The 230,686-nt window shown below is 70.7% G+C and carries 186 protein-coding genes, 1 tRNA gene, 3 rRNA genes, 1 other RNA gene, 3 pseudogenes and 1 riboswitch (2 of these 195 cut by a window edge); of the genes and pseudogenes, 122 read left to right on the top strand and 72 right to left on the bottom strand.

Annotated features, from left to right (window positions below; all coding sequences use genetic code 11):
* From OG251_RS15140 to OG251_RS15090, 11 genes are all read right to left on the bottom strand, one after another.
* Positions 1-1,384: the 5' portion of a hypothetical protein gene (locus OG251_RS15140; protein ID WP_326677665.1), read on the bottom strand. The gene continues 8 nt to the left of window position 1, outside the view; the window shows 1,384 of its 1,392 coding nt (coding positions 1-1,384); it begins with the start codon at positions 1,382-1,384; its stop codon lies off the left edge, out of view.
* Between the two features lie 243 nt (positions 1,385-1,627).
* A complete protein-coding gene (locus tag OG251_RS15135) occupies positions 1,628-2,353 on the bottom strand; it encodes a hypothetical protein (protein ID WP_326677664.1) in 726 nt (241 codons plus the stop codon).
* Positions 2,346-2,774, bottom strand: coding sequence for a hypothetical protein (locus tag OG251_RS15130; protein WP_326677663.1), 429 nt, complete (start codon positions 2,772-2,774; stop codon positions 2,346-2,348). The genes OG251_RS15135 and OG251_RS15130 overlap by 8 nt, the downstream gene beginning before the upstream one ends.
* Positions 2,771-2,992 carry a hypothetical protein gene (locus OG251_RS15125; protein WP_326677662.1) on the bottom strand — a complete coding sequence of 74 codons (222 nt, stop codon included), beginning with the start codon at positions 2,990-2,992 and terminating at the stop codon, positions 2,771-2,773. Before OG251_RS15125 ends, OG251_RS15130 begins: the two co-directional genes overlap by 4 nt.
* On the bottom strand, positions 2,989-3,201 hold the full coding sequence (locus OG251_RS15120; protein WP_326677661.1) for a hypothetical protein: 213 nt from the start codon (positions 3,199-3,201) through the stop codon (positions 2,989-2,991). The genes OG251_RS15125 and OG251_RS15120 overlap by 4 nt, the downstream gene beginning before the upstream one ends.
* The gene (locus tag OG251_RS15115) at positions 3,194-3,535 is read right to left on the bottom strand and encodes a hypothetical protein (protein ID WP_326677660.1); all 342 of its coding nucleotides are present in this window, start codon (positions 3,533-3,535) and stop codon (positions 3,194-3,196) included. Before OG251_RS15115 ends, OG251_RS15120 begins: the two co-directional genes overlap by 8 nt.
* Positions 3,535-4,224: a hypothetical protein gene (locus tag OG251_RS15110; protein ID WP_326677659.1), complete on the bottom strand. Its 690-nt coding sequence runs from the start codon at positions 4,222-4,224 to the stop codon at positions 3,535-3,537. Before OG251_RS15110 ends, OG251_RS15115 begins: the two co-directional genes overlap by 1 nt.
* Entirely contained in the window at positions 4,221-4,538 is a 318-nt protein-coding gene (locus tag OG251_RS15105) for a phiSA1p31-related protein (RefSeq protein WP_326677658.1), read from the bottom strand. The genes OG251_RS15110 and OG251_RS15105 overlap by 4 nt, the downstream gene beginning before the upstream one ends.
* Positions 4,535-4,900, bottom strand: a complete 366-nt coding sequence (locus tag OG251_RS15100; RefSeq protein WP_326677657.1) for a hypothetical protein — start codon at positions 4,898-4,900, stop codon at positions 4,535-4,537. The genes OG251_RS15105 and OG251_RS15100 overlap by 4 nt, the downstream gene beginning before the upstream one ends.
* 92 nt (positions 4,901-4,992) lie before the next feature.
* Positions 4,993-5,247, bottom strand: a complete 255-nt coding sequence (locus OG251_RS15095) for a helix-turn-helix domain-containing protein (RefSeq protein ID WP_326677656.1) — start codon at positions 5,245-5,247, stop codon at positions 4,993-4,995.
* A complete protein-coding gene (locus OG251_RS15090; RefSeq protein ID WP_266806126.1) occupies positions 5,244-5,477 on the bottom strand; it encodes a helix-turn-helix domain-containing protein in 234 nt (77 codons plus the stop codon). The genes OG251_RS15095 and OG251_RS15090 overlap by 4 nt, the downstream gene beginning before the upstream one ends.
* A 175-nt stretch (positions 5,478-5,652) precedes the next feature.
* Here OG251_RS15090 and OG251_RS15085 point away from each other — a divergent pair, with 175 nt between their 5' ends.
* From OG251_RS15085 to OG251_RS15075, 3 genes are all read left to right on the top strand, one after another.
* Positions 5,653-6,039: a helix-turn-helix domain-containing protein gene (locus tag OG251_RS15085; RefSeq protein WP_326677655.1), complete on the top strand. Its 387-nt coding sequence runs from the start codon at positions 5,653-5,655 to the stop codon at positions 6,037-6,039.
* Positions 6,040-6,362: 323 nt separating this feature from the next.
* The gene (locus OG251_RS15080; RefSeq protein WP_073726353.1) at positions 6,363-7,250 is read left to right on the top strand and encodes a Bax inhibitor-1/YccA family protein; all 888 of its coding nucleotides are present in this window, start codon (positions 6,363-6,365) and stop codon (positions 7,248-7,250) included.
* A 272-nt stretch (positions 7,251-7,522) separates the two neighbouring features.
* Positions 7,523-7,840 carry a hypothetical protein gene (locus tag OG251_RS15075; protein WP_326677654.1) on the top strand — a complete coding sequence of 106 codons (318 nt, stop codon included), beginning with the start codon at positions 7,523-7,525 and terminating at the stop codon, positions 7,838-7,840.
* Positions 7,841-7,879: 39 nt separating this feature from the next.
* Here the strand turns inward: OG251_RS15075 and OG251_RS15070 are convergent, their stop codons facing one another.
* From OG251_RS15070 to OG251_RS15060, 3 genes are all read right to left on the bottom strand, one after another.
* Entirely contained in the window at positions 7,880-8,767 is an 888-nt protein-coding gene (locus OG251_RS15070; RefSeq protein WP_326681273.1) for a hypothetical protein, read from the bottom strand.
* Between the two features lie 353 nt (positions 8,768-9,120).
* On the bottom strand, positions 9,121-10,341 hold the full coding sequence (locus OG251_RS15065; protein ID WP_326677653.1) for an acetyl-CoA C-acetyltransferase: 1,221 nt from the start codon (positions 10,339-10,341) through the stop codon (positions 9,121-9,123).
* A gap of 209 nt (positions 10,342-10,550) precedes the next feature.
* The gene (locus tag OG251_RS15060; protein ID WP_326681272.1) at positions 10,551-11,546 is read right to left on the bottom strand and encodes an SGNH/GDSL hydrolase family protein; all 996 of its coding nucleotides are present in this window, start codon (positions 11,544-11,546) and stop codon (positions 10,551-10,553) included.
* Positions 11,547-11,702: 156 nt separating this feature from the next.
* On the opposite strand from OG251_RS15060, the gene OG251_RS15055 reads away from it, so the two are divergent.
* On the top strand, positions 11,703-13,106 hold the full coding sequence (locus OG251_RS15055) for a cystathionine beta-synthase (protein WP_326677652.1): 1,404 nt from the start codon (positions 11,703-11,705) through the stop codon (positions 13,104-13,106).
* A 461-nt stretch (positions 13,107-13,567) separates the two neighbouring features.
* Here the strand turns inward: OG251_RS15055 and OG251_RS15050 are convergent, their stop codons facing one another.
* Positions 13,568-13,987, bottom strand: coding sequence for a hypothetical protein (locus OG251_RS15050; protein ID WP_326677651.1), 420 nt, complete (start codon positions 13,985-13,987; stop codon positions 13,568-13,570).
* A 263-nt stretch (positions 13,988-14,250) separates the two neighbouring features.
* Here OG251_RS15050 and OG251_RS15045 point away from each other — a divergent pair, with 263 nt between their 5' ends.
* Positions 14,251-15,096, top strand: a complete 846-nt coding sequence (locus OG251_RS15045; RefSeq protein ID WP_326677650.1) for a MurR/RpiR family transcriptional regulator — start codon at positions 14,251-14,253, stop codon at positions 15,094-15,096.
* A 158-nt stretch (positions 15,097-15,254) separates the two neighbouring features.
* Positions 15,255-15,821 (top strand): hypothetical protein, encoded by a 567-nt coding sequence (locus tag OG251_RS15040; RefSeq protein ID WP_326677649.1) that lies wholly within the window; start codon positions 15,255-15,257, stop codon positions 15,819-15,821.
* 25 nt (positions 15,822-15,846) lie between these two features.
* On the opposite strand, the gene OG251_RS15035 is transcribed toward OG251_RS15040, so the two are convergent.
* The 4 genes from OG251_RS15035 to OG251_RS15020 all read right to left on the bottom strand — a co-directional run bounded on the left by OG251_RS15035 (position 15,847) and on the right by OG251_RS15020 (position 18,139).
* Positions 15,847-16,221, bottom strand: a complete 375-nt coding sequence (locus tag OG251_RS15035) for a hypothetical protein (RefSeq protein ID WP_326677648.1) — start codon at positions 16,219-16,221, stop codon at positions 15,847-15,849.
* Between the two features lie 171 nt (positions 16,222-16,392).
* On the bottom strand, positions 16,393-16,863 hold the full coding sequence (locus tag OG251_RS15030) for a roadblock/LC7 domain-containing protein (protein ID WP_326677647.1): 471 nt from the start codon (positions 16,861-16,863) through the stop codon (positions 16,393-16,395).
* A 38-nt stretch (positions 16,864-16,901) separates the two neighbouring features.
* Positions 16,902-17,645, bottom strand: coding sequence for a transcriptional regulator (locus tag OG251_RS15025; protein ID WP_326681271.1), 744 nt, complete (start codon positions 17,643-17,645; stop codon positions 16,902-16,904).
* An 80-nt stretch (positions 17,646-17,725) separates the two neighbouring features.
* A complete protein-coding gene (locus OG251_RS15020) occupies positions 17,726-18,139 on the bottom strand; it encodes a hypothetical protein (RefSeq protein WP_326677646.1) in 414 nt (137 codons plus the stop codon).
* Between the two features lie 400 nt (positions 18,140-18,539).
* Between OG251_RS15020 and hutU the strand changes: the two genes are divergently transcribed.
* From hutU to hutI, 4 genes are all read left to right on the top strand, one after another.
* A complete protein-coding gene (gene hutU / locus OG251_RS15015; RefSeq protein ID WP_326677645.1) occupies positions 18,540-20,210 on the top strand; it encodes a urocanate hydratase in 1,671 nt (556 codons plus the stop codon).
* A 191-nt stretch (positions 20,211-20,401) separates the two neighbouring features.
* On the top strand, positions 20,402-21,631 hold the full coding sequence (locus tag OG251_RS15010) for an allantoate amidohydrolase (RefSeq protein WP_326677644.1): 1,230 nt from the start codon (positions 20,402-20,404) through the stop codon (positions 21,629-21,631).
* Positions 21,622-22,989 carry a formimidoylglutamate deiminase gene (locus OG251_RS15005; protein ID WP_326677643.1) on the top strand — a complete coding sequence of 456 codons (1,368 nt, stop codon included), beginning with the start codon at positions 21,622-21,624 and terminating at the stop codon, positions 22,987-22,989. Before OG251_RS15010 ends, OG251_RS15005 begins: the two co-directional genes overlap by 10 nt.
* A gap of 95 nt (positions 22,990-23,084) precedes the next feature.
* Positions 23,085-24,257, top strand: a complete 1,173-nt coding sequence (hutI, locus tag OG251_RS15000; protein ID WP_326677642.1) for an imidazolonepropionase — start codon at positions 23,085-23,087, stop codon at positions 24,255-24,257.
* A 215-nt stretch (positions 24,258-24,472) separates the two neighbouring features.
* On the opposite strand, the gene OG251_RS14995 is transcribed toward hutI, so the two are convergent.
* Positions 24,473-25,471 carry an RNA polymerase sigma factor SigF gene (locus tag OG251_RS14995; protein ID WP_326677641.1) on the bottom strand — a complete coding sequence of 333 codons (999 nt, stop codon included), beginning with the start codon at positions 25,469-25,471 and terminating at the stop codon, positions 24,473-24,475.
* Between the two features lie 285 nt (positions 25,472-25,756).
* On the opposite strand from OG251_RS14995, the gene OG251_RS14990 reads away from it, so the two are divergent.
* From OG251_RS14990 to OG251_RS14965, 6 genes are all read left to right on the top strand, one after another.
* Positions 25,757-26,125, top strand: a complete 369-nt coding sequence (locus OG251_RS14990) for an STAS domain-containing protein (protein ID WP_326677640.1) — start codon at positions 25,757-25,759, stop codon at positions 26,123-26,125.
* Positions 26,126-26,315: 190 nt separating this feature from the next.
* On the top strand, positions 26,316-26,807 hold the full coding sequence (locus tag OG251_RS14985) for an ATP-binding protein (protein WP_326677639.1): 492 nt from the start codon (positions 26,316-26,318) through the stop codon (positions 26,805-26,807).
* A gap of 204 nt (positions 26,808-27,011) precedes the next feature.
* On the top strand, positions 27,012-27,701 hold the full coding sequence (locus OG251_RS14980; RefSeq protein WP_326677638.1) for a peptidase: 690 nt from the start codon (positions 27,012-27,014) through the stop codon (positions 27,699-27,701).
* A 7-nt stretch (positions 27,702-27,708) separates the two neighbouring features.
* On the top strand, positions 27,709-28,677 hold the full coding sequence (locus OG251_RS14975; protein WP_326677637.1) for a COG1470 family protein: 969 nt from the start codon (positions 27,709-27,711) through the stop codon (positions 28,675-28,677).
* Positions 28,678-28,682: 5 nt separating this feature from the next.
* Positions 28,683-29,843: a hypothetical protein gene (locus OG251_RS14970; protein ID WP_442818421.1), complete on the top strand. Its 1,161-nt coding sequence runs from the start codon at positions 28,683-28,685 to the stop codon at positions 29,841-29,843.
* A gap of 14 nt (positions 29,844-29,857) precedes the next feature.
* The gene (locus tag OG251_RS14965) at positions 29,858-31,210 is read left to right on the top strand and encodes a hypothetical protein (protein WP_326681269.1); all 1,353 of its coding nucleotides are present in this window, start codon (positions 29,858-29,860) and stop codon (positions 31,208-31,210) included.
* Between the two features lie 175 nt (positions 31,211-31,385).
* On the opposite strand, the gene OG251_RS14960 is transcribed toward OG251_RS14965, so the two are convergent.
* On the bottom strand, positions 31,386-32,873 hold the full coding sequence (locus tag OG251_RS14960; protein ID WP_326677636.1) for an oligopeptide:H+ symporter: 1,488 nt from the start codon (positions 32,871-32,873) through the stop codon (positions 31,386-31,388).
* A gap of 496 nt (positions 32,874-33,369) precedes the next feature.
* On the opposite strand from OG251_RS14960, the gene OG251_RS14955 reads away from it, so the two are divergent.
* Both OG251_RS14955 and OG251_RS14950 read left to right on the top strand, forming a co-directional pair.
* A complete protein-coding gene (locus tag OG251_RS14955) occupies positions 33,370-34,047 on the top strand; it encodes a response regulator transcription factor (RefSeq protein WP_073726400.1) in 678 nt (225 codons plus the stop codon).
* Between the two features lie 35 nt (positions 34,048-34,082).
* A complete protein-coding gene (locus OG251_RS14950) occupies positions 34,083-35,348 on the top strand; it encodes an ATP-binding protein (protein WP_326677635.1) in 1,266 nt (421 codons plus the stop codon).
* A 195-nt stretch (positions 35,349-35,543) separates the two neighbouring features.
* Here the strand turns inward: OG251_RS14950 and OG251_RS14945 are convergent.
* Positions 35,544-36,053, bottom strand: a pseudogene (locus tag OG251_RS14945) (GtrA family protein); the annotation flags it as partial.
* 134 nt (positions 36,054-36,187) lie between these two features.
* Here OG251_RS14945 and OG251_RS14940 point away from each other — a divergent pair.
* From OG251_RS14940 to OG251_RS14930, 3 genes are read left to right on the top strand one after another with little or no spacing between them, the layout of a single operon-like run.
* Positions 36,188-37,339, top strand: a complete 1,152-nt coding sequence (locus tag OG251_RS14940) for a 5-(carboxyamino)imidazole ribonucleotide synthase (protein WP_442818335.1) — start codon at positions 36,188-36,190, stop codon at positions 37,337-37,339.
* A complete protein-coding gene (gene purE / locus OG251_RS14935) occupies positions 37,336-37,890 on the top strand; it encodes a 5-(carboxyamino)imidazole ribonucleotide mutase (protein WP_326677633.1) in 555 nt (184 codons plus the stop codon). The genes OG251_RS14940 and purE overlap by 4 nt, the downstream gene beginning before the upstream one ends.
* Before the next feature lie 7 nt (positions 37,891-37,897).
* Positions 37,898-39,091: a dipeptidase gene (locus OG251_RS14930; protein WP_326677632.1), complete on the top strand. Its 1,194-nt coding sequence runs from the start codon at positions 37,898-37,900 to the stop codon at positions 39,089-39,091.
* Between the two features lie 56 nt (positions 39,092-39,147).
* Here the strand turns inward: OG251_RS14930 and OG251_RS14925 are convergent, their stop codons facing one another.
* Positions 39,148-39,519, bottom strand: a complete 372-nt coding sequence (locus OG251_RS14925; protein ID WP_326677631.1) for a VOC family protein — start codon at positions 39,517-39,519, stop codon at positions 39,148-39,150.
* 96 nt (positions 39,520-39,615) lie between these two features.
* Here OG251_RS14925 and OG251_RS14920 point away from each other — a divergent pair, with 96 nt between their 5' ends.
* Positions 39,616-40,149 (top strand): CGNR zinc finger domain-containing protein, encoded by a 534-nt coding sequence (locus OG251_RS14920; RefSeq protein WP_326677630.1) that lies wholly within the window; start codon positions 39,616-39,618, stop codon positions 40,147-40,149.
* Positions 40,150-40,201: 52 nt separating this feature from the next.
* On the opposite strand, the gene OG251_RS14915 is transcribed toward OG251_RS14920, so the two are convergent.
* Complete coding sequence (locus OG251_RS14915; RefSeq protein WP_326677629.1) at positions 40,202-41,545, bottom strand: UDP-glucose dehydrogenase family protein; 1,344 nt, start codon at positions 41,543-41,545, stop codon at positions 40,202-40,204.
* A 209-nt stretch (positions 41,546-41,754) separates the two neighbouring features.
* Here OG251_RS14915 and OG251_RS14910 point away from each other — a divergent pair, with 209 nt between their 5' ends.
* Positions 41,755-42,912 carry an acyl-CoA dehydrogenase family protein gene (locus OG251_RS14910; protein ID WP_326677628.1) on the top strand — a complete coding sequence of 386 codons (1,158 nt, stop codon included), beginning with the start codon at positions 41,755-41,757 and terminating at the stop codon, positions 42,910-42,912.
* A 141-nt stretch (positions 42,913-43,053) separates the two neighbouring features.
* Here OG251_RS14910 and OG251_RS14905 read toward each other — a convergent pair whose 3' ends face one another.
* Positions 43,054-44,340, bottom strand: coding sequence for an LCP family protein (locus OG251_RS14905; RefSeq protein WP_326677627.1), 1,287 nt, complete (start codon positions 44,338-44,340; stop codon positions 43,054-43,056).
* Between the two features lie 118 nt (positions 44,341-44,458).
* On the opposite strand from OG251_RS14905, the gene OG251_RS14900 reads away from it, so the two are divergent.
* Positions 44,459-45,007 carry an acyl-CoA thioesterase gene (locus tag OG251_RS14900; RefSeq protein ID WP_073726601.1) on the top strand — a complete coding sequence of 183 codons (549 nt, stop codon included), beginning with the start codon at positions 44,459-44,461 and terminating at the stop codon, positions 45,005-45,007.
* Between the two features lie 267 nt (positions 45,008-45,274).
* Here OG251_RS14900 and OG251_RS14895 read toward each other — a convergent pair whose 3' ends face one another.
* The gene (locus OG251_RS14895) at positions 45,275-46,762 is read right to left on the bottom strand and encodes an LCP family protein (protein WP_442818334.1); all 1,488 of its coding nucleotides are present in this window, start codon (positions 46,760-46,762) and stop codon (positions 45,275-45,277) included.
* 181 nt (positions 46,763-46,943) lie between these two features.
* Between OG251_RS14895 and OG251_RS14890 the strand changes: the two genes are divergently transcribed.
* Entirely contained in the window at positions 46,944-47,966 is a 1,023-nt protein-coding gene (locus OG251_RS14890; RefSeq protein ID WP_326677626.1) for a glycosyltransferase family 2 protein, read from the top strand.
* A gap of 181 nt (positions 47,967-48,147) precedes the next feature.
* Here OG251_RS14890 and OG251_RS14885 read toward each other — a convergent pair whose 3' ends face one another.
* From OG251_RS14885 to OG251_RS14870, 4 genes are all read right to left on the bottom strand, one after another.
* Positions 48,148-49,890: an LCP family protein gene (locus OG251_RS14885; protein ID WP_442818333.1), complete on the bottom strand. Its 1,743-nt coding sequence runs from the start codon at positions 49,888-49,890 to the stop codon at positions 48,148-48,150.
* Between the two features lie 48 nt (positions 49,891-49,938).
* A complete protein-coding gene (locus OG251_RS14880) occupies positions 49,939-51,726 on the bottom strand; it encodes an LCP family glycopolymer transferase (protein WP_326677625.1) in 1,788 nt (595 codons plus the stop codon).
* 223 nt (positions 51,727-51,949) lie between these two features.
* Positions 51,950-53,404 carry an LCP family protein gene (locus OG251_RS14875; protein ID WP_326677624.1) on the bottom strand — a complete coding sequence of 485 codons (1,455 nt, stop codon included), beginning with the start codon at positions 53,402-53,404 and terminating at the stop codon, positions 51,950-51,952.
* A gap of 175 nt (positions 53,405-53,579) precedes the next feature.
* A complete protein-coding gene (locus OG251_RS14870; protein ID WP_326677623.1) occupies positions 53,580-54,332 on the bottom strand; it encodes a TIGR03089 family protein in 753 nt (250 codons plus the stop codon).
* A 138-nt stretch (positions 54,333-54,470) separates the two neighbouring features.
* Here OG251_RS14870 and OG251_RS14865 point away from each other — a divergent pair, with 138 nt between their 5' ends.
* The 3 genes and pseudogenes from OG251_RS14865 to OG251_RS14855 all read left to right on the top strand — a co-directional run bounded on the left by OG251_RS14865 (position 54,471) and on the right by OG251_RS14855 (position 58,027).
* A complete protein-coding gene (locus tag OG251_RS14865) occupies positions 54,471-55,778 on the top strand; it encodes a peptidoglycan recognition protein family protein (protein ID WP_326677622.1) in 1,308 nt (435 codons plus the stop codon).
* Positions 55,779-55,859: 81 nt separating this feature from the next.
* A pseudogene (locus OG251_RS14860) lies at positions 55,860-56,952 on the top strand (NDP-sugar synthase).
* Positions 56,953-57,013: 61 nt separating this feature from the next.
* Positions 57,014-58,027 carry a DNA-3-methyladenine glycosylase family protein gene (locus OG251_RS14855; protein ID WP_326677621.1) on the top strand — a complete coding sequence of 338 codons (1,014 nt, stop codon included), beginning with the start codon at positions 57,014-57,016 and terminating at the stop codon, positions 58,025-58,027.
* A gap of 541 nt (positions 58,028-58,568) precedes the next feature.
* Here OG251_RS14855 and OG251_RS14850 read toward each other — a convergent pair.
* The 3 genes from OG251_RS14850 to OG251_RS14840 are packed head-to-tail and all read right to left on the bottom strand — an operon-like array spanning position 58,569 to position 61,358.
* Positions 58,569-59,891, bottom strand: coding sequence for a coenzyme F420-0:L-glutamate ligase (locus OG251_RS14850; protein WP_326677620.1), 1,323 nt, complete (start codon positions 59,889-59,891; stop codon positions 58,569-58,571).
* Positions 59,888-60,844, bottom strand: a complete 957-nt coding sequence (cofD, locus tag OG251_RS14845) for a 2-phospho-L-lactate transferase (RefSeq protein WP_326677619.1) — start codon at positions 60,842-60,844, stop codon at positions 59,888-59,890. Before cofD ends, OG251_RS14850 begins: the two co-directional genes overlap by 4 nt.
* Positions 60,845-60,857: 13 nt before the next feature.
* The gene (locus tag OG251_RS14840) at positions 60,858-61,358 is read right to left on the bottom strand and encodes a cysteine dioxygenase (protein ID WP_326677618.1); all 501 of its coding nucleotides are present in this window, start codon (positions 61,356-61,358) and stop codon (positions 60,858-60,860) included.
* A gap of 681 nt (positions 61,359-62,039) precedes the next feature.
* Here OG251_RS14840 and OG251_RS14835 point away from each other — a divergent pair.
* From OG251_RS14835 to OG251_RS14825, 3 genes are all read left to right on the top strand, one after another.
* A complete protein-coding gene (locus OG251_RS14835) occupies positions 62,040-62,303 on the top strand; it encodes a WhiB family transcriptional regulator (protein ID WP_014046372.1) in 264 nt (87 codons plus the stop codon).
* A gap of 392 nt (positions 62,304-62,695) precedes the next feature.
* Positions 62,696-66,625, top strand: a complete 3,930-nt coding sequence (locus OG251_RS14830) for a glycosyltransferase (protein WP_326677617.1) — start codon at positions 62,696-62,698, stop codon at positions 66,623-66,625.
* Complete coding sequence (locus OG251_RS14825) at positions 66,622-68,181, top strand: DUF5719 family protein (protein ID WP_326677616.1); 1,560 nt, start codon at positions 66,622-66,624, stop codon at positions 68,179-68,181. Before OG251_RS14830 ends, OG251_RS14825 begins: the two co-directional genes overlap by 4 nt.
* A 107-nt stretch (positions 68,182-68,288) precedes the next feature.
* Here the strand turns inward: OG251_RS14825 and OG251_RS14820 are convergent, their stop codons facing one another.
* Complete coding sequence (locus OG251_RS14820; RefSeq protein WP_073726446.1) at positions 68,289-68,717, bottom strand: metallopeptidase family protein; 429 nt, start codon at positions 68,715-68,717, stop codon at positions 68,289-68,291.
* Positions 68,718-68,987: 270 nt separating this feature from the next.
* On the opposite strand from OG251_RS14820, the gene OG251_RS14815 reads away from it, so the two are divergent.
* The 8 genes from OG251_RS14815 (at position 68,988) to OG251_RS14780 (ending at position 77,505) form a co-directional block, all read left to right on the top strand.
* Positions 68,988-69,416: a DUF3499 domain-containing protein gene (locus OG251_RS14815; RefSeq protein ID WP_326681266.1), complete on the top strand. Its 429-nt coding sequence runs from the start codon at positions 68,988-68,990 to the stop codon at positions 69,414-69,416.
* Between the two features lie 57 nt (positions 69,417-69,473).
* Positions 69,474-70,844 (top strand): phosphomannomutase/phosphoglucomutase, encoded by a 1,371-nt coding sequence (locus OG251_RS14810; protein WP_326677615.1) that lies wholly within the window; start codon positions 69,474-69,476, stop codon positions 70,842-70,844.
* A 357-nt stretch (positions 70,845-71,201) separates the two neighbouring features.
* Positions 71,202-71,384, top strand: a complete 183-nt coding sequence (locus OG251_RS14805) for a Trm112 family protein (RefSeq protein ID WP_030927015.1) — start codon at positions 71,202-71,204, stop codon at positions 71,382-71,384.
* A gap of 110 nt (positions 71,385-71,494) precedes the next feature.
* Positions 71,495-72,631: an SIS domain-containing protein gene (locus OG251_RS14800; RefSeq protein WP_326677614.1), complete on the top strand. Its 1,137-nt coding sequence runs from the start codon at positions 71,495-71,497 to the stop codon at positions 72,629-72,631.
* Between the two features lie 128 nt (positions 72,632-72,759).
* The gene (manA, locus tag OG251_RS14795; protein WP_326677613.1) at positions 72,760-73,938 is read left to right on the top strand and encodes a mannose-6-phosphate isomerase, class I; all 1,179 of its coding nucleotides are present in this window, start codon (positions 72,760-72,762) and stop codon (positions 73,936-73,938) included.
* Positions 73,939-74,025: 87 nt separating this feature from the next.
* On the top strand, positions 74,026-75,012 hold the full coding sequence (locus OG251_RS14790) for a cation diffusion facilitator family transporter (RefSeq protein ID WP_326677612.1): 987 nt from the start codon (positions 74,026-74,028) through the stop codon (positions 75,010-75,012).
* A gap of 262 nt (positions 75,013-75,274) precedes the next feature.
* Complete coding sequence (ahcY, locus tag OG251_RS14785) at positions 75,275-76,732, top strand: adenosylhomocysteinase (RefSeq protein ID WP_326677611.1); 1,458 nt, start codon at positions 75,275-75,277, stop codon at positions 76,730-76,732.
* A 155-nt stretch (positions 76,733-76,887) separates the two neighbouring features.
* On the top strand, positions 76,888-77,505 hold the full coding sequence (locus OG251_RS14780; protein ID WP_073726458.1) for a hypothetical protein: 618 nt from the start codon (positions 76,888-76,890) through the stop codon (positions 77,503-77,505).
* A 23-nt stretch (positions 77,506-77,528) separates the two neighbouring features.
* Here OG251_RS14780 and OG251_RS14775 read toward each other — a convergent pair whose 3' ends face one another.
* Positions 77,529-78,464 (bottom strand): RDD family protein, encoded by a 936-nt coding sequence (locus tag OG251_RS14775; RefSeq protein ID WP_326677610.1) that lies wholly within the window; start codon positions 78,462-78,464, stop codon positions 77,529-77,531.
* Between the two features lie 117 nt (positions 78,465-78,581).
* On the opposite strand from OG251_RS14775, the gene OG251_RS14770 reads away from it, so the two are divergent.
* From OG251_RS14770 to rrf, 4 genes are all read left to right on the top strand, one after another.
* Complete coding sequence (locus tag OG251_RS14770; protein ID WP_326677609.1) at positions 78,582-79,589, top strand: stage II sporulation protein M; 1,008 nt, start codon at positions 78,582-78,584, stop codon at positions 79,587-79,589.
* 706 nt (positions 79,590-80,295) lie between these two features.
* A 16S ribosomal RNA gene (locus OG251_RS14765) occupies positions 80,296-81,821 on the top strand.
* A gap of 307 nt (positions 81,822-82,128) precedes the next feature.
* Positions 82,129-85,256, top strand: a 23S ribosomal RNA gene (locus tag OG251_RS14760).
* Between the two features lie 79 nt (positions 85,257-85,335).
* Positions 85,336-85,452, top strand: a 5S ribosomal RNA gene (gene rrf, locus OG251_RS14755).
* The 16S, 23S and 5S rRNA genes sit together here, the layout of an rRNA operon.
* A 106-nt stretch (positions 85,453-85,558) precedes the next feature.
* On the opposite strand, the gene OG251_RS14750 is transcribed toward rrf, so the two are convergent.
* The 5 genes from OG251_RS14750 to OG251_RS14730 are packed head-to-tail and all read right to left on the bottom strand — an operon-like array spanning position 85,559 to position 91,048.
* Positions 85,559-86,872 carry a DUF58 domain-containing protein gene (locus tag OG251_RS14750; protein ID WP_326681265.1) on the bottom strand — a complete coding sequence of 438 codons (1,314 nt, stop codon included), beginning with the start codon at positions 86,870-86,872 and terminating at the stop codon, positions 85,559-85,561.
* A 10-nt stretch (positions 86,873-86,882) separates the two neighbouring features.
* A complete protein-coding gene (locus OG251_RS14745) occupies positions 86,883-87,902 on the bottom strand; it encodes an AAA family ATPase (protein ID WP_326677608.1) in 1,020 nt (339 codons plus the stop codon).
* Positions 87,899-89,146, bottom strand: a complete 1,248-nt coding sequence (locus tag OG251_RS14740; protein WP_326677607.1) for a DUF4350 domain-containing protein — start codon at positions 89,144-89,146, stop codon at positions 87,899-87,901. Before OG251_RS14740 ends, OG251_RS14745 begins: the two co-directional genes overlap by 4 nt.
* Entirely contained in the window at positions 89,143-89,832 is a 690-nt protein-coding gene (locus OG251_RS14735) for a DUF4129 domain-containing protein (protein ID WP_326677606.1), read from the bottom strand. Before OG251_RS14735 ends, OG251_RS14740 begins: the two co-directional genes overlap by 4 nt.
* 4 nt (positions 89,833-89,836) lie before the next feature.
* Positions 89,837-91,048, bottom strand: a complete 1,212-nt coding sequence (locus tag OG251_RS14730) for a glycerophosphoryl diester phosphodiesterase membrane domain-containing protein (protein ID WP_326677605.1) — start codon at positions 91,046-91,048, stop codon at positions 89,837-89,839.
* 140 nt (positions 91,049-91,188) lie between these two features.
* Between OG251_RS14730 and mtnA the strand changes: the two genes are divergently transcribed.
* The 7 genes from mtnA (at position 91,189) to OG251_RS14695 (ending at position 99,712) form a co-directional block, all read left to right on the top strand.
* Positions 91,189-92,334, top strand: coding sequence for an S-methyl-5-thioribose-1-phosphate isomerase (mtnA, locus tag OG251_RS14725; RefSeq protein ID WP_326677604.1), 1,146 nt, complete (start codon positions 91,189-91,191; stop codon positions 92,332-92,334).
* Between the two features lie 4 nt (positions 92,335-92,338).
* Positions 92,339-93,028 carry a two-component system response regulator MtrA gene (gene mtrA, locus OG251_RS14720; RefSeq protein WP_007448372.1) on the top strand — a complete coding sequence of 230 codons (690 nt, stop codon included), beginning with the start codon at positions 92,339-92,341 and terminating at the stop codon, positions 93,026-93,028.
* Between the two features lies 1 nt (position 93,029).
* A complete protein-coding gene (mtrB, locus tag OG251_RS14715; protein WP_326677603.1) occupies positions 93,030-95,069 on the top strand; it encodes an MtrAB system histidine kinase MtrB in 2,040 nt (679 codons plus the stop codon).
* Positions 95,070-95,103: 34 nt separating this feature from the next.
* Positions 95,104-96,924 (top strand): LpqB family beta-propeller domain-containing protein, encoded by a 1,821-nt coding sequence (locus OG251_RS14710; protein ID WP_326681264.1) that lies wholly within the window; start codon positions 95,104-95,106, stop codon positions 96,922-96,924.
* Between the two features lie 79 nt (positions 96,925-97,003).
* Positions 97,004-97,756, top strand: coding sequence for a ComF family protein (locus OG251_RS14705; protein WP_326677602.1), 753 nt, complete (start codon positions 97,004-97,006; stop codon positions 97,754-97,756).
* Positions 97,757-98,085: 329 nt separating this feature from the next.
* On the top strand, positions 98,086-98,775 hold the full coding sequence (gene hpf / locus OG251_RS14700; RefSeq protein ID WP_073723875.1) for a ribosome hibernation-promoting factor, HPF/YfiA family: 690 nt from the start codon (positions 98,086-98,088) through the stop codon (positions 98,773-98,775).
* A gap of 184 nt (positions 98,776-98,959) precedes the next feature.
* Positions 98,960-99,712 (top strand): response regulator transcription factor, encoded by a 753-nt coding sequence (locus tag OG251_RS14695; RefSeq protein ID WP_326677601.1) that lies wholly within the window; start codon positions 98,960-98,962, stop codon positions 99,710-99,712.
* Between the two features lie 30 nt (positions 99,713-99,742).
* Here OG251_RS14695 and OG251_RS14690 read toward each other — a convergent pair whose 3' ends face one another.
* The gene (locus OG251_RS14690; RefSeq protein WP_326677600.1) at positions 99,743-100,933 is read right to left on the bottom strand and encodes a winged helix-turn-helix domain-containing protein; all 1,191 of its coding nucleotides are present in this window, start codon (positions 100,931-100,933) and stop codon (positions 99,743-99,745) included.
* Between the two features lie 213 nt (positions 100,934-101,146).
* The gene (locus OG251_RS14685; RefSeq protein ID WP_326677599.1) at positions 101,147-101,722 is read right to left on the bottom strand and encodes a GNAT family N-acetyltransferase; all 576 of its coding nucleotides are present in this window, start codon (positions 101,720-101,722) and stop codon (positions 101,147-101,149) included.
* Positions 101,723-101,962: 240 nt separating this feature from the next.
* Here OG251_RS14685 and secA point away from each other — a divergent pair, with 240 nt between their 5' ends.
* Positions 101,963-104,794 carry a preprotein translocase subunit SecA gene (gene secA, locus OG251_RS14680; RefSeq protein ID WP_326677598.1) on the top strand — a complete coding sequence of 944 codons (2,832 nt, stop codon included), beginning with the start codon at positions 101,963-101,965 and terminating at the stop codon, positions 104,792-104,794.
* 119 nt (positions 104,795-104,913) lie between these two features.
* Here secA and OG251_RS14675 read toward each other — a convergent pair whose 3' ends face one another.
* Positions 104,914-105,342: an Rv3235 family protein gene (locus tag OG251_RS14675; RefSeq protein WP_326681263.1), complete on the bottom strand. Its 429-nt coding sequence runs from the start codon at positions 105,340-105,342 to the stop codon at positions 104,914-104,916.
* A gap of 275 nt (positions 105,343-105,617) precedes the next feature.
* Here OG251_RS14675 and OG251_RS14670 point away from each other — a divergent pair, with 275 nt between their 5' ends.
* Both OG251_RS14670 and OG251_RS14665 read left to right on the top strand, forming a co-directional pair.
* Positions 105,618-106,124, top strand: a complete 507-nt coding sequence (locus OG251_RS14670; protein WP_326677597.1) for a DUF6912 family protein — start codon at positions 105,618-105,620, stop codon at positions 106,122-106,124.
* A gap of 29 nt (positions 106,125-106,153) precedes the next feature.
* On the top strand, positions 106,154-106,825 hold the full coding sequence (locus OG251_RS14665) for an HAD family hydrolase (RefSeq protein ID WP_326677596.1): 672 nt from the start codon (positions 106,154-106,156) through the stop codon (positions 106,823-106,825).
* Between the two features lie 124 nt (positions 106,826-106,949).
* Here the strand turns inward: OG251_RS14665 and OG251_RS14660 are convergent, their stop codons facing one another.
* Positions 106,950-107,525, bottom strand: coding sequence for a DJ-1/PfpI family protein (locus OG251_RS14660; protein WP_326677595.1), 576 nt, complete (start codon positions 107,523-107,525; stop codon positions 106,950-106,952).
* Positions 107,526-108,011: 486 nt separating this feature from the next.
* On the opposite strand from OG251_RS14660, the gene OG251_RS14655 reads away from it, so the two are divergent.
* Positions 108,012-113,033 carry an NAD-glutamate dehydrogenase gene (locus tag OG251_RS14655; protein ID WP_326677594.1) on the top strand — a complete coding sequence of 1,674 codons (5,022 nt, stop codon included), beginning with the start codon at positions 108,012-108,014 and terminating at the stop codon, positions 113,031-113,033.
* A gap of 92 nt (positions 113,034-113,125) precedes the next feature.
* On the opposite strand, the gene OG251_RS14650 is transcribed toward OG251_RS14655, so the two are convergent.
* The gene (locus OG251_RS14650) at positions 113,126-113,851 is read right to left on the bottom strand and encodes an ABC transporter ATP-binding protein (RefSeq protein WP_326681262.1); all 726 of its coding nucleotides are present in this window, start codon (positions 113,849-113,851) and stop codon (positions 113,126-113,128) included.
* 109 nt (positions 113,852-113,960) lie between these two features.
* A complete protein-coding gene (locus tag OG251_RS14645) occupies positions 113,961-114,938 on the bottom strand; it encodes an ABC transporter permease (protein ID WP_326677593.1) in 978 nt (325 codons plus the stop codon).
* Positions 114,939-115,202: 264 nt separating this feature from the next.
* Here OG251_RS14645 and OG251_RS14640 point away from each other — a divergent pair, with 264 nt between their 5' ends.
* Entirely contained in the window at positions 115,203-115,811 is a 609-nt protein-coding gene (locus OG251_RS14640) for a TetR/AcrR family transcriptional regulator (RefSeq protein WP_326677592.1), read from the top strand.
* A gap of 138 nt (positions 115,812-115,949) precedes the next feature.
* On the opposite strand, the gene OG251_RS14635 is transcribed toward OG251_RS14640, so the two are convergent.
* Complete coding sequence (locus OG251_RS14635) at positions 115,950-119,546, bottom strand: bifunctional glycosyltransferase/CDP-glycerol:glycerophosphate glycerophosphotransferase (RefSeq protein WP_326677591.1); 3,597 nt, start codon at positions 119,544-119,546, stop codon at positions 115,950-115,952.
* Positions 119,547-119,648: 102 nt separating this feature from the next.
* Here OG251_RS14635 and OG251_RS14630 point away from each other — a divergent pair, with 102 nt between their 5' ends.
* The 6 genes from OG251_RS14630 (at position 119,649) to OG251_RS14605 (ending at position 131,491) form a co-directional block, all read left to right on the top strand.
* Positions 119,649-121,808: a CDP-glycerol:glycerophosphate glycerophosphotransferase gene (locus OG251_RS14630; RefSeq protein ID WP_326677590.1), complete on the top strand. Its 2,160-nt coding sequence runs from the start codon at positions 119,649-119,651 to the stop codon at positions 121,806-121,808.
* A 190-nt stretch (positions 121,809-121,998) separates the two neighbouring features.
* Positions 121,999-122,805: a methyltransferase domain-containing protein gene (locus OG251_RS14625; protein WP_326677589.1), complete on the top strand. Its 807-nt coding sequence runs from the start codon at positions 121,999-122,001 to the stop codon at positions 122,803-122,805.
* A 19-nt stretch (positions 122,806-122,824) separates the two neighbouring features.
* Complete coding sequence (locus OG251_RS14620; protein WP_326677588.1) at positions 122,825-123,715, top strand: TylF/MycF/NovP-related O-methyltransferase; 891 nt, start codon at positions 122,825-122,827, stop codon at positions 123,713-123,715.
* 305 nt (positions 123,716-124,020) lie between these two features.
* On the top strand, positions 124,021-127,491 hold the full coding sequence (locus OG251_RS14615; RefSeq protein WP_326677587.1) for a bifunctional glycosyltransferase/CDP-glycerol:glycerophosphate glycerophosphotransferase: 3,471 nt from the start codon (positions 124,021-124,023) through the stop codon (positions 127,489-127,491).
* The gene (locus OG251_RS14610; protein WP_326677586.1) at positions 127,488-130,352 is read left to right on the top strand and encodes a CDP-glycerol glycerophosphotransferase family protein; all 2,865 of its coding nucleotides are present in this window, start codon (positions 127,488-127,490) and stop codon (positions 130,350-130,352) included. Before OG251_RS14615 ends, OG251_RS14610 begins: the two co-directional genes overlap by 4 nt.
* Positions 130,349-131,491 (top strand): glycosyltransferase, encoded by a 1,143-nt coding sequence (locus OG251_RS14605; RefSeq protein ID WP_326677585.1) that lies wholly within the window; start codon positions 130,349-130,351, stop codon positions 131,489-131,491. Before OG251_RS14610 ends, OG251_RS14605 begins: the two co-directional genes overlap by 4 nt.
* A 51-nt stretch (positions 131,492-131,542) precedes the next feature.
* Here the strand turns inward: OG251_RS14605 and OG251_RS14600 are convergent, their stop codons facing one another.
* The 5 genes from OG251_RS14600 to OG251_RS14580 all read right to left on the bottom strand — a co-directional run bounded on the left by OG251_RS14600 (position 131,543) and on the right by OG251_RS14580 (position 141,527).
* Entirely contained in the window at positions 131,543-133,780 is a 2,238-nt protein-coding gene (locus OG251_RS14600; RefSeq protein WP_326677584.1) for a bifunctional glycosyltransferase/CDP-glycerol:glycerophosphate glycerophosphotransferase, read from the bottom strand.
* A gap of 162 nt (positions 133,781-133,942) precedes the next feature.
* Positions 133,943-134,824 (bottom strand): carbohydrate ABC transporter permease, encoded by an 882-nt coding sequence (locus OG251_RS14595; RefSeq protein WP_326677583.1) that lies wholly within the window; start codon positions 134,822-134,824, stop codon positions 133,943-133,945.
* A 100-nt stretch (positions 134,825-134,924) separates the two neighbouring features.
* Complete coding sequence (locus OG251_RS14590) at positions 134,925-136,298, bottom strand: carbohydrate ABC transporter permease (protein WP_326677582.1); 1,374 nt, start codon at positions 136,296-136,298, stop codon at positions 134,925-134,927.
* Between the two features lie 4 nt (positions 136,299-136,302).
* The gene (locus OG251_RS14585) at positions 136,303-137,667 is read right to left on the bottom strand and encodes an ABC transporter substrate-binding protein (protein ID WP_326677581.1); all 1,365 of its coding nucleotides are present in this window, start codon (positions 137,665-137,667) and stop codon (positions 136,303-136,305) included.
* A gap of 182 nt (positions 137,668-137,849) precedes the next feature.
* Positions 137,850-141,527, bottom strand: a complete 3,678-nt coding sequence (locus tag OG251_RS14580; protein WP_326677580.1) for an FHA domain-containing protein — start codon at positions 141,525-141,527, stop codon at positions 137,850-137,852.
* Positions 141,528-142,017: 490 nt separating this feature from the next.
* Here OG251_RS14580 and OG251_RS14575 point away from each other — a divergent pair, with 490 nt between their 5' ends.
* From OG251_RS14575 to OG251_RS14560, 4 genes are all read left to right on the top strand, one after another.
* The gene (locus OG251_RS14575; protein ID WP_326677579.1) at positions 142,018-143,694 is read left to right on the top strand and encodes a serine/threonine-protein kinase; all 1,677 of its coding nucleotides are present in this window, start codon (positions 142,018-142,020) and stop codon (positions 143,692-143,694) included.
* A 146-nt stretch (positions 143,695-143,840) separates the two neighbouring features.
* The gene (locus tag OG251_RS14570; protein WP_326677578.1) at positions 143,841-145,085 is read left to right on the top strand and encodes a serine/threonine-protein kinase; all 1,245 of its coding nucleotides are present in this window, start codon (positions 143,841-143,843) and stop codon (positions 145,083-145,085) included.
* Positions 145,086-145,303: 218 nt separating this feature from the next.
* Positions 145,304-146,410: a peptide chain release factor 2 gene (gene prfB / locus OG251_RS14565; protein WP_073723831.1), complete on the top strand. Its 1,107-nt coding sequence runs from the start codon at positions 145,304-145,306 to the stop codon at positions 146,408-146,410.
* Positions 146,411-146,763: 353 nt separating this feature from the next.
* A complete protein-coding gene (locus tag OG251_RS14560; protein ID WP_326677577.1) occupies positions 146,764-147,672 on the top strand; it encodes a hypothetical protein in 909 nt (302 codons plus the stop codon).
* 154 nt (positions 147,673-147,826) lie between these two features.
* Here the strand turns inward: OG251_RS14560 and OG251_RS14555 are convergent, their stop codons facing one another.
* Positions 147,827-148,027: a hypothetical protein gene (locus tag OG251_RS14555; protein WP_073723827.1), complete on the bottom strand. Its 201-nt coding sequence runs from the start codon at positions 148,025-148,027 to the stop codon at positions 147,827-147,829.
* A 259-nt stretch (positions 148,028-148,286) separates the two neighbouring features.
* On the opposite strand from OG251_RS14555, the gene ftsE reads away from it, so the two are divergent.
* The 5 genes from ftsE (at position 148,287) to ssrA (ending at position 152,171) form a co-directional block, all read left to right on the top strand.
* Complete coding sequence (ftsE, locus tag OG251_RS14550) at positions 148,287-148,976, top strand: cell division ATP-binding protein FtsE (protein ID WP_073723825.1); 690 nt, start codon at positions 148,287-148,289, stop codon at positions 148,974-148,976.
* 41 nt (positions 148,977-149,017) lie between these two features.
* Positions 149,018-149,935 carry a permease-like cell division protein FtsX gene (gene ftsX, locus OG251_RS14545; RefSeq protein WP_266806275.1) on the top strand — a complete coding sequence of 306 codons (918 nt, stop codon included), beginning with the start codon at positions 149,018-149,020 and terminating at the stop codon, positions 149,933-149,935.
* Positions 149,936-150,003: 68 nt separating this feature from the next.
* Entirely contained in the window at positions 150,004-151,191 is a 1,188-nt protein-coding gene (locus OG251_RS14540) for a S41 family peptidase (RefSeq protein WP_326677576.1), read from the top strand.
* A gap of 18 nt (positions 151,192-151,209) precedes the next feature.
* Complete coding sequence (smpB, locus tag OG251_RS14535; RefSeq protein WP_326677575.1) at positions 151,210-151,698, top strand: SsrA-binding protein SmpB; 489 nt, start codon at positions 151,210-151,212, stop codon at positions 151,696-151,698.
* Between the two features lie 86 nt (positions 151,699-151,784).
* Positions 151,785-152,171, top strand: a transfer-messenger RNA (tmRNA) gene (gene ssrA / locus OG251_RS14530).
* Between the two features lie 105 nt (positions 152,172-152,276).
* On the opposite strand, the gene OG251_RS14525 is transcribed toward ssrA, so the two are convergent.
* On the bottom strand, positions 152,277-153,698 hold the full coding sequence (locus OG251_RS14525) for an MFS transporter (RefSeq protein WP_326677574.1): 1,422 nt from the start codon (positions 153,696-153,698) through the stop codon (positions 152,277-152,279).
* An 84-nt stretch (positions 153,699-153,782) separates the two neighbouring features.
* On the opposite strand from OG251_RS14525, the gene OG251_RS14520 reads away from it, so the two are divergent.
* From OG251_RS14520 to OG251_RS14480, 9 genes are all read left to right on the top strand, one after another.
* Entirely contained in the window at positions 153,783-154,769 is a 987-nt protein-coding gene (locus tag OG251_RS14520; protein WP_326677573.1) for a LysR family transcriptional regulator, read from the top strand.
* A 218-nt stretch (positions 154,770-154,987) separates the two neighbouring features.
* Positions 154,988-156,130, top strand: a complete 1,143-nt coding sequence (locus OG251_RS14515; protein ID WP_326677572.1) for a uroporphyrinogen-III synthase — start codon at positions 154,988-154,990, stop codon at positions 156,128-156,130.
* A 57-nt stretch (positions 156,131-156,187) separates the two neighbouring features.
* Complete coding sequence (locus OG251_RS14510; protein ID WP_326677571.1) at positions 156,188-156,751, top strand: GNAT family N-acetyltransferase; 564 nt, start codon at positions 156,188-156,190, stop codon at positions 156,749-156,751.
* Positions 156,752-156,859: 108 nt separating this feature from the next.
* A complete protein-coding gene (locus tag OG251_RS14505) occupies positions 156,860-157,459 on the top strand; it encodes a CGNR zinc finger domain-containing protein (RefSeq protein WP_326677570.1) in 600 nt (199 codons plus the stop codon).
* Positions 157,460-157,580: 121 nt separating this feature from the next.
* Positions 157,581-158,207 (top strand): sigma-70 family RNA polymerase sigma factor, encoded by a 627-nt coding sequence (locus tag OG251_RS14500; protein ID WP_326681261.1) that lies wholly within the window; start codon positions 157,581-157,583, stop codon positions 158,205-158,207.
* Entirely contained in the window at positions 158,204-159,124 is a 921-nt protein-coding gene (locus OG251_RS14495) for a zf-HC2 domain-containing protein (RefSeq protein WP_326677569.1), read from the top strand. The genes OG251_RS14500 and OG251_RS14495 overlap by 4 nt, the downstream gene beginning before the upstream one ends.
* Before the next feature lie 156 nt (positions 159,125-159,280).
* On the top strand, positions 159,281-161,590 hold the full coding sequence (locus OG251_RS14490) for a HelD family protein (RefSeq protein ID WP_326681260.1): 2,310 nt from the start codon (positions 159,281-159,283) through the stop codon (positions 161,588-161,590).
* Positions 161,591-162,026: 436 nt separating this feature from the next.
* Positions 162,027-163,463, top strand: a complete 1,437-nt coding sequence (locus OG251_RS14485) for an NAD-dependent malic enzyme (protein WP_326677568.1) — start codon at positions 162,027-162,029, stop codon at positions 163,461-163,463.
* A 376-nt stretch (positions 163,464-163,839) separates the two neighbouring features.
* Positions 163,840-164,121: an HU family DNA-binding protein gene (locus OG251_RS14480; RefSeq protein ID WP_003968811.1), complete on the top strand. Its 282-nt coding sequence runs from the start codon at positions 163,840-163,842 to the stop codon at positions 164,119-164,121.
* Between the two features lie 433 nt (positions 164,122-164,554).
* Here OG251_RS14480 and murA read toward each other — a convergent pair whose 3' ends face one another.
* Complete coding sequence (gene murA / locus OG251_RS14475) at positions 164,555-165,895, bottom strand: UDP-N-acetylglucosamine 1-carboxyvinyltransferase (RefSeq protein ID WP_015608864.1); 1,341 nt, start codon at positions 165,893-165,895, stop codon at positions 164,555-164,557.
* A 276-nt stretch (positions 165,896-166,171) separates the two neighbouring features.
* On the opposite strand from murA, the gene OG251_RS14470 reads away from it, so the two are divergent.
* The 16 genes from OG251_RS14470 to OG251_RS14395 all read left to right on the top strand — a co-directional run bounded on the left by OG251_RS14470 (position 166,172) and on the right by OG251_RS14395 (position 186,243).
* Positions 166,172-166,732, top strand: a complete 561-nt coding sequence (locus OG251_RS14470; RefSeq protein WP_073723801.1) for a YqgE/AlgH family protein — start codon at positions 166,172-166,174, stop codon at positions 166,730-166,732.
* A gap of 30 nt (positions 166,733-166,762) precedes the next feature.
* Positions 166,763-167,056, top strand: a complete 294-nt coding sequence (locus OG251_RS14465) for a DUF3039 domain-containing protein (RefSeq protein ID WP_073723799.1) — start codon at positions 166,763-166,765, stop codon at positions 167,054-167,056.
* A 256-nt stretch (positions 167,057-167,312) separates the two neighbouring features.
* Positions 167,313-168,617, top strand: a complete 1,305-nt coding sequence (locus OG251_RS14460) for an extracellular solute-binding protein (protein ID WP_326677567.1) — start codon at positions 167,313-167,315, stop codon at positions 168,615-168,617.
* 2 nt (positions 168,618-168,619) lie between these two features.
* Positions 168,620-169,597, top strand: coding sequence for a carbohydrate ABC transporter permease (locus tag OG251_RS14455; RefSeq protein ID WP_326677566.1), 978 nt, complete (start codon positions 168,620-168,622; stop codon positions 169,595-169,597).
* Positions 169,594-170,481 carry a carbohydrate ABC transporter permease gene (locus OG251_RS14450; protein ID WP_326677565.1) on the top strand — a complete coding sequence of 296 codons (888 nt, stop codon included), beginning with the start codon at positions 169,594-169,596 and terminating at the stop codon, positions 170,479-170,481. Before OG251_RS14455 ends, OG251_RS14450 begins: the two co-directional genes overlap by 4 nt.
* Positions 170,482-170,485: 4 nt before the next feature.
* Positions 170,486-172,201, top strand: a complete 1,716-nt coding sequence (locus OG251_RS14445) for a beta-N-acetylhexosaminidase (protein WP_326677564.1) — start codon at positions 170,486-170,488, stop codon at positions 172,199-172,201.
* A gap of 449 nt (positions 172,202-172,650) precedes the next feature.
* Positions 172,651-173,547, top strand: a complete 897-nt coding sequence (locus tag OG251_RS14440) for an FAD binding domain-containing protein (RefSeq protein WP_326677563.1) — start codon at positions 172,651-172,653, stop codon at positions 173,545-173,547.
* Positions 173,544-175,355: a (2Fe-2S)-binding protein gene (locus OG251_RS14435; RefSeq protein ID WP_326677562.1), complete on the top strand. Its 1,812-nt coding sequence runs from the start codon at positions 173,544-173,546 to the stop codon at positions 175,353-175,355. Before OG251_RS14440 ends, OG251_RS14435 begins: the two co-directional genes overlap by 4 nt.
* Before the next feature lie 94 nt (positions 175,356-175,449).
* Entirely contained in the window at positions 175,450-177,798 is a 2,349-nt protein-coding gene (locus OG251_RS14430; RefSeq protein ID WP_326677561.1) for a xanthine dehydrogenase family protein molybdopterin-binding subunit, read from the top strand.
* A gap of 116 nt (positions 177,799-177,914) precedes the next feature.
* Entirely contained in the window at positions 177,915-178,415 is a 501-nt protein-coding gene (locus OG251_RS14425) for a hypothetical protein (protein ID WP_326677560.1), read from the top strand.
* A gap of 47 nt (positions 178,416-178,462) precedes the next feature.
* Positions 178,463-179,923: a WXG100 family type VII secretion target gene (locus tag OG251_RS14420; protein ID WP_326677559.1), complete on the top strand. Its 1,461-nt coding sequence runs from the start codon at positions 178,463-178,465 to the stop codon at positions 179,921-179,923.
* Between the two features lie 21 nt (positions 179,924-179,944).
* Positions 179,945-181,300: a type VII secretion-associated serine protease mycosin gene (gene mycP / locus OG251_RS14415; protein WP_326677558.1), complete on the top strand. Its 1,356-nt coding sequence runs from the start codon at positions 179,945-179,947 to the stop codon at positions 181,298-181,300.
* 353 nt (positions 181,301-181,653) lie between these two features.
* Entirely contained in the window at positions 181,654-182,178 is a 525-nt protein-coding gene (locus tag OG251_RS14410) for a hypothetical protein (RefSeq protein WP_326677557.1), read from the top strand.
* Between the two features lie 525 nt (positions 182,179-182,703).
* Positions 182,704-183,138: a hypothetical protein gene (locus OG251_RS14405; RefSeq protein WP_326677556.1), complete on the top strand. Its 435-nt coding sequence runs from the start codon at positions 182,704-182,706 to the stop codon at positions 183,136-183,138.
* Positions 183,139-183,155: 17 nt separating this feature from the next.
* Entirely contained in the window at positions 183,156-185,498 is a 2,343-nt protein-coding gene (locus tag OG251_RS14400; protein WP_326677555.1) for a hypothetical protein, read from the top strand.
* A gap of 91 nt (positions 185,499-185,589) precedes the next feature.
* Positions 185,590-186,243, top strand: coding sequence for a hypothetical protein (locus tag OG251_RS14395; RefSeq protein WP_326677554.1), 654 nt, complete (start codon positions 185,590-185,592; stop codon positions 186,241-186,243).
* A gap of 155 nt (positions 186,244-186,398) precedes the next feature.
* Here OG251_RS14395 and OG251_RS14390 read toward each other — a convergent pair.
* Positions 186,399-186,473: transfer RNA gene (locus OG251_RS14390), tRNA-Cys, on the bottom strand.
* A 211-nt stretch (positions 186,474-186,684) separates the two neighbouring features.
* Between OG251_RS14390 and OG251_RS14385 the strand changes: the two genes are divergently transcribed.
* The 4 genes from OG251_RS14385 (at position 186,685) to OG251_RS14370 (ending at position 190,736) form a co-directional block, all read left to right on the top strand.
* Complete coding sequence (locus OG251_RS14385; RefSeq protein WP_326677553.1) at positions 186,685-188,190, top strand: MFS transporter; 1,506 nt, start codon at positions 186,685-186,687, stop codon at positions 188,188-188,190.
* 35 nt (positions 188,191-188,225) lie between these two features.
* On the top strand, positions 188,226-188,423 hold the full coding sequence (locus OG251_RS14380) for an Arc family DNA-binding protein (RefSeq protein ID WP_326677552.1): 198 nt from the start codon (positions 188,226-188,228) through the stop codon (positions 188,421-188,423).
* A complete protein-coding gene (locus OG251_RS14375) occupies positions 188,423-188,791 on the top strand; it encodes a type II toxin-antitoxin system death-on-curing family toxin (RefSeq protein ID WP_326677551.1) in 369 nt (122 codons plus the stop codon). The genes OG251_RS14380 and OG251_RS14375 overlap by 1 nt, the downstream gene beginning before the upstream one ends.
* Positions 188,792-188,954: 163 nt before the next feature.
* Complete coding sequence (locus OG251_RS14370; protein ID WP_326677550.1) at positions 188,955-190,736, top strand: DEAD/DEAH box helicase; 1,782 nt, start codon at positions 188,955-188,957, stop codon at positions 190,734-190,736.
* Positions 190,737-191,082: 346 nt separating this feature from the next.
* Here the strand turns inward: OG251_RS14370 and OG251_RS14365 are convergent, their stop codons facing one another.
* Positions 191,083-191,649, bottom strand: a complete 567-nt coding sequence (locus OG251_RS14365; protein ID WP_326677549.1) for a hypothetical protein — start codon at positions 191,647-191,649, stop codon at positions 191,083-191,085.
* A gap of 268 nt (positions 191,650-191,917) precedes the next feature.
* Between OG251_RS14365 and OG251_RS14360 the strand changes: the two genes are divergently transcribed.
* From OG251_RS14360 to OG251_RS14345, 4 genes are all read left to right on the top strand, one after another.
* Complete coding sequence (locus OG251_RS14360; protein ID WP_326677548.1) at positions 191,918-193,621, top strand: hypothetical protein; 1,704 nt, start codon at positions 191,918-191,920, stop codon at positions 193,619-193,621.
* A gap of 206 nt (positions 193,622-193,827) precedes the next feature.
* The gene (locus OG251_RS14355; RefSeq protein WP_326677547.1) at positions 193,828-195,843 is read left to right on the top strand and encodes a hypothetical protein; all 2,016 of its coding nucleotides are present in this window, start codon (positions 193,828-193,830) and stop codon (positions 195,841-195,843) included.
* A gap of 335 nt (positions 195,844-196,178) precedes the next feature.
* Positions 196,179-196,823 carry an IclR family transcriptional regulator gene (locus OG251_RS14350; RefSeq protein WP_073723754.1) on the top strand — a complete coding sequence of 215 codons (645 nt, stop codon included), beginning with the start codon at positions 196,179-196,181 and terminating at the stop codon, positions 196,821-196,823.
* Positions 196,824-196,915: 92 nt separating this feature from the next.
* Complete coding sequence (locus OG251_RS14345) at positions 196,916-197,704, top strand: S16 family serine protease (protein WP_326677546.1); 789 nt, start codon at positions 196,916-196,918, stop codon at positions 197,702-197,704.
* Here OG251_RS14345 and OG251_RS14340 read toward each other — a convergent pair.
* The 8 genes and pseudogenes from OG251_RS14340 to OG251_RS14305 all read right to left on the bottom strand — a co-directional run bounded on the left by OG251_RS14340 (position 197,643) and on the right by OG251_RS14305 (position 204,431).
* Positions 197,643-199,092: pseudogene (locus OG251_RS14340) on the bottom strand (MFS transporter). The gene OG251_RS14345 and the pseudogene OG251_RS14340 sit on opposite strands and share 62 nt — an antisense overlap.
* 20 nt (positions 199,093-199,112) lie before the next feature.
* Positions 199,113-199,304, bottom strand: coding sequence for a hypothetical protein (locus OG251_RS14335; protein WP_326677545.1), 192 nt, complete (start codon positions 199,302-199,304; stop codon positions 199,113-199,115).
* Positions 199,305-199,421: 117 nt separating this feature from the next.
* The gene (locus OG251_RS14330) at positions 199,422-200,036 is read right to left on the bottom strand and encodes a winged helix-turn-helix domain-containing protein (RefSeq protein ID WP_326677544.1); all 615 of its coding nucleotides are present in this window, start codon (positions 200,034-200,036) and stop codon (positions 199,422-199,424) included.
* An 82-nt stretch (positions 200,037-200,118) separates the two neighbouring features.
* A complete protein-coding gene (locus tag OG251_RS14325; protein ID WP_326681259.1) occupies positions 200,119-201,093 on the bottom strand; it encodes a glycine betaine ABC transporter substrate-binding protein in 975 nt (324 codons plus the stop codon).
* Complete coding sequence (locus tag OG251_RS14320) at positions 201,093-201,959, bottom strand: ABC transporter permease (protein WP_326677543.1); 867 nt, start codon at positions 201,957-201,959, stop codon at positions 201,093-201,095. Before OG251_RS14320 ends, OG251_RS14325 begins: the two co-directional genes overlap by 1 nt.
* Positions 201,956-203,158, bottom strand: a complete 1,203-nt coding sequence (locus OG251_RS14315; protein ID WP_326681258.1) for an ABC transporter ATP-binding protein — start codon at positions 203,156-203,158, stop codon at positions 201,956-201,958. The genes OG251_RS14320 and OG251_RS14315 overlap by 4 nt, the downstream gene beginning before the upstream one ends.
* 136 nt (positions 203,159-203,294) lie before the next feature.
* Entirely contained in the window at positions 203,295-203,942 is a 648-nt protein-coding gene (locus OG251_RS14310; RefSeq protein ID WP_073723740.1) for an ABC transporter permease, read from the bottom strand.
* Between the two features lie 3 nt (positions 203,943-203,945).
* Positions 203,946-204,431 carry an Lrp/AsnC family transcriptional regulator gene (locus tag OG251_RS14305; protein ID WP_326677542.1) on the bottom strand — a complete coding sequence of 162 codons (486 nt, stop codon included), beginning with the start codon at positions 204,429-204,431 and terminating at the stop codon, positions 203,946-203,948.
* A gap of 122 nt (positions 204,432-204,553) precedes the next feature.
* Between OG251_RS14305 and hppD the strand changes: the two genes are divergently transcribed.
* The gene (gene hppD / locus OG251_RS14300) at positions 204,554-205,699 is read left to right on the top strand and encodes a 4-hydroxyphenylpyruvate dioxygenase (protein ID WP_326677541.1); all 1,146 of its coding nucleotides are present in this window, start codon (positions 204,554-204,556) and stop codon (positions 205,697-205,699) included.
* 151 nt (positions 205,700-205,850) lie between these two features.
* Positions 205,851-207,224 (top strand): Nramp family divalent metal transporter, encoded by a 1,374-nt coding sequence (locus OG251_RS14295; protein ID WP_326677540.1) that lies wholly within the window; start codon positions 205,851-205,853, stop codon positions 207,222-207,224.
* Positions 207,225-207,261: 37 nt separating this feature from the next.
* Here OG251_RS14295 and OG251_RS14290 read toward each other — a convergent pair whose 3' ends face one another.
* Positions 207,262-208,983: a tetratricopeptide repeat protein gene (locus OG251_RS14290; protein ID WP_326677539.1), complete on the bottom strand. Its 1,722-nt coding sequence runs from the start codon at positions 208,981-208,983 to the stop codon at positions 207,262-207,264.
* 97 nt (positions 208,984-209,080) lie between these two features.
* Here OG251_RS14290 and OG251_RS14285 point away from each other — a divergent pair, with 97 nt between their 5' ends.
* Complete coding sequence (locus OG251_RS14285; protein ID WP_326677538.1) at positions 209,081-210,448, top strand: FAD-binding oxidoreductase; 1,368 nt, start codon at positions 209,081-209,083, stop codon at positions 210,446-210,448.
* Between the two features lie 26 nt (positions 210,449-210,474).
* On the opposite strand, the gene OG251_RS14280 is transcribed toward OG251_RS14285, so the two are convergent.
* A complete protein-coding gene (locus tag OG251_RS14280; RefSeq protein ID WP_326677537.1) occupies positions 210,475-210,957 on the bottom strand; it encodes an SsgA family sporulation/cell division regulator in 483 nt (160 codons plus the stop codon).
* 248 nt (positions 210,958-211,205) lie between these two features.
* Between OG251_RS14280 and OG251_RS14275 the strand changes: the two genes are divergently transcribed.
* Both OG251_RS14275 and OG251_RS14270 read left to right on the top strand, forming a co-directional pair.
* Positions 211,206-212,876, top strand: a complete 1,671-nt coding sequence (locus OG251_RS14275; protein ID WP_326677536.1) for an RDD family protein — start codon at positions 211,206-211,208, stop codon at positions 212,874-212,876.
* A gap of 249 nt (positions 212,877-213,125) precedes the next feature.
* Positions 213,126-213,782, top strand: coding sequence for an RDD family protein (locus OG251_RS14270; protein ID WP_326677535.1), 657 nt, complete (start codon positions 213,126-213,128; stop codon positions 213,780-213,782).
* A 55-nt stretch (positions 213,783-213,837) separates the two neighbouring features.
* On the opposite strand, the gene OG251_RS14265 is transcribed toward OG251_RS14270, so the two are convergent.
* A complete protein-coding gene (locus tag OG251_RS14265; RefSeq protein WP_326677534.1) occupies positions 213,838-214,149 on the bottom strand; it encodes a hypothetical protein in 312 nt (103 codons plus the stop codon).
* A gap of 394 nt (positions 214,150-214,543) precedes the next feature.
* On the opposite strand from OG251_RS14265, the gene OG251_RS14260 reads away from it, so the two are divergent.
* Positions 214,544-216,943 (top strand): immune inhibitor A domain-containing protein, encoded by a 2,400-nt coding sequence (locus OG251_RS14260; RefSeq protein ID WP_326677533.1) that lies wholly within the window; start codon positions 214,544-214,546, stop codon positions 216,941-216,943.
* A 124-nt stretch (positions 216,944-217,067) separates the two neighbouring features.
* On the top strand, positions 217,068-217,412 hold the full coding sequence (locus OG251_RS14255) for a hypothetical protein (RefSeq protein WP_073723722.1): 345 nt from the start codon (positions 217,068-217,070) through the stop codon (positions 217,410-217,412).
* Between the two features lie 77 nt (positions 217,413-217,489).
* Here the strand turns inward: OG251_RS14255 and OG251_RS14250 are convergent, their stop codons facing one another.
* On the bottom strand, positions 217,490-218,086 hold the full coding sequence (locus OG251_RS14250; RefSeq protein WP_326677532.1) for an isochorismatase family protein: 597 nt from the start codon (positions 218,084-218,086) through the stop codon (positions 217,490-217,492).
* Positions 218,087-218,280: 194 nt separating this feature from the next.
* Positions 218,281-219,609, bottom strand: coding sequence for a nicotinate phosphoribosyltransferase (locus tag OG251_RS14245; RefSeq protein WP_326677531.1), 1,329 nt, complete (start codon positions 219,607-219,609; stop codon positions 218,281-218,283).
* 89 nt (positions 219,610-219,698) lie between these two features.
* Between OG251_RS14245 and clpS the strand changes: the two genes are divergently transcribed.
* The 10 genes from clpS to OG251_RS14195 all read left to right on the top strand — a co-directional run bounded on the left by clpS (position 219,699) and on the right by OG251_RS14195 (position 227,633).
* On the top strand, positions 219,699-220,007 hold the full coding sequence (gene clpS / locus OG251_RS14240; protein ID WP_073723716.1) for an ATP-dependent Clp protease adapter ClpS: 309 nt from the start codon (positions 219,699-219,701) through the stop codon (positions 220,005-220,007).
* 68 nt (positions 220,008-220,075) lie between these two features.
* Positions 220,076-220,660 carry a DUF2017 domain-containing protein gene (locus OG251_RS14235; protein ID WP_326677530.1) on the top strand — a complete coding sequence of 195 codons (585 nt, stop codon included), beginning with the start codon at positions 220,076-220,078 and terminating at the stop codon, positions 220,658-220,660.
* Between the two features lie 339 nt (positions 220,661-220,999).
* Positions 221,000-222,430 carry an amino acid permease gene (locus tag OG251_RS14230; RefSeq protein WP_326677529.1) on the top strand — a complete coding sequence of 477 codons (1,431 nt, stop codon included), beginning with the start codon at positions 221,000-221,002 and terminating at the stop codon, positions 222,428-222,430.
* An 81-nt stretch (positions 222,431-222,511) separates the two neighbouring features.
* Complete coding sequence (locus OG251_RS14225) at positions 222,512-222,934, top strand: M67 family metallopeptidase (RefSeq protein WP_326677528.1); 423 nt, start codon at positions 222,512-222,514, stop codon at positions 222,932-222,934.
* 155 nt (positions 222,935-223,089) lie between these two features.
* Positions 223,090-223,218: riboswitch (cobalamin riboswitch) on the top strand.
* 38 nt (positions 223,219-223,256) lie between these two features.
* The gene (locus OG251_RS14220) at positions 223,257-224,285 is read left to right on the top strand and encodes an ABC transporter substrate-binding protein (RefSeq protein WP_326677527.1); all 1,029 of its coding nucleotides are present in this window, start codon (positions 223,257-223,259) and stop codon (positions 224,283-224,285) included.
* Positions 224,282-225,325 carry a FecCD family ABC transporter permease gene (locus OG251_RS14215; RefSeq protein WP_326677526.1) on the top strand — a complete coding sequence of 348 codons (1,044 nt, stop codon included), beginning with the start codon at positions 224,282-224,284 and terminating at the stop codon, positions 225,323-225,325. The genes OG251_RS14220 and OG251_RS14215 overlap by 4 nt, the downstream gene beginning before the upstream one ends.
* Positions 225,322-226,134, top strand: a complete 813-nt coding sequence (locus tag OG251_RS14210; RefSeq protein WP_326677525.1) for an ABC transporter ATP-binding protein — start codon at positions 225,322-225,324, stop codon at positions 226,132-226,134. Before OG251_RS14215 ends, OG251_RS14210 begins: the two co-directional genes overlap by 4 nt.
* A gap of 44 nt (positions 226,135-226,178) precedes the next feature.
* Complete coding sequence (locus OG251_RS14205) at positions 226,179-226,280, top strand: putative leader peptide (RefSeq protein WP_326677524.1); 102 nt, start codon at positions 226,179-226,181, stop codon at positions 226,278-226,280.
* A gap of 124 nt (positions 226,281-226,404) precedes the next feature.
* Entirely contained in the window at positions 226,405-226,683 is a 279-nt protein-coding gene (locus OG251_RS14200) for a MoaD/ThiS family protein (protein WP_326677523.1), read from the top strand.
* Entirely contained in the window at positions 226,683-227,633 is a 951-nt protein-coding gene (locus tag OG251_RS14195; protein ID WP_326677522.1) for a PLP-dependent cysteine synthase family protein, read from the top strand. The genes OG251_RS14200 and OG251_RS14195 overlap by 1 nt, the downstream gene beginning before the upstream one ends.
* A gap of 169 nt (positions 227,634-227,802) precedes the next feature.
* On the opposite strand, the gene OG251_RS14190 is transcribed toward OG251_RS14195, so the two are convergent.
* Complete coding sequence (locus OG251_RS14190) at positions 227,803-228,327, bottom strand: type II toxin-antitoxin system PemK/MazF family toxin (protein ID WP_326677521.1); 525 nt, start codon at positions 228,325-228,327, stop codon at positions 227,803-227,805.
* A 200-nt stretch (positions 228,328-228,527) separates the two neighbouring features.
* Here OG251_RS14190 and OG251_RS14185 point away from each other — a divergent pair, with 200 nt between their 5' ends.
* A complete protein-coding gene (locus tag OG251_RS14185; RefSeq protein ID WP_326677520.1) occupies positions 228,528-229,280 on the top strand; it encodes an MBL fold metallo-hydrolase in 753 nt (250 codons plus the stop codon).
* Between the two features lie 43 nt (positions 229,281-229,323).
* Positions 229,324-229,806, top strand: a complete 483-nt coding sequence (locus tag OG251_RS14180) for a GNAT family N-acetyltransferase (RefSeq protein WP_326677519.1) — start codon at positions 229,324-229,326, stop codon at positions 229,804-229,806.
* Between the two features lie 132 nt (positions 229,807-229,938).
* On the opposite strand, the gene OG251_RS14175 is transcribed toward OG251_RS14180, so the two are convergent.
* Positions 229,939-230,686: the 3' portion of a PTS transporter subunit EIIC gene (locus tag OG251_RS14175; RefSeq protein ID WP_326677518.1), read on the bottom strand. 518 nt of this gene lie beyond the right edge of the window; the window shows 748 of its 1,266 coding nt (coding positions 519-1,266); its start codon lies beyond the right edge, outside the window; the stop codon is at positions 229,939-229,941.

Genomic DNA, 230,686 nt, shown 5'->3' with positions numbered 1-230,686 from the left:
GGGTTCCTCCGTCGTGCTCGGGGTCAGTGAGGTGGGGCAGGACCAGGGCCCTGCCGTAGAGCCGGATCGCGGCCGGTGCGCCGAGCTCGGCGAGCGCCTGGCGGACGGCGGCCGGGGTGGCGGCCGCGCGCAGCTGCTCCCGCTCGGTGCCGGTCGGCTCCGGCCCGGGATCGGGTGGCGGGGGTGGCCACGGAAGCCATGTCGTCGGCGGTCGCGTCGGGGCCGGCGGTTCGGGCGGGGCCTCGGCCGCGACGGGCTGCTGCGCCCGGGTCTCCTCGGCGGCCAGGCGCTCGGCCTCGGCGGCGATGTCGGCGCACAGGTGGCAGCGGTCGCCGGTGGACCAGGTGGTGCCGGACTCGCAGGACGGCAGGCGGCATCCGTGGCGGGGCAGGCCCGCGCCGAGGACCCACCGGCCGACGTCGCCGCCGCGCGGGGCCTCGGTGGACGCCCACCGGGCGGTCAGCCGGGCGGTCAGCCGCTCGGAGCCGACCCCGGCGGACAGCTGGCGGCCGATCTCCCGGCCGATCCGGCGCAGCACGTACGTGTTGATTGCGGGGAGCTCGGTTCGTACGGGCTCGAGGACCTGCCACACCCGGGGCGACAGCTGCAGTCCCGGCCCGCGGTACGGTCCGGCCGCGCTGGTGTTGCTGCGCTTTTCGTCTGAAGGCGCACCCCGGAACGTGCCCCCAGCCGAGTTATCCACAGGGGTGGGTCCGTAACTACCGGTGTTTCGCCTCCGGCGGATCCCCCCACCCACCTTGTCTTTTCGTCCGGGTCGGTCAGTCCTGTGGTCTTCCCTAGACGGGGAACCGTCAGCTGTGCGGGGAGCCGATCCGTCATGTATGTCAGGGGTCGCCGGAGCGGGCGCAGCCGCGGCCGGGGGCGCGGTCGGCTCGTCGGTGGCGTCGTCCAGGACGGGGTGCAGGGGACGCTGGTGGGCCTCGTAGGCGTGGCGGCCGCGCGGCCCCTGGCGGCGGTGAATGGTGATCCAGCCGGTGTCCTCCAGGCCGTCGAGGAGCCGCATCACCTGCCGCTCGCCGAGCGGTTCACCGGCGCTGTCGCCGTACTGGTGGCGTACGACGGCGCGGAGCTCGGCGAGGGACAGCGGCATGCGGCGGATCTGGGCGTAGCTGATGACCGCGTACAGGCGGAGCTGGCGGGGCGGGAGCGACGTCGCGGCGCGGGCGGGCAGCCACACGAACAGCTCTTCGTCCGTGTCCACCGGCCGCACGCTGCGCAGCGCGGACTCTCCCTCCCCATCCCGCGACGTCTTCCGCTCCGTGACGACCTCGGCGATGCCGTCGGTGCCGGTAGCGGTCAGCTGCGTGAGTGCGCGCTCCACCTGGGTCTTGGACAGGGACAGGTACTCGGCGAGCGTCTTCACGCGGGCGCGGCATCCTTCAGGGCGCATGCCCAGAGCTGCGATCTTGATGTAGACGCTCAGGGCGGCATCGCCGTACTGACCGCCTACAACCAGGCGCAGGGGGACGCAGACACGAAAACCGCCGCCGGTGCGCGGCCGTGCACCGGTCGACGCGCGGGGCGTCTCCGGGCATGGCACAGCAGCAGCGGGTGCTGCTGCGTACGCGACGGCGGCGGTCAACGGGTCTCCTGGATACGGGGTTGGTCAGTTGCTGAGCTGGGCGGATTGCGCGGCGGCCCGGGCGGCGGCGAGCTCGCTCTGCCGGGCGCGGCGCGGCTCCAGGAGCACGAAGGAGACGGCGCGCTGAGCAAGGAGGCCGTAAGCGAACGCGCTGTCAGCCAGGCCCAGGGCGGAGCCGATGGCGTCGTGCATCTGTCCGGCCTCGTGGTCGCTGACGTAGTCCCGGCCCGCCAGGTCCTCGGCGTACTCCGCCGCACACATGTGCGCGTACCACTGGTCGTACGCGGCCGTGAGCTCCCCGGCCCCGGCATAGCGGCCCAGGCCGGTGATGCTCAGCTGATGGCGCGTCGGGGCGCTGGCCTCATCGGTGTTGAACTCGACCACGTCCGGGGTCTCGCCGCCCTGGACCGCCCCGACCGCCCAGGCCGCGCCCGACGCGAAGAGGTGGGCCGCCTCGTCGTACCGATGACGCAGCTCCGATTCCGACCGGCTGTAGAGGCCGTAGAGGCCGAACACGGCCTTCTCGTGGGGGGACGTGCGCCGCGTCCGGTAGTAGTCGGCATCGGCACGGCCACGCAGCCCTCGCAGGGCGACGCGCCCCTCGTGGAGCTTGCGGCGGTCGACATCCACCGTCTGCACGGCCACTTGGGCAGCACGATGGGCGGTCTGGTACTCGCGGGCCGTCTCGTACAGCGCGTACACGGAGTCGAACAGCGACTCGGTCCAGTGCTGGATCTTCTTCTCAGGCATCGGCGGAGCTCCTGGCCGTGGCGGTCTGGGCGCGGCGGGCGCGGGCGGCCGCGCCCCGCGGCATGGTGAGGATCAGGTCGGCGGTGTCATAGCGGCCGTCGGGCGGAGACAGGCGGAGGAATCCGCGGTCGCGCAGGGCGGCGAGGGCGACGGCGACCTGCCGGGCGTTGATCCCGGTGTTGTGGACAAGCCCGATGACGCGGGGCTGCTGGGCGATGTGGCCCGTACCGTCGGCGTGAGTCGACAAAGCAACGGCCACGAAGCGGAAGTTCGCCGGGAGGGAACTGGCGAGGATCGCCTGCTGCCACGGCTCCCGGCGAGCCGAGGGCCTCGGGGGTGCCCCCACAGTCGGGGTGTCGGGGCGGGCGGCCGGGCGCCGGGACGGCATCAGGGCCGGGGTGGGGCGGGCGGCGGTCGTCATGACGGCGGCTCCTCTACGGGCAGGTTCGTGTTCGGGTTGCGGTCGGGGTGGTTGAGGTAGGCCCCGGCGGGCCAGCCGGGTCCCGGCGGGGGCTCGGGCCGGCCGCGCCAGGCGCTGGGGGTGTGCCGGTCGCATTTCCAGCCGGTGAGGTACCGGCGGGTGTAGACCAGGCCGTGGCCGGAGTCGAGGTCCTCGCACGGCCGGGTCGACCCGCTCATGACGCAGGGGCGTTGAGCTTGCGGCAGTGGGTACAGACCAGGCCCTCGCCGGTGACGTCGTGCGGCCACTCCAGGTGGCCGCACGACGGCCGGTGACAGGCCACGTACAGGCGGGTCTCCGTGTCACGTCCGGGCGCGGGCGGCGTGGCTCGTCGGGCGGGGCCGAGCGCGGCGGACAGCCACCGCGGGACGGGCAGCCAGTCAGGCATCGGCCTGCCCCCGCTCCCGCACGGCGGCCGCCGTGCGGCGGGCCTTCGCCGTCAGGCGCAGCTCGGCGAGGGCGATCCCGTACGTGGCGCACAGGCCGCTGCACCACACCCGGTCCGGCTCACGCGACCCGTACACACCGGCCCGGGTCCACCCGGCCAGGCCCGCGTCGTCCTCGTCCAGGCTGTCGGCCTTCGCACCGCACCGGGGCGTCGTGCATGCCCCGGGGACCTCGACCGACCGGCCGGGCGCCGGCATGCCGCGCATCCCGGCGTTCCACGCCTGCTGCTCCTTGGTCGCCCGCTTCTTCGGCGCGGCGGCTCCGGCGGCCGCCATCAGTAGGCCTCGCCATCGGCGTGGGCAGCAGGGTCGAAACGGGCGGCCACCGGGACCGGGACGACGATGTACCCCGTGTACTGCTCGTCGCCGCCGTCGACCTGAGCGACGAGCTCCCGCGGCGCCTCGGCGTCGTCCTCGTCGCCGATCCAGTCGTACATCACCGTGCGATCCGGTCCGTACTCCGAGGACAGCACGGACTCGGCATGCGCACGGGCGGCACCCTCGGCGGCGTACGTGCCGAGCCGGATCGTCTCGTGCTCGGCCCGGTACACCACCAGCGGCTGCGCGGCCGCGGAGCCGAGGGCGTCATCGATGTGCGCCAGGCTGGCGAGTGCGTCCGTCCACGCCGCGATCTCGCCGAGGTCCGCGCTGACGACGGCCTCGCCGAGCTCCTCCAGCCCTCCGAGGACCCGGGCTCCGGTGGGCTGCTCGCGCAGGGCCCGGGACAGGGCGACAAGAACAGTCGTACGGACGTCGCGGACCGACACCGTCGGGGTGGACTCGCCCGGCCGGGTGTCCTTCCCCTCCTCGATGGCGTCGGCGATCCGGTCGGCGAAGGCAGCGGCCATGCCGGTCCAGGTGCCGCGGCCGCCCTGCTGCGGCTGCTCCACGGTGATGCGGGCGTCCGGACGGGCGCCGGGCAGCACGCCCAGGATCGCGTCGAGGATCTTCGTGCGGGTCGTCATGCCGTCCTCCTGGACAGACCGCCTAGGAGAGCGGCGAACGACGGCTGCGTCCTCTTCTCCTTGGCGGTGGTCTCGGCCGGGCACGCGGCATACGCGGCGTAGCGGTCGGCGTGGGTGATCGGGGCGGGGGCGGGGATGAGCGGGCCGTACGTCGCGTACACCTCGGACAGCGGCAGGGGGGCGTCGTCGCCGCACCACATCAGCGGCTCACCGGTCTCGGTGCTGGTGCCGGTCCAGTCCCAGCGGCCGCCGTCCACGTCAATCTGTGTGCGGGTCAGATCGATCTCGACGCCGTCGAGCAGCCAGACCGTCACTCGGACACCGCCGGGGCCGGGGCGGGGGCGTCGGCCGGGTTGGTGGTCCAGATGGTGACGGTGACGCCGTCGACCGGGGCGACCACCTTGTAGGTGGTGCCGCCGCCGGCGGCCGGGGTCTCGGCGACCGGGACGTCGTACGCGGCGGCGATCTCCAGGAGCGGAGCGAGCAGCAGGTAGTGGACCTCGCCGACGTAGTCGCCGGTGCGGCCCCAGCTCGTCTGGCCAGCGTGGAACGGCCCGGCGGCTGCCGACGGGACGCCGATGGCCTTCCAGGTGGCGTTCATCGCCAGCCGCAGGCCGGACTGCCACGCGGGCACCGGTGCGGGCTGGGGAGTGGCGCCGATAGTCTCGGTGGACACGGTTACCTCGATTCGTTGGGTTGAGGTGTGCCGGTTGAGGGGTCGCCCATGGACCAGGCCCGGTCCGGGCGGCCCCGACGTATGTGCGGCGGTCAGCCGGTCCTCTGGGTCTGCTTGGAGGGCCGGATGCTCGCGAGCGTGAGCGAGGCCGGGGCCGTGGTGGCGGAGGTCTGCGCGCGCTTGGGCCGGACACGGAACATGTCCTTGATCGCCTCAAGTTCCGACTCGTCGAAGCTGATCGCCCGCCCCATCCGCTGGTGCGGCAGCTTCTTGAGGTTCTCCTCAAGGAAGTGCGGCCTGCAGCGCAGATATTCGGCCGCCTCGGCCACGGTGTAGTTCTGGCTCATGACCCCGCCCCGCTCTCTTGCGCGTCGAACCCCAAGGCGTCCAGGCCCAGGACTCGGGCCAGACCGGCTCGCAGACGCGGGCGAGGCTGTGCCTTGCCGCGCTCGATGCGGCTGAGCTGTGAGTTGTGAACCTTGACGCCTTCCTCGGCGCACTTGGCCACAACGTCTTCCAGCGTCATCCCCAGTCGTAGGCGCTGCTGCCGCAATGCCCCTGCGTTCGTTTGTGCCATGCTGCGCAGATTAGGGCAGACAGAACACAGAAAGCAACAGAGCTGTGTTGGTCTGCATGTCTGGAACGTCGCTCTTGACGGTCAGGCCGCCCTAACCAACTGGCTTGATCTGCGCTAATCTGCGTTCGGTCGCCCGGACGGAGGCGTGCCGCCGTCGTCACGAAAGGCGTTGTCCATGCCAGAGCAGCTATCGCCGCTCGATGGTGAGATGAACGCCCGGCGCCTGCAGCTGGGAATGGCGTGGAAGGAAGTTGCCACCACTGCCGGCATCTCCTACGAGACGCTGCGCGCTGTGCGGAAGGGCGAGACGTCCGGCGCCCCCCTGACTCTCCGCAAGCTGGAGCAGGCGTTGCGATGGGCGCAGGGCAGCATCAATCGGGTAGAGCAGGGCGGTAAGCCGACCCCGGACCCGGCTGCCGAAGCCGCCGGCGGCCGGGCACCGGACCTGTCGGACCCGCGGGCCGCAGCCGTGATGACGATCCTGGAAAGCCTGCCACCGCGGGTTCAGAAGCAGGTCCTGGCGCGGCTCAACGAGATGGCCGAAGACGCCCACGGCGAGTGAGCCCGCCGTGTTCCCGCGGGAACACGGCACCTCCTCGAACCGGCTCGGAGCCCCCTCGAACCGGTTCGAAATCGGGATTGCATCCCAGGTCGGGGGCGAACGCCCAGGTCAGGAGTCCCGGTGGGTCCGGTTCGAGTCCGGCTCCGGGCACCATCACCGCTGTCGGTGGGCGCGTCGGTCGACCCGGGGGAACGCGTCGGTCGACCCGGAGAATACTTCAGCGATCAACTTTCATAAAGATCCTCCTTTGGCACTAGGGTGATTCCTTTGCCCACCCATTACTCTTGTCGCGAGGCCATGCAGTGTGGCCATGGAGGAGAGCAATGAGGAGCAGCAACCCGGTCTTCTCGCGACGGGGGTTCAGCCGCGACAACGGTTCCGCAGGCTTCAACGCGGCGCCGCAGGCCGGGGCCCCCGCGACGGGAACCAGTCCGTACGCACAGGGCACCGCCGCCAACCCGTACGCGACGAACCCCTACGCGCAGCAGGACGTCCAGTACGGCGCCCCGCAGGCGCCCGCGCGCTCCGGCGCGATGACGATCGATGACGTCGTCACCCGTACGGCGATGACGCTGGGCACCGTCGTGCTCACCGCCGCGCTCTCCTGGGCGCTGCTGCCGGTCGACGAGGCGAACCTCGGCAAGTCCTACGGCATCGCGATCGGCGCCGCCCTGGTGGCGTTCGTCCTGTCGCTCGTCCAGTCCTTCAAGCGCAAGCCGGTCCCGGCGCTGATCCTCGCGTACGCCGCGTTCGAGGGTGTCTTCCTCGGTGTGATCTCCAGCGCCGTGAGCACCTACATCGGCCCCGGCACGGTGATGCAGGCGGTGATGGGCACCATGTGTGTCTTCGCCGGTGTGCTCATCGCGTACAAGATGCGCTGGATCCGTGTCACCCGCCGGTTCTACGGCTTCGTGATGGCCGCAGCCATGGGCTTCGTGCTCCTGATGATGGTCAACCTGCTGTTCTCCGTGTTCGGCGGCGGCGAGGGCCTCGGCTTCCGCAGCGGCGGCCTCGGCATCCTCTTCGGTGTCATCGGCATCATCCTCGGCGCGTGCTTCCTGGCCCTGGACTTCAAGCAGGTCGAGGACGGCGTCGCGTTCGGCGCACCGCGCGAGGAGTCCTGGCTGGCGGCCTTCGGCCTCACCATGACCCTGGTGTGGATCTACCTGGAGATGCTGCGTCTGCTCTCCATCCTCAACGGGGACGACTGACCGCAGGGGACGCGGAGGGCCGGTACGACGGCCCGCACCACGACCCGCGCAACGGAACGGCCCGCAGGCTCATCGCCTGCGGGCCGTTCCGTTTTCCCTCTCCGGTCGGGTTCTGCCGGGCCTCCGAGACGCCGTACGCCCGCAGGAGCGTGCGGGCGGCCCGTCCCTGGCCGTACCCGTGGGCGCGGTGCGCGGTGCCGGTCCTTCCCGGCACCGCGCCCGAGCGTCCGCCCGTTGGCAACCGTCCTGCGCGGGCGCGTAGGGTCGGGCGGGTGCTCGATACGACGCCTCTGATCACCGCCGTGGACCGATTCGCCGACCGTCTGCGGGCCGCCCCGCAGAGCCGGCTCCAGCGCGGCGCGGCCGCCGAGGCGCTGGCCGCGGCCAGGGAACTGGCTGTACGGGCCCAGCGCATCGAGCACCCCGACCGGGAGCCGCACCTCGTGCCGGACGCCGGGATGTTCGTCGTCGGCGACCAACTCACCGTCGCGGGACGCGATCTGGCCGTGGCACTGGTAACGGCCCCGTCCGTGGAGCTGGACGAGGCCGTGCAATTCGTGGAACGGGCGGCGGCGCGGGCTTTCGCGTAGAGGGAGACCCGCGCCCGTGGGGGGCGTACCGCGGAGCGGCTAGAACGAGGCGATGACGCGGTCGGCGAGGATGTAGACGTTGTCCTCACCGCAGGAGAACGTCAGCGCGTAGGCGCCGGAGACACCGGAGCCGCCCAGCAGCACCGGCCGCCGGCCCGCCCGCAGTGCGTCGGCGAGACGTTCCGCCGTCTCGCGGTGGCCCGGGGTCATACAGAGCGTGGTGCCGTCGGCGAAGACGTACACATCGAGCGTGCCGAGCGGGCCGGGGCGTACGTCGGTGAGCTCCGTGGCCGTGTCGGCCAGCTCCTCAAGACGGCTCACGGTCCGCTCGTGGTCGGTGACCACGGGTGTCTGTACGGGGACGAAGTCGGGGTGCGAGGGGTGGCGGCGGCGTGCGGCGGCCAGCTCGGGGGAGTCCTCGGCGAACTCCGCGTACTCGGCGATCTCGGGCAGATCGATGAGTTCGGCGGGCTCGTGCTCGTACTCGTGCTCGGCCGAGGTCCGCTCGCTCAGCGACGCCAGCTCCTCCAGCGCCTCGGTGGCCTCCAGGTCCATCGCGTCGAGGCCGGCGAAGTCCGTCTGGCGGGGGAAGAAGAACGGGGAATCGTCACCGAGCGCGTTCAGACCGCCCAGCAGGGACGGGGCGTCGGCGGCGTCACGGGCTTCCTGCGCGGCCCAGAAGGCCCGCGCCTCGGCCAGCTCCCGCTCCCGCTCCTCGGCGAGCGCTTCGGTGACGGCCGCGCGTATCTCCTCGGCCGGAGTGAGGGTGCTGCGGCTCTGCGGTGGCACGGACGCGTTCTGTATCCGGCCCTCGGCCAGCTCCGTACGCAGGGCCGCGACCTGCTTGCGCAGCCCGTGAGCGGCGTGCAGGGCAGCGGCGCCGACGGCCGTGGCAGCGGCGGTGGTCAGCAACAGGGCAAATGACATGGCGCTCACTGACTACTCCCGGTTTCAATCGATCCCCCGACTTCCTACATCAGCTTGGCCCGTACCCGCGCGTGCTGTCAGTGCATTACGTCACGAAATGGACAGGTCTTTGGGCCTGGGGTTTAACCCCATAACGGCTGTGACCTGCGTAAATGACTCTCCCCCGGGACGCAGATCACATCCTGGGGGAGATTCGGTCACGGTCGGGGCTCGGCCCGGTTCAACGGCCCGCTTCCGAGGGAGAGAGAAGGGCTCGGCTCAGCCGCTCGCTGTTGTGGGTCGCGTTCGCTTCGCCTGCGCTGCGGGCAGGTGCCGCCCTCGTACCTCGGGCGACCCCTACCCTCCGCTGCGGCTCAGCTCAGCCGCTCGATGACCATGGCCATTCCCTGGCCGCCGCCCACGCACATGGTCTCCAGGCCGAACTGCTTGTCGTGGAACTGGAGGCTGTTGATCAGCGTGCCGGTGATCCGGGCGCCGGTCATGCCGAACGGGTGGCCGACCGCGATGGCCCCGCCGTTGACGTTGACCTTGTCCAGCGGCAGGCCGAGGTCCCGGTAGGACGGGATGACCTGGGCGGCGAAGGCCTCGTTGATCTCGGCCAGGTCGATGTCGTCGATGGTCAGTCCGGCACGCTTCAGCGCCTGCTTGCTGGCCTCGACCGGGCCGTAGCCCATGATCTCGGGGGACAGGCCGGAGACGCCGGTCGACACGATCCGGGCCAGCGGGGTCAGGCCCAGCTCGCGCGCCTTGGTGTCGGACATGATCACGAGGGCGGCGGCGCCGTCGTTGAGCGGGCAGCAGTTGGCCGCGGTGACCAGGCCGTCGGGGCGGAAGACCGGCTTCAGGCCCTGCACGCCCTCCAGGGTGACGCCCGCACGCGGCCCGTCGTCCCGGGAGACGACCGTGCCGTCCGGGGTGGTGACCGGGGTGATCTCGCGCTGCCAGAAGCCGTTCTTGATGGCCTCCTCGGCGAGGTTCTGCGACCGCACGCCGAACTCGTCCATGTCCTGGCGCGTGACGCCCTTGATCCGGGCCAGGTTCTCCGCGGTCTGCCCCATCGCGATGTACGCGTCCGGGACGAGGCCCTCCTCGCGCGGGTCCTGCCAGCTCGCACCGGACTCCTCGGCGCGGGCGGCCGTGCGGGCCTCGGCGTCGGCGAAGAACGGGTTGTGCGTGTCCGGCAGGCTGTCGGAGTTGCCCTTCACGAAGCGGGACACCATCTCGACACCCGCCGAGATGAAGACGTCGCCCTCGCCCGCCTTGATGGCGTGCAGCGCCATGCGGCTGGTCTGGAGCGAGGACGAGCAGTAGCGGGTGACCGTACAGCCGGGAAGGTGGTCCATCCCCATCTGTACGGCGATGATGCGGCCCAGGTTGTTGCCCTGCTCGCCGCCGGGGAGACCGCAGCCGAGCATCAGGTCGTCGATGTCCCTCGGGTCCAGCTCGGGAACCTTGGCCAGCGCGGTCCGGATGATGGTCGCGGTCAGGTCGTCCGCGCGCAGGTCCTTCAGGGACCCCTTGAAGGCCCGGCCGATCGGCGAACGGGCGGCAGAGACGATCACGGCTTGGGGCATCACGCGGCTCCATGAGGGCTGGAAGGCTGGCTGACTGTGCGGACTGGCGGAACTGTCTTGGAAGTTACCCGGACGTATCGCCGAGGTCACCCGGCAGGCCATGTGATGCGGGACTCTTTTCTAAGCGCTCGCTCAGGCCCCTCGGTGGCGGCGCTCCGCCGGCCCGTCGGGGACGGCGCTCCGCGTGCGGCCGCCCCCGTCCCGCGCGGCTACGCGTGCCGGTGCGCGGTGTCCGGGTGCGGGTGCGGTTCCGTGGCCGCGGGCAGACGCCGCCGCCTGCGGTGCTTGAGGAGGGCCCAGGGAGCCCGCGCCCCCGTGACCTCCGTACCGGCCTCCATGGCCGCCTGGGAGGCCGCCTTGGCCACCGGCAGCATGTCCTCGCGCCGCGACCCGTCGAGGTGATCGGTCTCCGGCCACAGCCCCAGCACCGCGCACAGGGTGGGCAGGACCGCCATGGCCGCGGTCGCGTACCCCTCAGCCGAGGGGTGGTAGTTGTCCGGGCCGAACAGCTCCCGCGGGTTCGCCTCGAACTCCGGGCCCAGCAGGTCGCCCAGCGACACCGTGCGCCCGCCCTGTTCCACCGAGCCGATGGTCTGCGCGGCGGCCAGCTGCCGGCTCACCCGCCGGGCCAGCCAGCGCAGCGGCTGGTAGACCGGCTCGATCGTGCCCAGGTCCGGACAGGTCCCGACCACCACCTCCGCGCCCGCCGTCCGCAGCCTGCGCACGGCGGTGGTCAGACACCGCACCGACTGGGTGGCGGGCATCCGGTGGGTGACGTCGTTCGCCCCGATCATGATCACGCAGACGTCCGGCGTACGGGCCGGGTCGGCCAGCAGCAGCGAGACCTGCCGCTCCAGATCGTCGGACCTCGCCCCCGGCAGTGCCACGTTCCGCAGATCCACCGGACGCTCGGCCACCGCGGCCAGCCCCGAGGCGAGCAGCGCCCCCGGGGTCTGCCCGGCCCGGCGCACCCCCTGCCCGGCCGCCGTCGAATCACCGAGCAGCCCGAACCGCAACGGGTCCGAAGGCCCGGCGAACGCCACCCCGTACCGCCCGTCCGCGCTCGGCGGAACCGGTGCCGTACCGCCGCCGACCTGCCGTTTGGCGAGCTGCACCTCGGCCAGCATCACGCCCACGGCCGCGGCGCCGATCAGCCCGATGCCGCCGCCGCCGTAGGCCGCACCCGCCGCGATGCGCCGTGCCACTCTTGCTCTCGACACAGTCCGGTCCACCTCCTCCTCGCCGTACAGCCGTCCACGTACCTACCTGCCCCGTGGAGGGCGGCGTCCAATCGCTTCACCCAATCTCGCCCCCGTACGCATACTCTGGGCCGCACCATCTCGGAGATCCCGGAGTACACGGTGCAATTCCACGATTCGATGATCAGTCTTGTCGGCAACACCCCGCTGGTGAGGCTGCGCAACGTCACGGCAGGTATCCAGGCGACGGTCCTGGCGAAGGTCGAGTACTTCAATCCCGGCGGGTCCGTGAAGGACCGCATCGCGCTGCGCATGATCGAGGCGGCCGAGGCGAGCGGGGAGCTGCGGCCCGGCGGCACGATCGTCGAGCCGACCAGTGGCAACACCGGCGTCGGCCTCGCCATCGTCGCGCAGCAGAAGGGGTACAAGTGCATCTTCGTCTGCCCGGACAAGGTGTCCACGGACAAGATCAACGTGCTGCGGGCGTACGGCGCGGAGGTCGTCGTCTGCCCCACGGCCGTTGACCCCGAGCACCCGGACTCGTACTACAACGTCTCCGACCGTCTGGTCCGCGAGACGCCGGGAGCCTGGAAGCCCGACCAGTACTCCAACCCCAACAACCCGCGCTCGCACTACGAGACCACCGGTCCCGAGCTGTGGACGCAGACGGAGGGGAAGATCACCCACTTCGTCACGGGCGTCGGCACCGGCGGCACGATCACCGGCACCGGCCGCTATCTCAAGGAGATCAGCGACGGCGCCGTGAAGGTCATCGGCGCGGACCCGGAGGGCTCGGTCTACTCCGGCGGTTCCGGACGCCCGTACCTGGTCGAGGGCGTCGGCGAGGACTTCTGGCCGACGGCGTACGACCGCACCGTCACCGACGAGATCGTCGCGGTGTCCGACAAGGACTCCTTCCAGATGACCCGTCGCCTCGCCAAGGAGGAGGGCCTGCTGGTCGGCGGCTCCTGCGGCATGGCGGTCGTGGCGGCGCTGGAGGTCGCGCGGAGGCTGGGCCCGGACGACGTCGTCGTGGTCCTGCTGCCCGACAGCGGCCGCGGTTACCTGAGCAAGATCTTCAACGACGAGTGGATGGCCGACTACGGCTTCCTCGACGACACGGGCCCCTCCGCCCGCGTCGGCGCGGTCCTGGACCACAAGGACGGCCCGCTGCCGACCCTCGTCCACATGCACCCGGAGGAGACGGTCGGCGAGGCCATCGACGTGCTGCGCGAGTACGGCGTCTCCCAGATGCCGATCGTGAAGCCGGGCGCCGGACACCCGGACGTGATGGCCGCCGAGGTCATCGGCTCCGTCGTGGAACGGCAGCTGCTGGACGCGCTGTTCACCCAGCGTGCCTCGCTCACCGACCCGCTGGAGAAGCACATGTCGGCCCCGCTGCCGCAGGTCGGCTCCGGTGAACCGGTCGAGGACCTGATGGCCGCCCTCAGCGGCGCCGACGGGGCGGACGCGGCGATCGTGCTGGTCGAGGGCAAGCCGAAGGGTGTCGTCAGCCGGCAGGACCTGCTGGCGTTCCTGGCGAAGGACGCGGGCGCCAAGCCGTGACGGGCTGAACCGGAGCCGTGAGGGGACAGGCGGAGCCGGGACGCGGGTGCACGGAGTCGCGAAGCCGTGCCGAGGTGGGCCGGGCCTTCGCGAAAACGGTACGAGCGCGTCACGTCCGCGCAGCACCGGCTTAACACGACTCCGGCAGATTGGTGGGTGTCGGCAGGGAAACCCGCCGGCACCACATACGGCGACATTGGATTACGGAGCGGCTCCCGGACCTCCACCGTCGCCAGGACGCGGGCACCCGGCCCTGACCCGGACCGCGTCCCTCGCGGGGACCGCCGTCGTCCCGCCCCCCGGGCAACCGGGGGTGCGGCGGTCCCCGCGACATATGCGTGTCCGGGGCGGGCACATATGCGTGTCCGGGGCCGGACAGCCGCCACAGCCCCCTGCGTGTCGTGCGGAATGTCCTGCGGACCGGACAGCCGTCCACCTGAGGTGCGGGCCGGGCAGCCGCCTCAGTCGTCCCAGTCGGACTTCGGCCGCCGGTCGGCCTGCCGGAACAGCCCGCCGTCCCGCGCCGCGTGGACCGCGTTCACGCCGACGATCCCGAGCCAGGCCACGACGAGCCCCTTGATGCCCGCGTTGGCGACGCCGATCGCGGAGAGCGGGATGGCCAGGATCAGCGAGATCACCCCGAAACCGAAGCGCTCGCCGAAGTTCTCGGCGGCCCGGGGCGAGCGGGCACCCCGGGCCGTGGACATCTGCCGCTCGGCCAGCTGGCGCCGCACCTGACGGTCGAGCGTGGTGTCGAGGCGCTGCTCGACCTTCTCCAGGAACGAGTCGATGAGCGCGGACTCGTACTCCGGCCCCAGTTCGCCGCGGGCCTGGAGGGTGGCGTCGAGCTCCTTCTTGAGCTCGTGGTCACGGGCTTCCATGCTCCTCACGGTACGAAGCCGGAGGGGGCCTGCGCAGTAGGGCTAGCCCCCCTGTTGGGCCCGGATGCCGGGCACCGCGCCGCGTTCCGTCCGCGGCCCGGAGCCCCTCGGCCCGGTGATCCGGCGGCCTGTACGGTTCCTCGGCCCGTGATCCGGCGGCCTGTACGGTCTCTCGGCCCGGTGATCCGGCGGCCTGTATATGGACATGCAGCCCGCCGACTGGCTGAATGGATGCGTCGGTGACGGACTCCGGAGGGGACACCATGAGCGGGAGCAGCCCCGCTGCACGGTTGCAGCGGCTCTTCGAGGGGCACCGGCTCACGCCCACCCAACGGCGTATCGCGCACTGCATGGTGCGCCGGGCCGCCGACGCGCCCTTCCTCTCCAGCGTCGAACTGGCCGAACTGGCCGGAGTGAGCCAGCCGTCCGTCACCCGGTTCGCGGTCGCGCTCGGGTTCGACGGGTATCCGGCGCTGCGCAGACACCTGCGCGAGGTCGCGCCCGCCGACGGGCAGCGGGCCGACGCCGAGGACACGTACAACGAGTACCAGCAGGCCGTCCGGGCCGAGATCGAGAACCTGCGCCAGCTGTCCGAACTGCTCGCCGACCCCGGGCCCGTGGAGCGGGCGGGACAGCTGCTGGCCGGGTCGTGCCCCCTGCCCGTGCTCGGGCTGCGGGCCGCGTCCTCGCAGGCGCGCGGCTTCGGGTACTTCGCCGCCAAGGTGCACCCCGACGTCCGGGTGCTCGACGAGGGCGGCAGCACGCTGTACGACCGGATCGACTCCGCCCGCCGGGCGGGGGCCTCCGCACTGATGTGCTTCGCGCTGCCGCGCCACCCGAAGGAGGTCGTGGACGCGCTCGCGTACGCCCAGGGGCGCGGGCTGACCGTGGTGACCGTCGCGGACTCGGCGTTCGCCCCGGTGGCCGGGTACAGCGATCTGCTGATTCCGGCGGCGGTCGGCTCCGGGCTCGCCTTCGACACCGTGTGCGCGCCGATGCTGCTGGGGCGCGTGCTGCTGGAGGCGATGTGCGACGGGCTGCCGGAGGCGCAGGCGCGCCTGGAGGAGTTCGACGCGCGTGCCGTGGCGCGCGGGCTGTTCGTGGAGTAGCGCCGGGGAGCGGCCCGCCATGGAGCGGCTCGCGGCCGGCCGCGTGCCCATGACCTGCTCGCGCCCGTGGCCCGCCCCGGTTCTCAGACGTCACTCATCTACAGCCATTAATCTCCGCGCCCAGAAGCACACGGTCAGGCGCGGAGAGGGGTACGGACATGGGGCGCGGAGCGCAGTCACTGGCACGGGTGGCCGTGATCGTACGGGCCGGAGCCGCACCGCTGTGGTGGCCCGGACTGCTGGCCGCCGCGGTCGGGGCACTCCTGCCGGGGCTCACCGGGCGCCGCATCGGTCTCCTGGCCGGGGCCGCGTTGTTCCTCGTCACCGCGGCCGTCGTCGCCCTGGTGCGCGGCGGGCGGTACGCGGAACTGGCCCGGGGCGCCACCCGCGCCGGGCGCACCGACTTCCTCCAGGACCGGGCCGTGACCGTACGCGACTGGCGGCGCGGGCACCGGTGGTGGCTGGTCGGGGCGTTCGTGGCGGCACTCGCCGCCGGGCTGGTGCTGCCCGGGGCCGGGGGTCTCCTGCTCGCCGGGGCGGGCGCCGGTCTCTGGATCAAGGCCGTACGGATCGGTCGGCGCGAGCAGCGGGACGACGTCCTGTACTGGGTGCGCACCGACTGGGTGGAGCGCGGACGGCCCGCGGGCAGGCGGGTGAAGGGGTACCGGACGACGGGGCCGGTGGCGGGGGACGCCGCGCCGGGCGGGGCGCGGCGCCGCCGCTGAGCTCTCCGGTGCCGGGCGGCCGGGGTCAGACCTCCAGGTCCGCCTCGATGCGCCTCAGCTGGTGGCGGGCCATCGCCAGGTTGGCGCGGCCGGAGTCCAGCACCAGGTAGAGGAACAGGCCGTTGCCGCCGCCTGCCTTGAGCAGCCGGATCAGGTGGTACTGCCCGCCCAGGGTGATCAGTATGTCCTCGATCTCGTCCTTGATGCCCAGGTGCTCCATGGTGCGGAGCTTGGCGCGCACGACATCGGTGTTGCCCGCGGCCGCGACCTCCAGATTGAAGTCCTTGCTGCCGCCGAGGGTGCCCAGGGCCATGCCGCTGGTGTAGTCGACGAGTGCGACACCGAGGGCCCCCTCGATGGACGTCATCGCTTGCTGGAGTGACGTTTGGGTGTTGGCCATGAGTGCTCGTTCCCTTTCCCTGGCCGGTCGGGGCGACCGGTTCCGGTTTCTCTGACGGGCTGTGCGACGGGGTGTGTGACGGGTCGTGGGACGGGGGCGCGCGACGGGTCGTGCGACGGGTTTCGTGAGGTCTGGTGAGGGGCCGTCCCGGTGGATTCGGCGGGGGCGTCGCTACGTGGGGCGCTGCGGCAGCGTGCCGCTCCGGTCGGTACCCGCGCTCGGGGCGCGGGTCGTCGGGGGTGCGGGGCGGGCGGAGTGCGCGAGGGCGGCGTCGACGAGTTCGCCGATACGGACGCCCGCCCGGCGGCCCTCCAGATGGAGCCGGCCGACGTTGATGCGGTCCTCGGCCAGCAGCGTGAGCACGGCGGCGGAGCCGGCCGCGTACGTGGCGATGTAGCCGTTCTCGCCGCGGACCAGGAGTTCACGGAAGCCGCCCCGGCCGGTGGCGTCGGTCATCCGGATCGCGACGCCGAGGGCGGCGGCCGTCAGCGCGGCGACGCCTTCGGCCTCCACCCCGGGGGTGTCATGGGCCAGGACCAGGCCGTCGGTGCTGGCCGCAAGCGCACCGGCGAGGAGGGGCACCCGGGCCCGTAATCGCTGAAGTTCGGCGAGGACATCGCGCACGTCGACCTCGGGCACCATCAGCTGTCTCCTCCCGGCACGCTGTCTGAGCGCGCGTATCACAGGGCCTCCAATGCGTCTCTGAGCTGGCGCAGCAGGGCGACATCGGGGTCTGCCGTGACCTCGGGCAGCGTGACCCGGTCCGGCGTGCGGCCGGCCGTCGCCGCGGCCGGACCGACCGCCTCGACCAGCCCGGCCGCCGTGAGCCGTCGCAGGCCGACCAGGATGTGGAACGCCGAACGGCCCAGCTCCCGCGCGATGTCCGAGGCCGTACGCACGCCGTCGACCAGGTCCAGGACCCGGCGCTGACGGGGCGGTACCGGGGTGTCCACGGGGTGCGCCGTCCGGGCCAGCGGGGCGCTGTCGGTCACCGCGTCGGGCCAGATCCGGTCCAGCAGCTCCCGGCGCCGCAGCGTCTCGCGCAGCACCGCCGCCACCGGTACGGGGCGGACGGGGCCGATCCAGTGGGAGACCCCGTAGCGGAACCTGGCCGGGGTCCCGGTCGGGGAGAGCGCGAAGAACGCGGCGTCGTACAACGCCCCCAGATGACACAACTCCAGTGCACCGCCCGGCACATGGCCGCTGTCCACGAGGTAGCGGCCCACCCGCCGCCCGGCCCCCGCCTGGGCGATCGCGTCCCACCAGCCCTCGTGCCGCAGGGTTCCGCCCGTGGTGAGCAGGACGTCGATACCGGGGGTGGCCGGGCTCTCGGCGTGCACCACCTGGCCGTCGGCGAGGTAGAGCGTGCCGCGATCGCGCAGCAGGGCGCCGGTGGCCCGTTCGGCGGCGAGGCGCTGGAGCATCGGGGAGAGCACGGTGCCCGGTCCGGTGTCCTCCCCGGAGCCGGCGGGGGCTGTGGCACCGGAGGCGGTCGCCCCGGGACTCATGCCAGGACCATCCGCTCGGCCATCTCGCCGAGCCGGATCCGGGCGAGGGCGAGGTTGCCCTGCGTACGGTCCAGCCAGAGATGGAGGAAGACGCTGCTGTCGAACGCCGTCTCGACGAACCGGAGGATGTGGTACCCGGCGCGGGTGGTGATGATGACGTCCTCGACCGGGGTGCCCGGCGATCCCGACGGCTGCTCGGGGCCGTCCTGCGACGGGAGGAGGGCGAAGGCGGGCTGCTCGGCCGCCATCCTCGCCACCTCGGCCGTCTCGGCGGCGGTGGCCTCGTGATCGCCGTTGGGCGAGTCGCCGATGGTGCCGAGGGCGAGACCGCTCGTCCAGTCGACCACCGCGGCGCCGCGGGCGCCGGGCAGCCTCATGACTTCGAGCAGGCACTCGTCGATTCCGGGCACACGCACTCCCCTCCCGGCATGGCGTTCGGCTGTGACCCCGAGGCTACGCAACGTATTTACGGCGGGCGGAGGTTCCGGCATTTTCGCTTGGTACATGCGCCGGTGCGTATATAGGGGCGTACGACCAGCGCGTGGGAGCGTGCGCATGGGCGTGCGAGGGGAGCGTACGAGCAGGTGTGCGAAGGGAGCGCGTGAGCGGGCGCGCGGAGGAGACCGCGGCGGGGGCGGCCGTGGCCGGAGCCGCGCACGGGACGGCCCTCAGGGGGTCTGCTCGCGGGCCCCCGGGTATGTGTGACGGGGAAGGTCCGCCCGGCGGCGGCGTGGCGCGCGCCTGTTGACTATAAGTATTCAGACCTCCAGGATGTGAATACAGAGATCACAGTCGCGAGGAGGCATCCCCATGTCAGGACCCCGCCCCGTACGGGCACCGCGCGGTACCGAACTGAGCGCCCTGGGATGGCAGCAGGAAGCCGCCCTGCGCATGTTGCAGAACAACCTCGACCCCGAGGTCGCCGAGCACCCCGACAAGCTCGTCGTCTACGGCGGTACCGGGAAGGCGGCCCGCGACTGGCGCTCGTTCGACGCCATGGTCCGTACGCTGCGCACGCTCAAGCAGGACGAGACGATGCTCGTCCAGTCCGGGCGGCCGGTCGGCGTCATGCAGACCCACGAGTGGGCGCCGCGCGTCCTGATCGCCAACTCCAATCTGGTGGGGGACTGGGCGAACTGGGAGGAGTTCCGCCGCCTGGAGGCCCTCGGGCTCACCATGTACGGCCAGATGACCGCCGGGTCGTGGATCTACATCGGCACGCAGGGCATCCTCCAGGGCACGTACGAGACGTTCGCCGCCGTCGCCGCGAAGAAGTTCGGCGGGACGCTCGCCGGGACGATCACCCTGACCGCCGGGCTCGGCGGCATGGGCGGCGCCCAGCCGCTCGCCGTCACCATGAACGACGGCGTCGCGATCTGTATCGACTGCGACCCGCGCGCCATCGAGCGCCGGATCGAGCACCGCTTCCTGGATGTGAGGGCCGACAGCCTGGAGCACGCCCTCCAGCTGGCCGTCGAGGCCCGCGACGCCCGGCGCCCGCTCTCCATCGGGCTGCTCGGCAACGCGGCGGAGCTGCTGCCCCGCATGCTCGCCGAGGGCGCCCCGGTCGACATCGTCACCGACCAGACGAGCGCGCACGACCCGCTGGCCTATCTGCCGCGCGGCATCGACTTCGACGACATGGCCTCGTACGCCGCCGAGAAGCCCGCCGACTTCACCCTGCGGGCGCGGGAGTCGATGGCCGCGCACGTCGAGGCGATGGTCGGCTTCATGGACGCCGGGGCGGAGGTCTTCGACTACGGCAACTCCATCCGGGGCGAGGCCCAACTCGCCGGATACGAGCGTGCCTTCGACTTCCCGGGCTTCGTGCCCGCGTACATCCGGCCGCTCTTCTGCGAGGGCAGGGGGCCGTTCCGCTGGGCGGCGCTGTCCGGCGAGGCGTCCGACATCCACAAGACGGACAAGGCGATCCTGGAGCTCTTCCCGGAGAACGAGTCCCTGCACCGCTGGATCAAGATGGCCGGTGAGCGGGTCCAGTTCCAGGGGCTCCCCGCGCGCATCTGCTGGCTCGGCCAGGGCGAGCGCGACAAGGCGGGCGACATGTTCAACGACATGGTCGGCAACGGCACCCTCGCCGCGCCGCTCGCGATCGGCCGCGACCACCTCGACTGCGGCTCGGTCGCCTCCCCGTACCGCGAGACGGAGGCCATGCTCGACGGCTCCGACGCGATCGCCGACTGGCCGCTGCTGAACGCCATGGTGAACGTCGCGTCCGGCGCCTCCTGGGTCTCCATCCACCACGGCGGCGGCGTCGGCATGGGCCGCTCCCTCCACGCGGGCCAGGTCTCCGTCGCGGACGGCACGAAGCTCGCGGGCGAGAAGATCCGCCGCGTGCTCACCAATGACCCCGGCATGGGCGTCATCCGGCACGTCGACGCGGGCTACGACATCGCGGAGCGCGTGGCCGACGAGAAGGGCGTCCGCATCCCGATGCGCGAGGGCGGGGGCGAGGACGCGTGAGCGACCTCCGGGGCGACGATTCCCCCTCACCCGTCCCGCCCCACCCACGGACATCACCCGCCTCACCGACCTCAGGGGCTTCACTCACCCCATCAGCTTCACCGGCCTCACTGGCTTCGTCCGACTCACTGGCCTCACCGACCTCACCGACCTCACCGGCCTCACCGACCTCACCAGCCTCGTTCACCGAGATGTGGGCCGAGCTCGCGCCCCTCGGGCGGGACTCCGGCAGTGGTGGATACCGGCGGTACGCCTGGTCCGGGGCGGACGCCGACTGCCGGGCCTGGTTCCGGCAGCAGGCCGAGGCCCGCGGGCTCACCCATGAGGTCGACCGCAACGGCAACCAGTGGGCCTGGCTCGGCGACCCCCTGGCCGGTGACGCCGTCGTCACCGGCTCGCACCTCGACTCCGTACCGGACGGGGGCGCCTTCGACGGCCCCCTCGGCGTCGTCTCCTCCTTCGCCGCGCTCGATGAGCTCCGCCGCAGGGGAGCCCGGCTCGTCCGGCCGCTGGCCATCACCAACTTCGGTGACGAGGAAGGTGCCCGCTTCGGCCTCGCCTGCGTCGGCTCCCGGCTCACCGCCGGACGGCTGACCGCGCAGGACGCCCACCGGCTCCGCGACGCGGACGGCATCACCCTCCCGCGGGCCATGGAGGCCGCCGGATACGACCCCGAGGCCATCGGTCCCGATCCGGAACGCCTCGCCCGTATCGGAGCGTTCGTCGAACTCCACGTCGAACAGGGACGTGCCCTCGACCTCAGCGGTGACCGGGTCGGGATCGCCTCCGCCATCTGGCCGCACGGGCGCTGGCGGTTCGACTTCCGGGGCGAGGCCAACCACGCGGGCACCACCCGCCTCGTCGACCGGCGCGACCCCATGCTCACGTACGCCGAGACCGTGCTGGCCGCCCGCCGTGAGGCGGAACTGACCGGCGCCCTCGCCACCTTCGGCAAGATCGCGGTCGAGCCGAACGGGGTCAACGCCATCCCCTCCCTCGTACGCGGCTGGCTCGACTCGCGCGCCGCCGACCAGGCCACCCTCGACGCAGTCGTCACCGGCATCGAACGCGCGGCCCGGGAGTACGCCGAACGGGCCGGGATCGATCTCGATGTCGTACGGGAGTCCTTCACACCCGTGGTGGAGTTCGAGCACGCCCTGCGCGACGAGCTCTCCAAGATTCTCGAAGGCGGTCGCGGAGCGCGGGGCGGCGCCGGTGACACGGGGCGCGCCGTACCCGTCCTCGGCACCGGCGCGGGACACGACGCGGGTATTTTGTCCGCTTCGGTACCTACCGCCATGCTGTTCGTACGGAACCCCACCGGAATCTCGCACTCGCCGGCCGAGCACGCCGCCGAGGACGACTGCGTGGCCGGGGTGATCGCACTCGCCGACGTACTGGAAGGTCTCGCGTGCAGCTGACAACGGAGCCCACCGGCAAGCCCGTCACCGCGACGTACTGGATGTCCCACGCCTGGCTCGGCACCCATGTCGAGCCGGGCGTCACCCTGGACGTCGCCGGGGACCGCATCGCCGGGGTCCGCACCGGCGTCGACACACCGCCGCCCGGCGCCACGGTGCTGCGCGGCCTGACGCTCCCCGGCCTCGCCAACACCCACTCGCACGCCTTCCACCGGGCCCTGCGCTCCACCGTCCAGGTGGGCTCCGGCACCTTCTGGACCTGGCGCGAGCTGATGTACCAGGCCGCCGCCCGGCTCACCCCCGACACCTACTTCGACCTCGCCCGTGCCACGTACGCCGAAATGGCCCTGGCCGGCATCACCTCCGTCGGCGAATTCCACTATCTGCACCACGCGCCCGGCGGCACGCCCTACGACAACCCGAACGCGATGGGCGAGGCGCTCATCGCCGCCGCGGCCGAAGCGGGCATTCGCATCACCCTGCTGGACACCGCCTACCTCGCCGCCGGATTCGGCGAGAAGCCCAACCGGCACCAGCTGCGCTTCTCCGACACCACCGCCGATGCCTGGGCCGAACGCGCCTCCCTCCTCAAGGGCGACGACCACACGCTGATCGGCGCCGCCATCCACTCCGTACGGGCCGTCCCGGCGCCGCAGCTGGCCACCGTCGCGGCCTGGGCCGAGGAACGGCAGGCCCCGCTCCACGTCCACCTCTCCGAGCAGACCGCGGAGAACGACGCCTGCCGTGCCGCCCACGGCCGCACCCCCACCCGGCTCCTCGCCGACCACGGGGTCCTCGGCCCGCGCACCACCGGGGTCCACAACACGCATCTCACCGAGGAGGACATCGGGCTGATCGGCTCCTCCGCCACCGGCACCTGCATGTGTCCCACCACCGAACGCGACCTCGCCGACGGCATCGGTCCCGCCGCCGCCCTCCAGCGGGCGGGCTCGCCGCTCTCCCTGGGCAGCGACAGCCACGCCGTCATCGACCTCTTCGAAGAGGCCCGCGCGATGGAGCTCAACGAGCGCCTGCGCACCCATCGGCGCGGCCACTGGACGGCGGCGGCCCTGCTCCGCGCCGCCTCCGCGGGCGGGCACACCGCACTCGGCCGGCCGGACGCGGGCACCCTCGAACCCGGTGCGCCCGCCGACCTCACGACCATCGCCCTGGACTCCGTCAGAACAGCGGGGCCGGTGCCCCGGATGGCAGCCGAAGCAGCCGTATTCGCCGCCTCCGCCGCTGATGTACGCCATACGGTCGTGGGCGGACGGCACATCGTCCGGGACGGTCTGCACACACGGATCGAGGACGTCCCCGGAGCACTCGCCTCAGCCATCGCCGCCCTGCACGGCTGAGCCCCGAACCGCCGGAGCCACGGGAAACCCCCGAACCGCCGGAGCCACCCGAACCGGCCCGACCCGAGCCGGAACCCAAGGAGAACGGTCTCCAGATGACGACGACCGCCATCACCAACATCGCCAGCCTGGTCACCAATGACCCCTCCCTCGGAAACGGGACCCCCCTGGGCCTGATCCGGGACGCGGCCGTCGTCATCGAGGGCGACCGCGTCGTCTGGACCGGTGAATCAAGCAAAGCACCCGCCACTGACAACGCCCTCGACGCGGCCGGCCGAGCGGTGATCCCCGGCTTCGTCGACTCCCACTCCCACCTCCTCTTCGCGGGCGACCGCACCCAGGAGTTCAACGCCCGGATGTCGGGCCGCCCCTACACCGCGGGTGGCATCCGGACCACGGTCGCGGCCACCCGCGCGGCCTCCGACGACGAACTCTCCGCCAACGTCGCCCACTACCTCGCCGAGGCCCTGCGCCAGGGCACCACCACGTTCGAGACGAAGTCCGGCTACGGGCTCACCGTCGAGGACGAGGCCCGCGCCCTGCGCATCGCCTCCCGCCACACCGACGAGGTCACCTATCTCGGCGCCCACGTCGTGCCCGCCGAATACGCCGACGACCCGGCCGGCTACGTCGACCTCGTCACCGGTCCCATGCTGGACGCCTGCGCCCCGCACGCGCGGTGGATCGACGTCTTCTGCGAGAAGGGCGCCTTCGACGGCGACCAGGCCCGCGCCGTCCTCACCGCGGGCCGCGCCAGGGGCCTGCACCCCCGCATCCACGCCAATCAGCTGACGTACGGCCCCGGCGTCCAGCTCGCCGTCGAACTCGACGCCGCCTCCGCCGACCACTGCACCCACCTCACCGACGCCGACGTCGACGCCCTGGGACAGGGCGCCACGGTCGCCACCCTGCTCCCGGGCGCCGAGTTCTCCACCCGCGCGAGCTGGCCCGACGCCCGCCGACTCCTCGACGCGGGCGCGACCGTCGCGCTCTCCACGGACTGCAACCCGGGCTCGTCGTTCACCTCGTCCATGCCGTTCTGCGTCGCGCTCGCCGTACGCGACATGGGCATGACCCCCGACGAAGCCCTCTGGTCCGCCACCGCGGGCGGCGCCGCCGCACTGCGCCGTACGGACATCGGCCGCATCACGCCCGGTGCCCGCGCCGACCTCGTACTCCTGGACGCTCCCAGCCATGTCCACCTCGCCTACCGGCCGGGAGTCCCGCTGGTCGGCGCGGTGTGGCAGCGCGGCGAACGCACGGTCTGACCGCGCGACGGGGGCCGTTTGACGGGGGCCGCGGTGCCAAGGCATGTGACCGCTCAGCGGGGCCGCCTGACGAAGGCCACCTGACCGGGGCCGCGGTGCACGGCACGTGACCGCTCTGCGGGGCCGCGTGACGGGGCCGTACATGCGGAAGGACCCGCGCCCATGGCTGGGGCAGGTCCTTCCGCAAGTGATCTCCGGCGCCGGGGGCGGACCGGTCATTCGTCCAGGGTCAGGCCCTTCCGGAGCTTGACCAGCGTCCGCGAGAGCAGCCTGGACACATGCATCTGTGAGATGCCGAGCTCGTCACCGATCTCCGACTGGGTCAGATTGGAGACGAAGCGGAGCGAGAGGATCATGCGGTCCCGCGAAGGCAGCGCGGCGATGAGCGGCTTGAGGGACTCGACGTACTCGATGCCTTCGAGTCCGTGGTCCTCGTAACCGATGCGGTCCGCGAGCGCGCCTTCGTGCTCGTCCTCCTCGGGCTTGGCGTCCAGCGAACTCGCGGTGTACGCGTTGCTCGCGGCCATGCCCTCGACGACCTCGTCGGCGGTGATGCCCAGGCGCTCGGCCAGCTCGCTCACGGTGGGCGAGCGGTCCAGCTTCTGGGCGAGCTCGTCGCCCGCCTTGGCCAGGTCGAGCCGCAGCTCCTGCAGGCGGCGCGGCACGCGCACGGACCAGCTGGTGTCGCGGAAGAAACGCTTGATCTCGCCGACGATGGTCGGCATCGCGAACGTCGGGAACTCGACTCCGCGGCTCAGCTCGAACCGGTCGATCGCCTTGATCAGGCCGATGGTGCCGACCTGGACGATGTCCTCCATCGGTTCGCTGCGGGAGCGGAACCGGGAGGCGGCGAACTTGACGAGGGCCAGGTTGAGTTCGACCAGGGTGTTACGGACGTAGGCGTACTCGTGGGTGCCCTCTTCGAGGGATTCGAGCCGCTCGAAGAGCGTCTTCGACAGCGCCCTGGCGTCCAGTGCCCCTACTTCGGCGTAGGGCGGGATCTCGGGAAGTCCTTCGAGCCCCGTGTCGCCGGTGTCCGCGGTGGTGCTGTCTGCGGCGGTGCCGGTGTTGCCGGCGGTACTGAGGGTGGTGCTGGTGGTGCTGGTGCGCGGGCCGGGTACGGCGCTCGCGGCAGGGGAGTCGGAATCGGTCGGTCCCTGAGGACATATCGACGCCGCGTTGTGGGTACGCGCTTCGTCGAGCCGGGGTGACATGCTTCTCCTCCATCGTTCTCGGCATATGGCTGCCGATGCCCATACGTGTTCCTGCGGTGAAGCGGCGCCTCCAAAGCCGGCCGTGTTTCTGGTGTGCCTCTACCCTTACCCGGTTCGTATGGGGACTTACAAGCGCCAAATACCGCTATATGTCCGCTTTGTTGAGTTCTTCGACTACCGCGTGGCGTACGGAACGCGTACTGTTTGACGAACGTCGGCGGCAGCTGTACAAGCAGCCGCACAGGCAGTGACGCGCACAGTGACGAGCGGCGAAGAGGGACGGGCATGGACCGCGGGACGGTCGGCAGTGCGAACCGGGGTCGACTTCACGTCGAGGCCCGGACCGAGGGACGCAGCGAGATCGTGACGCCGGTGGGTGAGCTCGATCACCACACCGCCGATCTGCTGCGGGAACCTTTGGAGAGCGCGGTCGAGCAGGGGCGTGCGCGCCTGGTGGTCGACTGCTCGCGCCTCGAATTCTGTGATTCCACCGGGCTGAATGTGCTGCTCGGTGCCCGCCTCAAGGCTGAGGCGGCCGGGGGAGGGGTCCATTTGGCCGGCATGCTGCCCGTAGTGGCGAGAGTTTTCGAGATCACCGGGGCCGAGGCGGTTTTCACCGTCCACGCCACTCTCGCGGAGGCGCTGGACACCTGACCGTGCCGGGTTTCGTGGCTCCGGGCGCCTTGAGTGTCGCCTGTGTCACGCGATCGCGTGGATGAAGTGGGTGTTGTCACGAATCGGCCGGGCAGGAGACACCCCGGCGGCGTCGTGGCGGCCCGCACACTCTGTATCTGACCAGTATCTGTTCGATGGCGACACGGTGAATCGGTGAGGTGAAGCGCTGATGAGCACCACCCGGCAGCATCCGCCGGGCGACCTCGGCCGCGAGCCGGACGGCGCGGGCGCACCCTCGCCCGTTCCGGCGGAGCGGCAGTGGCGCACGCTCTCACTGGGGCAGGCCAGCGGCATCGTGCCGATGGCCCGCGACTTCGCCCGGCAGGCGCTCCACGACTGGGGCTGGCTCCCGGCGTCCACCGCCGACCGCCGCGCCGCCGCCGAGGACGTCCTGCTGGTCGTCTCCGAGCTGGTCACCAACGCCTGCCTGCACGCGGAGGGCCCCGAGGAACTCCGGATCGGCTGCATGGCGAAGGTGCTGCGGGTGGAGGTCGTCGACCGCGGTGCCGGGCAGCCCGCACCGCGTACCCCGCACCGGGCCGGACGGCCCGGTGGTCACGGCATGTTCATCGTGCAGCGGCTCTGCCTGGACTGGGGCGTGCAACGTACGCCGGAGGAGCCGGGCAAGACCGTCTGGGCGGAACTCGCCGCTCCCGCGTAACACGCGGCGCGTCACCGCGTCCGTCCCTCCCCGCACACCACCCACACCCATGAACACCCAGGAGCGCGCCGGATCGGCGCGCTCTTTGTCTTCCCTCCACAAGGCGCCGGGCGTACCTTGAGCGCCCAATCTGATGTGTCGTCAGCAAATCGCGCCGGTACGGAACATGGCGCGCGGCGACTTCCGGCGTGAGGGGAACACGAGGTGTCGAACCAGAAGCGGACAGCGCTGGCGCTGGCGTCTGCGCTGGCGGGCTCGGTGGTGCTGATGGCCGCACCCGCCGCGCATGCCGAGGTCGTGGACGTCAACTACCAGTGTCAGACGCCCATCGGGCCCAAGGGTGCGGTGTCGCCCATCGATATCAAGGGCGTCAAGAGCGGCAGCGGCTACCAGCTCACCATGTCCTTCCAGAAGGGCGTCTCCTCCAGTCCGGTCGAACTGGGCAAGGGGGCCATGAAGCCGAGCGCGGTGATCAAGATGGGCGGCGCCGAGCAGGGGCAGATCCAGGTGACCGGACCCGCCAACTCGGAGGCGATCCCGCCCAACACTCCCATCAAGATCAGTGACTTGACGGGCACGTACACCCCGAAGAAGAGCGGCAAGGTCACCTTCACCGCCGGGGTGCTCACCATCAAGGCGGTCGGTACGACCACCACCTGCACACCCAAGAACAGCCCCGGTCCTTCGCTCGAACTCGATGTCCAGGGCTCGGGCGGCTCCTCGGGCGGCTCGGGCGGCACCCCCGCGACCACTCCGGCGGGCGGCGGCGAACTGCCGAAGACCGGCCCGCTCGACTCGGCGGCGGCGCTCGGCACGCTCGGCGGCACCGTGCTGCTGACCGGGGCGGCCGGGGTGCTGTGGCTGACCCGGCGCGGGCAGCGGAACCCGGGCTGAGCCGTCCATGTCGCCGTTGACCGCGTACGCCGCCCGAGCGGCGCTCACCGTACTGCTGTGCGCCTGCTCCATCAGCCCGGTGGCGGCGGCGGACGGCTCCTCGGACACCGCGACCTCCACCGGCTGGGTGGCGCGGCCGGCGGCCGGGGGCGGCCGTACCGGCGACAGCGGGCGGCCGTACTTCTACCTGGAGGGCGTACCCGGAGCGGTCCTCCAGGACCGGCTCTCGGTGACCAACCCCGGCCGGACCCCGCTGACCGTACGGCTGCGGGGCGCCGACACCAACCGGCGGGAGGGCGCCGACCCTGTCGTACCGGAGGCGAAGGGCTCCACCGGGGCCGGGGCATGGCTGCGGCTCGCCTCGGGGAAGGTGACCGTGCCCGCCCGCACCCGTGCCGAGGTGCCGTTCGCCGTCACCGTGCCCCCGGACACGGCGCCCGGCGACCATCCCGGGGCGATCGTGGCGGAGAGCGGCGGCCGTACGGTGGGTGTCCCGATCCGGCTGAGGGTCGGCGGGCCGACGCTGGCCGCGCTCACCGTGGAGGACGTCGCGGTGTCCGGGCGCACCATCCACTACACGCTGGTCAACCGCGGCAACGCGACCCTGGCGCCGCGGCTGACCGTGAGCGCGGACGGGGTCTTCGGCGCGCTGCTGCGCCGCGAGGCCCGCGCCCTGCCGCTGGAACTGCGCCCCGGACAGCGGGTGGAGCTCACCGAACCCTGGCGGGACGCCCCCGCCCTCGACTCCGCGACGGTCCGGCTGCGGGTCACGGCCGCGGGCGGTGCGCACGACGAGGCGTCGGCCTCGGCGACGTACGTCCCCGGAGCCCCGTTGGCGGGCGGTGCGCTGCTGGTCCTGGGCGCCCTCGCCGCAGGCGCGTACCGGCTCCGGCTCGGGCACCGGCTTCGGCCGCGTTACGGACATCGACAGGACTCCGACGAAAGGCACGTGGTGAAGGCGGGAGCGGACACGTGAGGGAACTGACCGGACCGGCGACCCCAGGACGCGGCAACCACCGCCGACCCCCCGTACCGCTCCGCGCGCCGCTGACCGTACCGCTCCGCGCGCCGCTGCCGAAGCTGCTCGTCGTGCTGCTGCTCTGCCTGCTGCCCGCGCTGCTGCTCCTGGGCTCCACCGGTGCCCGTGCGGACGGCCGACCCGCCGTCACCCTGTCCAAGCAGGAGGCGGGCAAGGGCGGCGAGATCACCGTCAAGGGCAGTGGCTGGCGGGCCGACGCCCTGCTGATGCTGCTGATCTGCGGGCAGTCCACACCGGACAAGGGCGTGATCGGCGGCACCAACTCGTGCGCCAACGCCGAGGGCAGGGCCGTCACCACCGACAGGTCCGGCGCCTTCAGCAAGAAGATGCCGGTGGCCGAGCCGCCCAAACCCTGCCCGTGTGTGGTGCATGTCGTCACGGTGACCGGGGAACAGGCCGTCTCCGACGCGGTGTTCACGGTCGCCGGGCACCCGACGGCACCGCTGCCGCGGCCGACCGGCGGGAAGCTCGCGGTACTGGCCACCACCCGGCTGGAGGGCGACAGTTCACTGCTCACCTGGTTCGGCGCCCCGGCTTCGCGGCGGCTGGTCGTCACCGTCGGCAATCTCGGCTCGGCCCCGGTCACGGACCCCGTCTTCGAGGTGGGCACCGCGCACGGCGTGTACGCCCCGCAGTGGGAGGAACACCAGTGGCGCGGCACCGTCGCGCCCGGCCGCAAGGCACAGATCAAGCTCCCGGTCGAACTGACGGCGGGTGCCCACGGCGACTACCAGGTCTCCCTGCGGTACGGCACGAAAGTGCTGGCCGAGCAGCCCTGGGGAGTGGGCCGCCCCTGGGGCGTGACGCTCTTCTGGATCCTGCTGTGCGTCGTCGTCCCGGCCGCCGTCTTCCGTATCGGCATGGCGATCGTCGACAAGGTACGGCCCCGCCCGGACCGGGCGGGCGCCCGGTCAGGCCGCCACCGCCCCCCGCGGCCGCCGGAGGCGACCGCGAAACCGCCCCGCCCGCGCCGCAGGGGCGGCACGGCACCGCAGGCGCCCCCGGCCGAAGGCCCGGCGACCACGACCACGGCCGCGCTGCCGTGGTTCACCCCGGATTCCGCACCGTCAGAGAACCGACCCACGACGAAGGGACATTCGTGAGCACGCAACGGAGGATGAGCGCGGCCGGAGTCGCGCTGATGCTCGGCGGCGCGGGCATGGTGCTGGCCGCGAGCCCGGCCCAGGCCGCCGACGTCTCGTACAGCACGGAGTGCATACCGCCGCCCATTTCGGGGCTGCCCGCCGTACAGGGCACCACCAAGGTGCAGCTGACCGCGCCCGCAGAGGCGAAGGTCGGTGACGAGATCGAGGTCGTCTGGAAGACGGTGGCCGCCGCTTCCAAGAATCCCGACATCCTCGACCTGGACAAGGACACGGTGAAGCCGACCGGCACCATCAAGGTGGGCGGTGCGGCGAGCGGTGAGCTGAAGCTGGAAGGGCCGCGGCAGAACCCGCCGATTCCCAAGAACAGCCCCATGGTGCTGCCCGACATGAAGGGCACACTGAAGCTGGACAAGGCCGGGGAGATCACGCTGACCCCGGACGCGTACAGCATCAACGTGTCCAAGCCGATCTCCACGGACACCAAGTGCGCCCCGAAGGAGGCCGTCCAGCCCGGCGCCACCATCAAGGTGACGGAGGGCGGCGGCACCACGACCGGAGGCACGACCGCCGGTGGCACGACGGCGGGCGGTACGACCGCCGGTGGCACTACGGCAGGGGGTACGACCGCCGGTGGTACTACGTCGGGCGGTACGTCGGCCGGGGGCACGGACTCCGGGGGCACGGACTCCGGTGGCTCCAGCGGCGGCGGCGAGGGGCAGACCGACTTCCCCGGCAAGGAAGTGTCCGTTTCATACGCCTGCAAGACGCCCATCGGGGACAAGAACGCCACGTCCCCCGTGAAGATCAGCGCCAAGAAGAGCGGCGGCGGCTACGCCCTCACCGTGAAGTTCAGCAAGTCGGTGATGGACAGCCCGATCGACATCCCGGCGAACCAGGTGAAGCCCTCCATGGAGGTCAAGCTCGGCGGGGCGGACAAGGGCACCGTCCATGTCGTGGGCCCCCTGAACAAGGAGGTCATCAAGACCGGCGCACCGATCGAGATCCCCGATCTCACCGGTACGTACAAGCCGGGCGCGAGCGGGAAGTCCACGCTGAGCCCCGGCGTGCTGACCGTGCTGGCCGCCGGTACGACGACGACCTGCACCCCGCCCGCGGGGGTCGCGGCCTCGCTGGAACTGGACACCTCCGCCCAGCCGGGCGGGGCGTCGGGCGGTGACACGGCGGGCTCCGGCGGCGCCGCGGCATCGGGCGGCGGTACGGACTCCGGCGGTGGCCTGGCCGCCACCGGCGCCGAGGACGACGGCGCCCTGCGCGCACTCGGCCTGGTCGCCGGTACGGCGATCCTGCTGGGCGGCGCGGTGTTCACGTTCACCCCGTGGCGCAGGCTGCGCGGTACTCGCTGACGCGTCACGCGACGAGACACACCGCGTGACGCGCTGTAGGGCGCGACGAGCCGTAGCCGTACGGCAGGCACGACGAGAAGCACCACACGACGAAGGGCCGCACGACGAAGGGCCGCCGCACCGTTCTGCCGGTGCGGCGGCCCTTCCGTTCACGGACGGCGCGCGTCAGTACCCGTCAGCGCACATCACCCATGAGGGTGGCGACCTTCTTGCGGTACATCCAGATCGAGAACCCGGCCACGATCGCGAGCGCCGCTTCCAGCCCCACCATCCCGGTTCTGTTCAGATCCACCCCGGCCAGCGACAGCAGGCTGGTGGTGCAGTCGCCCGCGGTGACGGCCAGGAACCAGACACCCATCATCTGGCTGCCGTACTTCGCCGGAGCCATCTTCGTGGTGACCGAGAGGCCGACCGGCGAGAGGCACAGCTCACCGACGGTCTGCAGGAAGTAGATCGACACCAGCCACATCGGGCTGACCTTGTCGCCGTCCGAGGCCAGCGTCAGCGGCATCATGAAGACGAGGAACGACACACCGACCAGGAACAGACCCGAGCCGAACTTGACGACCGTGCTCGGCTCCTTGCCGCGCCGGTTGAGCGCCAGCCAGATCCAGGCCACCACCGGCGCGAGCGCCATGATGAAGACCGGGTTCACGGACTGGTACCAGGAGGTCGGGAAGTCCACACCGAACAGGGTGTTCGAGGTCGAGGACTCGCCGAAGAGCGACATCGTCGAGCCGCCCTGGTCGTAGATCATCCAGAAGACGGCCGCCGCCACGAAGAACCAGATGTAGCCGGACATCTTCGACTGCTCGGTGGCGGAGAGGTCCTTGTCCCGCTTTATGCGCGCCAGCACGGCGACCGGAATGATCAGACCGGCGACGGTGATCGGGACGAGCGCCCAGTTCAGCGTGTAGACGTCCGTGGCCACCAGCACGCCGTAGAAGACGACGGCGACGATCAGCCACAGCAGACCCTTGCGCAGGGTGGAGCGGCGCTCCTGGGCCGAAAGCGGCTTCGGGACGATGCTGGAGCGGGCGTCCAGGTGGCGCGTACCGATGAGGAACTGGGCCAGACCCAGCGCCATGCCGAGCGCGGCGATGGCGAAACCGAGGTGCCAGTTCACCTTCTCGCCGATCGTGCCGATGATCAGCGGGGCGGCGAAGGCACCGAGGTTGATGCCCATGTAGAAGACGGTGAAGCCGCCGTCGCGTCGCGGGTCGTCCGGGCCGGAGTAGAGGTGGCCGACCATCGTGGAGATGTTGGCCTTCAGCAGACCGGAACCGAGTGCGACCAGCGCCAGACCGGCGAAGAAGGTGCCGGTGCCGGGCAGGGCCAGCGTCAGGTGGCCGAGCATGATGACCCCGGCCGAGATGGTGACCGTCTTCCGCGGCCCCCAGACGCGGTCTCCGAACCAGCCGCCGGGCATGGCGAGCAGGTAGACCATCGCCATGTAGATGGAGTAGATCGCGGTGGCGGTCGCCGCGTTCATGTCCAGGCCGGAGCTGGAGACGAGGTAGAGCGGAAGCAGGGCCCGCATGCCGTAGAAGCTGAAGCGCTCCCACATCTCGGTCATGAAGAGAGTGGCCAGGCCGCGGGGGTGGCCGAAGAAGGTCTTTCCGCCGGTCGTACTGGCCGAATCCTTCGTCAGGCTGGACGCCATGGTCGATCCTTGCTGGTCGGGACGCGTCGCCTGGTGAGCGTTACGCGCCCGGTGGGGGGTAGCCGGCACCGATACGGACAGCCCCACCCCCGACGCCTGGAGGGGGATTCGCCCCGTACGCCGGGCTCCGTAGGGGAGAGCTCGGCGCCGCGGGCTGGGGAAGAACCGCATCGGGATCCACGCCCGACGCGCGTCCTCGCGCTCCGGGCCCGGCCCACAGGTCATTCACTCATGTCACGGCCGGCGGGTAACCGGCCCGCACACAAAAGAGACCCTTGGCGCTTAAAGCTGCCCAAAGGTCCTTGAGTAGTGCAACAGGCGTCGGGACACCATACGACACGCCACGGCCGGATATGAAAGGACATGAGACCTGGATCACAGGTGAGGAAGGAATCAGGCTCACATATTCAAAGGTTCCGGTCCGTTTTGTGGCCCAGACCCGCAGGCGTTGATGAGTGCCTCACCCTGGGCGCCCTGTGCGGTCTACCATCACCACATGACCCGTGTACTGCTCGCCGAGGACGACGCATCCATCTCGGAGCCACTGGCCCGCGCACTGCGTCGGGAGGGTTACGAGGTCGAGGTCCGTCAGGACGGTCCGACCGCGCTCGACGCCGGACTCCAGGGGGGCGTCGACCTGGTCGTCCTCGACCTGGGCCTGCCCGGGATGGACGGCCTCGAAGTCGCCCGCCGGCTCCGCGCCGACGGGCACACCGTGCCGATCCTGGTGCTGACGGCCCGCGCCGACGAGGTCGACACGGTGGTCGGCCTCGACGCGGGGGCCGACGACTACGTCACCAAGCCGTTCCGCCTCGCCGAACTCCTCGCCCGGGTCCGCGCCCTGCTGCGCCGCGGTGCCACCGAGCCCGCCCCGCAGCCCGCCACCCACGGCGTCCGGATCGACGTCGAGTCGCACCGGGCCTGGATGGGCGAGGAGGAACTCCAGCTCACCGCGAAGGAGTTCGACCTGCTGCGGGTCCTGGTCCGGGACGCCGGGCGGGTCGTCACCCGCGACCAGCTGATGCGGGAGGTCTGGGACACCACCTGGTGGTCCTCCACCAAGACGCTCGACATGCACATCTCCTGGCTGCGCAAGAAGCTCGGCGACGACGCGGCCAACCCCCGCTACATCGCGACGGTCCGGGGCGTCGGCTTCCGGTTCGAGAAGAGCTGAAGCGGAACCGGAAGAGCTGACGAAACGAAGCAGCCATGCGCCGTCGACTGATCAACTCCACGCTCGCCGTGGTGCTCGTGGTGATCGCCGTCTTCGGTGTCTCCCTGGTCATCGTGGAGACCCGCACCATCAGCGCCAGCGCCCAGGAGAGCGTCGACACCGAGGCGCTGCGGCTGATCAGCGTCGTGGAGAGCCGGCTGCTGGGCGAGGAGCGGATCACCTCGCCGGTACTGGCCGAACAGGTCGACTCCAGCCGCTACGCCCTGGTCGAGATCCGCGGCCGGGCCCCCATCGAGGTCGGCGAGCGCCCCACCGGCAACGTCATCCGCAGCACGGCCGAGGGGGAGCAGGGCGAGAAGGTCACCGTCGAGGAGTCCCGCTCGGCCGTCACCCGTGAGGTCGGCCGGACCCTGCTGATCATCGGCGCGGTGGCGCTGCTCGCGATCGTCTCCGCGGTACTCCTCGCCGTACGTCAGGCCAACAAGCTGGCCTCGCCCCTCACCGACCTCGCCGAGACCGCCGAACGCCTCGGCTCCGGCGACCCGCGCCCCCGCCACAAGCGCTACGGGGTGCCGGAGCTGGACCGCGTCGCCGACGTCCTGGACTCCTCGGCCGAACGCATCGCCCGGATGCTGACCGCCGAGCGACGGCTGGCGGCCGATGCCTCGCACCAGCTGCGCACCCCGCTGACCGCGCTCTCCATGCGGATCGAGGAGATCTCCGTCACCGACGACCCGGACACGGTGAAGGAGGAGGCGAACATCGCGCTCACCCAGGTCGAGCGGCTCACCGACGTGGTGGAGCGGCTGCTGACCAACTCCCGCGACCCGCGTACCGGCTCCGCCGTCGCCTTCGACCTGGACGAGGTCGTCAAACAGCAGATCGAGGAGTGGCGCCCGGCCTACCGCAGCGCGGGCCGCGCCATCGTCTGCTCGGGCAAGCACGGGATGCGGGCCGTCGGCACCCCCGGCGCGGTCGCCCAGGTCCTGGCCGCGCTGATCGAGAACTCCCTGATGCACGGCGGCGGCACCGTCGCCCTGCGGACCAGGGTCACCGGCAACCAGGCGGTCATCGAGGTGACGGACGAGGGCCCCGGGGTCCCCGCCGACCTCGGGGCGCGGATCTTCGAGCGGACGATCAGCGGCCGCAACTCCACCGGGATCGGCCTGGCCGTCGCCCGGGACCTCGCGGAGGCGGACGGCGGGCGGCTCGAACTGCTCCAGCAGCAGCCCGCCGTGTTCGCGCTCTTCCTCAGCAGGGTGGCGCTCAGCCGCAAGGATCCGGAGCGCCCGGTCCGCTGAGCGCGCCGCGCGGCCTCGGCGGCGTACGGGTTCCGGAGCGGTCGGCCGGACGCCGGAGGGGCGGCGTCAGCGAGGCAGCGTCACCGAACCGGGTGCCACCGGGCCGGACGGCGTCACCGGGGCGGCGGATGTCACCGGGCCGGACGCCTGGACCGGGGCGGCCGGTGCGACCGGGGCGGCCGGTGTCACCGGTGTCACTGGGGTCGGCGTCATCGGGTCGGACGGTCCCCGCTGCTCCAGAAACTTCTCCGGGCTGAGCACGGCCTCCTCGGCGGGAAGCGCCTTGAAGACCCAGGTGCGGTAGGACCAGAAGCGGAACAGGGTGGCGATCCCGATGCCGAGGATCTTGAAGACATTGCTCTGGACCGGGCTGTTCCAGCCGAAGCCGTACGTCGCCAGGTACAGCACACCGGTCTCGATGACCGCGCCCACCGCGCTGAACAGCAGGAACAGCATCAGCTCGCGGGTCCGGCCGCTCTTGTCGCGGTCCCGGTAGGTCCAGTAGCGGAACCCCACGTAGTTGAAGAGGATGGCGACGCAGGTCCCCATCAGCCCGGCCCGCACCACCGGGATGTCCGTGGTGCGCCAGATCAGGTTGGAGACCGCGATATTGACCAGCAGGCCGAACGCGCCGACCGCGCCGAACTTGGCGACCTCCCGGGCCAGCAGATCAAGCCGGGTCCGCAGTGCGCCCCGTTCGCTCATGGTGATCGCTCAGCCCCGTCCGTAGGTTTCGTCAACCCCGTCATGCTATCCAGCCCTCCCGTGTGATGCCCATGAGGAGGAGAGGGAGCCGGACGGCGTCGGGGGAGCACCTGGACGGCGGATACCCTGGAGGCGTGACGTTCCCGGTAGTCGGCATGGTCGGCGGCGGTCAGCTCGCCCGTATGACCCACGAGGCGGGTATCCCCCTCGGCCTGAAATTCAAGCTCCTCAGTGACACTCCTCAGGACTCGGCCGCCCAGGTGGTCGGCGAAGTCGTCATCGGCGACTATCGCGACCTGGATACGCTGCGTGCCTTCGCGCAGGGCTGCGATGTGATCACCTTCGATCACGAGCACGTCCCGACCGAGCACCTGCGGGCCCTGGAGGCGGACGGCATCCCCGTGCGCCCCGGCCCCGATGCCCTGGTCCACGCGCAGGACAAGGGGGTGATGCGCGCCAAGCTCATGGAGATCGGCGTGCCCTGCCCCCGCCACCGCATCGTGAGCGACCCGGCCGACGCCGCGGCCTTCGCCGAGGAGGCCGGGGGCTTCCCCGTCGTCCTGAAGACCGTGCGCGGCGGTTACGACGGCAAGGGCGTGTGGGTGGTCCGCTCCGAGGCGGACGCCGCCGAACCGTTCCGCGCCGGGGTCCCGGTCCTGGCGGAGGAGAAGGTCGACTTCGTACGGGAGCTGGCGGCCAACATCGTCCGCTCGCCGCACGGCCAGGCCGTCGCCTACCCGGTCGTGGAGTCGATACAGACCGACGGCGTCTGCGACACGGTCATCGCGCCCGCCCCCGGTCTCGACGAGAAGCTGGCGGGCGAGGCCCAGCAGCTCGCCCTGCGGATCGCGGCCGAGCTCGGCGTCGTCGGCCACCTCGCGGTCGAGCTGTTCGAGACCCGGGGACCGGACGGGAAGCCCGCCATCCTCGTCAACGAACTGGCGATGCGCCCCCACAACTCAGGGCACTGGACCCAGGACGGCGCGATCACCTCGCAGTTCGCCAACCATGTGCGGGCCGTCCTCGACCTGCCGCTCGGCGACCCGCGCCCGCGCGCCCCCTGGACGGTCATGTGCAACGTCCTGGGCGGCGACTACCCGGACATGTACCAGGCGTATCTGCACTGCATGGCCCGCGATCCGCAGCTCAAGATCCACATGTACGGCAAGGACGTGAAGCCCGGCCGCAAGGTCGGACACGTCAACACCTACGGCGACGATCTGGCGGACGTGCGGGAGCGCGCCCGGCACGCGGCCGACTACCTGCGAGGAACGATCACCGAATGACTTCCCCCCGCACCGGAACCTCCTCGGGTACCTCACCCGTCATCGGCATCGTCATGGGCTCCGACTCCGACTGGCCCGTGATGGAAGCGGCCGCGAAGGCGCTCGACGAGTTCGGGATCCCGTACGAGGTCGACGTCGTCTCCGCCCACCGCATGCCGCGCGAGATGATCGCGTACGGCGAGCAGGCGGACGGCCGCGGGCTGAAGGCGATCATCGCGGGTGCGGGCGGCGCGGCCCACCTGCCCGGCATGCTGGCCTCCGTCACCCCGCTGCCCGTCATCGGCGTGCCGGTTCCGCTGAAGTACCTGGACGGCATGGACAGCCTGCTCTCCATCGTGCAGATGCCCGCCGGGGTCCCCGTCGCCACGGTCTCGGTCGCCGGCGCACGCAACGCGGGCCTGCTCGCCGCCCGGATCCTCGCCGCCCACGACAGCGAGCTGCGGGCCCGGATGCGGGAGTTCCAGCAGGAACTCAACGAACAGGCCACCGAGAAGGGCAAGCGGCTGCGGTCCAAGGTCGAGGGCTCCGACTCCTTCGGCTTCGGAAAGTAGGCGCCCGATGGACTACCTGGACCGGGCCCGGGAGCTCCTCGCCGCCCACCCCGTCGTCGACGGTCACAACGATCTGCCGTGGGCCCTGCGCGAACAGGTCGGCTACGACCTGGACGCACGGGACATCGCCACCAGCCAGACCGGTCTCCTGCACACCGACATCCCCCGGTTGCGCGCCGGTGGCGTCGGCGCGCAGTTCTGGTCGGTCTACGTCCGTACGGACATGCGCGGCGACGAGGCGGTCAGCGCCACCCTCGAACAGATCGACGTGGTCGCCGAGCTGATCGCCCGCTACCCCACGCACCTGCGGCGCGCGCTGAGCGCCGACGACATGGAGCGCGCCCGCGCCGAGCGCCGGATCGCCTCCCTGATGGGCGCCGAGGGCGGCCACTCCATCAACAACTCGCTGGGCACCCTGCGGGCCCTGCACACCCTCGGCGTCCGCTACATGACGCTGACCCACAACGACAACATCGACTGGGCGGACTCGGCGACCGACACCCCGCGCATCGGCGGCCTCTCGGAATTCGGCCACGAGGTCGTACGGGAGATGAACCGCATCGGCATGCTGGTCGACCTCTCCCATGTCGCGGCCACCACGATGCGGGACGCGCTCGCCACCAGCACCGCGCCGGTGATCTTCTCGCACTCCTCCGCCCGGACGGTCTGCGACCACCCGCGCAACATCCCCGACGACGTGCTGGCCGCGCTCCCGCGCAACGGCGGCATCGCCATGGCGACGTTCGTCCCGAAGTTCGTGCTGCCCGAAGCCGGCGACTGGACCCTGGCCGCCGACCGGAACATGCGCGAGCACGGGATGCACCACCTCGACACCACCCCGCAGGCAATGCGCGTCCACGAGGACTTCGAGGCGGCCTACCCCCGCCCGGTGGCCACCGTGGCGACGATCGCCGACCACCTCGACCACATGCGGACGGTCGCGGGCATCGACCACATCGGCATCGGCGGCGACTACGACGGCACGGCGTTCCTCCCGCGTGGCCTGGAGGATGTCTCCGGCTACCCGAACCTGATCGCCGAGCTCCTCGCCCGCGGCTGGTCCGACACCGACCTGGCCAAGCTGACCTGGCGGAACGCGGTGCGGGTGCTGCGCGACGCGGAAGCCGTCGCGCGGGACCTCCAGACCCGGCGCGGCCCGTCCCATGCCACGATCGACGAGCTGGACGGCCCGGCCGTCTGACCCGTTCGCGGGGTACGGGCCCGGCCCGTACCCCGCGACGTACGACGTTCGGGCCGTCAGCCCGCGCAGAGACAGAACGGGTGACCGGCGGGATCCGCGTACACCCGGAACGACCGCTTCCGGTCATCCGCGTCGAGGACCCGCGCCCCCAGGGCGAGCACCTCACCCTCCGCCGCGTCCAGATCGGGCACGGTCAGGTCCAGATGGAACTGCTGGGATCCGTCAGGACTCGGCCACCGCGGCGGTACGAAGCCGGGTGCGGCCTGGAAGGCGAGCGGGGTGCCCGCACCTCCGGTGAGCTCCACCCACCTGTCCCCGCCGTCCTCGAACCGCTCGACGGTGCCGCCCAGCACGGCGGCGTAGAAACCGGCGAGCGCGACAGGATCGGGGCAGTCCAGGACGACGGTGCCCAATGTGGCGATGGCCATGATGCTTCTCCTCCAGGCGTCGAGGCGGTTACCGGTAGGCAGGTTTGGGCGGCAACCGTTACTCCATGCTGCCCCAGTGGGGGTAACGTCGCAACCATGAATGAGCGGGCAGCGGCACCCGGAGCACTCGTCCTGATCGAGGACCTGGTCAACACGCTGAACATCGAGACCGGCGTCGACACCCTCGGCACGGCGGACGGCCGCGCCCCGTTCGGCCTCACCGAGGCCGAGGCGCCCGGCGCCCGGGACCTGCGCGAGGCGCTGCGCCGCGCCTGTCTGGCCCACGCGGGCCACCGGCTGCCCGAAGGCGCCCCGGAGCCGCCCCCGCTCGACGAACTGCTGGCCGCCGCGCCCCTGCGGGTGACGGTCGACGCCGAGGGTGCGGCGGCGCTCCGGCCCGCCGTCGGGCCCCCGGACCCCACGGCCCTCGCCGCCCTCACCGCCGGTGTCGCACAGGCCGTCGCCGCCGCCGCGGCCGACGGGACCTGGATGCGGCTCAAGGCGTGCGAGGCGGAGGACTGCCACTGGGTCTACTACGACCGCAGCCCGGCGGGGCGGCGGCGCTGGTGCTCCATGTCGGTGTGCGGGGCCCGCGCCAAGATGCGTACCTACCGCGCCAGGCGCGCCTGAGGGCCGTCCCGCCAGGGATCACGGGGCAGCCCTCAGGACCGTGCCGCCGGGCTCAGGCCCTCGGGCGGCCCATCGCCCGGTACGTCCAGCCCGCCCCGCGCCACACCTCGCTGTCCAGCGCGTTGCGGCCGTCCAGGATGATCCGGTGGGTCACCGCCTCGCCCAGCGCCGCCGGGTCCAGCTCGCGGAACTCGCGCCACTCCGTGAGGTGCAGCACCACATCCGCGCCGCGCACCGCCTCCAGCGCCGAGTCCGCGTAGCCCAGCGTCGGGAACAGCCGCCGGGCGTTGTCCATGCCCTTGGGGTCGAAGACCGTGACCTGGCCGCCCTGGAGGTGGATCTGTCCGGCCACGTTCAGCGCGGGGGAGTCCCGTACGTCGTCGGAGTCCGGCTTGAACGTCGCGCCGAGCACCGCCACCCGCTTGCCCAGGAACGAATCGCCGCCCACCGCCTCCCGGGCGAGCTCCACCATGTGGCCGCGGCGCCGCATGTTGATGGAGTCGACCTCGCGGAGGAAGGTGAGCGCCTGGTCCGCGCCCAGCTCACCGGCGCGCGCCATGAACGCCCGGATGTCCTTGGGCAGACAGCCGCCGCCGAACCCGATCCCGGCCCGCAGGAACTTCTTCCCGATCCGCTCGTCGTGCCCGATGGCCTCGGCCAGCTTCACCACATCGCCGTCGGCGGCCTCGCAGACCTCGGCCATGGCGTTGATGAACGAGATCTTGGTCGCCAGGAACGAGTTGGCGGAGGTCTTCACCAGCTCGGCGGTGGGGAAGTCGGTCACCACGAACGGCGATCCCTCGGCGACCGGTACCGCGTACACCTCGCGCAGCAGCTTCTCGGCGCCCTCGCTCTCCACCCCGACCACGATCCGGTCGGGGTGCAGGGTGTCCTTCACCGCGAAGCCCTCGCGCAGGAACTCCGGATTCCAGGCCAGCTCCGCGGCCGCGCCCACCGGTGCCAGCTCCGCGAGCCGGGCCGCGAGCCGGGCGGCGGAACCCACCGGCACGGTCGACTTGCCGACGACCAGGGCGGGCCGGGTGAGCTGGGGCGCGAGCGACTCGAAGGCGCTGTCCACATAGCTCATGTCACAGGCGTACTCGCCGTGCTTCTGCGGGGTGTTCACACAGACGAAGTGCACATCACCGAAGGCACCGACCTCCTCCCAGGAGGTGGTGAACCGCAGCCGTCCGGTGGAGCCCTCGATGCCCTCGACGTGCTTCTGGAGGATCTCTTCGAGCCCGGGTTCGTACATCGGTACCCGGCCGGCCGAGAGCAGCTCGATCTTCTCCGGTACGACATCGAGGCCGAGCACCTCGAAGCCCAGCTCCGCCATGGCCGCAGCATGGGTGGCACCGAGGTAGCCGGTGCCGATCACAGTGATCCTGAGGGCCATGAAGTGCTCCTGGAAGATACGGACGGGCGTGCGGAGCCGAGCATAGTCGGGCCCTCCGGTCGCGGAATTCCCGTCTCCCTTTGCCGGGAATGCCCCGTGTGCCCCACCCCTGTCGTGAAGCTCACGTGTCATGCGCGTAGGCCATCGAGCGGGCTGACCACTAAAATTGGGTTACTTAACGGTAGTTAGCACCTTGGGGAGTGAGCGTCTTGGCGGGTTCGACCGATTTCGACCTGTACCGTCCGGCCGAGGAGCACGACATGCTCCGCGAAACGATCCGTTCGCTCGCCGAGGCGAAGATCGCCCCGTTCGCCGCAGCCGTGGACGAGGAGGGCCGCTTCCCCCAGGAGGCGCTGGACGCTCTGGTCGCCTCGGACCTGCACGCCGTCCACGTCCCGGAGGAGTACGGCGGCGCCGGCGCGGACGCGCTGGCGACGGTCATCGTGATCGAGGAGGTGGCCCGCGCCTGCGCGTCCTCCTCCCTCATCCCGGCCGTGAACAAGCTGGGCTCGCTCCCGGTGATCCTCTCGGGCTCCGAGGCGCTGAAGAAGAAGTACCTGGGCCCGCTCGCCAAGGGCGACGCGATGTTCTCGTACGCCCTCTCCGAGCCGGACGCGGGATCGGACGCGGCGGGCATGAAGACCAAGGCCGTCCGCGACGGTGACTTCTGGGTCCTCAACGGGGTGAAGCGCTGGATCACCAACGCGGGCGTCTCCGAGTACTACACGGTCATGGCCGTCACCGACCCGACCAAGCGCTCCAAGGGCATCTCGGCGTTCGTCGTCGAGAAGTCGGACGAGGGCGTCTCCTTCGGCGCCCCGGAGCGGAAGCTCGGCATCAAGGGCTCCCCGACCCGTGAGGTCTACCTCGACAACGTCCGCATCCCCGCCGACCGCATGATCGGCGAGGAGGGCACCGGCTTCGCCACCGCGATGAAGACCCTGGACCACACCCGCATCACGATCGCGGCCCAGGCACTCGGCATCGCCCAGGGCGCCCTCGACTACGCCAAGGGCTACGTCAAGGAGCGCAAGCAGTTCGGCAAGCCGATCGCCGACTTCCAGGGCGTCCAGTTCATGCTCGCCGACATGGCGATGAAGCTGGAGGCGGCCCGGCAGCTCACCTACGCGGCGGCCGCGAAGTCCGAGCGCCTCGACGGCGACCTCACCTTCTTCGGCGCCGCGGCCAAGTGCTTCGCCTCCGACGTGGCGATGGAGGTCACCACGGACGCTGTCCAGCTGCTCGGCGGCTACGGCTACACGCGGGACTACCCGGTGGAGCGGATGATGCGCGACGCGAAGATCACGCAGATCTACGAAGGCACGAATCAGGTCCAGCGGATCGTCATGGCCCGCAACCTGCCGTAGCACTCCGGCCGCAGCGCCCGAGTGCCGCGCCACTCGGGCGGTCGCTGGGCAGCACGGCGAGAGGGGCGTCCCCACGGGGCGCCCCTCTCCTGTCGGCGGCGTCCGGCAGGACGGCCTGCCGCCCCACCGCGCCGTCGGCCGTCAGTTACCGGTGACGGTGACCTTCTCGTCGTTCTTCAGCTGCTGGACGAGCTGCTTGACCTTCTCCTTGTCCCAGACGAGGTTCCCGCCGATGCTGCCCGAGATTGGCATGTTCATCGACGTACCGTCGCCGCCCGTGACGCCCTTCATCGCGAAGAACATCTGGCTCAGGGACCAGAGCGACATGTCCTTGTCGACGATCAGGGTGTCCAGGCCCGCGCCCATCGTCGGGTACAGCTTGAACGGGTTGATGATCGTGGACGGGGTCGCCGTCTGGCTCGCCAGCGCCGCGAGGAACTTCTGCTGGTTCTTCGTACGGTCGAGGTCGCTGCCCGCGAACGCGTACCGGGTGCGGACGAAGGCGAGGGACTGCTCGCCGTTCAGCGTCTGCTTGCCCGCCTGGAAGTCGGCGCCGGACTTCTTGTCCTTGAACGCCTTGGGGATGTCCAGCTCCACCCCGCCGATCGCGTCCACGATCTTGGCGAAGCCGCCGAAGCCGATCTCGACGTAGTGGTCGATGCGCAGCCCGGTGTTGAACTCGACGGTCCGGACCAGCAGTTCGGGGCCGTCCTCGGCGTACGCCGCGTTCAGCTTCACGGTCCGGCCCCTGCCCGGGTACTTCTTGCCCGACTCCGAGCCCACGAACGAGGGGATCTCGACGTTCGAGTCACGCGGCAGGGAGACCAGCGTCGGCCCGTCGGACCCGTCGTGCAGGATCATCATCGAGTCGGTCCGCTTGCCCTCGGCGGAACCGGTGTGGAGCTTCTTCTTGTCCTCCGCGGTCATCCCCGCGCGGCTGTCGGAGCCGACGATCAGGTAGTTCGTGCCCTCGCCGCCCTCGGGCCGCTCGATGACCTTGGAGAGGTCGACCTCGCGCTTCAGCTTGGAGTCGGCCCAGAAGTACGTGGAGATGGAGACGGCGAGCACGACGACCACCAGGGTCAGCGCGCCGATCTTGATCCGCCGGCGCCAGTCGGGAGCGGGGCGGCCCTGGACGTAACCGCCGTCGCCCCCGCCGCCGCGCCGTCCGCCGCCGTGGCCGGAGCCGTTGCCGCTGCCGTAGACCTGGCCCGTGTTGTAACCGTTGTCGTAGGCGGAATCACCTTCGCGGCCGCCGTAGCGGTCGTCGTACCCCTGGCCCTGCGGCGGTACCTGCGGTGCCCGCGGCGGGGCCGGTCGACGCTGGATGTGCGGCATCGCACGGGCGCTCTCGGGCTGGGGGCTTGAGCTGCCCTGCCCGTAGCGGTCGCTGCGGTCGCCGGTCCGTCGATCGGGCCAATCGTTCATGCCGACCAGTGTGCCGCCCCGGCCCATCGGTATTACAGGGTGCAGGGGAAATCGGTCCAGGGCTGTTGCGAAGCTGATGCATTCCGCGCTGCCCAAGCCCGCGCATAAGGTGGAGGGCATGACAGATCAGGCCCCACGCCCGGAGGGCGAGATTCCGGGCAAGTCGACCGCGGCTTCCCGGACCACCCTCAGCCACATCATGACCGGAAACGACACCAACCTGCTGGGTACGGTGCACGGTGGCGTGATCATGAAACTGGTCGACGACGCGGCGGGCGCCGTGGCCGGCCGGCACTCCGGCGGACCGGCCGTGACGGCGTCGATGGACGAGATGGTCTTCCTGGAGCCGGTCCGCGTCGGTGACCTCGTTCACGTACGCGCCCAGGTGAACTGGACCGGCCGCTCCTCGATGGAGGTCGGGGTCCGGGTGATGGCCGAGCGCTGGAACGAGTCGACCCCCGCCCAGCAGGTCGGCAGCGCCTATCTGGTGTTCGCGGCGGTCGACGGGGACGGCAAGCCGCGCGCCGTACCGCATGTGATCCCCGAGACGGAGCGTGACAAGCGGCGCTACCAGGAGGCCCAGATCCGGCGTACGCACCGGCTGGCCCGGCGCCGCGCGATCAAGGAACTGCGCGAGAGGCGCGTGGCCGACGGCATCGACGACTGAGCGCGTGGCCGACGGGCTTGATCGTTCAAGCCCGTCCGGCGACCGAGGACGCGGCGTCGCCGCGGGCCGCTTCACCCGGTGTACGGACAAGGCCCGCTCGACCCGGTGTACGGACAAGGCCCGCTCGACCCGGTGTACGGACAAGGCCCGCTCGACCCGGTGTACGGACAAGGCCCGCTCGACCCGGTGTACGGACAAGGCCCGCAGGACCCGGTGTACGGACGCGGCCCACGCGACCCGGTGTACGGACGCGGCCCGCCGTCACCGTCACGGGCAGACGACCTCGTCCCCCGTCACCGCGCCGAACTTGCCCTGCTGCGGGCTCTCCGCCCGCACCCGCTGCACCGTGCCGAAGTCCGAGCCCGCCGTCACCTTCATCGTGCCGCCCTGCCCCTGCACCGCCCTCAGCTCGCTCCCCGGCAACGCGGCGGCCAGGGACCTCGCCGACCGGTCCCACCGGGGGTCGAACGTCACCAGCGTCCGCCGCAGGTCGCGCAGCTCCCCGTTGAGCGGGGCGCGGGTGGTGTCGAAGCCGGTGGCGCGCAGCGCGTCGTCCATCTCCTTGCCGAGGCCGTCCTTCGGGGTCCCGTTGTAGACCTGCACCCGGATCTGCTGCGGTGCCACATCGACGAGTGCCCCCTTCGGCTTCTGCGGCCCGCCCACCTTCCGCGAGGCGAGCGGCCTGTCCTCGCGCAGCGCCCGGAACAGCTTCTTCGACTTCTTCGCGTCCCACTGCACGGTGGAGCCGATGCCCTTGACCGGGAAGCTGACGTTCCCGACCGGTACGGAGGTGAACTCCGACGACGCCGGGCTGAAGCCGCGCATCGCCTTGCCGAGCGTCAGCATCTGTTCCGTACCGAACCCCTTGTCGGCCCGGACCGAGCCGAGCATCGAGGAGGAGACCCGCTGGAACTTCACCGGGTTCAACAGCACTCCGCTGCTGGTCGCCTGCTTGATCAGCGCCGCGATGAACTTCTGCTGGCGCTGCATCCGGCCCAGGTCGGAGGCCCCGTCGATGTGCCGGGAGCGTACGTACTGAAGGGCCTGACCGCCGTCCAGCTCATGGGTGCCCGCGGCCAGGTCGAGACCGGTGTACGAGTCCTTCATCGGCCCGGCCGTGCAGATCTTCACCCCGCCCACGGCGTCGACCGTCCTCATGAAGCTGGTGAAGTCGACCTCCAGATAGTGATCGACCTTGACACCGGTCATGTGCTCGACGGTCCGTACGGTCAGGGTCGGTCCGCCCTCCGCGTAGGCGGCGTTCAGTTTCACCGGGTGGGTGGCGTGGTGCTTGCCCGTGTTCCGGTCGGTGTGCGCGGGGATCTCGGCGTAACTGTCGCGCGGGAGGCTGACGACGCTCGCCCGCTCCTTGTCGGCCGACAGATGGACCAGCATGATCGTGTCGGTGCAGTGGCAGGGGGCGCCGCCCAGCCGGTACTTCGTTCTCTCGGCCTCGGTGATCCTGTCCCGGCCGTCGGTCCCGACGAGGAGCAGATTCATGCCGTGCCCCGCCGCGGGCCGGTTCTTCATGTCCTTGAAGGGGTCGACGCGGTCGATTCCGGTTTCCAGCCCGCTCACCACCGCATGGCCGATCCCGCCCGCGCCCAGCACGAGCACGGACAGACCCGTGGCCACCCGCATGCCCCAGCGGGGCCGCTCGTCCTGCTTCCGGGTCCGGGGCCGCCGCGCCGGTCTGGCCTGCGGGGGAGTGGTGCGGGGGTGCGGCGATCGGGACGATCGGTGAGGCGTGGGCACGGGGGGACACCTCCGCGGTGCAAGGGGGACCGTTCGCACCATAGGCCCATACGATCTGCGGAACGGGCCGCAACCCGTGGGGGCACGCCGCTATCCCCCATTCGCGGTAACGTGGCGGCCGAATAACGACGCCTCCCGGGGTGCGGAACCCCTGGCGCCCCCAGGACCACCCGAGGACCACATGCCTGCCGCGCAGCACCCCGCCGTCTCCGTGATCATGCCGGTACTCAACGAGGAACGCCATCTCAGGAACGCGATCCGGCACATCCTGGAGCAGGAGTACGCCGGTGAGATGGAGGTCGTGATCGCACTCGGCCCCTCCACGGACCGCACCGACGAGATCGCCGCGGAACTCGTCGCGGAGGACCCCCGGGTCCACACCGTCCCCAACCCCACCGGCCGCACCCCCGCCGCCCTCAACGCCGCGATCAAGGCCTCCAGCCACCCCGTCGTGGTGCGGGTCGACGGGCACGGGATGCTCTCGCCGAACTACATCGCGACCGCGGTCCGGCTGCTGGAGGAGACCGGGGCGCAGAACGTCGGCGGCATCATGCACGCCGAGGGCGAGAACGCCTGGGAGGACGCCGTCGCCGCCGCGATGACCTCGAAGATCGGCGTCGGCAACGCGGCCTTCCACACGGGCGGCCAGGCGGGTCCGGCCGAGACGGTGTACCTGGGCGTCTTCCGCCGCGAGGCCCTGGAGCGGGCGGACGGCTACAACGTGGAGTTCATCCGCGCCCAGGACTGGGAGCTGAACTTCCGTATCCGCGAGGCGGGCGGCCTGATCTGGTTCTCGCCCGAGCTGAAGGTCCAGTACCGCCCGCGCCCCTCCATCAAGGCGCTCGCCAAGCAGTACAAGGACTACGGCCGTTGGCGCCACGTCGTCGCCCGCTACCACGCGGGCTCGATCAACCTGCGCTACCTGGCCCCGCCGACGGCCGTCTGCGCCATCGCGGCGGGCATCGTGGTGGGCGCCGCCGTCACCCCGTGGGCCTTCGTCGTCCCGGCCGGCTATGTGGCGGCCATCGTCGCCGGGTCGCTGCCCGCCGGGAAGGGGCTGTCGCTGAAGGGCCGCGCGCAGATCCCGCTCGCGCTGGCCACCATGCACATGTCCTGGGGCTACGGCTTCCTCACCAGCCCGCGCTCCCTGGCGAGGAAGGTCATCGCCAGCCGCCGCCCGGCGGCACCCCGGCAGACGGTCTGATCCGGCGCGCGCACGGCCGGCCCGCGGCGCGCCCCGGGCAGGTCCGGCGGACGTCGTCACCGTCGACGAGATCCGCCGGACCTCTTCACGCTGACGAGGTCCGCCGGACCTCTTCACGCTGACGACGGGAGGGGCCCCACCGTGATCGGTGGGGCCCCTCCCGTCGTTCCGTTCCGGCCGGTCAGGACCAGGTGTAGTTCGGGTTGACCTTCATGCACGCCTCTTCCTCGCCGTTGAGCGCCTCGGCCGAGTCCGGGGTCTTCTCCTGACCCTTGGGCGCGGGGTAGGCCCCGCCCTCCCGCCAGTCGGCTCCCACCGCCAGTGAGATGCCCGAGACATCGGTCGACTTCTTCACCAGCGAGACCGGGATGCCGAGCGCCTTGGCGACCGCCTGCGCGTCACCCTCCATATCGGCGCTCGGGTACAGGATTCCGGTCCGCGCGGCGCCGGTCACGTTCTGCGTGTCGACCGTGGTCTTCGCGAAGCCCGCGTCCTTGAGCTGCTTCTGCACCGCACCGGCGCGCCCCCCGGCCGGGCCGAGGGTGTCGGTGCGGGTCGCGTTGCGCACGCTCACCGCGATCTCGCCGACCGGTGCGGACGGGTCCTTGGTGACGGTCGCCTTGCGCTTGGACGCCTTGCCGTCGAGCGGGATGTCCTCGCGCACCATCCGGAACAGCTGCTCGGCGTCGCCCGCCTTGGGGAACACCCGGCCCTTGAGCGTGCCCGTGCCGTACACGTTCGGCATGGTCGACATGGTGATGCGCTTGGTCGGGACCTTCTTGAGCTCCTCGGCCAGGTCGTAGAGCTTCTTGACCGTGTCGAGGCCCTTGTCGACCGTCAGCGCGTCCGTGGCGGCCTCGGCGAGGTTCATCAGCTTCGCGGGGTCGGTCAGCTTGGTGCCCTTGCGCAGCTGGCGGACCATCGAATTCATGTACTGGTGCTGGGCCTTGGCGCGGCCGAGGTCGGTGTTGTCCTCGAAGCCGTACCGGGTGCGCAGCCACTGGAGCGCCTGCTCGCCCTTGATGGGCGTGGTGCCCTTCTCCAGCTTCAGCCCGGAGCCCTTGCCGTCCCTGGAGCGCGATTCGATGTTGGCGTCGACACAGACCGGGACGCCGCCGATCGCGTCGGCCATCGAGACCACACCCGCGAAGTCGATCATCATGAAGTGGTCGATCGTGATGCCGGTGAGCTCGTACCAGGTGGCCACCGTGCAGCCGGGGCCGCCGCGGCCCAGACTCTCGTTGGTCTGTACGTTCCCGGTGCTGGCCGGATACACCTTGTCCGTCTTGGGATCGGTGCACTTGGGCATCTTCAGCATCGTGTCGCGCGGCATGCTGACGACCGAGAGGTTGCTGCGGTCCGCCGAGAGATGGAGCAGCATCTGCACATCCGCGAGCGGGCGACCGCCGAAGGTCTCCTTCGCGCCGCCCAGCTTCTGGTTCTCCTTGGAGTCCCGCGCGTCGGAACCGATGAGCAGGACGTTCAGCGGGGTCTGACCGGCGGCGTTGGCCTTGTGATCGGCCATCTTCTTGTCGCCGAGCGTCAGGTCCTCTTTCTTGATGTTGCTGTTGAGGTGCTCGTAGTAGAGGTAACCGGCGCCACCGGTACCGAGTATCAGCAGCGCGAGCACGGACGCGACCCAGCGCATTATGCGCCGTTTGCCGCCTTTGGCCGCGCGTCGGCTACGGCGGTTGGGGCCTCCGTGGCGGTGCCCGCTCTCGGGCGTGCCGGAATCCCCGCCCCCGCCGGAATCCCCGCTCCCGCCGGGCCGCTCGCCTCCGCCGGTGCCCCGGCTCCTGCCGCCGCTCCTGTTCCCCCTACCGTTCTCGCCGTCCTCCTCGTAGAGACTCTCGTCCCAGCCGAGTTGATCGGCGTGCCGGACGCGTGGTCGCGTCCCCTCCCCGGGTGTGCTGCTGCGTCCCACCGGACCCCCCTGCTGCTCAGACTCCTGCTGTAGCGCGGTGACCCGGTGTCACTTGGCGCATTCCGCCTTGTCGGCGCTTGCTCTCTGGATATCGGCCGGCGCCTTCGCCGGCCCGGTGATGGGCTTGCCCGCACCCTCGAAGTCCGCCCCCAGGGTCAGCACCATCGCCTGCAGTCCTTCGGCGTCGGTGGTGCCCTTCTTGAGGGCCGAGGCGGGCAGCCCCATCATCTCGGCGAGCGCTCGCGCCTGGTCGGCCTGGTTGGGCGCGTACGCGAGCGTCGTCTTGTCGATCTTGGCCGGGGCGTTGGCCTTGTTGGTGGACTTCAGTACGCCCTTGTCGTTCTGGAGCCAGGTCACCGTGGAGCCCGCGGCCCCGGGGATGTTGCCGCCGTTGAGGACATCCACGCGTACGTCGGCCGCGTCGGCCTTCGGGCCCTTGAGGAGCTTCGCCTGCTTGCTCTTGGCCGCCTTCTTCTGCTTGTTGACCTCGGTGAGCGAGGTGTCCGAGCGCATCATCGCGAACAGCGCCTCGGCCTTCTCGGGCGCCGGTACGACGGTGATCGGGGTCGGCTCGGCCGGGTTGTCGATCACCGGCATGGTCACGAAGGTGATGTTCTTGGTGTCGACCTTGCCGATCTCCTGGGCGAGGCTCGTCAGCTTCTTCACGCTGCCGATACCGGAGTCGACCGTGAGCGCCTTGGTGGCCGCGTCCGCCAGCTTGTACAGCTTCGGGGCACTGGTCAGGGTGTCGTCCGACTTCATCTGCCGGATCATCGAGCCGAGGAACTGCTGCTGCACCTTGATCCGGTCGAGGTCGCTCTCGTTGCCGAAGCTGTGCCGGGTGCGCAGCAGGGCGAGTGCCTTCTCGCCCTGGACGGTCGACTCGCCCTTGGGAAGTTTGAGGTGCGACTTCGGGTCGTCGATCGGCTTGGCCATGCAGACCTTGACGCCGCCGACCGCGGTGGACAGCTCCTTGACGGCGTTGAAGTCGACCATCATGAAGTGGTCGACCTGTATGCCGGTGATCTGCTTGACCGTCCGCATGGTGCAGCCGGGGTCGCGCCCCGCCTGGCCCAGGCTGGTGTTGAAACGGTCGTTCGCGGTGCCCGGGATGACCTTGGTCGAGCCGTCCTTCTGCTTCGTCTCGCAGTCGGGGATCTCGATCATCAGGTCGCGCGGGATGCTCATCGCCGTCGCGTTGGTGCGGTCCTCGGAGACGTGGAAGAGGATGTTGGTGTCGGCGTGGCCGGTGCTGCCCTTGTCGCCGTACCCCTCGTTGCCCTTGCCGGTGCGCTTGTCGGTGCCGATGATCAGGATGTTCATCGGCCCTTCGGCGATGACGTTCTTGCTGCCCGCGTCACCCACGTCGACCGTGTTGAGGTTGCCGTTGAAGTGCTGGTAGAGGGCGTACGCACCGGCCGAGCCAGCGACGACGACGAACGCCATCACCCCGCCCGTCCACAGCAGCGCCTTCTTCCTGCGGGCCTTGGGGGGCTTGCGCTTGCGGCGGCCGGCGCCCGCCGCGGCGGTCTCCTGGCCGCGGCCGCCCTGCGACGAACGGCGGCTGCGCTGTCCCGGCACCTCGCGGCGCGGAGCGTCCGCCGGTTCGGTGCCGTCGCCCGTGCGCTGCCCCTGACGCCCGGACCCGTCGCGCGAGGCGCTCCGGGCGGGCCCGTCCTTGCGGCCCGGTCCGCGGGGTCCCGCCACTCGCGGCGCACCGGACGACTCCCCTGCGGATTGATCCAGTCGCAGTTCGTAGTTGCCGGTGTGCGGGTTCAGTACCCACTGGTCTGCGGGGTCGATATCGTCCGCCCGCCCACGGCTTTGCGCATCCACGGTTGCTTGGGTCCTCCGTCGGTGCCACGCGAGGCGCCTCCCCCGACAAGGCGCTCGTTCTTTCGCTCCAGCAGTGCACGACCTGATGGCCGGTAGCACCGGATCGCGTCACACTATCCGCCCGGTTCGGAGTCGAGCGACGTGCGTGACACATTCCACGCTGCTTACAACTGGGCATTCTTCCCATTATGCGTCGATTGCCCTGTATGACTTGGGAATTGCTTTACTGCTTACACAGGTCGTCGGCCGCGCTCGAACCCGAATACGTGGGCTCGGGGGTCGGAGTTCCGGAGCCGGGATCGTCCGGTTTCCCGTCGGAAGTGCCCCCGTCGGTGCCCTTGTCGGCGTCCTTGTCCTTGAGTTCGCCGGCCGGGACCACGGTGACCGGCTGGTCCTCCCGGAGTTGCTTGAACAGCCTGCTCGCGTCCGGTTCGACGAGTTCGTCCCGGTTGATGTTCTGGCTGTACGGCTGCCGGGGCACCGTCAGGAACTGCACCTTGTCGGTCGGTACGTTGCGCATCCCACGGACCAGGTCGTACAGGTCCCGCAGTGAGTCCAGCCCCGGGTCCGTCGTCAGCGACTTGGTCGCCGCGTCCAGCACCGGGTACAGCCGGGTCGGGTTGAGCAGGACGCCGTTGCTCTGCATCTTGTTGACCAGGGCACCCAGGAATCTCTGCTGGCGGTCCATCCGCTCGGTGTCGCTGCCGTTGCCGATGGACTTGCGGGCGCGTACGTATCCGAGCGCCTCCTCGCCGTCGAGCTTCTGCCGGCCCGCGGGGAGCTTGAGATGCGCGTCGGCATCGTCGATCGGCTCCTTGAGGCAGATCTCGACGCCGTTCACCGCGTCGACCATGTCCTTGAAACCGTTGAAGTCGACGACCATGTGATGGTCGACGCGAATGCCGGTCATCCGCTCGATGGTGCGGATCGTGCACGCCGTCCCGCCGAGCTCGAAGGCCGAGTTGAACTGGGCGAACTGTTCCCTGGTGTGCTGCTTGTCCGCGGTGCGGCAGCTCGGGATGTCCGCCATCAGGTCGCGTGGGACGGACATGGCGGTGGCGCTCTTCCGGTCCGCCGCGAGGTGCAGCAGGATCGTGGTGTCGGAGCGCTGGCTGCCGCCGTCGTCTCGGCCGTACTCGCGGTTGTCGCCGGACCTGCTGTCGGAGCCGATGAGCAGGATGTTGAGGGCGTCCTGCGCGACCGGGGTGGGCCGTTCCTTCTCGTACGCCTTGAGCTCGGCGGCGACGCTCGTATCGGTTCTGATGTTGCCGTCGAGCTTCTTGTACAGCCACCAGCCGACGCCCGCGGCGATCAGGACGAGGAACGAGGCGGCGAGGGCGGTCCAACGGAGCCAGTGGCTCCTGTGCTGGGCGGCGATGCCGTCCTTGGGCCGGTCGGCCCAGGTCTGCACCCCGTCGGCGGCGCCGGCGCCGGGGCTGGGGCTGGGGTCCGCGTCGGGACCGGTGTCCCCCGCGCCCTCGGCCGCCCCGCCCGCCTCGTCCGTCCCGTCGGCCCCGCCCGCCTTGTCCGTCCCGCCCGCCTTGTCCGTCCCGTTCTGTGCGGCGGCGTCCCGGGAGTCTTCCTGCGACCCGCCCCGCGACCCGTCCTGCGGCTTGTTCTCTGCCGGGGGCTCCGGGTCGGCCGGCGTGCCAGCGCTGTCGGTCACGTCTGCGTCCATCCTTCACGTTCGGCGGCGCGATAGGCCGCCGGTCGCAGGAGTAGACGGCTGAACCTCACGCTTGGTTGTGCATCCGGGGAGAGTGGTCTGCACCGCCGATCATGTACCTGAGTGGATGCCCAATCCGGGGGACTCGGCCCGCTGTGGGCCGGACGAGTGACACTCAGGGTGCTTGTCATACTGCGGTGTTGGTCACCCGCTCGCTCTCCACACGCTTGGCCAGACCGTCCTCGCCGAGCTGTCCGAGGTGTCGGCACAGGACCACGGAGCCTCCGGCGGCCAGCGGCGCGAAGAGCCCGGCACTTAGCCCCTCCCAGCTGTCGTAGGTACGCCCCGTGAGCAGCCGCGATCCGGGTACGAGCCCCAGAGCGGCGGCGTCCTCGCGCGCCTTGGCGACGAGTTGCGCCCCCGTCAGCTCGACCCCGCCCACGGCGAGCGCGGGCGCGTCCGGGTCCACCGGCGCGAACGGAGCGAAGCGGTCGCCCTGGGCGGGTACGTCCACCGCGTAGTCCATGAAGCCCTCGGGCGGCTGCGGGAACCGCCCGCCGAGCGGGCGCAGCGCCAGCGCGACCCGTTCGCCGCGGCAGGCGCGGGCGCGCTCCAGCGTGTCCGGGCCGCTGACGACGAGGTCGGCCGAGGCCGGGTCGCCCTGCACATCGGCGACCACCCCGACCGAGGAGCAGGCGAGCAGCCAGACCGCGGACTGCCAGTGCGCGGGAAGCAGCAGGGCGAGCCGGTCACCGGGTTCCGCGGCCAGGTCGCCCTGCAGCAGATTGGCGGTCTTGGCCACCCAATTGGCGAAGGTGGCCACCGACAGTTCGACGCGTTCTCCGGTGGCGTCGTCGTAGAAAGTGACCAGTGGGCGGGCCGGGTCCGAGGCGAGTGCGGATCGCAGCAGGTCGGCGGGGGTACGGTCGCTGGCGTTCATCCGCGCAAGGTTACGCGGCGGCGGTGGGCGGGAGCGGTGCGACGAGCGTTCGCGTACACCGGTTCGGCAGACGGGTCATCACATCAGGGGGTATGTCCCGGTAGCCATAGTTGTACGTATATGGCCAGGATCATCCGTATGCGCACTCTTCTCGCCACCTCGATCGGCGTCACCTGTGCGGCGGCGCTCACCCTGCCGCTCGCCGTACCCGCGTCCTCCACGTCCACTTCCGCCACTTTCTCCTCGGCCCGTGCACCCGCCTCCGTCGAGCCCGCCGCCGAACTGCCGGGTTCGACGCAGTCGCTGCCCCTGTCCCCGCTCGCCCCCGCGAGCACCCGGGCCACCGGAGCACCCACGACCGGCGCCGCGCAGGGGCTGCCCCGACGCGACGCACGGCCCTTCTCCCTGGTCGGAGTGGTCTGGGACGACGCCGACGCCGAACTGCACGGCACGGTCCAGATCCGCACCCGTGCCACCGGCACCACGACCTGGTCCGGCTGGCAGGACATCGAGACGCACAACACCGAGCACGCCGCCGACGAGGGCAGCGCCGAGCGCGAAGCGGGCAAGGTCCGTGGCTCGACCGCCCCGCTCTGGGTCGGCGACTCGGACGGCGTCGAGGTGCGGGTGAACCAGGAGCCCGCCGACCCGCGGAACCGGGCGGCCACCTCCGTGGCACTCCCCGGGGGCCTGCGCCTCGAACTCGTCGACCCCGGCGCGGACCCGCGGCAGCCCGTCGCGGGACGCGCCCGCTCGGCCGCCCGGACGGCGTCGGTGATCCCCGCCCTGACCCAGGAGGACTCGGCGCGGGAAGCGGTCGTCGCGGCAGGCGCGAAGCCGTACATCGGCCCGCGGCCGCGCATCATCACGCGCAAGGGCTGGGGCGCGAACGAGAAGCTCCGCGAGCGCCGGTTCGTGTACACCAAGAAGGTCAAGGCCGCCTTCGTGCACCACAGCGCCACCGGCAACAACTACCGCTGCTCCCAGGCGCCCGCCGTCCTGCGCAGCATCTACCGCTACCACGTCAAGAGCAGCGGCTGGCGCGACTTCGGCTACAACTTCGCCGTCGACAAGTGCGGAAACATCTACGAGGGGCGCGCCGGGGGCGTGACCAAGGCCGTCCTCGGGGCGCACACGCTCGGGTTCAACACCAACAGCATGGGGGTCGTGGTCCTCGGCACCTTCACCTCCAAGAACCCGCCCGCCGCCGCGGTGAACTCCATCGCCAAACTCACCGCCTGGAAGCTCGGACTGTTCGGAGCGAACCCCAAGGGCAAGACCACGCTGGTCTCCGGAGGCAGCAATAAGTACAAGAAGGGCAAGAAGGTCAAACTCAACGTCATCTCCGGCCATCGGGACGGATTCGCAACCGAATGCCCTGGAAAGCGTCTCTACAAGAAGCTCGGCACGGCACGGACCACCTCCGCACGTCTGCAGGGCCGCTGACCGGGGGGTGATCCGACCCGGTCTGCATACACTGGCCAGCCGAAACCGGGCCAGGCCCCAGCAGGAAGCAGAGACGGTGCTGTGACAGAGGCAAAAGAAGCGATTCTTCTGGTCGGTGGCAAGGGCACCAGGCTGCGGCCGCTCACGGTGCACACCCCGAAGCCGATGGTTCCGGCGGCGGGCGTCCCGTTCCTCACGCACCAACTGGCACGGGCCCGAGCGGCCGGAGTCGAGCACATCGTGCTCGCGACGTCCTACTTGGCGGAGGTCTTCGAACCGTACTTCGGCGACGGTTCCGCGCTCGGCCTCCACATCGAGTACGTCACCGAGCGCGAACCGCTGGGGACCGGCGGCGCCATCCGCAATGTGGCGTCCCGGCTCACCTCGGGCCCCGACGACCCGGTCCTCATCTTCAACGGCGACATCCTGACGGGGCTCGACATCCGGGCCCTGGTCACCGCGCACGCGACCTCCGGGGCGGATGTCTCCCTCCACCTCACCCGGGTCGAGGACCCGCGCGCCTTCGGCCTCGTACCGACCGACGCTACCGGCAGGGTGACGGCCTTCCTGGAGAAGCCGCAGACCCCCGAAGAGATCGTCACCGACCAGGTCAACGCGGGCGCGTACATCTTCCGCAGGTCGGTCATCGACACCATCCCGGCCGGCCGCCCGGTCTCCGTGGAGCGCGAGACCTTCCCCCGGACTGCTCGCCTCCGGCGCGCACCTCCAGGGCATGGTCGACTCCACGTACTGGCTGGATCTCGGCACCCCGCAGGCGTTCGTACGCGGCTCCGCCGACCTGGTGCTCGGCCGCGCCCCGTCCCCGGCCGTCCCCGGCCGTTGCGGCGACCGCCTCGTCCTGCCCACCGCCTCCGTGGCCCCCGACGCCAAACTCACCGGCGGTACGGTCATCGGCGACGGCGCCCTGATCGGAGGGGGCGCCCGCATCGACGGCTCCACGATCCTGTCCGGAGCGGTCGTGGAAGCCGGCGCGGTCATCACCGACTCCCTGGTCGGCGCCGGTGCCCGGATCGGCAGCCGTACGGTGCTGGCGGGCGCGGTGATCGGCGACGGAGCCCAGGTGGGTGCCGACAACGAGCTGCGCGACGGGGTGCGGATCTGGTGCGGGGCGGTCCTCCCGGACGCGTCGGTGCGCTTCTCGTCGGACCAGTGACCCGGTCCCGGCCGTACCCTCGATAAGCACCCCCACCCACCCAGCACCGAGGGCCTCACCCGTGGCAGGACGTTTCGCCCCCCGCACCGCGCGACCGGCTGTGCGGCATCAGGCTGCCCCGGCGGCGACCGCGGCTCCGTCCGCCCCGGCCGGGCGGACGGAACAGGCGCTGACCAGGGAGTGGACCCCGCCGGGCCCCCTGGACCTGCGGCTGGTCCTGGGCCCCCTGCGCCGGGGCCCCGCCGACCCCACGTTCCGTATGGTCGCGGACGGTACGTTCTGGCGGGCCACCCGCACACCCGCGGGCCCCGGCACGCTCCGTGTCGCGGCGCGCGACGGCCGGATCGAGGCGGCCGCCTGGGGTGCGGGCGCGGACTGGCTCCTGGACCAGCTCCCCGTCCTCCTCGGCGCGACGGACGACCCGGACGCCTTCGTCCCGCGCCACCGGCTGCTCGCCGTGACCCGGCACCGCCGCCCCGGCCTGCGGCTGCTGCGGACGGGCCTGGTCCTGGAATCCCTGATCCCGTCGATCCTGGAGCAGAAGGTCACCACGGACGAGGCGTACCGCGCCTGGCGCCTCCTGGTCCGCCGGCACGGGACCCCGGCGCCCGGCCCCGCCACGGACCTGGACCTCCATGTGATGCCGGACCCGCGCACCTGGTCGCTGATCCCGTCCTGGGAATGGCACCGGGCGGGCGTCGACAACAAGCGCTCGGCGACGATCCTGCGCGCGGTCCGGGTGGCCCGCCGCTTGGAGGAGGCGGCGGGAATGGAACTGCCCGAGGCGAAGACCCGCCTGGAACTGATCCCCGGCATCGGCCCCTGGACCTCCGCCGAAACCCTTCAGCGCTCGAACGGTTCCCCCGACGCGGTCACCGTGGGCGACCTCCACCTCCCGGGCATCGTCGGCCACGCCCTGGCGGACAACAGAGACGCCGACGACGACGCCATGCTGACCCTGCTCACCCCCTACGAGGGCCAACGCCACCGAGCGACCCGCCTGATCCTGCTCTCGGGCCACACCCCGAAACGACGCGCCCCCCGCATGACCCCACGCAACATCGCCCACCTGTAGCCGCCCCCCTGAGCCGCAACGGACGGGCTTCTTCAACCCGCTGTCAGCACCCTGCTCAGCCGCAACGGACCCACTTTTCCCCAGCCCGTTGCCAGCAACCTCTGAGCCGCAACGGACGGGCTTCTTCAGCCCGCTGTCAGCACCCTGCTCAGCCGTAACGGACCGACTTTTCCCCAGCCCGTTGCCAGCAACCTCTGAGCCGCAACGGACGGGCTTCTTCAGCCCGTCCGCCCCACTGCTCAACCGCCCGCCGACGCGCTCTTCTCAGCCCGCCCGGCGCTTGAGGGCATCTTTTTCAGCCCCTCCGGCGATTGAGGAGCGGGGCCGGGGGCGGAGCCCCGATTCCAGCCCGCCCGGCGCTTGAGGCAGAGCGTGACCCGGCCGGGGGCGGAGACCTGATTCCAGCCCGCCCGGCGCTTGAGGGCACAGCATCACCGGGGCCCGGGGCAGCGCCCCGGTTTCGGGAAGGGGCGGGTAGGGGACCAGCCCGCGCAGCGGCACCCCCGGCACCCCCCCGGCACCCCCACCGCCCCCGCCAGACTCACCGCACGGCAACAAACCCCTCCACGTCCCGAACCCCCCGCTCCCGCGCCGCCCCCGCCGGACGCCCCACCGCCACCGCTCCCAACGGATCCCAGGACTCCGGCAGCTCCAGCACCTCCCGCACCACATCCCGGCAGAACATCGTCGAGGACACCCACGCCGAGCCGAGCCGCTCACCCGCCAGCGCCACCAGGAAGTTCTGTACGCCCGCTCCCGCGGCGACCACGAACATCTCGCGCTCCGCCGTGTCCCGGCGCTCGTCCCCGTACGTGTGGGAGCCGTCCATCACCAGGCACGGCACCGCCAGATACGGCGCGTTGCGCAGGACGTCGCCCCGCCGCACCCGCTTCGCGATCGACTCCTCGCTCCTGCCGTCGCGCCGCAGATCCGCGATCCACGCGTCCCGCATCGCGTCGAGCAGCCGGGTCCGCGACTCGGGCGACTCCAGCAGGACGAAACGCCACGGCGTCGTATGGTGCGGCGCCGGAGCCGTCACCGCCGCGGCCACGGCACGCCGTACCGCCCCCGGATCCACCGGATCGTCCGTGAACTCGCGCACCGTACGCCGCAGGCCCACCGCCTCGCGCACCGCCTCCGACGTCCCGAGCCGGAACATGTCGTCGGCCGCGCCCCGCACCATGGCGCGGGCCCCCGGATCCGCGTCACCGGACCCGCCCACCACGTGCGGCAGCCCCCGCACCACCGCGACGGGCAGCCCCGCCGCCTTGCCCTTGACCAGGTCACCGGCCGCGGCCAGCTCGTCCGCGGTCGCGACGACCGTGGCGCTGAGGGGATTGCCGTACGCGTCCGTCCCGCCCCGCAGATCGTCCAGCACCCGTACCCCGGCCGCCCCGATCGCGACATCGGTCAGTCCGGTGCGCCAGGGCCGTCCGAAGGTGTCCGTGACGACGACCCCGATCTCCACCCCGAGCGTGTCCCGCAGCCCGTCCCGGATCGCCCGCGCCGAGGCGTCGGGGTCCTCGGGCAGCAGCAGGACGGTTCCGGCGGGCGTGTTCGAGGCATCGACCCCGGCGGCGGCCATGACCAGCCCCTGCCGGTTCTCCACGATCCGCAGCGTGCCGCGCCGCGCCACCACCCGTACCGTCTCGGCGTCGATCGCCGCTTCCCGGTCCGCGGCCTCGACGATGCGGCCCTCCGCCTTGGAGACGATCTTCGAGGTGACGAGCAGGACATCGCCGTCCACCAGCCCCGGTTCCACGGCGGCGATCAGCTTCGCGAGGTCGTCCCCCGCCCGCACCTCGGGCATTCCGGGCAGCGCCCACACCCGGAAGGAGGGCGCGCCGGCGCCGGTCCCGCTCATGCCCGTACCTCCTCGGCCAGCGCCAGCGCCTGGCGGGCCATCTCGGCCGTCGCGTCCACGTCCGTCATCATCAGCGGCACCGCACGGCAGCGGATCCCCGCCGCCTCGACCTCGTCGACCGCCCCGGCGTCCACCGTGTCGACCAGCCAGCCGTCCAGCAGCCCCGAACCGTAGTGCCGGGCCACCGCCGCGGCCGTCGACTCGACGCCCACCGCGGCCAGCACCTTGTCCGCCATTCCCCGCACGGGAGCGTCCCCGACGATGGGGGAGAGGCCGACGACCGGCACTCCGGCCTCGGCGATCGCTTCCCGGATCCCGGGCACCGCCAGGATCGTCCCCACCGACACCACCGGGTTGGACGGCGGGAAGACGATGACATCGGCGGAAGCGATGGCCTCCAGCACGCCGGGCGCCGGCTTGGCCTGGTCCGCGCCGACCGGCACGATCGCCTGCGCCTCCACCGAGGCGCGCAGCTTGACCCAGTACTCCTGGAAGTGGATCGCCTTGGTCTCGCCGTCCACGTCGACCGCCACATGTGTCTCGACCCGGTCGTCGGACATCGGCAGCAGCCGGACCCCCGGCTGCCAGCGGGCGCAGAGCGCCTCGGTGACCGCGCTCAGCGGATAACCCGCGCCCAGCATCTGCGTACGGACGATATGGGTCGCGAAGTCACGGTCGCCGAGCCCGAACCATTCGGGTCCCACGCCGTACGCCGCGAGCTCCTCCTTGACGTGGAAGCTCTCGTCGGTACGCCCCCAGCCCTGCTCCTCGTTGATGCCACCGCCGAGGGTGTACATGACGGTGTCGAGGTCGGGACATACCTTCAGCCCGAACAGATGGATGTCATCACCCGTGTTGCCGATCACCGTGATGTCCGCGTCGGGCGCGGCCTGCTTGAGGCCACGCAGAAAACGAGCACCACCGATACCACCGGCCAGAACCACAATGCGCATGTAGGGCAGTTTGTCAGGCGGGTACGACATTCACGGCCGCCGGGGCGCATTGGGCGGCGTGCATCGGCATCTCGGTCAGACCCGGGTAGTAGATGTGCAGACTTACGGCCGGTTCGAGCGAGTCGTTGACCGCTTCGTGGACGTAGCCGGAGGCGAAGACCCGCTGCGCGCCGGCGCCCAGGGCCCGGGTTCCCCGGTCGGTGTGCTCGGTCAACTCGCCTTCCAGGACGGTCAGTACACCGGAGGACGGGCCGTGGTCGTGGCGCCCGCTGCCCTGGCCGGGAACCCAGCTGAGCAACCACACCTCGTAGCCGGGACCCGTGCGCAGCCGGTGGTACCAGCGGGTGGACGTGTCGAAGCGGACGAGCGGCGCCCACTGCGCGCGGTCGGCGGCGATCGAACGGGCGAGTCCGGCGAACTCGGCCACGGTGGAGGGGTGTTCGCGGGCCGGCTGAAGAAGGTGCTGGACCTCAAGGATGTCGCCGGCGATCTGAAGGTCGCTGTCGCTGTTCATGGCTGCGGTGGTTCCTCGGCATGGGGGGTCACGTGGCGGGGAGTCGCGATGTGCGGGGGACGGCTCCGGAGAGCCGTCGGGAAGAACGGAAGAGGGGAGAGAAGGGCTGGATCAGAGCTGGAGCGCTACGGCATCAACAGCTGTGACAGCTGGAACAGCAACAGCGGGCCTGGACAGCGGTGCGGAACCCACGGACGTGGGTGGCGTACATCGCTGCGGTCGCTGGCATGGAGTCAAGGAGACCGGCTCGATCGTCCTCTGTCAACCCATTGACCGGTTTGGGGGACAATGTTTCACCTCTTCCGGTTACTAGGGGTGGAGAAAGGTTTGTGCACCTGTCGTGGCGGAGATGTGGCGCATCAACCGCACTCCCAAACGCCGTTGAGATCTCGTGACCTGACTGTGATCTTGGTCGCTTCAGTGATCGAATCGCAACATCAAGGACGTCCTGTTCGTCTCACCTGATGAGGAGGTGCGCGACAGGGCCTGTGGCACATGTCAGGTTTTTGGTGATTTCAACACTTTCTGCATAGGCTTGGTTCCGCAGAGTGAATACCTGGGCCAATAGCAGATCCTCGCTTGACTGGCCCGGAGCTACACACTTGTAATTTCACTCGTGTCGTTCGGCCGCAATCAGTAACGGCCGCATCACGGGACGCAAGAGACAGACGAGGGGCGCACATGACCGAGCTGTTCCAGCAACTGCTGGTCGAGGACGCGGACGAGGAACTCGGCTGGCAGGAGCGCGCACTGTGCGCCCAGACCGATCCCGAGTCCTTCTTTCCCGAGAAGGGCGGATCCACCCGCGAGGCCAAGAAGGTCTGTCTCGCCTGTGAAGTCCGTTCGGAATGCCTTGAGTACGCCCTCGCCAACGACGAACGTTTCGGTATCTGGGGCGGACTCTCCGAGCGGGAGCGAAGGCGCCTCAAGAAGGCCGCCATCTGAGGCCGCGACCGATCCGGGAGTTGACCGCTCACCGGACGCACTTACCGGACGCACCGACCGGACGCGCCCACCCCGGCGGACCGTTCGGGCGGGCCGGCGGCGCGAGCGTTCGGGACGGCCGGGCTCCGGACCACCGCCCGACCCGCCGCAGCATCACCGCTCGACCCCGGCCGTGCCGATGGCCCGTCCTCCGAACCCTCCCGCAGGGTCCGGGCGGCGGGCCATCGGCATGTCCGCCCCCGTTCCACCGCTCGGCGCCGCCCCCACCCACCCGTACCGTTAGTGTGGGGCCCCGTCCGAGACGCGCCAACGCCCCGCCGGGGCGCGCGTGTACACCGATGCAGCCCCCGGGGGGACGCCCCCCGGCACCCGGCCGGAGGGCCCGTACCTCGATGTCCGTGCACAGCCACTCGGCGGCGCCGAACGCGGCCGCCGCCGCCCCAGAGTTCCCCCGGCATGTCGTCACCGCCGTGCTCGTCTCCCACGACGGCGCACGCTGGCTGCCCGACGCGCTCGCCGGGCTGCTCGGGCAGGAACGCCCCGTACAGAACGTCGTCGCCGCCGACACCGGCAGCGCCGACGAATCCGCCCGGCTGGTCACCGAGGCGCTCGGCGACGAACGCGTCCTGCACCTCGCGCGCCGTACGAGCTTCGGCACCGCCGTCGACGAGGCGGCCCGCACGGCCGGCGTCCTCACCCCCGACGACCTGCCCTACCTCAAGCGCCCCAGCGGCTGGGACCCGGTCACCCGGACCTGGCGGGACGACGCCTACGACCTGCCGGAACTGCCGCACGGCGAACCGGTCCAGTGGCTCTGGCTGCTGCACGACGACTGCGCACCCGAGCCCGACGCGCTCGCCGCGATGCTGCGCGTCGTCGACACCGACCGGCACGCCGCGATCGTCGGACCCAAACTGCGTGGCTGGTACGACCGCAAGCAGCTCCTCGAAGTCGGCGTCTCCATCGCCAACAGCGGGCGCCGCTGGACCGGCCTGGACCGCCGCGAGCAGGACCAGGGCCAGCACGACCAGGTCCGCACCGTGCTCTCCGTCTCCTCCGCGGGCATGCTGATCCGCCGCGACGTGTGGGAGGAGCTCGGCGGCTTCGACCGCAGGCTCCCGCTGATGCGCGACGACGTGGACCTCTGCTGGCGCGCCCACATGGCGGGACACCGGGTGCTCGTCGCACCGGACGCCGTCCTGCGGCATGCCGAGGCATCCGCCAGGGAACGCCGCCCCATCGACTGCGCGGGCCGCTCCGTCTCCAGCCCGCACCGCGTCGACAAGGCGGGCGCGGTCTACACGATGCTCGTCAACGCCGCTGGCAAGGCGCTGCCCTGGGTCCTGCTCAGGCTCGTCGTCGGCACCCTGCTGCGTACCCTCGCCTACCTGGTCGGCAAGGTGCCCGGCCAGGCGCTCGACGAGGTCGCCGGACTCTTCGGCACCCTGCTGCGCCCCGGCCGGATCATCGCCGCCCGCCGAAGCCGCGGCAAGGGCGGGACGGCCCCCGCCGAACTGCGCGCGCTCTTCCCGCCGCCCGGCGCCACCGTCCGCGCCACCGTCGAACAGGTCGCGGGCAACTTCGGCGGCGGCTCCGACGCCGACTCCGGCGGTTCACGGCACGGCGCCGTCGAATCCGGACCGGGCGGGGACGACGCCGACTTCATGGAGGTCGACCAGTTCGCCCGGCTCAAGCGGGTCGGCCGCAAACCGGGCCCCGTGCTCTTCGCGCTGCTCCTCCTCGTCTCGCTCATCGCCTGCCGAAGCCTGCTGAGCGGTGGGGCACTGGCCGGCGGCGCACTGCTGCCCGCACCCGGTGACGTCTCCGAACTCTGGGGACGGTACGCGGACGGCTGGCACCCGATCGGTACCGGCGGGACCCAGGGCGCACCGCCGTACCTGGCCCTGATCTCCGCCCTGTCCGCGCTGTTCCTCGGATCCACCGGCTTCGCGCTCACCCTGCTGCTGGTCTGCTCGGTGCCGCTCGCCGGCCTCACCGCGTACTTCGCCTCCCGGCCGCTGCTCGAATCACGGCTCCTGAGGGCCTGGGCGAGCATCGCGTACGCCTTCCTGCCCGCCGCGACCGGAGCGCTGGCGACCGGCCGCCTCGGCACCGCCGTACTGGCCGTCCTGCTCCCGCTGATCGCCCGTGCGGCCGTCGCCGCACACGGACTGCGCGCGGCCCCCGGCACGGGAACCGGGAACGGCACACCGCGCGGCAGCTGGCGGGCCACCTGGGCCTACGCCCTGCTGCTCACCTTCACGATGGCGTTCACGCCCGTCGTCTGGCCGCTCGCCGCGGTCCTCGGCCTCGGAGTGCTGGCCCTGCGCCGGAACGACATCACGGCGTACGGGCTCCGCTTCCTCGCCGCGATCGGTACCCCGCTGCTGATCCTCGCCCCCTGGTCCCTGTCCCTGCTGACCAGCCCCTCCGGCTTCCTGAAGGAGGCGGGGCTGGAACTCGGCTCGGGCACGGCCTCCGCGCTCGACCTGCTCGGGATCAGCCCCGGCGGCCCCAAGGCCGCGGGCGGCGTCCTGCTCCTGGGCATCGTGCTGGCGGCGCTGGCCGCGCTGCTGCGCGGGGAGCGGCAGTTCGCGATCCGTACCGCCTGGGCCGTGGCGCTCGTCGCCCTGCTCTTCGCGGGGATCACCAACGGTTCCAGCTGGGCCGGACCGGCCACCCTCGTCTACGGCGTCGCGCTGATCGCCGCCGCCCTCCTCGGCGCCGACGGCGCCCGGGTGCGGGTAGCCGCGCTCAGCTTCGGCTGGCGCCAGCCCGTCGCCGCCCTGATCGCGCTGGCCGCCGCCGCGGCCCCCGTACTGGCCGCCTTCGGCTGGATGATCGGCGGCGCCGACGGACCCCTGGAGCGGCGCGACCCGGTCCAGGTGCCCGCGTTCGTCGCCGAGGAGAGCACCACCCGCGACCAGCCGCGCACCCTGGTGCTCGGCGGTACGTCGCCGGAATCCGTCGACTACACCCTGGCCCGCGGCTCGGGTGCCCGGCTCGGCGACGCCGAGCTGACGGAGTCGGGCGACGGCAACAGCCACCTCGACAAGGTCGTCGCCAATCTGGTCGCGGGCTCCGGCGCCGACCAGGGCGGCCAGCTGAGCGGCTTCGCGATCCGCTACGTCCTCGTCCGGGACGGGGCACCGCGGCAGATGAGCCGGGTGCTCGACTCGACCCCGGGCCTGAGCCGGCTCAGCCAGCTGGACGGCAGCGCCCTGTGGCGCGTGGACCGTCAGGTCGCCCGGGTCATGATCGTCCCGTCCGGCGAGGGCGAGCGGCTGCCCGTCGGCTCGCTGGCAGTGGAGGCGCACTCCGAGATCCCCTCGGGCGGCGCGGGACGTGTGCTGAGGATCGCCGACGCGGCCGACCCCGGCTGGCAGGCCACGCTCGACGGGAAGCCGCTGACCCGCAGGACCGTCGACGGCTGGGCCCAGGGCTTCGAGCTCCCCGCCGACGGCGGCCGGCTGGACCTCACGTACGACACCCCGATCACGCACACCGCGTGGATCTGGGCACAGGCGGCGCTCGCCGTCGTCCTGGTGGTCCTCGCCCTGCCGGGCCGCCGCCGGGAGATCGACGACGACCTGCCCGAGGAAGCCGTCGCCGTCGCGGCGGAGCCGATCGAGGGCGAGGGACGCCGCGCCCGCAGGCTGCGCGCGGCCGCGGAGGCCGAGGCGGAGACGGCGGAGACCGGTCAGGACGGCGGGACGGGCCCGGTCGGCCCGGACGGCCGGGCTGTGCCGGTGGAACCGGAGGCGCCGGGTCCGCCCGCGACGCCGGTCGCACCCGAGCCGCCGGGGATGCCGGGGGAGTACATCCCCGCGCAGCAGACCGCCGACCCGTACGCCGCCGACCCGTACGCCGCGTCCCCGGACGGGCAGGCCGCCTACGCCCAGCAGGCGGACACCGGGAGCTACGCGCCCGTGCCGCCGCAGCAGCAGTACGGGGAGTGGGACGGGCAGCAACAGCAGCAGTACCAGGGCGCCGACTACCCGCGGTACCCGTACCAGGCGGACCCGTACCAGCAACAGCAGAACGCCGCGTACGACCCGTACCAGCAGCAGAACACGGCCTACCCGCAGTACGAGGGTCAGGGGCAGGTCCCGTACGCGGAGCAGCCGCAGGCGTACCAGGAGCCGGGCGACCCCAACGGGCACACCGGCCACCCCCAGTACCCCGACAGCACGGGCCACAACCAGTACGGCGACCCCGGCCAGTACCCCGATCCCGGCCAGTACAACGAGCACGTCGACAACCCGGCCCCGGGCGAGACCCCGTGGCAGACCGGTAACGCATCGCGAGGCGAGTCCGAGTGAAGTCCACCCATCTGTCCCTCATCGCGGGCACCGTCGCCCTCGCCGCCGTCACCGGGTTCGCCGCGCTCACCGCGCCCGGCGAGGGGGACGCGGCGGAGGCGAAGCCCGCGTCCCGGCTGCCCGTCGAACGCTCCAGCCTGCTCTGCCCGGCGCCCAGCGGCTCCGATCTCGCGGACACGCTGTACACGTCCTTCACCCCGGCGGGGAAGGGAGCCGCCGGGGCGGGAACCGCCGAACTGAAGCCGTCCGTGCCGCTCGTGGACGACGAGGCGGACGGGGACGACGCGGCGGCCGAGAAGGACCCGAAGAAGATCAAGAAGGCCGAAGAGGCCGCGAAGAAGGCGAAGGAGAAGGCCGAGAAGCCGGTCGTCACCGTCAAGGAGCCCGGCAAACCGGTCACCGCCGAGGCATCGGGCTCCGACGCCCCCGCCCTGGTCGGTACCGCCCACGGCCGGACGGCCCCCGGCTGGACCGCCCAGCAGACCACCACGGTCGCCGCCGGGGACGCCCGGGGCCTGCTCGGGGTCAGCTGCACCGCCCCGGACACGGACTTCTGGTTCCCCGCGGTGAGCACCGCGAAGTCCCGGCAGGACTACATCCACCTCACCAACCCGGACGACAGCGCCGCCGTCGCCGACATCGAGCTGTACGGCCCCGAGGGCGCGCTCAAGTCCGATGTCGGCGAGGGCATCACGGTCCCGCCGCGGTCGACCGTGGCGATGCTGGTCACCACCCTGACCAGCGAGGCCGCAGACAGTGTGACCGCCCATGTCACCACCCGCACCGGACGGGTCGGAGCCGTCGTCGGCGTCGCGGACGACAAGGCGGGCAGCGACTGGCTGCCGGCCGCCGCCGACCCCAAGGGCACCCTCGTCATGCCCGGCATCCCGGCCGACGCCACCTCCGTACAGCTGGTCGCCTTCGCCCCCGGCGAGGACGACGCGGACGTGAAGGTGCAGCTGCTGGGCAAGACCGCGGCGTTCGCCCCGGCCGGGAACGACACCCTGCACATCAAGTCGGGGATGACCGCGAGTGTCGACCTGAAGGACGTGACCCGGGGCGAGCCGGGGTCCCTTCGGCTGACGCCCGTCCAGAGCAGCCGGGCCACTCCGATCGTGGCCGCGTTGCGCGTGGTGCGCGGCACCGGCGCCAAGCAGGAGATCGCCTTCATCCCGGCGACCGGCCCGGTGGGCGAGCGGGCGAGCGTCGCCGACAACCGGGCGAAGGGCTCGACGCTCTCCCTGTCGGCACCGGGTGCGACGGCGAAGGTCAAGGTCACCGCCTCGGCGGGCAGCGAGGGCGGTGAACAGGTCGTCAAGACGTACACGGTCAAGGGCGGTACGACCCTCGCCGTCGACCCGCCGGTGCCGTCCGGGCTCAAGGGCGGCTACGCGCTGACGGTCGAGACGGAATCGGGCGGCCCGGTGCACGCCGCCCGCACGCTCGCCCTCCCTGAGGGCGGGGTGGCGATGTTCACGGTGCAGACGCTGCCGGACGACAGGGGAACGGTGGTCGTTCCGTCGGCGAAGCAGGACCTGTCGGTCCTGTCCGACTGAGGCACGCGGACGTTCACACGCTCCGGGGCGCGGGGACGTTCACACCTTCACGGGCGGGGCACCGGGCTCCGCCCGTGAAGGCTTTCCCTGCCCCCGGTACGGGCGGCTCACTCCTGCCCGTACCGGGGGTCGACCGACTCGGGAGCCAGCCCCAGCAGTTCCGCGACCTGCTCCACGACGACCTCGTGCACCAGCAGGGCACGTTCGTCGCGGCTCTTGGTACGGATCTCGACGGGGCGCCGGTAGACCACGATCTGCGCGGGCTGCCCCTTGGAGGCGGACAGCGCACTGCCCAGCGGCACGGTCTCCTCCGGCGTCCCGGGCACGTCGAGGACCACGAAGTCCACCTCGGCCAGCTGCGGCCATCGGCGCTCCAGCCGCTCCACGGAGTCCTGGACGAGATCGCGGAACGTCTCGCCCCGGCTGGCGGACAGGGGGACCTGGGGCGGGGCGACGGGCCCGCGCATGCCGCGGCCATGACGGTCACGACGGCGGGGCCGCGGTTCGGACGCGTGGGGAGGTACGGGACTGTCCATCACCGACGCAGCGTAGCCCTCACCGGGGTGCGCCGCCGGTGATCGTGTCGCGGCCCGGCCACCTGTCCGCGGTTGAGTATTCCGGCCAAGGTTGAGCCCGTTTCAGGCCCCGAACCCTCCCTGCGGCCCCGCGCCCGACGCCGGCTCCCGCTCCCCGGGACGAACCGGGGCTTCCGGTCATAGCACGCGCTTTCCCGCCCCTGCCCAGGTCAGGGCGGTCACCCGGAAGTACGCCGTGCCCGAGGTCATGGCGCGACACGGTGGGGTGACCTGAAGGGGAGTCGTCGCAGCCCGCTCAAGAGTGCGGTACCGTCCAACATCGTGAGCCCTGTACGTCGCTGTTCGCGCACCGCGTGCGGCCGCCCTGCCGTCGCGACACTGACGTACGTCTATGCCGACTCGACTGCGGTCCTCGGCCCGCTCGCCACCTACGCCGAGCCCCACTGTTACGACCTCTGCGCCGAACACAGTGAGCGGCTCACCGCGCCACGCGGCTGGGAGGTGGTGCGGCTCTCCGACGGCTCCGCCCCCTCGCAACCCAGCGGCGACGATCTCGAAGCGCTCGCCAACGCCGTACGCGAAGCGGCCCGGCCGACCGACCGCGGACCCGGCGGCGGGGGCCGGGGCCCGCGCTCCGCCGATCCGGTCGAGGTCGCACGCCGCGGCCACCTGCGCGTGCTGCGTTCCCCGGACTCCTGACGCATCGGCCCGCCGGGTAGTTTGGGCGTTCCGCCCAAACCCCCAGGAGGACCGGCCGTGGTTGCTGATCTGTCGCAGCTCGTGAAGGCGTACGACGTGCGCGGAGTGGTGCCCGATCAGTGGGACGAGCCGTTGGCCGAGCTGTTCGGTGCGGCGTTCGTCCAGGTCACGTCGGCGGACGCGATCGTGATCGGCCATGACATGCGGCCGTCGTCGCCGGGCCTTGCCGGGGCTTTCGCCCGTGGCGCGACGGCCCGTGGCGCCGACGTCACGCTGATCGGCCTCTGCTCGACGGACCAGCTGTACTACGCCTCGGGGGCGCTGGACCTGCCGGGGGCGATGTTCACGGCTTCGCACAACCCGGCGCGGTACAACGGCATCAAGATGTGCCGGGCCGGAGCCGCACCCGTCGGCCAGGACACCGGGCTGACCGAGATCCGCACCCTGGTCGAACAGTGGTCGGAACACGGGGCCCCGCAGACCCCCGCGACCACGACCCCCGGAACGGTCACCGAACGCGACACCCTGACCGATTACGCCGCACACCTGCTGGGCCTGGTCGAACTCGACCGGATCAGGCCCCTGAAGGTCGTCGTGGACGCGGGCAACGGCATGGGCGGCCACACGGTCCCGACGGTCTTCGCGGGTCTGCCGCTCGACCTCGTACCCATGTACTTCGAGCTGGACGGCACCTTCCCGAACCACGAGGCCAATCCCCTCGACCCGAAGAACATCGTCGACCTCCAGGCACGCGTCCTGGCCGAGGGCGCCGACCTCGGCCTCGCCTTCGACGGGGACGCGGACCGCTGCTTCGTGGTCGACGAGCGCGGCGCAGGTGTCTCACCGTCCGCGATCACGGCCCTGGTGGCAGCCCGCGAACTGGCCCGCAACGGAGGCCGGGGCACCGTGATCCACAACCTGATCACCTCCTGGTCGGTCCCGGAAGTGATCCGCGAGAACGGCGGAACCCCCGTCCGTACCCGAGTGGGCCACTCCTTCATCAAGGCGGAGATGGCCCGGCACGGCGCGATCTTCGGCGGCGAGCACTCCGCGCACTACTACTTCCGGGACTTCTGGAACGCCGATACGGGCATGCTCGCCGCCCTCCACGTCCTGGCCGCCCTGGGCGGCCAGCCGGGCCCGCTCTCCGAACTGGTCGCCCAGTACGACCGGTACGCGGGCTCCGGCGAGATCAACTCCACGGTCGACGACCAGCAGGGCCGCCTCGCCGCGATCAAGGCGGCCTACGGCAACCGCGACGACGTCACATTCGACGAACTCGACGGCCTCACGGCAACGTCCACCGACTGGTGGTTCAACCTCCGCGCGTCCAACACGGAACCGCTCCTGCGCCTGAACGTCGAGGCAAGGGACGAAGAGACGATGACGGCGGTACGGGACGAGGTCCTGTCGGTGGTCCGCGGCTAGCCCCACCCCAACCCGGGCTCGCCACCCAACCCCAGCCCGCGCTCGCCCCGGCCCCCGGCCATCCCCAACCCGTCCGGCGTTTGAGGACACCGAGCCCCGGGGGCCGGCGCCCCCACTCCCAGCCCCTCCGGCGTTTGAGGAGCGGGGTCCGGGGCGGCGCCCCGGTTTCGGGAAGGGGCGGGTAGGGGACAAGCCCGCCGCAGGCGCCCCACCCGCACCCCACCCACCCCCCGGCCACACCGCCCCCGCACTCCGCCCCCGCCCCGGCCGCGCCCCCGCCACCCCAGCGGTAGGCTGACGACGCCTGATCCACGCGAACCCGAACCGCTCGTTCGAACGCTCGAAGGGACCCACCCCATGCCGCTCGAAGCCGGCCTTCTGGAGATCCTCGCCTGCCCGGCCTGTCACTCCCCGCTCGACGACCGGTCGGCAGCGGACAGCCCGGAGCTGGTCTGCACCGGCACGGACTGCGGCCTTGCCTACCCGGTACGGGACGGCATCCCGGTCCTGCTCGTCGACGAGGCCCGCCGCCCCGCCTGACAGCGAGCGACGCGCGTACACGGCGCGGGCGGGCGACGAACACCGCCGTACCCCGCACCCGTACCGCGTACCCGCACCCGCACCCGCACGGTGATCGGAGGCCCACCGCCATGCTCGACGAGTCGCTGCTCGACGCCCCGGAAGACCTGGCCCGAGCCGACCGCCGCGGTCTGCTCCGGGGCGCCGCCGAGGCCGGTGCCCGCGTCCGTACCGCCGCCCGGCACGCCGCCGAGGCCGGCATCGGCAACCTGAACCCGGAGGGCCGGCCCCGCGCCGTCCTCGTCGCCGGCCCCGGCACCGCCGCGTCCGGCGTCGCCGACCTCATCGGCGCACTGGCGGGGGCCGCCGCACCCGTCGCACGGATCCACCCCTCCGGCGTCGCCCCCGCCGCCGGCGCCCTGCGCTGGACGCTCCCCGGCTGGGCCGGATCCGTGGACCTGCTGCTCATCGCCACGGCCGACGGTTCCGAACCGGGCCTCGCCCTGCTCGCCGAACAGGCGTACCGCCGCGGCTGCACCGTGGTCGCCGTGGCCCCCACCCGCTCCCCCCTGAGCGAAGCGGTCGACGGGGCCCACGGTCTCGTCGTGCCGATGGCGGCCGCCCCGCACGGCGAGTACGACGCGGAGACCTCGGCCGCCGGACCGGGGACCCTGTGGGCGCTGCTCACCCCGCTGCTGGCGCTCCTGGACCGGGTGGGGCTGGTGACCGCGCCGCCCGAGGACCTCCAGAAGGTGGCCGACCGCCTGGACCGCACCGCCGAACGCTGCGGCCCGGCCATCGCCACGTACAGCAATCCGGCGAAGACCCTCGCCGCCGAGCTCGCCGACATGCTGCCGCTCGTATGGACGGAGGGCGACGCCGCAGGCCCCGTCGGGCGCCGTTTCGCCGCCGTACTGTCCGAACTCGCGGGCCGCCCGGCCCTCGCCGCCGAACTTCCCGAGGCGCTGCCCTCGCACGGCGCGCTGCTGGCCGGGGACTTCGCCGCCGGGGCCGATCCCGACGACTTCTTCCGTGACCGCGTCAGCGAGCGGGAGCCCCTGAGGGCCAGGGTCGTCCTGCTCCGGGACCGGCCCACGGGCGGCCTGAGCGCCTACCCGGCGGCACGCGAACTGGCACTCGGCCATGACACGGCCATCAGCGAACTCGAACCGGACGAGGGCAGCGCGCTCGAAGCCCTCGCCGAACTTCTCGCCGTCACGGACTTCGCCGCGGTCTACCTGTCACTGGCTTCGGCCCCCCGCCCCTGACGCGCGCCCGTACAGACCGCCGCCACGCCGCCTCCACACCCAGCTCCCCACACCTCGCTCCCCACAGCCCCCGCTTCCCTCTCCCACCCCTCCCCTCCGCACCCGCGCATCTCCTGAGGACGAATCCCATGGACCGGCTGTCCAACACCGTGCGCCCCTACGCCTGGGGTTCCACCACGGCCATCCCCGCCCTGCTCGGCATCGCTCCCACCGGCGAGCCGCAGGCCGAGATGTGGATGGGCGCCCACCCGGGAGCCCCTTCCCGCATCACCCGCCCCACCGGTACCGGTAGCGGCACCACCGCACCCCTCACCGATGTCATCGCGGCCGACCCCGAACGCGAACTGGGACCGGCCACCGTAGCCAAGTTCGGCCCCCGCCTCCCCTTCCTGCTCAAGCTGCTCGCGGCAGGAGCCCCCCTCTCCCTCCAGGTCCACCCCGACCTGGAACAGGCCAGAAGGGGGTACGCCGACGAGGAGAGCCGGAACGTCCCGATCGACGCCCCCCACCGCACGTACAAGGACGCCAACCACAAGCCCGAACTGCTCTGCGCGCTCACCCCCTTCGACGGGCTGTGCGGCTTCCGCGGACCCACCGAGACGGCCGACGCGATGGAGTCACTGGGGGTCGACGCCCTCAAGCCGTACGTGGACCTGCTCCGCGCCAGTCCCGAAGAGGCGGCCCTGCGCGAGGTCCTCACGGCGATCCTCACCGCAGACCCGGTGGAGATGGCGGAGACCGTCACCGAGGCGGCGGCCGCCTGCGACCGGCTCGGCGGCGCCCACGCCCCGTACGCCCGGATCGCGCACCACTTCCCCGGCGACCCGGGCGTCATCGCGGCGATGCTCCTGAACTACGTACGGCTTCAGCCGGGCGAGGCCCTGTTCCTCGGCGCGGGGGTCCCGCACGCCTACCTCAGTGGGCTGGGCGTCGAGATCATGGCCAACTCGGACAACGTGCTGCGCTGCGGACTCACCCCCAAGCACGTCGACGTCCCCGAACTCCTGCGCATCGTCCGCTTCGAAGCGACCGACCCCGGAGTGCTGCGCCCCGAGGCGTCCCCCTCCGGCGAGGAGCCGTACGAGACCCCCGTCGACGAGTTCCGGCTGTCGCGCTACGACCTCGCCGCAGGCGCCGCACCCGTCGAGCTGACGGTCGCCACCCCGCAGATCCTGCTCTGCACGGCAGGTGCCCCGACGGTGGGGGACCTCGGTCTCGCTCCCGGGGAGTCGGTCTTCGTCCCGGCGGGAGAAACGGTGCAAGCGTCCGGAACCGGGACACTCTTCCGTGCCACCGTGGTGGCCTGACGCACCGTCCGCACCACCGACTGCAACAATGTGCGGCCGTACCGCGGCCGTCCGTGCCGCGCACCGAGGAAGGGACACCACGCACTCATGAGCGCGTCAGGCGGAACCAAGGCGATCGTGGCAGCGCTAGCCGCCAACCTCGCGATCGCAGTGGCCAAATTCGTGGCGTTCCTCTTCAGTGGCTCGTCGTCGATGCTCGCGGAGAGCGTCCACTCGCTCGCCGACTCCGGCAACCAGGGCCTGCTGCTGCTCGGCGGCAAGAAGGCCCAGCGCGAGGCCACTCCCCAACACCCCTTCGGGTACGGGCGCGAGCGCTACATCTACGCCTTCCTCGTCTCCATCGTCCTCTTCTCGGTCGGTGGCATGTTCGCGGTCTACGAGGGCTACGAGAAGATCAAGCACCCTCACGAGATCGAGGCGTGGTACTGGCCGGTCGGCGTGCTGATCTTCGCGATCATCGCCGAGAGCTTCTCCTTCCGTACGGCGATCAAGGAGTCCAACCAGACCCGGGGCACGCGCTCCTGGACGGAGTTCGTCCGCCGGGCCAAGGCCCCCGAGCTCCCGGTCGTCCTCCTTGAGGACCTCGGCGCGCTCGTCGGTCTGGTCCTGGCCCTGGCCGGCGTCGGCCTGGCCCTCGGCACCGGCAACGGCGTCTGGGACGGCATCGGCACCCTCTGCATCGGCATCCTGCTGATCGTCATCGCGATCGTCCTCGCCGCCGAGACGAAGTCCCTGCTGCTCGGCGAGTCCGCGGGCATCGAAGAGGTCGAGAAGATCAAGGCCGCCGTGGTCGACGGCGACACCGTCACCGGCATCATCCACATGCGTACGCTCCACCTCGGCCCCGAAGAACTGCTGGTCGCCGCCAAGATCGCGGTCCAGCACGACGACACCGCGGTCGAGGTCGCCAACGCCATCAACGCCGCCGAGATCCGGATCCGCGATGCCGTCCCGATCGCCCGGGTCATCTACCTGGAGCCGGACATCTTCAGCGAAGCCGCCGCGGCGGCCGGTACCAACCCGGGCAAGGCCCCCGGCGGCGGCGGTCCGGCCCCGGCGGATTCCGGCCACTGAACCACTGAGGATCAGCCCCTGACGGCCCGGTGATCGCCCCCGCACTTGAACGGACTGGGGCTCACTGGGCCGTTCGGTGTAGATTCGTGGGAGAGACAGACGTCGCTGCTGATGGCGGTTGATCGGTCCGCATCCACTGCGGACCGGCCGAGGGACAGAGGGCCTCCGACGGACTGCACTGCCGAACGCTCGGGCATTCGTGTGCCCGGCCGACGCAGAGCCGCCCCAGCCCACCTCGACCCATCACGAGGAGCAGCCCGTTATGACGACGGTCACCAACCGCCAGGACTTCAAGGTCGCCGACCTCTCCCTCGCCGCCTTCGGCCGCAAGGAGATCACCCTCGCCGAGCACGAGATGCCCGGCCTGATGTCGATCCGCAAGGAGTACGCCGCCACCCAGCCGCTGGCCGGTGCCCGGATCACCGGCTCGCTGCACATGACGGTGCAGACGGCCGTGCTCATCGAGACCCTCGTCGCCCTGGGCGCCGATGTCCGCTGGGCCTCCTGCAACATCTTCTCCACCCAGGACCACGCCGCGGCGGCCATCGCGGTCGGCCCGAACGGCACCCCCGAAGCCCCCGCCGGCGTCCCGGTCTTCGCCTGGAAGGGCGAGTCGCTGGAGGAGTACTGGTGGTGCACGGAGCAGGCCCTGACCTGGCCGAACACCCCCACCGGCGGCCCGAACATGATCCTGGACGACGGCGGTGACGCCACGCTCCTGGTCCACAAGGGCGTCGAGTTCGAGAAGGCCGGCGCGGCCCCGGACCCGTCGACCGCGGACAGCGAGGAGTACGCCTACATCCTCACCCTGCTGAACCGCACCCTCGGCGAGGCCCCGCAGAAGTGGACCCAGCTGGCGTCCGAGATCCGCGGTGTCACCGAGGAGACCACGACCGGTGTGCACCGGCTGTACGAGATGCACCGCGACGGCACCCTCCTGTTCCCGGCGATCAACGTCAACGACGCTGTCACCAAGTCGAAGTTCGACAACAAGTACGGCTGCCGCCACTCGCTGATCGACGGCATCAACCGCGCCACCGACGTCCTGATCGGCGGCAAGACCGCCGTCGTCTGCGGTTACGGCGACGTGGGCAAGGGCTGCGCGGAGTCCCTGCGCGGACAGGGCGCCCGCGTGATCATCACCGAGATCGACCCGATCTGCGCGCTGCAGGCGGCGATGGACGGCTACCAGGTGGCCACCCTCGACGACGTCGTGGAGCAGGCGGACATCTTCGTCACCACGACGGGCAACAAGGACATCATCATGGCCTCGGACATGGTCAAGATGAAGCACCAGGCGATCGTCGGGAACATCGGCCACTTCGACAACGAGATCGACATGGCCGGCCTGGCGCAGATCGACGGCGTCGTCAAGGACGAGGTCAAGCCGCAGGTCCACACCTGGACCTTCCCCGACGGCAAGGTCCTCATCGTGCTGTCCGAGGGCCGCCTGCTGAACCTGGGCAACGCCACCGGCCACCCCTCGTTCGTGATGTCCAACTCGTTCGCGGACCAGACCCTGGCCCAGATCGAGCTGTTCACCAAGCCCGAGGAATACCCGACCGACGTCTACGTGCTGCCCAAGCACCTCGACGAGAAGGTCGCCCGCCTCCACCTCGCGGCGCTCGGCGTCAGGCTCACGACCCTGCGTCCCGAGCAGGCCGCCTACATCGGCGTCGAGGTCGACGGTCCGTACAAGTCCGACCACTACCGCTACTGATCCAGCCCCCTCAGCGACCGCGGGCCCTCACCCACGGTCGCTGAGCGGCCCGGCAGTCAGTCTCAGCAGCAGGTCCGAGTGCAGGCCCCCGCACCCCCGTGGCGGGGGCCTGCCCCGTACCGCACCCGCACAGCCCGAGGAACCCGAAGGACCCCATGCCCCGCGGCCGGTATTCGCTCCACGATCTTCACGATCACACCCCCCTCGGAGAAGAACACTTCCACTGCGCCCCCGGTCCCTCCGGCTGGCGTTACGTCTCCCAGACCACCGCGCCCTCCGGTGACCACCTCGGCTCCGTCGATCTCGCCCTCGATGAACTCGGCCGCCCCATCCGCCTCGAACTCCACGCCGCGAGCTGGCAGGTCCGAGGCGCCGCCCTCGAAGGCGTCACCTGGGTCCGTACCGACCCCACCGGCACGCATGCCACCGAAGGCAATGTCCGCGCCCACGCCTTCTCCGGCACTTCCCCCGCATTCCTGGTCGCCCTGACCCGGCTTCTGCGCCTCACCCCCGATTCCCCCGCGACCCGCGTCCGTGTGGTCACCTTCACGGACCCGGTCCTCGCCCCCCGTACCGTCGACCAGTCCTGGTCGCTGCTGAACAGTGAAGCGCACGCCACTGACAACGGACCCCTGACCGTGGACGAGTACCAGGTCAGCGCCCTGGACACGGGGGAGCAGCACACGGTTCACCTCGCCGGCGACGTGGTCCTCGCGGCACCGGGCATCGAACTCGAACACCTCGAAACGCCCCCGTCGCCCGCGCCCCGCTGAACGTCCGGGCCACGGGACAGCTCTCAGCCGGGCGGAGCGAACCCGGTCGAGGACGCCCCGGCGGCACCCTGATCCGCGAGACCCGCGGGGGCCGGCGAGACCGGGGTCGGCACAGGCGGCACAGGAACGATGGCCGGTGCGGGGGTGAAGACCGGCGCGGGAGCGGAGACCGGCGCAGGGGTGGAGACCGGTGCGGGAGCGGACGTCCGAGCGGTGTTGAACACCCGGCGCGCGTCCCGTGCCTGCCGCTCGCCGACCACCGCGGCCAGATACGCCGCCGCGGGAACGCCGTGCGGGGCCGGGGCCCCGGTCATCGTCACCAGTTCCCCCGCCAGCCGCTCCGCGATCGACCGGCCGACCTCCGCGTCGAGCTGCTGCATGCGGGTCAGGTACTGCCGTATCGCGAGCCAGAGACCGTCCGGCACCGCTGACAGATCCAGCTGGGTGAACCGGCCGACAAGCCAGGGAGGAGGCGGCGGAACAACGACGGAGCGCCCCGTCGGCACCCGTTCCCGCACGACCAGCGTCCCCGCGAACACATCACCGAGCCGCCGTCCCCGTGCGGACATCAGGGACGCGAGGCAGGCCACGACTCCGAAGGTCATCAGAATCTCGACCATCCCCATCGCCCCGCGGACGAGGGCATGGCGGAACCGGATCGGACCACCGTCGTCCCGGACCACCCGCAGCCCGCACGCCAGCTTGCCCAGCGAACGGCCATGGCTGAGGGTCTCCACCGCGACCGGCCCGCCCACCAGCACCAGAAGAAAGGCCGCCACACCGATCGCGGCGACTGCCGCCTCGTCCAAGGAGACCGCGGCGATACCCAAACCGATGGATACCAGAATGAATACGGCGACAACGACCGCGAGATCGATCGCCAAGGCCAGGGCCCGGCTCGGCAGTCTCGCCGGCCGCAACCCCAGAACGACCGCGTCTCCGGTCACGAGCTCATTCATCGCCACCCACCCTTCGTCCGCCTTCCCTGCCCCACCGGGGCTCAGTCTGCCAAGCTGACCAGCAGCGCCGCAGTTGTACGGACCCGTACGCACCCATGCCTGGAGCCACAGCCGACCATGGACCTCGACGTCTTCGTCACCGCCCACCGCACGGAGTGGGACCGCCTGGACCACCTCCTGCGCCGCGGGCGCCATCTGACCGGCGCTGAGGCGGACGAACTCGTCGCGCTCTACCAGCGCACGGCCACCCATCTCTCCCTGATCCAGTCCAGCGCCCCGGACCCCGTGCTGATGGCCCGGCTCACTCAGCTCGTGGCACGCGCCCGTTCGACGGTGACCGGCACCCGCAAGGCTTCCTGGCGTGACGCTGCCCGATTCCTCACCGCGGGATTCCCTGCCGCTGTCTATGGCTCGCGCCGCTGGTGGATCCCGACGGCGGTGCTCTCCACACTCCTGGCCGCCCTCATCGGCTGGTGGATCGGTACGCATCCGGAGGTCCAGGCGGCGATCGCCGCCCCGGACGACCTGCGCAGCATGACGCGCCCGGGAGGAGAGTACGAGACGTACTACTCCAGCCATCCGGCCGCGTCGTTCGCCGCCCAGGTATGGACGAACAACGCCCAGGCCGCGGCCATGTGTCTGGTTCTGGGGGCGTTCCTCTGCATACCGGTGATCCTGATCCTCTTCCTCAATGTGCTGAACCTCGGTGTCGGCATCGGCCTGATGTCGTCCGCGGGGCGCCTGGACACCTTCCTCGGCCTCGTTCTCCCGCACGGCCTTCTCGAACTGACCGCCGTCTTCGTGGCCGCGGGCACCGGACTCCGCCTCGGCTGGACAGTGATCGACCCGGGCCCCCGCACCCGCCGTGCGGCTCTGGCCGAACAGGGCCGCGCCGCCATCGGCATGGCCATCGGGCTGGCCCTGGTGCTCTTCGTCTCGGGTGTCATCGAAGGCTTCGTCACCCCGTCCGGCCTCCCCACCTGGGGCCGGATCACTATCGGCATCGTCGCTGAGCTGGCGTTCCTGGCGTACGTCTACCTACTCGGAGGCCGCGCCGCCCGCGCCGGCGAGACGGGCGACCTGGAAGCGGTCGAACGCAGTGCCGAGCTCCCTTCCGCAGCCTGACCACTGATGTGCGGCCCACCCCGCTGACCTGCTAGTGTCCTCCTCGCCCACAAAAACCGTTGACACGGTCGATGTGGGGAGGTAGATTTGAACAGTTGCCTCGAACTGGACAAGTTCGGGCCCAGCGGTTATTATCAATCTCGCTCCGGGCGGGGAATGCAATTCCCGCGGAGCCAATCGATTCTCTTATCTTCCAGCTCATTTCGGTCGATTCTTTCGACTCAAATGCTTCTGGTAAGGTCGAATCAGCCGAAAGGCAAAGGCCACTCCACAGGCCGCCGGAATCAAATTCGGACCGGAAACGGAACGAAAAAGAGTCTGGTAAAGTTGGAACCGCCGGAAAGGGAAACGCGAAAGCGAAGAACTGGAAAGCGAAAACTGCTCGGCCCGCTTCGACCGGGAATCGGACACGAAAGAGTCTGATAGAGTCGGAAACGCAAGAACACGAAGGGAAGCGCCCGGAGGGCCCCGGTGAAACGGGACCGAAGGAAGCGTCCGTTCCTTGAGAACTCAACAGCGTGCCAAAAGTCAACGCCAGATATGTTGATACCCCGGCCTGCTTCGGCAGGTTGGTGGTTCCTTTGAAAGTCCTGCCGGGCCTTAGGGTTCCGGTGGGCAATTACACAGCGAGGACGCTGTGAACGACTGGTCTTATTCCGACCGGTCGTTCCGCTCTCGTGATGTGTGTCCCGATTACGGGAAAACATTCACGGAGAGTTTGATCCTGGCTCAGGACGAACGCTGGCGGCGTGCTTAACACATGCAAGTCGAACGATGAAGCCTTTCGGGGTGGATTAGTGGCGAACGGGTGAGTAACACGTGGGCAATCTGCCCTTCACTCTGGGACAAGCCCTGGAAACGGGGTCTAATACCGGATAACACTCCTGCCTGCATGGGCGGGGGTTAAAAGCTCCGGCGGTGAAGGATGAGCCCGCGGCCTATCAGCTTGTTGGTGGGGTAATGGCCTACCAAGGCGACGACGGGTAGCCGGCCTGAGAGGGCGACCGGCCACACTGGGACTGAGACACGGCCCAGACTCCTACGGGAGGCAGCAGTGGGGAATATTGCACAATGGGCGAAAGCCTGATGCAGCGACGCCGCGTGAGGGATGACGGCCTTCGGGTTGTAAACCTCTTTCAGCAGGGAAGAAGCGAGAGTGACGGTACCTGCAGAAGAAGCGCCGGCTAACTACGTGCCAGCAGCCGCGGTAATACGTAGGGCGCAAGCGTTGTCCGGAATTATTGGGCGTAAAGAGCTCGTAGGCGGCTTGTCACGTCGGATGTGAAAGCCCGGGGCTTAACCCCGGGTCTGCATTCGATACGGGCTAGCTAGAGTGTGGTAGGGGAGATCGGAATTCCTGGTGTAGCGGTGAAATGCGCAGATATCAGGAGGAACACCGGTGGCGAAGGCGGATCTCTGGGCCATTACTGACGCTGAGGAGCGAAAGCGTGGGGAGCGAACAGGATTAGATACCCTGGTAGTCCACGCCGTAAACGTTGGGAACTAGGTGTTGGCGACATTCCACGTCGTCGGTGCCGCAGCTAACGCATTAAGTTCCCCGCCTGGGGAGTACGGCCGCAAGGCTAAAACTCAAAGGAATTGACGGGGGCCCGCACAAGCAGCGGAGCATGTGGCTTAATTCGACGCAACGCGAAGAACCTTACCAAGGCTTGACATATACCGGAAAGCATCAGAGATGGTGCCCCCCTTGTGGTCGGTATACAGGTGGTGCATGGCTGTCGTCAGCTCGTGTCGTGAGATGTTGGGTTAAGTCCCGCAACGAGCGCAACCCTTGTTCTGTGTTGCCAGCATGCCCTTCGGGGTGATGGGGACTCACAGGAGACTGCCGGGGTCAACTCGGAGGAAGGTGGGGACGACGTCAAGTCATCATGCCCCTTATGTCTTGGGCTGCACACGTGCTACAATGGCCGGTACAATGAGCTGCGATGCCGCGAGGCGGAGCGAATCTCAAAAAGCCGGTCTCAGTTCGGATTGGGGTCTGCAACTCGACCCCATGAAGTCGGAGTTGCTAGTAATCGCAGATCAGCATTGCTGCGGTGAATACGTTCCCGGGCCTTGTACACACCGCCCGTCACGTCACGAAAGTCGGTAACACCCGAAGCCGGTGGCCCAACCCCTTGTGGGAGGGAGCTGTCGAAGGTGGGACTGGCGATTGGGACGAAGTCGTAACAAGGTAGCCGTACCGGAAGGTGCGGCTGGATCACCTCCTTTCTAAGGAGCATTTCTTACCAGGCTTCGGTTTGGTCAGAGGCCAGTACACCGGCGAATGTTCGGTGCTGGTTGCTCATGGGTGGAACGTTGACTACTCGGCACGACAGGTTGTTTTTCACTAGTACTGCTTCGGCGTGGAACGTGGGGAGGGATCGGTCGGGTCGGGCACGCTGTTGGGTATCTGAGGGTACGGACTCGTTTGAGTCTGTCCTTCGGTTGCCGGCCCCAGTGCACTCACCTGTAATGCGGTGGGGTGATGGGTGGCTGGTCGTTGTTTGAGAACTGCACAGTGGACGCGAGCATCTGTGGCCAAGTTTTTAAGGGCGCACGGTGGATGCCTTGGCACCAGGAACCGATGAAGGACGTGGGAGGCCACGATAGTCCCCGGGGAGCTGTCAACCAAGCTTTGATCCGGGGGTTTCCGAATGGGGAAACCCGGCAGCCGTCATGGGCTGTCACCCGCTGCTGAACACATAGGCAGTGTGGAGGGAACGAGGGGAAGTGAAACATCTCAGTACCCTCAGGAAGAGAAAACAACCGTGATTCCGGGAGTAGTGGCGAGCGAAACTGGATGAGGCCAAACCGTATGCGTGTGATACCCGGCAGGGGTTGCGCATGCGGGGTTGTGGGATCTCTCTTTCATAGTCTGCCGGCTGTGAGACGAGTCAGAAACCGTTGATGTAGGCGAAGGACATGCGAAAGGTCCGGCGTAGAGGGTAAGACCCCCGTAGCTGAAACATTAACGGCTCGTTTGAGAGACACCCAAGTAGCACGGGGCCCGAGAAATCCCGTGTGAATCTGGCGGGACCACCCGCTAAGCCTAAATATTCCCTGGTGACCGATAGCGGATAGTACCGTGAGGGAATGGTGAAAAGTACCGCGGGAGCGGAGTGAAATAGTACCTGAAACCGTGTGCCTACAAGCCGTGGGAGCGTCGCTGGCATGCACTTGTGCATGTCAGTCGTGACTGCGTGCCTTTTGAAGAATGAGCCTGCGAGTTTGCGGTGTGTTGCGAGGTTAACCCGTGTGGGGAAGCCGTAGCGAAAGCGAGTCCGAACAGGGCGATTTAGTAGCGCGCTCAAGACCCGAAGCGGAGTGATCTAGCCATGGGCAGGTTGAAGCGGAGGTAAGACTTCGTGGAGGACCGAACCCACCAGGGTTGAAAACCTGGGGGATGACCTGTGGTTAGGGGTGAAAGGCCAATCAAACTCCGTGATAGCTGGTTCTCCCCGAAATGCATTTAGGTGCAGCGTCGTGTGTTTCTTGCCGGAGGTAGAGCACTGGATAGGCGATGGGCCCTACCGGGTTACTGACCTTAGCCAAACTCCGAATGCCGGTAAGTGAGAGCGCGGCAGTGAGACTGTGGGGGATAAGCTCCATGGTCGAGAGGGAAACAGCCCAGAGCATCGACTAAGGCCCCTAAGCGTACGCTAAGTGGGAAAGGATGTGGAGTCGCAGAGACAACCAGGAGGTTGGCTTAGAAGCAGCCACCCTTGAAAGAGTGCGTAATAGCTCACTGGTCAAGTGATTCCGCGCCGACAATGTAGCGGGGCTCAAGCGTACCGCCGAAGTCGTGTCATTCCAGCACATACCCCCAACGGGGGCTGGGATGGGTAGGGGAGCGTCGTGTGCCGGGTGAAGCAGCCGCGGAAGCGAGTTGTGGACGGTTCACGAGTGAGAATGCAGGCATGAGTAGCGATACACACGTGAGAAACGTGTGCGCCGATTGACTAAGGGTTCCTGGGTCAAGCTGATCTGCCCAGGGTAAGTCGGGACCTAAGGCGAGGCCGACAGGCGTAGTCGATGGACAACCGGTTGATATTCCGGTACCCGCTTTGAAACGCCCAGTACTGAATCAGGCGATGCTAAGTCCGTGAAGCCGGCCCGATCTCTTCGGAGTTGAGGGTAGTGGTGGAGCCGATGAACCAGACTTGTAGTAGGTAAGCGATGGGGTGACGCAGGAAGGTAGTCCAGCCCGGGCGGTGGTAGTCCCGGGGTAAGGGTGTAGCCCGTGTGGTAGGTAAATCCGTCACACATATAAGGGTGAGACCTGATGCCGAGCCGATTGTGGTGAAGTGGATGATCCTATGCTGTCGAGAAAAGCCTCTAGCGAGTTTCATGGCGGCCCGTACCCTAAACCGACTCAGGTGGTCAGGTAGAGAATACCGAGGCGTTCGGGTGAACTATGGTTAAGGAACTCGGCAAAATGCCCCCGTAACTTCGGGAGAAGGGGGGCCATCACTGGTGATCCGATTTACTCGGTGAGCTGGGGGTGGCCGCAGAGACCAGCGAGAAGCGACTGTTTACTAAAAACACAGGTCCGTGCGAAGCCGTAAGGCGATGTATACGGACTGACGCCTGCCCGGTGCTGGAACGTTAAGGGGACCGGTTAGTGCACTTTCGGGTGTGCGAAGCTGAGAACTTAAGCGCCAGTAAACGGCGGTGGTAACTATAACCATCCTAAGGTAGCGAAATTCCTTGTCGGGTAAGTTCCGACCTGCACGAATGGCGTAACGACTTCTCGACTGTCTCAACCATAGGCCCGGTGAAATTGCACTACGAGTAAAGATGCTCGTTTCGCGCAGCAGGACGGAAAGACCCCGGGACCTTTACTATAGTTTGATATTGGTGTTCGGTTCGGCTTGTGTAGGATAGGTGGGAGACTTTGAAGCGGCCACGCCAGTGGTTGTGGAGTCGTCGTTGAAATACCACTCTGGTCGTGCTGGATGTCTAACCTGGGTCCGTGATCCGGATCAGGGACAGTGTCTGATGGGTAGTTTAACTGGGGCGGTTGCCTCCTAAAGAGTAACGGAGGCGCCCAAAGGTTCCCTCAGCCTGGTTGGCAATCAGGTGTTGAGTGTAAGTGCACAAGGGAGCTTGACTGTGAGACCGACGGGTCGAGCAGGGACGAAAGTCGGGACTAGTGATCCGGCAGTGGCTTGTGGAAGCGCTGTCGCTCAACGGATAAAAGGTACCCCGGGGATAACAGGCTGATCTTCCCCAAGAGTCCATATCGACGGGATGGTTTGGCACCTCGATGTCGGCTCGTCGCATCCTGGGGCTGGAGTCGGTCCCAAGGGTTGGGCTGTTCGCCCATTAAAGCGGTACGCGAGCTGGGTTTAGAACGTCGTGAGACAGTTCGGTCCCTATCCGCTGTGCGCGTAGGAATATTGAGAAGGGCTGTCCCTAGTACGAGAGGACCGGGACGGACGAACCTCTGGTGTGCCAGTTGTCCTGCCAAGGGCATGGCTGGTTGGCTACGTTCGGAAAGGATAACCGCTGAAAGCATCTAAGCGGGAAGCCTGCTTCGAGATGAGTATTCCCACCCTCTTGAAGGGTTAAGGCTCCCAGTAGACGACTGGGTTGATAGGCCAGATGTGGAAGCCCGGTAACGGGTGGAGCTGACTGGTACTAATAGGCCGAGGGCTTGTCCTCAGTTGCTCGCGTCCACTGTGTTAGTTCTGAAATAACGAACGGCCGTGTTGTGTTCCGGTGTTGGTTAATTTCATAGTGTTTCGGTGGTCATTGCGTTAGGGAAACGCCCGGTTACATTCCGAACCCGGAAGCTAAGCCTTTCAGCGCCGATGGTACTGCAGGGGGGACCCTGTGGGAGAGTAGGACGCCGCCGAACAATTTTTCCGGGAAAGCCCCGTGCCACAAGGCACGGGGCTTTTCTGCGTTCCCCACCCGTACGGGTGAGCACCTTTCTGTGCTGGTGGGCTATTTCCTTGCCGTGGTCAGAGCCGGCCGGCTGCCTTGAGCGTCAGGTAGGCGTCGGCCAGCGCGGGGGCGAGGGTTTCGGGAGTGGCATCGACGACGGTGACGCCGTGGCGTCGGAGCTGGTCCGCCGTGCGATGCCTCTCGGCCTGCGCCTGTGCGCCGGCAGCGGCTTCGTACACCGCGTCCACTGTGCCCCGGGCCTGAGCCATGGTCTCGATGCGTGGGTCGGCGACCGCGGCCACCAGAACGGTGTGGCGCCGGGTGAGTTGAGGAAGCACCGGTAGGAGCCCCTCTTCGATGGGGGCGGCGTCGAGAGTCGTGAGGATGACGATCAGGGAGCGCTGGGGAGCGGCGGCCAGGGCGGCATTGCTGAGGCCACGGGCGTCCGTCTCGACGAGTTCCGGTTCCAGGGGAGCCAGGGCGTTGACCACCGAGGCGAGGACATCGCCCGTGTTCGTGCGGCCTTGGACCCGGGCGCGGACGCGGCGGTCGTAGGCGAGCACGTTCACACGATCGCCCGCGCGGGTGGCGAGAGCGGTGAGAAGCAGGGTCGCGTCCATCGCGGCATCGAGGCGAGGGATGTCCCCGACCCGGCCCGCCGATGTCCGGCCCGTGTCGAGGACGATGAGGATGTGGCGGTCCCGCTCGGGGCGCCATGTACGAACCGCGACGGCGGACTGGCGTGCCGTGGCCCGCCAGTCGATGGAACGAGTGTCGTCGCCCGGCACATAGGCCCTGAGGCTGTCGAACTCCGTGCCTTCGCCGCGCGTGAGGACGCTGGTGCGGCCGTCGAGTTCGCGCAGCCGGGCGAGCCGGGACGGCAGGTGCTTGCGGCTGGTGAAGGGAGGCAGCACACGGACCGTCCAGGGAACCTCGTGGTAGCCCTGACGTGCCGCGAGACCCAGCGGACCGTACGAGCGGACCGTGACGCGCTCCGCCCTGCGGTCACCGCGTCGGGTCGGGCGGAGGAAGGTGCTGAGACGGCGTTGTTCACCGGCGGGGACCGTGAACGTGTGGCGGGACGCCGACGGTTCGGTGTCCGTGGGCCAGCTGCTGGGCGGCCAGGCGTCACGGAGCTGGGCTCGCAGGCGCCGACGGGAGGTGTTGGTTACGGTGAGTTGCACGTCCGCGGCGTCACCGAGTCGAACAGATGTGTCACCGGATCGGGTGAATCGAAGCGTTCGCACTGGCGCTGCCAGGGCGTAGTCGCACAGAATTGCTAGAGACAGCGGTGCGTTGACCGCGAGCATCCCTGTCCAGCTGGGGGCCAGGATGCCTACAGGGAGTGATCCCAGTGCGGCCAGCAGCGCGGTTCGACCGGTGAGGGCCATGGTCATCGCCTCATCGGGGTACGGGGACGTGGGCGAGTACCGAGGTGATGACGGAGTCGGGGGTGACCCCCTCCATCTCCGCTTCGGGCCGCAGGTGAATGCGATGACGGAGCGTGGGGAGAGCCAGGGCCTTCACATCGTCCGGGATGACGTAGTCCCGTCCGGTCAGCCAGGCCCAGGCCCGAGCGGTGGACAGCAGTGCGGTGGCGCCTCGGGGGGAGACGCCAAGGGCGAGTGAGGGGGATTCACGCGTGGCACGACAGATATCTACGACATAGCCGACGATCTCCGGGGAGATCGTGGTCCTGGAGACGGCCGAGCGGGCGGCTTCCAGGTCGGCGGGGCCTGCGACGGAGCGTATGCCCGCTGACTTCAGGTCACTCGGGTTGAAGCCGTCGGCGTGGCGGGTGAGGACATTGATCTCGTCCCCTCTCGACGGCAGAGGCACGGTCAGCTTGAGCAGGAAGCGGTCGAGTTGGGCCTCGGGGAGCGGATACGTGCCCTCGTACTCGACCGGGTTCTGTGTGGCGGCGACCAGGAACGGGTCGGGCAGTGGGCGGGGCGTGCCGTCGACGGTGACCTGACGTTCCTCCATGGCTTCCAGGAGGGAGGCCTGGGTCTTGGGAGGGGTGCGGTTGATTTCGTCGGCGAGCAGGAGATTGGTGAAGACCGGACCGGGCTGGAAGGAGAACTCTGCTGTGCGGGCGTCGTAGACCAGAGAGCCCGTGACGTCGCTCGGCATCAGGTCGGGGGTGAACTGCACACGCTTGGTGTCGAGTTCGAGAGAGGCGGCCAGGGCGCGGACCAGGAGGGTCTTCGCCACACCGGGGACGCCTTCGAGGAGGACGTGGCCCCGGCAGAGCAGCGCGACGACGAGCCCGGTGACGGCCGGGTCCTGTCCGACCACGGCCTTGGCGATCTCGGAGCGCAGGGCTTCCAGGGATGCGCGGGCGTCGTCGGAGAGCGCGGGGGCCTTGGGAGTCTCCGCGGTCTCGGTGGGCCTGGCGGACTCTGGGGTCGGGGCGCTCATGAAGTGCGTACCTCTCTTTCGAGGGCGTCTAGTTGGTCGGTGAGGAGGACGAGTGCGGCGTCATCGGTGGGAACCGGGCCGAAGAGCAGGGTGTTGCGGTCGTCGCCCGCGGTGGTGAGGCGGGCGGAGAGAGCGGGGAGCAGAACGGCTGGGGTGTGCGCATCGTGGGCGGACACCCCGATGAAGGGGGCGATGCGGCAGCGGGCCCCGTATCGGAGTGAGACGGCTGCTCGGTCCCGGGCGTTGGCCTTGCGGTAGAGGCGGGCACGGCCTTCGGCGGACTCGGAGGCGCGAATGGCCACGGGGAGGCGTTCGGTGACCAGGGGGCCGAGGCGGCGGGCTCGCCAGAGGGCGGCGAGTACGGCGGCGAGGGTGAGTTGGAGAGCTCCCCAGCTCCAGCCGGAGGGGATCAGGTCGAGGAAACTGCTCTCGCTCTCGCTCCCGCTCCCGGTGTCGCCGTCCTCGGTCCCGTTGCCGCTGCCGGACTGTCCGTCGTCCTCGGTGGCGGAGGGGTCGGCCAGAGAGGGGAGGTACCAGACAAGATGCGGGCGGGAACCGAGAAGTTGCAGGGCGAGCGAGGCGTTGCCCTGTTGGGCGAGACGCTCGTTGTGGAGGAAGTCGGGGGAGCCGAGGAGGACGGTGTCGCCGTCGCGGGGTTCCTCAAGGACGAGGAGGCTGGGGAGGCCGCCGCTCGGGTAGCAGGCGATGGCGTCGAGGCCGTCCGCCGTGTAGCGGATGCCACCCATGTCCACGGTGCCGGCGGTGCGGGCGGCCGGGAGCGCGCACGCCGGTGCTCGTCCGGTCACCTCGCGAGAGGGCTCGGCGTGTACGCCGGGGGCCAGTTCGGTCATGGAGGGCCGGCCGGGGGCGATCAGAACGGTGCGGCCGGCGGAGGCCGACGTCGCGGCGTGGAGGCGGCGTTGCTGCGGGGGCGTCAGCAGATTGGGGCGGACGACCAGGAGCGTGGTGTCGGGGCCTGCCGCGGTGGTGGCTTCGTCGAGGGTGGTCGCGACGGTGACGGATATACCGCGGTCCTTGAGGAGTTCGGCGGCGGCACGGCTGCCGGACGGATCGGCGGAGCGGGGGTCGAGCCGGCCGTGCTGGTCGCCGGAGCGTACGGCGGCGAGGGTGATTCCGGCGACGACGAGGATGAGGACGCCGAGCAGCACCCCTCGGGCGCGGTTCCAGACCTGGCGCGGGGTGGGGGACGCCGAGGTGGGGGAGGCGGTGGTGGCCGCGGTCATCCGGTGGCTCCTCGCGCGGTGCCGGGCAGCAGGGGTCTGGCGTCGTCGAGTTCGAGATCGAGGGTGCGCAGCGTCAGGTATGCCTGCTGGTCCCCGGTGCGGCCGCCGTATGTGACGTCGTCGAACTCCCGGGCGGCGGCCCGCAGGCGGGTGGCGTGTTCGGGCAGGGGACGGCCCGCTTCGGCGGCGGCCTCGTCCGCGGTGCGGCCGGGGCGGGGGTCGAGCAGGGCGCGCTCTTCCAGGGACCGGACGATGGCACGCATGCGTTCCTGGACGGCTTCGGTCCAGCGGAGGGCTGCCGCGTGTGTCTCGGCGGCGGTGCGGTGCTGGGCCGCGCTGTGTGTGCCGACGCCGTCGAAGAGGGCGTCGGCGGGAGGGGCGGAGCGTTGCGGGGTGCCCAGCCGCCACCACAGGGCGACGGCCAGGCCGAGGACGGTCAGGAGGAGTACGGCGAGCCCGACGGGGCCGCCGGGTGCGCTGTCGGCAGCGGCGTCGAAGAGGCCGCCGACCCAGTCCCAGAAGCGGTCGATGCCGCGCTGGAGCAGGTTCGGATCGTTCTCGTGGTACATCGGCTCGGACAGCTCGTGCTCCGCCGCTTCACGGGCCGGTATTCGTGGAGTGTCCACGGGTATGTCGTCCGCCCGGATGACGTGCTGCCTCGCCGTGGTGCCCCCCGCCCCCGACACAGCATCAGCCCCTGGAGGGGTCGGTGTCGTAGCCGGGCAGGCCCGCGGCCCGTGCGAGGTCGAGGTCGAGTGCCTCCCGGCGGATGCGCTGGTCCACGTAGAGGAGGGCCATCACGCCGGCGGTGAAGGGGTACGTGAGTGTCGAGACGATCACGTCGCCGACGCCCGAGACGATGAGGAACGGCCAGCCGAAACCGGCGGAGCTGTTGTTGAGGAGGTCATCGATTCCGGTTCCGTCGGCGGCGAGCGCGGCGATGCCGAACGGGATGCCGATGACCATGGCCAGGATGACGGTGAACAGGGAGGTCAGTACCAGGATGCCGAAGGTGCGCCACCAGGCGCCACGGACCAGTTTCGCGGACCGGCGCAGGGCGGTGGGGATGGTCTGACGCTCCAGCATCAGGGCCGGTGCGGCGAGTGTGAAGCGGACCATCAGCCAGAGGACCACGACGCATGCGGCGGCGAAGCCGAGGAAGGCGAGTGCCGCTCCCGCGCCGGAGCCCAGAAGCAGGCCGGGGAGAAGTCCCACCGCCATGATCCCGGCGCTCATCAGGGCGAGCAGCACGGTGAGGCCGAGGAGCCGCAGGACCCGCGGGCGCGCTTCGGACCAGGCGTCGGAGAGGGTCACCGGGCGGCCGAGCACGGAGCGGCTGATCACCACGGTGAGTACCGACGTGGTGAAGAGCGTGGCGATCAGCGTGATGAGGGTGGTCGGCGCGCTGGCTATCAGGGTGGACTGCGCGGAGTCGGTGGCCTGACGGAGGGCCTCGGCGCCGGTGGCGTTCGGGTCGACGGACGCCGGTTCGGGGAGGAGGTAGCGCTGGATCAGGATGACCGCGATCTGGGCGACCACGGAGACGGTGAGGCTGATGCCCAGGACGGCGCGCCAGTGGATGCGCATCGTGGACATGGCGCCGTCGAGGATCTCTCCGACGCTCAGCGGACGGAGCGGGATGACGCCGGGCTTCGCCGCGACGGGCGCTCCGCCCCACGCGGATCCCGGTGGCCTGCCGCCCCAGCCGGGGGCGGGCGGTGGTGCGCCGGGGCCGTTGCCCGAGCCGCTCGGTGGGGACCACTGCCCGGGGGGCGGCTGCGCGGGGGACCACTGCCCTGCTGGGCCGCTTCCGTCCACGGGCGGGGAGGGCCGGGGGATACCCGTCTCCTGACCGTCGGAGGGGGCAGATCCGGGCGACGCCCAGCCCGGAGAGTCGTTCATTCTGGCTCCTTCACCGTCCTGTCCGCTCATCGGTGCGGCAGGTTGGCAGCCATCGTGCCACGCGTGGCTCCCGTGCGGACCAGGCGCTGTATCTCCTTCGTGCCTTCATTTGTGGGCGGCTCACCGGGCAGACTGGGCAGATGGCTGATCAGGACGCGCAATCGCCGGTGGGCATCGAGCCTCCCGCGCTTCCCGTACTCCGCTGGGACGAGCCTCCGGAAGGTGCTGTTCTGGTGCTTCTCGACCAGACGCGGCTGCCTGCCGAGGAAGTCGAGCTGGTGTGCACCGATGTGCCCGCGTTGGTCCGGGCGATTCGGACTCTGGCGGTGCGAGGGGCGCCGCTCCTGGGGATCGCCGGGGGCTACGGGGTGGCGCTGGCCGCCGTGCGGGGCTACGACGTGGCGGAGGCCGCGGAGATGCTGGAGCGGGCGCGGCCCACCGCTGTGAACCTCGGCTACGGGGTGCGGCGTACGGCCGGGGCCTACTGGGCGGCCGTCGAGAAGGGGGCCGGTCCGCAGGGGGCGGCCGCGGCGGCGCTCGCCGAGGCGCGGGCTCTGCACCGCGAGGACGCCGAGGCGAGCGGGCGTATGGCGCGGTACGGTCTGGCACTCCTGGGAGAGCTTCTTCCGGGTGGGGCGCATCGGCTGCTGACCCATTGCAACACCGGGGCGCTCGTCTCCGGGGGTGAGGGGACGGCGTTCGCGGTGGCGTTGAGTGCTCATCGGGAGGGCCGGCTGAGGCGGCTCTGGGTGGACGAGACGCGCCCGCTGCTCCAGGGGGCCAGGCTTACCGCGTACGAGGCGGCGCGTCACGGGATGGCGTACAGCTTGCTTACGGACAACGCGGCGGGTTCGCTGTTTGCCGCGGGGGAGGTGGATGCCGTACTCATCGGGGCGGACCGCATCGCGGCCGACGGATCGGTGGCCAACAAGGTGGGGAGCTATCCGCTGGCGGTGCTCGCGAAGTATCACCATGTGCCGTTCATCGTGGTGGCTCCGACCACGACCGTGGATATGGACACCGTGGACGGCACATCGATCATCGTCGAGCAGCGTTCCGGGAGGGAAGTGACGGAGGTCACATCGTCCCGGACCGTGTCGGTCGACGGGGGAGGGGGTGGCGTGGTCCTGGCACCCCTGGGAACCGTGGCGTACAACCCGGCATTCGACATCACGCCGCCGGAATTGATCACGGCGATCGTCACGGAGGAGGGCGTAATTTCCCCGGTCACGGGGGTCGGACTGGCAGAGCTGTGTGCCAGGTCATCGCAGGTAACGATTAGCTAATGGGATGATGTCGATTATGAAGGGACGCGTCCTTGTCGTCGACGACGACACCGCACTGGCCGAGATGCTCGGGATTGTGCTGCGTGGAGAAGGTTTCGAGCCGTCGTTCGTAGCGGACGGCGACAAGGCACTTGCTGCATTTCGTGAGGCCAAACCGGACCTGGTTCTGCTGGATCTCATGCTGCCCGGACGGGACGGCATCGAGGTCTGCAGGCTGATCAGGGCCGAGTCCGGTGTGCCGATCGTCATGCTCACTGCCAAGAGCGACACCGTCGATGTGGTGGTGGGCCTGGAATCCGGGGCCGACGACTACATCGTCAAGCCGTTCAAACCGAAGGAGTTGGTTGCCCGGATCAGGGCACGTCTGCGGCGTTCCGAAGAGCCCGCGCCGGAACAGCTGACCATCGGTGACCTGGTCATCGACGTGGCCGGTCACTCGGTGAAGCGGGAAGGGCAGTCCATCGCCCTCACCCCGCTGGAGTTCGACCTGCTGGTCGCCCTCGCCCGTAAGCCGTGGCAGGTCTTCACCCGTGAGGTCCTGCTGGAGCAGGTCTGGGGTTACCGTCACGCCGCCGACACCCGTCTGGTGAATGTGCATGTCCAGCGTCTCCGTTCCAAGGTCGAGAAGGACCCGGAGCGGCCGGAGATCGTCGTGACCGTCCGAGGCGTCGGCTACAAGGCCGGACCGAGCTGACATGACCCGAGGCAGCGCTGCTCCGAAGCCCGGGGAGCCGGGAGTCCGTGCGGGGCGGGCTGCCGGTCCGGGACGGAAGAGCTCCTGGTCGGGCCGTTTCCCGCGGGGCGCCCGGTTGTTCAAGGACCGGGCGCCCGGCGGGCCCGTCCCCCGGCTGCTGATGCGGTGGATGCGGCGTCCGCTGCTGCCCGCCGTGCGGCTGTGGCGGCGCAACCTCCAGTTCCGCGTGGTCGCGGGCACCTTGCTGATGTCCCTCGGGGTGGTGCTGCTGCTCGGCTTCGTCGTGATCGGGCAGGTGCGCAACGGGCTGCTCGACGCGAAGGCCAAGGCCGCCCAGACCCAGGCCGCCGGTGGTTTCGCCGCGGCCCAGGAGAAGGCGAACGCACCCCTGACCCCGGGCGGGCAGGGCGACGACGGCGCCGACGGCATGACCGCCAACACCTCCTGGCGCACCGAGCTCGTCGACCAGCTCGCCAGTGGCGGCAAGAACGCCTTCAACGTGGTGGCCCTCAGCGCGGACTCCGTGACCGAGGGTGCGACCAGCCGTGCGCCGCGCGGTTCGGGCAGCGTGGAGGCGTCCAGCGTGCCGGAGCGCCTGCGCAAGGCGGTGGACGAGGGGCCCGGCGCGTTCCAGACGTACTCCGAGATCCGCTATTCGTACGAGAAGGACCCGCAGCCCGGACTCGTCGTCGGCAAGCGGCTCTACGACGTCGACCACCATCCGTACGAGCTGTACTACCTCTTCCCGCTGGCGCAGGAGGAGAAGTCGCTGACGCTGGTCAAGACGACCCTGGCGACCGCGGGACTGTTCGTGGTCGTGCTGCTCGGAGCCATCGCCTGGTTCGTGGTGCGGCAGGTCGTCACACCGGTACGGATGGCGGCCGGGATCGTCGAGCGGCTCTCCGCCGGCCGTCTCCAGGAACGGATGAAGGTCACCGGCGAGGACGACATCGCCCGGCTCGGTGAGGCCTTCAACAAGATGGCGCAGAACCTCCAGCTGAAGATCCAGCAGCTGGAGGAGCTCTCCCGGATGCAGCGGCGGTTCGTCTCGGACGTCTCGCACGAACTGAGGACCCCGCTGACGACCGTGCGCATGGCCGCCGACGTCATCCACGAGGCGCGCGCGGACTTCGACCCCGTGACGGCGCGCTCCGCCGAGTTGCTCGGGGACCAGCTCGACCGCTTCGAGTCACTGCTCGCCGACCTGCTGGAGATCAGCCGGTTCGACGCGGGCGCGGCGGCGCTGGAGGCCGAGCCGATAGACGTGCGGGCGGTCGTACGCCGGGTCATCGGCGGTGCCGAACCGCTCGCCGAGCGCAAGGGCACCCGGATCAGGGTCATCGGTGACGAGCAGCCGGTGATCGCGGAGGCCGACGCCCGGCGCGTCGAGCGCGTACTGCGCAATCTCGTCGTCAACGCCGTCGAGCACGGGGAGGGCCGGGACGTCGTGGTGCGGCTGGGTGTGGCCCAGGGCGCCGTGGCCGTGGCGGTCCGGGACTACGGCGTGGGGCTCAAGCCCGGCGAGGCGACCCGGGTCTTCAACCGGTTCTGGCGGGCCGATCCGGCGCGGGCCCGTACGACCGGTGGTACCGGCCTGGGGCTGTCGATCGCCGTCGAGGACGCCCGGCTGCACGGGGGCTGGCTGCAGGCATGGGGCGAGCCGGGCGGCGGCTCGCAGTTCCGGCTGACCCTGCCGCGCACGGCGGACGAGCCGCTGCGCGGTTCGCCGATACCGCTGGAGCCGGAGGACTCGCGGCGCAACCGGGAAAACCGGGAGCGCGCGGAGGCGGCGCCGGTGACCGGAGACGAACACCGGCGGGTGTCCGTACCGAGCCAGCCCGGTTCGACGGAACGCCCGTCGCTGCCCGCGCCGGCGCGCGCCCCCGTGGCCGCACGCCGGGCTCCGGCCTCCGTCCATCCGGCCGCGCTGCCCGGCAGCGGCGCACGCGTCGTGGCGCGCCCGGCCGGGGAGCGTCCGGGCGGCGGTGCCGAAACCGAAGCGCAGGATCCCGACCGGGAGGACACGACTCGTGGGCAGTGACCGTCGTCAGGGCGGCCGGGGACGCGCGGTGCGGATGTCCGCGCTGCTCGGCTGCGGCATCGTGGTGCTGGCGGGGTGCGGATCGATGCCGGTCTCCGGTGACGTCAAGGCCGTCGACGCGTCGCAGCCGGGCGATTCCCAGGTGCAGGTGTACGCGGTGGCCCCGCGGGAGGGCGCGGCGCCCAGCGAGGTGGTCGACGGGTTCCTGGAGTCGATGACCAGCGACGATCCGGACTTCCGGACGACCCGGAAGTATCTGACCGAGGAAGCGGCCCGTACCTGGAAGCCGAGCGAGGGCACCACGGTCCTCGCCAAGGCACCCAACAGGAACGGCCCTTCGCTCCACGACAAGGAGCGCCGGAGCACGGAGACCTCCTACCGGCTGACCGGTGAGAAGGTCGCGGCGGTCGACGAGCAGAGCTCCTACCAGCCGCTCGCACCCACCGACTACTCCCAGACGCTGCATCTCGTCCGGGAGAACGGGGCGGACGGCAAGCGCGAGTGGCGCATCGACATCGTGCCGGACGGCCTGGTGCTGGGCCAGTCCGACTTCAAGCGCCTCTACCGGTCCGTGAACAAGTACTACTTCGCCTCCGGTCGGACGAACGGGCAGTCCACGATGGTCGCCGACCCGGTGTACGTACGGAACCGGACCGATCCCGTCACCCGGATGGACACGGCGACCCAGACGGTCCGGACCCTTCTGGCCGGGCCGACGAACTGGCTGCGTCCGGTGGTCGACTCCCGCTTCCCCGCCGGTACGGCGCTGCAGAAGGGCGTCACGTCGCTGGCGCCCGACGACCAGAACGTCCTGAAGGTGCCGCTCAACCAGAAGGCCGACAAGGCCGGTCAGGGCGCCTGCCGCATGATGGCCGCGCAGGTGCTCTTCACCCTGCGGGACCTGACGTCGGCGAGGGTCGAGCAGGTGGAACTGGAGAGCGGCCGGGGCAGGCTGTGTTCCCTGGGCGCGGACGAGGCGGAGGAGTTCGCCTCCGACAACGGGTCCGGTGCGCCCGACAGCCAGTACTTCATCGATGACAGGGGACGCGTCCTGCGGATACCCGGCAACACCAAGGGCAGCGGTGACCCCGAGCCGGTGACCGGCCCGCTGGGGACCGGAGCCGTGGTGATGAGCGCCGTCGGGGTGGCCCGTGACGAGCAGCACGCCGCCGCGGTCTCGGGGAACCACCAGAACCTGTACGTGGCCTCCACGGTCGCGGACGGCGAACTGACCGGCCCGGCGGTGACCAGCAAGGGCAAGAAGGCCGAGGACCGGCTGTCGCGGCCCAGCTGGGACGGCCGGGGCGATCTGTGGGTCGCCGACCGCGATCCCGACAGCCGGAGGCTGCTGCGGCTGGCGAAGGGCGAGGGCAAGCCGCAGGAGGTGACGGTCCCGAGCCTGGACGGCGGGCGGATCGAGGAGCTGCGGATGTCGGCGGACGGCGTCCGGATCGCTCTGCTGCTGTCCAAGGACGGGCGGTCGACACTGAAGATCGGCCGGATCGAACGGCATGGGCCCGCGTCGGCGCCGAAGGTCTCGGTCGAGGACCTGCGCCAGGCCGCACCGCAGCTCACGGATGTGACGGCGATCTCCTGGTCGGGCCGCAGCCGTCTCGTGGTGGTCGGCAAGGAGGACGGCGGTGTCCAGCAGGTGCGTTACGTACAGGCGGACGGCTCCACTCCGTCCTCGGGCGTGCTGCCCGGGGTGAACCAGGTTCAGGCGGTCGCGGCGGCGGACGACGAGCTGCTTCCGCTGATGGCGGAGACCGAGAGCGACGGGATCGTGAAGCTGTCGCCCGGCGACAACTGGCAGACGGTGCTCAAGGGAGGCACGTCGCTCGTCTACCCCGGCTGAGTCGTCCACAGCCGCCTCGCCCGCGGCGGCGTTGTCCACAGGGGTGGTCCGGTCTCCGGGAGCCGGGCACAGTGGGCTCATGCGGGAGTGGTGGCGGGAGATCACCGGCTTGGTCCTGCCGGTGGCCTGCGGTGGCTGCGGCAGGCCCCGTACCGAGCTGTGCGGGGACTGCGGGGCGGCGCTGCTCGACGCGCGGCCGTGCCGGGTGCGGCCCTCGCCCGAGCCTCGTGGGCTGCCCGTGGTGCATGCGGCCGCCCCGTACGAGAACGCCGTACGCGCGGTGCTGCTGGCCCACAAGGAGCGAGGTGCACTGGGGCTCGCCGGGGCACTCGGAGGGGCTCTGGCGGGTGCCGTGAGGGCCGGGGCGGGCCGACTGGACGACGGGGGTCCGCTGCTGCTGGTGCCCGTACCGTCGGCGCGGCGGTCCACCGGGGCGCGCGGTCATGATCCGGTGCGCCGGATCGCACTGGCGGCGGCCGGGGAGCTGCGGAGTACGGGGACACCCGCGCGGGTGCTCGCGGTGCTGCGGCAGCGGCGTCCGGTGGCCGATCAGGCCGGGCTCGGGGCGCGGCAGCGGCAGGTGAACCTCGCGGGTGCGCTGGAGGTGGTGGCCGGTGCCGGGCGGCTTCTGGCGGGCGGCCGGGTGGTGCTGGTGGACGACCTCATGACGACGGGGGCCTCGCTCGCCGAGGCGGCTCGGGCGGTCGGGTCCGCACGCGGTACGGCAGGCGGAACCGCGGCCGGAGCAGGGCGGGAAAACAGGTCTTCCGGGGCGCGCCATGCAGCGGTTGTCTCAGCTTCTCCGCTCGCCTTCGAAATAAACCGGAACTGATAGGAAACTTGCATCGTTGCAGGTAGTGAGTGGGTAAATGCCCCTGACCGGAGGTACGGACGAGTAGCGGGTGCCGACATCGTGGTGGGCAGGCTATGTTCGGTTGTGAGGAGTGGTTAATGCCAGACCTCAAGGAATGCACCACCAGGTTTCGGGCAGGCAACTCACCGATAGTCCAGAAGCGCGTGAGTCGGTGGGGCGGTGACCTCACCGATGGGGGAGGAGGAGGCGCGAGTCACCGAGTCCGAGGCCCCGGAGCACACCGGGGCCTGGTGCAAAAGGGAGATGCTCCGCTGTCGAGGCGGAGCGATCCGGGAACGGAGTTCTGCGTGGACATCGTCGTCAAGGGCCGCAAGACCGAGGTGCCCGAGCGGTTCCGCAAGCACGTGGCCGAGAAGCTGAAGCTGGACAAGATCCAGAAGTTCGACGGCAAGGTGATCAGCCTCGACGTCGAGGTGTCCAAGGAGCCGAATCCCCGTCAGGCCGACCGTTCCGACCGGGTGGAGATCACGCTCCGCTCCCGGGGGCCGGTCATCCGGGCGGAAGCAGCGGCGGGCGACCCTTACGCAGCGCTTGACCTGGCCACCGGCAAGCTGGAGGCGCGGCTGCGCAAGCAGCACGACAAGCGCAACAGCCGTCGTGGCAGCGGCCGGCTGTCCGCAGCCGAGGTCGGCGAGGTCGTGCCGGGAGCCGCGTCGTTCAACGGCGACGGCGAACTCGTCGCCGACGAGACGGCAACGCCCGTACCCACCACCAGGATCGGTTCGCTCGAGGTTCAGGGCGAGGGACCGCTGGTGATGCGTGAGAAGACGCACGTCGCCGCACCGATGACGCTCGACCAGGCGCTCTACGAGATGGAGCTGGTCGGGCACGACTTCTATCTGTTCGTCGACTCGGAGAGCAAGGAACCCAGTGTCGTCTACCGGCGGCACGCCTACGACTACGGTGTCATTCACCTGAGGACCGACCCGCTCGCCGCCGATGAGGCCGGTGGCGCGGGTGGCGCGCTCGGCGGCTGACGCCACCCTTCCGTGGTGCCCCTGGAGCGTCTGTGCGCCCCCAGGGGCACCCGCGTGCGACCACAGGATCACCGCGCCGACGTCCGGGCATGAAAGCATGGCGTCCCAGGCCAATCGGTGTTCCGTGAACTGCCGTTGGCGGACCGTTTGTGACTTCAGGCCGTGGCTTTCAGGGGGAGGAACGATGGCGAACACCTTCGGGCCCGTACGCGATGCGAGTGATTCCGACGGCACCGGTGCGCATACCGGTGCGGACACGGGCGGCGGGTCCCGCAAGGAGCCCATCAGGGTCCTCGTGGTCGATGACCACGCGCTCTTCCGCAGGGGCCTTGAGATCGTCCTCGCGCACGAGGAGGACATCCAGGTCGTCGGCGAGGCCGGTGACGGGGCGGAGGCCGTCGACAAGGCGGCGGACCTGCTGCCGGACATCGTGCTGATGGATGTGCGGATGCCCAAACGCGGCGGTATCGAGGCGTGCACCTCCATCAAGGAGGTGGCGCCCAGCGCGAAGATCATCATGCTGACGATCAGCGACGAGGAGGCCGACCTCTACGACGCGATCAAGGCGGGCGCCACCGGATATCTCCTCAAGGAGATCTCCACCGACGAGGTGGCCACGGCGATCCGCGCGGTGGCCGACGGACAGTCCCAGATCAGCCCGTCAATGGCGTCCAAGCTCCTCACCGAGTTCAAGTCGATGATCCAGCGCACCGACGAACGCAGGCTCGTCCCGGCTCCCCGGCTCACCGAGCGGGAACTCGAAGTCCTGAAACTCGTGGCGACTGGGATGAACAACCGGGATATCGCCAAGGAGCTGTTCATTTCCGAGAACACGGTGAAGAACCACGTCCGCAACATTCTGGAGAAGTTGCAGCTGCACTCCCGGATGGAAGCCGTGGTCTATGCCATGCGGGAGAAGATCCTGGAGATCAGGTAGGGAGTCCCGGGATCTCCCCGGCCACCGGCGTCAGCGGAATGCCCGCGAGAACGCCTGGCCGATTTCCGCCATCAGCGGTTCACGCAGCTCCGGGGCGTCGACACGGTCCAGCCGGACGGTCGTGCAGCCGACCCATGCCGACGCCTCCACCAGGGCTTCGGCCATCGGCACCACGGCCTTGCGGCTCATCAGGGACACCTGCCGGGCGATCAGTGTGTCGCCGTCGCGGGCCGGGTCGACCCGGCCCTGCAGCTTCCCGCCCGCCAGCAGCGGCATCGCGAAGTAGCCGTGGACGCGCTTGGGCTTGGGGACGTACGCCTCCAGCCGGTGTGTGAAACCGAAGATCCGCTCCGTACGGGCCCGCTCCCAGACCAGGGAGTCGAACGGCGACAACAGCGTCGTGCGGTGCCGTCCGCGCGGCTCCGATGCCAGCGCCTCCGGGTCCGCCCAGGCGGGCTTCGCCCAGCCCTCCACCGACACCGGCACCAGCCCGGAGTCCGCCACCACGGCGTCGAACTCCTCCCCCTTGAGCCGGTGGTAGTCCGCGATGTCGGCCCGGGTGCCGACGCCCAGCGACCGGCCCGCCAGGGCGACCAGACGGCGACGGCACTCCGCATCGGTCAGGTCGTCGTGGAGCAGGGCGTCCGGGATCGCCCGCTCGGCGAGGTCGTAGACCCGCTTCCAGCCGCGCCGCTCGGTGCACACCACCTCGCCGTACATCAGCGCCCGCTCGACCGCGACCTTCGACGCCGACCAGTCCCACCACTCGCCGCCGTTCTTCGCGCCGCCCAGCTCGGTCGCCGTCAGCGGCCCTTCGTCGCGCAGCTGCTTGATCACCGTGTCGTACACCCCGTCGGGCAGGTCGTGGTGCCAGTGCGGACGGGAGCGGTAGGCGCGGCGGCGGAACGCGAAGTGCGGCCACTCCTCGACCGGCAGGATGCAGGCGGCGTGCGACCAGTACTCGAAGGCGCGGCCGCCCGACCAGTACGCCTCCTCCACCGTGCGTCGGCCGACGGCTCCGAGACGGGCGTACGGGATGAGCTCGTGGGAACGGGCCAGGACCGAGATCGTGTCCAGCTGGACGGCCCCGAGGTGGCGCAGCACGCCCGGCACCCCGGCCCGGCGGTCCGGGGCCCCGAGGAATCCCTGGGCGCGCAGCGCGATCCGGCGGGCCTGGTCGGCGGAGAGTTCGACTGCGGGGGGCGGCGGCACGGGCGTCATGCGTCGAACCCTAGAGGGCGGCACTGACACCCACGGCGGGATCCGGGGTTCCGGTGGGAGCGGAGTCCGCAGTTCCGGCAAGAACGGAGTCTGCGGTTCCGGTGGGAACGGGGGAGTGCGGGTCCGGTGGATGTTCCATGGGGGACCGCCCGGGGTTCCGGGCGGACGGGCGGGTGGCCCGTGCTTCCCGGCGGTTCCGGCGCCTCCCGTCGGTCAGCGGTCCGTGGGCAGATAGGGGTGGGCGCCGGGAAGCCCCAGGTCGCACGGGAGCAGCGCGGCGATCCAGGCGTCGCGCCGTACCCCCTTGTTCAGGAGCGCCGAGCGCTGCGCGCCCTCCAGCCGGAACCCGGCCCGCAGCGCGGTCGCGCGCGAGGCGACGTTGCCGACCTCGGCCCGCCACTCCAGCCGCTCCGCCGCGAGCGAGGTGAACGCCCAGCGGGCCGAGCCGATGACCGCCTCGGTCGCGTGGCCGAGACCGCGGTGCTCCCTGGCCATCCAGAAGCCCACCTCGTACGTGCCCGGCAGGCTGCGGCGGTCGATGCCGAGCGCGCCGACGAGCAGCCCGCTGTCCTTGCGGACCAGCGCGAAGTTGTACATCGAGTCGTCCCGCCAGCCGGCCGGCGAGAGCGTTCCGGTGAACAGTTCCGCGTCCGTGTGCCGGTACGGGGAGGGGATGACCGTCCAGCGCTGGATGTCCGGGTCCTGGCACGCGGTGTACACCCCGTCCGTGTCCGCGCGGCCGAAGGGGCGCAGCAGCAGACGTTCCGTGGTGAGAGTGATCGGCTCCATGGAAGGATTCTGGTCAGTCGGCACGTGTGATGCGAGCACTTTTGGGGCTTCCCGGCACCTTCCGTGCCTTCCGGCCGTTGTCCTGGAAGGGCGCTGCGAGGTCAACGCGGCGGCAGCCCTCCCGACGCGGTGGGGTCCTCGCTTACGATGGCCGTTGCGGTGGGGCCCACCTGCCGTGCCCGCGCCAGAGTCCATTACACGACCCAGTGCCAGGCCCGACCGGCAAGGAGACCAGCCTCAGTGTCCGTCTTCAACAAGCTCATGCGTGCAGGCGAAGGCAAGATCCTGCGCAAACTGCACCGCATCGCGGACCAGGTCAGCTCCATCGAAGAGGACTTCGTCAACCTCTCCGACGCCGAGCTGCGGGCGCTCACCGACGAGTACAAGGAACGGTACGCGGACGGCGAGAGCCTGGACGACCTGCTTCCCGAAGCCTTCGCGACGGTCCGTGAGGCCGCCAAGCGTGTCCTCGGACAGCGCCATTACGACGTCCAGATGATGGGCGGCGCAGCCCTGCACCTCGGCTACGTGGCCGAGATGAAGACCGGTGAGGGCAAGACCCTCGTCGGCACCCTGCCCGCGTATCTCAACGCGCTCTCCGGCAAGGGCGTGCACCTGATCACGGTCAACGACTACTTGGCCGAGCGCGACTCCGAGATGATGGGCCGGGTGCACAAGTTCCTCGGCCTGGAGGTCGGCTGCATCATCGCCAACATGACCCCGGCGCAGCGCCGTGAGCAGTACGCCTGCGACATCACGTACGGCACGAACAACGAGTTCGGCTTCGACTACCTCCGCGACAACATGGCGTGGTCCCAGGACGAGCTCGTCCAGCGCGGCCACAACTTCGCGATCGTCGACGAGGTCGACTCGATCCTCGTCGACGAGGCCCGTACGCCGCTGATCATCTCCGGCCCCGCCGACCAGGCCACCAAGTGGTACGGCGACTTCGCCAAGCTGGTCACGCGTCTCACCCGAGGTGAGGCGGGCAACCCGCTGAAGGGGCTTGAGGAGACCGGCGACTACGAGGTCGACGAGAAGAAGCGCACCGTCGCCATCCATGAGCCCGGTGTGGCGAAGGTCGAGGACTGGCTCGGCATCGAGAACCTCTACGAGTCGGTGAACACACCGCTCGTGGGGTACCTCAACAACGCCATCAAGGCCAAGGAACTCTTCAAGAAGGACAAGGACTACGTCGTCATCGACGGCGAAGTCATGATCGTCGACGAGCACACCGGCCGTATCCTCGCCGGCCGCCGCTACAACGAGGGCATGCACCAGGCGATCGAGGCGAAGGAAGGGGTGGACATCAAGGACGAGAACCAGACCCTCGCCACGATCACCCTGCAGAACTTCTTCCGTCTCTACGGCAAGCTCTCCGGCATGACCGGTACGGCGATGACCGAGGCCGCCGAGTTCCACCAGATCTACAAGCTGGGCGTCGTGCCGATCCCGACGAACCGGCCGATGGTCCGCGCCGACCAGTCGGACCTGATCTACCGCACCGAGGTCGCGAAGTTCGCCGCGGTCGTCGACGACATCGCCGAGAAGCACGAGAAGGGCCAGCCGATCCTGGTCGGCACCACCTCGGTCGAGAAGTCCGAGTACCTCTCGCAGCAGCTCTCCAAGCGGGGCGTCCAGCACGAGGTCCTCAACGCCAAGCAGCACGACCGGGAGGCGACGATCGTCGCCCAGGCCGGCCGCAAGGGCGCCGTCACCGTCGCCACGAACATGGCCGGCCGAGGCACCGACATCAAGCTCGGCGGCAACCCGGACGACCTCGCCGAGGCGGAGCTGCGTCAGCGCGGTCTCGACCCGGTCGACCACGTCGAGGAGTGGGCGGCCGCGCTGCCCGCCGCGCTGGAGAAGGCCGAGCAGGCCGTGAAGGCCGAGTTCGAAGAGGTCAAGGACCTCGGCGGGCTGTACGTGCTGGGCACCGAGCGGCACGAGTCGCGCCGTATCGACAACCAGCTGCGCGGTCGTTCCGGCCGTCAGGGCGACCCGGGCGAGTCCCGCTTCTACCTGTCGCTGGGCGATGACCTGATGCGCCTGTTCAAGGCCCAGATGGTCGAGCGCGTCATGTCGATGGCCAATGTGCCCGACGATGTGCCGATCGAGAACAAGATGGTCACCCGGGCCATCGCGTCGGCCCAGTCGCAGGTCGAGCAGCAGAACTTCGAGACGCGCAAGAACGTCCTGAAGTACGACGAGGTGCTCAACCGGCAGCGCGAGGTCATCTACGGTGAGCGCCGCCGTGTTCTGGAGGGCGAGGACCTCCAGGACCAGATCCGGCACTTCATGGACGACACGATCGACGACTACATCCGGCAGGAGACCGCCGAGGGCTTCGCCGAGGAGTGGGACCTCGACCGGCTGTGGGGCGCCTTCAAGCAGCTCTACCCGGTGAAGGTCACGGTCGTGGAGCTGGAGGAGGCCGCCGGGGACCTGGCCGGCGTCACCGCGGAGTTCATCGCCGAGTCCGTCAAGGACGACATTCACGACCAGTACGCGGAGCGCGAGAAGACGCTCGGCTCCGACATCATGCGTGAGCTGGAGCGGCGCGTGGTGCTGTCCGTCCTGGACCGCAAGTGGCGTGAGCACCTCTACGAGATGGACTATCTCCAGGAGGGCATCGGCCTGCGGGCCATGGCGCAGAAGGACCCGCTGGTCGAGTACCAGCGCGAGGGCTTCGACATGTTCAACGCCATGATGGAGGGCATCAAGGAGGAGTCCGTCGGCTACCTGTTCAACCTGGAGGTCCAGGTCGAGCAGCAGGTCGAAGAGGTTCCGGTGCAGGACGCGGCCGAGCCGACCTCGCTCTCCAAGGAGGACGCGCCCGTCGCGGCGGTCTCCCGTCCGGAGATCCGGGCCAAGGGCCTGGACGCCCCGCAGCGGCCGGACCGGCTGCACTTCTCCGCTCCCACGGTGGACGGGGAGGGCGGGGTCGTCGAGGGCGACTTCTCCAACGGTGACGGTGACGGCGCGCGGTCCGAGGCGGACGGGATGACGCGTGCGGAGCGGCGCAAGGCGCAGAAGGGCGGCGGCACCGGAGGGCGTCGTCGCAAGAAGTAGCGCGGGGCGCTGAGCCGGCGGTACGGGGATCCGTACCGCGGCCGGGCGCAGGACGGCCGGGGCCGGGCACCTTGTGGTGTCCGGCCCCGGGTGTGTCCGGGCGAGGCCGTGGGGCGCGCTCAACGGACGGCCTGGCTCGCCGCGCCGAGTTCCACCGCGGCGCAGCGCCAGCGGAGGTCGGTGCCCTGTTCCAGGCGGAAGGCCATGGCCTGGACCCGGTCGCCCGCCGTGATGCTCGCGAACGCCTCGACGACACCCGTGGCGGGCTGGGCACCGCGACAGCGGCGTACCACGGGACGGCTGCCCCTGGTGGCACTCAGCGGGGCGCCCGGCGCCAGCTCGGCCAGCTGGTCGTAGGCGTCGCCGATGGTGTGGCCGAGCATCCAGTGCACCGGCCGCTGGCCGCTGAGGACCGCGAGCAGGCGTTCGGCGAACCAGTGGTGCGGGCGGGGCGGCTGCCGGGGCCGTAGCGGCGTGCGCTGCGGAGGTACGGTGCCGGGCCTGCGCTGGTCGCGCCGGCCGGTGGGTCGCCTGTTGTCCGTGCTCATACTCATCGCCCCCGTTGAACCCGGGCCCGGTCGAATACCGGACGGTAACTTCTGCTGGGGATCTTCTACGGGGACGGTCGTCAGCGCCGCAAGGGGCCCGGGGGAGGGGTACGCGCGGTGGCGGGTTCACCTATCAGTGGCACGCGCCTTGTGCCGCAAGGCATGCGACGGGGGTGACGGGCGGCTGCCGGTGGACGGCCGAGGCCGATCACGGGGACCCGAAAGGGGACGTCCACGTATCCTGAAGGCGTTTCCGACTACGAAAGCGGCCTGCCATGCGCGTGTACGTCCCTCTGACCCTCTCCGGTCTCGCAGCGGCGCACAGGGCGGGCGAGGTAGGACCCGGGCCGCTCACGGCCTACGCGGTGACGCCTCAGCTGCGTGAGTGGTACGTCTCCGACGACATCGAGGAGCTGGAGTACGCCGCGCTCAACCGGGCCGCCTCCGCCTCGCTCCGGATGATCGCCGGCCATCCCGACGAGCCCCGCCGACGGGTCGTCGTCGCCGTCGACGTGCCGGACGCGGACGCGGTCGCCGACCCCGATCACAGCCTGGACGGGGCGGCCCTCGGCGAGGTGCGGATCGCCTCCGCCATGGCCCTGGCGAAGGCGGCGGCCGTCCATGTGGACGCCGACGACGCGGAGAAGGACGTGAGCGCCGCCGCGGCGGCGCTGGGGGCTGCGGACCTCGGTGACGACGACGCGCAGTTCACCGTGGACGGTGCCGAGGACCACGAGCTGCTGTGGTTCGGCATCCAGGAGATTCCTCACCTCATCGCCTGATTGTCGTACCCGGCGAGTATTTTTTCCGTATGGCGACACCGGGGAAGAACCGCACACATCTGGTCTGGGACTGGAACGGCACGCTGCTCGACGACACCCAGGCCGTCATCCACGCGACGAACGCGGCCTTCGCCGAGGTCGAGCTGGAGCCGATCACCCTGGCGCAGTACCGCGAGATGTACTGCATCCCGATACCCCGCTTCTACGAGCGGTTCATGGGCCGGCTGCCCACCCAGGCCGAGTGGGAGCGGATGGACGGCAGTTTCCACCGCTACTACGCCGAGCGGCGTCCCGCCTGCGGGCTCACCGAAGGCGTCGAGCAGCTCCTCGGCCAGTGGCAGCTGGCGGGCCGCAGCCAGTCGCTGCTGAGCATGCACGGGCACGAGCAGCTGGTCCCCGTGGTGCGCGGGTACGGCATCGAGCGTCACTTCGTCCGTGTCGACGGTCGTACGGGGCCGTCCGGCGGCAGCAAGGCGCAGCACATGGAGCGGCACTTCGCCGCGCTGGACGGGATATCCCCCGAGCACTCGGTCGTCATCGGGGACGCGGTGGACGACGCGGTGGCCGCGGCCCATGTCGGTGCGCGTGCGGTGCTCTACACCGGCGGGTCGCACAGCCGGGGCAACCTGGAGGCGGCGGGCGTACCGGTGGTGGACACCCTGGCGGAAGCGGTGGCGCTGGCCGAGGTGTTCTCGGGCTGAGGGGTTTCCGGCGGGGGTGTTCTCGGGCCGGGGTGTTCCCGGCCGAGGCGTTCTCCGGCCGGGGGTGCGGGCCCCGGTCCGGGAGGCGGGAGAACGGGAAGCCGCGCCCCTCGCCGGGGCGGACTCAGGCGCCCGACGGGGCGCCCGACGTCGCGCGGAGCACCTTCAGGAACTCGCGCATCCAGGCCGAGTGGTCCGGCCATGCCCTGGAGGAGACGAGGGTCCCGTCGACGACCGCCTCCGCGTCCTGGAAGGTCGCTCCCGCCGACTGCATGTCGGGTTCCAGCGCGGGGTACGCGGTGACCCTGCGGCCGCTGAGCCCGCCGGTCGCGGCCGTGATCAGGGGGCCGTGGCAGATCTGGGCGACCGGCCTCCCACCGTCGAAGAAGGCGCTGACGATCTTGCGCAGCTCGGCGTTGTTGCGGAGGTATTCCGGGGCACGGCCGCCCGGGATCACCAGGGCCACATAGGCGCCGGGGTCGACCTCCGAGAAGGCCAGGTCGGCCGGCCAGGTGTAGCCGGGCTTCTCCGTGTACGTGTCGAAACCGGGCTCGAAGTCGTGCACCACGAAACGCAGCGTCTTGCGCTCGGGGGCCGCGATGTCGACCTCGTACCCCTCCTCGCGCAGCCGTTGGTAGGGGTACAGGACCTCCAGGGACTCGGCGGCGTCGCCGGTGACGAGCAGGATCTTCTGTGCCATGGCGGGGCTCCCAGGCGTCGGAGGACCGGAATCGCTGGACCGGAAGGGCCGGCGTCGTACGACCGGCAAGCCTGCCTCCCCGCGCGGAGTTCGCCAAGAGGGCGCAGCGCACTGTCCAGAGTGTCAAAGTTCGCGGCCATCTTTTGTACACATACAGCCCATGACGGTTGTGGGTGAGAGGGAGATAGCCTGGTGCCGTGATCAGCGCGATACGCCTCGGGGGCAGCGAAGCCCCCGGCCTGCGCCCGGAGTGCAACAGCACCCGGGCGATCCGCGATCTCCCCAGGGGTTGTCCGGCGGCCGTGGCCACGGCCACGGCCCGCGGAACAGCCCCTGGCCCGGACCCGCTGCCGAAAATGGCCAATAAGGTCCCGGGCATCTCCCCCAGCGGCATAGCGTCGACTCAGACCGGATACCCCGCGTCGTGGCGTTACGTCGTCTTTTTCACCTACGTCACGCAACGGCGCGCGACAGGAGCCAGAGGACATGCAGACCAAGCTGGACGAAGCCAAGGCCGAGCTGCTCACACGGGCCGCCAAGGTAGCTGACAACAGCCCGGGCGGTGGTGTCGGTGGCCCAGGGGGTACCCCCAGGGTGCGGGCCGGCTCGGCCGGCACCGGGGCCGACCAGGGGGAGCGCCCCGGCCAGGACATGTTGCTCTCCTACCTCCAGCGCTACTACCTGCACACCGCACCGGAGGACATCGGCGGCCGGGACCCGGTCGACGTCTTCGGCGCCGCGTCTTCCCACTACCGGCTGGCCGAGAACCGTCCCCAGGGCACGGCGAACGTCCGGGTGCACACCCCGACCGTCGAGGAGAACGGCTGGACCTCCAGCCACTCCGTCGTCGAGGTCGTCACCGACGACATGCCGTTCCTGGTCGACTCCGTGACCAATGAGCTGTCCCGGCAGGGCCGCGGCATCCATGTCGTGATCCACCCGCAGGTCATCGTCCGCCGTGACCTCACCGGCAAGCTCATCGAGGTCCTCACCGAGGGCAACGGTGTCGCGACGAACGCGCAGGGCCGCAAGAACGCCAAGGGGGCCAAGGACGCCAAGGCCGAGCTGCCGCACGACGCGCTCGTCGAGTCCTGGATCCACGTCGAGATCGACCGCGAGACCGACCGCGCCGACCTGAAGCAGATCACCGCCGATCTGCTGCGTGTCCTGTCCGACGTGCGGGAGACCGTCGAGGACTGGGACAAGATGCGCGACGCCGCGCTGCGGATCGCCGACGACCTGCCCGGTGAGCCGCTGGACGACCTCGCCGACGAGGAGGTCGACGAGGCCCGCGAGCTGCTGCGCTGGCTGGCGGCCGACCACTTCACCTTCCTCGGCTACCGCGAGTACGAGCTGCGGGACAGCGACGCCCTGGCCGCCGTGCCCGGAACCGGCCTCGGCATCCTGCGCTCCGACCCGCACCACACCGAGGACGAGGCGCACCCCGTCAGCCCGTCCTTCGACCGGCTGCCCGCCGACGCCCGCGCCAAGGCCCGCGAGCACAAGCTCCTCGTCCTGACGAAGGCCAACAGCCGCGCGACCGTGCACCGCCCCAGCTACCTCGACTACGTCGGGGTGAAGAAGTTCGACGCCGACGGCAACGTCGTCGGTGAGCGCCGCTTCCTCGGGCTGTTCTCGTCCGCCGCCTACACCGAGTCCGTGCGCCGGGTGCCCGTCATCCGCCGCAAGGTCGCCGAGGTGCTGGAGGGCGCGGGCTTCACGTACAACAGCCACGACGGCCGCGACCTGCTCCAGATCCTGGAGACCTACCCGCGCGACGAGCTCTTCCAGACGCCCGTCGACCAGCTCCGCTCCATCGTCACCTCCGTGCTCTACCTCCAGGAGCGCCGCAGGCTGCGGCTGTACCTGCGCCAGGACGAGTACGGCCGCTACTACTCCGCGATCGTCTACCTGCCGCGCGACCGCTACACCACCGGTGTACGGCTCCGGCTGATCGACATCCTCAAGGAGGAGCTGGGCGGCACCAGCGTCGACTTCACCGCCTGGAACACCGAGTCGATCCTCTCCCGGCTCCACTTCGTCATCCGGGTCCCGCCGGGCACCGAGCTCTCGCACCTCACCGACGCCGACGCCGACCGCATCGAGGGCCGCCTCGTCGAGGCCGCCCGTTCCTGGGCCGACGGCTTCCAGGAGGCGCTGAACGCCGAGTGCGGTGAGGAGCGCGCCGCCGAGCTGATGCGCCACTACGGTCACTCGTTCCCCGAGGGGTACAAGGCCGACCACTCGCCGCGCGCCGCCGTGGCCGACCTGGTCCACCTCGAAGCGCTCAAGCGGAACGAGAAGGACTTCGCCCTCAGCCTGTACGAGCCCGTCGGCGCCGGCCCCGGCGAGCGCCGCTTCAAGATCTACCGGACCGGCGAGCAGGTCTCCCTGTCCGCCGTCCTCCCGGCCCTCCAGCAGCTCGGTGTCGAGGTCGTCGACGAGCGTCCGTACGAGCTGCGCTGCGCGGACCGCACCCACGCCTGGATCTACGACTTCGGGCTGCGGATGCCGCAGGCCACGGGCAACGGCAGCTATCTGGCCGACGACGCCCGCGACCGGTTCCAGGACGCGTTCGCCGCCGTGTGGCAGGGCCGGGCGGAGAACGACGGCTTCAACGCGCTGGTGCTCGGAGCCGGTCTGACCTGGCGGCAGGCGATGGTGCTGCGCGCCTACGCGAAGTACCTGCGCCAGGCCGGATCCACCTTCAGCCAGGACTACATGGAGAGCACTCTCCGCAACAACGTCCACACCACCCGGCTGCTGGTCTCGCTGTTCGAGGCCCGGATGTCCCCCGAGCGCCAGCGGGCCGGTACGGAGCTGACCGACGGGCTCCTCGAAGAGCTCGAAGGGGCCCTGGACCAGGTCGCCTCGCTCGACGAGGACCGGATCCTGCGGTCCTTCCTCACCGTCATCAAGGCCACGCTGCGCACCAACTTCTTCCAGCAGGCGGAGGGCGGCAAGCCGCACGCGTACGTCTCGATGAAGTTCGACCCGCAGGCCATCCCGGACCTGCCCGCGCCCCGCCCGGCGTTCGAGATCTGGGTGTACTCGCCGCGCGTCGAAGGCGTCCACCTGCGCTTCGGCAAGGTCGCCCGCGGCGGGCTGCGCTGGTCGGACCGGCGGGAGGACTTCCGGACCGAGATCCTCGGCCTGGTCAAGGCGCAGATGGTGAAGAACACCGTCATCGTGCCGGTCGGCGCCAAGGGCGGCTTCGTCGCCAAGCAGCTGCCCGACCCGGCGGTCGACCGTGACGCCTGGCTGGCCGAGGGCATCGCCTCGTACCGGACGTTCATCTCGGCGCTGCTCGACATCACCGACAACATGGTGGCCGGGGAGGTCGTGCCGCCCGCCGATGTCGTCCGCCACGACGAGGCCGACACCTACCTCGTCGTCGCCGCCGACAAGGGCACCGCGAGCTTCTCCGACATCGCCAACGAGATCGCCGTCGCCTACGGCTTCTGGCTCGGCGACGCCTTCGCCTCCGGCGGCTCCGTCGGCTACGACCACAAGGGCATGGGCATCACCGCCCGCGGTGCCTGGGAGTCCGTCAAGCGGCACTTCCGCGAGCTGGGCCACGACACCCAGACCGAGGACTTCACGGTCGTCGGCGTCGGCGACATGTCCGGTGACGTCTTCGGCAACGGCATGCTGCTCTCCGAGCACATCCGGCTGGTCGCGGCCTTCGACCACCGGCACATCTTCATCGACCCGAAGCCGGACGCCGCCACCTCGTACGCGGAGCGGCGCCGGCTGTTCGACCTGCCGCGCAGCTCCTGGGGCGACTACAGCGCGGACCTGCTGTCCGCGGGCGGCGGGGTCCACCCCCGTACGGCGAAGTCGATCCCGCTCAACGCGCACATCCGTGAGGCGCTCGGCATCGACTCGTCCGTCGCCAAGATGACGCCCGCCGAGCTGATGCAGACCATCCTCAAGGCCCCCGTCGACCTGCTGTGGAACGGTGGCATCGGTACGTACATCAAGGCGTCGTCCGAGTCGAACACGGACGTCGGCGACAAGGCCAACGACGCGATCCGGGTCAACGGCGAGGACCTGCGCGCCAAGGTCGTCGGCGAGGGCGGCAACCTCGGTGCCACCCAGCTCGGCCGGATCGAGTTCGCCCGCACCGGCGGCCGGATCAACACCGACGCGATCGACAACAGCGCCGGTGTGGACACCTCCGACCACGAGGTGAACATCAAGATCCTGCTCAACGGTCTGGTGCGGGACGGCGACATGACCGTCAAGCAGCGCAACAAGCTGCTCGCCGAGATGACCGACGAGGTGGGCAAGCTGGTGCTGCGCAACAACTACGCGCAGAACACCGCACTGGCCAACGCCACCGCCCAGTCCCCGTCCCTGCTCCACGCCCACCAGCGCTTCATGCGCCGGCTGGGCCGCGACGGACATCTGGACCGGGCGCTGGAGTTCCTGCCCAACGACCGGCAGATCCGCGAACTCCTCAACGGCGGCAAGGGGCTGAGCCAGCCCGAGCTGGCCGTGCTGCTCGCCTACACCAAGATCACGGCGGCCGACGAGCTGATCTCCACCAGCCTGCCGGACGACCCGCACCTGCAGAAGCTGGTGCACGCCTACTTCCCGCGGCAGCTGCGCGAGCGCTTCCCCGAGGCGGTGGACGCGCACGCCCTGCGCCGCGAGATCATCACGACCGTCCTGGTCAACGACACCGTGAACACCGGTGGTTCGACCTTCCTGCACCGGTTGCGGGAAGAGACCGGGGCATCGATCGAGGAGATCGTGCGGGCGCAGGCCGCGGCCCGGGAGATCTTCGGTCTGGCCCAGGTGTGGGACGCCGTCGAGGCGCTCGACAACCAGGTCGCGGCGGATGTCCAGACCCGGATCCGGCTGCACTCGCGCCGCCTCGTCGAGCGCGGTTCGCGCTGGCTGCTCGGCAACCGGCCGCAGCCGGTCGAGATCGCGGAGACCATCGAGTTCTTCCGGGACGGGGTCGAGCAGGTCTGGAGCGAGCTGCCCAAGATGCTCAAGGGCGCCGATCTGGACTGGTACCAGTCGATCCTGGACGAGCTCACCTCGGTGGGGGTCCCGGACGTGCTGGCGCTGCGGGTCGCCGGGTTCTCCTCGGCCTTCCCGGCGCTGGACATCGTGGCGATCGCCGACCGCACGGGCAAGGAGCCGCTGGCTGTCGCCGAGGTGTACTACGACCTCGCCGACCGGCTGCGGATCACCCAGCTGATGGACCGGATCATCGAACTGCCGCGGGCCGACCGCTGGCAGTCCATGGCCCGTGCCTCCATCCGCGAGGACCTGTACGCCGCGCACGCCGCGCTGACCGCGGACGTGCTGAGCGTGGGCAACGGGACCTCGACGCCCCAGGAGCGGTTCACGGCGTGGGAGGAGAAGAACGCGGCGATCCTGACACGGTCGCGGTCCACGCTGGACGAGATCCAGAGCTCGGACGCGTTCGACCTGGCGAACCTCTCGGTGGCCATGCGGACCATGCGGACGCTGTTGCGCACACACGCGTAGGGCTGACGCCGTAGGCGGTCGGGGACGAGTGCGGGTACCGGCTCGTCCCCGACCGCCGTACGGGCTCGTCCCCGACCGCCTTACGGGCCCGGTTACTTCTTCTTGGTGAACTTCTCGTAGGCGGCGACGACCTGCTTCGCCGGGCCGTCCATGCGGAGCGTTCCCGCCTCCAGCCAGATCGCCCGGTCACACGTCTCGGTGATCGACTTGTTGCTGTGGCTGACCAGGAAGACCGTGCCCGCCGACTCGCGGAGCTCCATGATCCGGTCCTTGCTGCGGCGCTGGAACCTGGCGTCGCCCGTGGACAGCGCCTCGTCGATCAGCAGGACGTCGTGGCTCTTGGCCGCCGCGATGGAGAACCGCAGGCGGGCTCCCATGCCGGAGGAGTACGTCCGCATCGGCAGGGTGATGAAGTCGCCCTTCTCGTTGATGCCGGAGAAGTCCACGATCTCGTCGTAGCGCTCGCGGACCTGCCGGCGCGTCATGCCCATCGCGAGCCCGCCGAGCACGACATTGCGCTCGCCGGTCAGATCGCCCATCAGCGCCGCGTTCACGCCGAGCAGCGAGGGCTGACCCTGGGTGTGGACCCGGCCCTCGGTCGGCGGCAGCAGGCCCGCGATGGCCTTGAGGAGCGTCGACTTCCCGGAGCCGTTGGAGCCGATCAGACCGATGGCCTCGCCCTTGTACGCGGCGAAGCTGACCCCCTTCACGGCGTGGACCTCCCGCACGCCGGGACTCTGCCGACGTGAGGTGAGGCGGCTCAGGGCCGAGGTCGCGCTGCCTCGTCCGGTACGGGCCCCGTGGACCTTGTACGTGATGTGGACCCCGTCGACGACGACGGTGGGGACCCGGGTGTCAGGGGCGCCGGGTCCGACGGTCGTGCCGGAAGTGCCGGGGGCCTCGGGGGCGCTCGTCGCGCCGGGTGTCTCAGCCACGTCCGTACTGCTCCTCCGCCTGCCAGAAGTACACGAATCCGGCCACTCCGCACACGAGCGCCCAGCCCGCCGCGACGGCCCAGACGTGCGCGGGCAGCTGCGCCCCGGCGAAGCTGTCGATGAGGGCGAACCGCATCAGGTCGATGTAGACGGCCGCCGGGTTGTACTCCAGCGCCACCATCACGAAGTGCGGGACCCGGTCGCCCTTGAGCAGGGTGTCCAGGCTCCACATCACGCCCGAGGAGTACATCCACGTACGGAGGATGAACGGCGTCAGCTGCGCGATGTCCGGCGTCTTGGCGGCGAGCCGCGCCACGATCATCGACACCCCGGTGTTGAACACGGCCTGCAGGGCCAGCGCCGGGATCGCCAGCAGCCAGGACGGCCGCGGGTACTGACCGAACACGAGCAGGATCAGGAACAGTGCCCCCATCGAGAACAGGAGCTGCTGGAGCTGTTGCAGGGCCAGCGCCACGGGCAGCGAGGCGCGCGGGAAGTGCAGGGCGCGGACGAGGCCGATGTTGCCGCTGATGGCCCGTGTGCCCGCGGTGATCGAGCTGCTGGTGAAGGTCCAGATGAAGACGCCGGTGACCAGGAACGGGACGAAGTCGTCGACGCCGCGCTTCGTGTTCATCAGGACGCCGAAGATGAAGTAGTAGACCGTCGCGTTCAGCAGCGGGGTCATGATCTGCCAGATCTGGCCGAGTTTCGCCTGGCTGTACTGCGCGGTCAGCTTGGCGGTGGCGAACGCCGTGATGAAGTGCCGGCGCCCCCAGAGCTGCCGGATGTACGCGCCCAGCGGCGGCCGGGCCCCGCTGACGGTGAGCCCGTGCCGGGCGGCGAGCGCGGCCAGTTCACCGGGCGCGTGGACGGGAGCGCCGGGTGGTGCGGGCGGTTGCGGGGCGGCGGGGGGTGCGGGTGTGGGTGCGGTGTCCACCGGGGGCGGCGGAGCTGCTGTCTGGCTCACCACGATCGCTTTCGACGGAGGGGGGTGAAACGGCCGGAGGGAACGGCCGGGAACGTCCGGGAATATCCGGGGAATGTCAGGGGGCGGGCGTCGGGCGAGCGGCCCGGAAGAGACATGCGAGGGGCGTGCGGACGGGGCGTGCGGAGGAAACGCGTGCGGACGGACGGCGCGGCCGTTGGGACGGGACCGTATCGTCGTAACGCTGAGAGTAGGACGCTCTCACGTCGCAACGCAACCGTTTCGTCGTTACGGACTATCATTCGGGCCATGAGCACCGAACGGGGAACCCGCCGCCGCACCCCGGCAGGCGCCGCCGTGCTGCGCGAGGACGTGACCGACGCCATCCGCAGCGCGGTCTTCGAGGAACTCGCCGCCGTGGGATTCGCCCGGATGTCCATCGAGGGCATCGCGCGGCGCGCGGGTGTCGGCAAGACGGCCGTCTACCGCCGCTGGAAGTCCAAGCTCCACCTCGTCCTCGACCTGGTCGCGGCCGTCGCCGCCCAGGGGCTGCCCGCCCCGGACACCGGTTCGCTGTACGGCGATGTGCGCGCCGTCCTCGAACTGGGCGCGTACGCCCTGCGCCACCCCGTGGCCTCGCAGGTGATTCCCGATCTGCTCGTCGAGGCGGCCCGCAATCCGGAGATCTCCGGTGCGATCAAGGCCGCCCTGCTCGACCAGCAGCAGGGCGTCGCCGCGGTCGTCGTCCGGGCGGCGGTGGCCCGCGGCGAACTGCCCGAGGGCAGCGATCCGGACCGGGCCCTGGACCTGATCGTCGGACCGCTGTACTGGCGGCTCGTCGTGGTCCGCGGTGACCTGCCCAAGGGCTACCTGGACGATCTGGCCGCTTCGGCGGTCGCGGCGCTCACCCGCGCATGAGATCCGGCGGCCCGAGGGTGTCGCAGCGCCGCGGCCCGCGGGAGTGCGCCGGTGCGCGTCGGCGTCAGCCGCCGTCCGTGAGGAGGCGGTGCGTTTCGGCGTCAGCCCCGTCCGGGAGTGCGCCGGTGCGCGCTGTCGTCAGTCCTTGTCCGCGAGCAGCCGGTCCGCGACCCGGCCCGCCGCCCCGCCGTCGTCCAGGTCGCAGTAGTCGCGCCGGAAGCTCTCGTACGCGTCCGAGTGCCGGGCCGTCAGCGGCCCGGTGTCCCGCAGCGCCCGGGCCACCTCGTCCGTCGTCACGAGCAGCGGGCCCGGGGCCCTGGTCTCGAAGTCCAGGCAGAAGCCGCGCACGGTGTCGCGGTAGTGCTCCAGGTCGTACGTGTGGAACAGCATCGGGCGTCCGGTGTGCGCGAAGTCGAACATCAGGCCCGCGTAGTCCGTGACCAGGACATCGGCGATCAGGAGCAGCTCGGCGGTGTCCGGGTGCCCCGAGACATCGCGTACGCCGGGCGCCTCCGGCACATTGCCCGTCACCCGCGGATGCCTGCGGACCAGCACGGTGTGCCCGTCGCCGAGCGAGCGCGCCAGGGCGTGCGGGTCCAGCGCCGGGTCCCAGCGGTACAGGCACGGGGAATGCGCCGGGAGTGCGCCCGGCGGATGGGCCAGGTGATCGCGGTACGTCGGTGCGTACAGCACCACGCGGTGGCCCTCCGGGATGCCGAGGCCCCGCCGGACCCGTTCGGCGGTCTTGTCGCGGTCGGGCGAGAACAGCAGGTCGTTGGCGGGCGAGCCGGCCTCCAGGACCTCACCCCCGTACGCCAGTGAGCCGCGCAGCAGCGGGGTGGCGAAGCGGCTGGGGGAGACCAGCACCGACCACTGGGACGAGCGGTGCGGCAGGGTGGCGAGGTGGTGGTGGTCGGCGTACAGGGTGCCCGTCAGGCCGGTGCCGAAGCGGCCGAGCGGGGTGCCGTGCCAGGTCTGGACGACCGTCTGCCCCGGACGCCGCTCGAACCAGGCGGGCAGGTGGCCGTCCGTGACGATCCGGCGGGCCCGCGCCAGCGCCTCGTACCAGTCGGCGCTGTGCTCCAGGACCGGGAGCGCGGCGGGCGGGACGTGGGCGGTGCGTCCCGGGGCGGGGCCGGTGACGTAGAGGTGTTCGGTGTCGGTGCCGCGGCGCACCAGTTCGGTGTGGACGGCGCGCGGGGAGTCGCCGCCCGCGTACAGGACGGCGTCGCGGAGCGGGAGAGTGCGCCGGTCCTCGTAGTGCGTGCTGCGCAGGAGTCGTTGGCGGTACGCGCCCCGCTCGGCGGGGGCGAGGGCGGGGCCCGCGTGCACCGTCAGCCGGTCGCCGTGCCGCCGTTCGAGGGCCGGTTCCGCCTCGCTCCTCCGGTTGGGGAGGCAGGGGGCGAGAGAGGCGAGGAGGCGCACCGGGGCGGCGCCGAGGTACAGGTCCCACCGGCCCTCCGGGAGAGATCCGGGGAGCAGTGCGGTGAAGCGGCCCGCCTGCCGTTCCAGGGGCACGGACACGGTCTCGCGCAGGGTCTCGTGCCGGAGGGTGAGGGCGTCGTGGGTGGTGAGGGCGTCGCCGGTTCCGGCTTCCGCTTCCGTGCCGGCCCCGGTCCGCGTACCCGACTCCGCTGCCCCTGCTCCCGTCCCCGCTCCCGTCCCCGCTCCTGTTCCCGTGATCCGCAGTGCGCCGTCCGGCGTCCGTTCCGCGCCGTCCACGAACGGCTGCCCGCTCACGTCCAGCACCAGTTCGCCCGCCGCGTCGGCGAGGACCGGAGGCGGCAGGTCCGGGGCCGCGGCCAGCGGGACCCGCGATCCGTCGGCCATGAGCAGCTGGGCCCGCCAGCGCGCACCGGATTCCGGTTCGACCTCGCGGGGGACCGGAAACGGTGCGGGCGGTACGGTGGCGAGTTCCGCGAGGGGAATCCGGGCCGAGAAGACCGCCACCCGCCCGTCGTCCCCGCACACCACCGGACAGGACCACTCCGCCCCGGCCGCACCCTGCGTTCCAGCCGTATCCTGCGCCCCGGCCGCACCTTCCATACCCTTCGCCCCGGCCGCACCCTGCGTACCCCGCGCCCCGGCTCCGTCGCGGGTCAGGAGCAGGGCGGTCGGGCGGGCATCCCCGTACAGCCGGCCGGTCACCTCCACCACCCCGCCGCTGTCCTCACTGCTGCCGCTGCCGCTGCCGCCGTCGTGGGCCTCGGCCAGCGCGGGCAGTTGCGACACCGTCAGCCGGAGGCGTCCGTCCCGGTAGCCGAGCACCGCCCGCCGCCCCTCGCCCAGGTCGTGGACGAGGGGCTGGGCGGCTGCCGCGTCCACCGCGCGCACGGCCACCCGCCGGGCCGTACCGCGACCGGCGACCACGATCCCGACCAGCCAGCTGCCCGAGCCCAGCCTGTGCGGGTCGAGAACCATCTCGAAGCCGGAGTGGTCGTAACAGTGCAGTTCCTGCGCCGAGTCGGCGGTCGCCCCGGGCATCCGGACGGTCCGCACGGGAACGGTCCGCAGCTGCCGCCCCCCGGCCGCGCGCACCATCCCGGCCTTGAGCGAGTGCCGGGCCGCCCCCGCCCCGAGGTTGCGGATGTACGCGTACCCGCGCAGCCGGAGCTTTCCGTCCGCGCCCCAGGAGGCGTCCAACAGCCGTGCCACCGCGGGCAGATCGGTCCGGGACAGACGCGCGCCCGCGCCGTCGACGCCCGGATACGCCGCCCGTCGCCGACCCGGCAGGCCCTCGACCGCGAACGTTCCCGCGCCGTTGGCCCGTTCGAAGGCGAGCACGGACAGCAGCTCGTCCATCCTGCGCTCCCGCACCAGCTGCCACTTGACGCGCAGCTCCACCGGCAGCCCCGTTAGGACGCCGTCCCCCGCGCGGTCCAGGAAGGCTCCCGCGTCCGCCAGGAACGCCGCGCGGTACGCCGCTCCGCCCCTCGGCAGCCCCTCCATGAAGTACACGAAGTCGTCGCGCAGGCACGAGGTGTCGTAGGCCCGCCGCTGCGCCGCGTCCCGGTCCGCCAGGAACGCGCTGACATGCTCGCACGCCGCGATCCGGTCCCGTACGCCCTTCACGTCCGTACGCCGCCGGGTGATCGAGCCCTCCCGCACCCGCCAGTAGTAGACGTGCTCGTGCAGCACATCGACGGACCCGGCGAGGTGGTGCGCCGGGATCATCACCGGGGTGTCCTCGTACAGCCTGCCCTCGGGGAAGGCGAAGGCGTGCCGGTCCCAGAAGGAGCGCCGGAACACCTTGTTCCAGGCGACCCGGTCCGCGAGCAGACGTGGATCGCGGGTGATGTGGGTGCGGGGCCGGCTGCCGGTCAGCCAGCGGTACTGCCACGCCTGCTGCCGCCCGCGCTCGTCCAGCCGCCACACGTTGCCGGTCACCAGATCGGAACCCGTCGACTCCAGTGAGGCCAGCATCCGTTCGTACGCGTCGTGCACGACGATGTCGTCACTGTCGGCGAACGCCAGGTACGGGACGCCCGGGGTGGTGTGGCGGACCCCGGTGTTACGGGCCGCGCTCAGGCCCGCGTTGGGCTGGTGGACGCAGCGGAAGCGGCTGTCCCGTGCGGCGAACTCCTCGGCGATCCGGCCGCTCCCGTCCGTCGAACCGTCGTCGACGAGCACCACCTCGATCGCGTCCGACGTCTGCCCGGCCAGCGACCGCAGGCATGCCCCGAGGTAGTCCTCGACGTTGTGGACCGGGACGACGACGCTGAGGAGAGGCTTCATGCCCTGCCTCAACCGGGGTGGGCCCCCCGGGTCACCGGCGCTGCCCCGAACGGGTGAACGCGTGGGCCGGGACGCGCACGGCCGCCATTACGCTCGGCTGCCATGCTCCTCACTGTCGTCGTGCCCGTCCGCCGCTCCCAGGGATATCTGAGGGCGGCTCTGGACTCCGTGCTCGGCCAGGCGGTGACCCGGGAGTGCGCGTGGGAGCTGATTATCGTCGACGACGGGTCGGTGGACGGCAGCGCCGCCATCGCGGCGGAGTACGCCCGGCGCGACCCCCGGGTGCGGGTGCTGACCATGGCGGCGACGGCCGGACACCGGGGCGCGGGGGCCGAAGCGGGGGCCGAAGCGGTGGCCGGGACCTCGTTCGGCGCCGGTGCGGCCCGCAACGCCGGGGCCGACGAGGCGCGGGGAGGCTACCTCCTCTTCCTGGACGCCGACGACCTGCTGCTGCCGGGAGCCCTGGAGGCGATGGCGGACCGGCTGAGCGAGTTCCGGCCGAGTACGGACGGTCCCCGCGCGGATGGTCCCGGTACGGGCGACCCCCGCGCGGATGGTCCCGGTACGGACGGTCCCGGTACGGGGGGCGTTCACGGGGTGGCTCCGGATGTCCTGCGCCTCGGCCACGACCGTGTCGACTGGTGGGGGGACGTCCGGCCGCCGGACGACGCGCCCGCCCCCGGCAATCAGCTGTTCCGCCGCGCTTTCTGGACCGCCCACCGGCTCCGCTTCACCGACGGCGTGTACGAGGAGGTCGTCCCCGTCCACCGGGCGATCCTCCTCGCGACCGACGCCGGCACCCTCGCCCGCCTGGACCGGGTCTGCGTCCGCCACCGCCTGCGCCGCACCGGCACGTTCGCCGCCACTCCGGGGCGCGGGCACTTCGCGGTGATCGACGCGTACGCCCGCCTCCTCGCCGAGACCGGAGACGACCCCCGCCTCCACCAGGCCCGCACCGCACACCTGCTGGCCGTCCTGGCGGACCCCGGACGTATCCGCCCCGGAGACCGGGCGGCGTTCTTCCGGGCCGCCGGGCTCCCCGGACCGTACGCCGCCCACCGCGCCCGGCAGGCGGCCGGGGCCGGGCGCGCCGGTGCCGCGGCGGCGTACGGGCGGAGCCGGAAGGCGCTGCGGGCGCGGGTGATGCGGGCCGCCTACCGCGCCGATCTGCACCGGCCGCTGGACCCGGACCTCGCCGTGTACGGGGCGTACTGGAACCGGGGCGTCGCCTGCAATCCCGCCGCCATCCACGCCAAGGCCCGCGAACTCGTCCCGCACGTCCGCGGCCTGTGGGTGGTCTCCTCCCGTCACCGCGACCGCGTCCCGCCGGGCATCCCGTACGTCATCGAGGGCTCGCGCGCCTACTGGCGGGCCATGGCCACCGCCACGTATCTGATCAACAACTCCAGCTTCCCCGGCGGTTTCACCAAACGCCCCGGCCAGCGCTACCTCCAGACCCACCACGGGACCCCGCTGAAGACCATGGGCCTGGACCAGCGGGCGTACCCCGCCCTCACCCATGGCATCAGCTTCGGGAAGATCCTCGCCCACGCCGACCAGTGGGACTTCAGCCTCTCCGCCAACCCGCACACCACCGAGATCTGGGACCGGGTCTATCCGTCCTCGTACGAGCATCTGGACCTCGGCTATCCGCGCAACGACATCTTCTTCACCGCGACGCGGGAACACGTCGCGAAGCTGCGCGCGGATCTCGGCATCGCCCCCGGACAGACCGCCCTGCTCTACGCCCCGACCCACCGCGACTACCGCAAGGGTTTCGTCCCGCAGCTCGACCCGGACCGGTTCGCCCGTGAACTCGGGCCGCAGTACGTGGTGCTGGTGCGGGCGCACTACTTCTACGGGCGCTCGGCCGGGATCGGGGCTGCGGGCCGGGTCCGGGACGTCACGGGGCATCCGGTGGTCGAGGAACTCTGCCTGGCCGCCGATGCGTTGATCACCGACTACTCCTCCCTGATGTTCGACTACGCCTGTCTGGACCGTCCGGTCATCTGCTACGCCCCCGACTGGGACGCGTACCGGGCCTCGCGAGGGACGTACATCGACCTGCTCTCCGGCCGCCCCGGTGACACCCCGGGGCCCGTCGCCGCCACCCAGGGCGAACTGCTGGAGGTGCTGCGGACGGGGGAGTGGCGCGCGCAGCGGTCGGCCGTCCTGCGCTCGGCGTTCCGCGAGCGGTTCTGCCCGTACGACGACGGGCACGCGGCGGAGCGCGTGGTGCGGCGGTTCTTCGGGACGGAGTGAGGCGGGGCGGGGGTACGTCGGACGGGGGGTGCTTCGGACGGAGCGCGGGACCGTACCGGGCGGGCGGGCCCGTACCGGCGGGCACGGCACCACCCGAACGGCTCAGCGGGCGCGTCCGCCGCGACCCCTCTGCCCGGCACCGTCGTTGTCCTCAACAGCTCGCGCACACGGCAACGTTGGGAGAACGTCCATGCACCGGTCCGCCTATGAACAGATGGAACTCTGCGTCGAGGAGTATCTGCCCACGTCGCGCAGGCACCGCGTCGTCGATCTCGGCTCGCGCGTCTCCGACCGGCAGACCCGTACCCACAAGGGTCTGCTCGCCGCCCATGACATCGACTACGTCGGTGTCGACGTGCTCGACGGCCCCAACGTCGACGCCGTGATGACCCGTCCGTACCGCATCCCCGCCAAGTCCAACAGCGCCGACGCCGTCCTCTCCGGCCAGGCGTTCGAGCACATCCCGTTCTTCTGGGCGACGATGCTGGAGATCGCCCGTGTCCTGAAGCCCGGCGGCTACGCCTTCATCACCGCGCCCTCGCGCGGGCACGCCCATGACGCCCAGGACTGCTGGCGCTACTACCCCGACGGCTTCCGTGCCCTGGCCGCGCACTCCCGGCTCGAACTCTGCGAGGCGTACACGGACTTCCCGCCGCGCAAGGGCATCTGGCACGACTATCGGGCCATCGACAAGAAGGCCGCCTACTGGGGCGACTCCGTGGGCGTCTTCCGCAAGCCGCAGCGCTATCCCCGGCTGACCATGTTCGCCGTACGGGAGCTGGCCGTCTGGTGGGCCAACCGGGTCGGCGGTGTCGACGGCATTCCGCTGCCCAGCCCGCTGACGGGCCGCGAGCAGTGCGGACGCCCCAAGGCGGCTCCGGAGAGCCTGCCCGACGCTGTCCCCGACGGAGTACCGGCCCAGGCCGCGCCCGAGGACGCTCCCGCGCGGGCCGAGGCCGGGTCCTGGCCGTCCGGGGCAACAGGCGCAAATCAATAGCAGGTTGACGAAAAGTGACATGCGCCGCAAACCGCGCGTACTGTCCGGGGGCATGGCTTGGCGCAACGCCGTCAACGGCGTCCTTCAGCAGCTCACCGGATATCAGCTCAGGCGGGCGACGGTGCCCGCCGCCCGCACCGCCCCGGCGGAACCGGCTCCCGCACCCGCCGCGGCCGGGACGGAAGCGGCCCCCGAACCGAAGCCGCAGCCCAAGCCGAAGCCGAAGGCCGGACCGCAGTTCCCGGCGGACTACGACGATGAGGCGAAGGACATCATCAGTGCGGTCAAGCCGTACTCGATGACCTCTCCCGAGCGGCTCAACGCCCTCATCCTGGCGACCCGCCACATCGTCCGGCACGACATCCCCGGCGACATCGTCGAGTGCGGTGTGTGGCGCGGCGGTTCCATGCAGGCCTGTGCGAAGACCCTGCTGTCGCTCGGCGAGACCGAGCGCGAGCTCTACCTCTTCGACACGTACGAGGGCATGACCCCGCCCACGGCGGAGGACCTGCGGCGCGACGGCAGGTCGGCGCAGGAGCTGCTCGACGCCCAGGGCAAGGACCGGCCGATCTGGGCGGTGGCCTCGCTGGAGGACGTCCGGGCGGGCTTCGAGACCGTTCCGTACCCGAAGAACCGCGTCCACTACGTGCAGGGCATGGTCGAGGACACCCTCCCGGCGAACGCGCCGGAGCAGATCTCGATCCTGCGCCTGGACACCGACTGGTACGCGTCGACCAAGCACGAGTTGGAGCACCTCTACTCGCGGCTGGTGAGCGGGGGTGTGCTGCTCATCGACGACTACGGGTACTGGCAGGGGTCGCGGCAGGCCGTCGACGAGTTCCTGGAGAAGACCGGCGAGCAGCTGTTGCTGCTGCGCATGGACGAGGGCCGGATCGCCGTCAAGCCCTGACGTCCGGACCTCGGGCGTCCGGCCTTCTGACGTCCCGGCCTTCTGACGTCCCGACCTCTGACGTCCGGACCTCTGACGTCCGGACCCCTGGCGTCCGGACCCCTGACCCATTCCCGCAGTCGAAACGAGCCCCGTCCCCTTCCCGGTGCGGGGCTCGGCCGCGTCACCGTGGCCGCCACCCCGGTCCGGCGCGCCCTCCTCGGCGTGTCACCCGTATGGCTCCGATCGGGTGACCCGGCCACGCGGTGAAGGTTGTTACCCCGTAGACCACTTGATGTCGTCCGCCGGAAGGATCGTGCGCAGCGATGGCACCCCGTCTCACCGTCGTCGTCCCCCTCTACAACGTCGAGGAGTATCTCGGTGCCTGCCTGACCTCGCTCGCCGAACAGACCCTGCCCGACCTGGAGGTCGTCATGGTCGACGACGGCTCCACCGACGGCAGCGGGCGCGTCGCGGAGGAGTTCGCGGCGAAAGATCCGCGCTTCCGGCTGGTGCGGCAGGAGAACGGGGGACTCGGCGCCGCCCGCAACGCCGGGGTCCGTGAGGCCGGCAGCGGCGGGGAGTTCCTGGCGTTCGTCGACAGCGACGACATCGTCCCGCCCGGCGCGTACGAGCGGATGATCGCCGAACTCGACCGCTCCGGCTCCGACTTCGCCACCGGCAATGTGCTCCGGCTGCGGGCGAACGGGGCGCTCGAACAGTCCCCGATGTTCCGCAGGCCGATGGAGAAGGCCCGTCCCGGCACCCATGTCACCCGCGACTGGATCCTGCTCGGCGACCGTATCGCCTGCAACAAGGTGTTCCGCAGAACCTTCTGGGACGAGCACGCCTTCGCCTTCCCGTCCGGTGTGCTGTACGAGGACATCGCCGTCGTCCTGCCCGCCCACTTCCTGGCCCGCGCGGTCGATGTCGTCGAGGAGCCCGTCTACCACTGGCGGGACCGCGACGGGTCGATCACCAGCCGCCGCGCCGTGCCCAGGGGTATCCGCGACCGGGTCACCGCCGTGAGCACCGTCAGCCGGTTCCTCGCGGACCGCGAACTGCCCGACGCCAAGCGGAAGTACGACGCCCACGCACTCTCGGGCGACCTGTGGCTGTTCATCGAGGCGCTGCCGGACGGGGACGCCGCGTTCCACGAAGCCTTCCTCGAACACGCCAACTCCTTCGCAGCCACCGTCGAACCGGCCGTAATCGCCGGGCTGCCGCTGCATCTGCGGGTCAAATGGCAGCTCATCCGCGAACGCCGGATGCCCGAACTCCTCGCCCTGCTCGCCGACGAGAAGGCCGACCGCGACACCTTCCATGTGCGCGGACGTCTGCGCCCGCACGCCCAGTACCCCTCCGTACAGGACCCGTTGCCGCCCTCCGTCACCGCCCTGACCGCACCGGACCTCCCCGTGCACGCCCATCTCACCGAGGCGGTGTGGAAGGACGGGCTGCTGCGCCTCACCGGGTACGCCTACGTCCGCAACGCGCCCGGACGGTCGGCCGGAACCGGCTGGCTGCGGTCCGGGCGACGGCTGATCCCGCTGCGGGTGCGGTCCGCGCCCACGGACGAGGCCGCCGCCCGCTCCGGCCGTTCGCTGCACCGCTACGAGCGCTCCGGGTTCGAAGCCGTCATCGACCCGCGCCGCCTCGCCGCCAGGGGGGCCGGGCGCGGCGGTCGCACCACATGGAAGCTGGAGTCGGTCGTTCTCGGCGCCGGGCGGCTCCGGCGCGGACCGATGCGCCTGCTCGGCAACCCGGCCCCGCCCGCCGTCGTCCACACCGACGAGCGCACCCGTATCGTCCCCGTCCTGTCCGGCAACAAGCTGGAGCTGCGCACCGAGCGCGTCGACGCCCTCCTCATCGCCCAGAGCGCGGTCGCCGGGGCGGTACGCCTGGAGGTGAAGGTCCTCGGCGACGGTGGACCGGTGGCGCTGCGCATCCAGGAGTGGCGTACCAAGGAGACGCGGGAATTCGCCCTGCGGGGAACGCCCGCCTCGCGCGTCGCCGACATTCCGCTCAGCGCCTTCCGGGGATGCGACGACGTCTGGGGCGTGCAACTGGTCGGCGGGGAAGGCCGGCTGACCGTCGCGGCCCGGCCGGACGGTGCGGAGGGGCGGTATCCGCTGCCCGGCGGCCGTGAGCTGTACGCGGCCGCCAACCCGTCCGGCGACCTGGTCCTCACCGACCGGGCCGTGCAGCCCGTGGTCACCTCGCTCACCTGGTCGGAAGCCGGGCAGCTCGTCATCGAGGGCGCGTACCCGGAACTGCCCGGCCGCGCCCACGAGCTGGTCCTGCGGCACGGCGGACACCAGGAGGAGGCCGTCCTCGCGGTGCACGGCACACCGGGCGCGGGGGCCGACGGCGCCGCGGACGCTTCCGGGTTCCGTGCCGTGCTCGCTCCCGACGCCGTCGAGGGGCCGGGCGGTACGCTCCCGCTCGCCGAGGGCCGCTGGGACCTCTTCCTCCGCGAACCGGGCGAGAGCGACCCGGAGCGGTACCGGCCGGTCCGCGTGCGGGCGGCGCTGCACACCGCCCTCCCGCTCCACCGAGAGGCGGGCGGCCGGCGCTTCACCCTCCGGCGGCGCCTCCACGACCGGCTCGCCCTGGAGTCCGGCAGCGCCCTGCCCGTCCGGGAACGGGGGGCGTACGGTCAGCGGCGGCAGCGCGAGCGGTACGCCGCACTGCGCGCGGGCGGCGCCGAACCGCGCCCGGCCGTCCTGTACTCCAGCTTCGACGGGCGTCAGTACTCCGACTCGCCCCGCGCGATCCACCAGGAGCTGGCCGGCCGCGATTCCGGGATCGAACACCTCTGGGTCGTGCGCGACCAGCAGGCCGCGGTCCCCGCCGGGGTCCGCGCCGTCACCCTGCACAGCGCCGATTGGTACGAGGCCCTGGCCCGCAGCCGCTGGATCGTCACCAATACCCAGCTGCCCGAATGGTTCGAGCGGGCCCAGGGCCAGTTCGTCGTCCAGACCTGGCACGGCACCCCGCTCAAGCGCATCGGCCGCGACCTCGCGGGCACCCCGAACGCCGACGCCGCCTACATGGCGTCGATGCCCGCACGCGCGGCCCAGTGGAGTGTGCTCGTCTCCCCGAACAGCTTCTCCACCCCCATCATGCGCCGCGCCTTCGGGCACACCGGCGAGGTCCTGGAGTGCGGCTACCCGCGCAACGACCTCCTGTACGCGCCCGACCGGGGGAAGGTCGCCGCCGCCGTACGGGAACGGCTCGCGATCCCCGACGGCAAGCGGGTCGTCCTGTACGCCCCCACCTGGCGGGAGGACCGGCCCAAGCGGGGCGGCCGGTACGAGCCCGATCTCCTCCTCGACCCGGACCTGGCGCGGCGGGCCCTCGGCGACGATCACGTACTCCTCGTGCGGCGCCACTACCTCGTCGGCGGCAGCGTGCCGCAGGACGACTTCGTCCGCGACGTCTCGCGCTACCCGGACGTCACCGAGCTGATGCTGATCAGCGACTGCCTGGTCACCGACTACTCCTCCCTGATGTTCGACTTCGCGCAGACCGGCCGGCCGATGCTCTTCCACACCCATGACCTGGAGCACTACCGCGACACCCTGCGCGGCTTCTGCTTCGACTTCGAGAGCCGGGCCCCCGGACCGCTGATCCCGACGTCGGAGGGCGTGGTGGAGGCCCTGCGCGATCCCGAGTCCGCCACCGCGGCCCACCGGGGGGCCTACGACCGGTTCCGCGAGGCTTTCTGCGACCTCGACGACGGCACCGCGGCCGCCCGCGTCGCCGACCTGATGCTCAAGGGGGAGCAGGCGTGAGCGACTTCAGCTGTGTGGTCACCGAGGGCGGCGGGACAGCGGCGCTGCGGTCCTCCGTGGAGTCCGTGCTCGGCCAGTCCCTGCGTGCCTGCGAGGCCGTCGTGGTCCTCGCGGCGGACGGCGACGCCGCCTCCCGTGCCGCCGCCGGGGCGCTGGCCGCGAGCGCGGCGGGCCGGGTCCGGACGATCGTCGCCGAACCGGGGGAGCGCACCCCCGGGGCGCTGCGCAACGCCGGTCTGGACGCGGCCTGTGGCCGGTACGTCCTGGTGCTCGGTACGGGCGAACAGCTCCAGCGGCACGCCTGCCGCAATCTGTGGGAGGCCGGTGAGCGCACCCGCGCCGATCTGGTCGCCGGGCGCTGGAGCCGGATCACCGCGGAGGGCGGCAAGGAGCAGGAGCCGCCCTGGCAGGAGGCGTTGTACGAGCGCTCCCGCACCGTCGGACGTTTCACCGAGGCACCCGAACTGACCGTCAGGGACGCGCTGGTGACCGGCTTCTGCCTGCGGCGGGAGGCCGTGGAGCGGCACGGTCTGCGGTACGAGGAGGACCTCGGCCACAGCGAGGTGCTCTTCGGCCCGGCGGCCGCCGCCTCGGTGGGCCGGATCGCCCTCGTCCGCCGGATGATCGTGACCGGGCGGGCCGCGCCCGACCGGGGCCGGGACATCGCCGCGGTGGTGCGGGCGCACCGCCGCGTCGGCGACCTGCTGGCGGGGTGGGGTCTGCACGGGTTGCGGGAGGAGCGGGAGCGGGCCTTCGCACGCGACCATCTGGTGCCGCTGGTGCGGACGTTCCCGCGACTGCGGGCCGGCGAGCGGGAGCGGGTCGCCTCGGCCGCCGCCCGTGCCCTGACCGGCCCGGTGCCGACGGGCCTGCCACCGCTCGAACAGGTCGCCGTACATCTGCTGGCACGGGGAGACGCGGAGGGTCTGCTCACCGCGGCGTACGCGCTGAGCCGACCCGGCACGGTGGCCGCCCCGCTCACCGCGGGCGAGGACGGGCGGGTGCACTGGAAGCTCCCCGCCGCGGACACGGCCGACACGGGCCCGGACCAGACGCCCGGGGCCGTGAGCGTCGATGTCAGTGAACTCGGCCACCAGCACCGGGCGTTCGGTGAACTCCGCCTCATGAACCGGCTCACCCGGTGCAGCCCCGACGCGGGTCACCTGTTGCTCGAAGGGCACCTCGTGCTGCCCGCGCACGCCGGCCCCGACCCCGGACTTCCCCTCACGGCCCGGCTGGAGTTCCGGGTACGGGACGGCTTCCGTGCCTTCGTCCTCCCCGTCGACGAGCTGCGGCGCGAGGCCACCGGGATCGTCTGGCGGACCCGCGCGGACCTGACCGGGGTCCTGCGGCCGTTCGGCGCACGCGACACGGTGTGGGACGCCCGGATGACCGTGGAGGCGGGTGGCGCGCGGTCCGTCAGCGACCTCTTCGCCCCGCAGGACCTCGTGGACGGGGCGGACGGCACCGGCCGTCTCCCCGCCCGACCCCGGCTCGGCCGCCTCGCCGGGGACACCTGGCAGCCCTACATCACGCTCAAGGACCACCTGGCACTCCGGCTCCTCGCCCGCCGCCGCCCCGCCCGTCTGCTGCGCCACCTGGTCCACTACGCCACGCACTTCCGCCCCGCCCGCAACGCGAAGCTCCTCCGGCGCGCCCTGCGCAAGCGGCTCGACCGCTACCGCTCGCGGGGATTCAAGGCCCCCGTCTACAACACCTGGCTCTGCCGTCTGCCGATGCGCAGGGGGTCGGTCGTCTTCGAGAGCCACATGGGCAAGTGCTACGGCGACAGCCCGCGCGCCCTCCACGAGGAGATCCGCAGACAGGGACTGAGGCTGCGCTCCATCTGGTCCTACGAGGACTCCCCGACCGGCTTCCCGGGCGACGCGCGGCTCGTGCGGCGCTGGTCGTGGCGGTATCTGTGGGCGCTCGCCCGTGCCGAGTACTGGGTCGACAACCAGGGGTTCCCGCAGCATCTGCGCAAGCCCGCCCGCACCACGTACCTCCAGACCTGGCACGGCTCCGCGTACAAGCGCATGGGCTTCGACGAGACCCGCGTACGGATGCAGAACGCACCGCTGCGCCACCGGCTCCAGCAGGCCGTGCACCGCTTCGACCACTTCCTCGTCCGCTCCGAGCACGATGTGCGCACCCTGGCCCGCGCCTACCGGCTTCCCGAGGAGCGGCTGCTGCGGACCGGCTACCCGCGCAACGACGCCCTGTTCGCGGCACGGGCCCGCGACGAGGCCGGGGGGAGGCTGCCGCGCCCGCCGCTCGCCGAGGCGCTCGGGCTGCCCGACCACAAGAAGGTCATCCTGTACGCGCCGACCTTCCGGGGCGGCCCCGGAACGTACCGGAGGCGTCGCCTGCCGTTGGACGTCGCACGGTTCGCCGAGCGCTTCGGCGACGAGTACACCCTGCTCGTACGGGCGCACTACCTGGAGGCCGCGAAGCTACCCGGCTGCCCGCCCGGCACCGTGGTGGATGTCTCGCGCCATCACGACACCGGCGAACTCCTCGCGCTCGCGGATGTGCTGATCACCGACTACTCGTCGATCATGTTCGACTTCGTGCTGCTCGACCGGCCGGTCGTCCTGTTCGCCCCCGACCTCGACACCTACGCGGCCACCCGGGGCAGCTACTTCGACCTCCGGAGGAAGGCGCCGGGTCCGGTGACGGAGACGGAGGACGACCTCTTCGCCGTACTGGCGAACCTGAAGGAGACCGACACGGAGTACGCCGGGGCGCGGAGCGCCTTCGCCGCCGAGTTCGGCGGCCACGACCTGGGCGACGCGGCCCGGCAGGTCGTCCGCCGGGTGTTCGCCCGGTACGCCACGAGCCACCAGGAGGCCGGTCGATGAGCCGCGACGTCTTCATCGTCTCCAACAGCACCGACGAACTCGGCGGGGTCACCGGCTGGATGCACCAGACGGCCCGGCTCCTCGCCCGCCAGGGCCACCGGGTGCACACCGTCGGCATCCACGCCTCCGAGCTGCGGATGGCCCTGCCCACGCCGCCCGACTACCCGGTCACCGCCCTGTACCCGGCCCACCCGCCGACCCCCTGGACGCCCCGGGGTGTCAGGGACCGCTTCCGGCTCCCGTCCCGGCGGAGGGAAGCGGTGCGGGCGGCCGAGAAGCGGCGCGCGGTGCGGCGGCTCTCGGAGCTGTTCCGCACCGCACGGCCCGGCGCCGTGGTGATCGTCACCCAGGTATGGGCGATGGAATGGGTCGGCGAGGCCGACACCACCGGGCTGCGGGTGATCGGGATGAGCCACGAGTCCTACGACTACTCCCGCGCGAGCCACCGCTACCGCTGGATCAAGAAGCACTACAGCGACCTCGACCACTGGCTCGTCCTCACCGAGGAGGACGCCGACATCTGGGCGGGCGAGGGCATGAACAACGTCGGTTTCCTGCCCAACGCCCTGTCCGCCCTGCCCGAGGTGCCGTCCCCGCGCAGTGCCAGGACCGTGGCGAGCATCGGCAGGCTCTGCGACCAGAAGGGCATCGACATGCTCCTGGACGCCTGGGCCCTGGTCGCCCCCGAACGCCCCGACTGGCAGCTGCGCGTGTACGGCGCGGGCGAGGACGAGGCCGAGCTGAAGGCGCAGTGCACGGCGTTGGAGCTGGACGGCTCCGTGCACTGGATGGGCCGCACGGACGATGTGGCGGGCGCCCTCGCGGACGCCTCCGTCTTCGTCCAGTCCTCGCGCGGCGAGGGCTTTCCGCTGGCGCTGCTGGAGGCGATGGCGAGCGGGGTGCCGTGTGCCGCGTTCGACTGCGCGCCCGGGGTGCGCGAGATCGTCCGGGACGGTGAGGACGGGCTGCTGGCGCCCGCCGGGGACAGCGCCGGACTCGCGGACCGGCTGCTGCGGCTGACCGGGAACCCGCGGCTGCGGGACGCGATGGGCAATCGGGCGAGGGTCAATGTGCAGCGGTTCTCCGAGACGGAGATCCTACGGCGCTGGGAGGAGCTGTTCGCGTTCCTGGAGCGCTGAGGCACCGGGAGGAGCCGCCGGAGGGAACCCGGCGGGGTCGCGGGCCCGCCCTCAGTTGCTGAGGAACTCCCGGGCCGTCCCCTGCGCGGGCACGCCCCGGCTCGCGGGCCGCCGCTGCTTGACCGGTACCGGCAGCGGCAGCCCGGCCGTCTCGCCCAGGAAGACCCGCCGCACCACCCGCTCGGCGGCGTACCCGTCGTCGTACGGACAGAACCTCGCCCGGAAGGCCGCCCGCAGCTCCGCGGCGCGGGCACCGCGCCAGTGGTCCGTGGAGAAGGTGTCGAACAGCTCGTCCTGGCTGTGCGCCACGGTGCCGGGCGGGAAGGAGGGCAGGTCGAAGTAGGTGCCGCGGGCCGCCTCGTACGCCTGGCTGTCGTCGAGATGGATGACGACCGGCCGGTCCAGATTGACGTAGTCGAACATCAGCGACGAGTAGTCCGTGAGGAGCGCGTCCGAGGCGAGGGCGAGCGTCTCGACCGACGGGTGGCCGGTGACGTCGATGATCCGGGGATGCGCGGTACGGCTGCCCGCCGGGGCGGGGCCGTACAGATAGTGCGAGCGGGTCAGGATCACGAACTGCGGGCCCAGGACCCGCAGGAGCCGTTCCAGGTCGAGGGCGGGGTGCTGGGCGCGCCGGTAGTCGCGGTGCGTCGGGGCGTACAGGAGGGCCGTGCTGCCGGCCGGGATGGACAGCGACTCGCGCAGCCGGGCCACCTGGGACGCGCTCGTACGGTGGTAGACGTCGTTGCGCGGGGAGCCGTACTCCAGCGTCGTGTACGCGGACGGGTAGGTCCGCTCCCACACGAGCGTGGAGTGCCGGTTGGCCGACAGGGAGAAGTCCCACTTGTCGGTGTTGCGCAGCAGCTGCTCGAAGTCCGTGTCACGGGCCGCCGCCGGACGGTCCAGGAGATCGGTGCCCATGGTCTTCAGCGGGGTCCCGTGGTGGGTCTGGAGCAGGATCTGGCCGCGCCGCTTCACCAGCCGCCGGTCGAAGTTGACGTTGTTCACCAGGTACTTGGAGCGGGCGAGGGCCGTCCAGTAGCCGAAGGTGCCCGGGGTGAGCCGGCGGGTGGCGGTCGGCACGGTGTGGGCGTCCGCGGGACGGCAGATCCAGGCGGTCCGCAGCCCCGGGACCAGCTCGCGGGCCTTCGCCTCGATGGCGGCCGGGCTGCACGCGTAGCCACGGTGCCAGTACGCGGCGAACACCGCGTCCCGGGACCGGACCGGCAGCCGGAGCTGGACGCGGTAGTGCGCCTGGAGCACGGCCCCGCGCACCACCCGGCGCACGGCCGCCGAGCCCCGCCGCAGCCTGCCGTGCAGCCGCTGTGCCGCCCACAGCGTCCGGTACGTGCGGTGGGCGCCGAGCCTAAACAGGCCGTGCCGCAGCCGGGCGCGGAGCGGGACGGGGGCGCCGGGGGCCCGGTAGCGGTGGCAGTGCTCGCGGGCGCGGCGGAAGAACGCGGCGCGGCTGCCGCGCGGCAGCCTGCCGTGCGAGGTGAACAGCGTGGAGAAGTGGTCGAGCATCCGGCGGAACATCGCCGGCCGCCACACGGCGAGTTCGGGGCGCGCGTCGATGAACGCGAAGACCCGGTCGTACTGGTCGAAGACGTCGAAGTGCCGCTCGCTGGTGGTGGAGAGGATGTTGCCGCGGCGCCGCTGCCGGTAGGAGACGCAGATCCGGTCCAGGACCGCGATCGACCCGGCGGCCATCAGCACCGGATAGGTCCAGGGCGTGTCCTCGTAGTAGCCGGGCGGGAAGGTGAAGCCCTGCGCCCGGACGAACTCACGGCGGTACGCCTTGTTCCAGACCACCATCAGGACCTTGAGCAGCTCGGGGCGGTCGGCGAGCCGGAAGGTGGCGGGGCCGCACTCGGCGAGGGGGGCGGGGTACGCGTTGCGGACGCGCTCGCCCGACCAGTACGTACGTGCGTAGTCGTAGACCAGCACATCGGGCCCGCCGGTCGCGTCGAGCCGGTCGGCGATGGCCTGCAAGGACTCCGGTTCGAGCGTGTCGTCGCCGTCGAGGAAGAGCAGGTAGTCCCCGGTGGCCCGGGAGACACCGGCGTTGCGGGCCGGGCCCAGACCGGCGTTGCGGGGCAGATGGAGCGCGGTGACCCGGTGGTCCCGGCCGCTGTACTCGTCGGCGATCGGACCGCAGCCGTCCGGCGAGCAGTCGTCCACCACGATGATCTCGTAGTCCTTGAAGGACTGGTTCAGCACGGAGTCCAGGCACTCGTGCAGATACGCCTGGACCCGGTACGCGGGCACGATGACACTGAACCGGGGCACTACACATCCAGGGGTCGTTCGCGGGGTTGCAGGTGGCCCGCAAACGGCCGAAGGAGTGACCTGGTTACGCCATACGCGGCATTCGGGGGACGTGCACGGCGAAGCGGCCCGGTTCCGGGGAACCGGGCCGCTCGGTGTTGACGTACATCCGTGCGGGGGAGGTTACTTGACCGCGCCCGCCATGACGCCGGAGACGAACTGCCGCTGGAAGGCGAAGAACACGGCCAGCGGGATCACCATCGACACGAAGGCGCCGGGCGCCAGCACGTCGATGTTGTTGCCGAACTGGCGTACCTGCTGTTGCAGGGCGACGGTGATCGGTGGCGAATCGGAGTCCGCGAAGATCAGCGCGACCAGCATGTCGTTCCACACCCACAGGAACTGGAAGATCCCGAGCGAGGCGATCGCCGGACCGCCCAGCGGCATCACGACCCGGGTGAAGAGCCGGATCTCACCCGCTCCGTCGAGCCGTGCGGCCTCCAGCAGTTCGCGCGGGATCTCCGCGAAGAAGTTCCGCAGGAGGAAGATCGCGAACGGCAGGCCGAAGGCCGTGTGGAACAGGACCACGCCCAGGGTCGTCTCGAAGATCCCGATGGTGCCGAAGAGCTCGGACACCGGGATCAGGGCGACCTGTACGGGCACCACCAGCAGCCCGACGACCAGCAGGAACCACCAGTCGCGGCCGGGGAAGTCCATCCAGGCGAAGGCGTATCCGGCCAGTGAGCCGATCACCACCACCAGGACGGTGGACGGGACCGTGATCATCACCGTGCTGAACAGGGAGTCGGTGATCGTCGAATTGTCCAGCAGGCGCTGGTAGTTGTCGAAGGTCATCTCGGACGGGGCGGTGAAGACCTTCCACCAGCCGGTCGCCGCGATGTCGTCCGCCCCGCGCAGCGAGGAGAGCAGCAGGCCGATCGTCGGCATCAGCCAGAACAGGGCCACCAGCAGGAGGAAGACCCGCATGACGCCACCGCCCGCACGCGTCGCCAGCCGCGCGGCGAGGGACTGCTTCTTCGTCGCGGCAGAGGATGTCGCGCTCATCGGCGCCCCTCCTTCCGTATCCGGCGGATATTGCTGTGTTCTCCCGGGGGACAACCCCCGTACCCCCGGCCGGGGGGCGGTGTCAGGTCGACCGGACCCTTCATCGGCGCCCCTCCTTCCGTATCCGGCGGATATTGAACAGCATCACCGGGATGACCAGCAGCAACAGCAGTACGGCGATGGCGCTGCCGATGCCCAGGTCCGCGTCCGTGCCGAACGAGGACCGGTACAGCTGGAGCGCCAGCACATTCGCGTCGTCCTGGGAGGAGCCCGGCGCGATGATGAAGACCAGGTCGAAGACCTTCAGGACGTTGATCATCAGCGTGACCAGCACCACCGCGAGGACCGGGGCGAGCATCGGCACGGTGATCCGGCGGAACACCTGCCACTCGTTGGCGCCGTCCACCCGCGCCGCTTCGAGGAGTTCACGCGGCAGTCCCGCCAGGCCCGCGGCGATGAGCACCATCGCGAACCCGGCCCACATCCATACGTAGCTGCCGATGATCCCGGGCGTCACCAGGGACGGGCCGAGCCAGTCGACACCGTTGTACGGCTCCCTGAAGTTGTCGGCCGGGAGCCGGAGTTGGGCTCCGTCGGCCGAGGCGGGCAGTGTGAACACGCCGTTCGCCCCGGCCGTCGCGGTGGCGACGACCTTGCCGTCCTTGACCGCTTCGACCTTGATGCCCTTGAGGCCGAGCTCCTTCGGGTCGACGACATTGGGTTTGCCGCCGCCGCCCCGGGTGAAGTCCAGCCAGGCGGTTCCGGTGATCTCCCCGCCCGACGCCGTGGGCGCCTTCGCGGGCTGTGCGTCGCCCGGCATCTTCGCCGGGGCCACGCCGACCAGCGGCAGCATCGCCGGCTGCCCCGCCCGTACCGGGTCCTTCGTGATGAACGATCCGGCGCCGCCCGGCTTCAGCGGATGCACGGGCAGCGGATGCGCCTTCGGGAAGCCCGCCGACTCGTTGAACGTGTCGTGCACTCCGACCCAGACGGCGTTGGCGACACCGCGCTCCGGGGCCTGGTCGTACACCAGGCGGAAGATGATGCCCGCGGCGAGCATCGAGATCGCCATCGGCATGAAGACGATCAGCTTGAACGCCGTGCCCCAGCGGATGCGCTCGGTCAGCACCGCGAAGATCAGGCCCAGCGCGGTGGAGACCGTCGGGGCGAGCACGACCCAGATCGCGTTGTTCTTCACCGCCGTGCGGATGGTGCCGTCCGTGAACAGCGCCTTGTAGTTGTCGAAACCGGCGAACGCCGTGCCCGCTTGGTCGAAGAACGACCGGTAGACGGAGTACACGATCGGATAGACCACGAGCGCGCCGAGCAGCACCAGGGCGGGCAGCAGGAACGCCGCCGCGAGGAGCTTGCGGGTACCGGTCACGCTCCGGCGGGGTTTGTCCGGTGGGGGGATGTGTGGACTCTTGTCGGCGGGGGACGCCGCTCCGGCGCCCCCCGCGGTAGCTGTCGTCACCGCGTCAGCTCTTGTACGCCTTGGCCGCGTCGGACTCCAGTTTCGCCTGGGTCCCCGCGATGTCCTTCGGGTTCTTCAGGAAGTCCTGGAGGATCTTCCACTCGCCCTTCCCGGGCGTCCCGCCGAACGACTGCGGGGCCTGGTCGGACATGTCGAACCGGACGTCGTCACCGGCCGCGATCAGCGCCTCGGCCATCTTGCGCTGCACCTCGTTGGGGTACGCGCCGGCGTCCAGGCCCTTGTTCGGGGAGATGAACCCGCCCGCCTCGGCCCATATCCGCGCCGCGTCCGTCGAGGCCAGCCAGGTCAGCAGTGCCTGAGCGCCCTTGCTGTCCTTCAGGGCCACGGCCGCGTCGCCGCCGGTGACCACGGGGGAGTCCGGGCCGACCGCCGGGAACGGGAACACCTTGGCGTCCGTACCGACCTCGGCCTTGGTCTGCGCGATGTTGATGGAGACGAAGTCGCCCTCGAAGACCATGGCGCCCTTGGGCTGGTCGCCGCCGGTGAACGTCTGGGTGACGGACGCCGGGAACTCGGTCTGCAGCGCACCGTCGGCGCCGCCCGTGATCAGGTTCGGCTTGCCGAAGAGCTGGGCCAGCGTGGTGAGCGCGTCCTTCACGGACGGGTCGGTCCACTTGATCTCGTGCTTGGCGAGCTGGTCGTACTTCTCCGGGCCCGCCTGGGAGAGATAGACGTTCTCGAACCAGTCGGTGAGGGTCCAGCCGTCCGCGCCGCCGACCGAGACCGGGGTGACGCCGGAGGCGGAGACGGTCTCGGCGGTGGCCAGGAAGTCCTTCCAGGTCTTCGGCTCACTCGCGCCCGCGTTCTCGAACGCCTTGGTGTTGTACCAGATCAGGGACTTGTTGGCGGCCTTGAAGTAGACGCCGTACTGGGTGCCGTCCACCGCACCGAGGTCCTGCCAGACCTTCGCGTAGTTCTTGGCGAGCTGCGCCTTCGCCTCGGCGCCGACCGGCTTGGCCCACTTCTTCTGCACCGCCTGCTGGACCGCGCCGACCTGCGGGATCATCGCGACGTCCGGCGGCTGACCTCCCGCGATCTTCGTACCGAGGAAGTTGACGATCGGGTCCTGCGCCGGCACGAAGGTCACCGTCGCGCCCGTGCGCTTCTCGAACTCGTCCAGCACCTTGGTGAAGTTGGCCTGCTCCGGTCCGGTCCAGACCGCGGCGACCGAGATCTTCTCACCGTTCAGTTTCGGCAACGTGACGCTCGACGGGCTCTTGCTGCCCTTCGCGGAGCCGTCGCCCGCTTTGTCCTTCCCGCCGTTGTCGTCACCGCAGCCGGTCAGCGCCAGTGCGCCTACCGCGGTGAACACCAGTGCGGCCCTACGTATCCGAAGGGTTGTGCTCATTACTGCCCCGTCTCTTCTGTACGTGCCCGACCACGTCTCTGTGCGCGGGCTACGTCGTCCGTGTCGACAGTCCTACGCCGGGCGCACGGGTGCCGCAATACCGTCCGGGGTTCCAACCTCCTTATCGTTGTGGGCTCGTGACGTCGAATCAGTGCAGGGGAGGGGGTGTTTCCGCCACTTTTTCAGGAAGAGAACGGGATAAGCGGAGGGAGTCGTTCAGCGTTCACCGAACGGGCCGCGCGCTCCAGCGCACTGGCGAGCAGCGCCAGGTCCGTCGGCCCGTTGCCGAGCTCCCGCAGCGGCCGACGGGTGGGCGGATCGCCCATCCGCTCCCACTCCAGCGGTACGACGGTGGGGCGCAGGGTCGCCGTGCGCGGGATGCGGCCCGTGACCCGGCCGCCCTGGAACGGCGTCACCCGGCCGTCCGGGTGCCCCAACCGCCCACGTCCCGGCGCCGGTTCGTCCGGGGAGGGCGGCAGGACCGGCGCGTCGAGCACGATGCGCAGCCGGGCGCCGCGGGCCAGCTCCGTGTCCTCGGTGCGGTCCGGGCGGGCGGAGGTGGCGACCAGATGGACGCCGAGCCGTCCGCCGTCCCTGGCGACGGCCTCCAGCGCCCGTACGACCGACCCCGCGGCAGGGCGGCCGGGGCTGCCGAGCGCCGGGGCGACCAGGGCGTCGAAGTCGTCGGCGAGGACGACGAGCCGGGGCAGCGGGGAGGGGCCCGGGTCCATGGCCCGTACGGCGGCGGGCCGCAGCCGCAGGGTGCCGCCGGCGGGGGAGTCCAGGTCGCCGCGCTGTTCGGCGGCGCTGGGCGGACGCTGGCCCACGAGCCGCTGCGAGACCTCGTGCTGGGCGTGCCACGCGGCGAAGTCCAGCGGGCCGAGCAGTTCGGCCCGCCGCTTCAGCTCACCGCCCAACGCCTGCGCGAACTCCCGCATCCGTACGGGGTCCGACGCCATCAAGTGCGTGAACACATGCGGGAGTTCCGTGCAGGGACGCAGCCCTTCGCCGCGCTCTCCGTGCTCGCCCGCGGCCCCGTCGACCAGCAGGATGCCGAGCCGGTCGGGGCGGGCGGCGGAGGCGAGCGAGGCGGCCACGGCCCGCAGCAGCTCGGTGCGCCCGCTGCCCGCCGGTCCCTCGATGAGGAGGTGCGGCCCTTCGTCGGCCAGATCGACACTGAGGGCGCCGCGCGGCCCCGCCCCGAGCACGAGCACCGGCCGCCCGGCGTACACGGCGGCGCCCGACGCGGGCTGCGCTGCGGTCTGCGGGGCGGTCCGGGACGAGGTCTGCGGGGCGGCGCTGCCGGGATAAGGAGTACGTCCGGAGCCACGGGAGTCCGTACCCGGGTAGGGCGTACGCCCGGAGCCACGGGTGTCGGTGCCGAAGTACGGCGTGTGGTCGGAGGCGCTGCCGGGATAAGGGGTGCGCCCCGAGCCCCGGGAGTCCGCGCCGGGATACGGCGTGTGCCCCGAGCCCCGGCCGTCCGTGCCCGGATACGGCGTGCGCCCCGAGCCCCGGCCGTCCGTGCCCGGATACGGCGTGCTGCCCGAGCTTCGGCCGTCCGTGCCCGGATATGGCGTGCGTCCTGAGTCCGTCGGTTCCGGGGCGCGGTGGTACGGGTCGTGGCCCGTGCGCTGGGCGCCCACGCGGGGGCCCGTGCTCAGGGTGCGGCCCGAGCCCGGGGTGTCGAGGTCCGACCTCGGCGCGGCGGCCGCGGGACGGACCGTGGCGCCCGGCTGGCTCTCCGCCGTGGACGCCCAACGCGCCATCAGTGATGCCGGGGTGGCGCGGGCCAGCCCCAGCTCGTCGAGCAACCGGGCGGACGGCGGCAGGGCCGCTGCCGTCGGGCGGCCCGGCAGCGCGGCCGAGCCCTCGTCGCGCAACGGCGCCAGGGCCCGCCCGAACCGCTCGGCCCAGGCGGCCGACACCGCGTCCACCGCGGCGACGGTGCCGTGCCCCGCGACCTGGCCGCCCGCCGTGCGCAGCAACCGCAGCGCCGTCGCCACATCGCCGCTCAGCATGGCGACCGCCCCGCACTCGCGGAAGGCGATCGAGGTCTGGCACGCGGTCTCATAGGTCGCGGTGACCGGCGACGTGGGCGACGCGGCGGGGGTCTCGGCGAGGCAGATCAGATGGATTCCGGCGGCCGCTCCCGCACCGGCCAGCCTGGCCGTGGTCTCGCGCAGCACCGAGGAACCGGGGTCGCCGTCGACGATCACCACGGTGTGCGGACCCGTATGGGCGCGGGCGGCCTCGGCCACCGCGGACCGGTCCACGCTCGGCCAGCCGGGGCCGAGCGGGCCCTCGTCCAGGCGGCGGACCAGCTCCGCCGTACGGGCCATGGCCTGCTCACGGTCGTACGCGAGGAGGAGCCGGCAGTCCTGACCGTGCATCGGGCGCAGATGCGGCAGCCATCCCAGCCAGGCCCACTCCCGCCGCCGCTCGTCCGCGGAACGGGCCCGGTCCGTGCTGATCAGCACGATCTCCAGGTCGAACGGGGAGTGCAGCGCGGCGAGCTGCGCCACGGTCGAGCGGGCCAGACCCGCCAGCCGTTCGCGCGGTCCGGCGAGGCCGAGCGAACCGGCCTCCCGCAGCCCCACGGTCACCGGCACGGCGGGCAGATCGGCCCGGTCGGTCGTCCCCAGCCGTACGACGAGTGCCTCCGGGTGGGCGGCGTCGCGCTCCCACAGCCGGGGTCCCGGGCCGAGCGCGGTCAGCAGCACGGCCGCCGGATCGGGCCAGGTGCCCGCGGGCGCGGAGGAGAAAGGAGAGGGAGAGGAGGAGGACGGGGAGAAGGAGGAGGGGGCGTCGAACGAGGCGTGCCCGGTGTGGGAGGACCGCGCCCGCTCCGGGGAGTCGGGTGCCGCTCTCCCCGGTGCGCCCGCGTCCGGGTCCTGTGCCGGATCGCCCTTGCCGCCCGTGAGCCGCCGGGCCCAGGCGCCTATACCGCCGCGCCGGGGCGCCTCGCTCTCGCCGTACCGGGTGCCGCGTGCGTGCGTGGAGTGGCGCCGGACGGTGTCCGGCCCGTGTGCGTGCTCGCCGCCTTCGTCGTCCTGCCGGTGCGCGTCGTGCCCCTGCGGTCCGGGATCACCGTGGGAGGGGGCCTGGCTGTAGGCGTGCCCGGAGCCGTCCGGGTCCTCGTCGCCGAAGCCGCCCGCGGTGCCCGCGAAGCCGTCTCCGGCCGCGGGGCCGCCCCCCGGGGCGTCGGGTTCCGCCCGGGCCACCCGCAGGTGCCCCTCACCGTCCGGCGCGGTCGCCAGGGTCGCCGTACGGGAGCCCGCGGTGAGCCGCAGCGTCGATTCGCCGAGCCGCAGCAGTGCGCCCGGGAGGAGCGGGACCGGGCGGTCGCGGACCTCCGTACCGTCCAGCGAGGTGCCGTTGGTGGAACCCAGGTCGGCGACCGAGACCCGGCCGTCCTCGGAGACCGTCACCGCGCAGTGCAGCCGGGACACGTCCGGGTCGTCGAGCGGGACGTCCGCGTCGGCCGAGCGGCCGATCCGGATCTGCCCGCCGTGCAGCAGGTGGACGCCGCCCGCGTCGGGGCCCGCGACCACATGCAGCTGCGCCGGGACGGTGTCGTCCGCCGCTTCGTCGTCACCGGGCACCTGGAGCGAGAGCACCGCGCCGTCCACCAGGGGCGGATCGCCCAGGGCGATGCGGTGCGCGTCGAGCCGTTCCCGTCCGGCGAACAGCACCACCGCTCCGCCGCCGAGAGAACTGTCGGGCCCCGAGACGGCCGCGGCCAGGCCGGAGGCGACGGCGGCGAGCGCCGTCCCGGCCGGGGCGGTGACGAGCACGTCGCAGGCGCGTGCCGGGGTCTGGCCGCTGCGCGGCGCGAGGACGGTCAGCCGGATCTGCATCGCCGTCAGCGGTCCCTTCTGCGCGGGGTGCCCGGCAGGGGAAACGCCCTGTGATGTCCCCCCGGCCGGCACGGACGCGTCGTCCGGTACAGGTCGACACGGACCGCGAGGTTCCCGACCCCATGGTTCCGTGCTGGAAGGCATCCTCGCACCTGCCACTGACAACACGCCCGGGGGCCACCTTCAAATGATCTTGAATGGCTGAGTGTGGACGTAAAAATGCCTGCTTGGGTCGGGTTCGAGCCGTCCGGGGAGATCCCGGCCGTACGTGGGGCAGGTTTATAGAACGTCTGTTCGGCAACCATCTGTCCCCTGTGTGCGTCTTCCTCCGGACACGGCAGGACACCCGCCGGGACGACTTCACGACGCGGCGGGACCAAGACCGGAAGACGACCGGCCGGTGCCACCTTCGGCGGCACTAGAGTGGGCCGGAACATCCGGGCGGGCCCGGGGGGACCGCAAGCACCACGATCAGCAGGGAGCGCATGACGTGCGGCCGGTAGGCAGCAAGTACCTGCTCGAGGAGCCGCTCGGACGCGGCGCCACGGGCACCGTCTGGCGAGCCCGCCAGCGGGAGACCGCGGGCGCCGAGGCGGCCGTCGCGGGTCAGCCCGGCGAGACCGTGGCGATCAAGGTCCTCAAGGAGGAGCTCGCCAACGACGCCGATGTGGTGATGCGGTTCCTGCGGGAGCGCTCCGTGCTGCTGCGGCTCACCCACCCGAACATCGTGCGCACCCGGGACCTCGTCGTCGAGGGCGATCTCCTCGCCCTGGTGATGGACCTCATCGACGGTCCCGACCTGCACCGGTATCTGCGCGAGAACGGCCCGCTCACCCCGGTCGCCGCCGCCCTGCTGACCGCTCAGATCGCGGACGCGCTCGCCGCCAGCCACGCCGACGGTGTCGTCCACCGCGACCTCAAGCCCGCCAATGTGCTGGTCGACGAGCGCGACGGCCAGATGCACCCGATGCTCACCGACTTCGGCATCGCGCGCCTCGCCGACTCCCCGGGGCTGACCCGGACCCACGAGTTCGTCGGCACCCCCGCCTATGTGGCGCCCGAGTCCGCCGAGGGCCGCCCGCAGACCTCCGCCGTGGACATCTACGGCGCGGGCATCCTGCTGTACGAACTGGTCACCGGACGCCCGCCGTTCGCCGGGGGCACCGCCCTGGAGGTCCTGCACCGGCACCTCAGCGAGGAGCCCCGCCGCCCGAGTACCGTCCCCGCACCGCTGTGGACGGTCATAGAGCGCTGCCTGAGCAAGGACCCCGACCGGCGGCCCAGCGCCGAGAACCTCGCCCGCGGACTGCGTACCGTCGCCGCGGGCATCGGCGTACACGCCAACTCGTCCCAGATCGCGGCCGCCGACGGTGTGGGCGCCCTGCTGGCACCCGACCCGGCGCCCGCCGCGGTCCCGGAGACCCCCGGGGCGGCCGACCCCACGCAGATGCTGCCGAGCAACGCGGGTTCGTACGACCCCGCCGCCCCGACCAGCGTCCTCCAGCAGACCCCGGGACAGGCCGGCTTCGGCCAGGGGGGTGCGGGTGACGCCGACCCGACCTCGGTCATGCCGCCCGTACCGCAGCACCCCGACGGCCCTCCGCAGCCCGACGGCCCGCACCCCTGGCAGGGGCAGCTCCAGGCCGCGCGTGACCGCAACGACCAGACACAGGTCCAGTACCTCGACCCGGGCCAGGACCCGCTGCGCCGTCGGCCCCAGCGCCAGCAGCCGCCCCAGCAGCCTCCGCAGCGGCAGCAACCGCCTCAGCACCAGCAGCGGCCTCAGCATCAGCAGTACCCGCCGCAGCAGCAGCCCCAGCGCTACCAGCAGCCACAACCGCCTCAGCAGCCCCAGCGGCAGCAGTACGCGCCCCCGCAACAACAGCAGTACGCGCCCCCGCAGCAGCCACCGCCCCAGCAGCCGGCCGCGCCGCGCCAGCCGAGGCAGCGCAGCGCCAACCCCATGCGCATCCCGGGTCTCGGCTGCCTCAAGGGCTGCCTGTTCACGGTGGTGTTGCTGATCATCGCGGGCTGGCTGATCTGGGAGCTGACGCCGCTTCAGGACTGGGTCGCCCAGGGCAAGGGCTACTGGGAAGCGATCGGTGACGCGATCAGCACCGTGACCGACTGGGTCTCGAAGATCGACGACAGCACCGGCGGCGCCTGAACAGCCAACTCTGTACCTTTGTCGACTTCTCCGGGCCCAATTGGCCCGGAGAAGTGAAGGTTGGCGCCATCCAGGGCACGCAACACCCCGAACGCCGCGTAACTTTGTCGACCGGGGGTCCAACGCCAGCCGCTGAGGGAGCAGTCTTGGCACGGAATATCGGCAGCCGGTACACCGCCCACCAGATCCTGGGGCGCGGCAGCGCCGGCACGGTGTGGCTCGGCGAGGGGCCCGAGGGCCCCGTCGCCATCAAGCTGCTCCGCGAGGACCTCGCGTCCGACCAGGAGCTCGTGGGCCGCTTCGTGCGGGAGCGCACCGCCCTGCTCGGGCTCGACCATCCCCAGGTGGTCACCGTCCGCGACCTCGTCGTCGACGGCAACGACCTGGCCCTGGTCATGACGCTCGTACGCGGCACGGATCTGCGCACCCGCCTCGACCGCGAGCGCCGCCTCGCCCCCGAGGCCGCCGTCGCGATCATCGCGGACGTCGCCGACGGCCTCGCCGCCGCGCACGCCGCCGGGGTGGTCCACCGCGACGTCAAGCCGGAGAACATCCTGCTCGACATGGAGGGGCCGCTCGGCCCCGGCGGTTCGCACCCCGCCCTGCTCACCGACTTCGGCGTCGCGAAGCTGATCGACACCCCGAGCCGCACCAAGTCCACCAAGATCATCGGTACGCCGGACTATCTGGCCCCCGAGATCGTCGAGGGACTCCCGCCGCGCGCCGCCGTGGACATCTACGCCCTCGCGACGGTGCTGTACGAGCTCCTCGCCGGGTTCACGCCCTTCGGGGGCGGCCACCCCGGCGCGGTCCTGCGCCGTCATGTGACCGAGACCGTGGTCCCGCTCCCCGGTATCCCCGAGGAGCTCTGGCAGCTCCTGGTCCAGTGCCTGGCCAAGGCACCGGCCTCCCGGCTGCGCGCCTCGGAGCTCGCGCACCGGCTGCGCGAGCTGCTTCCGCTGCTGGCGGGGATACCCCCGCTCGACGTGGACGAGCCGGGCGCCGAGGAGACGGAACCCCAGGCGCTGGCCTACGACGAGCAGCAGTACACACCGGCCGAGGAGCCCCGCAGGCGCGGCGCCGTCCCGCTGGTCCCCGGCTCCGCGCCGGACTCCAACCGCGACACCCACACGAGCATGCGCGTGCCGGCCCCCGACGAGCTGGCCGGCGGCCCGCTGGGCACGGCCCGAGCCCCCCGGGCGCCGGGCCGCCCCCGCCCCGGATCGGCCCGCAACAAATCCGCTGCCGTCCGCAAGCGCCGCATCACCCTGGGCGTCGCCGCGGTCGCCCTGTGCGCGGCCGTCGCCGTGGGCGGCTGGCTGGCGGCGGGCGGCGACGACGCCGGCGCGACCCCCCAGGACACCAAGAACTCGGCCCCCTCGTCCCCGTAGGGCCGGTACACGGGGACGCCGGGACGCGGGCCGTGCGGGCCCCGCCCCCGGAGCCTCCGTGGGCGTTCGCGGGAGCCCGCTCACGGTCCGGCCACCCCGCCCGGCACGGGTCAGGACCGGGTTCGCGACGGGTCAGGACCGGGTCCGGACCCGGACCGCACCGGGACCGGGTTCCGGGTGAGGGCAAGCTTCATCCGCCCAGCCGTTACGCTGGACCCGTGGCAGTCGTCGATATTTCCGAAGAGCTGAAGTCCCTCTCCTCGACCATGGGGTCGATCGAGGCCGTCCTGGACCTGGATGCGCTGAGGGCGGACATCGTCGCGCTCGAGGAGCAGGCGGCGGCGCCGTCCCTCTGGGACGACCCGGACGCGGCACAGAAGATCACCAGCAAGCTTTCGCACCTCCAGGCCGAGGTCCGCAAGGCCGAGACCCTGCGCGGCCGCATCGACGACCTCGAAGTCCTCTTCGAGCTCGCCGAGGACGAGGGCGACGCCGATGCCCTCGCCGAGGCCGAGTCCGAGCTGGAGTCCGTCAAGAAGGCGCTGGACGAGATGGAAGTCCGCACGCTTCTGTCCGGTGAGTACGACGCCCGTGAGGCCCTCGTCAACATCCGGGCCGAGGCGGGCGGCGTGGACGCCGCCGACTTCGCCGAGAAGCTCCAGCGCATGTACATCCGCTGGGCCGAGCGGCACGGCTACAAGACCGAGGTCTACGAGACGTCGTACGCCGAAGAGGCCGGCATCAAGTCGACCACCTTCGCCGTCCAGGTGCCGTACGCCTACGGCACCCTCTCCGTCGAGCAGGGCACCCACCGCCTGGTCCGGATCTCGCCCTTCGACAACCAGGGCCGCCGCCAGACGTCCTTCGCGGGCGTCGAGGTGCTCCCCGTCGTCGAGCAGACCGACCACATCGAGATCGACGAGTCGGAGCTGCGCGTCGACGTGTACCGCTCCTCCGGCCCCGGTGGTCAGGGCGTCAACACCACCGACTCCGCGGTGCGCCTGACGCACCTGCCGACCGGCATCGTCGTCTCCTGCCAGAACGAGCGCTCGCAGATCCAGAACAAGGCCTCCGCGATGAACGTCCTCCAGGCGAAGCTCCTTGAGCGCCGCCGCCAGGAGGAGCAGGCCAAGATGAACGCCCTCAAGGGCGACGGCGGCAACTCCTGGGGCAACCAGATGCGTTCGTACGTCCTGCACCCCTACCAGATGGTGAAGGACCTCCGTACGGACTTCGAGATCGGCAACCCGGAAGCGGTCTTCAACGGCGAGATCGACGGCTTCCTGGAAGCCGGCATCCGCTGGCGCAAGCAGCGGGAGAAGTAACCCCGGTCGTACGTCGGTCGAGCCCGGACAGGCAGCTGTCCGGGCTCAGTCGTGTGATGCGGGACCGCACGCAGTTGCGGGGAAGTCGTGCTCAACGCGTCACAGTCGTGATTCCGAATAGCCGTCAAGAAGCCCCATAACGGTGCGTATTACACGGAACGGCCTTGACGTAATCCTTAACTCTGGCCAGGGTGCTAGAGCAGCATGCGTATGTCTGGGACGGGTGTGAACCGGGGGGCGGGCGGGAGGCCACGGCACGATGTGGCCCTGCCCCGAGAGCGAACCCCGCAGGGCCGTGGCCCCACACATATGGCTGCTCCACTGACGAGATCGGCTACTGGGGGTAGCAACAGATGACCAAGAAGACGCGCATCCGCGTCGCGCGGATAGCCGCTGGTGCGGTTATTGCCGCAGGTGCCTCGCTGACCGCGGCCGGTGCGGCGCAGGCCGTCGGCATCGGCATCGGGATCGGTGTTGACGGCGAGGACGGCATCACCGCCAAGGCCGGGGTGAACGGCGACGAGAACCCGGCGGGCGGTGCTGACCAGGGCGGAACGTCCGGTGAGAACCCCATCGGCGGCGCTGACGCCGGTGCCGACGGCGGCTCGGACGGCGGCGCTGATGGCGGTGCCGATGGTGGCGCTGATGGCGGTGCTGATGGCGGTGCTGACGGTGGCGCTGATGGCGGTGCCGATGGTGGCGCTGACGGCGGTGCCGATGGCGGTGCTGATGGCGGTGCCGATGGTGGCGCTGATGGCGGTGCTGACGGTGGCGCCGATGGCGGCGCCGATGGCGGTGCTGACGGTGGTGCTGATGGTGGCTCGGGCAACAACGGTGGCTCGGGCAACAACGGTGGCTCGGGCAACAACGGCGGTTCCGGCAACAACGGTGGCTCGGGCAACAACGGTGGCTCGGGCAACAACGGCGGTTCCGGCAACGACGGCGGCACCACCGACGGCGGCGGCGACAACGGCGGTTCCAGCAATGGCACCTCCGGCTCCGCCACCTCCGGCTCGACCACCGGTGGCGACGGCGCCGGTACCTGCACGGTGGACCTCGACGGTGCCGAGTGCGCCGACAACACCGACACGGACAGCGTCGGCAACCAGCCGGTCGAGCAGGGCAAGGGCAAGGACGAGCTCGCCGAGACCGGTGCGGCCGAGACCACGTTCCTGCTGGTCGGCGCCGCGACGATGATCGCCGGTGGCATCGGCTTCCGTATGCTGCCGCGCCTGGTCGGCGGCGGTCGTACGGTCGCCTAAAGGCCCGTACACGCACAGAGAGGGCCCGGGAGGCCGTGTACAGCCTCCCGGGCCCTCTCGGCGTACGCGGCGGTCCTGCGGCCCGTACGTGGACGTATCGGCCCTCCGGCTCCCGCGGCGGGCGTACCCGGCCGGTCAGGGGGCGCCGGACGGGTCAGGCGGCCTGGTGCGCCAGCAGCGCGAGCGCCGCCACCAGGATGACCATCAGCGCGATCAGCATCGCCGGATTCAGTCCGGCGAGCGGGCCCTGGTCCTGCTCGTCCTCCAGCTGCTGCCGTACGGCCCGGCAGACGCGACAGCGTCCCTCGTTCACCGGCGCCGCGCAGTTCGCGCACACCAGTCGGTCATAGGTCATGCGCTTTCCTCCTCCCGCGCGGCGGAGCCGCTTTCTGCTTCCTCTCCGCACAACGGTCCGGGAAACGCAACCGTTCCCCCCACCACTGTGCCAGCTCGCGCCGATTTCGGCGCGGCCCGCCGGACAAGGTCCGGCACGACCCGTTTCGTTCCGACCGAGGTTCTGCCACAAATCACCCATTGCCGGACGCCGCCTGCACGCGTGAGCCCGGTTCGCGTATGGTCACGCACACCTACTCCCGGCCGACCGTGGTGCATCCGTGATCCGATTCGACAACGTCTCCAAGACCTACCCGAAGCAGACCCGTCCGGCTCTGCGCGATGTCTCGCTCGACATCGAGAAGGGCGAGTTCGTCTTCCTGGTGGGCTCCTCCGGCTCCGGCAAGTCGACCTTCATGCGACTGATCCTGCGCGAGGAGCGCGCCAGCACGGGCATGGTCCATGTGCTCGGCAAGGATCTCGCGCGGCTGTCCAACTGGAAGGTGCCGCAGATGCGCCGCCAGCTGGGCACGGTCTTCCAGGACTTCCGGCTCCTGCCCAACAAGACCGTCGCCGAGAACGTGGCCTTCGCTCAGGAGGTCATCGGCAAGCCGCGCGGTGAGATCCGCAAGGCGGTGCCCCAGGTCCTCGACCTCGTCGGTCTCGGCGGCAAGGAGGACCGGATGCCCGGTGAGCTCTCCGGTGGTGAGCAGCAGCGCGTGGCGATCGCGAGGGCCTTCGTCAACCGCCCCATGCTGCTGATCGCGGACGAGCCGACCGGCAACCTCGACCCGCAGACCTCCGTCGGCATCATGAAGCTGCTGGACCGGATCAACCGGACCGGCACCACTGTGATCATGGCGACGCACGACCAGAACATCGTCGACCAGATGCGCAAGCGCGTCATCGAGCTCGAGCAGGGCCGTCTCGTACGCGACCAGGCACGCGGCGTGTACGGATACCAGCACTGAAGAGGGCCCGCCCTCCGAGCATCGAGTACTGAAAGGACGCCATGCGCGCCCAGTTCGTCCTGTCGGAGATCGGCGTCGGTCTTCGTCGCAACCTCACGATGACCTTCGCGGTCGTGGTCTCCGTCGCCCTCTCGCTCGCCCTGTTCGGCGGCGCGCTGCTCATGCGCGAGCAGGTCAGCACGATGAAGGACTACTGGTACGACAAGGTCAACGTCTCGATCTTCCTCTGCAACAAGAGCGACGCCAAGGACGTACCCAAGTGCGCCAAGGGTGCCGTCACTCCGCAGCAGAAGAAGGAGATCAAGTCCGATCTCGAAGAGATGGACGCTGTCCAGAAGGTCAGCTTCGAGACGGTCGACGAGGCGTACAAGCACTACCAGGAGCAGTTCGGCGACTCGCCGATGGCGGGCAACATCACGCCCGACCAGATGCAGGAGTCGTTCCGGGTCAAGCTCGACGACCCGAAGAAGTACAAGGTCGTCGCCACGGCCTTCGCGGGACGGGACGGGGTGCAGTCCGTCCAGGACCAACGCAGCATCCTGGACAACCTCTTCGGGCTGATGAACGGCATGAACGTCGTCGCGATATACGTGATGGTGCTGATGCTGGTCATCGCGCTGATCCTGATCGTCAACACCGTCCGGGTCTCGGCGTTCAGCCGCAGACGTGAGACGGGCATCATGCGGCTCGTCGGCGCCTCCGGCTTCTACATCCAGATGCCGTTCATCATGGAGGCGGCCGTCGCCGGCCTGATCGGCGGTCTGCTCGCCTGCGCCATGCTGCTCGGCGGCCGTTACTTCCTGATCGACGGCGGACTGGCACTCAAGGACAAGCTGAACCTGATCGACTTCATCGGCTGGGACGCGGTCCTGACCAAGCTGCCGCTCGTCCTCGCGATCGGGCTGCTGATGCCCGCCGTTGCCGCGCTGTTCGCGCTCCGCAAGTACCTCAAGGTGTGACATGCGCCCCCTGGGGCGTGCGGCCGAGTAGCCGTGCGCCACAGGGGGCTTGTCCTAGACTCGACGCCATGTCAGGCCCCACGCACCGCTTCGGGCCCCGCGGTCTCTGCCGCGGGGCGGCTCTGACTTTGGTCTTCGGATGCGTCCTCGCCACGGCCGCGGCCACCGGGTCCCTGCCGTACGACGAGGAACAGGGCCCGGACATCCAGGCCCGCTCCATCGCCTCCACCTTCGCCCCCGTCGACCGCGCCGAGATCGAGGACGCCGCGGCCGACGCCGAGGCCGACGGGAAGTCCGGCACCGCCGCGGCCGAGGAAGCCGTCAGCCGCAGCGGGGACCGCTGGGGCGCGGTGTACGACGAGCGGGAGTACGAGGAGTTCGAGCAGGCCCTCGACGGCTCGTACACGGGTGTCGGGCTCTCCGCCCGGCGCACCTCCGGCGGCAGGGTCGCCGTGGCCCGGGTGCAGAGCGGCAGCCCCGCGGACCGGGCCGGTATCCGCAGGGGTGACCTGCTGCGTACGGTCGACGGCGGCCGGGTCGCCGAGCGTCCCGTCGCCGAGGTCGTCGCCCTGCTGCGCGGGGACGGTACGGGAGCGGCCGAGGGCAGCACCGTGGTCCTCGGCCTCGAACGGGGCGGGCGCGCCTGGACCACGACCCTGAGCCGGGCCCGGCTCACCACCGAGGCGGTCACCGTCCGGCGCCTGGGCGACGAGCCCTCGTCGGCGGTCCTGATCAAGGTCGCCGCCTTCACCAAGGGGGCCGGCGGCGAGGTCCGTGACGCGGTACGCGCCGCACCGGGCGACGCCGGGATCCTGCTGGACCTGCGCGCCAATTCCGGCGGCCTGGTCACCGAGGCGGCCGACGCCGCCTCCGCCTTCCTGGACGGCGGGCTGGTCGCCACGTACGACGTGCACGGCGACCAGCGTGCCCTGTACGCCGAGAACGGCGGCGATACGGCCCGGCCCGTCGTGGTTCTCGTCGACGGGGGCACGATGAGCGCGGCCGAGCTGCTGACCGGCGCCCTCCAGGACCGGGGGCGCGCCGTCACCGTCGGCTCGCCCACCTTCGGCAAGGGCTCCGTGCAGATGCCGAGCAAGCTTCCGGGGGGTTCGGTGGCCGAGCTGACCGTCGGGCACTACCGCACACCGGGGGGCCGCAACGTCGACGGCCGGGGCATCACACCGGACGTCGTGGTCGACGCACGGGCCCAGGAACGGGCCGAGACAGTATTGAGTGGCCTCGGGGGCGGGTCGTAGTGCGAAAATGACCGCACTATGGCCAAGGAAAAAGACACCGGGCGCAAGATGATCGCGCAGAACAAGAAGGCGCGGCACGACTACCACATCCTCGACACCTACGAGTGCGGGCTCGTCCTCATGGGCACCGAGGTCAAGTCCCTGCGGATGGGCCGGGCCTCGCTGGTCGACGGGTTCGTCCAGATCGACGGCCACGAGGCGTGGCTGCACAACATCCACGTCCCCGAGTACGTCCAGGGCACCTGGACCAACCACACGGCCAAGCGCAAGCGCAAGCTGCTGCTGCACCGGGCCGAGATCGACAAGCTGGAGTCGAAGTCCCAGGAGACGGGCCACACCATCGTGCCCCTCGCCCTGTACTTCAAGGACGGCCGGGTGAAGGTCGAGATCGCGCTCGCGAAGGGCAAGAAGGAGTTCGACAAGCGTCAGACGCTGCGCGAGAAGCAGGACACGAGGGAGACGAACCGTGCGATCGCGGCGGTCCGCAGGCGTCAGCGGAGCGCCTGAGCAGGAATACGCTGGCATCGCCCGGCGTTGGTCACGTACGATGGGCCGTGCACCTCACAGCGGGTGCGCGTTTGAAAAATCAACATGGGGATGATCGGTTTCGACAGCGGATGTCGAAGCAGGGGAAGCGAGTCGAGGAAGCGGCAATGATCTCGTAAACCATATGTCGCAAACAATAATCGCCAATTCCAAGCGCGATTCCTCCGCCTTCGCCCTCGCTGCCTAATTAGCAGCTAGCGAAGACTCTGCGGAGTGTCAGCCCGGGGGTGATCCCGACCCGGATCCTGGCATCAACTAGGGATCTAAACTTCTAAGCCCGGTCGCGGGGCGTAGAAGGAAATCAAACAGTGACTGGGCCTGTCGGAGGCTTGTTCGTGTGACCTCCGGGGCCGAGAAAAGCGCAGCGAACTGCACTCGGAGAAGCCCTGGTTCTGCACCGTTGGACGCGGGTTCGATTCCCGCCATCTCCACCACCCCATGTAAGCCTCCGCCCCGCGAGTTCACTCGCGGGGCGGAGGTTTTTTCCTGCCCTGCGGCGCGGGCAGGTCATCGAGGGCCGCTCTCGCGCGGCCCGCCGGTCATGCCGCTCGGCGGGTGCGCCGAGCGGCCGTCGCCGCCGCGATGACCAGGGCCAGCCCCGCCGCGCACATCGGTGCCGCGTAGCCGGTCACCGTCCCGGCGTGCTCCACCAGCCAGCCGCCGGCCGCCGCCCCCGCCCCGATCCCGCCCAGCAGCGCGGTGACCGCGAGCGTCATGCCCTCGTTCAGCTGTCCTGCGGGTGTCAGGCGCTGGACCACCGTCATGCCGGTGACCATGGTGGGCGCCGTCGCCGCGCCCGCCAGCAGCAGACAGAGGGCGAGCACGGTCAGGGAATCGGTGGTGGAGGCGGCCAGCAGCGGCAGCGACATCAGCGCCGTCATGCCCGCGAGGCAGAACAGCAGCCGGCGCCCGACGTTCGCGGCGGGCCGCAGCGACCCGTACAGCAGCCCCGCCACGCACGAACCGCCCGCCTGAAGGGCGAGGATCGCGCCTCCGGCGTGCGCGATCGAGACGACCTCCATGGTTCCGAACACCGCCCCCGTGGCGAGGAAGACGCTGAGCAGGGCGGGCATGCCGGGGGTACGGAGGGGAGAGGCCGCGTGGGTACGGGGGGCGACCGGCGGTTCGGTCGAGCGCTGGGCGGCGAAGACCAGCATGCCGGTCATCAGCAGGATCGCGCCGACGAGCGTGCCGGCCTCGGGGAACAGCCCCGCGCACAGGAACGCGGCGACGACCGGGCCGAGCATGTAGCAGAGTTCGTCGACGGACTGCTCGAAGGAGTTCGCGGTGTGCAGGGCGCCCGGATCGCCCCGGTGCAGATGCGCCCAGCGGGCCCGGGACATGCCGCCGGTGTTCGGGGTGGTCGCGGTCGCGGCGTACGCGGCGAAGAGCGTCCAGGCGGGGGCGTCGTAGTGCACGCAGAGCAGGAGGGCCACGGACCCGAGCACGGCGATCGCGGTGGCGGGCACGGCGATCCGGGCCTGCCCGTGGCGGTCCACGAGCCGTGCCGTCCAGGGGGCGACCACCGCCGTCGCGGCCAGGCCGGTCGCGGTGACGGCCCCGGCCAGGGCGTACGAATCGCGTGACCCGGCGATCATGATGACCGCGCTGACGCTGAACATGCCCTGGGGCAGCCGGGCGATGAGGTTGCCCGCGGTGAAGGCCCGCGCGCCGGGGGTGGCGAGCAGGCGGCGATAGGGGTTGGCCGTGGGAGGGAGCTTCGCGTGGGCTTTCGCGCCGGGCGGCCGTTGTCCGACGGTTTCCGCCGCGGGAGGGACCGGGACGGTTTCCGCCTCCGAGCGGAGCGGGTCGGCCTCCGCCTCGGGAGGGCCGGTTACGGCCTTCGCCCCGGACCGGGCCGGCGCCACCGGATTCCGCGGGGCGATGATCAGCAGGTCGCCGCAGACGGTGAGGAGCGGGCCGGTGGCGGGTCGGTCGGGGGAGGCGGAGGGCATCGGCATGGCTCAAGCCTCAGGGCGCCCGGTCCGTACGGTCCAACACCTTCTCCGTACCCATTCACGCACCCGTGTTGTAAATTCTGCGGGGTGAGCGTCCCCGACACCGACCCCCGGCTCCTGCGCGCGTTCCTCGCCGTCGCGGAGGAGCTGCACTTCACCCGGGCCGCGGCCCGGCTCTTCCTCGCCCAGCAGGCGCTGAGCCGGGACATCCGACGCCTGGAGCGCGAACTCGGTGCGGAGCTGTTCGTCCGGACCACCCGCCGGGTCTCGCTCACCCCGGACGGCGAACGGCTGCTCCCGTACGCCCGGCGGGTCCTCGACGCGCACGCGGAACTCGCCGCCGCCTTCGCCGATCCGGCCGCCCGGCCGCTGCTCGTCGATCTGAACACCGACGGGATGACCGCGGCCAGGGTCCTGGCCCGTGCGCGGGATCTCGCTCCGGCGTGCGAGCTGATGGCGCGCTTCGAGTCGGGGCTGACCCGGGCGGCCGACGAGATCCTCGCCGGACGGCTCGACGTCTCGTTCGGGCGGGCCGCCGGGCTCGATCCCGCGGTGCGGGCCCGGCTCCGGGTACAGCCCGTGCGGTACGAGCCGATGGCCGTCCTGCTGCCCGTCGCCCACCCCCTGGCCGCGCGGGAAACCGTCGCGCTGGACGACCTGGGCGGGGAGACCGTCTACGCGGGGGCCGGCAATGAACGCACCCGGGAGTGGACCGCCCTGGCCGCCCTGCTGTTCGGCGAGTACGGCATCGAGTTGGCGCCGCCCGCCCCGCTCGCCGTCGGGGTGGCCGAATTCCAACGGGTGATGGCCAAGACGGGGAACCCCGTACTCGCGGTCGTCGGCTTCCCGCCCCTGCCGGGCACCGTGCTGCGCCCGCTCGTCGCTCCCGTGCCGCTCTCACCGCTGATGATGGTCTGGCGCGAGGGTCTGCGTCATCCGGGACTGGACGCCCTGCGGGCGGCGGCCGGTCGACTCGCCGCGTCGGAGGGGTGGATGGAGCGGCCCCCCGGCTCCTGGCTGCCCGAGGGCGACGCGGCGCTGATGCGCGAACCCCCGTCGGCCACCGGGCGCTGAGGCGGCACACCCCCACCGGGCGGTATACCTTCGTCGCGCCGCAGCCGTGTCCGCGAAGCCCCGGCACGGCGCCGTGGAGGTGTGAGGATGACTCCTGGGCGTCGAGCGACGTAACGGCCGGGAAATACGGGCGAACCGAAGCTGACACGCGGGGTTGGCAGTCTCGGCCCTCCGCACCACCGAGCACCAGCGGGACCACGAGAGCCGGGTATCACGCCATGCAGGACGACGACGCAACGCACGGACCCCTCGCGGGATTCACGGTCGGGGTGACCGCCGCCCGTCGTGCGGAAGAGCTCGGCACCCTCCTCCGGCGCAGGGGTGCCGCTGTCCTGCACGCCCCCGCGCTGCGGATCCTGCCGCTCGCGGACGACAGCGAACTCCGGGCCGCCACCGGGGAACTCGTCGAGCACGCCCCCGATGTCGTGATCGCCACCACCGCGATCGGCTTCCGGGGCTGGGTGGAGGCCGCCGACGGCTGGGGCCTGGGGGACCGGCTCCTGGACATGCTGCGGGGGACCGAACTGCTGGCCCGCGGCCCGAAGGTCAAGGGCGCCATCCGGGCGGCCGGGCTGACCGAGGCATGGTCGCCCGGCTCGGAATCGTTGGCCGAAGTGCTCGACCGGCTCCTCGGCGAGGGCGTCGAGGGCCGCCGCATCGCCCTCCAGCTGCACGGCGAACCGCTGCCCGGATTCATCGAGTCGCTCCGGGCGGGGGGCGCCGAAGTCGTCGGCGTACCCGTATACCGCTGGATGCCGCCGGAGGACATCGCCCCGCTCGACCGGATGCTCGATGTCACCGTCGCCCGGGGCCTGGACGCGATCACCTTCACCAGTGCACCCGCCGCCGCCTCGTTCCTGAACCGCGCCGAGACCCGCGGCCTGTTCCCGGAGATCCTGGGCGCCCTGCACGACGATGTCCTGGTGGCCTGCGTCGGCCCGGTCACCGCGCTCCCGCTACAGGCCCGGGGCATCGGCACCCACCAGCCGGAGCGCTTCCGGCTCGGCCCGCTCGTCCAGCTGCTCTGCGCTCAACTCCCCTCCACCGTGCATACGTTGCCGGTCGCCGGACACCGCGTCGAGATCCGCGGGCACGCGGTGCTCGTCGACGGCGAACTGTGCCCGGTGCCGCCCGCGGGCATGGCCCTGCTGCATGCGCTGGCCCGCCGGCCGGGCTGGGTGGTGGCCCGTGCCGACCTGCTGCGGGCGCTGCCCGGCAGCGGCTCCGACGAACACGCGGTGGAGACGGCGATCGCCAGACTGCGCACTGCGCTCGGCGTACCCCGGCTGATCCAGACCGTCGTCAAGCGCGGTTACCGGCTGGCGTTGGACCCGTCGGCGGACACCACGCACGCGGGGTAGGCCGGGGGTACACAAGGGGAGATGTCGGGGGCACACAAGGGGAGATAGCGTGATCGAATGATGAACGCCACCCACTCCCTCGCTCAGGACGTGATCCTGCGGCCCGCCGCGCTCACCGACGCCGAATCCTGCGCCGCCGCGCTCACCCGCAGCCGTGCCTACATGAGCCCTTGGGAGCCGATTCGCCACGAGTCCTTCTACACGCCCCGGGGCCAGGCCGAACGTCTCGCCGGACTGCTGGCGGAGCGGGACGCCAGGCACGCCATGCCCTGGGTCCTGGCCGACGGGGAGGACCGGGTGATCGGCGCCCTCACGCTCACCGGCATCGTCCTCGGGCCCTTCCGCAGCGCGGCCCTCGGCTACTGGGTCGACGTCGACCGGGCGGGCCGGGGCCTGGCCACCTCCGCCGTCCGCGCCGTCTGCGACGCCGCCCGGGACGAGCTCGGGCTGCACCGGATCGAGGCCGGAACGATGCTCGACAACACGGCCTCGCAGCGGGTCCTCGCCAAGTGCGGCTTCGAGCAGTTCGGCACCGCCCCGCGCTATCTCCACATCAACGGCCAGTGGCGCGACCACCGGCTGTTCCAGCGGATTCTGCACGACGGCCCGCCGCAGCTCTGATCCCCGCCGTACCCGCGTGGTGGCAGGGGTTCCGGCCCGGCCCGAGTACGGGCACTCTGGGGGTGGCATCCCGACGGCGACCGGTGACCTGAAGGCGGTGACAGGCTCATGGCGACGGGCATGGGCGCGAACCGCTGGCGGTTCGACTCCGGCCGGCTCTGCCTCGATCTGGTGGCGACCGGGTACACCACGTCCGGTGTGGGCGAACAACTCGCCGGCCCCGAGCGGCTCGCCGAGTGGCTGGTGGCCGCCCGGCTGGTGCCGGAGGGGACCGCGCTGACCGCCCTGGACGGCACCTGGGTGACGCGCTTCCAGCAGCTGAGGGCGGGCATCGACCGGCTGCTGACCGCCGAACTCGCGGGTCGCGGCGCCGACGCGGCCCTGGCGCGGGTCAACGCGCTGGCGGCCGGTGCGCCGCCCGGAGTGCGGGCCGTGCGGAGCAGCGGCGGCACCCTCGTACGGAAGCTGAGCGCCGAGCCCGGCTGCGGGGCGCTGCTCGCGGCCGTGGCCAGAGACGCCGTGGAGCTGCTGACGGACCCGGCGGCCCGTGCGACGCTGCGGCGGTGCGAGGGGGACGCCTGCCGCCGCCTCTATCTGGACACCTCGCGCGGCGGGCGTCGGCGCTGGTGCTCCAGCGAGGTGTGCGGCAACCGGGAACGGGTCGCCAGGCACCGGCGCAGGATGGCCGCGGTCGGCACCGACGCGTGACGGGCACCCCCGCCCGTGGAGCGCCGGGGGTGCCCCGCCGGGGGAGCGGTCCCGGTCGGCCGCACGCCCCGTGAGGAATCCCGGCCGTGGATTGAACACTTCGGCGCCCGCCCCCGTACCGATGGTCGAAGAGCTGGTCCAGGGTCTCGACCGGGAGGTACGGGTGCGTGAGGATGCCGCCGTGGCCGGTGACCGTCCGCACAGGTCCCGGCGACGCGGTGAGCCGCCCGCGGGCTCCGGGGCCCCCGACGAGGAGCTGATGCGGGCCCTCTACCGCGAACACGCCGGGCCGCTGCTCGCGTACGTGCTCCGCCTCGTCGCCGGTGACCGGCAGCGGGCCGAGGACGTGGTGCAGGAGACGCTCATCCGCGCCTGGAAGAACGCCGGCCGGCTCGACCGGGCCACCGGCTCCGTCCGGCCGTGGCTGGTGACGGTCGCCCGGCGCATCGTCATCGACGGCCACCGCAGCCGGCGGGCCCGGCCCCGCGAGGTCGAGCCGTCGCCGCTGGAGGAGATGCCCGCGAAGGACGAGATCGAACGGGCGTTATGGCTGATGACCCTGGCGGACGCGCTCGACGACCTCACACCGGCCCACCGGGAGGCGCTGGTCGAGACGTACTTCAGGGGCCGCACGGTCAACGAGGCCGCCGAGGTGCTCGGTGTCCCCGGCGGGACCGTGCGGTCCCGGGTGTTCTACGCACTGCGTTCGATGAAGCTCGCGCTCGAAGAAAGGGGGATCACGGCATGAGCGACCACGAAGGGGAGCCGTTCGGGCCGGACCTCCCTGACCTCCCTGACCTCCCTGACCACTTTGACCTCCCAGATCTCGCGGACCTCCCGGACCTCTCAGATCTCCCCGGTCTCCCCGGCCTCTTCACGCGGCCCGGCGAAGGGCCGGCACACGACGCGGCGGCGGCCTACGCCCTGGGCGTCCTGGACGACGCCGGGGCGAGCGCCTTCGAAGCCCATCTGGCCGGGTGCGCGCGGTGCGCCGCCCGCCTCGACGGGTTCGCCGGAATGGAACCCGTGCTCGCGATGCTGGCCGGCGCGCCCGCCGCTGCCTCCACCGACGTCTCCGGCGCCCGCCCCCTCCCGCGCCTCTCCCCGGAGCCCCGGCCCCGGCTGCTCGACGGGCTGCTGGGCGAGGTCGCCCGCGGGCGGAAGGCGCGGCGGCGCCGCGCCCGGTATCTCGTGGCGGCGGCAGCGGCCCTGATCGTCGGCGGCCCGGTGATCGCCGTCGCGGTCACCGCGGGCGCCGGTGCGGACGGCGGGTCCGTCGCCCGGGGAACCCCGTACCCCACCGGCCCCGCCGAGGACGCCTTCCCCGCCCGGATGGAGAAGGTGCGGGCCACCGACCCCACCACCGAGGTCGACGCCACGGTCGGCATGGAGGCCATGGCGTGGGGCACCCGCACGGTCCTGGAGCTCAAGAACGTCGAGGGGCCGCGGAAGTGCACCCTGATCGCGGTCTCCAGGAGGGGCGAGGAGGAGGTCGTCACCTCATGGTCCGTACCGGAACAGGGGTACGGAACCGGGGACTCCCCGTACGGTGCCGCGACCGCCCCGCTCTATGTGCAGGGGGGCGCGGCGATGGCCCGCGCGGACATCGATCACTTCGAGGTGCGCACCTTCGACGGCCGGCGGCTGGTGGAGATCGACACCTGAGCACCACACGCACCGGAAGGGCAGGTGCGCCGGGGCCCCCGGGTCGCATAAGGTTGACGGCTGCCCAGTGCACGTCAGAAGGGGGTCTCAGTGGCCGCGCAGGATGCCGCTGTCGATTCGTTGCGGGACCGGGAAATCGGAGTCGAGCAGGAACATCTGGACCGGGTTTACCACCGCCTCGAAGAGAAGATCCACGAGGCGGAATTTCTCATGCACGACGCCGTCAAACGCGGGCAGGTCGGCACGCCCGGCGCGCTCGCCGAGCGGGACGCCCAAGTCTTCCGGGCGGGCGTCCACCTCAACCGGCTGAACAGCGAGTTCGAGGACTTCCTCTTCGGACGGGTCGATCTGCTGCTCGGCAAGGACGGTGAGCGCGGCCCGGACGGTGCGTTCACCTCCGTCGAGCCGGCCGACGACGCCGTCCGCGAGGACGCCACCGCCGATATCGCGGAGACGCTGCACATCGGCCGTATCGGAGTCCTGGACTCCGACTACGCGCCCCTGGTGATCGACTGGCGGGCCCCGGCCGCCGCGCCGTTCTACCGCTCGACCCCGAAGGAACCGGGCCGGGTGGTACGCCGCCGGGTCATCCGCTCCAAGGGCCGCAGGGTCCTCGGGGTCGAGGACGACCTGATGCGGCCCGAGCTGACCGCGTTCCTGGACGGCGACAAGCTGCCGGTGATCGGCGACGGCGCCCTGATGGCCGCGCTCGGCCAGGCCCGCAGCCACACCATGCGCGACATCGTCTCCTCCATCCAGGCCGAGCAGGACATGGTGATCCGGGCTCCCGCCGCCTCCGTCACGGAGGTCACCGGCGGACCGGGCACCGGGAAGACCGCGGTCGCCCTGCACCGGGCGGCGTACCTGCTCTACCAGGACCGGCGGAGGTACGCGGGCGGCATCCTGATCGTCTCGCCGACCCCGCTCCTGGTCGCGTACACCGAAGGGGTGCTGCCCTCGCTCGGCGAGGAGGGCCAGGTCGCGATCCGCGCGGTCGGCTCGCTGTCCGACGAGGCGGCGGGCGTCGCCGGGGCCACGACGTACGACGAACCGGCCGTGTCCCGCGTCAAGGGCTCCTCCCGGATGCTCCAGGTGCTGCGCAAGGCCGCACGCGGGGCCCTGGAGACACCGGGCACCCGTTCCGCGCCCCAGGAGGGCCAGCTCGCCTTCGGCGAGGAGGCGTCGCAGGAGCCCGAGGGCACCCCGACCCGGCTGCGGGTGGTCGCCTTCGGTGCCCGGGTCGAGCTGAACGCCGACGAGCTCCAGCGCATCCGGCACAACGTTCTGGGCGGCACCGCACCGGTCAACCTGCTGCGCCCGCGCGCCCGCAAGCTGCTGCTGGACGCCCTGTGGAGCAAGTCCTCGGGCCGGGGCCGCTACACCGACCCGGAGCTCGCGGCGGAGCTGCGTTCCTCCTTCGACGAGGACGTCTCCACGGAGACCCCGTTCCTGGTGTTCCTGAACGCCTGGTGGCCCGAGCTCACCCCACGCGGGGTACTCGCCGCGATGGCCGACGAGAAGCGGCTCGGCCGCTGGGCGCGGCGGGTGCTCAACCAGGGGGAGGTGCGGCGGGTGGCCCGTTCGCTGAAGCGGCTCGACGCCGATGGTCAGGGCCCCCTGTCCGTGCACGACGTGGCGATCCTGGACGAGCTCCAGGCGCTGCTCGGCACCCCGTACCGGCCGAAGAAGAAGCGCGAGTTCGACCCACTGGACCAGCTTTCCGGGCTGGAGGAGCTGATGCCGCAGCGTGAGGAGACCCAGCGCGAGCGGGCCGAACGGCTGGCGGCGGAGCGCACCGAGTACGCGCATGTCATCGTCGACGAGGCGCAGGACCTGACCCCCATGCAGTGGCGGATGGTCGGCCGCCGGGGCCGGCACGCCACCTGGACGATCGTCGGCGACCCGGCCCAGTCCTCCTGGTCCGACCCGGACGAGGCGGCGGCGGCCCGCGACGAGGCGCTCGGCAGCCGGCCGCGCCGTCGCTTCACCCTCACCGTCAACTACCGCAACCCGGCCGAGATCGCCGAACTCGCGTCGAAGGTGCTGGCGCTCGCGATGCCGGGGACGGAGTCTCCTTCGGCGGTGCGTTCGACCGGTGTGAAGCCGCGCTTCGAGACCGTGCGGGACGGCGACCTGGCCGCCACCGTCCGCGAGGAGGCGCGGCGGCTGCTCGCCGAGGTGGACGGGACGGTCGGCGTGGTGGTGGCGATGAACCGCCGCGCCCAGGCCCGTACCTGGCTCGCGGAGTTGGGGGAGCGGGTGGTGGCGCTGGGGAGCCTGGAGGCGAAGGGCCTGGAGTACGACGCCACGGTCGTCGTCTCCCCCGCGGAGATCGCCGACGAGTCCCCGGCCGGGCTGCGGGTGCTGTACGTGGCGCTGACCCGGGCGACGCAGCAGCTCACGGTGGTGTCGGGGGAGCGGGACATGCCGGACGAGGACGGTGTTCCGGACCTGCTGAGGGACTGAGGCCGACGGACGGGCGGGCCGGGGGACGATTCGATTTCGGGTCAACCCGTCGTGAAGGAATCACTTCTCGGGGGTGTTTGTTAGCCTGGTGTTGGCACCGGCTCGATCCAAGCCCCCGGGCCCAACCTTCGTCGCTTCGAGCGACCACTTGCCGCGAGGCGAGCATGGCGGGTCGGTGCCACCTAACTGAAGAAGACAGGCCCGCGTCACCTGATGGTGACGCGGGCCTGTTCTTGTTGGGGAGCGGCCGGACCCTGTGCGGGAGGCGGCTGGGGGTTCCGCCGGGAGGGTTACTTCTCGTATGGTGGAAAAAACTTTCCGAAACGTGGCAGTCATTACCGGCTACCAGTCAGTAGGTGCGACGATCGGGAAGCGTGTACGGGGCGACTGCCCCGGCCGCGTAGCAATGAAGCTAAGGAAAGCGAAGGACTCGGCCATGGCAACGGCGCCCAGCGTCTCGTACTCGATGACGGTCAGGCTGGAGGTGCCCGCGAGCGGCACAGCAGTCTCCCAGCTCACCACGGCCGTGGAGTCCTCCGGGGGGTCTGTCACCGGCCTCGACGTGACCGCTTCCGGCCACGAGAAGCTGCGGATCGACGTCACCATCGCAGCCTCCTCCACCTCGCACGCGGACGAGATCGTCGAAGGTCTGCGCGACATCGAGGGTGTCGTGCTGGGCAAGGTCTCCGACCGTACGTTCCTGATGCACCTCGGCGGCAAGATCGAGATGCAGTCGAAGCACCCCATCCGCAACCGTGACGACCTCTCGATGATCTACACCCCCGGTGTCGCCCGGGTGTGCATGGCGATCGCCGAGAACCCCGAGGACGCCCGCCGCCTCACCATCAAGCGCAACTCCGTCGCAGTTGTGACGGACGGCTCCGCGGTGCTGGGCCTCGGCAACATCGGCCCGATGGCCGCGCTGCCGGTCATGGAGGGCAAGGCGGCCCTCTTCAAGCGCTTCGCCGGTATCGACGCCTGGCCGATCTGCCTGGACACCCAGGACACCGACGCCATCGTCGAGATCGTCAAGGCGATCGCCCCGGGCTTCGCGGGCATCAATCTGGAGGACATCTCCGCACCCCGCTGCTTCGAGATCGAGGCGCGGCTGCGCGAGGCCCTGGACATCCCGGTCTTCCACGACGACCAGCACGGCACCGCGATCGTCGTCCTGGCCGCGCTGACCAACGCGCTGCGTGTGGTGGGCAAGGGGATCGGGGACGTACGGGTCGTCATGTCCGGTGCCGGAGCCGCCGGTACGGCCATCCTGAAGCTGCTCATCGCCGCGGGCGTCAAGCACGCGGTCGTCGCCGACATCCACGGCGTGGTGCACGCGGGCCGCGAGGACCTGGTCTCCGCCGACCCCGACTCGCCGCTGCGCTGGATCGCCGACAACACCAACCCCGAGGGCGTCACCGGCACCCTCAAGGAGGCCGTCGTCGGCGCCGACGTCTTCATCGGCGTCTCCGCCCCCAACGTCCTGAACGGCGACGATGTCGCGGCGATGGCGGACGGCGCGATCGTGTTCGCGCTCGCGAACCCGGACCCCGAGGTGGACCCCGCGATCGCCCGTCAGACGGCGGCGGTCGTGGCCACCGGCCGTTCCGACTTCCCCAACCAGATCAACAACGTGCTGGTCTTCCCGGGCGTCTTCCGCGGTCTGCTGGACGCTCAGTCCCGCACCGTCAACACGGAGATGATGCTCGCGGCGGCCGGTGCCCTCGCCGATGTCGTCGCGGAGGACGAGGTGAACGCGAACTACATCATCCCGTCGGTCTTCAACGACAAGGTCGCGGGAGCCGTCGCGGGAGCCGTCCGGGCCGCCGCGAAGGCCGCGGGGGCCGACGGGGCGGCCCCGTCCACCCTGGCATGACAGAGGCGTTCCGCGGGTGCCGGCCACGGTCCCCGCGGAACGTGCCGTACCTCACGCGGGCCGTCGTACGGCGCGTCGTGGGTCGCGGCGCCCCAAACGTCCCTTTAGGGTGGGCGGGCAGCGGGCCCCGCACGGCCCGGCATCCGCTGCGGACTGCTCAGGCCAGTCGACGGAACGTCACCACGAGCAAACCGTGGCGGCTTTCGTGTGACCCCGGAGGGTTCCGGATTGGCTTTCCCGCCGCAGGTGGGGGCAGGATGCGTAATCGGGCGCGAGGGTCTGACATCAGACCCGGGTCCGGGGACTGTCAGAGGGCCCTGGCAGCATCGGCTTCGATCTCACGCCTCACAGGCAAGAAGAACACGGGAGTAACAACATGAACCGCAGTGAGCTGGTGGCCGCCCTGGCCGACCGCGCCGAGGTGACTCGCAAGGACGCCGACGCCGTGCTGGCCGCGCTCGCCGAGACCGTCGGTGAGATCGTCGCCAAGGGCGACGAGAAGGTCACCATCCCCGGCTTCCTGACCTTCGAGCGCACCCACCGTGCCGCTCGCACCGCTCGTAACCCGCAGACCGGCGACCCGATCAACATCCCGGCCGGCTACAGCGTGAAGGTCTCCGCGGGCTCCAAGCTCAAGGAAGCCGCCAAGGGCAAGTAAGTCTCCTACGGCCCGTCTCGGACGGCGGGCCCCGGACACGAGAAGGGCGGCCACCCCCGACCTGGGGTGGCCGCCCTTCGCCGTGCCGTGAAGTGGCCGCGGGGTGTCCTCGGAGTGGCCGCGGGGTGCGCGGCGCCCATAGGGGCCCTCCGTCCCGCGCGGCGGGGCCGGACGGGCTCGGGGCGCGGCATTGGCCTGTACGGGCCTGTACGGGCGCCCAGCGGCCCTGTAGGCCCCATGGGCCCGTGACCGCCTCGGCGCCGTACGGCTCGGGCGGCCCGAAGCGCCGCACGAGCCGCGGCGCACGGCGAACAGCCCGCCGCCCCGGTCCCGAGTGACGGGGCCGGGGCGGCGGGCTGTTCGCCTGCGAACGTACGGGCGGACCTTGCCGTGCGGTGTGCGGCAGCACGGTACGGGCGGCCGTGGCCGGCCGTCAGACGAGCGAGCCGCCGGGCAGTTCGACCTTCGCGCCGAGCTTTTCGAGCTTGTCCATGAAGTTCTCGTAGCCGCGGTTGATCAGGTCGATGCCGTGCACCCGCGACGTGCCCTGGGCCGCCAGCGCGGCGATCAGGTACGAGAAACCGCCACGCAGGTCAGGGATGACCAGATCCGCGCCCTGGAGCTTCGTCGGCCCGGAGACGACCGCGGAGTGGAGGAAGTTGCGCTGGCCGAAGCGGCAGTCTGAGCCGCCCAGGCATTCGCGGTAGAGCTGGATGTGCGCACCCATCTGGTTGAGTGCGGAGGTGAAGCCGAGCCGGGACTCGTACACCGTCTCGTGGACGATGGACAGGCCCGCGGCCTGCGTCAGCGCCACCACCAGGGGCTGCTGCCAGTCGGTCTGGAAGCCGGGGTGCACATCGGTCTCCAGCGCGATGGCGTTCAGCGCGCCGCCGGGGTGCCAGAAGCGGATGCCCTCGTCGTCGATCTCGAAGGCACCGCCGACCCGGCGGAAGGTGTTGAGGAAGGTCATCATCGAGCGCTGCTGGGCGCCGCGCACATAGATGTTGCCCTCGGTCGCCAGCGCCGCGGACGCCCAGGAGGCCGCCTCCAGGCGGTCCGGGATCGCCCGGTGCGTATAGCCGTCGAGCTTGTCGACACCCGTGATCCGGATCGTCCGGTCGGTGTCCATGGAGATGATCGCGCCCATCTTCTGCAGTACGCAGATGAGGTCCTCGATCTCCGGCTCCACGGCCGCGTTGGACAGCTCGGTGACGCCCTCGGCGAGCACCGCCGTCAGCAGCACCTGCTCGGTGGAGCCCACCGACGGGTACGGCAGCCGGATCTTCGTGCCGCGCAGTCGCTGCGGGGCCTCCAGATACTGGCCGTCCGCCCGCTTCTCGATGGTCGCGCCGAACTGGCGCAGCACCTCGAAGTGGAAGTCGATCGGCCGGCCGCCGATGTCACAGCCGCCGAGGCCCGGGATGAAGGCATGGCCCAGCCGGTGCAGCAGCGGGCCGCAGAAGAGGATCGGGATGCGCGACGAGCCGGCGTGGGCGTCGATGTCGGCGACGTTCGCGCTCTCGACGTGCGACGGATCGAGAATCAGTTCGCCCGGTTCATCACCGGGACGCACGGTCACGCCATGGAGCTGCAGCAGTCCCCGGACCACCCGTACATCACGGATGTCGGGCACATTGCGGAGTCGGCTGGGCCCGCTGCCGAGCAGCGCGGCGACCATTGCCTTCGGCACCAGGTTCTTGGCGCCTCGGACGCGGATCTCGCCCTCCAGCGGGGTGCCGCCGTGGACAAGCAGGACATCGTCTGTGCCGGTCATGTATCTCGCGTTCCGGAGTGGTCGGGCGGGGGGCCAACGAAAAGGGTAATGGCCTCCTACCCCCCTTCCGTAAGGCGAAGGGGGGTGTACGAACGTCATGAATCCGCCACAACACGTTCCGCTCGCCGAATGTTGCGGAGGGTCACCGTCCGCAACGGCCGCCGCGCAGTGCGCTCCTTGTGCATCAGTGCGCCCTGAGCTGCGCTCGCTCGCCGCGGGTGGGTGGCCGCGCCATCCGGTGCCCGCGGGGGGCGAACATGCGGGATCATTCCTGTCATGACCGAGGTGTCCTCCCTCACAGGGCGATTGCTCGTGGCCACACCCGCCCTGGCGGACCCGAATTTCGACCGGGCGGTGGTGCTTCTTCTCGACCACGACGAGGAGGGCTCACTCGGCGTGGTCCTGAACCGGCCGACGCCCGTCGGTGTCGGTGACATCCTCGCGTCCTGGGCCGGTCTGACCGGTGAGCCGGACGTGGTCTTCCAGGGCGGCCCGGTGTCGCTGGACTCCGCCCTCGGCGTGGCGGTGATCCCCGGCGACGAGGGCCCCCTCGGCTGGCGCCGGGTGCACGGGGCGATCGGCCTGGTGGACCTGGAGGCCCCGCCGGAGCTGCTGGCCGCGGCGCTGGGCTCGCTGCGGATCTTCGCCGGGTACGCCGGATGGGGCCCCGGTCAACTGGAGAGCGAGCTGACGGGCGGCGCCTGGTACGTGGTCGAGTCGGAGCCCGGGGATGTCTCCTCGCCGCGCCCGGAGAAGCTCTGGCGGGCGGTCCTGCGCCGCCAGCGCAGCGAACTGGCGATGATCGCGACGTATCCGGACGACCCTTCGCTGAACTGACACCCGCGGCTTTCAGTACCCTTGGCGGTTATGAGCACTCTTGAGCCCGATCGCGGGGCAGGTACGGGGACCCTCGTAGAGCCGACCCCACAGGTGTCGAACGGCGACGGCGACCACGAGCGCTACGCCCATTACGTCCAGAAGGACAAGATCATGGCGAGTGCCCTGGAGGGCACTCCCGTGGTGGCACTGTGCGGCAAGGTCTGGGTGCCGGGGCGCGACCCCAAGAAGTATCCGGTCTGCCCCATGTGCAAGGAGATCTACGAGTCCATGGGCGCCGGCGGCGACAAGGACAAGGGCAAGGGCGGCAAGGACAAGAAGTAGTCCGCAGCCGGATGTGACCCTCCGGTTCCTGGCCCCCGGGGTGTGCAGAGATGCGCGCCCCGGGGGCTTTCGCATGCCCGGCGGGTGTCCGGAAAGGGCTCTGTGAGGTGCTTCTCGTTGCACGGGCTGCACCCGTGGGTCACAGAGTGGTAGAGACCACTTGTCGGCGCTCAGGTCCGGACCTACCCTCCTGCCAGTTGTGCAGAACGAAACGCGCGTTGCGCATGATGCAACGACCGATCTGTAGGGGTTCCGGATGAAGCTATCTGCCCGAATCGCCGCCCCGGCCGCGGCACTTGTACTGGCGGGCCTCACCGCCACCGCCTGTGCGCCGCAGACCTCCGACACCAGCGCCAAGGGGGACGAGAAGTCCGGCACGCTGCGCGTCTGGCTGTTCCAGGAGGTCGGCAACAAGCCCAAGGAGCAGGTCGTCGACGCGGCCGTGGCCGACTTCAGGAAGAGCCACAAGGACGCGAAGGTCGAGATCGAGTACATACCCGTCGACACCCGCGCCCAGCGGATCAAGGCGGCCTTCAACGACCCCAAGAGCGCCCCGGACCTCATCGAGTACGGCAACACCGACACCGCCGGATACGTGAAGGACGGCGGACTGGCCGATGTCAGCGAGGAGTTCGCCGCCTGGGACGAGGCCAAGGACACCGACCCGACGGCCAGGCAGTCCGTCACCGTCGGCGGCAAGGTGTACGGAGCCCCGCTCTTCGTCGGCGTACGCGCGCTCTACTACCGCACCGACGTCTTCGAGGACCTCGGCATCGACGCCCCCAAGTCCCAGGCGGAGCTGATCTCCACCGCCAAGAAGATCCACAAGGCGAAGCCGGACCTCTACGGCCTCGCGGTCGGCGGCGCGTACACCTACGGGGCGATGCCGTTCATCTGGGCGAACGGCGGCGAACTGGCCGGGGAGAGCGGCGGTACGTACAAGGCGGCCATCAACAGCGACAAGGCGCGCAAGGGCATCGAGGCCTACGCCTCGCTCTTCGGCGACGCCAACTGCCCGGCCGCCAAGTGCGCCTCCATGGGCGGCAACGCCACCGTCACCGCGTTCGCCTCCGGCAAGGCGGCCATGGCGATCGGCGGCGACTTCAGCCACGCGGCGGTCGAGGCCGGCACCGTCAAGGGCAAGTACGCCGTGGTCCCGCTGCCCGGCGTGGCCGAGGGGTCCATCGCGCCCGCCTTCGCGGGCGGCAACAACATCGGCGTACTCAAGAGCAGTTCGCACCGCACGCTCGCCGTCGACCTGCTGAAGTCGCTGACCGGCAAGCAGACCCAGGCCAAGCTGTTCGACGCGATGGGCTTCCTGCCCACGTACACCGACGTGCTGGCCAACGCCGCGAAGAAGCAGCCGTTCGTCGCGCCGTTCGTCCAGACGCTGGGCGCGGGCGCCAAGTTCGTACCGGCCTCGGCCGGCTGGGCCCAGATCGACGCCTCGCTGGTCCTGCCGACGATGTTCCAGGAGGTCGTCAGCGGCCGTAAGGACGTGGCGCGGGCCTCGGACGACGCGGCCAAGAAGATGGACGCGGCGTTCGCTGCCGCGGGCTGACGATGACCGCGGACACGACGGCGTACAAGACCCCAGGGCAGGCCGGTCCGGCCGGCCCGGTCACCGGCCGCCCGCCCCGGCGGCGCCGCTCCGGCTCACCCGCGCGGCGCCCCGGCTGGACCCCCTGGCTCTACCTGCTGCCCGCACTGGTCCTGCTGGCCGGGCTGCTGGTCTACCCGATCTACCAACTCGGTCTGATCTCCTTCCTGGAGTACACCCAGGCCCAGGTCAGCGGTGGCGAGCCGACCACCTTCAAGGGCCTGGGCAACTACGCGACCCTCTTCAACGACAGCCAGTTCTGGCAGGTCCTCCTCGCCACCGTGGTCTTCGCCTCGGTCTGCGTGCTGGCCACCCTGCTGGTCGGCTGCGCCCTCGCGGTCCTGCTGACCCGGATCCGCGCCCTGCCCCGGCTCGCGCTGATGGTGGCCGCGCTGGGCGCCTGGGCGACACCCGCGATCACCGGCTCCACCGTCTGGGTGTTCCTCTTCGACCCCGACTTCGGACCGGTCAACAAGGTGCTGGGGCTCGGCGACTTCTCCTGGACGTACGGGCGCTACAGCGCCTTCGCCCTGGTGCTCCTGGAAGTGCTCTGGTGCTCGTTCCCGTTCGTCATGGTGACCGTGTACGCGGGCATCCGGGCCATCCCCACCGAGGTGCTGGAGGCCGCGTCGCTGGACGGGGCCTCCCAGTGGCGGATCTGGCGGTCCGTCACTGCGCCGATGCTGCGCCCGATCCTCGTCGTCGTCACCATCCAGTCGATCATCTGGGACTTCAAGGTCTTCACCCAGATCTATGTCATGACCAACGGCGGCGGCATCGCGGGCCAGAACCTGGTGCTCAACGTGTACGCGTACCAGAAGGCGTTCGCGTCCTCGCAGTACAGCCTCGGATCGGCGATCGGCGTCGTGATGCTGGTGATCCTGCTGGCCGTCACGCTGGTCTATCTGCGCCTGGTACGGCGCCAGGGGGAGGAACTGTGAGCCCGACCGGTACCGGTAGCGCTGCCACCGCGGGCGGCCGGCTGCGCTCGGTCCTGCGCGTCCGGCGGCCCGGCAGGCTGGCCGCCGAGGCCGCCGCACTGCTCATCGCCGCGGCCGTCGCCTTCCCGCTGTACTGGATGGTGCTCTCCGCCGTGAAACCGGCGGGCGAGATCCAGTCGACCGAGGCCCGCCCCTGGACCCTGTCCCCGTCGCTCGACTCGTTCCGCCGGGTCTTCGAACAGCAGGATTTCGGCCGCTACTTCCTCAACAGTCTGCTCGTGGCGGGCACGGTCGTCATCGCGTCCGCGCTGATCGCCTTCCTGGCCGCCACGGCCGTGACCAGATTCCGCTTCCGGTTCCGCACCACCCTGCTGATCATGTTCCTGGTGGCGCAGATGGTGCCGGTCGAGGCGCTGACCATCCCGCTGTTCTTCCTGATGCGGGACTTCGGACAGCTGAACACCCTGGGCTCGCTGATCCTGCCGCACCTCGCCTTCTCGCTGCCGTTCGCGATCTGGATGCTGCGCGGCTTCGTCAAGGCGGTTCCGGAGGCGCTGGAGGAGGCCGCCTACATCGACGGGGCGAGCCGCACCCGCTTCCTGTGGCAGATCCTCTTCCCGCTGGTCTTCCCCGGCCTCGTGGCGACGAGCGTCTTCTCCTTCATCTCGACCTGGAACGACTTCCTCTTCGCCAAGTCGTTCATCATCAGCGACACCTCCCAGTCGACGCTCCCGATGGCGCTGCTGGTGTTCTTCAAGCCCGACGAGAACGACTGGGGAGGGATCATGGCAGCCTCGACGGTGATGACCATTCCCGTGCTGGTCTTCTTCGTACTCGTACAGCGACGCCTGGTCTCGGGACTGGGCGGAGCGGTTAAGGACTGACGTCATGCCCATGGACCTGATCCCGGCGCCCGGACGCATCGGTGACGCGGGGCGGTGCGGATTCGTTCCGGACCGGTCCACCACCATCACCGCGGCTCCGGGCACCGAGGACACGGAACGCTGGCTGCGCGCCACGCTCGGGGCCGCGTTCGGCCTGCCCCTGGCGCCGGGCGCGGGGAGCGGGACGGACGCCGGACACGCGGGGAGTACGGCGGGTGGCGGGGACGCGGGGAGTACGGCGGGTGGCGGGGACACCGTCCGCGCCGGGAACACCGTCGAGCTGCTGATCGACCCGGCCCTGGCGCCCGAGGGCTACCGGCTGTCCGTCGACCCGGAATCCGGCGTCCGCGTCGCCGGGGGCGGCGCCGCGGGTGTCTTCTGGGGCGCGCAGACGCTCCGCCAGCTGCTGGGTCCCGACGCCTTCCGGCGGGCCCCGGTGACCGCGGAACCGCACCCGGGCATCCCCGCCCTGGAGATCGAGGACGCCCCCCGTTTCGCCTGGCGCGGCCTCATGCTCGACGTCTCACGGCACTTCATGCCCAAGGACGACGTCCTGCGCTACCTCGACCTCCTCGCGGCCCACAAGCTGAACGTCTTCCACTTCCACCTCACCGACGACCAGGGCTGGCGCGTCGAGATCAAGCGCCACCCGCGCCTCACCGAGGTCGGCGCCTGGCGTGCCCGTACCAAATACGGCCACCGGGCCTCCGAACTGTGGGACGAGACCCCGTACGGCGGCTACTACACGCAGGACGACATCCGCGAGATCGTCGCGTACGCGGCGGAGCGGCATATCAGTGTCGTCCCCGAGATCGACATCCCCGGCCACTCGCAGGCCGCCATCAGCGCGTACCCCGAACTCGGCAACACCGACGTCATCGACACCACCACCCTCTCCGTCTGGGACACCTGGGGCATCACCCCGAACGTACTCGCCCCCACTGACAACACCCTGCGCTTCTTCGAGGGCGTCTTCGAGGAGATCCTGGAACTCTTCCCGGCCGCCACCTCGCCGTTCATCCACGTCGGCGGCGACGAATGCCTCAAGGACCAGTGGCGGAAGTCCCCGACCGCTCAGGCCCGGATCGCCGAACTCGGTCTCGCCGACGAGGACGGGCTCCAGGCGTGGTTCATCGGGCACTTCGACACCTGGCTCACCGAGCGCGGGCGCCGCCTCATCGGCTGGGACGAGATCCTCGAAGGCGGCCTCCCCCAGGGCGCCGCGGTCTCCTCGTGGCGCGGCTACGCGGGAGGCATCGCCGCCGCCGAGGCGGGGCACGACGTCGTGATGTGCCCCGAGCAGCAGGTGTATCTGGACCACCGTCAGCACGGCGGCCCCGACGAGCCGATGCCGATCGGCTTCGTCCGCACGCTGGAGGACGTCTACCGCTTCGAACCTGTGCCCCCGGGCCTCTCCGAGGAGGCGGCCCGTCACATCCTGGGCACCCAGGCCAATGTCTGGACCGAGGTCATGCAGAACCGGGCCCGCGTCGACTACCAGGTCTTCCCGAGGCTCGCGGCCTTCGCCGAGGTCGCCTGGTCGGCCCTGCCCGCCTCCGCCGACCGGGACTTCTCGGACTTCGAGCGCCGCATGACCACGCACTACGCCCGGCTCGACGCCCTCGGCGTCGACTACCGCCCGCCGGGCGGCCCGTTGCCGTGGCAGCAGCGCCCCGGCATCCTCGGACGCCCGCTGGAAGGTCCGCCCCCGAACGTGTGAGCCGCCGCGCCGGGCGAGTTCCGGCCACTGCTCCGCCTCCGCGCCCGCGCGAAGACCCGCGCGGGCGCGGAGGTGCGGAGGGCGCGGGGCGCGAAACGGAGGGTGCGGGCGTGCGGTGCGGGGGTGCCGTGCGGCGGTGCGGTGCGGGGGTGCGGGAGGTGTGCGCAAGGCGCGCGGAAGGCGGGAATTCGCGCGGGCGCGAGGCGTGCGCGACGTGCGGAACGAACCGAATAAGTCGTACAAGCCTCGCCGAAGAGTGGCAATTCACACTCTGCGCCGAAGGCATGCGAAAGCGGATTTACCCTCTGGTCAGGGACGGATGCGTCCTTCGTGGACCCTCGCGTCGGTCCGGTCGGAAGATGTGCCAGAGTTGCCACGTCCGGGCTGTGAGCACGTACCGTACGGCGGAACAGGCGGGACTGCCGGGACACCGGGAAGGGGCAGCTGGGTTGACCACGCACGCACCGCAGGCGATGCATTCGGTGACGCTGCCGGCCTCGCTAGACGAGGCCGTGGCGGCACTCGGCGCCATGCCTGCCGCCGTCCCCGTAGCCGGTGGCACGGACCTCATGGCGGCCGTCAACAAGGGGCTGCTGCGCCCCTCCGGACTGGTCGGCCTCGGCCGGATCAGCGAGCTGCGCGGCTGGCACTACCAGGACGGTCACGCGCTGCTCGGCGCCGGACTCACCCACGCACGCATGGGGCGGCCCGACTTCGCCGCCCTCATCCCCGCGCTCGCCGCCTCCGCGCGCGCCGCGGGCCCGCCCCAGATCCGTAACGCCGGGACGCTCGGCGGCAACATCGCCACCTCCGCGCCGACCGGTGACGCCCTGCCGGTGCTGGCCGCCCTGGAGGCCGAACTCGTCATCGCGGGTCCCGGTGGCGCCCGCCGCGAGATCCCGGTCTCGCACCTGCTGGCCGGCCGGGAGATGCTCCAGCCCGCCGAGCTGATCGGCTTCGTCCGCGTACCGCTGCTGCACGCCCCCCAGGTGTTCCTGAAGGCGACCGGCCGCACCGGACCGGGCCGTGCCACGGCCTCCGTCGCCATCGTCCTGGACCCGGCCCGGCGCGGCGTGCGCTGCGCGGTCGGCGCCATCGCGCCGATGCCGCTGCGGCCGCTGGAGGCCGAGCGCTGGATCGCCTCGCTGATCGACTGGGACGGCGAACGCGGACTGGCCCCCGACGCGCTGGCCGCCTTCGGCGAGTACGTCGCCGCGGCCTGCATCCCGGACCAGGCACCACCGGCCGACGGGGGAGAGGCACCACCGCTGTCCCCGGCCGTACTGCACCTGCGGCGTACCGTTGCCGCGCTGGCCCGACGCGCGCTGGGGAGGGCACTGTCGTGAGCAACGAGGAACATCCCGAACACCAGGGCCACCCCGAGGGGCCCGATCCGAGGTACGGAGCCTGGCAGCCGACGCCGCAGACCGGTGAGTACGACGCCGACGCCACCGCGTTCGTCCACCTGCCGCCGGAGGACCTGGCCAACGCGCCGCTGGCCGCTCCCGGCCACGGGTACGTACCGCCGATGATCCTGCCGCTGACCCCGGCGGCGGGTCTGGACCCGGCGGCGACGGGCAGCTGGGTCGTGCAGACACAGGCCCAGCAGGCCCAGGCCGAGGCGCGGGCGCAGAACGAGACCCCCGGGGCGGTGCACTGGCCGGACCCGAACCAGCAGAACGCGCACGCCCAGCAGCACGACCTGCCGGGTCAGCGGAGCGCGCACGCCCCGCAGTACGACCTGCCGGGTCAGCGAAACGAGCACGCCCAGCAGGGCATGCAGGCGCAGCAGGGCCTGCACGCCCAGCGGGACATGCAGGCGCAGTACGACCTGCACGCCCAGCACGAGGCGCGGAGCCGGCAGGACCTGTCGGATCAGCAGTCGGAGCAGCAGGACCTGTCGCGCCCGTACATGTCGCCGTATCAGGAGACATCGCACTCGACGGCCCAGTGGAACTTCAGCGAGGTCACGGGCGAACCCGTGGCCGAGCAGGCCGGTGCACCGGACCCCGCGCCCGCCGAGCCCGTGGGCCACACCGGCCAGTGGACGATCCCGGTGGCGGACGGCGACCTTCCGGACGAGTCGGGCGAGTTCATGGCCTCGGCACAGGCGTCCCAGTGGTACGCGGAGAGCGCGCCCCCGGCCACGCTGCCGGGCGGCGCACCCGCACCGTGGGCGACGCCGGAGCCCGCTCCCGAGGCGGCGGAAACGGCGGCAGAGGCCGAGCACACGGCGCCCCCGGCCGAATCCGATGAGAGCCACGCGGAGTACGCCGGAGGGACAGCTCTCGGGGACGTACCCGAGAGCGCACCTCTTGAGGAGACCGCCGACCCGGTCACCGAAGAGGCTGCCGGAGCGATCACCGAACCGGTGAATGAGGAAACGACCGAATCGGGCATCGGAGAGACTGCCGATTCGGTCACCGATTCGGTCGGGGAGACGGCCGAGGCGTTCACCGATTCGGTCGGGGAGACGGCCGAGGCGTTCACCGACGCGACCGCCGGGACCGCCGAACCGGAATTGGCCGCCGAAGCGATCACCGACGTCCCCAGTGAGCACCCCGCCGCCTCCTACCTCCTGCACGTCAACGGCGTCGACCGCCCGGTGACCGACGCGTGGATCGGCGAGTCCCTGCTCTACGTCCTCCGCGAACGCCTCGGCCTCGCCGGTGCCAAGGACGGCTGCTCCCAGGGCGAATGCGGGGCCTGCAACGTCCAGGTCGACGGCCGTCTCGTCGCCTCCTGCCTGGTCCCCGCGGCCACGGCGGCGGGCAGTGAGGTCCGTACGGTCGAAGGTCTCGCCGTCGACGGCGAGCCGTCCGACGTGCAGCGGGCCCTCGCCGCCTGCGGGGCCGTCCAGTGCGGCTTCTGCATCCCCGGCATGGCCATGACCGTCCATGACCTTCTGGAGGGCAACCACGCCCCCAGCGAGCTGGAGACGCGTCAGGCACTCTGCGGCAACCTCTGCCGCTGCTCCGGCTACCGGGGCGTGCTCGACGCCGTGGCCGAGGTCGTCGCGACCCGCGAGGCGAGCGCCGAGGCGGCCGCGACCACCACCGCGCACGACGAGGACGAAGCGCGCATCCCGCACCAGGCCGCGCCCGGAGCGGGCAGCGTCCAGCAGCCCCACCCGCACGAGGGAGGCGGGCTGTGAGGCACGCACGCGGATCCGCCGCCCAGCACCATGGCGCGACACCACAGGTCACCATCCGCTGCCGCCGCAGCGGGGCGAACGACAAGGAGGCGGCGTGAGCAGCGACGCAGCCACCGCGGCCAACGCGACCAGCACCACCCTGCCCAGGATCGACGTCGCGGGCAGCGGCCCCGGCCCGGACGAGGAGACGCCCGCGATCGGCCTCGGGGCCTCGCTCCCGCCCGCCGACGCCCGCGCCAAGACCGAGGGCACCTTCCCGTACGCGGCCGACCTGTGGGCCGAGGGCCTGCTGTGGGCGGCCGTACTGCGCTCGCCGCACCCGCACGCCCGGATCCTGTCCATCGACACCTCCGCCGCCACGGAGATGCCGGGGGTACGCGCCGTCGTCACGCACGAGGACGTGCCGGGGGACAGCGCCTACGGCCGCCAGGTCGTCGACCGCCCGGTGTTCGCGTCCGACCTGGTACGCCACCACGGTGAGCCGATCGCCGCGGTCGCGGCGGACCACCCGGACACGGCCCGGCTGGCGGCTGCGGCGATCGCCGTCGAGTACGAGGTCCTGGAACCGGTCACGGACCCGGAGAAGGCGTTCGCCGCCGAGCCCCTGCACCCCGACGGCAACCTCATCCGGCACATCCCGCTGCGCTACGGCGACGAGGAGGCCATCGGCGACGTCATCGTCGAGGGCCTCTACCGCATCGGCCGCCAGGACCCGGCCCCGATCGGCGCGGAGGCCGGGCTCGCGGTGCCCCGGCCCGACGGCGGGGTGGAGATCTACACGGCGTCCACCGACCCGCACACCGACCGCGACCTGGCCGCTGCCTGCTTCGGCCTGGCCGCGGACCGGGTGAAGATCGTCGTGACGGGCGTCCCCGGCGCGACCGGCGACCGCGAGGACCCGGGCTTCCAGATCCCGCTCGGCCTGCTCGCCCTGCGCACCGGCTGCCCGGTGAAACTGGCCGCCACCCGCGAGGAGTCCTTCCTCGGCCACGCCCACCGCCACCCGACGCTGCTGCGCTACCGCCACCACGCGGACGCGGAGGGCCGGCTGGTCAAGGTCGAGGCCCAGATCCTGCTGGACGCGGGCGCGTACGCCGACTCCTCGTCCGAATCCCTGGCCGCCGCCGTGGCCTTCGCCTGCGGCCCGTACGTCGTCCCGCACGCCTTCATCGAGGGCTGGGCGGTCCGTACGAACAACCCGCCCTCCGGCCATGTGCGCGGCGAGGGCGCGATGCAGGTCTGCGCCGCGTACGAGGGCCAGATGGACAAGCTGGCCGCCAAGCTGGGCCTGGACCCGGCGGAACTGCGCCTGCGCAACGCCCTGTCCACCGGTGACATCCTGCCCACCGGCCAGACGGTGACCTGTCCGGCCCCCGTGGCGGAACTCCTCGGCGCCGTAAGGGACTTCCCGCTGCCGGCGCTGCCCAAGGACTCCCCGGAGGACGACTGGCTGCTCCCCGGCGGCCCGGAGGGCGCGGGCGAGCCAGGCGCCGTACGCCGTGGTGTCGGGTACGCGGTGGGCATGGTCCACATGCTGGGCGCCGAGGGCGCGGACGAGGTCTCCACGGCCACGGTCCGGGTGCACGACGGCATCGCCACGGTCATCTGCGCGGCGGTGGAAACCGGCCAGGGGTTCACCACGCTGGCCCGCCAGATCGTCCAGGAGACCCTGGGCATCGAAGAGGTCCACGTCGCCTCGGTCGACACCGACCAGCCCCCGGCCGGCCCGGCGACGCACGGCCGCCACACCTGGGTCTCGGGCGGCGCGGTGGAACGGGCCGCCAAGATGGTCCGCACCCAGCTCCTCCAGCCGCTGGCCCACAAGTTCGGGATGTCCACCGAGCTTCTCCAGATCGCCGACGGCAAGATCACCTCGTACGACGGCGTCCTGTCCACGACCGTCACGGAGGCGATGGACGGCAAGGAACTCTGGGCCACCGCCCAGTGCCGCCCCCACCCCACCGAACCGCTCGACGATTCCGGCCAGGGCGACGCGTTCGTCGGCCTCGCCTTCTGTGCGATCCGCGCGGTGGTGGACGTCGACATCGAGCTCGGCTCGATCCGGGTGGTCGAGATGGCGGTCGCCCAGGACGTGGGCCGGATCCTCAACCCCGCCCAGCTGGCGATCCGCATCGAGGCGGGCATCACCCAGGGCATCGGCGCGGCCCTCACGGAGAACCTCCGCACCGCCCGTGGCCTGATCCGCCACCCCGACCTCACGGGGTACGCGCTTCCGACTTCTCTGGACGCTCCGGACATTCGCATCGTCAAACTGATCGAAGAACGCGACGTCGTGGCCCCCTTCGGCGCCAAGCCGGTCTCGGCCGTACCCGTCGTGACCTCCCCGGCAGCAGTGGCCGCCGCCGTCCGTTCGGCAACCGGCCGCCCCGTCAACCGCCTGCCCGTCCGGCCCCAGGCGGCAGTGGCAACACCCAGGTCCTGAATGGCCAATTGACGATGTGATCCGCGTTGCACGTGCAACCCAGGGGTGCGAGTTGTCAGTCATGCTGACTAAAGTGATCCCCAAAGCTGTAGCCAGCTGTAAACGGGGAGGGTGCTGTGGAGCCGACTGAGGCTGCCGTGGCGGGATTCGCGGCGATGCCGTTCGGACCAATCATCGGGGCCGCGGGCGCGGTCGGGGAACTGGTCACCGAACTGTCGTCATTCACGAAGTTCCGCGATCGGATCGACGAGCTGCTGACGGACCTCAAGGCGTCCCCCGCCGCCCCGAACAAGCTGGGCGAAGACCCGGTCGGCAAGAGCGAGTTCGGTGACCCCAGCTGGGCCGAGGCGACCGGTCTGTACGCGACGTACAACACGGTCATCACCGAGCTGGAGACCCTCTCGAAGCTCCTCTCGGACTCCATAGAGGGCATGGGCATCGCGGTACTCGCCTCCCACAACGGATACGAGAACCTGGACATCGACATCCGGCGCCGCATGCTGGCGATCAGCGCGGAAACGACTCAGCACTACGGCGGGGCCTACGACCCGTCGAAGCACGATGGCAAGCCGACACCGGCGCCCACGTCCACCGAGTCCACCGGTGACGGCATCTGATGACAACGACGATCAACGGCATGACACGGGGATAGCGGGGGCTTGACATGGGAACGTCGTTCGAGAATATGTCGCACGAGCAGATGCTGGCCTGGCTGGACCAGGCGAACAGCGGCGCTGTTCAGGGGGCGGCCGACCGACTGCTGAGCGCGGCTAAGAAGATCCGCGAGATCGGGGAAGACCTGAAGGTCCGCCCGCAGATGGTGGAGTGGAAGGGCGAGGGCGCCGACGCCTTCCGCACGTGGAGCGCGGACCTGGCCAACTCGACGCTGCGCCTGGGCAAGTACAGCGAGGGCGCGTCGGAGTGGCTGGGCAGGGCCTCGGAGGCGATCGCCTCGGCACAGGTGGCGATCCCTCGCACCCACGCCGGCGCGGCGGCGAACCTGGCAGCGGCCAAGGAAGCGCGCAACGACCCGGACGCGTCGTCGGTCGCGCAGGAGGCCGCGGCGACCCTGATCGCGGACAAGGAGGCGAACCGCCAGGAAGCGGCCGCGCAGATGCGGAAGCTGGCGGAGTCGTACGCGTTCTCGTCATCGCAGATAAAGGGCCTCGAGAAGCCGGTGTTTCCGCCGCCGCCGGAGGCCATTGCTCCGCCTGCGGAGAAGGGGGTCGACAGCGAGCAACGTTACGTCGACGTCGGTTCGTCGGGAGGCGGTGCCGGTAGCGGGTCCTCATTCGCCGCGGGGACTGGACATGTTGCGGAGCCGGGCGCGAGCGTTTCTGGAGTGACCGGTGGTATAGGCGAACTGAGGCGAACAGGGCCGTCGCCGACGCTGGCGCCGCCCGTCGATATGGCTATCGACAACGTGGCGACGCTTCCGGATACCCCGACAGCGCCGTCTCCAACGCCGACTCCTGGCTTGCCGACGGGAGGAAAGGCCGACAACACTCTTCCTCCCGTAGTGGGAGGCGCTCCGCCCATTGTGAGCAACAGCCAGGGCCCGCTGTTGCCGACTAGTGGTGGCAAGGCACAAAACGCAGTGCGCCCACCTATGCCCAGTTCGGGTCCTGTGAACGCCGTGAATGGGCCCAACGGAAGAACCTCGGGCCCCGGAATTGTCGGTGGTCGCCCTGTTCCTCAGGCTACAGGTCGACCGATGGGCGGGCTTCCTCGTGGGACTGTGATCGGCAACGAGGGAACGCACGCCGGCCGTGCGCCGATGGGGCATGGCTCAGGTGTGGGCGGCGCTGGTGGCGGGCAGAGTGGCATCGTCGGCGGCCGCCGTCTCGCTGGTGAGACCGGCGGAGTGGTGGGTGGCCGCCCACAGCAGGCGGGTCGTGCCAACGCGCGCCCATTCACGCCCGGGGGTACGGGACTGGTACGTAGTGGTGCGTCCGGTGACGGGACTCGTGGCACTGGCCCAGTCGGGCGCGGAGGCGCCGCTGGTCCTCAGCGTCCGGGTGATTCACGTAGAGATGAAGGCAGCGAGCGGCCTGACTATCTCACTGAGGATGAAGAGACCTGGCAGCAGGGCGGCCGGCGGATAGTTCCCCCTGTCATCGACTGACCCACACTGACGAGGAAGTACATGTCCATCGGCAACAAGCACACGGCGCGCGCCCGCGTGGTAATCACAGCTGCAGTGGGCCTGCTATTGGCAGGGACAGCCGCATCGGCCCACGCGGATTCCATGCGGTCAAAGCAGTGGCATCTCGATGCAATGAAGGCCGAAGAGATGTGGAAAGCAAGTACAGGGGAAGGCGTCACGGTTGCCGTAATTGACAGTGGGGTTGACGACTCGAACCCCGACCTGAGGGGGCGTGTGCTGAAGGGAAAGGATCTGGCAGCGGATACGCCAGGGGACGAGCACACCGACACAGACGGTCATGGCACGGGCATGGCAGGTCTGATTGCTGGGACGGGTGAGAGGGGGGGAGGCGTCGGGGCCTTCGGCCTGGCCCCTGGCGCGAAAATCCTTCCGATCAGGCTGACTGCGTCTGATAAGGCGAATAACCAGGCAGAGGCGTGGAAGGATTTTAACGAATCTGCGCCTGACGCTATTCGCTACGCGGCTGACTCCGGCGCAAAGGTCATCAACATTTCCCTTGCCGTCGCTCAGGGCTCAGAGCAGCTTACGGATTCTGTGAAGTATGCCTTGGGCAAGGGGTCCTTGATTTTCGCCGGTGTTGGAAATGATGCTGAAAGCGGGAACGCTCTCATGTATCCGGCGGCAACGCCCGGCGTCGTGGGTGTCGGTGCCATTGGGCGCGACCTCACCAAGACGAAGGTGTCTCAGTACGGACCGCAGGTAGATCTTTCAGCTCCCGGCGAAGACATGATTCATGCCTGTGGAGGAGGGACGGGTATGTGTGAGACGAGCGGTACCAGCGATGCGACCGCCCTTGCCTCCGCCTCCGCCGCCCTGATTTGGTCCAAGCACCCCGACTGGACCAATAACCAGGTCCTGCGCGTCATGCTCAACACGGCCGGTGGGCCAGTCAGTGGTGATGAGCGCACCGATGCCATCGGCTATGGCATCGTCCGTCCCCGCATCGCCCTGAAGACCCCGGGCGACCCGGGTCCCGCCGATGAGTACCCGCTTCCCGACCTTGCCGCAGCCGAGTCCGCCAAGCCCTCTGCCGAGCCGTCGCCGGCCAAGGGCGGCTCCGAGGCGAACGAGACCCCGGCCGCCGCTGCCCCCGCCACCGACGACGAGGGGGGCAACACGGCGCTCTGGGTCGGACTCGGTGTCGGGGCGGCCGCTCTCATTGGTGGCGCCGTGGCCGTCGCGGTCGTCCGGTCGCGCCGCCGTAGTGCGGCCACTTCCGCCGTGCCGCCGTACCAGCAGAGTCAGCTGACCTACCCGGGCTACGGCCCGCCCTCGGGAGCGCCGGAAGGGCAGCCCCCGTACGGCGGCCCGCCTGCACAGGGCCCGCGTTCCTGAGTCCGTCGCGGTCACCGGTGACCGCGACGGCTTCCTGCCGGTGCGAGGGCTGCTGTCTTCGTGCTTGCCCTCCGCATGGCCGATATAGCCCTGCGAGTCCGGCTTCCAGTCCTGGGTGAGGCGACCGATCAGCACCTTGTCCAGGAATTCGCCCATCTCCCAGGCCGAGGGCGCAGCATCGCGGCGTTGTCCGAAAGCGCCCCGATCGCAGAACGCCTACACCCTGACAACTGACATCGGTCCGGCGGACATCGATCCGGCGGTGTTCGACGGAAACGCCAGGCCCGTGGATTCTCGGGGGATCACTGAACACTCGAACGCGCCGGAGCGCACGACCTTCTACCCAGTACGCGGTGGCAGCCGGTCTATGCACGGCCACTCTGGTCCTGGCCTCGTGCGGCGACGACGGTGGCCGCAGGTACGCCGTACCTGATCGTGTCTGTGGGATCGAAATCAATGCGGACACCCTGGCCCCGTTGCTGCCGGATGGCAAGGAGATCACGGAGCGACAGTTTGATGTCGGGTCCGAACGGTTCTCTTGCACGCTTGCGGTCGACTCTGACTTCTCGCTGAGTGTGAAGGGGGATCTTTTGGCGGCCGACGCCGATTTCTTCAAGTCGGCCGACTGGAGCATGCGCCTGGGAGGCGACTCCAGGCCCTCGCCCAGCGCACTGGAACGCGGCGCGTTGATCAGGGACAGCTTGGCAGTTGCCGTGAAACCGTGCCGTTATGAGGACTCTGCCTGGAAGTACGCCGTTCTGGCGGAATTGGCAGGCAGTAACCAGTCGCCGGAGGACTCTGCGGAACGCGGTCTGGCTCTGTCGAGATTCGCCGACGATTTCGTTCCGGCCGCGGTCCAGGCCCAGGGCTGTGCCTGAGAGGCCGTGACCGGCGCGACCCGCAATGATCGAGAGAATCAGCAGGGTGGCGAGCCGGAGCGGAAGGCATGCCATGCGTCGGGGCGCAGTTGGTTGCCGCGCGAAGAACTCTGTGAAATGTGTGTGAAGGGTATCGACTCTCTTGGGGCGACCACCGTTTCGTCGCGAAGCGGACGCTCTCCGGCGTGAGTTACTTCGGTGAACTCTGTGCCGCTGATCCCGTGATCCCATGATCCGGCGTCCGCGAGGGCGGGGCCTGCCTGGGTGGCGGCCGACAGGGTGGTGCTCCGTCGTGGGCCGCTCCGGCCGGGTGGGCGGGGTGGTGGAACGGTTCGTTTCGGGGGAAGGCGGCGCGCCGTGGCGTGGCCATCGGAAATGGAACTGTCTGCCTGGCTTTATGCGTTTGGGGGCGGAAAGTGATCTCGTCCCGACGTGACTTGGCTGAAACCGAGCCGCTAGCGTGGGTGTCATTGGTAGCGGAGCGGCAAGCTTCGGTGGCATCTGGGATTGAGTACGGGGGATTACGTGACGTTCGACTCAGAATGGGCGACGCTTCGTGCCGAATCGACGCAGCGGGTCGATATGCGGCTGAACGGTGTGCCGGCGGAGCCGGGTGGGCCCGGTGGGCCGGTCACCGCGGATCTTGCGGTGAACAAGGACAACCTGGGTGCTATCGGGCACGAGGCCTACGGTCTGCGGACCCGGGTGTCGAAGGATGGTGATCATGCCCGTCCTTCGACGTTCGACGCGGCCATCGCGCTCACCAACGGGAACTTCGAGAGCGGGTCGGGGCTTCTGAAGGTCCATGACCGGTGGAACACGCATCTGAAGACGTTGCTCGACGCGTGTGCGCAGATTTCGAATCACCTCAATTACACGACGTCGTCGCTCCAGAAGGATGATGTCCAGATCGCCGGGGATCTGATCTCGGTCTCCAAGCTCACTGAGTATCTGAAGTAATCCCCGGGGGAATTGACGTGCTGAAGTACGCGGACATTGTCGATGCGCCGATCGGCAAGCTCCAGACGGCTGTGACCGACTGGACGGAGATGGTCACCAAGCTGGACAAGCTGGCCACGGATGCCAATGACGGGATGAAGACCAAGGCGGACAAGGCCGAGTGGGAGGGCGAGAACGCCGGTATCACCAAGGCGTTCATCGCCAATACCGCCCAGGAGTTCAAGGACGCCGCCGCCGAGGCCAAGGGTGTCAAGATGATCCTGGAGGACGCCCACACGGCCATCAAGAAGGCCAAGGACGACCTGGTGAACATCCGGGACGTCGAGGGGCGTGACGCGGGCATCCACGTCGATGCCCAGGGCAAGGTGACGGCCCGGCATCCGCTGGAGGACGACAACACGGCCCGGCACGACCCGGATTATCCGCAGCTGCTGAGCAAGCAGCGGGCGTCCATCGAGGCGTGGCAGAAGAAGATCGACCTGATCGTCGACAACTGCAACGACACCGATGTGGCTTTCAAGAACGCCCTTGAGGCCAACGTCACCGAGGGCCAGGTCTTCAAGGCCCCGAAGTACCAGAACCTCGACCAGGAGGAAGCGGCCCGCGCCGCCGACCTGGCCTCCAAGGGCCGCGACATCAATCACACCGAGCTCGCGGCGCTCAATGAACTCCTGCACGACAACAGCAAGTCGCCGGAGTTCTCGAAGAACTTCTACGAGAAGCTCGGCCCGGAGAAGGCCCTCGCGTTCTTCGGGCAGCTCTCGACCGACACGTACGACTACGGCAAGGTCGACAAGGAGCGCCTGAAGGACGTCCAGGACCTCCAGAAGAACCTGGGCCTCAACCTGGCCACCGCCTCGCAGGACCCCAAGTTCACGGCCGAGTGGGGGCCGGAGCTGCGCAAGCTCGGCACCGAGCGCATCCCGCTGGCCAAGTACGACAGCAACGGGCCGTTCGGCTACCAGCTGCTCGGCGGCATCATGCGGTACGGGAACTACGACGCGAAGTTCCTCAACCCGATCGCCGAGCACGTGGCGCAGCTGCACCAGAAGGACCCGTACATGTTCGCCGAGAACAAGCAGGTGAACAGCCCCTTCAAGAACCCGTTCAACCCGTCCGGGGTGAACGGTTCCGGCTACGACCCGTCCGTCGCCATGCTGGAGGCCCTCGGGCACAGCCCGGAGGCCTCGAAGCACTTCTTCACCGATCCGCCGACCGCGTACAACGAGGACGGCACCGTCAACAAGGGCGCGACGGCCGACCTCGGGAAGAAGGACGGCGAGGCGATCGACAACTACCTCGACTTCTTCGGGAACGAGAAGTGGGAGTCCTACGGGGACGTCGACTCGCTCGACCCCGAAGAGCTCAAGAGGTCGCTCAACTACATGCCGGACGCCCTGGGGCACGCCCTGGAGTCGGCGACCCTCGGGTATCCGTACGACAGCCCGGACGCCACCGTCGCGCGGGACGCGGACAACGCCGACGTCATGCGCCAGGTGATGGAGAAGTACGGGTCGGACGCGGGTCTGCTCAAGCAGCAGGAGTCGATGGCCGACAGCCTCGGGAACATGGGCGCGGGCTACATCGACGACATCAACTGGTCCCTGGAGAAGAACAACCCGGACAGCGTGTTCGCGCCGACCAAGAACCCCGAGGGGCACCTCGACTTCTCCGACCTCGCCGGCCAGGACGGCGGCCGGGACGCCGCGCGCGGCTTCCTCAGCGCTCTGGGGCAGCACCCCGACGCGTACGCCACCGTCTCCAAGGCCGAGCAGATCTACACCACCAGTGTCCTGGAGGCGCAGTACCAGGGCGGGAACATCAAGGAGGGCGCGGCCCGGTCGACCGTGCACGTCGGCGCCGAGGTGCAGGGCATGCTCGACCAGTCGCGGGCCGACCAGGTCGAGGCGACGAACCTCAAGACCCACGAGGACTACGAGAAGGCCGTGGCCAAGCGGGCCGGCTGGGTCGAGTTCGGGGCCGGTGCGGCGGTCGCCGCCGGTGTCGCGTTCCTGCCGGTCACCGCTGCGGTGGGGACGGCGGCCGTCCTCATCCCGCTGGCGACGGACACGGCGAGCGGGGCCGCGGAACAGCTCATCGGCCAGGTCGTCGGCGATATCTCCGACAACTCCGTGGACAAGAACAAGGAAAAGGTCGAGGAGCTCACCAGGGAGGAGAAGACCAAGGTCTACTCCGCCGGTGAATCGATGGCCGAAGCACCCATGGAGAAGTTCATGGCCCAGCACAACATCGACATCAACAGCGATCTGGGCCAGGACCTCAAGGAAGCGATGCGGATCGGTTACGGGACCGGTAACGACCGCGAGAACCAGCAGGGCAACGACCCCGAGACCGGCTGACGCGGCGGGTGCGTGGAGACGAGGGCTGTTCCGCCACGGAGCGCGGGACAGCCCTCGGGCGGAAGGATCGGCGACGAAGGGCGTGGGACCGGTGCGAGTAGTGAGGGCGCTGTCCGTGATCGGGCTGGTGCTGACCGTCGGGGCGGGCGCGGTGGCGTGCGGTTCCGAGGAGAAGAAGGAGTCGCCGTACGTGGGCGCCGGGGAAGTGTGCGGGGGTGTGTTCGCCGGTCCGTTGGAGAAGACCGTCGAAACCGTCACCGGCGCCACGTCCTTCGACCGGACCGGCGAGAAACGCATGGACCGGGTGGTTGAGGCGCTCAAGAAGGGATACGCGTCGGGCCGCAGCTGGGCGACGGGGTACGACCTCTGTGTCCTGGGTGCGGAAGGCGCCGGCCGGCGCGACGACGTGAAGATCAATTTCTCGATCTACGCGCCGCAGGATGTGGGGGACACGGATCTTCGCGGGGGCGCCCGCATGTACTCCATGGGCAAGGAGGCCACGGCAGGGGCTGTCGGGGCCCGTATCAACTTCGAATGCGTCAGCCCGCAGCTGGAGGGTTCGAAGGAACGGCCCGCGCGCATCAAGGGGGGCTTCGGGAACGCGAAGGACCGGGGGACCGCCCCGGAGGATCTGGCCGCCAACCTGACTCTCGCCCATGCCGCGTCGCTCGCCGTGGCCAAGAAGCTCGGATGCGAGGACAACGGCGGTCTGCCGGAGAAGCCGGACCTCCAGCCCCTGCCGTAGCAGGTCCGCTCCGCAGGCCGTAGCAGGTCCGCTCCGCAGGCCGCAGCCCGCCCCCGGTGAGCTGCGGCCCGTTGGAGGGGCCCGCCGTGCCCCGCACGCAGAAGAGGCCGCCCCGGTCGGGGCGGCCTCTTCTCGTGGATCGCGTACAGCGGAACTGGAGACCGTGACCGGATTCGAACCGGTGTAACTCGAGTTGCAGTCGAGCCCCTGAGCCTCTCGGGCACACGGTCGGGCTGTGGTGCTTCGCGCGTCGGGATGTTTCCCCGTTGCTGCTGTCGACCGTAGAGCGGACGGGGGCGGCACTCAAGGGGTTGGGGCGCGCCGCAATACGACTGCCATACGCCGTTCATGACCGGAGCCGCCGGGCCTACGACCAAGGGATGAGTCCGGAGCGGTACATCGACAGGGTTCAAACCTTTTGTCGCCCCTTACGCTTGGGCCATGACCGCCCCCGAACCCCGTGACGTCGACGTCGCGCCCCCTGTGCAGCACCCCGTCCCGGACCCGATGCCGGAACGGATATCCGACGTTGCCGTCGGCGACCCGGGCGATGCCGGAGAAGGGGTCCTCGGGCGGACCTACCGGGCGCTCAGCATCGGCATCGTCTCCGTCGTGCTGCTGATCGCGTTCGAGGCGACCGCCGTCGGTACCGCGATGCCGGTCGCCGCGCGGGAGCTGAACGGCATTCCGCTGTACGCGTTCGCGTTCTCCGCGTACTTCACCACCAGCCTGTTCGCCATGGTGCTCTCCGGGCAGTGGGCCGACCGGCGCGGGCCGCTCGGGCCGCTCGCCACCGGGATCAGCGCCTTCGCGGTCGGGCTGCTGCTCTCCGGCGCCGCGAGCGGCATGTGGATGTTCGTCGCGGGACGGGCCGTCCAGGGGCTCGGCGGCGGACTGGTGATCGTCGCCCTGTACGTGGTGATCGGGCGGGCCTACCCGGAGCGGATCCGGCCCTCCATCATGGCCGCCTTCGCGGCGAGCTGGGTGATCCCCTCCGTCGTCGGACCGCTCGCCTCCGGAACGGTGACCGAGCACCTCGGCTGGCGCTGGGTCTTCGTCGGTATCCCCGTGCTCATCGTCTTCCCGCTCGCCCTGGCGCTCCCGGCGATCCGCCGGATGGCCTCCGGCCCCGCGGACCCGGACGCGCCCGCCCCGCCGTACGACCGCCGCCGCATCCGGCTCGCGCTCGGCATCTCGGTGGGTGCGGGGCTGCTCCAGTACGCGGGGCAGGAGCTGAACTGGTTCGCCCTGCTGCCCGCCGCCGCGGGGGTCGCGCTGCTGGTTCCGGCCGTGCGCGGGCTGCTCCCGCACGGCACGGTGCGGGCGGCGCGCGGGCTGCCTTCGGTGGTGCTGCTGCGCGGGATCTCCGCCGGTTCGTTCATCGCCGCCGAGTCCTTCGTACCGCTGATGCTGGTGACCCAGCGCGGGCTGACCCCGACGATGGCCGGGCTCTCCCTCGCCGTCGGCGGTGCGACCTGGGCGCTCGGTTCGTACGTGCAGTCCCGGCCGCGCCTGGAGGTGCACCGGGAGCGGCTCATGGTGACCGGCATGGTGCTGGTCGCCGCGTCGATCGCCGTCGCGCCCTCCGTGCTGATCGAGGCCGTGCCGGTCTGGGTCGTCGCCGTCGCGTGGGCCTTCGGGTGCTTCGGCATGGGCATGGTCATCGCATCAACGAGCGTCCTGCTGCTGAAGCTGTCGGCCCCCGAGGAGGCGGGGTCCAACTCCGCCGCGCTCCAGATCTCGGACGGCCTGTCGAACGTCCTGCTGCTGGCCGCCGGGGGCGCCGCCTTCGCCGCGCTCGGCGGCGGGGCGGTGGGGGCGGCGCACGGGGCGGTGGAGTCGGGGGCGTCCGGTTCGCACCCGGCGGCGTTCGCCGCGGTCTTCCTGCCGATGGCGGGGGTGGCGCTGGTGGGGGCGTGGGTGGCGGCCCGGGTGCGGGTTAAGTAGCGGCACCGACTGGTACCGCGCGGTACCGTTTATCCATGGCTGGTCTGAATCTGCGGTTCACCGAGGAAGAGCTGGACGCCCTGCGCGCACGCGCCGAGGCGGAGGGGCGGAGCATGCAGTCGTTCGCCCATGACGCGGTGATCACCGCCGTCAACGAGCACGCCCGGCTTTTCAATCAGGCTGCGGATCATGTCCTGAAGGCGAGCGAGGAGCTCAACCGGAGGCTCGCCTGATGCGGTACCTGACGCTGCCCGAGCTGCTGAGCCTCGCGGAGCGACTGGGAGTGGCCGAGGTACGCGACTACGGGCTGCTCGACTCGGCTCTGGCGAGGACGCAGGCGAGTGTGTTCGGCCAGGACGCGTATCCGGACGTGTGGCAGAAGGCCGCGGCTCTGATGGAGTCCCTGGCGCGCAACCACGCGCTGGTGGACGGCAACAAGCCCATCGCCTGGTACGCGACCTGGGTCTTTCTGCACATGAACGGGCATCCGCTCAACGCGAGCTTCGATGTGGACGAGGCGGAGACGTTCGTGCTGGATGTGTGCCAGGGCGCCCTGGACATGCCCAAGATCGCCGAACAGCTGCCCGGGTTCGCCGTGTAGGCACTCCTGTGAAGAGCGTCTCAACGGGCCCGAACCACGGCTCGTTCGTACGGGGTTCCGGCCGGCCCGCCGGTAAGGTGGCCCGGTTGTCGTATCTCGTACGAGGTCGTGCGAGCTCACACGGACAGCGCCCCACGTACCCGAGAGCCCCGAACCGGAGACCGTGACTACTACCGCCTCCCACCACCTCTCACCCGCCTTCCCCGGCCGTGCCCCCTGGGGCACCGCCGGCAAGCTGCGAGCCTGGCAGCAGGGCGCCATGGAGAGATACATCCAGGAGCAGCCGCGCGACTTCCTCGCCGTCGCGACGCCCGGCGCCGGAAAGACCACCTTCGCGCTGACCCTCGCCTCGTGGCTGCTGCACCACCATGTCGTCCAGCAGATCACGGTCGTCGCGCCGACCGAGCACCTCAAGAAGCAGTGGGCGGAAGCCGCCGCCCGGATAGGGATCAGGCTCGACCCCGACTACAGCGCCGGTCCCGTCAGCAAGGACTACCACGGTGTCGCCATCACGTACGCCGGTGTCGGCGTCCGCCCGATGCTGCACCGCAACCGCTGCGAGCAGCGCAAGACCCTCGTGATCCTCGACGAGATCCACCACGCCGGTGACTCGAAGTCCTGGGGCGAGGCGTGCCAGGAGGCGTTCGACCCGGCCACCCGGCGGCTCGCGCTGACCGGTACGCCGTTCCGGTCGGACACCAACCCGATCCCCTTCGTCGCGTACGAGGAGGGGAACGACGGGATCCGCCGGTCGTCGGCCGACTACACGTACGGATACGGGAACGCCCTCGCCGACGGCGTCGTCCGCCCCGTCATCTTCCTCAGCTACAGCGGCAACATGCGCTGGCGCACCAAGGCCGGGGACGAGATCGCCGCACGGCTCGGCGAGCCGATGACCAGGGACGCCATCGGCCAGGCCTGGCGCACCGCGCTGTCGCCCACCGGTGACTGGATCCCGAACGTCCTCTCCGCGGCCGACAAGCGGCTCACCGAAGTGCGCAAGGGGATTCCGGACGCGGGCGGGCTCGTCATCGCGACCGACCAGGAGTCGGCGCGCGAGTACGCCAAGATCCTCAAGAAGGTCACCGGCGAGAAGGCGACCGTGGTCCTCTCCGACGAGAAGGCCGCGTCGAAGAAGATCGACCAGTTCACCGAGGACGGATCGCGCTGGATGGTCGCGGTCCGCATGGTGTCGGAGGGCGTCGACGTGCCGCGCCTGGCCGTGGGGGTGTACGCCACCACCATCTCGACCCCGCTCTTCTTCGCACAGGCCGTCGGACGCTTCGTGCGCTCCCGCAGGCGCGGTGAGACGGCCTCCGTCTTCGTACCGACCATCCCGATGCTCCTCGACTTCGCCAACGAGATGGAGGTCGAGCGGGACCACGTCCTCGACAAGCCCAAGAAGGGCAGCGACGAGGAGAACCCGTTCTCGGAGGAGGACAAGCTCCTCGCCGACGCCGAGAAGCTGGAGGACGAGGAGACCGAGGAGCAGCTGCCCTTCGAGGCGCTGGAGTCCGACGCGGTCTTCGACCGGGTGCTGTACGACGGTGCCGAATTCGGCATGCAGGCCCACCCAGGCAGCGCGGAGGAGCAGGACTACCTGGGCATTCCGGGGCTGCTCGAACCCGACCAGGTGCAACTGCTGCTCCAGAAGCGCCAGAGCCGGCAGATCGCGCACAGCCGCCAGAAGCCGGCCGAGGAAGCCGACCTCCTGGAGAAGCCCGCGGAGGCGCGCCCGGTCGTCACGCACAAGCAGCTGCTGGGGCTGCGCAAGCAGCTCAACACGATGGTGTCGGCCTACACCCACCAGAGCGGCAAGCCGCACGGCGTGATCCACACCGAGCTGCGCCGGGTGTGCGGCGGGCCGCCGAGCGCGGAGGCCACGGCCGGGCAGATCCAGCAGCGGATCACGAAGGTCCAGGAGTGGGCCACCCGCATGACGTGAGGTGGCGTGAGGTGGCATGAGGCGGCGTGAGGTGATGTGACGCGGGGCGGTCCGGCGGCGGGGGGTGCCGGTCGGCCCTTCCGGTCTGGAGGCCAGGGGGTGCCGGACCGCCCCTTACGGTCCGGCGGCCGGGGGTGCCGGACCACCCCCTACGGTCCGGCGGCCGGGGGTGCCGGTCGCCCTTCCGGGCCGGAGGCCGGGGTTCCCGGTCGCGCCTTCCGGGCCGGGGCCGACGGCTGTTCCCTGTTACCCCTTCCGGGCCGGGGCCGACGGCTGTTCCCTGTTACCCCTTCCGGGCCGGGGCAGGAGTGCGTCTCCTGCCCCGGCCCGGTCCCGTGTCCGGGGGCTACCAGACGAACGCCGCCGACTGGTTCGCCGTCGCCACGCACGGGACCGTCGCCGAGGTCGGGGACGAGGCGACGATCTGCAGCGACCAGTTGGTGGCGCTCGGGGGAGAGGCCAGCACCACGGAGTCCGTCGTGTCGCCCGCGGCCAGAGTGCCGGTCGTGAGCTTCAGCGGGCCCAGGCTGATCGGACTGCCACCGCTCATGCCCGGGTTGGTCTTACCGGAGAACCGCACCTCGCTCGTGACGCCGCCCGAGGTCTTCTTCAGCTTGAGCGTCGTGGTGATGCTGTTCGGGTTCGCGCTCGTGCCGGGCGGCATGGTGATCGCCGTGGAAGTGATCTTGATCGTCTTGCCCGCGGTGCCGTCGGCGGCCGTCAGCGTGGCCGACCCGCTGCCCCAGCTGCCGCAGTCGTACGTCGCGGTCGCGGTGAGCGGGGTGACGGCGGCCGAGGTGGTCGACAGGGCGAGCGTCGCCGCGACGGAACAGGCCGCGGTGACCGCCAGCAGGGACAGGTGTCTTCGGCCCGGCCGTCTCGGCGGGGTTGTTGCCCGTGATGGGTTCGACATGACGGAGGAACTCCTTCCGGTTGAATTCCACAGATCTGCTTCGATTGCCGATCTGGGTGCCGGGCCCGGCATGTCGGGTGCAGTGAAACGGCGCCCATCGGAGAAGTCAATAGACGCCGGGAGCGGGTAATTCGCTCGGGGAAATGCCTTTCGGGCATTTCCCAAAGGATCAAATAATTCTCTCTTGACTTCTCTGCACGCGACCTCCTCAATGTGCGCAATCAATGGGGTGTGGAGGGATGTGGTGCTGATGAGTCGAGTGACGCGGGTGACGCGAATGACCCGCCGGCGAAGATCCGGCAGGTCTCACCGGCCGGGCCGGTCCGGCCTGCTCGCCGCCTGCTTCGTGCTGTCGCTGAGCTGTGTCGGAGCCACCGCCGGTGCCGCCGGGGCGGGGCCGGGAGGCGGAGCCGGTGTCGGCGCGGCCGGTACGGTCACGCCGACCGTGCACTGCGTGCTGCCCGCAGGGCAGGGGGAGGCCACCGGACCCCAGGAGATCACGGTCGAGCTGACCCCCGCCGTCGTCGCTCCCGGGGGCACCGTGCACGCCGAGGTCACTCTTGGGCCGTCGCCCGCCACCAGCGGCATCGCTCTGGAGGACGTGGCCACCATCCCGAGCCTCGACCTCGCCATGACGGGCGGGGCCACCGGCACCGTCACCGTGCGGGGTGCCGAGTTCACCATGGACATCCCGGCCGGACAGCCGATCGAGATCCCGCCGTACGAGGGGGACTTCCTGGTCCCGGCGGACGCCTCGGGCGAGATCTCGTTCGCCCCGCTGCGCACCCTCACGCAGACCAAACTCTTCGGATCGGTCTTCGAGACCCCGTGCGACGTGGTCGGCGGCTCCGGTCCCGTCGGTACGGTCACAGTCGAGGGCGACGGCGGCGAGCCCGCCACCCTGAGCGCTCCCGCCGAACCCGTGCGCCCCAACACCGCCGTACGGCTTGGTGGTTCGGGGTGGACGCCCGATGCCTCCCCGGTGCCTTCGCTGTGCGCGGCCGGCGGCGGTGGCTGCGATCCGCTGAAGTTCCCGGCCCACACCCTCCGTATCGACTCCTACGGGACCCTGAGCGGCACGGCGACCCTCGCCGAGGCCGGGGCGGTACCGGACGGGGCGTACGAGGTGAAGGTCAACGACGGTACGAAGGAGGCCACCGCCCCTCTGACCGTCAAGGCCGTCGCGGCGGGCAACCGGGAGATCTCCCTGTCGCGCGGCAGCGGCCCGGTGGGCAGCGTCGTCACCGTCAGCGGCAGGAACTACAACCCCGACCGCTGGATCAACGTCATCGGTCTCGACGCGGCGGGTGGCGTCCTCGACGACACGGCCGTCTACATCAAGAGCGGTACGGACGGCACCTTCTCCGCCGACTTCACCGTCACCTCCGACGCCGTCGCCGCCATCCAGGCGGACGAGGGCAACGACCCCGCCACCGTACGGACGGCACCCTTCACCGTCACCACGGGCGGCGGCGGGGACGGCGGCACGGCCGAGCAGAAGCTCACCGCCTCCGTCCGGGCCGGCACGTTGAGCATGGTCCAGGACGGCGACACCGTCGACTTCGGTACGACAGTCCTGGGCACCGGCAGCGGTGTGCAGCGCGCCCGTCTCCACCGGGTCGAGGTGGAGGACGCGCGTGGCGTCAACAGCGGCTGGTCACTGACGGCCACGCTCACCGACTTCACCAGCACCGGCACCGGCGTCAGCGGCTCCGAATCGGCCACGATCCCGGCCGGCGCGGTCCGCTGGACCCCCAAGTGCCGTGCACAGAACGGAAGTCTCGGTACGCCGGTGGCGGGAGCGCCCACCTCGCTCGGCAGTGCCGCCGCGAGCCTGTGCCGGATGAACCCGGACGGATCACGGCCGTTCACCGGCGGACGCTTCGACGCCGACGCGGATCTCACCCTGACGGTCCCCGGGTCCGCACCGCCCGGGGACTACAGCGCCACGCTCACCCTCACCCTGCTCTGAGTCCTGCTCGCCGGGCCACGCTCCGAGCCGTGATCCGGGGCCCGCCAAGGGCCCCGCTCCCGGCGTGGCTCCAAGTACCGCCACAAGGAACGGTGTTCGCGAAGAGCCCGCCCGATCCGTATCGCCATGGACAGGGCGGGCTCTTCCCGGTCCGCGCCCCTCGCCGGCACCTCTTCCCCGTCGTCCGCCCGCCCGAAGGAGAGACCATGTCCCCGTATCCGTCCGCGCATCCGTATCCGTACCGAAGACGGTCCTTGCGCCGCGCCGTCGCCCTCGCCGCGGGCGCCGTCCTCGTCTGGACCGGCGGGGCCGTCGCCCTGGCCCCGGCGGCCCACGCCGGCACCGTCACCCCGACCGTCCACTGCACCCTGCCCGCGGGACAGGGTGAGGCCACCGGGCCGCAGCAGATGAACGTCGAACTCACCCCCGACGTCGTCGAACCGGGCGGCAAGGTACACGCCAGGGTCACCCTCGGGCCGTCGCCCGCCACCAGCGGGCTGAGCCTGAACGACGTGCCCACCACGCCCAGCATCGACCTCGCGATGTCGGGCGGCGCCACCGGTACGGTCACCGTCACCGGGCCCGAGGTGAACCTCGACATCCCGTCCGGGCAGCCCATCGAAATCCCGCCGTACGAAGGGGACTTCCTCGTCCCGGCCACCGCGAGCGGGCCGGTCTCCTTCACCCCGCTGGGCAATCTGACCCGTACGAAGGTCCTGGGCGGTACCTATCGCACCCCCTGCGACGTCGTCAGCGGCAGCGGCTCCATCGGTACCGTGACCGTCGAGGGCGGCGCCGGACAGCCCGCCACCCTGATCGCGCCCGCCGGCCCGGTCCGGCCCAGTTCCCCCGTCGCGCTCTCCGGCAGCCGGTGGACCGCCGGCGGCACCCCCGTACCGTCCCTGTGCGCTCCCGGCGGAGGAGGCTGTGACGCCGGGGCGTTCGCCTCGCACTCGCTCACCGTCAACGGCTCCGGACAGCTGACCGGCAGCGCCGTCCTCGCCGACGCGGCCACCGTGCCGGACGGGGCGTACCTGGTGAAGGTCAACGACGGCACGAAGGAGGCGACCGCGTCCCTCACCGTCCGGGCGTTCGTCCCGAGCGGCCCGCGCGCGGTCACGCTGTCGCGCACCGGCGGTCCGGTCGGCACGGTCGTGCGGGTGAGCGGCGTCAACTACCTCCAGGACCGGTGGATCAACACCGTCGGCCTCGACGCGACCGGCGCCACGCTCGACGACACCGCCGTGTACGTGAAGAGCGGGCCCGACGGCACCTTCGCCGCCGACTTCACCGTGCTCTCCGACGCCGTCGCCGCCATCCAGGTCGACGAGGGCAACGACCCCGCCACGGTCCTGACCCGCCCGTTCACCGTGACCGACACCGCCGCCACGCTCACCGCCGGAGCCGGAAAGGTGAAACCCGGCGGCACCCTCGCGCTCGGCGGGGGCGACTGGCCCACCGGCGCCACCCCGTCCGCCGCACTGTGCGCGGCCGACGGCACCGGGTGCGACCCGGCCCGGATCAGCGGCTCCACCCTCCGTATCACCGCCGAGGGCACTCTGGCCGGCACGGTCACCGTGGCGGGCTCGACCCCGAAGGCCGTGTACGCGCTCCAGGTCACGGCGGGTGCGGCGCAGGCCGTCGTCCCGCTGACCGTCGCCCCGTCCTTCGTCGTCCTCACTCCGTCGGCGGGCCCGAAGGGAACCGCGGTCACCGTCCTCGGGCAGGGCTTCGCCAAGGTGGCCACCGTCTCGATCGTGGGTCTGCGGGCAAACGGATCGCAGACCTCCGACCCGGTGCGGACCAAGGTGGTCGGGCTGGACGGGGCGTTCTCGCAGACGTTCACGGTCAACGCCACCGACACCGTGGCGATCCGGGTGCGGGAGGTCCTCGTCAACCCGAGGACGGAGACGGCGGCCTTCACCGTCCGGGACGGCTCGGTCCCGGCCGGACCCTCCTTCCAACTCTCCCCGCCCGAAGGACCGGTGGGGACCGTCGTCCAGGTGACCGGCCGCGGCTTCGCACCCGTGGCGACGGTCGTGGCGACCGGGCGCACCGCGGACGGGAGGCAGACCTCGGACGGCTATGTCACCCGGATCGTCGGGCTCGACGGCACATTCGCCCTCAACTTCACCGTCCGGGACCCGGCGACGAAGTCGATCAGGGTCTGCGAGGTCCTGGTGAACGGGAAAATCAGCCAACATTTGTTCACGGTGAGTTAACGCCGGTTCACGAGTGATGCACGGAGTGTCGCGAGGGCGTCGCCCGACCTGGACGCGCGTAGATGTTCGGTTTCCGGACGATGCCCCGCTGACCGGCGGTTATGCTCCATCGGCCCCGTCGTGTTCCGGCAGCGACCGGATTCTGGACGAGGTCTTCCGCTGAGCGGACTGGCTCGCTACTGTCCCCCGCAATATGAACGCCCCGTGGCAGTGTCGCCGCGGAGCGCAGCCGGTGCCTTGCCAGACCGGCGGCTTCTCCGTGCGTCGCCGCTGGGACCGGCGTCGCAACCGCCGGAAGACGGCCGCCGTCGCTCACCCGAAGAGGAGAGGGCGTCGTGACCGCGGAGACTTCCCAGACGCTCGACCGAGGACTGCGTGTCCTCAAACTGCTCGCCGACACCGATCACGGTCTGACCGTCACCGAGTTGTCCAACAAACTCGGTGTCAACCGCACCGTGGTCTACCGCCTGCTCGCCACCCTGGAGCAGCACGCCCTGGTACGACGTGACCTGGGCGGCCGTGCCCGGGTCGGTCTGGGTGTGCTGCGCCTGGGCCGTCAGGTGCATCCGCTCGTCCGGGAAGCCGCGCTGCCCGCGCTGCGCTCCCTGGCCGAGGACATAGGGGCCACCGCCCATCTCACGCTCGTCGACGGCAGCGACGCACTCGCGGTCGCCGTCGTCGAACCGACCTGGACCGACTACCACGTGGCCTACCGGGCCGGCTTCCGGCACCCGCTGGACAAGGGGGCCGCGGGCCGGGCCATACTCACCGCCCGGCAGAAGACGCTGGCCGACCACCCCGGTTACACCCTCACCCACGGCGAGCTGGAGGCCGGCGCCAGTGGCGCGGCCGCCCCTCTGGTCGGGGTGTCGGGGGTGGAGGGCAGCGTCGGAGTGGTGATGCTCGCCGACGCCGTACCGGAACGGGTGGGACCGCGGGTCCTCGACGCGGCCCGCGAGGTGGCGGACGCGCTGAGGTAGCCCCCTCCGCGACGGTGGCGGGCAGACAGGGGTAGCCCCCGCGACGGTGGCTGGCAGACAGCGGCCGGGGGCCGGGCAGATAGATTGGGCGCGTGCTCACTCGTCTCTCGCGCCCCCTTGTTCTCGCCCTCTGCGCGCTGCCGGTCCTCGCTCTGTTCGGTACGGCCGCCTTCGCACCGCTGCCGTTCACCCTGGCGCAGCCCGGCACGACCGCGAACGTCCTCGGGAAGAACGACGGCAAGCCCGTGATCACCATCACCGGCGCCCCCACCCGCACCACGGAGGGGCAGCTGCGGATGACGACCATCTTCGCGACCTCGCCGAACGCCGATGTCGGTATCGGTGATGTGCTCGACGGTTGGTTCAGGACGGACCGGGCCGTGATGCCCCGGGACTCCGTCTATCCGAGCGGCGGCTCCGAGAAGGAGATCGAGCAGCACAATCTGAACGATATGAAGGAGTCGCAGAACGTCGCTGTCGACGCGGCCCTGAACTACCTCGGCCGGGACCTCGGGTCGATGAGGATCAGCCTGGACCTCGGCGATGTCGGAGGTCCCAGCGCCGGGCTCTTCCTGACCCTCGGCATCATCGACAAGCTGGACGGCGACGGTTCGGGCGGAGACCTGACCGGCGGCCGCACCATCGCGGGTACGGGCACGATCGACGCGGACGGCAAGGTCGGCGCGGTCGGCGGGGTGTCGCTGAAGACGCAGGCCGCCCGCCGCGACGGGGCGACGGTCTTCCTGGTGCCGAAGGCCGAGTGCAAGCAGGCGAAGGCGGAGCGGCCCGACGGCCTCCGGCTGATCCCCGTCACGACGCTCAAGGGCGCCGTGGACTCGCTGCGCTCGCTGGAGCAGGGCGAGAAGGTCCCGAACTGCTGACCGCACCGTCCTTCCCCGCCGGGGCGGTCACGGGCTCGGATACGGGGACGCGCTCGGGCTCCGGTACGGCGGAGTGGCGCCCGGATTCGTGCCGGTATTCGTGCCGGGATTCGTGCCCGAAACCGCGCTCGGATTCGTGCCCGGAACCGTGCTCGGGGGAGTCCGGCGGTCCTTCCATCGTCCGCCATGCCGGGAACACCAGCGGGCTCAGGGTCGCCAGGAAGTACACCCCGCCCATCGCCAGCAGCGCCCCTGTCGCCCCCATGCTCTCCACCAGCAGGCCCGCCGCGAGGCCGCCCACCGGCATGGCGAGCTCGCAGCCCGCGGTGAGCGCCCCGGAGACGCGGCTGCGCAGCCGCTCGGGGACGCGTTCGTACGTCACCGTGGTCAGGATGGGGTTCAGCATGCCGCCCGCGACCCCGCCCAGCAGCATCGTCACCGCGAGCGGAAGCGTGCTGCCGGTCAGCGCGGCCACCAGGAACCGCGGCGCCCCGCACAGGATCACGCACACGGTGAACACGGTCCGCCGGGAGAACCGGTGCCCCACCGCCCCGTACAGCAGGGCCCCCGTCAGTCCGCCCGCGCCGAACAGGGCCGTGAGCAGCCCGAGGTCGGTGGCCCCGCCCAGCTCGCCCTCGGTGTGCACCGGCAGCAGGACGGCGTTCCAGCCCTGGTCGGTGCCGTTCATGAACATCACCATGATCACGACGGCCAGCAGCAGCCGGTTGCCGAGCAAGTAGGCGTATCCCTCGCGCAGTTCGGCGCGGTACGTACGCAGCGAGACCGGCGCGGCGGCCTTGCGGGGCTCGGCGGCCCGGACCCCCCGTACCCCTGCCGCCACCAGCAGTGCGGACAGCCCGAACGTGGCCGCGTCCAGCAGGAGTACGGTCTCCGCCCCGACCAGCGCGATCAGCAGCCCGGCGAGTGCCGCCCCGACCATGCGGGCGCCGCGCGAGACGGCGTCGAAGAGTGCTGGCGGCGCGGGCGAGCGTGGTGCCCGCATGCTCGGCGAGGTCCGGTACGAGGACGTAGCGCGCGGTGTTGCCGGGTGTGTGGACCAGGCCGTTGAGCGCCATCAGCGCACAGAGCGTCCAGAATTCCAGTGCCCCCGCGTAGTGCAGCAGCGGGATCGTGGCGATGGCGAGGCCGCAGACGGTGTCGGACGCGACGGCGACCCGGCGCCGGCCGATCCGGTCGATGACCGGTCCGCCGATCAGCGCGGAGACGACGATCGGCAGCGTGGCGCAGAAGGCGACGACGCCCGCCCGCCCCGCACTGCCCGTGGTTTCCAGGACGAACCAGGGGACGCCGATCAGCGTGAGCGAAGTGCCCGCCGTGGATATGGAGTTGGCCGCGAGAACGGCGACGAGCGGTGTGCGGTGACCCATGTTCTTCCCCCCGGTCATGGTTACGCGGTACGCGGCATGCGCCGCACCACCGCGGGGGCGGGCCGCTCCTGGACCAGGCGGAGGCCGAACTCGACCAGCCTCCAGCCCACTTGGGTCTTCAGGCCCTGACGGACCGGCCGGATCGCCGTGGCATCGCGGTGCAGTTCGGCGGAGTGGTAGGTGTGCAGGAGGGAGTGGATGTCGGAGTGCATGGCGGTGTGATCCCTTCAGTCGACGGGGCGGCAGGGGCGGTGCGTCAGCGCGGCGGCGGGGTCGGCTCAGGCGGTACGCCGGTACCGCGGCAGGTTCGGCTCACGCGGTGCGTCGGCTCAGTCGGAGCGGCGCGGGAAGACGTGCACATGACTGCGGACGGTGGCCGATCCCTCGGTGCCTTCGGGGACCCGGCCCCGGTAGCTCTCGATGAGTTCATGGATCTTCTCGGCCAGTTCCAGGGAGAGTTCGGGAGTGAGGCGCACCTTGAAGTCGCTGACGTCCCAGCTGTGCTGCCACTCCTCGGACCACTCGTGCATCGTGCCGAGCCAGGTGTCGAGTTCCTGGGTGTGCGAGGTGGTGACCTCGCGCAGGACGACCCCGATGGCCTCGCGCACCTCCGGATTCGGGTCGCGGAGGAAGTCCGCGCTCCTGTCGAACGCCGTGCCCAGATGGACGGCCCGCCACCACCGCTCGCGCCCCTTGCCGAGCTCCGGGGCGTCCTCCACGAAGTCGTACGAGGCCAGTTGGCGCAGGTGGTAGCTGGTGGCGCCGCTGGATTCACCGAGCCGGTCCGCGAGGCCGGACGCGGTGGCCGGACCGAACTCCCGCAGGGTGCTCAGCAGTCGCAGTCGCAGGGGGTGGGCCAGCCCGCGCAGGGTGCGGGCGTCCACCGTGTGGATGTTCGGGGTGCCGGTCGGCCGGGCGTCCCGGTCGGCCTCGTTCTCTGCCATGCCGCAACTGTAGAGTTACAAAGACTCCTTTGCAACAGGTTCTTTGCAGCGTGTTCTTTGGAACTCATGGCCGGTCTCCCCGTCACCCCTCCTCGATGAACCCCTCCGCCACCAGCCACTCCTTGGCCACCTCGTGCGGGTCCTCCCCGTCCACGTCCACCTTCGCGTTGAGCACCTGTGCGACCTCTGTCGTCAGCTTCCTGCTGACCGGGTCCAGCAGCCCCGCGATCTCCGGGTACTTCTCGAAGGTCGCCGTGTGGATGACGGGGGCCGCGTTGTAGTTGGGGAAGAAGTGCTTGTTGTCCCGGAGCACGTCCAGGTCCATCGCCTTGATCCGGCCGTCCGTGGTGAACACCTCGCCCAGCAGGCAGGAGCTGGACTTGGAGACCTGGGTGTAGATGATCCCGGCGTCCATCTTCCGGATGTGGGAGGCCGGGATCGACATCCCGTACGCCTTCTGCATGCCGGGCAGCCCGTCGTCGCGGGCGGCGAACTCGTTCTCCACGCAGATCGAGACCGCGTTCGGGTCCTTCCTCGCCAGCGCGGCGACGTCCGAGAGGGTCTTCAGCTTGTACTTCGCGTTGTTCTTCTTGCTGATGGCCAGCGCGTATGTGTTGTTGAGGGTCGACTGCGGAAGCCAGGTCACCCCGTTCTTCCGGTCCTCGTCCCGGACCGCCTCCCACTGCTTCAGCGGATCGATGATCGGCTCGGCGTGACCGAGATACGTGATCCAGGCGGTGCCCGTGTACTCGTACATCGCATCGGCGTCGCCCTTGACGATCGCCTCGCGCGCACTGATCGAGCCCGGCAGGTTCGTCCGGTCCAGGACTTCCGCACCGGCCGCCTCGAACACCAGGCCGATCATCTGGCCCAGGATGATGTTCTCGCTGAAGTTCTTCGAGGTGACCGTCAGGGAGGCACCCTTGAGCGGCTCGCCCCGGCCGACCGATCCCGGCGCCACGTCGTCCACCATCGGGGAGCCGCTCTTCAGCCCGCACCCGGCGAGCACCAGCGACAGGGCCAGGACGACCGGCAGACCGGCCCCGGGCCGGCGCATCACGGCGCCTCCAGACCGCGCGGCGTGAGCGACAGCTCGACCAGCGAGGCCATCCAGTCCACCAGCAGCGCCAGCACCACCGTGAGTACGGACCCCAGCACCAGCACCGGCATCCGCTGTGTCTGGATGCCCGAGGTGATCAGGTCACCGAGTCCGCCGCCCCCGCCGAACGTGGCCAGCGTCGCCGTACCCACATTGAGCACCAGCGCCGTCCGCACCCCCGCCAGGATCAGCGGAACGGCGAGCGGCAGCTCCACCTTCCGCAGCGTCCCGAGCCCCGACATCCCGATCCCGCGCGATGCCTCCACGAGCGTCGGGTCGATCGCCTTGAGGCCGGCCACCGTGTTGGACAGCACCGGCAGCACCGCGTAGATCACCATGCCCACGATCGCCGTCGACGGGCCGATGCCCAGCCAGATCACCAGCAGTGCCAGCAGACCGATCGCCGGGGTGGCCTGCCCGATGTTGGCGATCGCCGTGACCACCGGGGCGCCCTTGCTGAGCCCGCGCCGGGTCAGGGCGATGCCGAGCGGGATCGCGATGATCAGCACCCAGAAGGTGGAGATCGCCGTCAGCCTGATGTGCTGCCACAGCCGCAGCTGCACATTCCCGCCGGACAGCGAGTTCTCCGCGATCGAGTCGAGCTGGATGTTGGTGATCCACATGTAGGTGATCGCCAGGACGACCGCCAGCACGGCAGGCAGCACCACCAGCTTGCGCCAGCTGATCCGGCGCGGCGGACCGGCGGGCGGGGGCGAGGGCTCCGACTCCTCGTCGCGGAAGGCGTGCCCCTTGACGTCGTGTTCGCCCGGCGGCCGTGTCTTGGACACGCCGGGCTCGGGAGACCCCGGATGGCTGGGACTCATACGCCGCCGCCACCCCCCTCCAGCTCCTGCTCGGTCCGGTGGGTGCGCAGGTCCTCCAGATGGTGCTGGTGCTCCATGGCGGTGAGCCGGTCGGCCTCCAGGAGCTCCTGCACGTTGTCCATGAGGGTGTGCATGTCGACGACGCCGATGAACTCGCCGCGCCGCCCGGTCACCGCGACCCGCCCCCCGCTGTCGGTCAGCACCGCCTCCAGCGCGTCGTGCAGGGTGGCGTCCCGGGTCACCGTGTCGTGCACCAACTGCCCGGCGCGGGCCAGTGAGCCGCGGGCCCGCATCAGGTCGCCGCGCCGCAGCCACTTGTACGGGCGGTTCCTGCGGTCCAGCATCAACAGCTCGTTGTGCGGGCCGCTGCGCAGCTTGTTGAAGATCGACTGGAGCGGGTCGTCGACGGTCACCGTCGGGAAGTCGGCGATGCCCACATCCCGTACGCGCGTCAGGTTGAGGCGTTTGAGCGCGGCGCCCGCGCCCACGAACCCGGAGACGAAGTCGTCCGTCGGGTTGGTGAGGATCGCCTCCGGGGTGTCGAACTGCGCGATGTGCGAACGCTCGCGCAGCACCGCGATCCGGTCGCCCAGCTTGATCGCCTCGTCGAAGTCGTGGGTGACGAACACGATCGTCTTGTGCAGCTCGTGCTGGAGCCGGATCAGCTCGTCCTGGAGGTGGTCGCGGGTGATCGGGTCGACCGCGCCGAACGGCTCGTCCATCAGCAGCACCGGGGGATCGGCCGCCAGCGCCCGTGCGACCCCCACCCGCTGCTGCTGCCCGCCGGACAGCTGGCGCGGGTAGCGCCCGTGGAACTCGCGCGGGTCCAGCCCCACCAGGTCGAGCATCTCCTCCACCCGGTCCTTCACCCGGGACTTGGACCAGCCGACCATCTTCGGTACGAGGGCGATGTTCTCGGCGACCGTCATGTGCGGGAAGAGCCCGGACGACTGGATCGCGTACCCGATCTTGCGGCGCAGCTTCACCGGGTCGATGTCGGTGACGTCCTCGTCGTTGATCCTTATTCGGCCGGAGGACGGCTCGATCAGCCGGTTGATCATCTTCAGGGTGGTGGACTTGCCGCAGCCGGACGGCCCCACGAAGATCACGGTCTCACCGGCCTTGATGTCCATGGAGACGTTCTCGACGGCCGGGTTGGGGTTGCCGGGGTAGATCTTGGTCAGTTCCTCCAGCTGGATGGTGGCCCCGGAGGTGGCCGTGGAGGTCCCCCCGCTCCCGTCGGCCCCGTCCCTCCGCCGGGCCCCGTCGGTCCGTTCGGACCCGTCGTTCTCCTCGGCCCCGAAGGGGGTCTCGAAGGGAGGCCCGGACTCGGTCTCAGACACGGATCCCCCTGGGGATGGTGAGCCGTCCGAGCAGCACGTACGCGGCGTCGAAGAGCAGGGCGAGAACGACGATGCCGAGCGTGCCCGCGAGGACCTGGTTGATGGCGTTGGCGCTGCCCAGCGAGGCGATACCGCGGAAGATCTCATTGCCGAGGCCGGGCCCGGAGGCGTACGCGGCGATGGCGGCGATCCCCATCAGCATCTGCGTGGAGACCCGGATTCCGGTGAGGATCGGCGGCCAGGCGAGCGGCAGCTCCACCTTGCGCAGCCGGGCGAACCGTGACATCCCGATGCCCTTCGCCGCGTCGACCAGCGAGGGGTCGACGCCGCGCAGCCCCACGATGGAGTTGCGGACGATGGGCAGCAGCCCGTACATCGTCAGGGTGATGACGGTGGGGGCGACGCCCAGCCCGACCAGCGGGATCAGCAGACCGATCGCGGCGAGGGAGGGGATGGTGAGGACCGTCGCCGTCGAGGTGATGGCCAGCGAACCGGCCCAGCCGCTGCGATAGGTGACCACACCGATCAGGACCCCGAGCGCGGTCGCGATGACCATGCACTGGAACACGGCGCTGACGTGCTGGAACGCGTCGGTGAGAAGCTGTTGGTGCCGAGTGCTCAGGTACTCCCAGAAGCTCACACGTCACTCCTCGGCTCGGACAGTGTCCTTTGCAGCCTGCTCCACGAGCGGGAGAATACGCAGGGGCACAGGGTTTTCCATGACGATGGCCGTGGAGGCCCGGACAATGCCATCAAAACCGACGACCCGGTCGATCACCCGTTGGAGATCGGCGTTGGAGCGGGCGACGAGACGGCAGAACATGTCGCCGTGCCCCGTGGTGGTGTGCAGTTCGAGCACTTCGGGCACGCCGCCCAAATGGGCCCGTACATCGGCCCCTTGGCCCTGCTTGATCTCCAGCGTCGCGAACGCGGTGACGGGGTAGCCGAGCTTCGCCGGGTCGACGTCCGGTCCGAAGCCCCGGATGACGCCATTCGACTGAAGGCGGTCCAGGCGCGCCTGGACGGTGCCGCGCGCCACGCCGAGCCGACGGGACGCTTCGAGCACACCGATCCGGGGTTCGCGGGCCAGCAGCACGATCAGCTGCCCGTCCAGATGATCGATCGCCATACCGCCGCCTCCGATGGTCATCCTGTACAGAACGCCCGACCATAGTGCCCATGGGGTGCACAGGTTGCCCAGCGAATGCGCGAACTGTTGCGCACCTTGCGACGCGAGGGGAGCCTTCGAATATGACTGAGACTCTGCACACCACCCCTGACACCGCCCGGCAGGCCGATCCCTTCCCGGTCAAGGGAATGGACGCGGTCGTCTTCGCCGTGGGCAACGCCAAGCAGGCCGCGCACTACTACTCGACCGCCTTCGGCATGAAGCTCGTCGCCTACTCCGGACCGGAGAACGGCAGTCGCGAGACCGCGAGTTACGTCCTGACCAACGGCTCCGCCCGCTTCGTCCTCACCTCCGTCATCAAGGCGTCCACCGAATGGGGCACCTTCCTCGACGCCCACGTCGCGGAGCACGGCGACGGCGTGGTCGACCTCGCCATCGAGGTACCGGACGCCCGCGCCGCGTACGCCTACGCGGTGGAGCACGGCGCCACCGGTCTCACCGAGCCGCACGAGGTGAAGGACGAGAACGGCACCGTCGTGCTGGCCGCCATCGCCACGTACGGCAAGACCCGCCACACCCTCGTGGAGCGTTCCGGTTACGACGGCCCGTACCTCCCCGGCTACACGGCGGCCTCCCCGATCGTCGAGCCGCCCGCCAGGCGCACCTTCCAGGCCATCGACCACTGCGTGGGCAACGTCGAGCTCGGCCGGATGAACGAGTGGGTCGCCTTCTACAACAAGGTCATGGGCTTCACCAACATGAAGGAGTTCGTGGGCGACGACATCGCCACCGAGTACTCCGCCCTGATGTCGAAGGTCGTCGCCGACGGCACCCTGAAGGTGAAGTTCCCGATCAACGAGCCGGCGATCGCGAAGAAGAAGTCGCAGATCGACGAGTACCTGGAGTTCTACGGCGGCGCGGGTGTCCAGCACATCGCCCTCGCCACGAACGACATCGTCGCCTCGGTCCGTACGATGCGCGCGGCCGGCGTCCAGTTCCTGGACACCCCCGACTCGTACTACGACACGCTCGGCGAGTGGGCGGGCGAGACCCGCGTCCCGGTGGAGACGCTGCGCGAGCTGAAGATCCTCGTGGACCGGGACGAGGACGGCTATCTGCTGCAGATCTTCACCAAGCCGGTCCAGGACCGTCCGACGGTCTTCTTCGAGATGATCGAGCGGCACGGCTCGATGGGCTTCGGCAAGGGCAACTTCAAGGCCCTGTTCGAGGCGATCGAGCGCGAGCAGGAGAGGCGCGGCAACCTCTGACCGTACGGCGAACGGCAGGGACCGCGGTACGGGGCGGGGCAACCGGAGGACCGGGTGCCCCGCCCCTCGCGTGCGGCCCCCTTGCGCAACGCCCGCACTCCCGCTTTGGTGAGCTGGATCACATCCGGGGACGAGCGGGAGGACGTCGGCGATGGCAGAAGCGACCGACAGCGGCATCGGCAGCGGTACCGGAAGCGGTGCCGGCACCGATACCGGCGGCGGCACCGTCACCGGCAGTGGTGCCGACACGCCCCATGCCCATCCGCGCAAGTCGAGTTGGACGTACATCGGTCCCGGCATCGTCGTCGCGGCGACCGGGGTCGGAGCCGGTGACCTCGTCGCGACGCTGATCGCGGGCAGCAAGTTCGGCTACACCCTGATGTGGGCCGCCGTCATCGGCTGCGTCGTCAAGATCTCCCTGGCCGAGGCGGCCGGCCGCTGGCATCTCGCCACCGGGCGGACCCTCTTCGACGGGTGGCGCAGCCTCGGCCCGTGGACCACCGTCTACTTCGCGATCTACGTCGTCGTCTGGGGCTTCATCTACGGCGCGACGGCCATGTCGTCGTCCGCCCTGCCCATCGTCGCGCTGTTCCCGGACGGTCCGAACCTCAAGACATGGGCGATCATCACGGGCCTGATCGGTCTGGCCTTCGTCTGGTTCAACCGCTACGCCGTCTTCGAGAAGGTCATGACCGTCCTCATCGGCGTGATGTTCGTGGTGGTCGTGTACGTCGCCGTACGCGTCGGCCCCGATGTCGGCGCGTCCTTCGCGGGGCTGGCCCCCGTGCTCCCGGACGGCTCGCTCCTCTACACCCTCGGGCTGATCGGCGGCGTCGGCGGCACGATCACCATGGCGGCGTACGGCTACTGGGTGAACGCCAAGGGCTGGACCAACTCCTCCTGGATGAAGGTGATGCGCCTCGACAACCGGGTCGCCTACATCACCACCGGCATCTTCGTCGTGGCGATGCTGGTCGTCGGCGCGGAGCTGCTGCACTCCTCCCACATCGCCCTCACCAAGGGGGACCGGGGCCTGATCGACCTCGGCGTGATCCTTGAGGACCGCTACGGCGCGACGACCGCCAAGCTGTTCCTGGTCGGCTTCTTCGCCACGTCCTTCTCCTCCCTCATCGGGGTGTGGAACGGCGTGAGCCTGATGTTCGCCGACTTCGTCGACCGCTTCCGGCGCGAGGGGGCGGGAGCCGGGGACGGCGCGAGCACGGTGGAGGAGGTGGCGGCCGGGACGAAGGAGCACTCCCTCCCCTTCCGGGCGTATCTGCTGTGGCTGACGTTCCCGCCGATGACGCTGCTCTGGCTGGACCAGCCGTTCGGACTGGTCGTCGTGTACGGAGTGCTCGGCGCGTTCTTCATGCCCTTCCTGGCGCTCACGCTGGTGTGGCTGCTCAACTCCTCGCGTACACCGAGGGAATGGCGCAACGGCCTCCTCAGCAACACGATGCTCGTGGCGGCCGGTCTGCTGTTCGTCGTGCTGTGTGTGCAGCAGCTGCGGGAGCTTCCCTGGTAGGGCGCCGCGCCCCGGCCGGTGCGCGGCGGTGCGCGGGTCACCCCGACGCGGACGGTTTCGCAGGTGACGCCGGAGGCGGTCCCGCCGCGCCCGGCCGCTGCGGCTCGGGGCTGTGCTGCCTCGCCTTAGACGGGGCGGGGGACGGGGCCGCCGGCTCCGACGGGGCGGCCTTCGTCGGCGCGGGCTCCGGTTCGGGCTCGGGCCGCGGCGCCGGCGCGGAGGACCGCTGCGGCTCGGGCCGCATGTCCTTCGGCCCGCCCGACGCGGGCTCGCCCAGGGCCGCCAGGGCCTCCTCGGCACGGGGCGCGGCCAGCGGGGAGAAGGACGGGTTGGTGCGCAGGGACTCCTCCAGATGACGACGGGCCGACCCGTACTGGGCCAGCTCCCGTTCGATCGTGCCCAGGTGGTACGCGTACGAGGCGTTGCGGATGCCCGTGTCGACGGCCCGCCGCGCGTACTCCAGCCCCTCCTGCGAACTGCCCGACCGGTGCAGCGCCCAGCCCAGCGCGTCCGCCACCGCCGCGCTGCGGTGCTGCCGTGACCACTCCGCCCGCAGCAGCTCCACCGCCGCGTCCGCGTCACCGTGGTCGCTCTCGTAACGCGCCCGGAGCAGCGACTCGTTGACCCCGGCGTCCTTCGCCCGTGACAGCAGCGTGCGCACCTTCGCGTACTGGGTACGGGCGTCGCCGTCCAGGCCCAACGACTCGTACAGTTCGCCCAGTTCGAGGACGTACTCCGGGCTGGGGAGCTTCTGCACCACCGCCTGGTACGCGGCCAGCGCCTCGTCCGTGCGGCCCAGGGCCGTCAGGGCGCGGGCCCGGCCCGCCAGGGAGGCATGGTGGCCGCCGTCGGTGCGCAGCGCCGCGTCGTACTGCGCCACCGCCTCCTCCGGTTCGCCGCGCTCCCACGCCAGGTCGCCGAGGCGGTGCAGGGCCGCCGCCTTCTCGGCGGGGGTGGTGGCCCGGTCCGCCGCCTCCCGGGCGGTGGCCAGGGCGTCCTCGCGCCACCCCTGGGCGCGGTACATGTCGGCCGTCCGGGCCAGCGCCGGAACGCCCTTGCGCAACTGCCCGAACTTCTCCGTCGCCCTGCCCGCGGCCTTGTAGTCGCCCAGGCCGTTGTACGCGTCGATCAGGACCGGGTACGTGCTCCACGTCTTCGGCTCGCGCGCCCGTACCGTCTCGCCCCACCGCTTCGCCGCGACGAAGTCGTGCCGCGCGTTGGCGAGCGCGGCCAGGCCCACCCAGGCCTCCCCGTTGCCGCGTTCACCGGCCAGGGCCTCCAGCGACCGCTTCAGGGCCTCCTCGGCCCGCGCGTAGTACGCCGTGTCCGCGGACCGCTGCCCCCACTCCACGTACGCCGTACCGAGCAGCGCCCACGACGGTGCGTCGGTCGGATGCTCATCCACCCACTTCTGCCGGTCCCCGATCAGCGCGGTCAGGTCGGAGAGCGAGGCCGGGGAACCCGCGGTCGCCGCCGCACGGGCCCGCTCGGCCGGCCCCGGCACCTTCGGGCCCGCGTCCCGGTCGCCGTCCGGAACGGCCACCACCGCACCGGCGACCAGTACGGCCGCGGCCACCGTGCCGAGCGCGGCCCTGCGCAGCGTCGTACGGAGCGTGGGAGGCGGCGGCGGGACCGCGGTCGCGCCTTCGGGCTCCGTGGCGTGGGGAGGGAGATCCCTCGCGCCTTCGGGCTCCGGCGGGTAGGGGGACGGCTCGGGCGGCTGGCGGGGCTCCGGGTCCTGCTGCGGCGTGACATCCATGGCGATCACTCTGCGTCAGTACGAAGAGCACACCGCTCCTTGGGAACCCCGTCGCAGACGGGTTCACACCATTGGCCCCGGGTGCCAGTCTTGGATCATGAGCGATCTCCTCGGACAGCTGCGCGCGGGCCTGCCCGCCGAGGCACTGATCACCGACCCGGACGTCACCGCCTCCTACGCGCACGACATGGCGAGCTTCTGCGACGCGGGTGCTCCGGCCGTCGTCGTGCTGCCGCGCACGGTCGAGCAGGTCCAGCACGTCATGCGCACCGCCACCGCGCTGCGTGTCCCGGTCGTCCCGCAGGGCGCCCGTACCGGTCTGTCCGGCGCGGCCAACGCCTCCGAGGGCTGCATCGTGCTCTCCCTGGTGAAGATGGACCGGATTCTGGAGATCAGCCCGGTCGACCGGATCGCCGTCGTCGAGCCGGGTGTCATCAACGCCGTCCTGACACGCGCGGTGAACGAGCACGGCCTCCACTACCCCCCGGACCCCTCCAGCTGGGAGACGTGCACCATCGGCGGCAACATCGGCACCGCGTCCGGCGGCCTGTGCTGCGTGAAGTACGGGGTCACCGCCGAATACGTCCTCGGTCTCGATGTCGTCCTCGCCGACGGGCGGCTCCTGACCACCGGCCGCCGCACGGCCAAGGGAGTCGCCGGATACGACCTCACCCGTCTCTTCGTCGGCTCCGAGGGCAGCCTGGGGATCGTCGTCAAGGCCGTCCTCGCGCTGAAGCCGCAGCCCCCGCGGCAGCTCGTCCTCGCCGCCGAATTCCCCTCCGCGGCCGCCGCCTGCGACGCGGTCTGCCGGATCATGGAGCGCGGACACACTCCGTCACTCCTCGAACTGATGGACCGTACGACCGTCCACGCGGTCAACGCGATGGCGGGCATGGGGCTCCCCGAATCCACCGAGGCGCTGCTGCTCTGCGCCTTCGACACTCCCGACCCGGCGTCCGACCTGGCAGCCGTCGGTGCCCTGTGCACGGCCGCGGGCGCCACCGAGGTCGTCCCCGCCGAGGACGCCGCCGAGTCCGAACTCCTGCTCCAGGCCCGCAGGATGGCGCTCACCGCGCTGGAGGCCGTCAAATCCGCCACGATGATCGACGACGTGTGCGTACCGCGCTCGAAGCTCGGCGCGATGCTGGCGGGCACCGCCGCCATCGCCGAGAAGTTCGACCTCACCATCGGCGTCTGCGCCCACGCGGGCGACGGCAACACCCATCCCACCGTCTGCTTCGACCACCTGGACCCCGACGAGTCCCGCCGGGCCCGCGCGTCCTTCGACGAGATCATGGCGCTCGGCCTGGAACTGGGCGGCACCATCACCGGCGAACACGGCGTCGGGGTCCTGAAGAAGGAGTGGCTCGCCCGGGAACTGGGCGAGACCGGCGTGGAACTCCAGCGCGGCATCAAGGCGGCGTTCGACCCGCTCGGCCTCCTCAACCCCGGCAAGCTCTTCTAAGACCCGGAGCCCTTCCGAAACCCTCCTCACACCTCACCGTCCTGCGACGGGGACTCGTCCGAGGGCCACGGGTCGCTCAGCCACAGGTCGTCGGCCGGCAGCGGCGCCAGCAGCTCGGCGAGCGCGTCGTCGATGCCGAGCCGCTCACTCTCCGTACCGGGCGGCACCACCCGCAGCGTCCGCTCCACCCAGGCGGCCACGGCGGCGGACGGCACCTCCAGCAGGGCGTTGCCGTCGGGTGAGGTCAGGGCGACGAAGATGACGTTGCGGTCGTCGATCTTGGTCGGCCAGATCCGTACGTCCCCGTGCCCGCACGGCCGGAACACCCCTTCCACCAGCAACTCCCGGGCGAACGTCCAGTGCACGGGGGAGTCGGAGCCGATGTGGAAGGCGATGTGCACGGCGTACGGGTCATCGGCGCGGTACACCAGCCGGGCGGGTACGGGGATGGAGCGCTCGGGCGACAGGACCAGCTTCAGTTCCAGCTCGCGTTCCACGACGTTCAGCATGTCAGTGCACGACCTTCCGGTGCTTGTGGACCGGTCCCATGACCGGCCCGCACAAGGAGAGAGCGCCCTCCTCGCCATCCATTACGCGACTTTTCAAAAAAACTTCGGACGGCGTGGAAAGTGGTCCCAAACGGCGGGACCGGCCCGTGGACACGCGGGCGTCTGATAGATGTGGACCCTTGTATTGAGGCCGTCCGCTTCTCTGTGCCGGACGGCCTGAGGCCTCGAAGAGATACGGGACCACGGTGATGAGCGCCCCAACCCCGGCACCCGGTGACGACAGCCCCCGCGAGGGCTACTACCCCGACCCCTCCATCCCCGGCTACGTCCGCTACTGGAACGGCGCGTCGTGGGTTCCCGGTACGAGCCGGCCCGCGCCCCAGCAGGCAGGGGCCGCGCCCGTGCCGCAGCCCTCGGGCGGGGCGTCCGCACCGCGGCCGGCCGCCGCGTCCGCCGCCCCGGTGGAGGAGACCGGCCCGATCTTCTTCGACGAGGTCGACGAGGCGAGCGAGCCGGGCGGACCGGGCGAGCAGGGGCAGGGCGGCGGCAGCCGTCCGGAGCCGGAACCCGCTTCCGTCTGGCAGGCCGACACCTCACGGCAGACCGGCTTCGGCGGCGAGCGCGACCGGCGCGTCTCCTGGGGCGGGCCGGAAGCGGTGTCCGGGCAGCCGGCCACGCCCGCTCCGGCTGCGGCTCCGGTCCCTGCTCCTGCTCCAGCTCCTGCTTCCGCTCCTGCTCCGGTGGACCCGCGCACGCCCGGCGCACCGGACCCGACGCGCGGTGCCCTGCCGGCGACACGGGAGAGCGGTGACACCGGTGGCCGTCGCGGTGACGGGGACCGTCCGCCGACCGACGGTACGGTCACGATCCGCGCCGTGGGGCCGGGCGGTGAAGCCCGCACACCGCGTCCGCGCGACGCGGGACCGGCGGCCAGCGACGGCACACTGACGATCCGTGCGCTCGCACCGGGCACCACGCCGCAGGGTCCGCAGGCGTCACAGGCACCGCAGACCCCGCGTCCGCCCCGGATTCCGCAGACCCCGCAGGCGCCGCACGCTCCCCAGCCCCAGCCCCAGCCCCAGCCTGCCCGGCCCCAGCCGCACGCCCCGGCGCCGACACACGTGTTGCCGTCCGCGCAGGTGCCTGCGGCCACCCAGGGCCCGGTCCAGGTGCCCGGACAGAACGCCCCCGCGCCCGTCGCCCCGGCTCCCTGGGCGCAGCAGTCCCACCAGCCGGCCCAGCCCGAACTACAGCAGCAACAGCCACAGCACGCGCAGCAGCAACAGCCGCAGCATCAGCTGCCGCCGCAGTCGCACCAGCAGATGCAGGGCCGGCAGATGCCGGCCCAGCAGGGTCCCGCCGGGGCCGATCAGCCCGTCGTGCCCTGGAAGCCCCCGGTCGACGACCCCTTCCAGCAGCTCGCCAGGGCGCAGACGTCGGCCCGGCCCGCCGGGCTCGGCAAGCGGTTCGCCGCCCGGCTGCTCGACACCCTCGTACTCGGCGCGGTCGTCGGTGCCGTGAGCTTCCCGTTGGTCGGCCGGGCGTTGGACCACATCGACGAGAAGATCACCGCGGCGAAGCAGTCCGGCGAGACGGTCACCGTCTGGCTCGTGGACGGCACCACGTCCGGGCTGTTCGGGGCCGTGCTCGGCGCGTTCCTGGTGCTCGGGTTCGTCCTGGAGGCGCTGCCCACCGCCAAGTGGGGCCGTACGCTCGGCAAGAAGCTCCTCGGGCTCGACGTGCGCGACATCGAGTCCCACGACTCGCCCACGATGGGCGCGGCCCTGCGCCGCTGGCTGGTCTACGGGGTGCTGGGCATCCTGGTGATCGGCGTGGTCAATGTGCTGTGGTGCCTGATCGACCGCCCCTGGCGCCAGTGCTGGCACGACAAGGCGGCCCGCACCTTCGTGGCGGGCTGAGCGGGCTGAGCGGGCCGGGGTCGGGCCGGCCGGGCCGAGCGGGTCGAACCGGCCGGGCTGACCATCCGCACCGGACCGGCCGCACCGGACCATCCGCACCGGACCATCCGCACCGGACCATCCGCACCGGACCGGCCGAACCGGACGAGCCGAACCGAACAGTCGCCCTTAGGCTCGTGGGCTGACGCCCCGTCCCCCGAACGCACCTGAGCCGTTGCGGGCGCCGGTGGGCCGGGGTGCACTGCCCCCATGAGCAACGACCAGCCGACGCCCGGCCAGCCGCCCGAGGACGACGATCCGTTCCTCAAGAAGCCGCAGGAGCCCCCGCCGCCGTCAGCGGGTTCGCCGTACGGCAGCGCGCCTCCGCCACCGCCGTACGACCCGGGAGGCTACGGCGGCGGATTCGGCGGGGTGGATCCGCTGGCCGGGATGCCGCCGCTCGCCCAGCCGGGCAAGCGGATCGTGGCGCGGCTGATCGACTTCCTCATCATCTCGATCCCGCTGTATCTGATCTCGCTGCCCTGGGGCGGCGCGATCGACGTCACGTCGGACAACGGCGACGACGGGTTCGGTGACGCCGTCAGCAACTCGTACAGCGGGCATCAGCTGGTGTGGTCGCTGATCGGGCTGGTGGTCTACGTCGCGTACGACACGTACTTCACCCACAAGGACGGCCGGACCCTCGGCAAACGGCTGCTCAAACTGCGCGTCGCGATGCTCAACGACGGGCGGGTGCCGGACACCAGCTCGGCACTGATGCGGGCCGTGGTGCTGTGGCTCCCGGCGCTGCTGTGCTGCCCGTGCCTGTGGTGGCTGATCAACATCGTGCTGATGTTCACCGACAAGCCCTACCGGCAGGGGCTCCAGGACAAGGCGGCGAAGACCGTGGTCGTCAGTGTCCCGTGACAGGCCGCAGCAGCGGATGCGGTCGGGCGGTCGGCTGCCGACGGCCGACAGCGGCTCAGCGGCGCAGCGAGTGCTGTCCCGGGCTCTCGGAGGAGTGGGCCGAGGGAATCCTCGCGCCGATCTCCTCCAGGGCCTGTCGCGTACGGGCGGCGGCGCGGGCTTCCGCCGTCCGTGCCCCCCGCACCGTTTTCCCGCGCTGCGGGGCGGGTACGGTCACCGCCACCAGCAGACCGAGCGCGAGCGCGGCGGCACAGACGAGGGCCACGCCGAGGTTCGTGTCCGTCCGGGACAGCAGCAGCATGGCGAGGGCAGTGAAGACGACGGTGACCGAACCGTAGACGAGCTGTGCGGCAGTCGGACGCGGCATGGCGGTATCCGTCCTGGGGACATCGGATGGGGCGGTCGGTGAACACGGAATCGCCCGGCACGGTCGCACGGTCGTCCGGTCAGGCGACTCTACGACGGTGGATGCCCGAGCCGGGCCGGTAGTAAGCACGGCCTGAGCCGCGGGGTCGAGGCACAGGGGGCGCACGGAGTCACGCGCCCCGCCAACCGGACAGGTCGGCGCGCCCGTTGAGGTGCGACATCGTCCGGATACCGGAAAGGCGCTCCTGCATAGTGCACTTGGTCTGTTCAAGTCAAGGTCTGTCTTTTCTCTCGTAACTCCGATCAAATGTCGTCACTTGTGACGCGTTGAACGCGCGCGGCCCTTCTTCACCCCCCTTGGCCGCGGTCGCGGACGCCGGGGAGGACTGCATCAAGTGACCACTAAGAGACGGGCGCTTCGCGCCACCGCTGTTGTCGTGGCCATGGCCGCGACGGCCGCGACCGCGTCGGCCTTCGCCACGGCCCAGGCAGATGACAAGACGTCGGGTTCGGGCGCATCCATCGTCGACCGCCGCGATCCGGGGTCGGCGAAGGGGCAGGAGCACAACCTGGAAGGCCCCTTCAGCGAGAAGCAGGACGCACAGCGTCAGGCCGCGCTGGAGCAGGTGCTCTCCGGCGACAAGAAGGTGTCGACCCGCGGCGGCTCCAAGGTCGTCAAGCTCGGCAAGAACAAGTACGTCGAGCTCGGCCGCGAGAAGACCGACAAGATCTTCACCATCCTGGTGGAGTTCGGCGACAAGGTCGACGACACGACCATGGTCGACCCGGACGGCGACGGCCCCAAGCCGCCCGTCCCGAAGTACGGCGGCAAGCCCGGACCGCTGCACAACAAGATAGCCAAGCCGGACCCGGCGAAGGACAACAGCACCGCCTGGCAGGCCGACTACAACCAGAAGCACTTCCAGGAGCTCTACTTCGGTGAGGGCAAGGGCGTCAACTCGCTCAAGACCTACTACGAGAAGACCTCCTCCGGACGCTACTCGGTCGACGGCGAGGTCTCGGACTGGGTGAAGGTCCCGTACAACGAGGCCCGCTACGGCTCCAACTACTGCGGTGCGACCAACTGCGCCAACGTCTGGGACACCGTCCGCGACGGCGTCAACGCCTGGGTCGCCGACCAGAAGGCCAAGGGCCGCACCCTGGAGCAGATCAAGGCCGACCTGGCGCAGTACGACCAGTGGGACCGTTACGACTTCGACGGTGACGGCAACTTCAACGAGCCCGACGGCTACATCGACCACTTCCAGCTGGTCCACGCCGGCGAGGACGAGTCCGCGGGCGGCGGCGCCGAGGGCACCAACGCCATCTGGGCGCACCGCTGGTACGCCTACGGCACCAACGCCGGAGCGACGGGCCCGACGGGCAACAAGGCCGGTGGCGCCGAGATCGGCGACACGGGCATCTGGGTCGGTGACTACACCGCGCAGCCCGAGAACGGCGGCCTGGGCGTCTTCGCCCACGAGTACGCCCACGACCTCGGTCTGCCGGACCTCTACGACACCACCAACAACGGCGAGAACTCGGTCGGCTTCTGGTCCCTGATGTCGGCGGGCTCCTGGCTCGGCACCGGCACCGGCGAGATCGGCAACCTGCCGGGCGACATGACCTCGTGGGACAAGCTCCAGCTGGGCTGGCTCGACTACGACAAGGCCAAGGCCGGTACGAAGTCGACCCACAAGCTGGGCGTCTCGGAGTACAACACCAAGGACAAGCAGGCGCTCGTCGTCGAGCTGCCCGAGAAGGCCGTCACCACGACTGTCACCAAGCCCGCCGAGGGCTCGAAGCAGTGGTGGAGCGACATGGGTGACAACCTGTCGAACACCCTGACCCGCTCGGTCGACCTGACCGGCAAGTCCGCCGCGTCGCTGGACCTTTCGGGCTGGTACGACATCGAGGCCGACTACGACTACCTCTACACCGAGGTGTCGGACAACGGCGGCACCAGCTGGACCGCGCTCGACGGCACCGCCGACGGCAAGGCGCTCCCGCGCGACGCCAGCGACAAGCCGGCCCTGACCGACGTCTCCGGCGCCGTCAAGAAGCTCTCCTTCCCGCTGAACGCCTACGCGGGCAAGAAGATCGACCTCCGCTTCCGCTACCAGACGGACGGCGGCGCGGGCGGCAAGGGCTTCACGGCCGACGCCCTCACGATCACCGCCGACGGTGCCCCGCTCTTCTCGGACAACGCCGAGGCCGACGACAACGGCTGGACCGCCAAGGGCTTCTCGCGGATCGGCGAGTCGTTCACCAACGACTACCCGCAGTACTACATCGCCGAGAACCGCCAGTACGTGTCGTACGACGAGACCCTCAAGGTCGGCCCGTACAACTTCGGCTTCTCGAAGTCCCGTCCGGACTGGGTGGAGCACTACGCCTACCAGAACGGTCTGATGGTGTGGCTCTGGGACACCTCCCAGAAGGACAACAACACCTCCGTCCACCCGGGCCAGGGTCTGATCCTGCCGATCGACTCGCACGCCAAGCCGCTGAAGTGGAAGGACGGCACGGTCCTGCGCAACAAGATCCAGCCGTTCGACGCGCCGTTCAGCTGGTGGCCGAACCAGGGCTTCACGCTCCACAACGCCGACGTGCCGCTGCGGATCAAGCCGTCGCTGGGCGTCCCGGTCTTCGACGACCGCAAGGGGACGTACTGGTACGAGGAGAACCCGACGGGCAGCGTCAAGGTTTCTGACACCAACACCCGGATCTCGATCGTCAGCGAGCCGCTCAGCGGCTCCACGATGACCGTCAAGGTTGGTCCGTCGACCAAGTAATCCGGTATCACCGCAGGTCAAAACATGATCGGCCGTCGCCCTCTAGCGGGCGGCGGCCGATCGTGTTTAGGTGCGTCTTGTTCATATCCTTATTGACACGACGTCTCATGGGGGAGCGCGGAGCATGGCCGGCGGAGGTTTTTGCAGGTTGCCCAACGGCACGGTGGTGGTGGCACTCACCCTGACGCGCCCGGCGGACGGAGCCGGGCCCGGAGCCCCGGTACGGGTGCTCGTGCACGCCGCCAACCGGGCGCGCGCCCTGACCCGGCTGCGCAACCTGGGGCTGCGCGCGGTCTATCTCCGCGGCAATGCCCAGCCGCCCACGCCGGACGAGATCACGGCGGTGCTGCACCACCCGGACGGCCTGCTGTGGCGGGCGGCGCCCCAGACCGGACAGGAGCTCTGGCACCCCATCCGGGCCCTGCTGGGGCCCACCGGATACGCCGGCCCGGCCCGCCCCGCCGCGTAGCCCCGTCCACGCGCGTAGCCCCGTCCCGCGGGCACCGGGTGAAGCGCCGAGCGCCCGGCGGACGGGTCGGAGGCGCCCTACGGGGTACCGGCGACGACCGGCTTGCCGGAGAGCTCCACGCCCGCGGTACGGAGCTCCTCCAGCGCCCGCTCCGTGGTCGCCCCGGCGACCCCGGCGGTCAGCTCCAGCAGGACGTGCGTGGCGAAGCCCTCACGGGCGGCGTCCAGGGCCGTGGCCCGGACGCAGTGGTCGGTCGCGATGCCGACCACGTCGACCTCGGTGACGGAGCGGTCGCGCAGCCACTGGGCGAGCCCGACCCCGTTCTCGTCGAGCCCCTCGAAGCCGCTGTACGCCGCGGCGTACGCCCCCTTGTCGAAGACGGCGTCGATGGCGCCCGAGGCGACGGCGGGGGCGAAGTTGGGGTGGAAGCCCACCCCCTCCGTACCGGCCACGCAGTGCACCGGCCAGGAGTGCTCGAAGTCGGGCTGCGAGGAGAAGTGGTCACCCGGGTCGACATGGTGGTCACGGGTGGCCACCACATGGCGGTAGCCGGCCTGGGCCTCGCCGATCAGGTCGGTGATGGCGGCGGCGACATCGGCGCCGCCCGCCACCGCGAGGCTGCCGCCCTCGCAGAAGTCGTTCTGAACGTCCACGACGATCAAGGCGCGGTGCATGGCGGGTGTCCTTAGGTGGGGGAGAGGCGGCGCTTCGGCGGTGAGCGTACGGGGTTCACGGGGATGTCAGGGAGCGGGACGCCACCGAGCGTAGAGATTTGGCCCGCACAATCAAGCCCACCCGGCGATCGCGGGCATTCCCGGTCGCGCCGGACGTCCCTGCCGTATGTCGCCACTGCCCCGACCCTGTCCCCTCACACGTATTCGGTCGGAAGCACCGGCTCGCCGCGTGACAGCTGGATCGCCGACATCGGCAGCCCCTTGAGCGCCGTGACGTGCCGCTCCCGGGCCGCCTCCAGCGGTTCGCGGGCGACGACCTCGCCGCCCCGCACCAGCTCCACCAGCAGCTGCCGTCCGGCCAGCTCCTCGGGCACGGGGCCGGTCCCGACCACCTCCGCCTCGGCCACGCCGTGCCCGTCGAGCCGGCGCGCGGCCCACTTGCGTCCGCCCACCGACGACTTCGCGCCGAGCGACTTCTTCGCGACCGGCCGCATCGTCTCCGCGGGATCGGCGGACCCGGCGCGGGCGACCAGCTTGTAGACCATGGAGCAGGTCGGCTGCCCGCTCCCGGTGACCAGCTGCGTGCCCACCCCGTAGGCGTCGACCGGCGCCGCGGCCAGCGAGGCGATGGCGTACTCGTCCAGGTCCGAGGTCACCACGATCTTCGTCCCGGTGGCGCCCAGCTCGTCCAGCTGCTGCCGCACCCGGTGCGCGACCAGCAGCAGGTCGCCGGAGTCGATCCGTACCGCTCCGAGCTCGGGCCCGGCGACCTCGACCGCCGTACGGACCGCCTCGGTCACGTCGTACGTGTCGACCAGCAGCGTCGTGCTCCGGCCCAGCGAGTCCACCTGCGCCTGGAACGCGTCGCGCTCGCTGTCGTGGAGCAGGGTGAAGGCGTGCGCGCTCGTCCCCACGGTCGGGATGCCGTAGCGGAAGCCCGCGGCCAGGTCCGAGGTGGTGTCGAAGCCGCCCACGTACGCGGCGCGCGCCGAGGCGACGGCCGACAGCTCGTGCGTACGGCGGGCCCCCATCTCGATCAGCCCGCGGCCACCCGCGGCGGCCGACATCCGGGACGCCGCCGCGGCGATCGCCGAGTCGTGGTTGAGGATCGACAGGATCACCGTCTCCAGCAGCACGCACTCGGCGAAGGAGCCCTCCACCCGCAGGATCGGCGAGCCGGGGAAGTACACCTCGCCCTCCGGGTAGCCCCAGATGTCGCCGCTGAAGCGGTAGCCGGCCAGCCATTCGAGTGTCGGCTCGTCGACGATGTTCTGCTGGCGCAGGAAGCCGATCATCTCGTCGTCGAAGTGGAAGTTCTCCACCGCGTCGAGCACCCGGCCGGTGCCCGCGACGACGCCGTAGCGCCGCCCCTCCGGCAGCCGCCGCGTGAAGGCCTCGAAAACGGAGCGCCGGTCCGCGGTGCCGGCCTTCAGGGCGGCCTGCACCATGGTCAGCTCGTACTGGTCGGTGAAGAGTGCGGTCGACGGCACACCGACCCGTCGCCCAAGGTCCGCTGAGTTCATGGCTGGGATGCTACCCCCTATTTCGTCAGAGTGACGAGATGTGGGGTCCGTTTGTGCGCCGACCCCCTCCGGGTGGCAGCATGGGGTAGGTGAGCGTTGCTGCCCCCGTAGAGATCGAACGTCCAGAGTCGGCCGAAGAGACCTTCGCGGTCCCCGAGCCGGACGTCCCCTGGGTGACGCTGGTGCACAACGACCCGGTGAACCTCATGAGCTATGTGGCCTATGTCTTCCAGGCGTACTTCGGTTATCCGAAGGACAAGGCCCGCAAGCTCATGCTCGACGTGCACCAGAAGGGCCGCGCCGTCGTCTCCAGCGGGAGCCGCGAGGAGATGGAGCGCGATGTCCAGGCCATGCACGGCTACGGCCTCTGGGCCACCCTGACCCAGGACCGCAACTAGCCCCGCGCCCCGCGTCCACCACGCTCCCGTACCGCCCCTGCCCCGCCCGACCCACCATCGGAGAATCCATGGCCGGCCACTTCGAGGCCACCCCCGGCGGCGGCGCGGCCGTCGCGCTCGACGAGGTCGAGATCTCCATCCTGCGCTCCCTCGCCGTCCAGCTGCTGGAACTGATCGGTCCGGGCGCCGAGCCCGCCGAGGGTGAGGACCCGCTCGCCGCCCTCTTCGCCGAGGGCCCGAGCGAACCGCCCGCCGACCCCGCCCTGGCCCGGCTCTTCCCCGAGGCGTACGGGGACGAGGACAAGGAGCTGCGCGAGGCGTCCGCCGAATTCCGCCGCTTCACCGAGAACGACCTGCGCACCCGCAAGCGCGAGGACGCCCTCGCCGTCGTGCGGACCCTGGACGCGCTGACGCCCTCCGGGGACGGCGGCGCCGTCCTCGCGCTCACCGCCGAGGAGTGCCGCAACTGGCTCGGCGCCCTCAACGACCTGCGGCTCACCATCGGCACCCGTCTGGAGGTGTCCGACGAGGACGAGGGTCAGGAGGGCTCGCTCTACCGCCTCCCCGACAGCGATCCGCGCAAGCCGATGGTGATGGCCTACCTCTGGCTGGGCGCGCTCCAGGAGACGCTCGTCGAGACGCTGATGCCCTGAGGGACGTCGTTCTCCCCGGCGGTCCGGCCTTGGGCGGGATACGGAGCTTCGCTCAGCGGACGCTCAAATCCGGATAACGATCCCGTCACCTGAACGGCCTTTTTTGCAGCGGCTGGAAACTCTTGTCCGCTTTTTCCTGTGGTGTGCGCCACAGAATGTCCGGTGGATCGCCCGGGGGCCCGTGATAAATCTTCACGACCACCCGGGGACGCCACCCCTGTTCCCGGGGGCGCTACAAGTCGGCCGAACGCCGACGGCACTCCATCCATATCCGGGGGGATCAGGACCTGATCCGCAGTCTGCGAAGGCGCGGATCGGCATGGAGAAAGGCGCATCACCATGACATCGGCTGAGGTCGACAAGGGGCACGCCGGCCAGGAGGCCGAAGGTGCCGGAAACAGCGGCGAGGGATACCAGCGCGGTCTGGGCGCCCGCCAGATCCAGATGATCGCCATCGGCGGCGCCATCGGGACCGGGCTCTTCCTCGGTGCGGGCAAGGCCATCGACCGGGCCGGTCCCAGTCTCATCCTGGCCTATGCGATCGCGGGCCTGGTCATCTTCTTCATCATGCGGGCCCTCGGCGAACTCCTCATGTACCGACCGGTGTCCGGCTCCTTCTCGGAGTACGCCCGTGAATTCCTCGGGCCGTTCTTCGGATTCGTCACAGGCTGGACGTACTGGCTCTTCTGGGTCGTCACCGGAATCACCGAAGTCACCGCCGCCGCCACCTATATGACGTACTGGTGGAACATTCCGCAGTGGCTGTCCGCACTGGTCTTCACGATTATTCTGTACGGCGCCAACCTGATCTCCGTGAAGCTCTTCGGTGAGCTGGAGTTCTGGTTCTCGATGGTCAAGGTCACCGCGATCATCGGCATGATCCTCATCTGCGCCGGAGTCCTCACGATCGGCTTCTCCGACGCCGCCGACACCGCGACCGTCGCCAATCTCTGGAACGACGGCGGCTTCTTTCCCCAGGGCATCACCGGCACGCTGATGACCCTCCAGATCGTGATGTTCGCCTTCCTGGCCGTCGAACTCGTCGGCGTGACCGCGGGCGAGTCCAAGGACCCCAGGACCGTCCTGCCCAAGGCGATCAACACCGTGCCCTGGCGCATCGCCGTCTTCTACGTCGGCGCGCTGATCATGATCCTGTCGGTGGTGCCGTGGAGCACGTTCAAGCCCGGCGTCTCGCCGTTCGTGAAGGCGTTCGAGGAGATGGGTCTCAGTGTCGGGGCGGCCATCGTCAACTTCGTCGTCCTGACCGCGGCGCTCTCCTCCTGCAACTCCGGCATGTACTCCACCGGCCGCATGCTGCGTGACCTCGCCCTCAACGGGCAGGGCCCGCGGGCCTTCACCAAGCTCACGAAGAACGGCCTGCCGTTCATCGGCACCACCTTCTCGGCCGCGCTGATGCTCGTCGGCGTGTGGATCAACTACCAGTGGCCGGGGCAGGCGTTCAACTACGTCGTCTCCTTCGCGACCATCTCCGGCATGTGGGCCTGGATCATGATCCTGTTCAGCCAGCTCCGCTTCCGCTTCCTGGCCGACCGGGGTGTGCTCCCGCAGTCCACGTTCAGGGCCCCCGGATCCCCGTACACCAGCGTGTTCGCGCTCGCCTTCATCGGCATGGTCATCGTGATGATGGCCATCGACAAGGAAGCCCGCATCTCGCTGTACTGCGCACCGGTCTGGGCCCTGATCCTCGGCGTCTCCTACCTGATGCTCAAGGCCCGCAACCCGGAGAACACGGCCTTCACCAAGAAGTGACCTGCCGCCCGGGCGTCCAGTATGCGGGCCCGTCCGTACCACTCCTCGGTACGGACGGGCCCGCTGCTTATCCTGGACGCCATGCTGACCATCACCCAGGCGCTGTTCGACCAGATCGTCGCCCACTCCCGCGCCGACCACCCCGACGAGGCGTGCGGAGTCGTCGCGGGACCGGCCGGAACGGGACGCGCCGAACGGTTCATCCCCATGCTCAACGCCGCCCGCTCGCCCACGTTCTACGAGTTCGACTCGGCGGACCTCCTCAAGCTCTACCGCGAGATGGACGACCGCGACGAGGAGCCCGTGATCGTCTACCACTCGCACACGGCGACCGAGGCGTACCCCTCCCGCACCGACGTCACGTACGCCAACGAACCCGGCGCCCACTACGTCCTCGTCTCCACCGCGGACACCGACGAGGCGGGCCCGTTCCAGTTCCGCTCGTACCGCATCGTGGACGGCGAGATCACGGAGGAGGACGTCAAGGTCGTCGAGGCCTACTGACGCCCACGGCCTACCGGCGCCCGCACCCTGCCGGCGCCCGCACCCTGCCGGCGCCCGCCAGTCGCCGACACCCGCGACCCGATGACCCCGTGACTCGCTGACCCTACTGAGGGTCGCCTTACCGGGGCCGCGACCGCGTCTGGCACACTGCACCCAGACCCAACGAGGCGGCAGGACCCAGGAAGCCGGTGAGAGTCCGGCACGGTCCCGCCACTGTGACCGAACCCCCGTCCACGAGGACCGGGGCTCGGCAGTCAGGAACTGGCCTGCCGCCTTCTCGCACCGACCAGGGGACGCGGAAATCCCCCGGAGAGGCCCCGCCATGTTCCGGCGCACCCCCGCGCTCACAGCCGCCGCCGTGCTGCTCCCGCTCGCCCTCACCGCCTGCTCCGCCACGGACGCCGACAACGGCTCCAAGGACCCGGCCAAGGGAGCCGCGTCGTCCGCGGGCTTCCCGTACACCGTCACCAACTGCGGTGTCACCACGACGTACAAGGCACCGCCGAAGCGCGCCGTCACCATGAACCAGCACGTCACCGAAGTGATGCTGGAACTGGGCCTCGCCAAGTCCCTGGTCGGCACCGCCTACCTCGACGACAAGGTCCTGCCCACGTACGAGAGCCAGTACGAGGCCGTCCCCGTCCTGGCCAAGGAGTACCCCTCGTACGAGCAGCTCCTCGCCGCCGACCCCGACTTCGTCTACGGCGGATACGCCACCGCGTTCGCCGCGGGCGACGGCCGCAGCCGCGAGGCGCTCAAGAAGTCCGGCATCGACACCCGGCTCAACACGGAGTACTGCTCCAAGGGCGACACCGCGATGGACGCCCTCTACGAGGAGGTCCGCGAGGTCGGCCACACCTTCGGCGTCAGCCGCCGCGCCGAAACCTGGATCGACGAGGCCAAGGCCACCAACGCCGCCACGGCGAAGAAGCTCACGTCCGTGGAGCCGGTCTCCGTCTTCGTCTACGACAGCGGCGACAAGACGGCCTTCACCGCGGGCGGCAAGGGCATCGGCAACGAGCTGATCACCCGGGCCGGCGGCCGCAACGTCTTCGCCGACCTCGACAAGGCATTCGGCGACGCCTCCTGGGAGAACGTCGTCGCCCGCAAGCCCGACGTCATCGTCATCTACGACTACGGCGCCACCACCGTCGCCCAGAAGAAGAAGCGCCTCCTGGACGACCCGGCGCTCGCCGACGTCCCCGCGATCAAGAACAAGCGGTTCGCCGTCCTCCCGCTCTCCGACGCGGTCCTCGGCGTCCGCGCCCCCGCCGCGGTCGGCAAGCTCGCCGCCCAGCTGCACCCGGAGATACCCGAAGGCACGCCCGGCGAGGCGACCACCGCGCCGTGAGCTGCCGCACCCCCGCCGCCCCGCGGCGGCTGCTGCGCTACACCCTGGTCACCGGCGTCCTCGCCGTCGTCCTCTGCGCAGCCGTACTCGCCGCGCTCGCCCTCGGCTCCGTCCGCATCCCGCCCGGCCAGGTCCTGGACATCCTGACCGGGCGGGCCGGACCGGGCCCGTTCCGCACGATCGTCCTCGACGTCCGGCTGCCCCGGGTCCTGCTCGGCATCATCGTCGGCGCCGGACTCGCCGTGATCGGCACCGTCCTCCAGGCGCTCGTACGCAACCCGCTCGCCGACCCGTTCCTCCTCGGCGTCTCCTCCGGCGCCTCCACCGGAGCGGTCCTCGTGATCGTCCTCGGCGTCGGCGCGGGCATCGCCACCACCGTCACCATCCCCGCCGCCGCCTTCGTGGGCGCACTCGCCTCACTGCTGCTCGTCTACACGCTGGCCCGCGGCGGATCCGGCCTCACCACCAACCGGCTCGTCCTCGCCGGAGTCGCCGTCTCCTACATCCTGTCCGCCCTCACCAGCCTCATCCTGGTCACCTCGGCCCGCGCCGACCACCTCCAGGAAGTCCTCTACTGGACCCTCGGCGGTCTCGGCGCCGCCCGCTGGGACATGCTCGCGCTGCCGTCGGCCGTCCTCGTCGCCGGTACGGCCCTGCTCCTCACCCTCGCCCGCCCGCTCGACCTGCTGCTCGTCGGCGAGGAGGGCGCCACCGTCCTCGGCCTCGACACGGCACGCTTCCGGGCCGGGGTCTTCGTCCTCGCCTCGCTGCTCACCGGCGCCCTCGTCGCGTACAGCGGAGCGATCGGCTTCGTCGGCCTGATGGTCCCGCACATGGCCCGGATGGCCGTCGGCGCCGGACACCGCGCCCTGCTCCCGGTGGCCGCGCTCGGCGGCGCGCTCTTCCTGGTCCTGGCCGACCTGGCGGCCCGCACGGTCGCCGCGCCCCAGGACATCCCGGTCGGCGTCCTCACCGCCCTGACCGGCGGCCCGTTCTTCCTCTGGATGCTCCGCCGCCGCCCCGAAGGAGCCCCCGCATGACCACCCTGCGCACCGAGGGCCTCTCGTACGGGACCGGCGGCGGCCGTCACCTGGTCGACGCCGTCGACCTGACCGCCGCCGACGGTGAGACGGTCGGCCTCGTCGGCCCGAACGGCAGCGGCAAGACGACCCTCCTGCGCTGCGTGTACGGAACCCTGCGCCCCACCCACGGCCGGGTGCTGCTGGACGGCGACGACCTCGCCACCCTCCCCGTCAAGGCCCGCGCCCGCCGCATCGCCACCGTCCCCCAGGACGGCCAGGCCGGTTTCGAGCTGACCGTCTCCCAGGTCGTGGCCATGGGCCGGGCTCCGCACAAACGGTTCTGGGAAGCGGATACCGCCGCCGACGCCGAGCTGGTCACCCGGGCCCTCGACCGGGTCGGGATCGCCGGCCTCGCACCCCGCGCCTTCGCCTCCCTCTCCGGCGGCGAACGCCAGCGCGCACTGGTCGCCCGGACCCTCGTCCAGGAGCCGTCGCTCATCGTCCTGGACGAGCCCACCAACCACCTGGACATCCGCTACCAGCTGGAGATCCTGTCCCTGGTCCGCGAACTCGGCACGACGAACCTCCTCGCCCTGCACGACCTCAACCTCGCCGCGTACTACTGCGACCGGCTCTATGTGCTCCGGACCGGCCGGGTCGTCGCCTCGGGCACCCCGGCCGAGGTCCTCACACCCGAGCTGCTGGCCGAGGTGTACGGAGTGACGGCCGAGGTCACCACCCACCCCACGACGGGCGCCCCGACGGTCGTCTATCTCCCGGGCACCCCCGTCGTTCCGCATGGTGAACGCTTGTCTTCCACCATGTGAGATCACACTCGGGATTCCCGGCCGGGAATCGATACGATGACCGCATGGTTCCCCATGACGTGAGCATCAAGACGCCGGGCGCGCTGCTCGTCGCGCGGCTGCACGTCGACCTGTGCAGGCTGTCCAGCGCGATCTGTCCCGGCTGAAGCCTGCCCGTGAGCCGCACGGCCTGAGCCGCGGTCCGAGCGCCACCCACACGCCCCACCCCCTGCGCGGGGGCAGAAACGCGCGCCCCACGCCACCTCTCCGCATTCGACAGGAGCCCACGCCATGGCCATCGAGGTCCGCATCCCCACCATCCTCCGCACCTACACCGACGGCGCCAAGGCGGTCGAAGGCAGCGGGGAGACCCTCGCAGACCTCCTCGTCGACCTGGAGAGCCGCCACAACGGCATCCGTGAGCGCATCGTCGACGGCGGCGAGCTCCGTCGCTTCGTGAACGTCTACCTCAACGACGAGGACGTCCGGTTCCTCGACGGCATCGGCACCAAGCTCAGCGACGGCGACAACGTCACCATCCTCCCGGCCGTCGCCGGTGGCATGCGCTGATGCGGTACGACTCCCCGCTGGCGGCCGTGGGCAACACACCTCTGGTGCGTCTGCCCCGGCTGTCGCCGTCCGACGACGTCCGTATCTGGGCCAAGCTGGAGGACCGCAACCCCACCGGTTCGATCAAGGACCGCCCCGCGCTCCACATGGTCGAACAGGCGGAGAAGGACGGCCGTCTGACACCCGGTTGCACGATCCTCGAACCGACCAGCGGCAACACCGGCATCTCGCTCGCCATGGCGGCCAAGCTCAAGGGCTACCGCATCGTGTGCGTCATGCCGGAGAACACCTCGCAGGAGCGGCGTGACCTGCTCGCCATGTGGGGCGCCGAGATCGTCTCCTCCCCGGCCGCGGGCGGCTCCAACACCGCCGTCCGCGTCGCCAAGGAACTGTCGGCCGAGCACCCCGACTGGGTCATGCTCTACCAGTACGGCAACCCGGACAACGCGGGCGCCCACTACGCCACCACCGGCCCGGAGATCCTCACCGACCTCCCGTCCATCACCCACTTCGTCGCGGGCCTCGGCACCACCGGCACCCTGATGGGCGTCGGCCGCTATCTGCGCGAACACAAGCCGGACGTCGCGATCGTCGCCGCCGAGCCCCGGTACGACGATGTCGTCTACGGCCTCCGCAACCTCGACGAGGGCTTCGTCCCCGAGCTGTACGACTCCTCGGTGCTGACCACCCGCTTCTCGGTCGGCTCGGCCGACGCGGTCACCCGCACCCGGGAACTCCTCCAGCAGGAGGGCATCTTCGCGGGTGTCTCCACCGGCGCCGCCCTCCACGCGGCGATCGGAGTCGGCCTCAAGGCGGTCAAGGCCGGGCAGAGCGCGGACATCGTGTTCGTCGTCGCGGACGGCGGCTGGAAGTACCTGTCCACGGGCGTCTACACGGCCCCCACCACAGAAGCCGCCATCGAGACCCTGCACGGCCAACTCTGGGCCTGAAGCTCACTCAAGCCCGTCGGGCCACCTCCATCACCAGCCCGCCGGGCAACCATCCAGCCCGTCCGGCGATTGAGGACAAAAGGGGGCCCCGGGGGCGGAGCCACCGGTTTCGGGAAGGGGCGGGCAGGGAACAGGCGCGCCGCAGGCGCCCCCACCCGCCCCACCCCCGTCACCCCAGCCCCCGCACCCGCTCCCACACCCCCGGATCAACCCCACCCACCCGCCGCCGAAACCCCCGCACCGCCACATCCCGCAGCTCATCCGTCTCCAGGAAGCTCTGCCGCCCCCGCGCATCGCCCACCGTCCCCGGCGGCAGCGCGATCACCCCGGGCCGCTCCACGTGATGCTTGCTGGTGATCTTGGCGACGACGGCCCGGTCACCCCGTACCGACAGGACCAGGCACGGCCGGTCCTTCGCCCCGGGCCCGTCCTCGTACGGCACCTCGGCCCACCAGATCTCGCCCGGCCGCGGCGTACGACCGCCCCCGCGCCCCAGCGCCGACGGTTTCCCCGGCGGCCGGGTCCGCCCGCCGGGCCGCTCCGGCCCACGGCCGGCCGCGCGTCCGGCCTCGCGACCGGCCCCGCGGTCCCGCCGCCGGGGCCGACGACCCGACCGGCCCCTCCCGTCCACCACCGCGGCGACGAGCGCGAGCAGAACCACGGCGACCAGCGCCACCCACCAGGTCGTGTTCATCCCCCGACCGTACCGGCGCCCGCGCGGCACGCACGGCCCCGGCCCGCAGGGGCCTTCCATCGAACCGGTGACAGAGCAGGTGAGTTCCCCCACAACGGCAGGCCGCAGAGGAGCGACCAGCTGTTTCGCGCCTTACGCTCAACGAACCGTACGAACCGCACGAACCCTCCCCGTTCCCACGTCTCGGAGGTTCACGTTCCATGAAGCTCACCGTCGTCGGCTGCTCAGGCTCCTTCCCGTCCGCGGGTTCGGCATGCTCCAGCTACCTCGTAGAGGCCGACGGCTTCCGGCTGCTGCTCGACATGGGCAACGGCGCCCTCGGCGAGTTGCAGCGCCACGTCGGTCTCTACGACCTCGACGCGATCTTTCTCAGTCACCTCCATGCCGATCACTGCATCGACATGTGCGCCTACTTCGTCGTGCGCTACTACCGGCACGACGGCGGCCGCCCCGCCCCGATCCCGGTCTACGGCCCCGACGGCACCGAACAACGCCTGATCACCGCCCACGCGGACACCCCGTCCGACCGGGCGATGAGCGAGGTGTTCGACTTCCACACGCTCAAGTCGGGCACCTTCGAGATCGGCCCCTTCTCGATCCGTACGGAGAAGGTCTGCCACCCCGTCGAGACCTTCGGCATCCGGGTCGAGCACGGCGGTCGCACCCTCACCTACTCCGGTGACACGGGCACCTGCGAGGCCCTGGACGAACTCGCCGAGGGCGCGGACCTGTTCCTCTGCGAGGCGTCGTTCGTCCACGGCAAGGAGGACATCCCGGACCTCCACCTCAACGGCCGCGAGGCCGGTGAGTGCGCCGCACGCGCACGGGCGGGACGCCTCGTCCTCACGCACATCCCGCCGTGGACCGACGCCGCGCGCAACATGGCCGACGCCCGCGCCGTCTACCGGGGGCCCGTGGAGCTGGCCGCGCCCGGCGCGGTCTACGAGATCTGAGAGCGGTGGGCGCGCCCGGACGGGTGACTGCCAGACTGCCGGGATGATCGTCAGAATCGCGCGGGAACAGGACCTCGACGGATTTCTCGGCCTGGCGTCCCAGGTCGAGCACTGGTTCGGCCCGATGGTCCGGGACGCCGGATTCCGGGCCGCCGTGGAGCGGCACATCCGTGCGTCGTCGGCCCTCGTCGCCACCGCCACGACGGACGTGGGTCCCGGCACGGAACTCCTCGGTGGCCTTCTCTTCGGCGCCGAGGCCCCGACGTACCACGTCCACTGGCTCGTCATCGCCGAGCAGGCCCGCGGGACGGGCGTCGGCCGGGCCCTGATGGCGGACGCGACCCGCCGGTTCGTCACGGGGCCCGGCACGGTCGAAGTGGTCACCTTCGGGGCCGATCATCCCGGTGCCGTCGACAGCGGGGCCCGCGCCTTCTACGAGAACCTCGGCTTCCGCGCCGGTGAGGCCACCGACCCGGGCCCGGAGGGCGGTTCCCGGCAGATCTACCGCCTGACCGTCCCCGCCTGACCGGCCGCCCCCGCCCGGCCTCTCCCGACCCCCCGACCGGTCCCGCCCGACCACCTGGGGCGGGCGGAACGCGGCGAAGCCCCCGCCCTCCCGAGCAAGGGGAGGGCGGGGGCTTCGGCGTACGGCTGAGGTCTACTTCGCCTCGGCCTTGAGGATCTCGGCGAGTTCCTCGTCCGACTCACGGCCCGGAGTCGGCAGGTTGAACTTGGTGATCGCGAAGCGGAAGACCACGTAGTAGACGACCGCGAAGCAGAGTCCGACGAGCACCAGCAGCCAGGGCTTCGTCGCGATGCCGAGGTTCAGGAAGAAGTCGATCGCACCCGCCGAGAACCCGAAGCCGTCCTTCATCCCCAGACCCCAGGTCAGGGCCATCGAGACACCGGTCAGCACCGCGTGGATCGCGTACAGCACCGGCGCGATGAACATGAACGTGAACTCGATCGGCTCGGTCACACCCGTCACGAAGGCGGTGAGCGCCAGCGAGAACATCATGCCGCCGACGACCTTGCGGCGCTCCGGGCGGGCACAGTGGACGATCGCGAGACAGGCCGCCGGAAGGGCGAACATCATGATCGGGAAGAAGCCGGTCATGAACTGTCCGGCCGTCGGGTCACCGGCCAGGAAGCGGTTGATGTCGCCGCTCTTGCCCTCGAACGAACCGGCCTGGAACCACGGGAACGAGTTCAGCAGGTGGTGCATGCCGACCGGGATCAGCGCACGGTTGGCGACACCGAAGATGCCCGCGCCCACCGCGCCGGAACCGACCAGCCACTCACCGAAGTTGTGCAGCCCGGTACCGAGCACCGGCCAGATGTAGCCGAAGACGATGCCGATCAGCAGACCCGCGAAGGAGGAGAGGATCGGGACCAGACGGCGGCCG

The sequence above is a fragment of the Streptomyces sp. NBC_01237 genome (genome assembly GCF_035917275.1).
Classification (GTDB): Bacteria; Actinomycetota; Actinomycetes; order Streptomycetales; family Streptomycetaceae; genus Streptomyces.
The sequence above is the reverse complement of the archived record's forward strand: the minus strand, read 5'-3'. Positions and strand labels throughout refer to the sequence as shown.

Excerpts from the sequence above, each read along its gene's own strand:
- OG251_RS15135 (WP_326677664.1), bottom strand. The coding sequence starts at position 2,353 with ATGCCTGAGAAGAAGATCCAGCACTGGACCGAGTCGCTGTTCGACTCC.
- OG251_RS15130 (WP_326677663.1), bottom strand. The coding sequence starts at position 2,774 with ATGACGACCGCCGCCCGCCCCACCCCGGCCCTGATGCCGTCCCGGCGC.
- OG251_RS15125 (WP_326677662.1), bottom strand. The coding sequence starts at position 2,992 with ATGAGCGGGTCGACCCGGCCGTGCGAGGACCTCGACTCCGGCCACGGC.
- OG251_RS15120 (WP_326677661.1), bottom strand. The coding sequence starts at position 3,201 with ATGCCTGACTGGCTGCCCGTCCCGCGGTGGCTGTCCGCCGCGCTCGGC.
- OG251_RS15115 (WP_326677660.1), bottom strand. The coding sequence starts at position 3,535 with ATGGCGGCCGCCGGAGCCGCCGCGCCGAAGAAGCGGGCGACCAAGGAG.
- OG251_RS15110 (WP_326677659.1), bottom strand. The coding sequence starts at position 4,224 with ATGACGACCCGCACGAAGATCCTCGACGCGATCCTGGGCGTGCTGCCC.
- OG251_RS15095 (WP_326677656.1), bottom strand. The coding sequence starts at position 5,247 with ATGAGCCAGAACTACACCGTGGCCGAGGCGGCCGAATATCTGCGCTGC.
- OG251_RS15090 (WP_266806126.1), bottom strand. The coding sequence starts at position 5,477 with ATGGCACAAACGAACGCAGGGGCATTGCGGCAGCAGCGCCTACGACTG.
- OG251_RS15085 (WP_326677655.1), top strand. The coding sequence starts at position 5,653 with ATGCCAGAGCAGCTATCGCCGCTCGATGGTGAGATGAACGCCCGGCGC.
- OG251_RS15080 (WP_073726353.1), top strand. The coding sequence starts at position 6,363 with ATGAGGAGCAGCAACCCGGTCTTCTCGCGACGGGGGTTCAGCCGCGAC.
- OG251_RS15070 (WP_326681273.1), bottom strand. The coding sequence starts at position 8,767 with ATGTCATTTGCCCTGTTGCTGACCACCGCCGCTGCCACGGCCGTCGGC.
- OG251_RS15065 (WP_326677653.1), bottom strand. The coding sequence starts at position 10,341 with ATGCCCCAAGCCGTGATCGTCTCTGCCGCCCGTTCGCCGATCGGCCGG.
- OG251_RS15050 (WP_326677651.1), bottom strand. The coding sequence starts at position 13,987 with ATGGAAGCCCGTGACCACGAGCTCAAGAAGGAGCTCGACGCCACCCTC.
- OG251_RS15045 (WP_326677650.1), top strand. The coding sequence starts at position 14,251 with ATGAGCGGGAGCAGCCCCGCTGCACGGTTGCAGCGGCTCTTCGAGGGG.
- OG251_RS15040 (WP_326677649.1), top strand. The coding sequence starts at position 15,255 with ATGGGGCGCGGAGCGCAGTCACTGGCACGGGTGGCCGTGATCGTACGG.
- OG251_RS15035 (WP_326677648.1), bottom strand. The coding sequence starts at position 16,221 with ATGGCCAACACCCAAACGTCACTCCAGCAAGCGATGACGTCCATCGAG.
- OG251_RS15030 (WP_326677647.1), bottom strand. The coding sequence starts at position 16,863 with ATGGTGCCCGAGGTCGACGTGCGCGATGTCCTCGCCGAACTTCAGCGA.
- OG251_RS15025 (WP_326681271.1), bottom strand. The coding sequence starts at position 17,645 with ATGCTCCAGCGCCTCGCCGCCGAACGGGCCACCGGCGCCCTGCTGCGC.
- hutU (WP_326677645.1), top strand. The coding sequence starts at position 18,540 with ATGTCAGGACCCCGCCCCGTACGGGCACCGCGCGGTACCGAACTGAGC.
- OG251_RS15010 (WP_326677644.1), top strand. The coding sequence starts at position 20,402 with ATGTGGGCCGAGCTCGCGCCCCTCGGGCGGGACTCCGGCAGTGGTGGA.
- hutI (WP_326677642.1), top strand. The coding sequence starts at position 23,085 with ATGACGACGACCGCCATCACCAACATCGCCAGCCTGGTCACCAATGAC.
- OG251_RS14995 (WP_326677641.1), bottom strand. The coding sequence starts at position 25,471 with ATGTCACCCCGGCTCGACGAAGCGCGTACCCACAACGCGGCGTCGATA.
- OG251_RS14990 (WP_326677640.1), top strand. The coding sequence starts at position 25,757 with ATGGACCGCGGGACGGTCGGCAGTGCGAACCGGGGTCGACTTCACGTC.
- OG251_RS14985 (WP_326677639.1), top strand. The coding sequence starts at position 26,316 with ATGAGCACCACCCGGCAGCATCCGCCGGGCGACCTCGGCCGCGAGCCG.
- OG251_RS14975 (WP_326677637.1), top strand. The coding sequence starts at position 27,709 with ATGTCGCCGTTGACCGCGTACGCCGCCCGAGCGGCGCTCACCGTACTG.
- OG251_RS14965 (WP_326681269.1), top strand. The coding sequence starts at position 29,858 with ATGAGCGCGGCCGGAGTCGCGCTGATGCTCGGCGGCGCGGGCATGGTG.
- OG251_RS14960 (WP_326677636.1), bottom strand. The coding sequence starts at position 32,873 with ATGGCGTCCAGCCTGACGAAGGATTCGGCCAGTACGACCGGCGGAAAG.
- OG251_RS14955 (WP_073726400.1), top strand. The coding sequence starts at position 33,370 with ATGACCCGTGTACTGCTCGCCGAGGACGACGCATCCATCTCGGAGCCA.
- OG251_RS14950 (WP_326677635.1), top strand. The coding sequence starts at position 34,083 with ATGCGCCGTCGACTGATCAACTCCACGCTCGCCGTGGTGCTCGTGGTG.
- purE (WP_326677633.1), top strand. The coding sequence starts at position 37,336 with ATGACTTCCCCCCGCACCGGAACCTCCTCGGGTACCTCACCCGTCATC.
- OG251_RS14930 (WP_326677632.1), top strand. The coding sequence starts at position 37,898 with ATGGACTACCTGGACCGGGCCCGGGAGCTCCTCGCCGCCCACCCCGTC.
- OG251_RS14925 (WP_326677631.1), bottom strand. The coding sequence starts at position 39,519 with ATGGCCATCGCCACATTGGGCACCGTCGTCCTGGACTGCCCCGATCCT.
- OG251_RS14920 (WP_326677630.1), top strand. The coding sequence starts at position 39,616 with ATGAATGAGCGGGCAGCGGCACCCGGAGCACTCGTCCTGATCGAGGAC.
- OG251_RS14915 (WP_326677629.1), bottom strand. The coding sequence starts at position 41,545 with ATGGCCCTCAGGATCACTGTGATCGGCACCGGCTACCTCGGTGCCACC.
- OG251_RS14905 (WP_326677627.1), bottom strand. The coding sequence starts at position 44,340 with ATGAACGATTGGCCCGATCGACGGACCGGCGACCGCAGCGACCGCTAC.
- OG251_RS14900 (WP_073726601.1), top strand. The coding sequence starts at position 44,459 with ATGACAGATCAGGCCCCACGCCCGGAGGGCGAGATTCCGGGCAAGTCG.
- OG251_RS14890 (WP_326677626.1), top strand. The coding sequence starts at position 46,944 with ATGCCTGCCGCGCAGCACCCCGCCGTCTCCGTGATCATGCCGGTACTC.
- OG251_RS14875 (WP_326677624.1), bottom strand. The coding sequence starts at position 53,404 with ATGGACGCAGACGTGACCGACAGCGCTGGCACGCCGGCCGACCCGGAG.
- OG251_RS14870 (WP_326677623.1), bottom strand. The coding sequence starts at position 54,332 with ATGAACGCCAGCGACCGTACCCCCGCCGACCTGCTGCGATCCGCACTC.
- OG251_RS14865 (WP_326677622.1), top strand. The coding sequence starts at position 54,471 with ATGCGCACTCTTCTCGCCACCTCGATCGGCGTCACCTGTGCGGCGGCG.
- OG251_RS14850 (WP_326677620.1), bottom strand. The coding sequence starts at position 59,891 with ATGAGCGGGACCGGCGCCGGCGCGCCCTCCTTCCGGGTGTGGGCGCTG.
- cofD (WP_326677619.1), bottom strand. The coding sequence starts at position 60,844 with ATGCGCATTGTGGTTCTGGCCGGTGGTATCGGTGGTGCTCGTTTTCTG.
- OG251_RS14840 (WP_326677618.1), bottom strand. The coding sequence starts at position 61,358 with ATGAACAGCGACAGCGACCTTCAGATCGCCGGCGACATCCTTGAGGTC.
- OG251_RS14835 (WP_014046372.1), top strand. The coding sequence starts at position 62,040 with ATGACCGAGCTGTTCCAGCAACTGCTGGTCGAGGACGCGGACGAGGAA.
- OG251_RS14830 (WP_326677617.1), top strand. The coding sequence starts at position 62,696 with ATGTCCGTGCACAGCCACTCGGCGGCGCCGAACGCGGCCGCCGCCGCC.
- OG251_RS14820 (WP_073726446.1), bottom strand. The coding sequence starts at position 68,717 with ATGGACAGTCCCGTACCTCCCCACGCGTCCGAACCGCGGCCCCGCCGT.
- OG251_RS14805 (WP_030927015.1), top strand. The coding sequence starts at position 71,202 with ATGCCGCTCGAAGCCGGCCTTCTGGAGATCCTCGCCTGCCCGGCCTGT.
- OG251_RS14800 (WP_326677614.1), top strand. The coding sequence starts at position 71,495 with ATGCTCGACGAGTCGCTGCTCGACGCCCCGGAAGACCTGGCCCGAGCC.
- manA (WP_326677613.1), top strand. The coding sequence starts at position 72,760 with ATGGACCGGCTGTCCAACACCGTGCGCCCCTACGCCTGGGGTTCCACC.
- OG251_RS14790 (WP_326677612.1), top strand. The coding sequence starts at position 74,026 with ATGAGCGCGTCAGGCGGAACCAAGGCGATCGTGGCAGCGCTAGCCGCC.
- ahcY (WP_326677611.1), top strand. The coding sequence starts at position 75,275 with ATGACGACGGTCACCAACCGCCAGGACTTCAAGGTCGCCGACCTCTCC.
- OG251_RS14780 (WP_073726458.1), top strand. The coding sequence starts at position 76,888 with ATGCCCCGCGGCCGGTATTCGCTCCACGATCTTCACGATCACACCCCC.
- OG251_RS14775 (WP_326677610.1), bottom strand. The coding sequence starts at position 78,464 with ATGAATGAGCTCGTGACCGGAGACGCGGTCGTTCTGGGGTTGCGGCCG.
- OG251_RS14770 (WP_326677609.1), top strand. The coding sequence starts at position 78,582 with ATGGACCTCGACGTCTTCGTCACCGCCCACCGCACGGAGTGGGACCGC.
- OG251_RS14750 (WP_326681265.1), bottom strand. The coding sequence starts at position 86,872 with ATGGCCCTCACCGGTCGAACCGCGCTGCTGGCCGCACTGGGATCACTC.
- OG251_RS14745 (WP_326677608.1), bottom strand. The coding sequence starts at position 87,902 with ATGAGCGCCCCGACCCCAGAGTCCGCCAGGCCCACCGAGACCGCGGAG.
- OG251_RS14740 (WP_326677607.1), bottom strand. The coding sequence starts at position 89,146 with ATGACCGCGGCCACCACCGCCTCCCCCACCTCGGCGTCCCCCACCCCG.
- OG251_RS14730 (WP_326677605.1), bottom strand. The coding sequence starts at position 91,048 with ATGAACGACTCTCCGGGCTGGGCGTCGCCCGGATCTGCCCCCTCCGAC.
- mtnA (WP_326677604.1), top strand. The coding sequence starts at position 91,189 with ATGGCTGATCAGGACGCGCAATCGCCGGTGGGCATCGAGCCTCCCGCG.
- mtrA (WP_007448372.1), top strand. The coding sequence starts at position 92,339 with ATGATGTCGATTATGAAGGGACGCGTCCTTGTCGTCGACGACGACACC.
- mtrB (WP_326677603.1), top strand. The coding sequence starts at position 93,030 with ATGACCCGAGGCAGCGCTGCTCCGAAGCCCGGGGAGCCGGGAGTCCGT.
- OG251_RS14710 (WP_326681264.1), top strand. The coding sequence starts at position 95,104 with ATGTCCGCGCTGCTCGGCTGCGGCATCGTGGTGCTGGCGGGGTGCGGA.
- OG251_RS14705 (WP_326677602.1), top strand. The coding sequence starts at position 97,004 with ATGCGGGAGTGGTGGCGGGAGATCACCGGCTTGGTCCTGCCGGTGGCC.
- OG251_RS14695 (WP_326677601.1), top strand. The coding sequence starts at position 98,960 with ATGGCGAACACCTTCGGGCCCGTACGCGATGCGAGTGATTCCGACGGC.
- OG251_RS14690 (WP_326677600.1), bottom strand. The coding sequence starts at position 100,933 with ATGACGCCCGTGCCGCCGCCCCCCGCAGTCGAACTCTCCGCCGACCAG.
- OG251_RS14685 (WP_326677599.1), bottom strand. The coding sequence starts at position 101,722 with ATGGAGCCGATCACTCTCACCACGGAACGTCTGCTGCTGCGCCCCTTC.
- OG251_RS14675 (WP_326681263.1), bottom strand. The coding sequence starts at position 105,342 with ATGAGCACGGACAACAGGCGACCCACCGGCCGGCGCGACCAGCGCAGG.
- OG251_RS14670 (WP_326677597.1), top strand. The coding sequence starts at position 105,618 with ATGCGCGTGTACGTCCCTCTGACCCTCTCCGGTCTCGCAGCGGCGCAC.
- OG251_RS14665 (WP_326677596.1), top strand. The coding sequence starts at position 106,154 with ATGGCGACACCGGGGAAGAACCGCACACATCTGGTCTGGGACTGGAAC.
- OG251_RS14660 (WP_326677595.1), bottom strand. The coding sequence starts at position 107,525 with ATGGCACAGAAGATCCTGCTCGTCACCGGCGACGCCGCCGAGTCCCTG.
- OG251_RS14655 (WP_326677594.1), top strand. The coding sequence starts at position 108,012 with ATGCAGACCAAGCTGGACGAAGCCAAGGCCGAGCTGCTCACACGGGCC.
- OG251_RS14640 (WP_326677592.1), top strand. The coding sequence starts at position 115,203 with ATGAGCACCGAACGGGGAACCCGCCGCCGCACCCCGGCAGGCGCCGCC.
- OG251_RS14635 (WP_326677591.1), bottom strand. The coding sequence starts at position 119,546 with ATGAAGCCTCTCCTCAGCGTCGTCGTCCCGGTCCACAACGTCGAGGAC.
- OG251_RS14630 (WP_326677590.1), top strand. The coding sequence starts at position 119,649 with ATGCTCCTCACTGTCGTCGTGCCCGTCCGCCGCTCCCAGGGATATCTG.
- OG251_RS14625 (WP_326677589.1), top strand. The coding sequence starts at position 121,999 with ATGCACCGGTCCGCCTATGAACAGATGGAACTCTGCGTCGAGGAGTAT.
- OG251_RS14620 (WP_326677588.1), top strand. The coding sequence starts at position 122,825 with ATGCGCCGCAAACCGCGCGTACTGTCCGGGGGCATGGCTTGGCGCAAC.
- OG251_RS14615 (WP_326677587.1), top strand. The coding sequence starts at position 124,021 with ATGGCACCCCGTCTCACCGTCGTCGTCCCCCTCTACAACGTCGAGGAG.
- OG251_RS14605 (WP_326677585.1), top strand. The coding sequence starts at position 130,349 with ATGAGCCGCGACGTCTTCATCGTCTCCAACAGCACCGACGAACTCGGC.
- OG251_RS14595 (WP_326677583.1), bottom strand. The coding sequence starts at position 134,824 with ATGAGCGCGACATCCTCTGCCGCGACGAAGAAGCAGTCCCTCGCCGCG.
- OG251_RS14585 (WP_326677581.1), bottom strand. The coding sequence starts at position 137,667 with ATGAGCACAACCCTTCGGATACGTAGGGCCGCACTGGTGTTCACCGCG.
- OG251_RS14580 (WP_326677580.1), bottom strand. The coding sequence starts at position 141,527 with ATGCAGATCCGGCTGACCGTCCTCGCGCCGCGCAGCGGCCAGACCCCG.
- OG251_RS14560 (WP_326677577.1), top strand. The coding sequence starts at position 146,764 with ATGACCAAGAAGACGCGCATCCGCGTCGCGCGGATAGCCGCTGGTGCG.
- OG251_RS14555 (WP_073723827.1), bottom strand. The coding sequence starts at position 148,027 with ATGACCTATGACCGACTGGTGTGCGCGAACTGCGCGGCGCCGGTGAAC.
- ftsX (WP_266806275.1), top strand. The coding sequence starts at position 149,018 with ATGCGCGCCCAGTTCGTCCTGTCGGAGATCGGCGTCGGTCTTCGTCGC.
- OG251_RS14540 (WP_326677576.1), top strand. The coding sequence starts at position 150,004 with ATGTCAGGCCCCACGCACCGCTTCGGGCCCCGCGGTCTCTGCCGCGGG.
- smpB (WP_326677575.1), top strand. The coding sequence starts at position 151,210 with ATGGCCAAGGAAAAAGACACCGGGCGCAAGATGATCGCGCAGAACAAG.
- OG251_RS14525 (WP_326677574.1), bottom strand. The coding sequence starts at position 153,698 with ATGCCGATGCCCTCCGCCTCCCCCGACCGACCCGCCACCGGCCCGCTC.
- OG251_RS14515 (WP_326677572.1), top strand. The coding sequence starts at position 154,988 with ATGCAGGACGACGACGCAACGCACGGACCCCTCGCGGGATTCACGGTC.
- OG251_RS14510 (WP_326677571.1), top strand. The coding sequence starts at position 156,188 with ATGATGAACGCCACCCACTCCCTCGCTCAGGACGTGATCCTGCGGCCC.
- OG251_RS14505 (WP_326677570.1), top strand. The coding sequence starts at position 156,860 with ATGGCGACGGGCATGGGCGCGAACCGCTGGCGGTTCGACTCCGGCCGG.
- OG251_RS14500 (WP_326681261.1), top strand. The coding sequence starts at position 157,581 with ATGGTCGAAGAGCTGGTCCAGGGTCTCGACCGGGAGGTACGGGTGCGT.
- OG251_RS14495 (WP_326677569.1), top strand. The coding sequence starts at position 158,204 with ATGAGCGACCACGAAGGGGAGCCGTTCGGGCCGGACCTCCCTGACCTC.
- OG251_RS14485 (WP_326677568.1), top strand. The coding sequence starts at position 162,027 with ATGGCAACGGCGCCCAGCGTCTCGTACTCGATGACGGTCAGGCTGGAG.
- OG251_RS14480 (WP_003968811.1), top strand. The coding sequence starts at position 163,840 with ATGAACCGCAGTGAGCTGGTGGCCGCCCTGGCCGACCGCGCCGAGGTG.
- murA (WP_015608864.1), bottom strand. The coding sequence starts at position 165,895 with ATGACCGGCACAGACGATGTCCTGCTTGTCCACGGCGGCACCCCGCTG.
- OG251_RS14470 (WP_073723801.1), top strand. The coding sequence starts at position 166,172 with ATGACCGAGGTGTCCTCCCTCACAGGGCGATTGCTCGTGGCCACACCC.
- OG251_RS14465 (WP_073723799.1), top strand. The coding sequence starts at position 166,763 with ATGAGCACTCTTGAGCCCGATCGCGGGGCAGGTACGGGGACCCTCGTA.
- OG251_RS14460 (WP_326677567.1), top strand. The coding sequence starts at position 167,313 with ATGAAGCTATCTGCCCGAATCGCCGCCCCGGCCGCGGCACTTGTACTG.
- OG251_RS14455 (WP_326677566.1), top strand. The coding sequence starts at position 168,620 with ATGACCGCGGACACGACGGCGTACAAGACCCCAGGGCAGGCCGGTCCG.
- OG251_RS14445 (WP_326677564.1), top strand. The coding sequence starts at position 170,486 with ATGCCCATGGACCTGATCCCGGCGCCCGGACGCATCGGTGACGCGGGG.
- OG251_RS14420 (WP_326677559.1), top strand. The coding sequence starts at position 178,463 with ATGGGAACGTCGTTCGAGAATATGTCGCACGAGCAGATGCTGGCCTGG.
- mycP (WP_326677558.1), top strand. The coding sequence starts at position 179,945 with ATGTCCATCGGCAACAAGCACACGGCGCGCGCCCGCGTGGTAATCACA.
- OG251_RS14385 (WP_326677553.1), top strand. The coding sequence starts at position 186,685 with ATGACCGCCCCCGAACCCCGTGACGTCGACGTCGCGCCCCCTGTGCAG.
- OG251_RS14380 (WP_326677552.1), top strand. The coding sequence starts at position 188,226 with ATGGCTGGTCTGAATCTGCGGTTCACCGAGGAAGAGCTGGACGCCCTG.
- OG251_RS14375 (WP_326677551.1), top strand. The coding sequence starts at position 188,423 with ATGCGGTACCTGACGCTGCCCGAGCTGCTGAGCCTCGCGGAGCGACTG.
- OG251_RS14365 (WP_326677549.1), bottom strand. The coding sequence starts at position 191,649 with ATGTCGAACCCATCACGGGCAACAACCCCGCCGAGACGGCCGGGCCGA.
- OG251_RS14355 (WP_326677547.1), top strand. The coding sequence starts at position 193,828 with ATGTCCCCGTATCCGTCCGCGCATCCGTATCCGTACCGAAGACGGTCC.
- OG251_RS14335 (WP_326677545.1), bottom strand. The coding sequence starts at position 199,304 with ATGCACTCCGACATCCACTCCCTCCTGCACACCTACCACTCCGCCGAA.
- OG251_RS14330 (WP_326677544.1), bottom strand. The coding sequence starts at position 200,036 with ATGGCAGAGAACGAGGCCGACCGGGACGCCCGGCCGACCGGCACCCCG.
- OG251_RS14325 (WP_326681259.1), bottom strand. The coding sequence starts at position 201,093 with ATGCGCCGGCCCGGGGCCGGTCTGCCGGTCGTCCTGGCCCTGTCGCTG.
- OG251_RS14320 (WP_326677543.1), bottom strand. The coding sequence starts at position 201,959 with ATGAGTCCCAGCCATCCGGGGTCTCCCGAGCCCGGCGTGTCCAAGACA.
- OG251_RS14305 (WP_326677542.1), bottom strand. The coding sequence starts at position 204,431 with ATGGCGATCGATCATCTGGACGGGCAGCTGATCGTGCTGCTGGCCCGC.
- hppD (WP_326677541.1), top strand. The coding sequence starts at position 204,554 with ATGACTGAGACTCTGCACACCACCCCTGACACCGCCCGGCAGGCCGAT.
- OG251_RS14295 (WP_326677540.1), top strand. The coding sequence starts at position 205,851 with ATGGCAGAAGCGACCGACAGCGGCATCGGCAGCGGTACCGGAAGCGGT.
- OG251_RS14290 (WP_326677539.1), bottom strand. The coding sequence starts at position 208,983 with ATGGATGTCACGCCGCAGCAGGACCCGGAGCCCCGCCAGCCGCCCGAG.
- OG251_RS14285 (WP_326677538.1), top strand. The coding sequence starts at position 209,081 with ATGAGCGATCTCCTCGGACAGCTGCGCGCGGGCCTGCCCGCCGAGGCA.
- OG251_RS14280 (WP_326677537.1), bottom strand. The coding sequence starts at position 210,957 with ATGCTGAACGTCGTGGAACGCGAGCTGGAACTGAAGCTGGTCCTGTCG.
- OG251_RS14275 (WP_326677536.1), top strand. The coding sequence starts at position 211,206 with ATGAGCGCCCCAACCCCGGCACCCGGTGACGACAGCCCCCGCGAGGGC.
- OG251_RS14270 (WP_326677535.1), top strand. The coding sequence starts at position 213,126 with ATGAGCAACGACCAGCCGACGCCCGGCCAGCCGCCCGAGGACGACGAT.
- OG251_RS14265 (WP_326677534.1), bottom strand. The coding sequence starts at position 214,149 with ATGCCGCGTCCGACTGCCGCACAGCTCGTCTACGGTTCGGTCACCGTC.
- OG251_RS14255 (WP_073723722.1), top strand. The coding sequence starts at position 217,068 with ATGGCCGGCGGAGGTTTTTGCAGGTTGCCCAACGGCACGGTGGTGGTG.
- OG251_RS14250 (WP_326677532.1), bottom strand. The coding sequence starts at position 218,086 with ATGCACCGCGCCTTGATCGTCGTGGACGTTCAGAACGACTTCTGCGAG.
- OG251_RS14245 (WP_326677531.1), bottom strand. The coding sequence starts at position 219,609 with ATGAACTCAGCGGACCTTGGGCGACGGGTCGGTGTGCCGTCGACCGCA.
- OG251_RS14235 (WP_326677530.1), top strand. The coding sequence starts at position 220,076 with ATGGCCGGCCACTTCGAGGCCACCCCCGGCGGCGGCGCGGCCGTCGCG.
- OG251_RS14230 (WP_326677529.1), top strand. The coding sequence starts at position 221,000 with ATGACATCGGCTGAGGTCGACAAGGGGCACGCCGGCCAGGAGGCCGAA.
- OG251_RS14225 (WP_326677528.1), top strand. The coding sequence starts at position 222,512 with ATGCTGACCATCACCCAGGCGCTGTTCGACCAGATCGTCGCCCACTCC.
- OG251_RS14220 (WP_326677527.1), top strand. The coding sequence starts at position 223,257 with ATGTTCCGGCGCACCCCCGCGCTCACAGCCGCCGCCGTGCTGCTCCCG.
- OG251_RS14210 (WP_326677525.1), top strand. The coding sequence starts at position 225,322 with ATGACCACCCTGCGCACCGAGGGCCTCTCGTACGGGACCGGCGGCGGC.
- OG251_RS14205 (WP_326677524.1), top strand. The coding sequence starts at position 226,179 with ATGGTTCCCCATGACGTGAGCATCAAGACGCCGGGCGCGCTGCTCGTC.
- OG251_RS14200 (WP_326677523.1), top strand. The coding sequence starts at position 226,405 with ATGGCCATCGAGGTCCGCATCCCCACCATCCTCCGCACCTACACCGAC.
- OG251_RS14195 (WP_326677522.1), top strand. The coding sequence starts at position 226,683 with ATGCGGTACGACTCCCCGCTGGCGGCCGTGGGCAACACACCTCTGGTG.
- OG251_RS14190 (WP_326677521.1), bottom strand. The coding sequence starts at position 228,327 with ATGAACACGACCTGGTGGGTGGCGCTGGTCGCCGTGGTTCTGCTCGCG.
- OG251_RS14185 (WP_326677520.1), top strand. The coding sequence starts at position 228,528 with ATGAAGCTCACCGTCGTCGGCTGCTCAGGCTCCTTCCCGTCCGCGGGT.
- OG251_RS14180 (WP_326677519.1), top strand. The coding sequence starts at position 229,324 with ATGATCGTCAGAATCGCGCGGGAACAGGACCTCGACGGATTTCTCGGC.